We start from the raw sequence: 227,042 nt of genomic DNA, 5'->3' as shown, positions 1-227,042 counted from the left end.
CGCACCCGAATCTGCAGCTCGGCGCCCGGCTCCCCGGTTACGGTCTGCACCGTTACGCCGGGCATCTGACCAGCCAACGCATTTTCGATGCGGTTGACGGGCCGCTCCTCAATCTCCTTGGCTGTGACGCCGGCAATGGCGCCGGTTACGTTGCTGGCCTTCTGGGTGCCGTAGCCCACGACCACCGTTTCCTGCAGCAGCTGAGCATCCTGGCTTAGTACTACATTTACATTTGGGTTGTCTCCCAAGACAACTTCCTTGGTCAGATACCCCACGAAGGAGAAAACCAGGGTGCCACCGGTGCCGGGCACGCTCAGGGAAAAAGTACCATCCGGGTTGCTGCCCGTACCAATGGTCGTACCCTTGAGCACAACGGTTACTCCGGGAGGGTTTCTTTATTTTCAGCCGTGGTAATCTTACCGGTGATGGTCCGGTTCTGGGCCAGCAGCGTATGCCCGACCAGCAGCAGAACCAGCAACGGCAGTACCCTGGCTATGTAGTACAGCTTTTTCATAGGGTGAGGAATGTGGAAAAGGGAAGAGAGAGACTGTCAGCACATCGACCTGATGAAGGTAGAGTGAGTAGTCACTTTCGGTATCCCGCACTCTCCTGCCTACTTATTATTTTATCATAACCCGTATAATTTGGACACAAAAAAGCCCAACGGTCGGCCGGGCTTTTTGCTAGTTGGATAAGTTAAGCTGGTTTTCTAAAGCGCAGCCGCACCCCGGACTCGGATTGGCCCCGCCGGAATGGGGCGCGGGGCTACCCGGACTAGGCGGGCAATGCGAATATTGACCAGCGCCACAGGAGTTGCGGCCGTAGCCGGCGTTACCTGGATTTCTCCAATAGCAGCAGTGGCGATGCGCAGGGAGGCATCATTTACCGGCAGTCCCTCAACGGCGTAGCTGACGGAGCCAGGCAGCTTCAACTCCTCCCCGATTTCGGCCAGGGTTTTACTTTCCACGCCTGCCAAGACTTTCTTTTTTACCCTAACGTCCACAATGTCGTTCGCCGCCAGGCTACGCCACTGCGAGGGGACTTTATTGGGCCGGTACAAATTTGCCCGCATCACATTTTTACATCTGCTGGTTGCTCCACTAATGCTAGATAACACCCCCAGATTAATAACCATGGAGGTATTCAGCAGAAGAAAATACTGGGGTTCAGGAGCCTTTGACGGCACCGGCAAAACAGCTGGCAGGGCCAACTGAACCGTTGGCGCTGTAACCGCCGGTCTAGCCTGCACCACTGACGGAATACTTGGTGCAAGGGGCGAAACAGTACTTCGTTGCGCCAGACTCAGTCGACCGAATCCACAGCAGAAGAGGGTGAGCAGCAACGTATAAAATCGGGGGCAGCACATCATGAAGACTCTTCTGAGACCTAATTAGAATTATCAGGCCTAACAAGGTAGAAATTATCCGCTGACGCCAACCGCGAAACGACACGTTGTTACCCCTATATAACGGACGAGCCGCATAGTGGGAACAGAAGCCTAACGTTCTGTCCGCCCTATGCGGCTCCCTCTATACCTGTGTTTACTCGTCAGGCAACGCTGGTGCTAAGCAGCAGCTTTGGGAAAGAGCATCCTCCGCTCTTACCTCGCTTCGCCCGCCGTGGCGGCTACCTGTGCGGCCGGGGCTTCCGGCGTAATGGCTTTGGCTTCTTGTGCCGCCGGTGCTTCCGAGCCCAGGTAGTTGCCGTAGCCCACGATGACGGTAGATAACACCACGGCCAGAATGCCCAGCGACACGGTGCGCATCGTGAGGCGGTTGGCGCCCCGCCACTCGTGCAGGTACAGGCCCCAGAACGAGCTGAAAGCAATGATAAAGGCCATGTGCAGCGTCCAGCCCGAGAAGCGGAACTCGCCCATTTGCGAGTCGCCCATGCCGTAGAAAAAGAACTGCAGATACCACGTGAAGCCGGCCATAGCACAGAACACGACGTTGCGCAGGGCCGGAGCCGTGGGGTTGAGGTAGTCGGTATAAGTCTTGTTCTTGATATTCAAATAAATACACCAGATGGCGTTGGTAGTCAGCCCGCCCAGCAGCACGACTACCAGCACGGCGTTGTTCATGTAGAGCGGGTCGGTGCCGGACGCTTTGGCCAAGTCGGCAATGGGCTGCCCGGCGGTGAGGCCAAACGACATGCAGGCACTCATCACGCCCGAGAAAATGGCCACGCCCAGGCCTTTACGTAGGTCAAACTCGGCCACTCCCTCCTTTTTCTGGTCGGCCGTCAGGTGCTTTTCCTTCATGATGCCGGCCAGCCCGCAGATCAGAATGCCCATTACGCAGACCACCAGCCCCATCAGAATCATCTGTCCGGAGGCCGATTGAACCAGCGTCGGGAAGGTGCCCAGCCAGAGCGGCGGTACGATGGTGCCAAATACGGCGCACAAACCCAGCGTGACGGCCATGCCCAAAGACAAGCCCAGGTAGCGCATGGCCAGCCCGAAAGTAAGCCCGCCGAAGCCCCAGAGTACGCCCCACAGATAGGTCCAGGCCAGCGTGGAAGTGTCGGCCTGGGCCAGCACGCCAAACAGATTTTTCACGGTGAGGGAGCCCATAATGAGGGGCGCAAACACCCAGCTCACGATGCCCCGACCAGCCAGTAGCTTTCCCAGGACCAGCCTTTTACTTTCTTATAGGGCAGATAAAAGCTGCCGGAGGCGAAACCGCCCAATGCGTGTAAGATTACTCCCCAAATGACTGCCATAGTGGTAAATGTGGTGGGTTTAGGCAAATCTGCCCTTATAGCAGCACCCAACTATCCTGTGCTCTCCTGCTAGAAAAGTAACGACTCACTCATTTTTCACCTTGGCGCCAAGTAACAATTATTTTTCCCGCTGAGCAGGAGAGTGCAGGATGTTAGCCCCGGGGCAGCCCGCGTAATTTGTTGAAAAGCAATTCTTACCTGTTTTCTGCATACTCCCTAAACAGAAGCGCCATCATGGAAAAAACGCTGACCTTTCAACACGTTAGTTACCTCTGGGACGAAGCCAAGGCGCTAGAGTTAAGCGGCGACGAAGTAGCCCTGTTTCTGTACCGCTCCAACCTGCTCGGGGCCGACCTGCGCCTGACCAACTACGCCGGTGGCAATACCAGCTGCAAGCTCACCGAAACCGACCCCGTGACGGGCCAGCCGGTAGAGGTAATGTGGGTGAAAGGCTCGGGCGGCGACATTGGTACGCTCACCAAGGCCGGCTGCGCCAACTTGTATGTAGACAAGCTGCACGCGCTCAAAAACCGGTACCGCGGCCTGCCGTTCGAAGATGAAATGGTGGCCCTGTTCGAGTACTGCCTCTTCGACCCCAAGTGCGCCACGCCTTCCATTGATACGCCCCTGCACGGCCTGCTGCCCTTCAAGCACATCGACCACCTCCACCCCGATGCCTTGATTGCCATTGCCGCCAGCAAAGACGGAGAGCAAATCATGCGCGACATCTGGGGCGACACCATGGGCTGGCTGCCCTGGCAGAAGCCGGGCTTTGACCTAGGGTTACAGCTGGAGAAAATTGTGGCCGACAACCCCGGCCTGCGCGGCGTAATCTTGGGCGGGCACGGCCTCTTTACCTGGGGCAATACGAGCTACGAATCGTATATCAACACGCTGGAAGTCATTGAAATGGCGGCCACCTACCTGGAAGCCAACTACGGTAAGCATAAGCCGGTCTTCGGCGGGGTGAAGCTCGAAAACGGCCCCGATGCCGAAACCCGGAAGCAGCAGGCGGCCGAGGTAATGCCCATCCTGCGCGGCCTGGCCTCCGGGCAGCGCAGGATGGTGGGCCACTACACCGACGACGCCCGGGTGCTGGAATTCGTAAACTCCCACGACCTAGCCCGCCTGGCCCAAAAAGGCACCTCCTGCCCCGACCACTTCCTGCGCACCAAGATTCGCCCCTGGTGCTCGACGAGGCCACCATGCGCCAGCCGCTTTCGGCCGTGAAAGAGTACCTGCAGGAGCAGTTTGCCGCCTACCGCCAGGACTACGCCGCCTACTACGAGCGCAGCAAGCACGCCAACTCCCCGGCCATGCGCGACCCGAATCCGGTGGTGATTCTGTGGCCCGGCGTGGGCATGTTCTCCTTTGCCAAAGACAAGCAGACCGCCCGCGTGGCCGCCGAGTTCTACACCAACGCCATCAACGTGATGAAGGGCGCCGAGGCCGTGAGCGAGTACACCGGGCTAGCCGAGCAGGAAGCCTTCAACATCGAGTACTGGCTCCTGGAAGAAGCCAAGCTCCAGCGCATGCCCAAGCCCAAGTCGTTGTCGGGCCAGATTGCCTACGTTACCGGCGGCACCGGCGGCATCGGCTTGGCTATCTGCGAATTGCTTTTGCAAAACGGGGCCGTAGTGGTTGCCACCGACCGGGACCGGCTCGACGAAACCCAGACCACGCTGCGCAAACGCTACGGCCAGGACAACGTCCTGACCACGCCCATCGACGTGACCAACGACCAGGCCATTGCCGACTCGTTCCGGGCCACGGTGCTGCAGTTCGGCGGCGTGGACATTGTGGTCAACTGCGCCGGCCTCTCCATCAGCAAACCGCTGAGTGAAACCACCCAGGCCGATTGGGACATTCTCAACGACGTGCTGGTGAAAGGTCAGTTTCTAGTCACCCAGCAGGCTGTGGAGATACTGCGCAAGCAGAACCTGGGCGGCGACGTGGTCAATATTGCCAGCAAAAATGGCTTGGTGGCCGGGCCCAACAACGTGGCCTACGGCACGGCCAAAGCAGCCCAGCTGCACATGTCGCGCCTGCTGGCCGCCGAGCTGGGCGCCGACAAAATCCGCGTCAATACCGTGAACCCCGACGCCGTGCTGCGGGGCTCCAAGATCTGGGAAAGCGGCTGGGCCGAAGGGCGGGCCAAGGCCTACGGTGTGAGTGTGGAAGAGCTGCCGGCCCACTACGCCAAACGCACCCTGCTGGGTGAGGAAGTTCTGGCCGAGGACATTGCCAAAGCTGTGCTGGTCTTCGTGGACGGCTCCTTGAGCAAATCAACGGGCAACGTGCTCAACGTGGACGGCGGCGTGGCTATGGCCTTCGTGCGCTAAGCCTCAGTTGCTATGAAAACAGCTTAAAAAGACCTGGCAGGCCGATTTCCGGATTGGTTTGCCAGGTTTTTTGCTGCGGTAGAAATGCTGGCAATTCGTTACATTTATTCTTATTACAACCCTGAATTACAGACACTTTAGGCATAGTAAATCGATTGTTTATCTACCATCAATCCGTTGCCCGTCCTTGAACGGGTGATTATTGCTTTGCCAATCCGCGCTTTATCCGTTATCATGACCTTTCCTTTCCCACCCAAGCGCTCTTCCTGTCATGCTAGTAAACTCGGATTACCGGAGTCGGAATGCTGTTTCGGGCCCTAAAGAATCTTCCCGCGACGCGACCCCCGGCATGTATACCCTCCAACTGAAGCCCCAGGATAAAACCCCGAAGTACAAGCAGATTGTGCAGTCGGTTATCATGGACATTGAGCGCGGCATTCTGCGCAACGGCGACCAGCTGCCCTCCATTTCCGAGCTCAGCGTGGAACACTACCTGGCCCGCGACACGGTGGAAAAAGCCTACCGCGAATTGCGGGAGCGGGGCTTTATCACCTCGGTGCAGGGCAAGGGCTACTACGTGCAAACCAACGACACGGCCAAGCTCAAAATCCTGCTGGTGTTCAACAAGCTGAGCTCCTACAAAAAGATCATCTACTACGCCTTCCTCGAAGCCCTCGGCGACCAGGCCACTGTCGATTTGCAGATTCACCACTACAACGTGAACCTGTTTCAGGAAATCATCGAGAAGAACCTGGGCAAGTACAACTACTACGTGGTGATGCCCCACTTCACCCTCGATACGCCCAAGGCCACGTATCAGAGCATCCTGAACACGATTCCGAGCCAGGAGTTGGTGCTGCTCGACAAGGATTTGCCCGAGCTGCAGCACGACTGCCTGCGCGTGTTCCAGGACTTCGACAAGGACATCTTCAACGCCCTGGAAAACGCCCGGGACCTGCTCGATAAGTACTCCCGCCTGGTCCTCATTCTGCCCTCCGACGCCAACCACCCCGAGGAATTGCCCTGGGGCTTCCGCTCCTTCTGTTTGATTCACAACAAGACCTTCGCCGTGGTGGAAAACGCCATGAGCGAGGTGCTCGAAACCGGCACGGCCTACGTCGTCATCCGGGAAACCGACCTGGTGGAGCTGGTCAAGAAAATCCGGCAGACCAGCTACCTGCTGGGCCGCGAAGTGGGCATCATCTCCTTCAACGAAACCCCGCTGAAGGAGCTGCTCAACATGACCGTCATTACCACCGACTTCGAGGCCATGGGCAAAACCGCCGCCACCAAGCTGCTGGAAAAGCACCGCGGCAAAGTCCGCAACCCGTTCTACACCATCCGGCGCGGCTCGTTGTAGAACTAAAACCGTCTGTCATCCTGAGGCGGAGCCGAAGGACCTTCCTCGCCTACCCCACTGCCGGTAGTACCAACGCTCAAAGCCCTTTACTGTAAACTCGGTAAGGGGCTTGGAGCATTTAATCATCCCTAAGGCATGGTCGAAATACACGGCTGGATTACCTTACGCTACAGCGACTATCATTCCGAAGAAGCTCCCCAACGGGAATTCGTAGCCAGGTTTAAGCAGTACTTAGAGCAGACCGGCATCTGGCCTGGCTTTGCCCACCTGTGCCAGCTCACGGTTTACAACGGACAGTATTGCTTTACCATCACAGCCCAGCACAATCATCCTGGCCAGCCTTTCTATCCCCTGGAAATCTTTACCTGGATAGCCCAGGAATCGACGGGCAGCTACGGACTGTTGCATTTCCATGACGACGAGGACCCCGCTTTACACAACGAGTTTCAGGTCTATGTCCTGAAGCGTGGGAAACTCATCAAAGCGGCTGACTCATTTCTGTCCCCTTATTTTGAAGAAGTTGAGCGGGAGTATGATGCAGCAAATCCGCCTTTAGATTAAAGGTAGAGACTGAGCAGATGTTTGTGGTAGCCACTTAGAAATGGCCTTACGCATTGACCAACCTTGCATGGCGTAAATGAGGAAGGTCCTTCGCAAGCTCAGGATGACAGACGGGGAAAGTAACTCTGCTTCTACTAAAATAAAACCACGTGGGCAGGAGAGTTCAGAACAGTTTGGGCCGAGTCGATAAGCTACTTTGCTATTGTTAAAACAAGACTCCCACGAATTCCGCAGCAGCGGCCCTGCCTACGCCAGCCCGCTTTTTCGGCCACTCCAACCCCGCCTTCCCATGCTTACTGACCAACGCCTCCACGACCTCAACCAGCCCTTGCTGGCCGAGCATCAGCTGCAGTTTTCCTACCTGGCCGATTTGCTGAGTCGGCGCCAGCAGGACGCCCAGGAAGTAGTGCGCGAGCTAATCAAGTTTCAGGTGGCCATTCCGAGCTGGGCGTTGGGTACCGGCGGCACCCGCTTCGGGCGCTACCCCCTGGGCGGGGAGCCCCGCAACCTGGAGGAAAAGCTCGGCGACGTGGGCCTGCTGCACCAGCTCAACCGCTCCTCCAACTCGATTTCCCTGCACATTCCCTGGGACATCCCCAGGATATTGCCGGCCTCGAGCAGCTGCAAAAAGAGTACGGCCTGGTGATTGACTCGGTGAACTCCAACACCTTCCAGGACCAAAAAGACCAGGCTTTTTCCTACAAGTTCGGCTCCCTGAGTCATACGGAACAAGCCGTCCGCCAGCAGGCCATTCAGCACAACATCGACTGCATCAACTACGGCCGGCAGCTGGGGGCCAAAACCCTGACCGTGTGGCTGGCCGACGGCTCCAACTTCCCCGGTCAGCAGCACCTGCGCCGCGCCTACCTGCGCACCCAGGAGTCGCTGGCGGCCATCTACGAGGCCATGCCTTCCGACTGGCAGATGCTCATCGAGTACAAGCCCTACGAGCCCCACTTCTACTCCATGGTCATTCCCGACTGGGGCACCTCGTACTCCTTGTGCCAGAGCCTGGGCCAGAACGCCAACGTGCTGGTCGATTTAGGCCACCACTTGCCCAACACCAACATCGAGCAGATTGTGGGCCGCCTGCAGCAATTTGGCCGCCTCGGCGGCTTCCACTTCAACGGCTCCATGTACGGCGACGACGATTTGACCACCGGCAGTATCAAACCCTTCCAGCTCTTTTTGATCTTCAACGAACTGGTCGACGCCGCCCGCGACCCGGCCGTCACCAACCCGCTGGTAGCCTATATGATTGACGCCAGCCACAACACCAAGGACCCGCTGGAAGACCTGCTGCAGTCCGTCGAAAACATCCTCGGCGCCTACGCTAAGGCCCTGCTGGTGGACCGTGAAGCCCTGCACGAAGCCCAGGAAAGTAACGATGTGGCCCGGGCCGAGGAAATCCTGCGCGACGCCTTTTTGCTCGACGTGCGCCCCCTAGTGTCGGAAGCTTACCGGCAGAGCGGCGGGGCCCTGAAGCCCGTGCAAGCCTACCGCGCCGCCGGGGTGCGGGAGCAACTTATTCAGCAGCGGGGCAAACTGAGCGTATCGACCGGGCTATGAAAAAGCGCATGAAAAAGTCGATTTACGCCGTTTTTGACATCGGCAAGACCAACAAAAAACTCATCCTCTTCGACGAGGAGCAGCAGATTATTGATGAGCAGCTGCACGTCTGCACCGACGTGCTCGACGACGACGGCTTCGACTGCGACCACCTGCCCCGCCTCACCGAGTGGGTGCTTCGCCATTGGCAGGACTTGCGCCAGAGCCCGCACTACTCGGTGAAGGGCGTGAACTTCACCGCCTACGGGGCCAGCTTCGTGCATCTGGGCGCCGACGGCCAGCCCGTGGCCCCGCTCTACAACTACCTCAAGCCCATTCCCGAGCAAATCCAGCAGCAATTCTACGCCGCGCTGGGCCAGTCGCCCGACGAATTTGCCGCCGACACCTGCTCGCCGCAGCTGGGTATGCTCAACTCGGGCCTGCAGCTCTACTGGCTGAAATACGCCAAGCCCGAGCTCTACGCCCGGATTCATACCTCCCTGCATTTGCCCAACTACCTCTCCTACCTGCTCACGGGCGAGAAGTTCAGTGACTACACCTCCGTGGGCTGCCACACGGCGCTGTGGGACTACCAACGCCGCCAGTACCACGACTGGGTCCGGCGCGAAGGCATCGACGAAAAACTGGCGCCCCTGACCAAGGACTCCATTGCCAGCGTCGTGGATGGGATTATGGTGGGCGTGGGCTTGCACGACAGCACCTCGGCGGTGATGCCCTACCTGGCCGAAAATGACGAGCCTTTCGTGTTGATTTCAACCGGCACCTGGTCCGTTACCATCAACCCGTTTAACAGCCAGCCGCTTACGCCCGAGCTGCTGCGCCGCGACTGCCTGAGCTTTATGACGCCCCGGGGCCAGGCCACGCGTGCTTCTAGGGTCTTCCTAGGCCGGGAGCACGACTACCAGGTCGAGCGGATTGCCGCGTACTTCCACGTCAAGCCCGATTTCTACCGCTCTATCGTGCTGGCCCGCCCCTACGACGAAACCTCGACCCTATTTACGCCCGCCTGCATGGCCGGCACCGGTCCCTTCCCCGACCAGCCCGCCGCCGACTGGGACCTGTCTGGCTTCCGCACCGCCAGTGATGCCTACCAGCACCTGATGCACGGGCTGATCAACATTCTGCTCGAATCCATCCACCTGGTCTGGCAGGGCGAGAAAACCATCTTCGTCGACGGCGGCTTTGCCCGCAACCCACTCTTTATGCAAACCCTGAGCTGGAACTTCCCCAAGGCTGAAATCCGGACTCTGGAAGTCCCCCAAGCCACGGCATTAGGCGCTTTGGTTCACCTCGAGCAGGGCGAAGCCTGGAAGAAAACCCAGCTGCTGTTTACCTGAACCAATTTTGATTGGTAGCCACGAACATATGCTACCTCTTTGGCTGTCATCCTGAGCTTGGCGAAGGACCTTATAGGATTCGAACGAGTGTCGTACCAACGATTCGTTCTGCCGTGATAAGGTCCTTCGCCAAGCTCAGGATGACAGGAAAAATAACGCGCATGAAAGTCGCCCTTTTCGTTCCCTGCTACGTCGACCAGTTTTACCCGCAGGTGGGCATTTCGTCACTGCAGCTCCTGCAAAAGCTGGGCGTTACGGCCCACTTTCCGGCCCAGCAAACCTGCTGCGGGCAGCCCTGGCTAATAGCGGCTGCGAGCGGGACGCCCTGCCCATCTACCGCCACTTCGTCGACACCTTTCACAGCTACGACTACATCGTGGCCCCCTCCGGCAGCTGCGTCTACCATGTGCGCAAGCACTTCGACAAGCTGGAGCAAACGGCTGAAGTGCAGCAAGTCCGCACCGCCACCTACGACCTCATCGACTTCATCACCCAAATCCTGGGCGTCACCGAGCTGCCCGGCCAGTTTCCGCACAAAGTCGGCCTGCACCTGAGCTGCCACGGGCAGCGCGGTCTGCACCAGGCCAACGAGTCGGAGATGACGCCGGTGCGCGACGGGCAGCTACGCCGCCTGCTCGGCTCCTTGGACGGGATTGAGCTCACCGAGCTGGACCGCAACGACGAATGCTGCGGCTTCGGGGGCACCTTCTGCGTCTCGGAGGAAGCCATTTCCGCCCGCATGGGCCAGGACCGCGTGCAGGACCACTTGCGCAACGGTACCACCATTCTCACCGGCGGCGACATGTCCTGCCTGATGCACTTGCAAGGCATCGTGCGCCGCCGCCAGCTCCCGATGCAGGTCCTGCACGCCGTGGAAATCCTCAATAGTGAGACGGTCAGGTGGTAAAACTCCCTTCGTGTCATTGCGAGCAGCGCGAAGCAATCCGTCCTCTGCGAAGTTCGACACATTCTTTACCCACAAAGCCCTCGTCGCAAAGAAACAGAAGGGCTTATCACATCTGGCACTTAGCACATTTCAGAGGACGGATTGCCACGGCCTTCGGCCTCGCAATGACACAATCCGCTAGCGCTAGCCGAACCGCCACTCACCATTTCACCACCTCACCATCTCACCGCATGTCCCACGCTGCCCGCGCCTCTACGTTTGTGGCCGATGCCGACCGTACTACCTGGCACGACGAAACCCTGTGGTTTGTGCGCCAGAAGCGCGACAAGGCCGTGTATGCCGTGCCCGAGTTTCAACAGCTGCGCGAATTGGCTTCCCAGATTAAGGAGCACACCCTGAGCCGGCTGGATGAGTATCTGAAGCAGTTTGAGGCCGAAGCCCAACTCAATGGCGTGCATGTTCACTGGGCCGCCGACGCTGAGGAACACAACGCCCTTGTGCTCGACATCATTCGCCGACACAAGGCTACACGCGTGGTTAAGAGCAAGTCGATGCTCACGGAAGAGTGCCACCTGAATCCGCACTTGATTGGGCACGGTATCGAGGTCATTGACACCGATTTGGGAGAGCGAATTATTCAGCTGCGAGAGGAAGCACCCAGCCACTTGGTATTGCCCGCTATTCACCTGAAGAAGGAAGACGTGGGCCACACGTTTCACCTGCACCTGGGCACCGAAAAGGGCAACCACGACCCGCAGCAGCTCACCGAAGCGGCCCGCCAGCACCTCAGGGCCAAGTTTCTGGCTGCGGAAGTGGCTATTTCGGGCGTCAACTTCGCCGTGGCCGAAACCGGGGGCGTGGTTATCTGCACCAACGAAGGCAACGCGGATTTGGGCGTGAACTTGGCCAAGGTGCACATTGCCAGCATGGGCATTGAGAAGCTGATTCCCCGCCTCACGGATCTGGGCGTATTCACCCGCCTGCTGGCCCGCAGCGCCACCGGTCAGCCCGTGACGACCTATACTTCGCATTACACCAAGCCCGCCGCGGGCCGGGAAATGCACATCGTCATCGTCGACAACGGCCGCACCCAGCAGCTGGGCCGCCCCGACTTCCGGGCCTCGCTCAAGTGCATCCGGTGCGGGGCCTGCATGAACACCTGCCCGGTGTACCGGCGCAGCGGCGGCCATAGCTACGACTTCACCGTGCCCGGCCCCATCGGCGCTATTCTGTCGCCTAACATCGACCTGAAAAAGCACAGCTCCCTGCCGTTTGCCAGCACGCTCTGCGGCTCTTGCACCGACGTGTGCCCGGTCAAGATTGACATTCACGTGCAGCTCTACAAGTGGCGGCAGGTCCTGGCCGAAGCCGGCGAAATTCCGGCCAGCAAGAAGTGGAGTATGAAGTTTATGGGCCGCTTTCTGGCCAGCCCCAAGATGTTTGGCATGGGTGGCAAACTGGCCCGTACCGGCCTGCGGCTCTTACCTTATCAGCTCACCCACGCCAAGGCCTTCAATGCCTGGGCCGTGGCCCGGGAACTGCCCGAGCCGCCCCAGCAAAGCTTCCGCGAATGGTATCAGGCAACGGTGAAATAGGCAGATAGGGAGGTGGTGAGGCTCCTTTCTGTCGGCTCGGTTTAAACAGTTGCTCACCACTGCACCAGCTTTTTATTTGACCAGCTTACCATCTAACCACTTTGAGTTCCTCGCGCGAAAGAATCTTAGCCGCCGCCCAGGCCAACAAGCCCGCTGAAACGCCCTTGCCGAACGTCCCGGATTTCGGCGGTGATGCCTCCGTGGAGCGCTTTACCGAAATGCTGGGCAGTATTGGCGGCCGGGTAGTGTGGGTAACGGGTCCGCAACAACTGGAGCCCGTGCTGCGGCAGCTGTTTCCGGATGCCCGGCGCACGGCCTCGCCCCTGTTTCCTGCTACGGTAGCAGTGAGTGCTCAAACCCCGACCGAGATGCTGGCCGATGTTGACCTAGCCGTGTTAGCGGGCGAGATTGGGGTAGCTGAAAACGGCGCTATCTGGCTGCCCGAGGCCAACATGCTGCACCGGGCCTTGCCTACGGTTACCCAGCATCTGGTGCTGGTCCTCGACCACCGCCGTATTGTGGCCACCATGCACCAGGCTTACGCGCAACTGCCGGGCACGGGCGGCTACGGCGCTTTTGTGGCGGGCCCTTCCAAAACGGCGGATATCGAGCAGTCGTTGGTCATTGGGGCCCACGGGGCCCGCAGCCTGCTGGTGTTGCTGTATTAAGCCGGCAGTCATATTACATCCGCCCGCAGAATTGATATAGGCAAGGACGAAGTAGCGACGAGTCGCGAGGATAGAAACAAGAAAAACCCCCGGCCGGTTGACCAGGGGCTTTGTAACTACTTGCTAATAAACCCTTACTGAATAATGATGCGCTGGGTACGGGTCTGGTTGCCGTGGAAGCGCAGCAGGTAGATGCCAGGACGGAGCGTGCCGCTGGCAATATTCACCCGGGTTTGCTGTTCGACACTGACCTTCTTGATAATGCGGCCGGTTACGTCGACCACGTCGATGCTGCGCACCTTCAGCGGGTTGGCGCCCAGTATCACGGTGAGTTTGTCGTGGGCCGGGTTGGGGTATACCTCGATGCCGCTGGTTGCTGCCTCAGGAATGTTGGCCGTAACTGTGCAGTTGGTGGCCGCCGCGCCCAGGCCGCTGATGGACGCCATAGAGGTAGCCAGCACAAGCTTATCCAGCTTGGCCCCGCCGCCGGTGTTGTAGGCAATGGTCAGGGTGTGGGTACCGACGGGCAACACCATGTCCTTGAGCTTGGTCCAGCCCCAGCCGCTGCCGGCATTCACTTCTTTCACGCTCACGTCGTCGATGTAGTAGGTGTTGGCCACCTGCCCCATATCAAACAGAAAGGTAGTGGAAGCCAATCCAGCCGTGATGGTCCAGGTGACCTGCTGCCAGGCCGTGCCGATTGTTTGGTCGGCCTGGTATTGGGCGCTGCTGGGCCCGGTGGACAGGCGGATGGAGCCGCCGGCTGCCGCCGCTCGTACCCAGTACGAAATGGTATACTGCTTGCCAATGGTGGTGGGGAAGGCCGCGCTGCTTACCTGCACCCGCCACTGGTTGCCGGGCTGGGCCGTCGGGTTTACCACCTTCATCGAGCCGGTACCGGTACGGGCCTCAGCGGCCACCGTATTGGCGGTAATGGTAGCCCCGGTCGTATTCAGCGTGGTCCAGCCCGTCAGGCCGTTTTCGAAGCCCGCGTTGCCTACCAGTTGGCTGCCAATGGATTGAAACGGCTCATTATCCAGCTTTAGCCAGTAGCCGTACTCCTCCCCGGCCGGGACGCTTTGCCGGGCTACCAGGTTGTAGGTGGCCGCACTATCAATGGTGAAGGGTATAATCAGGTGGGAAATGGTGCTGGTGGGCGCCGTGCTGGGACTGCTCAGGCCGGATTTTACCCGCACCGATTTCCCGTTTGAAGCGTCCGTGTCATTTACGACATCCCAGTTTGAACCCACCGTGGTGCACTCGGCTTCCAGCCACAATCTTTTTCCCAGCGGCTCGGCGGGCAACACGGGGTTGGCCGTGCCCCACCACTGGTACCAGCGCTGGTAGTTCAGCTGCGGATACGGGTGCACCATGATGTTCGTATTGACGCTGGTGTTGCCGACTAGGAACTTGTCTACGAAGGCCTCCACGGCGGGCCGTTGGGTGGCCGGAATGGCGCAGTGCCCGTGTCCGCCGTCGATGTAAAAGCCAAACCGGTCCCCGATGCCAAAGCTCTTCCACACCTCGTGCGCGGCCCGGGCCGACACGTAAGCCGAGGGGTTGGCCAGCCACTCGAAGTCGGTGTTGCCCGTTACCAGCAAGGCCCGGGGCGCAATCATAGCCATCAACTCGTGGTGGTCGTGGGGCAATTTGGCCACGTTGGCTTCGGCAAACTGCCGCATGTCTTCCCGGAACCACTTGTAGTCGGTGGCACCCAATTTCTCCACGGCACCCAGGGTTTCGGAAACCCGCCAGGCCGGCGCCCCACCCCCACCCGACTCCTGGGCAATGGTCAGCGCAATTCGCTCGTCAAAAGCGCCGGAGAAGAGGGCCATCTTACCGGCGTAGGAGCAGCCCGTTACGCCCAGGCGGGATAAATTAACCGGCAGATTCGACTGCACCAGCTCCAGGCCGTCGATAAGCCGGCTCACGCCCCAGGCCCAGGCACTGTACTGGCCCGCATTGTCCAGGTTCTGGTCAGGATACAGGCGGTAGTAAGGGTCCGTCAGCTGTGGATTGCCGTAGGTTGTTACCTGGTTGTGGTTGTAGCGGACAGTGGCAATGTTGCGGCTGGTAAAAATGTCTGCCGGCACACTCCCAGCCGGACTGTTCATGCCGATAATAGCCGGAAATGGGCCATTCCCGGTGGGCAGCACTACTTCCGAAGTCAGCGTCAGAGTTTGCCCGTTCACTGTTACGTTTACCGTGAGTACACCCGCGGCGTAGCTGGCGGTAATGTTCTGGGGCGCGTGGGCTTGGTACCAATTTCATAGCGCTCAACCTCGGCCTTGATTTCGTTGCGCCGGCACTCCCAGTCGCTAAAGCTAGTGGACCGCCCGCGTCCGTCGGACCACATAAATGGGTCGGTCAGGGGCTGCACGATGGGCAGCTGGCTAAAGGTGGGTAACGGCGGGGCCGTACAGGTAGCGCCCGTGTTTTCGGCTGAGTACACCAGCGGAATCTGGGCTTGCAGGCTCGGGTGCAACAATGTAAAGGCCAGCACCAGAAGCCCGGCTTTGGCTTGGCGCCAGGGGCACCCGGCTAACGCCTTGGGAAGGAGCAGTGCGGAAAGATTGATTTTCATAGAGAAAGGGTTTGGTGGGTAAGAATGATACAGTAATCGGGTTACAGAATCGGTAGCCGGATCTAGTGGGCAGAGCAGCACGAGGATTGTTCCGCAAACGTTTCCGGGAATAAATCCAACTGCCGCACCTCATTAGCCTAGCGTGGCGCCTGTGGCTTATTATGCCGCTAGGAGCCACTAAAACTCGATTCTTCTGGAAGATACTGTCCTGCCCTAGCCACGCTACCCCGGGACCTAAACCGAGGAAAATGAAAGTACCGCAACCGTTTGCGGGAACGTTTGGATATCTACCAGGTCGCAAACTATTTTGCTTAGTCCCTGCCCCTTTCCTGCTATTAAAGCCTTAGGCCGATTTCTCCGCTTGATTACCGCCCGGCAAAGAATAGTGCAAGTGCTTAATCCCGGTAACAGAGGCCTTGCCCTCCACCCGTGGCAGGTTACTGGACCAGCGCGGCAGCGCCTACGGGCACTTTCCCATTGGGTGGATAACAAAACACCGGGCCGGCAAACTGCCAACCCGGTGTCTCTTGGTCCCAGCGCGTCTGGCGGCTAAACCAGCACGTTGCCGCCATCTACGATAATGCTCTGACCAGTACCATAGCGCTGCTGCATCAGGTAGAGGTAGGTCTGGGCAATGTCGGAGGCCTCGCCCACGCGGCCGACGGGCAGGTTGCGGCCAATACTGGTGTACATAGCGGCCCGGTCGGAGTCGGACATATCGGCCCACAGGTCGGTTTTTACCACGCCGGGGGCCACGTTATTCACCCGAATCGGGGCCAACTCCACGGCTAGGGCCCGGGTCAGGGCATCCATAGCCCCGCAGATACTGGCTCCCACGCTCCAGCCTTTGCCGGGCCGCCGACTGGCAATGCCCGATGTGAGCGTGATGGAGCCGCCGGGCCGCAAATGGGGCTGGGCATACTTCACCGCCGCCAAGGCACCGTAGTAGCGCAGCTCAAAAGCCCGCCGGATGGCTGATAAGTCAGTAAAAGCCAGCTCGCCCAGCAGCAGCGACTCGCCGGCAGTAAAGACGAGGTGGTCGAAAGCGCCGATACGCTCGAACAGCGCCTGCAGCTGGTTTTCCTGGGTTAGGTCGGCGGCGTGGCCGGTACTGGCCTCAGGCAGGCTGCGCAGGGCCGCCTGCACCCGCTGCTCGTTGCTGGAGACGATGACAACCTGGGCGCTAGCCGCGGCAGCCGCCTGGGCCGTAGCCAGGCCGATACCGGCGCTGCCGCCGAGCACCACAACGCGCTGGCTGGTTAATAATCCTGAGGTGATTTGCTTGTGCATGGGGTTGGAGGACGTTGGTTGAACACCACAAAGGTCCTCGGCACCCCCGCCGTAGTCACTTACCAAATGGTAAAAACGGCCCTAGCGGCGGCCACGGCGAATTCGGCTGAGCGACTGGGGCGTGATGCCCAGGTAGGAGGCTGCATCGGTGAGCGACACGCGTCGGGCAATATCGGGCTGGCCCTGTAGAAACCGTTGGTAGCGCGTGGCCGAGTCCTGGCCCAGATACGCGTTACGGGTCTGAATCTTGTCGAGCAGGCCCTGCTGAATGATCTGGTCGATGCGGGGGCGCAGGTAGGGCAGCCGCTGGTAAAGCGCCTCCAGCCGGGGCTTGCCGATGGCCAGAACCCGGGCCGGGCAAGCCGCCTGGATGGATTCGGCGGCGGGCACTTCGTGGGTAAAGCTGTGCAGAATCGTGCAGAACCGATTTTCAGCCAGAAAAAAGTGAGTCACCTCCTTGCCCGTTTCTTGGGCTACCATAATGCGCAACACGCCCTCTTCAATAAAAAACAGCTCCTGACACACCGACCCCGCCGCAAACAGCGTTTCGCCTTCGGCCACGCTCCGGGGCGTCCAGGCATCGGCAATCAGCGCCTGATCGGGCGGCGGCAGTGGTCCAAACAGGTGTAAATACGCCAGTAGAGCAGCAACCATGGAAACAGAGTGAAGAGCAGAAACTGCGGCAATATCCTAAAAACAAAAAAGCGGCCCCTACCAGAGGCCGCTTTTCTCTCCCAATCCAATAAAAAGGTTCTAAAACTTCATGCCCGTGCTGTTGATGACGGCCACCGGCTCCTGGTCTTGGGCCGTGATGTTGATGTTTTTCACGTGCCAGCCCGTTCCGTAGTTGATGCCGCCGGCCGTTTCGGCCGTCATGGTAATATTTTCCAGGGTCATGTTTTCCAGCAGGGAATTGGCCTGGCCTTCGGCTGAAATAGCCGTTTTGGCGTTGCGCACCCGCACGTTGGTGATGGTCACATCCTTGAAGTGGGGAATGCCCTTCTCGGCGGGCTCCACCTTGGTGAGCATGGCTTTCCAGTGGGCGGGCAAGGTTTCCTGGGTGTAGCCCTCGGGCAAGGACGAGTAGCTGTAGGCCGGGTTCCAGTTCATGGTCATCAGGATGGCCGTGCCCACGCCGTCCATTTCGATGTTGTCGACGGTAATGTCTTCCACCGTGCCGCCCCGGGTCAGGGCCGACTTGATGCGGATGCCGACCTTGGTGCCCTTGGCCTTGAGGTTGCGGGCAATGACGTGGCGGATGCCGCCGGAGGTTTCCGAGCCGCAGGTGAAAAGCCCGTCGCCGGCCCCGGCCACGCAGTTCTGAATCAGAATGTACTCGGCGGGACGGTTCACGCGCAGGCCGTCGGCGTCGCGGCCGGCCTTGAGGCAGAAGTTGTCGTCGTTGCAGTCGATGTCGCAGTTCTGCACCAGCACGTATGAGCTCGAGTCAATGTCGATGCCGTCGGTGCTGGGGCCGTGCCCGCCGATGTTGTTGCGAATCGTCAGTCCGTCGGCCGTCACGTTTTTGGAGTAGAGAATGTGGACCGTCCAGAAGCCGGCCCGCTGCAGCGTGATGCCCTTGAGCGTGACGTTGGAGGAATTGGCCACCAGCAAGGTGCGGGGGCGTTTGGCGTCGTAATCCACAATCCAGCGCAGGCCCTTGGGGTCGTAGTCTTTGCGCATAGCCCAGTAGTTGTCCCAAAACGGCTTGCCCTGCCCGTCCACGGCGCCTTCACCGAGGATGGCCACGTTGTCCTGGTCCAGCACGTTGATCAGGGCGGCGGGCCACTTCATTTCGATACCGGCCACGCGGGTGGGTAGCTCGGGTAGTCTTTCAGATCCTGGCTGCCGAGCAGGGTCACGCCTTTGTCGAGGCGCAGGGTCACACCTTTCTTGAGGAAGATGGAGCCCGTCAGGTACTGGCCCGGCGCGAAGGTCACCACGCCCCCTTTTTTGGCCGCCGCGTCAATGGCTTTCTGAATGGCCTGGGTGTTGAGCGTTTTGCCATCGGCCACGGCCCCGTACTTGGCTACGGTAAACGTGTTCTTGGTGGCGGGCAGGGTTTTGGCGCCGGTTTCTTTCACCCAGGCCGGGTCGGCGGGAGCGGCAGAAACGGTAGTAGCCGGCACGGGCTCCATGAAGCTGCCTAGCCAGGTGAGCAGCGGCAGCAGAAAACTCAGGTTCAGGAACATACGGATGGAGTGAGGAGCGGGAGCGGGACCGGAAAGGCAAAATCAAAGGAAAGCCGAAGTGACGCGTGGCCGACAGCAGAAAGACAAATTCCCACATAAGCTTTCCGCAGCCCTAATGGCCACGCGTCATTCAACAAGGCTCTCCATTAACTCAAATGTGCGGTTACCCTGAAGCAAAACTCTCCCGCACCCTCCTGCTAACGCAGTTTCTTTTGGGTATGGAGTTTAGTCTTTCTCCTTAGTCTTCCCGGTCATTGCGAGGAACGAAGCAATCCGTCCTCTTAAATGTGCGGAGTTGCCTGAAGTGAAAAGCCCTTTACTATTGCGGTAGTAAAGGGCTTTCTGAGTAAAGGGTGTTTGTCACTAGTAGAGAACGGATTGCTTCGTCATTCTTCCTCGCAATGACAGGAGGATAGGGCGAATTGCTTTTCCTCATTCCGGACGGCAGACAAGAGGCTTCGCCACGGTTACTGCAGACCTAGTACCCGGGGTTTTGCTCCTCGCGGCGCTGGTCAGCGTTCAGGGGCTGGCCGTTGCGGGAAATTCGCTCCAGGTGCTCCCGCGGAATCGGGCGCAGCTTGTGGTAGGCCTGAATATTTTCCCGGGTGTCGGGGTTGAAGGCCTTGGCGCGGTCCAGCAGGGTTTCGGTGCGCACCAGGTCTTCCCAGCGGTGCAGCTCACCGGCCAGCTCCCGGGTGCGCTCATTCAAGATGAAGTGAATAAACCGGTCCCGCGGCGACGACACCGTGGCCGGATAGAGCTCGGCCGGGTCGTTGGTGGTGAACTTGTTCATAGTCACCTGCAGGGCGGCGGCCGTGCTGCTCACGTCGCCGCGGGTGCCGCCTTCTACCAGCGAAAACGCCGTGGGCTTGGCTTCTCCGGCTTTGTAGGCGGCCCGGTTGCGCAGGGTATTGATGTAGGTCAGGGCCTTGGTGTAGTCGTTTTTGCGGCCGTAGGCTTCGGCCGCAATCAGGTAGGTTTCGGCCAGGCGGGCCAGGATGCCATCCCGGGTGCCGGCTTCCTCATTCACGCCCGCGCCCTGCCGGAAGGGGTCAATGTACTTTACCAGCTGCGGATACTTGTTGCGCACGCCCACCGGGCCGGTCGGGTCGTAGGCCGAGGCCGTGCCGCCGCTATTGGTGCGGTAGTAGCGGGCAAAGGTGCGGTAGCGGCTGCGGGCAATGCGCTGCTCGGTCCAGGCCGTTTGCTGAGGATTATTGACCACAATGAAAATGGCCGTGTCGCCGAGGGCAAACTTGTTCTGGCCCACCAGTGCCGGGGTGGGCGCGTCGGCGGCGGTCCATTTTGGAATGGTGGCCGAGTTATTGGCCAGCCAGGCCGTTTTAAAGCTTTTGTAGAAGCGGGAGTCGTTTTTCCGGTCGTAGATGTCCATGGTATAGTTGGTGGCCATCAGGCGGCGGAAGGGCCGATCGTTGAGCAGGTCGCGGGCCATGCCGGGCTGGTCCTCGTAGAACATGGTGAAGTACGAGTGCACCCGGTTGCCGAAGCGTCCGGCCAGGGCCGTCACGTTGTTGAACTGCGTCGAGAAAATGATTTCCCGGCTGGTCTGGGCGGTGCGGCTGTTGGCGTAGCTGGAAATATCCCAGAGCTTGCCAAAGTCCGCCTCCAGGGCGTAGCGCTGAGACGTTATTACCTGGTCGGCGTAGTAGGCGGCGCTGTCCATGTCGGTGGGCTGCTGGCCGCGCTGGTCCGTTACGGCGCTGCCCCGGGTGAGGTAGACCTTGGCCAGGTAGTGCTGGGCCGCGCCTTTGGTAGCCCGGCCAAACTCCGAAGAAGTAGCCGAGAGGTTATCGGCGGCAAAGCGCAAGTCACTGACGATTAAGCGGTACACCTCGGGCACGGGCGTACGGGTGTATTCGAGCTGCACGCTCTCGGTAGCTTTGGTCGACACCGGAATGGCGCCGTACTGCTGCACGAGCTGGAAGTAGTAGTAGGCCCGCAGAAACCGCAGCTCGGCCACACGCTGGGTCTTCTGGGCGGGCGTGGCCAGGGAGCCGGTGCCGTTGATGAGCGGAATCTTCTCGATGCCGATGTTGCAGCGGTTGATGCCGTCATAGTCGGCCGTCCACACGTCGTGCACGAAGCTCTCAATGCCGTTGCCGGTGTTCAGGCGGTTCCTATCGTAGGTGTTCCAGTAGATGTAGTTGACCTGGTCGGCGTGGGTAAACTCGTCGGTGCCGAAGTTGAACATGGCGTAGCTATGCTCGTTGGCGTACTTGAAGCGGGTAGGCTCGTAGGCGGCCTTCACCAAGTCTTCCAGGCCCTGCTCGGTTTCGTAGTAGTCGTTGGTCAGGGTCGAGACCAGCTCTTCCTCCAGAAAGTCTTTGCAGGAAGTAGTAAAAGCCAACGACGACACCAGGGCCGCGAGCAGCAAGGTTGAGGGGCGTTTGATAAACATACAGGTGGGAGTTCGTCGTGGAAGTTAGAAACCAATGCGCAGGCCAAACACCAGGCTTTTGGTGCTCAGGTTGCGGGCCTGGGCCAGCTCGGCGGTGTTGGAGCCAACGTCGGTGGCTTCGGGGTCGAGGCCCTCGTACTTGGTAATCAGGAAGGGGTTCACCGCGTTGACGTACACGCTCAGGTTGCTACTGTAGAACTTGGAAACCAGCTCTTTGGGGAAGGTGTAGCTGAGCGAGATGCTGCGCACCTTGGCAAAGCTGCCGCTGCGGTAGAGCATCGAGGAGCTGTAGGTAGCCTGGTCTTCGCGGCTATTGGGGCGGGGCGCGCTGTTGCTGGGGTTAGCCGGCGTCCAGTAATCCACCTGCATGCCGGGAAAACGGCCGCCGAGGCCGGGCCGGTAGCCGGTGCCCAGCAGTTGGCCTACCCGGGCATACACCAGAAAGCTCAAATCGAAGCCGCGGAAGGAAAACGAGTTGTTCACGCTGCCGGTCCACTTAGGTCGGTTCGAGCCCAGCACCACCTGGTCGGCGGTATTGATCAGGCCGTCGTTGTTGACGTCGACCACCTTGATGGTGCCCGGCGTGGCGCGGTAGCGGGCCAGCCCTTCGGTTTCCCACGTTTGCCAGATTCCGTCGTATTGATAGTCGTAGTACACGCCCAGGGGCTGGCCGATAAACCACCGGTTGCCGATGTCGTCCTGCTTGCCCGAGGCCAGCTCCACGAATTCCTCCTTGTTTTTGGTGAAGATAAAGTCGGTGCCCCAGCGGAACTTGCCCCGCTCCATATTCACCGTCGACAAGGACACTTCCACACCAGTATTGCGGGTGGCGCCGATGTTCTGCAGCACGTTGTTGAAGCCCGACACCGTGGGCAGGGCCCGGGGCAAGAGCAGGCCGGTGGTGTTGGCGCGGTACACTTCCACCGAGCCCGTCACGCGGTTGCGCAGAAAGCCGAAGTCCAGCCCCACGTTGACGGTGGCGGTCCGCTCCCACTCCAGGTCCCGGTTGGGCAGGCCGCCTAGGGTGTTGGGCAAGGTGCCGGGCGTGGGCGTGTAGCCGTAGGCCGCTATTTCATCCCACACGTAGGGCGTCTGCTGCAGGGTGCCGCCGGTGGTGTAGGGGTCCACCGAGGCTTGGCCTACGGAGCCGTAGCCGCCGCGCAGCTTCAGCTCACTGAGGTAGGTCAGCTCCTTGAAGAACGTTTCCTCCTGCAGCTTCCAGGCCAGGGCCACCGAGGGAAAAAAGGCCCATTTACGGCCCTGGGCCAGCACCGAGGCCCCGTCGGCGCGGCCGGTGGCCGTCAGCACGTAGCGGTCCTTAAAGCTATAGTTGACCCGGCCCATGTACGACATCAGGCGGCGGCGCACGAAGGGGCCGGAGCCGAAGCTCTGGGCCTGGGCGTTGTAGGTCGAGCCGATATTATACCACTTCTGGCTGTCGTAGGGCAGGTTGGTGGCACTCACCGACGAGCCTTCACTGCGGTCCTGCTGGGCGCTTTGCAGCAGGGTCACGCCCAGACTGTGGTTTTCACTGAGCTGCTTGTCGTAGAAAAGCAGGTTTTCGATGACGTAGGTGAAGTTCTGGCTTTGGTCGTACTGGGCAAACGACACGGCGTTGCTGCCGCCACCCTGGCCCGTGGAGCGGGCCCCGCGGAACTGTCCGTTGCGGGCGTTGCGGAAGTCGGGCCCGATGTTGAGCCGGTAGCGCAGGCCTTCGAGCAGGCGGGCTTCGGCGTAGAGGCTGGTAAAGAAGCGGGCTACGCGCCGCTCGTTAAACGTGTTTTCCGGGTCCCGCAGCGGGTTCAGGATATTGGCGTCGGCCCCGGGGTTAAACTGAAACACGCCCGCCGCGTCGTAGGGTGCCGCATAGGGCAGCTGGCCCACGGCCTTGCCGTAGATGTCGGGGCCGTAGTTCTGCACGCCCAGGCTGGCGTTGGTAGAACCGCCCACCGAAATAATCTTGTTGATCTTGAAGTCGAAGGTGGCCCGGGCGGTGTAGCGGGTAAAGTCCTGCCCGTACTGAATGCCCTCCTGGCTGAGGTAGCCCACCGACAGCGAGGTGCGCAGGTTTTCGGAGCCCCCGCTGGCGCTGAGCTGGTGGTTCTGGGTGAAGGCTGTGCGCAGGGCTTCCTTCTGCCAGTCGGTAGTTTGAATCTTGCTGGGGTCGTAAATCGGAATCTGGGTTACGTTGGGGAAGCCGTACTGGGCAAAGCGGGCTTTTTCTTCGGCCGTGGCTTCCCGGGTTTCCGGCACGCGGGCGGTGCGGTCCTTCCAGGTGTAGGCGTTGGCAATGTTGTTCCACACGTTCGGGTCGGTGCCAAACAGGGTGAAGTCGCCGGCAGGATTAGGATACGGCGTAGTATAGGAGCCCGAGGTGCGGTAGGCTTCGCGGCGCACTTCGGCAAACTCGGCCCCGTCGAATACGTCGAGGGTGCGCTGGGCCCTGTCGAAGCTGGCGTAGGAGTTGTAGCTGATGCTGAACTTGCCTTCCTTGCCGCGCTTGGTGGTCACGATGACCACGCCGTTGGCCCCGCGGGAGCCGTAAATGGCCGTGGCCGAGGCGTCTTTCAAAACTTCCACCGACTCAATATCGTCGGGGTTGAAGTCGTTTAGGCCCGTGCCCTGGGCCAGGGGAATGCCGTCGACCACGTAGAGCGGCTCGTTGGAAGCCCGCACCGAGCGGTTGCCCCGGATGCGGATGGAAGGGCTTTCCCCGGGCCGGAAGTTGGAGCCGGCCACGTCCACGCCCGCCGCCCGACCCTGCAGGGCCTGGGTTACGTTCTGCACCGGCACCTGCTTGATTTTCTCTTCCGACACGGACGACAGGGCCCCGGTTACGTCGCTCTTTTTCTGGGTGCCGTAGCCCACCACCACCACATCGGCCAACTGCTTCACGTCTTCCTGCAGCGTCACGTTGACGGGCCCCGCTCCTACTGTAACTTCCTGGGTCAAATAGCCCACAAATGACAGCACCAGCGTGGAACCGGGGGCGCTTGTAGCGAAAAGGTGCCGTCGGGGCTGGTGCTCGTCCCTGTGGTAGTTCCTTTCACGACCACCGTCACGCCTGGCAGGCCGGCTTTGTCGGTGGCCGTAATGACGCGCCCCGTTACCGTCTGGGCCGTTTGAGCAAAAGCCCCGACCGGTGCCAGCCCGACCACAACGGTCAGCGGCAGCCAGCGGGCAGGAGTGTAGAGTTTGAGCATGGGAAGGTGCGGTTGAGTGGGAAAGCAGGTGAGTGACTCATCACTGCTCCCAAAGTAACCGTGCGCTCCTGCCCCAGCCGTACCGCACTCTCCTGCTAGCAGCCGAATATTTTCGTCAGCGTGAGTGTCTTACGCCGAATAAAAAAAGCCCGGCCCGACCAGTAGCAAGTCGGGCCGGGCCAGCAGTGGAGGGTAACGGCTCTAGTCCTGGTGAAACACGCGGGTCAGCGGCTTGACGACCGGGGAATTATCGGGGTTGGTTTCCATCAAATCAGCCATATAGGCCCACCACCGCTGCATAATGGCCTGGGCCGGCAAGGTATCAGCCAGATGGCCGGGCCAGCGCTTCTGCACGGCAAACAGCCGCCCGCTGCCCTCGTCCAGGTAGATAGAATAGTCATAGATACCGGCCTGGGTGAGCAGGGCCGTTAGCTCGGGCCAGATTTCGTCGTGCCGGCGCTGGTATTCGGCGGCCACGCCGGGCTTGAGCTGCATGGTAAAGGCTATTTCTTCCATGTGTGAAAAGGAATGTAGAAGCTAGTTATGAAGTAGAAGCCAGCAGTAGCATTCCGCGCCAGCAGGATTTTGAATGCTACTGCAAGTTGAAAAGGTAGGCCGGGGACAGATCAAATAACGTCAGAGCCTTACAACAGGCCCTGGGTTTTAAGCTTCCATTTATCGGTGCGGAAGGGCGAGGCGGGCAGGCCAGCGGCGTTGTAGAAGTTAGGGTTGGGAATGGCCCGCCAGGCAAAGCGCACGGCCACGGGCTGCGTCACCTGCTCGTTCCACACAAGTACCGAGTTGCCTTCGATGCGGGCCTGGGCGGGGTGGAATACGCTGTCGGGGCCGGCAATGGTGAACTCGCGCAATGGGCCATTCTGGGCTATTAAGCCGGTTTCGGCGTAGTCGAAGCGCAGGCGCACCCGGCCGTTTTCAACCTTCATGCTCTGGTAGATAGGCCCGAATACACGGTTTGCTTCTGGCCGTAGTCTTTGGCCAGGGCCCACTGGGCCAGGCGGTGACCCACCACCTGTTTGTTGCGCGGGTGAATGTCGAGCGAGTCGCCCCAGTCGGTGATGACGGCCATGCCGGTGCGGGGCACGGTTTGCATCGTCAGCAGCTGGGCTTCCCGGATTTCGGCGTTCTGGCTGCGGTGCGGGGCAATCTGCACGAAGTAAAAGGGCATGTCGGGCTGCTGCCACTCCTGCCGCCAGCTCTTTATCAAAGCCGGAAACAGGCGGCGGTACTGGTAGGCCCGGTCGGCGTTGTTTTCGCCCTGGTACCAAAGCACGCCCTTGAGCGTGTAGGGAATCAGGGGCCGAATCATGCCGTTGTAGAGCTTGTAGGGCGACTTATTGGAAGTAGCGCCCACCGGGGCCACGGGCGCCAGGCGGGTGGTGTGGGGGTTGGCGGCCCGCTCCTGCTGAAACTCGGCCTGCCGGAGCTTGTAGGCTTCCTGGTCCTGGGCGAAGGTGGTCAGGCCCCGCTCGTAGCGCCGCAGAATGGGCCGGAACTCCGGGTCCTGCTCCAGCACGTCCTGGCGCATCCACGACTCGGCCGGGGTGCCGCCCCAGGTGGAGTTGATCAGACCGATAGGCAGCTTGGTTTTTTCGTGGATTTCCTGAGCGAAGAAGTACGCCACGGCCGAAAACTCGCCCACCGTCTGCGGGCTGCACACGGCCCACTGCCCCTTGGTGTCGCGCTGGGGCACATCGGCCACCGTATTCTTGACCGTGAACATGCGGATGGCCGGGTAATTGGCCTTGGGTACTACCTCCGCCTCATTTACTACACCCGTATACGAGCCGCTGTTGGGCTTTTTGCTGACGGAAAACGCCATGTTCGACTGCCCCGAGCACAGCCAGACTTCGCCCAGCAACACATTGCTGACGGTCAGCTGGTTTTTGCCCCGAAACTGCAGGGTATACGGCCCGCCCGCCTTTCCCGTGGGCACGCGCACCAGCCAGTTGCCCTGGGCATCGGCCGTGGCCTTGACCGGGGTCTTCTGCCAGCTCGCCGTTACCGTCACAGTTTCCCCCGCTTCCGCCCAGCCCCAGAGCGCCACCGTGCTTTTCTGCTGCAGCACCATGTTGTCGGCAATCAGGGCCGGCAGCGTCACGTTGGCCTGGACCGAGTAGCTCAGGGTCAGCAGGAAAGCGGCTGAGAGCAGGCAGGAAAGGCGCATAGATTCAGGAAATAAGGAAAAAGGAAATGAGCAGAAAAAGGCAACTGTCATCCTGAGCCTGCGAAGGACCTGCCTCACTTACCCGGCCGCAGTTTTTGTTTATGCGCCCAAGCCCTTTACCACCAGCGCAAAAGGTTTAGTTACGCTGAATAAAACTTGTCACCAAGACGAGGAAGGTCCTTCGCAGGCTCAGGATGACAGGATAAATAATGGCGGCGGTTCACCGAGCCTTACTGCACCTGCTGCCCGGTGGTAGTCGGGGTCAGGGTCACGGGGCCGAGCAGGCCAGACTCGCGCGGGGTCCACTTCTCGGCCGTAAACAGGCCGTCGGCACCCCGGTTTTCCTTGAGCTTGCTCGACATATTGATGTTGTAGGCATTCTTGTAGGATACGTGGTTGCGGTCCATATCCGAAATGCGGTTGGCCATGCCGTTGCTCACGGCCACGGTCAGGGTATTGGTGGCTTTCAGCTGGTTTTTGGGGATGAACACCTGGTAGCTGGGCCCGATGAGCGTGGCCAGGGGCTGGCCATTGAGCTGCACCCGGGCCGTTTCGGCTACCCGGCCCAAATCCAGCAGCCAGCCGTCGGCCGCCCCTTTCGGCATGGGGAAAGCCAGGGTGTAGGTGGCCGTACCGGCAAATTTCTTTGTGGCCTCGCCGGGCCACGTGGTCCAGGAAGTCAGGCTCTGCACCTTAGTTTGGGCGGGCAGCTCCGGCCCGCCCGCCACGAAATTCACGTCCCAGGTGCCGGTGAGAGGCTGAGCGGCGCCGGCCGGTTTCTGGTAGGCATAAGCCGGCGCATTGATGGCTGCCACAGAGGTTTCCAGCACGCAGGATTCGCCAGGAGCCAGCTGCACGTACACCTCAGGCTGGCCTTGGGCCGCAGTGCGCACCGCGGCCATGCCCAGCTGCTCAGTCATGGGGTTGTAGAGGGCTACCGACTTGGCCGCCGTTTGCAGCGAGACCCAGGCGTTTACTGGCTTGTCGTTCCAGTTGGCAATAAAGTAGGTGTAGCCTTTCGCGGTGCGGCGGCGCTCAAACTGCAGGCCAGTGTCGACCATAGTTTCGCGCTTTACTCCAGCCTGGGTCAGCAGCTGGGCTACATCCTTGCCTATTAGCACTGCGCCCTTGCCCAGCGTGGCTTTTTGGCTGCCGCCCGCACCAGCCGCAAACTTGAGCTGAGCCAGCTGCTTTTGGAAGGCGGTGCGGCGGGCAGGCAGGTTGCCCATTCCCGGCACGTCGTCGGGCAGGCCGTTCTGAAACACGATGGTAGCGCCGTTGCTGGCCAGCTTCAGCAACTGCTCCAGCGTGGGCAGCGGCAGGGTGCGGGCATCGGGCACCAGAATGGTCTGGTAGGTGGCTCCGCCGGTTTGCAGGGCCTGGCCGGCGGTGGTTACCTGCAGCAGCTGCTTGTCGGAAATGAAGTCGAAGCCGTAGCCGCGCCGGAGCAGCTCCTCGCCGGTCGTGCCTACGGTCATGCCCTTGAAGCCGTGCTCGATGCCGTCGAAGTGTTGGAGTAGCACCTTGCCGGGCCGGGCGTAGGCGTCGTAGATGGGCAAATATACCAGCACGTCGTTAGCGGGCTTACCGGCCTGCAAAAACGACTGGCAGTGAGCCATGTAGCGGTTGAGCTGCCCGAAATCCTGCCAAAAGGTGTTGTTCGGGTTGAAGTGCACGGCGGCGTAAAATAGCCAGCCGGGCCAGGCCGCCGTTTGGGGCGAGTAGTTGGTGCCGTGGTAAAAAGTGTGGTTGATGCCGCCGAGCAGCATCCGGTCCATGGCCTTTTTCACGTCGCCGAGGGAGGACAGGAAATGGTCGTTTTCCCAGGTTGCCGTTTCCGAGGAGGCCAGCTTTTTGCCCGTGACGTGGGCCGCCGAGGAAGCAAACTTGATGCGCAGCAAGTCCTCCCCTTCCGTTTCGGGAATGTCGGTTACGGCGTACAAATCCAGGATGTTGGCCGGGGAGCCGTGGGCCTGGTTGCGAATCAGGGCGTTGTGGGTTTTGGCCCAGGTGCTCCAGGTCTGGGTGTAGTTTTCGAGCAGTAGCTCCGATACGGTTTCCCGGTAATCGGTCAGCACGCGCTGGTTTTCGTCGGGCTTGGCCTGTCCAAACAAAGCGGGCAGGTGCTGGCGCAAATCGTAGCCCCGGCGCTTTTGAAACTCACTGAACATCTGCGGGGTCCAGTTGGCCTCCCCCTGGGCGTCGTCGACTTCGTAGGAGTCGTTGAAAAAGGCCCGCAGCCCCTTCAGGCTACGACCTTTAAAAGCCTGGTCGAAGTGCTCCAGGTAGTGCTGGGTGGCAGTTTTGGAAAAGTGGTCCACCACGTCGCCTTCCCCGCCGGGGCCGGCCCGCTCTACCTGCTTGCCGTGCCAGCCCTGAAACAGGGCGTAGAGCTGCCAGTTGCCGGCCGGCGCGGTCCAGGTGAGCTTGCCGGTGGCGTCCACTTTGCTCGTCAAGTCCAGGGTTTCGCCTTTGTCGGAATAAGCCATCAGGGCTTGCAGGGGCAAGGGCTTTTCGAAGCGCACCTGGTCGAAAGCGTGGAGCTGCAGATTGGGGTTGCTGGCCACGGGCTCCTTCAGTTGCTTGAGGTCAATGGGCTGACCCACGGTGCGCAAAATCGGCTTTTGCAGAAAGGTCACGGCTTCCTTAAGCTGCTCCCCACCTTGCACGGAGTAGGTCTGGTAGGTGGCATACTTGCAGGCATCGGCCGACGACACCCAGGGCCCGCCAAACGGCCAGCCCGAGGCTTGGGCCATGTCCACGCCCAGCCCCAGCCTATTCGACTCCTTGAGCGTGTGCTCCAGCATGTCCAGCCACTTGGGCGAGAGAAAGTTGATAAACTGCGGCTCGGCCCCTTTCTGCCCGTAAATCGTGGTGATTTCCACCCCGCCCAAACCCGCCTGCTGGTACTGCGTGAGCTGCCGGGTCAAATCCTGCTCGTTTACGGCGCTGCCCTGCCACCACCAGCGCGTCCAGGGCTTGGCCTGCTGGGTTATTTCGGGCCATTTGGGTGCCTGGGCAAGGCTCGGTTGGGTTAGCGCGGCGGCCAGCAACAGGGACAGGGCGAGGGGCTTTTTCATAGAAAAGGAAAAGGTGGTGAGGCAGCGGAACGTGCCGGGTTGCGCCGGCCGCTGCCCCAGCGCGGTTATGGTTGCAGCTTATAGACCTCACTGCCGGCCAGCAGGAAGCAGCCCAGGCCGTAGTCTTCAAAATCGGGCTTGCTGGTGTAGCTTACCGGCTGCCCGTCCTTGGGCTCTTTGCCGGTGCCCTGCACGTAGCCCAGAAAGCCATCGGGGTGCAGGCAGTCCTTAATCATACCCTGCCAGGCTTTGGCAATAATGGGCTGGTAGATTTTGCGGTCCAGCAGGCCGCGGTTGACGCCCCAGGCCATGCCGTACACGAACAGGGCTGTGCCCGAGAGTTCCTTGCCCCCGAAGTGCGTCTCGTCGTGCAGGCTCACGTTCCAGAAGCCGTCCTGGCGCTGCAAGGGCGGCAGGGCTTTCATCATGGTCTGGTACATCTGCAGGTATTCGTCGCGGTGCGGGGCGCTGCGGGGCATCACGTCGAGCACGCGCACCATGGCCGCTACCACCCAGCCGTTGCCGCGGCTCCAGTAGCAGTCTTGGCCGTTGGGCTCCTTGTAGGGCGCCACAAAGTCCTTGTCGCGCCACCACAGGCCGTCGGTGGCGTTGAACAGGCCTTTGCCGCCGTGCTGGGTTTTCGAGTAGTTGTAGATCTGGTACATCTTCTCGTAGTAGCGGCTGTCGTTGTACTCCGAGCCCAGCTTGGCAAATACCGGCATAGCCATCTGCAGGGCATCAATCCAGCTCCAGTCGTCGATTTTCGGGCTGCTCACCATGTTGTCGATGCAGGCCTTGATGTCGCGGATGCGCTCGGGCTTGCGGTCAATCAGGTAGAGGTCGATGTAAGTCTGGCCGGCGCACTGGTTGTCAGCGTCGCGGTCGGTAATGCCGTTGCGGATGCCCCACTTGTGCTTTTCGGCCCAATCCACGGCATAGTCGTAGTAGCGCTTTTGCTTGTCGAGCTGGTACAAAGCCATCAAGCCTTCGTAATACACGCTGCGGGTCCAGATATGACTGGGGCGCAGCTTGTTGGTCATAATATCCTTGCCCGGATCAGGCCACTTCTGCATGAAGTAGTCGTTGGTCAGGGTCATGGCTTTGAGCACCTTTTCTTTCTTGGGCAGCTTTTGGGCCGCGGCCGGGGCAGCCGTAAGCATCAGGCCCAGAAAACTCAGGCCGGCAAGGGAATTGGTGAGCAGGGAAGGAAGCTTCATGGAGGACAGGAAAAGGAAATCGGGTAAGGAAAGGCTGAACCCGGAAGATAGGGCTAGGAACCGGCTTTTGCCACTTCCCGCGCCCCTACCGGCGTTCGGTCTTTGCAGTTGTCCCGAAAAATAACCCATTTGTTTAAGCCGGATCCAGGCCGGCAGCTAGCAAACACGAAGAGCAGGCAACGGCTGGGGTGCATGGGCGCGGCTAAACAAGTGGACCACAAAGCCGCGGGCAGCAACCGCGGCTTTATGTTTGGCAAGAAAATCGGTGGCCGCGCCCAAACCCTCCTGTACTCTTCGGTACGCTGCTTTTTGTGGCTTACCGGCGCCTCCCTCCGCCGGTTGTAAGTCACAGGAGAGTGCAGGATGGCCCGCGCCGGCCGCCGTGCGTCCTTGCCGTAGAGTAATTTGGCTCTCCTCCGGCAGCCCCCATGAAAACTTCTCCCCTTTCTTCTCTTGGCTTCTGGCTAACCCTGGCGCTGACCAGCGTGCTGCTGGCTTTTGCCGGCCCGCCCCGGCGGCCCACCCTGTTCCTTATCGGCGACTCGACGGTGCGCAATGCCAATGCCCCGCAAATGGGCTGGGGCACGCAGCTGCCGGCTTTTTTCGATTCCACCAAAATCAGGATTGACAACCGGGCCATGGCCGGGCGCAGCACCCGCACCTTTGTGGCGGAGAAGCGCTGGCGCGTGGTCGACTCGCTGCTGCGGCCCGGCGACTTTCTGCTCCTGCAGTTTGGCCACAACGAAGGCAGCCCGCCCGATACTACCAAGGCTGGGCGCCGCGGGGTGTTGCGCGGCACCGGCGAGGAAACCAAGGAGCTGACTTGGCCCGACGGCCGCCGCGAAACGGTGCACACCTACGGCTGGTACCTGCGCCAGTTTATCCGCCAGGCCAAGGCCAAAGGCGCTACGCCCATCGTGGCTTCGATGATTCCGCGCAACCAGTGGCAGGACGGCCGGGTGAAGCGCGCCAGCTCCGACTTTGGCGGCTGGGCCCGGGAGGTGGCCCGGCAGGAGAACGTGGCCTTTATTGACCTCAACGAGCTGACCGCCGCCAAATACGACCAACTCGGCCCCGAGGCCGTGGCCAAGCTCTTTGCCGGCGACCATACCCACACCAACGAAGCCGGCGCCCTGCTTAATGCCACTTCGGTAGTAGAAGGAATCCGAATGAACAAGAAAATTGCGCTGAACAAGTACCTGACGAAAGGCAAGTAGCCTCACCTGCACGTCATTCCGGGCTTGCTGCGCCAGAAGCTACGTTCATGCAACCACGTGTTTATTCTGTCATCCTCCATCTGGCCTACGCCTGCCAAGGACCTTCCTCTCCTACCCCATTACCAGCTGTACCAACGTGCAAAACCCTTTTTTCTGCTGCCGGCAAACAGCTTTAGCGCCTTGAATAGTGTTTGTCACCAGGGTGAGGAAGGTCCTTCACTCTGCTTCGCGCCGTTCAGGATGACAGACGATTTAGTTGCCCGGCACCTGCTGCCCCTCCACTCCTCTTCCTTTCATGAAATTCATCCGCACCGCCCTCATCCTCCTGCTTGGCCTCAGCTTGCTCACCGCTTTTCTGCCCCGGCCCAAAGCCCGGCCCACGCTGTTTCTTATCGGCGACTCCACCGTGAAAAACGGCAAAGGGCGCGGCGACGGGGGCCTCTGGGGCTGGGGCAGCTTCCTGCCGGCTCACTTCGACACGACCCGCATTACAGTTGAGAACTACGCACTGGGCGGCACCAGCTCCCGCACCTTTCGCAGCCAGGGCCACTGGGCCAAGGTGCTGCCCCGCATCAAGGCCGGCGACTATGTCATTATGCAGTTTGGCCACAACGACAGCAGCCCCGTGAACGACTCGACCCGGGCCCGGGGCACCATCAAGAGCAACGGCGAGGAAACCCAGGAAATCGTGAACCTGCTCACCAAACAGCCCGAAACGGTGCATTCCTACGGCTGGTATCTGCGTCAGTTTATTGCCGAAATCAAGGCCAAGGGCGCCACGCCCATCGTCTGCTCCCCGATTCCGCGCAACGCCTGGACCGCTGGCAAAGTGACCCGCAACAGCGCCGACTACGGCCGCTGGGCCGCCGAAGCCGCCCGCCAAGGCGGCGCGTCTTTCCTTGACCTCAACCTACTGGCTGCCAACCACTACGACCAGCTGGGAGAAGCCGCCGTGCGCAGCACGTATTTCAACGCTACCGACCACACCCATACCATCGAGGCGGGGGCCAGACGCAATGCCCAGGCCGTGGCCGAGGGAATACGGGAGTTGAAGAACTTGGCTTTGCGCAAGTATTTGCGGAAATCGTAGCCAGATGTGGCGGCTACCGCCCATCTTGTCCGCTCGTTCTTTCGCTTTACTTCCTTCCAACCAATGCACTATTTACCGAACCCCAGCCGCTACCAGGACATGACGTACCGCCGCAGCGGCCGCAGCGGCCTCAAACTACCGGCCCTGTCCCTGGGCCTGTGGCACAACTTCGGCGACGTGGACCAGCTTTCCGTGGGCCGCAGCACCCTGCGCCGGGCTTTCGACTCGGGCGTAACGCACTTTGATCTGGCCAACAACTATGGTCCGCCGCCCGGCTCGGCCGAGCTCAACTTCGGCCGGGTGCTGCGCGAGGATTTTGCCGGCTACCGTGACGAGCTGATTATTTCCACCAAAGCCGGCTACCACATGTGGGAAGGCCCCTACGGCGAGTGGGGTTCTAAGAAATACCTGGTCAGCAGCCTCGACCAAAGCCTGCGCCGCATGGGCCTGGAGTACGTCGACATTTTTTACCACCACCGCCCCGACCCCGACACTCCCCTGGAGGAAACCATGAGCGCCCTTGACCTTATCGTGCGCCAGGGCAAGGCCTTGTACGTGGGCATCAGCAACTACCAGCCTGCCGAGGCCCGGGAAGCATTTCGCATTTTGCGCGAGCTGGGCACGCCCTGCCTGATTCACCAGCCCAAGTATTCGATGTTTGAGCGCTGGGTCGAAGACGGCCTGCTCGATTTGCTGGGCGAGGAAGGCGTGGGCTGCATTCCCTTTTCGCCCCTGGCTCAGGGCCTGCTCACCGATAAGTACCTGCACGGCATTCCCGCCGATTCGCGGGTGGCCAAGGGCGTCGGCTTCCTGACCGAAAACCAGCTTACGCCTGAGCGCCTGGGCCAAGTGCAGCGCCTGCACGAGCTGGCCCAAAACCGCGGGCAGAGCCTGGCCCAAATGGCCCTGGCCTGGCTGCTCAAGGATGAGCGGGTAACCTCGGTGCTCATCGGGGCCAGTCGTCCCGAGCAGCTCACCGACTCGCTCCACTGCCTGCAGAATCTGGCTTTCACCCCCGATGAGCTAGCTGCCATTGAGCAGATTCTCCAAGCCGAATAAGGTCCAGCCGCCGTTTATCGGTTACGATTAAAGTCTGCAGCGCCCAACTAGCAGTAGTCTGGGCGCTACTTTTTAAACAAGGCATAAGCTCCTGCGTGGTAAACCACCACTCAAGGGCTACTTTTTAATCCACTAAGCATTTTCCAGCAGCTGGACGCACTGCCGGGCAATTTCCAGCTCCTCATTGGTGGGAATTACCAGGATACGGGCGCGGGATTCGGAGGTGCTGATGTCGCGCAGGCCCGGGGTCCGGCGCTGGTTCTGGTCCTCGTCCAGCTCCAGGCCGAAGAAATCGAGGTCCTGGCATACGCGGGTGCGCACCAGGGCGTCGTTTTCACCCACCCCGGCCGTAAACACAATGGCGTCCAGCCCGTTGAGCACGGCCGCGTAAGCCCGATGTATTGCCGAATTCGGTAGGCGTATAAGTCGTAGGCTAGATTGGCGCGGGCGTCGCCGGCAGCCAGGGCCTTGGTTACGTCCCGCATGTCGCTAAAGCCCGTCAGACCCAGCATACCACTTTGCTTGTTGAGCAGCGTGCTAACCTGCTCCACTGAGTAGCCCAGGGGCCCGAGCAGATGCAGCAGCACCGAAGGGTCCAGGTCGCCGGAGCGGGTGCCCATTACCAAGCCGGCCAGGGGCCCGAAGCCCATGCTGGTATCCAGGGCCCGACTGCCCCGCACGGCGGCCATGCTGCACCCGTTACCGAGGTGAATGGTAATCAGGCGGGCGTCGGGCTTTCCCAGGTGCGTTACGGCCTGTGTCGCCACGTACTGGTGGCTGGTGCCGTGAAAGCCGTATTTGCGGATGCGCTGCTCGGTATACAAGGCTTCGGGCAAGGCGTAGCGGAATGCGTGTTCTGGGAGGGTCTGGTGAAAGGCCGTGTCGAATACTGCCACCTGCCGGGCCTGGGGAAACAGCTGCTCGGCCACTTCAATACCGCGGTAATTGGCCGGATTGTGCAAGGGAGCCAGGGCAAACAGGCGCTTGATTTCGGCCTTCACCGCCGGCGTAATAAGCGTGGTAGCCGCAAACTCCTCCCCGCCGTGCACCACCCGGTGCCCAATGACGTGAATATCGGCCGGATTCTGAATGACGGCCGTTTCACCCTCGGTGAGCAGGCCCACCACCTCGCGCAGACCAGCCTCGTGGTCGGCTAGCGCCAAGGTACGCTGCTGCTTGCGGGGCTCGGCTCCGGCGGTGTATACCGTGTGGGAAATAACGGAATCAGGCAGGCCGATACGCTCCACCAGCCCGCTGCAAACCGGCTGCTCGGCGGGCCAGCGAAAGAGTTGGTACTTAATGGACGAGCTGCCGGAGTTGACGACGAAGATGTTCATAGAGAAAGTCCGCCCCGGCCTGGGAGTTGGAAGCCAGGCGGAATAGTTGGTTGTAAACGACACTACGCGCTTTGAGCCGGCAAAGTACACTCCGCCGGGCGCTCTACCTGCCTGCGCCGCCCTCCCAAGTCTCTAAGTTCGTGGCAATCGGCGCTTTAAGGGTTGCCACGGCCGCGCTACCCGAGTCTCCCGCTTCGGCCTTTTTTGGCTGCCTCTATGTCAACCACAAAAAGAAAATTAGAAAAATTAACCGACTGCGCTTGTTTGCTTTGAGAAACAAAGTACTTTTGAAGCATCTTTAAAGGCAAAAGCTTCCCTCCATAGCACTCGCCGCTTTCTTGCCCAGAGTGAGCCATGCCGGCACCCAAAGATTTCTCCATCACAAGTTGCCATAAATCTGATAAGCAAGCCTTTACAGCAGTGGTGCAAACCTTGGTGGCAACCCTTTTCTCTTTTTTCAACAACCCCTGATTCCTAAAGCAACAGTCATGGACACCACCTCAAATCCTTCGACAATCGTTTCGAATCTAGTTGGCTGGCTGTTTGGCCTAGTCGTTCTGGCTATCGGAATGGTAAACACCTTCTGGGGCAACGACCCCGGCTTCGGAATCTTTATCATCGTACTTTCCCTGGCTTATTTCCCTCCCGTAAATTCCTTAATCATGGAAAAGACGGGCTTACGCATTCCTCCCATCGCCAAGGTTCTTCTCGGCGCGCTCATTATCTGGTCCTCCCTGGGTGTAGGAGAGCTTTTCGACAAAATTGACCTGATGATGAAGAGCTTGTAGGATTATATATCCAAGCCGCTACCCTTTATCTTATCCTTGTATAGAATTACACTAGTTGTATATAAATATCCTAGCAACAGGAAGCCTGACGTAGCTACGTCAGGCTTCCTGTTGCTCCATAAAATTTCCATTCTGATGAAGCCGTCACCACTGAATTACAGCATGAATTCTCAACTCTGCTGACAGCTAATAGAAGGCAACCATATTATTAGTAGTATTTACCTATTAAGAAGACAACCTCCCTACCATCAGTTCTAACAGGTGGGTTAAAGCAAATACTCTATTTAGCAGCACGCAAGGATAGTTGAACGATGAAAGTATTCAAACGAATTTTGCTTATAACCTTCGTTCTATCGACAGTCGGAATTCTATTTCGCGGTTGGCTTTACCGGTATCTTATAACCTATGAGTCGGTTGGCACTCGGGCTACTTATTCGGTAACCAACAAAAACCTTACGAGCTACCTTAACGCAAGCAGTAATAAAGCAACCAACCTAAATATCGAGCAGGTCATCAAACTTGGGCTTTCCCTAACCTCCAGACAGCTGCGCTTTACAGCTAACAAAAACGATAATGATCCAAACAAGCTGGTAAGCTCCAAGACGTCTCACTGCATTAGGTATGCTTCGTTCTTCGCCACAACGTGCAACTACTTACTAAGAAAAAACAATCTTGCCGACGAATGGAATGCAAAGCCCCAAGTCGGACAACTCTATTTTCTGGGAAATAATGTTCATAAATACTTTAACTCTTCGTTTTTCAAAGACCACGATTTTGTAGTAATTGAAAATAAATCAACGGGCGAATCATTTGCGGTCGACCCAACTGTTAACGACTACTTATACATTGATTATATAACACACATTAAACAATAACTACTGCTGTTGCACAAACTACCAGTGACATTAGTACAGCGTAGCAATTTACGTGCTTCAATAAAACCTTGTGTTAGATTTTATTGAAGCACGTAACCTATTAAGCTTTTAGATTAAAATAGCGCCACCTCGCCAAGCTGTAAACTGTTGGCTAAATCTTGACTATCCCTGCTGACTCTGAATAGCGGTAATGACCACCGTGTTGAATATATCATCCACGGTACAGCCCCGACTCAGGTCATTGACCGGCTTATTCAGTCCCTGTAGCACTGGGCCAATGGCCAGAGCCCCGGTTTCGCGCTGCACGGCTTTGTAGGTGTTGTTGCCCGTGTTCAGGTCCGGGAAAATCAGCACGCTGGCCTGCCCGGCCACTTCCGAATCGGGGAGCTTCTGCCGGCCTACCAGGGGGTCCACGGCGGCATCGTACTGGATAGGTCCTTCCACCTTGAGGTCGGGCCGCTTCTGGCGCACCAGCTCGGTGGCCTGCCGCACTTTTTCTACATCAGCCCCGGCTCCGGACGTACCCGAGGAATACGAGAGCATGGCCACGCGGGGCTCAATCCCGAAGGCCAGGCTGCTTTCGGCCGAGGAAATGGCAATTTCGGCCAGCTGCTCGGCCGTCGGATTGGGGTTCACGGCGCAGTCGCCGAACACGGCCACCCGGTCGGGCAGGCACATGAAGAACACCGACGACACGACCGACACGCCCGGCTTGGTTTTGATGAACTGCAAGGCCGGCCGGATGGTGTGCTGGGTGGTGTGTACCGCCCCGGATACCATGCCGTCGGCGTGGCCCTTCCACACCATCATCGAGCCGAAATACGACACGTCGCGCAGCAGGTCGCGGGCCATGTCCTCGTTGACGCCCTTGTCTTTGCGCAGCTCATAAAACGTCTGCACGTAGTCGGTGTAGTACTCCGAGTTTACCGGGTCGATGATGCGCACGTGGCCGGCCGGGAAGTCGAGCCCCAGCCGCTTTACCGAGGCCAGCACCTGCGTGGGGTCGCCCAGAATGGTCAAGTCCACGATGTCCTCGTGCAGCAGCTGGGCGGCGGCGCGCAGAATCCGGTCGTCATTGCCTTCGGGCAGCACAATATGGCGACGCTCGCGCTTGGCCCACTGCAGCAGCCGGTACTGAAACATGTGGGGCGTAATGCCTTCCGACTGGAAGCTGATGAGCTTCTCTTCCAGGGTCCGCACCTCCACGTACCGCTCGAAAGTGCTGATGGCCAGCTGAATCTTCTTCGGGTTATCGGGGCCGATGCGGGAGCGGATGGCGCCCACCCGGGTCGAGGTTTCGAACGTGCCGGTGGGCACGGCCAGAATTGGCACCACGTTGGGCAAGCCCTCCAGCAGCCGGATAATGGGCGCGTCGGGCTCGGAACCAGCCGTGAGCACAATGCCCGCCACCCGCGGGTAGCTCACCGACTGGTTGGCCTGCAAAGCGCAGATGATAATGTCGCCCCGGTCGCCGGGCGTCACGATGAGCACGTTGTCTTTGAGGTAGTTGAGGAAGTTAGGCACCTGCATGGCCCCGATGACGTAGTTGTCGACCTGGTTGTCGAGCCCGGATTCGCCAAAGAGCAGCTTGCCGCCCAGGCCCTCGTGGATTTCCCGCATGGTAGGGTGCAGCAGGTTGGCGTCTTCGGGAATCACCGAGAGCAGTACTTCCTCGGGCAGCTGGCTTCGCAGCAGCTCGCGCACATCGGCGGCCTGGTCGGGGGCAATGCGGTTGGCCACGGCCAGCAGCACGGGCACTTCCCGGGCCTCGAAGTTACGCAGCAGCGTCAGCACCGAACTGACTACCTGGGCCGTGCTCTTGCCCGCCCCGACACCACCAGAATAACCGGTACGCCGAGGTTTTTGGCAATGGAGACGTTGGCGTCAAACTCGATGGCGGTACCCATGCCGAGGTAGTCGCTGCCCTCTACCACGGTGAAATCGTAGTTGTCTTCCCACTGCTTAAACTTGTGAATGACCTGATCAATCAGCTCACCCTGGGCATCGGCTTCCATCAGGCGCAAAGCCTCGGGCCGGGTGAAGGCATACGTGTCGTCGTAGTTCAGCGGCAGCTTGAAGTAGCTGAGTACCGTGTCGATGTGCGGGTCGCGCTGCTGGGGCGGGTCGTAGTCGATGATGGGCTTGAAGTAGCCTACCTTGCGGGCCTGGCCCAGCAGCATGTTTACTAAACCCAAGGACACCAGCGACTTACCGCTGTAGGGTTCGGCGGCAGCAATGAAAACGGCTTTCGTCATAGCTCGTACTAACGGGACAACGGGCGCGGGTGTTGGCGCCGCAATTGTAGTAATTCACAAAACCCGTTCTAGTTTCGACTACCCAAGAAAAGGAGCCAAGAAGAGCAACACCAAGAGCAGCAGGATGCCGAGCACGATGCCACAGCCGATGCTAAAAGGGCTACGGTGGGGCTTGCCGGTGCTCGAGGTGCTTGGTTGCAGCACTTTTAAGAGGGTATAAAACAAAACCAAGGCCACCAGAAGTCCCACCCCGAGTATGAAGTTGCCCATCAGACCGAGAACATAGGTTTCGTCGAGAAGTAAGGGACGCATGGCAGAGAGGTGGTTTTGAATATCGGTGGACCAGAAAGGTAAGGAAGACTGCCTAAGCTTACCGCTGATTCTTTAGCACTTACGTTTCAATGGGCACTGGTTTTCCACCCCGGGAGTAGGTCAGCATATAGGCCGGCCTACTCCAGAACTGTCCTTGTGCCTGGGTTTGACGTAAATTGCGGCCTTGGCGGCTCTCTGGGTGGTGTTGAACTTCCTTTAGAACCAGCGTCGCTGCCAGACAGGAGGCCCCAGGCGTTGACCTTGAAGCTTCTTGCACGATGAATTCATTTTCAAAACCCTTCTAGAAAGCTAGAAGCCAACATTCTGACCTATGTTTGACATGATGGGCATGATGGGCAAAGCCAAAGAGCTGCAGGAAAAGATGCAGCAGGCCCAGAATGATTTGCAGCACCTGACCGTATCGGCCGAGTCGGGCGGGGCATGGTGAAGGCTACCGTGAACGGGCACCGGCAGCTGCTTAAGCTTGACATCGACGAAACCCTGCTCACGCCTCAGGACCGCGACATGCTGGCCGACCTGGTAGTGGCGGCCGTGAACAAAGCCATGAACGAGGTGGCCGACAAAGCCAAGGAGGAGCTTAAAAGCAAGACCTCGGGCCTGCTGCCCAACATACCCGGCTTCGATTTGGGCAGCTTTGGCCTCTAGCCCGGCCGCGCCCGGCGGCCTGTGCGCCGACGTGGCCGTAGTAATTCTGAACTGGAACGGGCAGCAGCTGCTCCGGCAGTTTCTGCCCGCCGTGCTGGCTCACTCCGACGGGGCCCGCATCATCGTGGCCGACAACGCCAGCACCGACGACTCGGTAGGAATGCTGCAGCGCGAGTTTCCGCAGGTCGAAATCATCTGCAACCCCGACAACCTGGGCTTTTGCGACGGGTACAACCGGGTCCTGAGTCAGGTACAGGCTACCTATTACATGCTGCTCAACTCCGACGTGGAGGTGACACCCGGCTGGCTGCGCCCGTTGCGAGAATTGCTGGAGCAACGGCCCCAGATTGCCGCCTGCCAACCCAAAATCCGGCAGTATAGCTCGGAAGCGGGACCACGGGAACAGTTTGAGTACGCTGGGGCCGGCGGGGGCTACCTCGACCGGCTGGGCTACCCCTTCTGCCGGGGCCGGCTGTTCGACACGCTGGAAAAAGACCTGGGCCAGTACGACGACCCGCAGCCCGTGGCCTGGGCTACCGGCGCCTGCGTGCTGGTGCGGGCCGAGGCCTGGCACCGCCTGGGCGGCCTGGAAACGGCCTTTTTTGCCCACATGGAGGAAATTGACCTGTGCTGGCGACTGTGGAATTCGGGACAGGAAGTGTGGTACCACGGCGGCAGCACGGTGTTTCACGTGGGCGGCGGCACGCTGCACAAGTCGAACCCGCGCAAAACCTACCTCAACTTCCGCAACGGATTGGCCCTGGTGTATAAGAACGTGGCCGAGCCGGAGCTGTTTGGCGTGCTGGCTACCCGGCTGGTGCTGGATTGGGTGGCGGCCCTGCGCTTTCTGCTGCAAGGCCAAAGCGGCGACACCAAAGCCATTCTGCGCGCCCACCGCGACTTTTTCAGCAAGCGGCAGTACTGGAAGCAGCGGCGGCAGGAAAACCCGCGCAAGCTCCGCACTGCCCAGCGGCCCGGCGTGTACCAGGGCAGTTTGGTGTGGGCGTACTTCGTAGAGGGCGTACGTGCTTTTTCCCAGTTGCAGCCCACCGACTTTCCGGACACGAAAATGCCGGGCGACTCCCAAAGCCGTCCGGTTTCAAACCCAGTACCTCACTAAATCAGCAGCTTGCCTACAGGTCCCAGACGGTGCTGCGCTGCCGCCGCATGGCCCGGCGTACATTCATCCAGAAGGCTAGGGCGAAGTAGAGCACGATGGGCGAACCAAAGGTGAAGAACGACGCGTAGACAAACGACAGGCGTACGCTGCTGCTGGAGAAGCCCAAACGCTGCCCCAAAGCATTGCAGACGCCAAAGCTCTGCTTTTCGATGAAGTCGGTAAAACGTTTCATAGCTCCTCATTTTTAACCGGTTGACCCGGTTAATGCTCCTCAAAATAACAAGAAAACTGCCGGATGGCAAGCTCAGCTTTTAGAATTGAGCACAATTTCTGACCCCTCGCGGCAGTTTTTACGTTTGTAGGCCAGAATTTCTGCCCCGCATTCCTACTGCCCAGCTTTTTGCCTATGAGAGTTTATTTGCGCTTGTTTCCGTCCGTGTGGGTAGTGCTGGCCGCCGCGGCGCTGCCGGGTTGTACGTTGCCCCGGATGCTAAAGGTTGCGCAAGAAGGCCAGCAAGTTACGGTGCAGCCCTCAGTGCTGGAAAGTAACGGGGAAAACGTCTTGTTTGAAGTCACGGCCCGGGTGCCGGCCAAGCACCTTAAGAAGGGCAATGCCTACAACCTGGCTTTGAGCTACCGCTACGACAACGGCCTGCGCGAGGACACCGTGGGCCGGCTTACGTTCGTTTCGGGCGAGTACACCTACGACACCGAGAAAAAAGACGAGCTCGTCATTACCAAGCAGTTTTCCTTTCCCTATTCCCCCGCAAAAGCCCCGGCGAGCTGCTGGCCCAGCCCGATGCCCATCAGCTCAAACCCGGTGGCAAGCTCGTGAAAGGCACCCAGATTCGGCTGGCCCGCGGCATCGTGACGACGGGCCGGCTGGTGGTGCGCCAGGATACGGCCATTGCCTTGCTGCCCGAAACGGTCGACAACAACATGAGCGGCACCCGGATTCTGCCCTTCTTCTTCGACCAGGGCAGCGCCGCCATTCGCAATTACCTGGGCACCAACGTGCAGGCGCTGGAAGACTTTATTGAGGCCAACCAGCACACCAAAAAGGTGATGATTGCCGCCGGCCACTCCCCGACTCTATCGATGCCCGCGACGCCCGCCTGGCCGACAAGCGGGTGCAGGGTTTGCTGCGCTACTACAAAAAGCGCGTCGATACCGATTCCTACCTCAATAAGCTCAGCAATATTCAGTTTGAGACGGTGGCCTACCACCGGCGCTGGGACTTGTTTTTGAACAAGGTCCAGAACTCGGCCCTGAAGCCCGCTCAGATCGACTCGGTGGTGCTGCTCATCAACGACTCGAAAGGCTCTTTTGCTCAGAAAGAGCGGCAGCTACGGGCCCTCTCCTTCTATGACTACATCGACCAGTACATTTACCCGGTGATGCGCTTCGGCACGGTGGCCGTGGAATACACCGCCCCAAGCGCTACGATTCGGAAATCTATCTGCTCTCCAAAAAGATTGTAGAGAAGGAGATGGAGGCCGATGCCCTCACCCCGAGGAGCTGCGCTACTCGGCTACTCTCACCCCGCTGCTGGCCGAAAAGCAGCGCATCTACGAAACGGCCGTGGCTACCACCGGCCGCTGGGAAGCCTACCACAACCTGGCCGTGGTGCTCTTGCAGCGTTCCGAAAAGGAAGTTAGTGATAAGGTGCGCAAGGCCTACCTGCGCCGGGCCGCTACCAACTTCACCCTGGCCGCCCACCGCAACCCCACCGCCGATCTGTTTTACCGCGTAGCCACCGCCTACCACCGGGCCGGCGACCGGCTCGAAGCCCTGCAGAACTACGACTACGCCATCAAGCTGGGGGGTCCGCGGCCGGTGCTGGAAAAGGTGTTTGCCGACAAGGCGGCCCTGGAAATCGAAGTCGGACAGCTCGACGATGCCCTGGGCAGCATTAGCTACAGCGGCAAAAGCTACCAGAACACCATGAACCGCGGCCTGGTGTACCTGCTCAAAAGCAACTACGAAGGCGCCGCCAACCTCTACCAGGAGGCCCTGACGCTCAAGCCCCGGGACCCGATGGCCTATTACTGCCTGGCTGTGGTGGCCGCCCGCAGCAAGGACGAAGGCCAGGTAGGCCAGTACCTCACCCGCGCCGTGCAGCTCGACCGCGCCTACGCCCAGCGCGCCGTGGAAGACCTCGAATTCCGCGACTACGCCGCCAGCAAGATGTTCCTGGAGGCCCTGCGGTAAGCCAGTAGCGCGAACTTTGTAGTTCGCGTACCCCGCGCCGCTACAACGATTGTCGTTCTGGCACGCGAACTACAGAGTTCGCGCTACTGTGCCGCCGCCGGCAACGTTCTACTACATGCCGGCGACGAGCTTCTAAGCGTCGGAAATTACATTCTAAGTGGTGGCAACGATGTTCTAAGGGCCGGAAACGCCCTACTAAGCGGTGGAAATAATGTTCGAAGCGCTGGCAACGCCCTTTTAAGCAGTGGAAATGATCTTCTAAGGACCGGCGAAGACGTTCTAAAGGGCGGAAATGACCGACAGTAATGTGTCATTGCGAGTAACGCGAAGCAATCCGTCCTCTGCGAAGGTAGTCCCGCCCTTTACCCAGAAAGCCCTGACGGTACCGTCAGGGCTTTTCAGTTAAGAAGACTCAGCACATTTCAGAGGACGGATTACTTCGTCGTGCCTCCTCGTAATGACGGGTGAATTGGAATGCCTGGAAAAAGGGTTGCCCGTCCCGGCTTGTCGTTGTAGCTTTACGGGCCGGAAAATTTCCGGCATTTTGTTTCTGACGTTTCGAATTCCTGTAATCTGATTATGCGGACCATCCAATTCCGGGAAGCCCTGCGCGAGGCCATGTCTGAAGAAATGCGGCGCGACCCGCGCGTGTTTCTGATGGGCGAAGAAGTAGCTGAGTACAACGGCGCCTATAAAGTAAGCCAGGGCATGCTCGACGAGTTTGGCGCTGAGCGGGTGATTGACACCCCGATTGCCGAGCTGGGCTTTGCCGGTATCGGCGTGGGCGCGGCCATCAACGGCCTGCTGCCCATCATCGAGTTCATGACCTTCAACTTCTCGCTGGTGGCCATCGACCAGGTCATCAACTCGGCCGCCAAGATTTACTCCATGTCGGGCGGGCAGTACTCCTGCCCCATCGTGTTCCGCGGCCCTACCGGCAACGCCGGTATGCTCTCCTCGCAGCACTCCCAGAACTTCGAGAACTGGTACGCCAACACCCCGGGCCTGAAAGTAGTGGTTCCCTCCACGCCTTACGATGCCAAGGGCCTGCTGAAAAGCGCCATCCGCGACCCAGATCCAGTGATTTTCATGGAGTCGGAGCTGATGTACGGCGACAAGGGCGAAGTGCCTGAGGAAGAGTACCTGCTCGAAATCGGCAAAGCCAACGTGGTCCGTCAGGGCAAGCACGTAACGCTAGTAAGCTTCGGCAAAATGATGAAGATTGCCCTGGCTGCTGCCGATGAGCTGGCCAAGGACGGCATCGAAGCGGAAGTAATCGACCTGCGCTCGGTGCGCCCGATTGACTATGACACGCTGGTGGAGTCGGTGAAGAAAACCAACCGCATGGTGGTCGTTGAAGAAGCCTGGCCCCTGGCCAGCATCAGCTCGGAGCTGGCCTACACCGTGCAGCGCCGCGCCTTCGACTTCCTCGACGCCCCGTGGTGCGCGTAACCTGCATGGACGTGCCCCTGCCCTACGCCCCACCCTGATTGAGGCCTCGCTGCCCAACGTAGCCCGCACCATTCAGGCCGTGAAAGAAGTAACCTACCAGAAGGCCTAGTTTCTGGCTTTACTGAATTACACAAAAGCCCTGGCTACTGTGGTAGTCAGGGCTTTTGTGTGGTGTACTTGTGGAAGTTGAGATGTGCTTTTGTTGCTTGTCATCCTAAGCTTGCGAAGGACCTGCCTCATTTACCCCACTACAGTTCTTGCTACTGTAACAACGCCCTTTATGCATTACGCGGTAAAGGGCGTTTTGCGTTGAAGAAAGCTTGTCACAAAGGTGAGGAAGGTCCTTCGCAAGCTCAGGATGACAGCCGCAGCAGCTGCGTTTCGTGTTGCAGAAGCGCGGGTTTGTATACCTCCACAGGCAGCCCGGCGACAGACCTTTGTCAGGTAGAAACTATTCATCCTTCTAACCTGAACACAAGATGAGCATCCTCAAAAAAGTAGCCCTGGGTAGCCAAGGCTTGGAAGTACCCGTGCAAGGCCTGGGCTGCATGGGCATGACTGGCGGAATCAACGGCATGAGCGTGTACGGCGAGGCCGACGAGGTGGAAAGCGTAGCGACTATTCACCAGGCCCTGGAGCTGGGCGTAAACCTGCTGGACACGGCCGACCTGTACGGCCCCATGCACAACGAGCGGCTGGTGGGGCGGGCCATTGCCGGCCGGCGCCCAGAAATTATCCTAGCCACCAAGTTTGGGTTTGAAGTAGACGACCAGGAAAACTGGACCGGCGGCTACAACGGCCGGCCCGAGTACGTGCGTAAGAGCATCGAACGGTCCTTGCGCAACCTGCAGACCGACTACGTGGACCTCTACTACCTGCACCGCATCGACCCTAACACCCCGCTGGAAGACACCGTGGGGGCCATGAGCCGGCTGGTGGAAGAAGGCAAGGTGCGCTTCCTGGGCCTCTCGGAAGTAACTGCCGAAGAGCTGCGCCGGGGCCACGCCGTGCACCCGATTACGGCCCTGCAAACCGAATACTCGCTCTTTGATCGGGGTGTGGAAGAAGACGGCGTGCTGCAGGCCACCCGCGAGCTAGGCATCGGCTTCGTGGGCTACTCGCCGCTGGGCCGGGGCTTTTTGTCGGGCGAAATCAAGACCCCAGACGACTTCGAAGCCACCGACTCGCGCCGCTTCTTCCCCCGCTACCAGGGCGAGAATTTCTATAAGAACCTGGCTTTGGTCGAGAAGCTGCAGAGCCTGGCCCAGGCCAAAGGTGTCACGGCGGCCCAGCTGGCCCTGGCCTGGGTGCTGGCCCAGGGCGTGGTGGCTATTCCCGGTACCAAGCGCCGCAAGTACTTAGAGCAGAACGTGGCCGCCGTCAGCCTCGCGCTGAGTGCCGCCGAGCTGGCCGAACTGGAAGCCATTATGCCGGTAGGCAGTTCCGCTGGGGCCGCGTATCCGGAGGGGTTTTAGCCACAGGCGGGGTCGAGTCTGGTGCGGTTCTGCCCATGGTACTTCGGGTAAATACCGTACTTGCCGCCCGAACTACATCTGACTCTGCATGAGCTACCCGGTAGGTTACCGCCGCCTCGACGTACCCGACGCTACTCTAAACCTGACGCTGGCCCTGGTCCTTCTCTACCCGGGCCAGGAGCCGGAGCAGCCGGAAGCCCTGGGACCCTATCCGTTGAGCGTAGCCCGAAACGCCACTCCCGCCGCCGGGCAGTTTCCCGTAGTCCTGATTTCCCACGGTACCGGCGGCTCGGGCCTGGTATACCGCACGCTGGCGCATTTTCTGGCCAGTGAGGGTTTCATAGTAGGCCTGCCGGAACACCCGCACAACAACCGCGCGGACGACAGTTGGGCTGGTACTCCGCAAAACCTTACGGCCCGCCCCCGCCACGTGCAGCTGGCCCTCAACGCCCTACTGGATGACCCGAAAATCGGGCCCGCGGCACTGCCCGATTCGGTGGCCTTGATTGGTCATTCCCTGGGTGGCTACACGGCTCTGACCCTAGCCGGCGGCGCACCTACTACTTTGCCCCACGAGTCGGCCGACGGGCAGCCGCGCCCGATTCCGACCCCGACCGATAGCCGCATCCGGGCTCTGGTGCTGCTGGCACCGGCCACACCCTGGTTTCGGGCGCCCGAAACCCTGCGCCAGGTGCGGGTGCCCATTCTGCTGCTCACCGCCGAGAAAGACGAGCACACGCTGCCCTGGCACGGCCAAAACGTAGTACAGGGCGTGCCCGATCCGGCCCGGGTGCAGCACCGCGCAGTAGCCAATGCCGGGCATTTTTCCTTTCTGAGTCCCTTTCCCGCCGAGGGAACCAGCCCAGCCTTTGCGCCGTCTCAGGACCCACCCGGCTTCGACCGGGCCCGGTTTCAGCGGGAACTGCAGGCCGAAGTGCTGACGTTTCTGCGGGCGGTGTTCTAACCTGTGGGGCCCTGCCGGGTTTGTAGCTCAACGGCCCGCGGGCGGCAATCAGCAACCCATACCATCTTTCTTATGAAACAGTCAGCCCGCGAATTCAAGGTATTGCACACCGTGTCGGATTTCACCCAGCACTTCGGGTTCCCGCCGCCGGCTCACCCGCTGCTCACCGTTATTGACCTGGCAAAGACACGGCATTTAGTGCCGCCTACTACGCCGGTCGTGCGGCAGCTCTACATTATTACGCTGAAGAAAAACCTGAAGGGCAAGCTGCACTACGGCCACCGTGCCTACGACTTCAGCCAGGGCGTGCTGGGGTTTTACGCGCCCGGGCAGTTCTGCGAAGGCACCCCGGGAGTAGATATTTCGGAGATTAGCGGCTGGATGCTGGTCTTCCATCCCGACCTGCTGCTGAAGCACCCCTTGGCCAAGAAAATCAGCACTTACGGCTTTTTTTCCTACGCCGTAAACGAGGCCCTGCACTTGTCGGACAGCGAGGAACAGGCCCTGGAAGGATTGATGGACAGCATCCGCCGCGAGTACCAGCAGCCCATCGACGCCTTTAGCCACGACGTGCTGGTGTCGCAGCTGGAAGTGCTGCTCAGCTACGCCAACCGCTTTTACCACCGGCAGTTCCTGACCCGGCGCACGGCCGAGCACGACTTGCTTACCCGCTTCGAAACCCTGCTGACAGCGTATTTTGCCCAGGACGCCGAGCAGCCCCTGCCCACGGTGCAGCACTTTGCCGATGCCCTGCACGTGTCGCCGGCCTACCTGAGCGACATGCTGCGCACCCTCACCGGGCAGAACACCCAGCAGCATCTGCACCACGGCCTGATTGAAAAAGCCAAACACCTGCTGCTAAGCACGTCGCTGAGCATCAACGAAACGGCCTTTCAGCTGGGCTTTGAGTACCCGCAGTATTTTACCCGCCTGTTCAAAAGCAAAACGGGCCTGACGCCGGCGGCTTTTCGGTTTTCGGCTCAATAACCCTGCAGGCTGGCACAAGACGGGCTCAGCGCTGGGCTTCGGCCCCACCCAGTGGGGCCAGCACCCGCACATCGGCCGTGAGGTGGGCCTGCGTGTGGGCCGAAAGCCGGAAGCAGAGCCCCAAAAACACCAGGTAGCCGGCAGCCAGCAGCGCTATTCGCGGCCAGGAAACAGTAGTGAAATCCCGCCGCCACTGCGCCCCGCCAAAGCAGGCTACGGCATACAGCAGCAGCTGTACGGGCAGCAAAAACCGGCACTCCGTAGCAATGGGTAAGGCGGCCAAGCAAGGCAAGGCCAAGGCAGCCACCGTGAGCAGCACCCGCGTATTTAGCTGGCCCAGCCGAAAACCAACTACCGCCACCACCAGCGCCCCAAACCAGACGGAATAGTGCAGCCCAGCCAGCCAGGAAGAGCGGACGGCCACCCGTTGCACAAACAGGCTCGGATACTGCACGTCCAGCCCGTTAAACAAATGCCGGGCGTAGAGGCCGGCAAAAGCCAGGGGCTCGCGCAGCACGGTAGCCAGGTAGGAACCGTAGCTAGTGAAATGGCGGATAGCCAGGCGGTGCAGCAGGGCCTGCCCGGCCGGGTCGGTGTAGAGCATGCGGGGCGAGGGGAAGGCCGGGTCCAGACTGGTTTCGTACTTCTGAATCACCAGCCCCCAGCCCAGCTGGGCCAGATACAGATTGGCTGTGGGCAGGCGGGCGTCGCGGGAGAGAACCAGCGGCGTGGGCGCCTGGTGATGGCGCAGATTCAACAGCAGCTGCGGGCCGGCAATCAGCGCAAAGCCCAGGGCCAGCCCCAGCAGATTCAGCAGGCGCCGGCGGCGGTCAGCGGCTCGCAGCAGGCTAAGCAGCACCACTGCCGGGGCGGCTAGCAGATACACGGGTCTGATGTTGCTGGCGGCCGTGAGGCAGGCTCCGGCCAGCACAGCCGTGCCCCAGCTGCCGCGCCCCAGCACCAGCCACAAGCTCAGCACCAAAGCCAGCAGAGCCGGGAAGTCGGACAGCACGAAGTTGAAATAGTCGCGCCAGAACAGGAAGCCCAGCCCCGCAAAAGCCAGGCGCGGCACCCACCCCAAACGGTGCTGCGGAAACAGCCGGAGCCAGAGCGCGGGCCCGGCCCAGCCAAACAGCGCCGCCGCGTAAGCCGCGCCCATCACGCGGGAGAGCGTGAGCGGGGCCGCGCCCGTAAAGTGGGCCACGGCCTTGGCCGGCAGGTTGAGCAGAGGCAACAGGTAGCCCCGCAGCGCGTCGTCGTAGGCTAGCGGGTGAAAGCGGCCGGCCTGAAAAAACCGTTCGGTCAGCGTCCAGTAGTTCAGCGCGTCGTACACCATTTCCGAATAGCCCGAAAACGGCAGATACAAGCAATAAAGCAGGAAAATGCCGCCCGTTAGCCACCAGCCCACAGCTTGGGTGCGGTGGCGTAACGGGTCCGCAAGGGGTTGGGACTCGTTCATCGGCGGACCGGTAAAAGAAAGAGGCCGAACCTGGCCGGACTTGGCAGATGAAAAAACAAGGGCAAGCAGCTCATGCGTGGGGCGGAAAAGAAAGGACCAGAAAAAGAGGCGGGGCGGCCGGGGCGGAAGGTCTAGCGCCGGGCTCCAACTGGGTATTTTATGTACCTTTTGCCCAAATCTACTGACTTCTTCCCGCCCCCACCCGCATGAATCATCGTCTGCACATCCGGTTCGAGCAACTCGAACAAGCTACTAACCGCCTGCTGGATATGGCGCAGGCCCTGGGCGAGAAGGCGCACCAGTCGCCCGGCACGGGGCAGTGGTCGGCGGCGCAGGTCGTGCAGCACCTGCTGGTGGCCGAAACCGGCATCGGGCAGTACATCAGCAAGAAAATCCAGCAGGAAGAAGGCTTGCGCAAAACCAGCTTCCTGACTTTTGTCCGCTCCCGGGTGCTGCGCCTGGCCCTGCGGCTGCCGTTTTTGCGCTTTAAAGCGCCCAAATACTTGGCCGCCCTTACCCCCGAAACGGCCCCGCCCCTGCCCGAGCTGCGCACCGAGTGGCAACGGGTGCGCCGGCAGTTGGAACAGACCCTCAACGAGTTTCCCAGCCCGCTGCTGAACCGCGACATATTTAAGCACCCCCGCTCGGGCATGCTCAACATCTACCAAACCCTGGACTTTATGGTGGACCACGTGCTGCACCACCAAAAGCAGCTGGAACGGATTACCAAGGCCGTGAAGTAGCAAAGCTGGTGTCATTGCGAGGCGTGAGCCGAAGCAATCCGTCCTCTGCTAAGGTAGTAACGCCCTTTTACCAGAAAGCCCTAACGCCTGCTCAGGTGTTAGGGCTTTTCACTTTACAAGGCTCAGCCCATTTTAGAGGACGGATTGCTTCGCTCTGCTCGCAATGACAGAACGTCAACTCACCATTTCACCACTTCACTTCTGCCCCCGCTCGATGTCGGCGTAGGTTTCGTGCTTGTCGAGCTTGAGCATGGCGGCTACCATTTCGGTGGGGGGCACGGTGAGCTTACGCAGGCGCAAATCAAGCCAGGCCCCGTCGACGGCCACGGTGGCGGCCACGCGGCCATCGGCTTTGTAGATGGTGTGGATGATGCTCCACCGGGCCCCGTCGGCGCTGAGGCCGCTGAGCTCGGCGGATACTCTGATGGTTTCGCTCAGGCTGATTTCCTTCAGAAACCGGGTGTCTTCGCGAAACAGAATCGGGCCGATGCCCAGCTCGGCGAAGCGCTTCATGGGGAAGCCTTCCTCGGCCAGAAACTCCAGGCGCAGCTGGGCGGCGTAATCGGTGTAGGCCGAGTGGCGCATGTGGACGTTGGGGTCCATGTCGGCCCAGCGGGCAGTATAGGTTTTGGCGTATTCCATAAACTGAGGAGTAAGTAAGAGGGCGGCCGGCTCAGATTTTCGGAGCGGCGGGCAAACTTAGTTGTTGTCGATGTTCTGCTGCTTGAGCGTGAGGCGCACCAGATACTGCTGCTGCTCGTCTTCGCCCAGAAACTCGACTTCGTAGCCAGCTTCCTCGGCGTAGTCCTGCAGCAGGCTGGCGTCGGCAAAGAGCCAGTCGAAGGAGGCGCCGGTTTCCTCGCCGAAGGTCATGGAGTACTCCACTTCGCCGTAGTAGGGGCCGTTGAGGTTGATAACCAGGGCGCCTTCCTCGTCCTCGTAGAGGTAGCTGATGTCGGAGGAAGTAGCCAGAATCTGGCCGCCGGGGGCTAGCAGGTGCTTGGCCTGCTGCAGAAACTTCTCCAGTCCTTCCAGCGTGCCTACCAGCCCGATGCCGTTCATGAGCATCAGAATCGTGTCGTAGTGCTGCTCGCCGGCGGGCAGCTCAAACAGGTTGTGGCAGGCTGCTTCCTGCACGCCCCGGGCCTGCAGCACCTGCACCGCGCCGGGTGAGGCGTCAATGGCCTTGACCTGAAAGCCCCGGCTTTGCAGCTCCAGACTGTGGCAGCCGGCGCCGGCGCCGGCATCCAGTACCCGGCCCCGGCACTCTTCCAGGGCCGTGCGCTCCAGCTCGGGCATTTCCCAGAGGGTGCGAAAAAAGTAGCTGGCCGGCAGCGGCTCTTCGTCGGCCACGTTGCTGTGCACGGTCAGCTCGGCCTTCTTGTTGCCGTGCAAATAAGCCAGCAGCGCTTGGCCAACGGGGTCGGAAACGGTTTTTTGGGACATGCCGCAAAGGTAAGAGGAGTTGCCACAGGGTACGAACAAGCGCGGCGCCGGGGTTACGCCAAGGCCGGGTGCCACCTATTTCCGGGGCCGTTTGTATCCTTCCGGGCCCAATCTGCGTTGTTTTCCCGCAACCCTTTCTTTCCTTTTGCCCCTTCTGCAATGGCCAGCAACCTCGACTACCTCGACCCCGCCCTTCTTCCACTCGAAGACAAAGTAAAAGCCTACCTGGAGGCCGAAGAAGACCTGCGCAAAGCCACCGTGGAAGCCAAGTCCCTGCCCAACTCGGCCGCCGACGAGGCCCAAGCCAATGCCGCCTTCGACCACCGGCCCGCCACCGGCAGCTTCGACCAGCATGCCGACGAAGTAGAGCAGCGCCTGCAGAATCTGCGGGACGACTTGCAGCTGCTGCGCCAGGAAATCATCGGCCTGCTGCCCACCCGCAACGAGTTTGTGAAAGTAAACTTGGGCTACGGCCCCAGCCGCGTAGGCGCCTTTGCCGTAGAGCACGGCGGCTCAGCTTCTGCCGAACCTCAGTACGAGCTACGCATCGTGCATTAAACTAGCTCGCTACGCGACAGTATAAGAAAGGACCTGGTCGGGGAAAAGCACGCTCCAAGAACGGCTTTTCCCCGACCAGGTCCTTTTCATGCGTGGCTAGGCAGGTGGAGCAGCCTTCTGAGCCGTCAGGCGCCGGATGAGAGCCTAAACCAACCGAGCCCAGGCATTTCTTTCGGTAGTTTGTTTACAGCAAGGAAAGCGGGTCGCGCTTGCGCAGGCGGTACTCAAACATGGTGGCAATGTTCAGGGCCCGCACTTTGGCTATATCGGCCACGGGGCCGGCGAAGAGCTCCTCCACGGTGGCTTCGAAAAGCTGCAGCCAGCGGTTGAAGTGCGTGGCGTCCACGGGCAGGGGCATATGCTTGGGAAAGGGCCGGCCGCTATAGCGCGAAGTACCCAATAGCAGGCCGCTCCAGAAATCGTACATAATAGGCAGGTGCCGGGCCCAGTCGACGTGGGCAAAGCCATTGAATACCGGGCTGAGCAGCTCGTCCTGGTTTACTTTCTGATAGAACGTGTCGACGAGTTGCTGCACGTCGGCTTCGGTGCGGATATCGGGGCGAGCATCAATCATGGGCAGCAGCAAAGACAGAAAAGGGTCAGGCGGCTAGCTCCGCGGGGCAAAGCCAGCTTTTCCAGGGCCGCTTTAAACTCGGGCGTGTCGTAGTCGGCCATGCCGTCGTGGCGGGCTGCTACCTGGCCGTCGGGCGCCAGAATCACCGTGGAAGGAATCGAGTTCGAATCGAAGGGCGCGGGCAGGTTGTCGGTAGGGAAATACACCGGAAAAGTGTAGCCCTTGCGCTGCAGCAGGTTGCGCGCCTTGGCCGGATTCTGGTCCAGGGAAATCATGACGAAGGCGACCTTCTTCGGGTCCAGCTTTTTGTAAAGCGCGTGAATGCCGGGCATTTCGGCCACGCAGGGTGGGCACCAGCTGGCCCATAGATTGACAAAGACCACCTTGCCCTTCAACGAGCTCAGGTTTACTTCCTGCCCGTTCATATCCAGCAGCGGCAGGTTGTGCGGGTACCCCACGCTGCTGGTAGCCAGCACCGGAGCAGTGGCGGGCAGCCGGGGCTCATCGGCCTGCCAGAGGCCCGTGGCCAGCAAGCCGCGCTGCAGGGTTCCAAACACGACGGTGCGCAGGTCGGTAAACAAAACGACGGCCAGCAGCACGTAGGGCAGCCACTGCAGCAGGTTTTTACGATTCATAGGAAAGTGGCCCGGTCGGGAACAAATGAGGTGCTCAGCTAACAACGGCAAAGGTACGGCAGTTTCAGATCAGCAAACTGCGGGTACCACCTTCCGCGCCCGCGCTAATTGCCGGATGGCGGCCAAGTGGGCCAGCAGCACCAACGGCACCACGCAGCCGGGCAGCCACACGAAGGGAAAGTGCAGCACGGCCACGTTGGGCTGCCCGAAGCCGAAGCGCTGCAGCGGCCCTGGCACGGCCAGCACCGCGTAGAACACCACGTTCAGCAAGAGCAGCAGGCCGAACCCGTTCCAGATCAGCAAAGCCGTGGAGCCCAGCTGCCGCCGCTGGTAAGCCAGATAATACACCACGGGCGCGCTCAAGCCGGAGAGAATGTCCCAGTTGCGGCCCTCCAAAGTCATGAGTTCGGGCACCGCGCCGTACACAAACAGCCCCAGCAGCACCAGCTCCACCGGCAGCCGCACGACGTGCAGCAGCGTGAGCCACTGCGGGTGCAGCGTGTCGAGGTAGCGTCGGCCCCGCTCGGTCAGCAACAGCGCGGCAGTAAGCAGCAAAGGAGGACCAATTGCCAGCAAAAGCCGGGGCGGCAGGGCCTGGGGTGCGTCGTAGAACCCGGTCAGGACTACGACAGCCTGCCCCGCCAGCCAGGCCAGCAGCCCATAGAGCGTGGGGCGGGAACGGCCGGCAGCTAAGTAAAACAGCCCCACGGTGAGGGCAGTAGTCAGGACGAAGGCCAGGCTGAGAGTAGCAGGTACGGCTTGCATGGGGCAGTAGCTTAAAGGACTCCGCAAAGGAAGCCGCCGACCCGGTCCCGTCCCTTGCCAAATGACAAGAAATTACCCCGCCTCCGGCCCCTTGGCCGCCGCGGCCCGCAGGCGGCTCAACGAAGAATCGGTGATGCCCAGGTAGGATGCCAGGTACTTGAGCGGCACCTGCTGCAGGATTTCGGGGCTGGCTTGCCGCAACGCTTCGTAGCGCACCGCCGCCGGGTCGAGGGCCAGGCCCAGCAGGCGAGTCTTCAGGCGCATCAGTTCCCGCACGAGCAGGGAGCGGCCAAACTCCCGAAACTCGGGCCGGGCATGAAACAGACCATTAAGCTGGGCATAGGTTATAAACCAGCCCCGGCAGTCGGTCAGGGCCTGCAGATATTCCGGGGAAGGCGTCCGGTTGAAAAACGAGGAAACTTCCAGCGCCACCTGCCCGGCCGAATACAGGCCAGTGGTTACTTCCTGCCCGTCGGCATTGTAGGCAAAGGCGCGCACAATCCCGCTGTCAAGAAAGAAATACTCGTTGCTCACGGTGCCGGCCCGGAGCAAATACTCGTGCCGGTCCAGCAGCCGGAACGAAAAGCCGGCGGCTATGTCGGCGGCCTGGGCGGCAGTCATCAGGCCGGTACTTTGGAAAAACTGGATCAGCGGCTCTGGGTTCATACGTCAGGCGCGCCTTATTGTGGCCTGGCGCGGCGTTCTAGTTACAAACAAAAGCGGAAGCGTCGGGGCCGAAGCAGGCCTTAACCCAACGGATACTTTCCCAGCAGCACGGTGGTGCCGGCGCGCTGGTACCAGTCGTTGAAAACCAGCTCCACGGCCCCCACCTCGAAGTCGCCGAAGACGTGGTGCTCGTACTGCTCGATTTTCTGGATCAGCCGGGCCGGGTTGTGCAGCGGGGAAGTAAACCGCGCCACAGTGGCGTGGGCCGTCTGGATGCTGTAGCGCTGGTCGATGGACTGCTGCAGGCTGGAATGCCGGAAGAACTCCCGCACCCGGCTGCGCAGCTCACTCAGCCCCTCTCCCACCGGAAAGCCCTGCACAAGGATGGCGCCGGGCGAGGCCGTCAGGCCCGCGAAGCGGACGGTAAATGGCCGCACCGGTTGCACTATTGCTTGTACGGCCTGCTGGTAGAGGGCCGGATCTATGGCCTGCAGGGTAAAGCCGCGGTAACAGGAAATAATGGAGAGAACCGTCAGGTGCAGGTCGGCGGCGGGGTAGTAATACTGCTCGGGCTCGGTCTGGCGGATGTCGGCCAACACCTGCTCAATGGCCGCCGCAATGGCGGCCGGCGGCCGGGCCAGCAACGTAATACCGCGGCGGGTATCGGCCGCCGAATGCAGCAGCGGGTCCAGCTCGGGTAGGCCCTGGCGCAGTTGCTGAAAGGCAGCCTGGCGCATGGCTGCGTAGTAGGCAGGCAGATTCATAAGCAGCAAGATCAGGCCGGAAGATACACCTAGGGCACAAAACCTCCCTTAGCAGCTGTCCTGGAACCGCCTTCCAGACCCTCTGAACCCGTAAAGCTCCTACCGTCCAGTCTAGCAGAAACATACCATGATAACCGGCATACTTATATTCGTGAACCACTACACCCCGAAACCGCAGAACCGTCAGCTCTTCCACGATGCCCGGCAAAGCAGGACGCCCCGGCACGAGTGGTCGAAGAGTGGCTTTACACAGAGCCCGTAAAAGCAGGTACGGCCCAGCTCAATCCGGTTCAGCGCAAAAGTTTACGTTGCTTTTGATACTTTGGGCCTGCTGATACCAAGCTGCCATGACTTCTGATTCCGTCGCTCAAAACCTACTGCTGCATCGTCTCCGCCTGGGGCTTACGCAAGAGCAGCTAGCGGAGCGGGCCGGCGTGACGGCCCGCACGATTCAGCGTATCGAAGCCACCGGGGCGGCCCACCTGACTACGCTTACCCTGTTGGCTACGGCCCTGGCCATCCCCGTGCAGGCTCTGCAGACACCCGCCCCGACCCCAAAAAGCCCTGCGCCAACGCCGGTTTCGGCCGACCGCCACGCCCTGGTGCTGCTGCAGCTGCTACCGCTGCTGGGAGCCGTGGTTCCTTTTGCCAACGTGCTGGCTCCTCTGTTCTACTGGCTCCACCGCCGCAGTGATGACCCGGTTTTTGCAGCGCAGGCCCGGTTGGTAGTTAACTTTCAGCTATCCGTTACTGTGGGCATCGGCGCAGCAGTGGGGCTGCTGCTAAGCTATTTCCCGGCCGGCCTAGGACTGCTGATGCTCTGCTCCGCAGGCGCGCTGGCCCTGAGTCTGGTAAATGCGCGGCGGGCCTGGCGGGGCGTGCGGGTGCGCTACCCCTTGGCCCTGCCAGCACTCAGTTCCGGGCCGAAAGTGGGGTCCCCAGCCTAGCTTTCAGGTAGGCGTCGGGTACACGTACCCGTTTCGTGTGAGCTAACAGCTGTTTACCAGACGTTTGCATCAGCCCGGCAACAAACCAACCCAGCCGGCTTCCGCGTATGAAAATCTGGTTATCCATGCTGCTTTGCTGGGTCATGATGGGTACCGCTCAGGCCCAAACCTCCTCCCCAGTGCGGCAATTGCTCGGCCCGGCCCGGTCTTCCGCCCAGCTCACTGCCCGCTTGGCCCGGGTGGTCGACTCGGCCCACGTGGCGGGCCTTTCCGTGCTGGTGCTAAACCGGGGCCGGATTGTCTACGAACAGTTTTTCGGCACGAAAGATCGTCGCACGGGAGAAGCCTTCGGGCCCGAAACGGTTTCGTACGCGGCATCTTTAACCAAGCCTGTAACTGCTTATCTGTGCCTGCGCCTGGTGGACCAGGGCGTTGTGGCCCTCGACACGCCGGTGTACCGCTACCTGAAACGACCGATTACAGCCTACGAAAAGTGGCAGGATCTAGCGCAAGATCCGGCCTTCGCGCGCGTGACCATCCGGATGCTGCTGAGCCACAGCGCGGGGCTACCGATTCTGCGCGGATTTTACGGCCCAAAGCTGGAAACTATTGCGGAACCGGGCACCCGTTTTTTTTACTCCAACGAAGGCTACAACCTGCTCGGTACAGTGCTGGAAGAACGCACGGGGCTTGATTTACAGACCCTGGCCGAACAGGAGCTATTCGGGCCCTTGGACATGTCTCACACCAGCTTTGTATGGCAGCCGCGCTTTGCTGCCGATCGGGCCGTGGCCCACGATCAGGCGGGGAAAGTGCTCGGGTTTGAGCAGCGTCTGAGGGCCCGCGGAGCCGGCTCGATGGTTACCACCCCGCGCGACTACGCCGCTTTTCTCCGTCAGGTGCTGGCGCGCAAGGGCTTGTCGCGGCAGCTGTACCGCCTGGTATTTACTTCGCAGATCAAGGTCACCAGTCCGCGCGGGTGGGGGCCGGGCCGGGACAGCACGGCCCGGCAGCCCGATCCGCTTGCCAAAGCCTGGGGCCTGGGCTGGGGCCTGTTTACCTCCCGCTATGGACCTGCTTTTTGGCACGGAGGACACGCCGAGGGCTGGCAGAATTTGTGCGTTGCCTACCCGAAAAAAAGACTGGCCGTGGTTCTGCTTAGCAACAGCGACAATTTCCAGGCGGTAGGCGCCCAACTGCTGCGCAGCTGCCTGGGTGATGCCGACGCCCCGCTGGAGTGGGCGGGGTATAGCCCGGCCCCGCGGCCGGCTGGCAGTTCCTCTACCAACTCACGCAAGTAAGGCTGCTTGACAGGAAAAAAATGCCCAGGCGACTATAACTGTCATTCCGCCCTTATGCCTGTTAGGATTGCCGGGTGATGCCGCGGCCACTCCGCTACCCGGAACCCTGTTACTTTAGCGGCACCGGCTTCCACTCCTTTCGTTGTGCCAAAAACCAGCATCCTTACCCAGAACCTGCCCCACCACACCCTTTCGCCCTTGGCCAGGGCCGGGGTACTGGTCCGCAACTTTCAGCAGCCCACTGCTGCCGACGACCACGACAGCGCCGCCCCACACCGCGATGCGCATTACCTGCTGGTGCTGCTCACCCAGGGCGAGCTGCACCTACGGCTGGACTTTGAGCCGGTTGTCCTCCGAGGACCGGTTCTGGCGCTTATTGGCCCCGGCCAAGTGCACCAGCTTCTGCGCACCGATTCTCCCCAGGGGTGGGCCCTCAGTTTTGAGCCGAGTTTGCTGGAAGCCGCTTTTCAGCTCCTCTTAGAACAAGGCTTACGCCAGCCCTGCCCCTTAGACGCCTACTCACCTTTTTACGCCCGGGCCACGGCCCTGCTCACGCTACTGGCCGACTGCCAGGAAGGCTTGGCCGACGCCTACAGTGGCCGCACCCAGCAAGCCCTGCTCCTGGCTCTGCTCAGCCTGGTGGCCGGACAACTCGCGCCCGACCCGGTTGCAACTCCGCTTCGGGAAGGGCGCGGACCCCAGCTGGAACGGGCCTTTCAGCAACTGCTGCGCCAGCATTACGCCCAGTGGAAACAACCCGCCCAGTATGCCGCCGCCCTGCACATTACCGTCGCGCACCTCAATGATACGGTCAAGAGTCAAACAGGCCTCTCCGTGTCGGCGCATGTCCAGCAGCGGGCAATGCTCGAAGCCAAGCGGCTGCTGGGCTTCACGCAGCAAAGCGTTAAGGAAATCGGCTACGCGCTGGGCTACGAGGAACCGGTGTATTTTGGCAAGCTCTTCCGGAAAGTGACGGGTATGACGCCGCAGCAGTTTCGACTGCAATTCCGCGGTTAGGACTAGTATTCCCGCCAGCAGGCCTACTTTTCGGTGCCTTCTCCCCTCTTCCTTTGCAGCATCATCAACTATTTCATGCTGCAATGTCAACGCCCCTTAATACCTCCGCCATTCTGGCCGCCGTGCGCCACGCCGGCGCATTATTCTTGCCCGACTTTCGCCACTCGGCTATTCCCCAGGATATGGCCACTTTCAGCCAGCAGTTGGCCAACATTGAACGCCGCTGCCTGACCGCCCTGCAAGCCCACCTGGCCAATGACTTTCCCACCACACCCTGGCTATCGGCCGACTTTCCGGAGCTGGCGGCCGGTGAGCAGCCAGCCTACCCGGAATATTGGCTGTGCGACGCTATGGACGGGGCAATTCAGTACCTGCAGCACCTGCCCGGCTGGACCATCAACCTGGTGCTCGTGCGCGCCGGGCAGCCGTACTTTGCCGCCATCTACGACCCGCTGAGTCAGGAGCTGTTCTGGGCCCAGGCGGGCGGTGGGGCTTACCTCAACGACACACCTTTGCGTCCCAGCGCGAAGCAGGATTCGGCCCTTACCCTGGCCGTGTTCGAGCACTCGCATGGCTTGGGAGCAGACCCGGCCCTGCTGGCCCGGGTAAGCCACGGGGTAACCGACTTGCTGCGTACGTTCGGCGTGGTGCGCAACTACGGACCGCATGGCCTGCAGCTGGCCTACGTGGGTGCCGGCCGGCTCGATGTGTTCTACCAGGAGGGCCGCGACGTGGAAAACTGGCTGCCGGGCCTGCTGATTGCCCGCGAAGCAGGCGCCGAAGTAACTACCGCCGACGGCCAGCCCTGGCACTGGGAGGCGGATAGCCTACTGGTTGCGGCCCCGGGCCTGGGAGCCGCGTTTCGGCAGTCGCGGACTGCTCCCACCGTATAAGTCGCCCCCTGGATCATGAAGATTACCATTATTGGCGCCTCCTCCGGCGTGGGCTTGCTGGCGGTGCAGCAAGCCCTGGCCAAGGGCCATCACGTCACTACCCTCTCGCGCACCATGGGCGCACTGCCCCAGCATCCTCGGCTAACGAAAGTAACCGGCAGCGCTACTTCAGCGGCGGATCTGAGCCGCGTGTTGCCCGGGGCCGAAGCCGTGCTCATCACGGTGGGCACCACCAAAAAGAATGCAACCCCGCTCTTTAGCGACACCGCTAGGGCCCTGCTGGAAGCCACGGCCACTGTTCCATTTGCGGCCCGGTGCTGATACTTACCGGCTTCGGCGCCGGCAGCAGCGCGGCGTACCTGAGCTGGTTTATGCGGCTGGTTATCCGCCTGTTCCTAGGGCCCGAGTACCGCGACAAAACCCAGCTGGAAGAGATGCTCAGCCAGAGCAACCTACGGTGGGAAATCGTCCGACCCGGCATGCTGACCAACAGTCCGCGCACGGGCAAGTACCGAGTGCTGCTTGCCTTAACGCCTGGAATGAAAGTGGGCAAAATCGCCCGGGCTGATGTGGCCGATTTCCTGCTGCAGCAGGCCGAGCACCCGACTTTCCTGCACCAGTATCCGGCTCTAACGAGCTGATAAGTCCGGAATCAGAGAGGCGGCGTACTGGTGTATTCAGCAGATGACGCCGATGTAAAATGGCCAGGACGCTTGACTGACGCGGTAATTAGTCTGCTGCTTAGTGAAGCCCAGCCTGCTTCCGGATGCGGCTGAGCGTTTCGCGCGACACGCCCAGATACGAGGCAATCATGTGCAAGGGAATGCGCTGATAAAAGTCGGGAAAGGCGGTTATAAACTCTTCGTAGCGCTCTTCAGCACTGTGGCTGATGGACGTATAGAGCCGGTTGATCTGCGCATCCAGGTTGCGGCCGGCAAGTTGGCTTTCCAGGGCGTTGAAGGCTGGTACTTCTCTTTTCAGGCGCTCAAAGGTTTCTCTCGACCACAGCAGCACTTGCGTGTCTTCCAGCGCGTCGATGGCGCCCTTGGCTGGTAGGCCGGTCCGAAAGCTTTCGGCGTCCGTAATCCACCAGTTCTCAATGGCAAAGCGCAGAATGTGCTCTTGCGCCTGCTCGTCGGTGCGGTAAAGACGCAGAGAGCCGCTGACGACAAAAGCCATGTCCCGGCAGACGTCTCCTTGCCGCAGTAAAAAGTCGCGCCGCTTCAGCTTTTTAACCGTTGCCCCTGCTTCCATTTGCTCCAGCTCGGCGGCGGTAAAAGCGGCTTTGGAGGTCAGGTAGTTTCGGAACGGTTCAATCATGGCTACGCACGTCTTTTCTGGAGTGGGTTACGCTGGCCGAGCTGCCGCGTTAGGTGAAGCGAAGGAAAGCAAGTAATGGCAATTCTGCCTGGTAAACCCCAACCCCGGGCGGGTGTTTGGCGCACCCGTGCTTTGGCTATAACAGCTCCCGGCGAAAGTCCTCCCGGCGTTGACTACCCGCACCTCCTGCGCGGATTAATGAGGCAGGACTAGCCTTTCTTCTGCACCCCCTGGAAGTTAGATTGAGCACTGACACTCCGAGCTTTCGGCCAGATATACAACACGTTAGCTAGCAACAAAGGTAACTCCAGCATTTGCAGCCATTCCCTCGAAGGCCAATAATTTAGTGACAAATGTCCTCGTTTAGCCCCCGGTTCACGCCCCAATTTTGCCTCACCAAACGGCCCTGCCTACCAAACAGGCGGGGAGTTCAACCCTCAAATCAACGCAAAAGTGAGCAAGCTCAATAATAAAGTAGCCGTCGTAACGGGGGCGTCAAAAGGCATAGGAGCCGCTATTGCAGGCTATTTCGCTGCCGAAGGGGCAAAAGTGGTGGTCAATTACGCCTCCAGCAAGGACGGCGCCGACCAAGTAGTGCAGGCCATAACCGCCAGCGGCGGCACGGCCATTGCGCTGCAGGCCGATGTGTCGAACGAAGCCGATGTGCGCCGTCTGTTTGCCGAGACCAAAGCCGCATTCGGCACCCTGGATATTCTGGTCAATAATGCCGGCATTTACCAGTACGAACCGATTGAGGTCGTATCCGCAGAAACCTTTCATCAGCAGTTCAACATCAATGTGCTGGGGTCGGTGCTTGCCATTCAAGGTGCGTTAGCGCTATTCGGGACGGCTGGCGGCAACATCATCAACATCAGCTCGGAAGCGGGCAGAAATCCGCTTCCTACTGGGTCACTCTACTCGGCTACTAAAGCCGCACTGGATGCCCTGACCACGGCGCTGTCGAAGGAGTTCAGCGGCCGGAACATCCGTATCAATTCCATTTTGCCGGGCATCGTGGACACGGAAGGCGCACGCAGCGGCGGCTTTATCGGCAGCGAGGCGGAAACCCGGCTGGTGTCGACCACGGCCCTGGGTCGGACGGGTCAGCCCGAAGATATTGCGCGCGTAGCCGTGTTCCTGGCTTCGGAGGATGCGGCCTGGATTACGGGAGAAAAAATATCCGTTTCCGGCGGGATTTACGGACTGTAACAAGCCTAATAATCAACCTTTTACTCCAATGAAACAGAACAATTATAACGGCGCCCTGCAAGCTCCCCTCAGTTCGGGATTCACGGCTACTTCCACGGCCAGCGAGGTAATTCAGGGAATCAGCCTGGCGGGCAAAGTGGCAATTGTCACGGGTGGCTACACGGGCATCGGCTTAGAAACCACCAAAATACTGGCCGCCGCGGGGGCAACCGTCGTGGTACCCGCTAGAAGCTTGGAGAAAGCCAAGGAAAACCTAGGCGGCGTGGCCAATGTAGAGCTGGCCGAACTAGACCTGATGAATCCGGATTCCATTGACGCCTTTGCGGCCACGTTCCTGGCTTCGGGCCGGCCGCTGCATCTGCTCATCCATAACGCGGGCATTATGTTCGTGCCGTTGCGCCGAAACAGCCGCGGAATAGAGTCGCAGCTGGCCACCAACTACCTAGCCCCTTTTCAGCTCACGGCCCGGCTGTGGGGCGCCTTGCAGCAGGCGCGCGGGGCCCGGGTTATCAACGTCTCTTCCCAAGGGCATCAGTTTGCGCCGTTCAACTTCGACGACCCTAATTTTGACAATCGGGACTACAAAACGCTGCAAGCCTACGGGCACTCGAAAACGGCACTCAACCTGTTTACGGTGGAGTTAGACAATCGGGCCCAGGCGTTTGGCGTACGAGCGTATGCCGTGCATCCCGGCAACATCTGGGGCACGGAGCTGCTTCGGGAAGCACCGCTGGAAATGCTCCAGCAATTCGGCTTCTATGATGCCCAGGGCAAGGTTGTTCCCGAGGTCATTGCCTCGCTCAAAACCATTCCGCAAGGCGCCGCTACCACAGTTTGGTGTGCCACGAGTCCGTTGTTAGCCAGCATCGGAGGCGTATACTGCGAGGATGGGGATATTGCCGCCCTGGCTCCCGGGCCCGGAATGTCAGCCGGAGTGAAGCCCTATTCGGTTGATACAGCCGCTGCCCAACGCCTGTGGCGCCTGACCGAAGAACTCACCGGCCTCCCTTTTGACCTGGCAGAATAATGCTTTGCTCAGTCTAACAGTCCCGCCTAAAGAACGCCGCTTCTTCACTTGTCTGCTGTCAAAGCGAGGAATCTGAGCTGGCCCAGGCTGGAAACAATCTTTTTTGAAAGCCCTGCCGGCCACACGGCGGGGCTTTTCATTTCCTCCGCTCACAGTCCATTTCCGCAGGTAGAGTTCAGCAAGCTGCTCCACCAGATCAAACAAGTAACGCCCTAATTATTTGACCAGGACAGCCGCTATTTGAGCAGTTGAAACTCTCTTTCCCGGTGCTGTAGCACAACATGCAGGTAGTCCGACTCAGCTTTGTGAGCAGACGCTACAATGGCCGCAGCAGCTTTTCCTGGCTTACCGTGGGGAAACTGGGGTAGGCGGAAAAGAAATGGAGAGCGGCCTACCCGATGGCAATACGCAGTGAAAAGACCCGCTGACCCTGTGGCTGAGCGGGTCGTAGAACGACCGGCCCGTGGCCTGCGTGGCTTCTCCCTTATCGGTGCTCACCTGCACCAGGTCGGTTTCGTTGGCGAACTTAATGCCCGGGCTGGCGGTAAACGAGGCCCGCAGCCGGCCTTCCACAACTAAGTCGCCTGATACTATCAGCAAGGGCGCTGTGGTATAGTGGGCGGCTTCGATGCGGCCCCGGCCCAACGGATACGGCAACAACCCCGGTTGCTGGGCAGTGAGGCGTACGGGGGGCCAGCGGCTTTGGGCCGCCGTGGCCTGTCGGTCCTGCCACTGCCGGTACCAGTTCCAGCCCAGAAACCCGATGACCAGGAACCCGAATATTCCCAAGGTCCAGGCCACGACATCCTTTAGTCCTTGCGGGGCCCAGTCGCTGCGAAAAAATGCCCGCAACAGTGCCCAAGGAATAATCACGTACTGCACCAGCCCCAGGGCCACGACAAAAAGTAGCGCCAACAGCAGGAACAGCAGGAGTAGAATAGCTTCCATTACCAGGGAACTTGGTTTGGCCGGCGGCCGGCAGGGCCCCGTATCACGTCCGGTCAAATAAGTGCCGAACTTATAATAAGTAAAGTAAGAAATACGGTGGCTGGGTAAAGTCCAGTTCTAAAGAACCTTCGTAGCAAACGAAATGGCCCTGTATCCTGCTGATTTCCAGAGCTAATCATACCCGACCCAACTGGGCCCGGATTCGGCTGAGCGAAGGGCCCTTGATGCCAAGATACGAGGCAATATGACCTAACGAAACCCGGTTGGTTACTCCGGGGAACTGCTCTAGTAGCGCCAAATAACGCTGTTCTGCCGTTTGAAAAAGCATAGCCTCCGCCTTGGCCTGCTGCACCACTAAGTACTGCTCGGCCAGCAGACGGCCAAACCGTTCCCAGCCGTGCGACTGGTCGAAAAGGGCCTGCAACTGCCCCACGCTGATGACCAGCAATTCGGCATCTTCCAGGGCGGCAATGTAGTACGGGCACGCTTCCTGGGTGAGCAGGCTTTTGAGGGAGGTCAGAAACGTACCCTCCGGCACAAACACCACATTGTGTTCCGTGTCCGTCACGGGGTCGACGTAGTAGACGCGAAACAGACCGCGCACGATAAAGCCGACGTACTGGCACACGGCATTGCGAAAGTTGAAAAACTCATGACGCGGAATGGTGCGCAGCGTCCAATGCTCTTCGGCCAGGCGAAGATCTTCTTCGGAAAGGCGGGCAAATGCCTGCAACTGCTGGGTCAGGAGCTGGTGCGGGGAAACAGGAGAAACGGGAGCCATAGCTGAGCAAAGTAACCAGGAAAGCGCGGGCTGTAACACCCCCGTGTTTAAACGAAGCGAAGCCCAGCCGCAGCAAGCCTGTGCTTTCGCACCCAGCCCGTGGGCAGCGGTAAACCTGAACAACCAGCTAGTTCACCTAAACGACCTATTGGTCGACGCTTTTTAACCTAGGTGAAAAATCAGGTGAGTGGGCGACGGGACCTTTGTCCCATCATCCACTTCAACCAAAGCCTTGTGCTTTCCTGATTATGAGAAAACTCATTGTTGCCCTCCTGGCCCTGGTGGACACTACCACGCTGGCCTGCCAGAAAGCTGACCCGGAGCCCGCGAAGAAAAAGGCTACCATGGTGCTGGTACACGGCGCCTGGCAGGGGGCTTACACCTGGGCTCCGGTCGTAAGCAAGCTCGAGCAGCAGGGCTACACAGTGGTAAACGTCGAGCTGCTGGCGCACGGCAAAGACCAGACGGCCGCGGCCGGCCTGACCATGAACCGCTACCGCGACCAGGTGTTGGCCGCCATCAATGCCCAACCGGCCGCCCAGGTGGTACTGGTGGGCCACAGCCTCGGGGAGCCATCATTTCGACGGTGGCCGAAGCTGCCCCAGCCAAGATTGCCAAGTTGGTCTACGTAGCCGGTTTCCTGCCGACCAACCAGCAATCCGTGTTTGAGCTGGCCGGGCAAGACACCCAGTCCCTGCTGGGGCCGGCCCTTTCTACCAGTCCCGACGGGTCGCTGGCAGTGGTAAACCGTGCCCAACTGGTGAACATCTTCTGCCAGGACGGCTCGGCGGCGGTGCAACAGCAGGTGCTCGAGAATTACCGCGACGAGCCCGCCGGACCACCCGCCGAAAAAGTTACCCTGTCGGCCGCCAACTACGGCCGCGTGCCCAGGTACTACGTGCGCACGCTGCAGGACCATGCCCTTTCGCCCGTCCTGCAAGACCTGATGCTGCGCGCGACGCCCGTGCAGAAGGAGTACCGTCTCAACAGCGGCCACACCCCCCACTTAACCAATGCCGAGGAGCTCAGCGGCATACTCGCGGAAATAGCCCAGTAACCTCGGCGAGAAAGAGAAGCCTGAGTTGCCTGCCAAACGGTGCGTGAGGGCTGCGAAAATTGACTGCCTGCTTCCGTCTAGGACAGGCCTTGCACCAGACAAAACCGGCCACCACGCACCTTAAAGCGGGTTTCAACTCACTACTCTTCCAGCTTTGGAACAGAGCAGTTCTTGGGGCAGACCGCCTTAAAGGCTTGCACCGCTTAGTGTACTCTCCTCCCCTGTTTTACAAATCAACTCACAAACTATGTCCGTTTCCACAGCCACCATTTCGGCTCCCGTTCGGGTTGCCCAGGCCCTGCGCACTTTGTATTTCGTGCGCGCCGGTTTCTCGCTGGTCTGGGTTAGCCTCGTTTTTCTAAGCGTAAAATCCTCGCCCACCCTCACGACGGTCTTATTACTGCTCTACCCGGCCTGGGACGTCCTGGCTACATTCGGGGATATCCGGGCCAACCGGGGCACCAGAACCTCAATGCAACCCCAATACGTGAACATTATCATTGGCAGCCTCACAACAGTAGCCGTGGCCGTGGCTTTGCGTCAGGGCGTTCCGGCAGTGCTCATCGTCTTTGGCGTGTGGGCTGTGCTCACCGGGCTGATTCAACTGCTGCTCGGCCTGCAGCGGCGGCGCCAGCTGGGCGGGCAATGGCCGATGATGCTCAGCGGCGGGCAGTCGATGATAGCCGGAGTAGTGTTTGTGCTCCAGGCCCACAACCCGACCCAGGGCGTGACCAACCTGGCCGGCTACTCGGCAGTGGGAGCATTCTATTTTCTGCTGGCCGCGCTCCGCCTACGCAAATCAACTCAGCCAACCGAGTAAGTACCAACTTCAGCCGCTTGCAGTATAGCGTATTTCAAGGCACGGACTGCTTGCCTATTGCAGCTATTTCTCAATCGTTCCAGCTTATCAGTGGCCGAGCGGAAGTGCCTGCTGGTCCTGCCGGATACGTCTGTTGAGTGGATCCAACTCTACAGCATCAGGTAATGAGGCATAAAAAAAGGACGCCGATACGACGTCCCCTTTTCCACAACCAAAACACCTAAAAAACTATTCTTTCAAGATTGACTTACGCAAGTTCTGTGCCAAAACGAGTGTGAGATGATCCTGAATGCATCTGTTTTCTGATTATTTTCAGATAACAAACATCTTTTTTACTTCGGCTACGTAGCCTTTGAACTTTGCGAATAATGAGTTTCACAAAGGCCAGGCATTCTGACGAGTAGCCTAGATGGTCTGGTTGCTGCAATTTTCTTACCGAACTGTAAGACAGTGGTCTGAAGCTATTGCTTTACTACCCGCGTAACGGTTTTGGCTCCCGCAGCCTCCAGCGTCACCAAGTACACGCCGGCCCGCAGTTCCGGCGCGTTCAGCTCCGTACGGTTAGCACCGGGCCGCATAGCAACGGGCACCGTCAGCACGGTACGGCCCACCAGATCCGTAACCTGTACCGTGGCAGTACCAGCAGCGCGGGCGTCGAAGGTGAGGGTAAACGAGTTCTGGAAAGGGCTTGGATAGGCCGCAAACGAGCCGCTGACGATGGGGCTGGACGAGCTCAGCACGAAAGAGAGGTTCTTGGCGCCCCGCAATACCTGCCCGCGGATCTCACCGGCTGGGAACTGAGCCGTGTGCAGATTCACGTACATACTGTCGCGGCGGAACTGAATGGAGCGACGCAGGGTGAAAGGACGGCTGGCATTGGGGGCAGCATTGGCTGTGGCCTGCCAGTAGCCGTCGGCTGCCATCGGCGCCGTGGCATTGTCGAAGAAGGGCATCAGATCAAAAACCACGGGACCAGCCTGCGTAATCAGGCCGGTGTGAAAATGGCCAGCCTGGGCAGGACCGGTAAGACCTCCCCACGAGAGCATAAAGTGCGCGTTGCTTTGGTCGCGGTCGATGGAAACCAGACCCGAGCCGTAGCCGGGCGAGGCTACCGGCGTGGGCCGCTCCTGGTTGCCGGCCATGGCAAACGTGTAGCCTTCGCGAGCCAGGCGGTACACCTGCCCACGGATTTCGCCGTTGGGGCGTGCGGCCGTAGCCAGTTGCAGGTTGACGTTGCCCAGCAGCATGCTCCGGCCCAGCGGGCTGGCGTTGGTGTTGAGGCCTGTAAACAGTACCCCCAGGAAATCATTCTGGATAAAGCCCGACAGCTCGTTGCTGGCCTGCACGGCCGGCGTATTGGGCTGACCCGCAGGCGAAGTATACAGCAGTGCCGATGTCACTGGGCCGCTCAGACCAGCATACGTAGCGAATACGTACATCGAGTCGAGCGTAGGGCTGAGGCGCAGGATGGCAATACCCTTGGCAAAGGAGTTGCGGCCACCCACAACCTGGGCGCTGTCCAGGCGGGCATCGAAGTTGATAAAGGCGCGGTCCTGGAAGATACGGCCGCGGATTTCGCCGCCAGCATTAGCAGCTGTGGTGATGTTGACGTACAGAGTGCCGGCTTCGAAAGCGGCCAACACGGCCGCAGTCGGGGTAAATTCGCCGCTGAACACGTTCGGGTTGAACGGGTCGCGGAAGGGCAGCAGGTTCAGCACCGACGTGCCGGCCGTGGTGGCGGTGGCATTGCGCAGTTCAGCCCCGGTAATAGCCCCGCTCAGGCCCCGGACGATGGTTTGGAACTTGATTTTGCTTCTGTCCTGAGACAGGGCAAACCCGCCAAAGCCCGAAGCCGTGGTGGTAACGGCCGGTACGGCCGCGGCGCCCGTCATCTGGGTGATGTAGGCAAAATCCTTTTCGAGCTCAATCTGGCCCCGGATTTCGCCGTTTGGGTTGGCTGCGGTGTGCACGTTGATATAATACGCGCCAAGCAGGTACTTGCGGCGCTTGGCCACGTCAAAGTCGGCGCCGGTGAGGAAGCCCTGCAGGCGGTTGCCTCGGAGCATTGGCACCAAGCTTGTCACAATAGGGCCAGCCACTCCCCGAGCACCCAAGTGCACGTGCGCGCCGGTGATGGGCCCGCTCAGACCCACAAACGAAGCGGTGATAAAGAGCGTGTCCTGGGTGGGGCTCATCGTGAAGCTGGCAACACCCTTAGCAGTTGTATTCACCGCCGGCACTTCCTGAGCGCCTTCCAGCTTAGCCGAAAGCAGCAGGTGGGCCCGCAGGTGGTCGGCCCGCAACAGGCCGGAGGTCAGCAGTAGTAATCCGGTCAGGATTAGAGTAACGTGTTTTTGCATGGCAAAGGGGTTAGATGTGAAAAATGAGTATTGGTAAGCAGTACGTAGTGCCTGAGCACGAATACGGCCTTACTATCCGTAACGATACGGAGTAACTCGTAGATTAGCAGTCAGATGGTTGCTTGTTCTTAAAAAGTACTACTGCCGGCTACCGCCCAGCAGTGGCAAACCCGATGCTTTTTGCTTGCTTCCCCGGACACGGATGCCGCTCCATTCCTTGCGCAAGCGTATCTTGCGGGCTTTTCCCTCCTACTCTCCCCTCCTATGGAAGCTCCCCGCGACGAATTTATGCGCGAAGCCATTCGCCTGTCCATTGAAAAAATGCAAGCCGGGTTTGGCGGTCCGTTCGGTGCCGTCGTGGTTAAAGACGGCCGCATCATTGCCCACGGCTTCAACCAGGTAACCAGCACCAACGACCCCACCTGCCACGCCGAGGTAGATGCTATCCGCAAGGCCTGCAAAGAACTGGGCACCTTCCAGCTCGACGACTGCGACTTGTACACCAGCTGTGAGCCCTGCCCCATGTGCCTGGGGGCTATTTACTGGGCCCGGCCCCGCCGCGTGTTCTACGGCAACACCAAGCAGGATGCCGCCGCCATCGGCTTCGACGACCAGTTCATTTACGACGAAATCGAGAAGCCCCTGGGTGCCCGCCAGATTCCGATGACCCAACTGCTGCGCGACGAGGCCCTGGCCGGTTTTCAGGCCTGGCAAAACAAGGAAGGCAAGACTGAGTACTAATCTGCCCGTAGCACGTACACAGCTATAGTTTTAAACCTAAAGGCCTCTGCGGAGGCCTTTTGTTATCTTGCCGCCCATGAAACCGACTATGCTGCTTGCCGCCCTGACGCTGCTGACTACCGCCTGCGGCACAAGCCCCGAGGAACAAAAGGCCATTGCGGCCGTGGAGCGCCATGTGCAGGAGCAAGTCGGCGGAGGGCCCATCACCCCAATTCATTCCGAAGCCCACAGCGGCCACCAGGAAGATGCCCAGGGCCGCAACCGCAGCGGCTACACGGTGGAATATACCTTCGAGATGGAACCAACCCCGGGCAAGAAGGAGGAAGTAACGGCCGTGTACTTCGCCGATTCGGCCGGCAACGTGATGCCCTCCACCAAGTAAGACCTCCCCTTCTAGTCCGCAGCACATAGATACCGCGGGCTTATATCTTCAATTATTCCTATTTATTACCTTTACAGTACGAAACTATTCCCCGCGGCGAAGTCTTATTCTACCAGTGTTTTTGCAGCCTCTTAGGCTGATTAGATTGGTAGAATTACAATTAACCTCCCGCGCTTGAAACACGTAGCCGCTACTCTCTATTTACTATTTCTGCTGATTTCGACGGGCCGCGCCCAAACTGGGAGCTGGAACCCGCCCGGTGCTGACCTGGCTTATCCCCGCACGCTGCTGCGGGCCGCCGCCGTACCCGAAGTGCAGGCGGCTTTGCTTCAGCCCACGGGCCGCACGCTCTATCAGGGCCTCTACCAGAGTGCGGTTTCGTCGCCACCCGCCGATAACACCTCTACCGATGGGCGGCACCGGCGGGCGACGCTGGCTAAAAACGCCGCCTTCGTGGCCCTGCTTGACCGGAAAGCGGAAAATGGCGCCATCAGCCCTTTGACGGCCGCGGAAAAGGCGACCCTGATTGCCACCACCCGCGGCCTGCTCGAAACCATTAATACCGATGTCGAAGTGTTTGCCACGCTGTCGAATCTGTCGTCCTACAACGAGTGGCAGTGGCGCTCCAAAGACCTGATTGACTACCTCATAGCCTACGACCTGCTGCGGGGTGCCGGCGAAACCGACAATTCCCTGACCGCGGCCAAGCGCCGCTTGCAGGAATTTGCCGGCAACCTCGATTCCCAGGCCGTGAAGCCCTTCAGGCCGGTGAGCTTTGCGAGTTACGAGTTCTTTAAGCAAGTTAAGAACAACCACGCGCTGATGACGGCCGCGGCCTTGGGCATGGCCGCCGTGGTGCTCAACGACGTAGGCAGCGCCACGCACGTAAGTCGCCGGCCTACTTCCTGGATCAACCACGGCCTGTATAACATCGACAACGTACTGTGGCAGGATGCCCAGCGGCAGTCTGACCCGACGAAGGTGGCGGGCTACGCCGAAGGGCCCTACTACTTCAAATACGCTTTTCTGAACTGCCTGCCGTTTTTCCGGGCCATGGGCAATTTTCTGCCCGACAATACGCTGACGTACTCGTTTGGCGGCACCTCCCGGCCCATCCGTAACCCTTATTACGACCCGCGCTACGACCAGCTCTACGACTGGATTACGGCCATTCTGCTGCCCGACGGCCGGCTGCCTGCGTTGGAAGACTCATTCGTCGACATGGGCATGCCCGAGCTGGCGCTGACAGGGAAGAGTCGCTACCTCAAGCCCTTGCACCTGGGCAGCCTTTCGGGCCGGCAGCTAAATTCCCTGACGGCCCAATTGCGCGACGTGAGCGTGGACATGCGGGCGGCTTACTTGGCGGCCAACCTTACGCCTACGGCCCCTACGAACACCACGCTGACGGCCCTGCCGCACAGTGGCAACCTGGTGTTCCGCTCCGGCAACGACTCGTTGGCCACGTATCTGCATCTCAACGGCAAAGGCGGCACGGCCCAGGCCAACTCCGGCGGGCACAGCCAGGCCGATGCCAGCAGCTTTCTGCTTTACGCCCACGGGCAGCTGCTGGCCCTGGACCCGGGCTACCTCAGCTACGGCCGCCGCGACTCCCTGGGCCAGGCTACCAACCACAACATGCTACTGGTGGACAACGCCGGGCCGGCCATCGGGGCCCCGAGTGCGCCCAACGACGCCCCGGCCAGCATCCGCGCCGCGTTTCAGACGGACAAGCTAACCTACGGGGAAGTACAAACGGCCTATAAATCGGCTACTATTACCCGCAAAACCCTGTTTATCCGCAACAGCTACTACCTGCTGGCCGACTTTGTGCAGGCCGCTGCGGCCCATACCTATACCTGGCAGCTGCACGGCTACGGCCTGGAAAATGGGCCGGCCGCCACAGGCACCTTCACCGACAATCTTGCCGGCCACGAAGGAACCTGGCAGAAAAACGGGGTCAGCCTGCTGGCCCACGTCACGGCTACGGGTGGGGCCAGCGGGTATACTAAAGCCACCAACCGCCACGAGCTGACTTACAACACGTCGGAAAAGCACACTACGCTGCTGGTGCAAAAAAGCGGGGCGGCCAGCACGCAGTTTCTAGCTGCTCTGGTGCCTTTCAATTCTACTGCCCCGCTCCTAACGACTACCAGCACGGCTTCTACGGCTGCCGTCACTGCCCGCGGGGAGTATCAGGATCTGGCCTTCGCCCAGGCTGATACGGTGCTAACTACTGATGCCAGCAGCCTGCTACCCCAGCCCGTGAAGGCCGATGGGCTGGTGAATTTCTTTTCCCTGGATGCAGCGGGCAATTTCGCTCAACTATTTCTGGAGCAAGGAAAGGTGCTGTATTACGGAGCCGCACCGGTGGTGCAGTCGACGAAGCGGGCTACGCTCAGCTGGCAGCGCACCAGCTCCAACACGTACGCCGGCTACGTAAGCCGCGCCACCACGCTGACCATTCCGATGAGCAGTGCGCCCTCATCCGTCACCGGTCCGGGCGTCACGGGTTTCCAGTACGATGCCGCCACTCAGCAGCTCAGCCTTACGCTAACCATGGCGGCGGATTTTCGGGTAACCATGCCCGTTACTAACGGCAATGTGCTGCCCGTGGAGCTTACCGGCTTTACGGCCTCTCGCATGGGCAGCGCGGCTCGCCTGAGCTGGCAGACGGCCTCCGAGCTGCGTAACCGGGGCTTTGCCGTGGAGCGGCGCACTACGGCTGAAAGCCAGTTCCACGAAATCGGCTTTGTGAGTGGCCGGGGCACTACCAGCAACAGCCAACGCTACCAGTACAAGGATGATGCTGCGCCTACGGAAGCAGTGTATTACCGGCTCCGTCAGCTAAATGAGGATGGCACCACGGCGTATTCGCCCGTGGTGGTGCTGGCTGCCACAGCCGCTACGCCCGTGCTTAGCGTGTCACCCGTCCCGGCCCAGGACTTTTTGCAGATCACGCTGAGCGGTGTACTTGCTGCGAATACCGAGGTGACGCTGCTGGATCAGCAGGGCCGGCCGGTATTGCGGCAAACGGTGCGCGGCGAGGCCCGGCTGGAAGTAAGCAGCCTGGCCGCTGGCCTGTACTTTCTGCGCGCTACCGATGCGGCCGGCAATGTAGTAGGCAAACCCCAGAAAGTGCTGATTGCGCGGTAAACCACCCCACGGCATTTACCATTCTTCTGCACAGCCCGGAGAAACTCCTTAAACTTCTGCTCATAAGCATCCTCGCCCAGGCCATCAATAACCAACTATAGTACCCTATCATAAGCCCGCCACCGGGGAGCAAATCCGCGACCATCACTGAGCGTGATAAACCCTTTAGCCATACTGGGGAAGAACTGTAGGTAGTTTTAGGTAATCCGCGGAGCTGCCATCTGCTGATAAGAACCTAAATGAAAGGGCCGGCCCATGCAACATGGTCCGGCCCTTCTTTTCTTAGTCAATACCGTGGCTTACTTGCCGCGCATGCCCATCATCTTGGCCATTTGCTGCATACCGCCCTTGGTAGAGCTCATCTTGTTCATAGTACGCATCACTTTGCGCATGTCCTCAAACTGCTTCATCAGGTTGTTGACCTGCTGAATGTCGGTGCCGCTGCCTTTGGCCAGGCGACGGCGGCGGGAGCCGTTGAGCAGCTCGGGCTGGGCACGCTCTTGCGGGGTCATGCTCTTGATGATGGCCTCAATCGGCTTGAAGGCATCGTCGTCGATTTCCACGTCTTTGATGGCCTTGCTCATGCCGGGAATCATGCCCACCAGGTCCTTCAGGTTGCCCATCTTCTTGATCTGCTCTAGCTGGGAGAGGAAGTCGTCGAAGTTGAACTGGTTTTTGCGGATCTTCTGGTTGATGCGCTTGGCTTCATCCTCGTCGAACTGCTGCTGGGCCCGCTCCACGAGCGAAATAACGTCGCCCATGCCCAGAATCCGCTGCGCCATCCGGTCGGGATAGAACATGTCCAGGGCTTCCATCTTCTCCCCCGTCGAGATGAACTTGATGGGCTTTTCCACCACAGCCCGAATCGAGAGGGCCGCACCACCGCGGGCGTCACCGTCAAGCTTGGTCAACACCACGCCGTCGAAGTTCAGGCGGTCGTTGAAGGTCTTGGCCGTGTTCACCGCGTCCTGACCCGTCATGGCGTCTACCACGAACAGGGTTTCCGACGGGTTAATCGAGCGTTTCACCAACTCGATTTCGCGCATCATCTGCTCGTCTACGGCCAGGCGGCCGGCGGTGTCGATGATGACTACTTTCTTGTTGTTTTTCTTGGCGTAGGCAATGGCGTTCTGCGAAATCTCGACCGGATTCTTGTTTTCCGGCTCCGAGTACACTTCCACGCCGACCTGCTCGCCCAGCACCTTGAGCTGGTCGATAGCGGCGGGGCGGTAGATGTCGCAGGCCACGAGCAGCACCGTGCGGTTTTGCTTCTTGATAAAGGTGGCAAGCTTGCCGGCGAAAGTCGTTTTGCCCGAACCTTGCAAGCCCGAGAGCAGAATTACGGCCGGATCGCCCTTGAGCACCACGTCTTCCTTGGTGCCGCCCATGAGCTGGGTGAGCTCGTCGTAGACGATTTTGGTCATCAGCTGGCCCGGCGACACGGTGGTCAGCACGTCGCGGCCCATGGCCTCGTCCTTAATCTTGTCGGTGACTTCCTTGGCCACCTTGTAGTTCACGTCGGCATCAACCAGGGCGCGGCGGATTTCCTTGATGGTAGCCGCGACGTTGATTTCGGTGATGCTGCCCTGGCCTTTAAGGGTTTTAAAGGCTTTGTCGAGCTTAGTACTTAAATTATCGAACATGGGAAATCTGAATTTCGTGGAAGCCGCCGGCCGGTGGGAAAGAAGGTGAAGCCCTGAAAAATAATTTCATAGCCTACCAAGGGCGGCAGAAACACAAATGTCGTGGTATATGCGCAAATATCCCACTGCCCTCCTCTTAAAGGTAAGCCACCGGCCGCCGGCTCCGGCATCCGGGGTTTATTTCAGCCCCGAAACGTCGAGCTTGGAGCCCGGCTCCAGGTAGGTATTTACCAGCTCGGCCACTACGGCGGGCCGCTTCGAGAGTTCTAGCCCCCGGCTCACGTTTACCACGTCGGCATCCACAAACGAGTTGTAGCTCACCAGGTCCCGAATCAGGCCGGCGTGGCGGGCTTCCACCGACACGATTTTGCCTGCCAGGGCCAGATACGCCGGATTGGTCAGGAAACGAGCCGCGCCGTTATAGGCAGCTACACCCAAGTCCTCGAACTGCCGGGCCGCGGCCAGCACCTGACTCCGGCTGGTCACATCAATGCTGGAAAAATCAGTTTCCAGGGTTTTAATAGCGTTGTTTCCCAATACGTTGCGCAGCAGGTCGCGGTGGACATTTTCGTGGTTGCTGATATCAGCCAGGGCCTGCTTTTCGGCCACCGGAGCCTGGGCATAATACGCCCCTTTCTTAACGGCCTCGTAGAAAGCGGCTTCAAGCTGCTCCAGGGCATAGGCATAGTTAAGAACACCTAGGTCGCCCGAGCCCACGTTCACATATAGGGGCAGTACGGTCAGGGGCGTGGTGCTGGTGCCCGTGCCGCTGGGCGTTGTTATCACAATAAGACCCGTCTGGGCCGTGTTTGGCACGACCAGCGTCAGGGTGGTGGCATTTACTACCGAGTATGTAGCAACGGCCACGCCTCCTACGGTAACGCCCGTGGCTCCCGTGAAATTGGTACCAGTGAGCGTCACAGTAGCCCCGGGAAAGGCCGAGGCGGGCGTGAAGCTGGTGATGGTGCTGGCCGGCGGCAATACGGTGAGGGGCGTGGTGCTGGTAGCAGTGCCGCCGGGCGTACTCACGGCAATAGAGCCCGTGGTGGCGGTAGCCGGAATAGTTAGGGTAAGCGTGGTGGCGCTGACAACCGTGAACGGCGCGGCCGCGCCTCCTACGGTCACGGCCGTAGTGCCGGCAAAGTTGGTTCCGGTAACCGTAATCGTGGTGCCCGGCGTGCCCGTGCTGGGGGTAAAGCTCGTCAGCGTGGGCGCCGGCACCGGAGCGGGCGTGACCTCATCGTCTTTGCAGCCGGCCAGCCACAGGCTGCCCAGGGCCATGCCGGCCCCGCTGTAAAACAAAAAGGAGCGGCGGCCCGGTAAGACTGGCGTGGCCACGGCCTCGCGGCGGATAGAAACAGGAAGCATTGATTTCATACGAGCAGGATATAAAGACGAAAGTTTGCTGTTTGCCTTACGTAAACGAGGCCGGGCCGAAATAATCTGACCATTTACGGTGGCCCAAAGTATTTGACCTGGCAGAAAGGTACCCAAATCCTGAAAGCCCAGCGGTGCTTACCTTCGCGGCTCAAAACCGTTCCCAAACTGCCTTCTGCCTTATGCGTCTGCTCGTCATTACTTATTACTGGCCGCCTTCCGGGGGCGCCGGCGTGCAGCGGACGTTGAAGTTTGTCAAGCACCTGCCCAGCTTCGGCGTGCAGTGCACCGTGGTTACCGTGGACCCCGAAAAAGGCGCGTATCCGGTGCTGGATGAGTCGTTGGCGGCCGAAATTCCGGCGGGGGTGCGGGTTATTCGCACGGGCACGTCCGAACCCTTTGGCTCCTACAAGAAACTCACCGGCCGCCAGCAGATTCCCTACGGCGGCTTTGCCAACGAAAGCAAAACCAGCCTGCAGCAGCGGTTTTTCAAGTTTGTGCGCGGCAACGTGTTTATTCCCGACCCGCGCCGGGGCTGGAACGGGCACGTGCTGCGGGCCGTGGCCGAGCTCTATGCCCAGGGCGAAACCTTCGACGCGGTGCTCACCAGCTCCCCGCCCCACTCCACCCAGCTCATCGGCCTGGCTTTGAAAAAACGCTACGGGCTGCGCTGGCTGGCTGATATGCGCGACCCCTGGACCGATATTTACTACACCAAAGAGCTTAACAAAACCCGCCTGGCCGGCTGGCTCGATGCCCGCTACGAGCGGCAGGTGCTCGAGCAGGCCGACGAAGTGCTGGTAACCAGCTCCGACACCAAGCGGCTGTTTCTGGGCAAGTCGCCGCTGCTGACCGATGCCAAGTTCCACGTCATTCCGAACGGCTACGACGAGAGTGACTTCCGGGAGTCTTCTTCCCCGCCCCAAGACGCGCTGCTTATCACCCACACCGGCACGATTTCGGAAACGTACCACATTGAGGAGTTTTTGCGGGCTTGTGCCGAGTGTGCCCGGCGCCACCCCGCAGTGTCGCTGCGGCTGCGCTTCGTGGGCAAGGTATCGGCGGGCGTGCAGGACCAGATTGCCGCTGCCGGTCTGGCCGGGCGCACCGAATTCGTGGCCTTCGTGCCCCATGAGGAATCGGTGCGCTACCTGCTGCGGGCTTCGGTGCTGCTGATGGCCATTCCGGACGTGGCCCACAACTTCGGCATTCTGCCGGGCAAGGTGTTCGAGTATCTGGCGGCCAACAAGCCCATTATCTGCATCGGCCCGGTGGGCTCCGACGCCGACAACCTGCTGCAGGAATGCCACGCGGGCCGCGCCTTTGCCTACGACGCCTACGAAACCATGCTTGGCTACCTCGACGAGCTGGCCCGGCAGTGGCAGCAAAGCCCCAATCTGGACTTACCAGCCCTCAACCACTCCCGGTACTCGCGCCGGGCCCTGACCGAGCGGCTGGCCGGCCTGATTGTTAAATAGCCGGCACAGGTTACTTCAGCAGCTTGCCGAACAAGCCCTTGAGCTTAGCCGGCACCCGACTAGCCATTTCGGCCCGCAAATCAACCCAGGCCGAGCGGCTCAGGTGCTGGCCCTGCCACTGCCCGATGGCCGCAGCCGTGCGCTGGGCCAGGGTGCGGTAGTGCTGGCGCTGGTAGTGGCGCAGGTTGTTGGTCACATCGGCGGGCGTCTGCACAAAGTCGCGCACGTCGATAATAAAGCAGTTCTCGGCCCCGGCCACGAAGTCGGCCAAGGCTTGGTTCAGGACCTCGTGCCGCTGCCGGGCCTCGGTTTCGCCCGAGCCGGACACCTCAATTTCGGCCCCGTTGAGAAAGAAAATGGGAATGGCCGCCGGAATCTGTCCGCGCAGCCAAGCCAGATTCTGCTGAAAACGAGCCGGGGAAATCTGACCCGCAAACTCGAACTCCTGCTGGAAGCGGCGCAGAAAGTCCTCGTTCATGCCCCGGAAGCGGCGCTGGGCGTATTTGGCGGCCTGGGCCGCTGGGTCCACGGTGGTCAGGTTCTGATAGCCGCCGAAAGGAATTTCTACGCCGGTAGCCTTTTCGCGGTAGAGCTCCTGGGTGTAGTCCATCAGGGGGCTGTACACCAGCACGTCGTAGTCGTGGCCCCAGAGCTTGGTATCGAAGGCCTCCCGGCCCAGAAACGGCAGACTCGTGGCCAGGCGCTGCTTTTCCGGCTCCGGCAGCTCCCGCCCCTGGCGCAGCAGCACGGTGTGCTCCACGTGGACCGGAATCTGGTTTTCGTTGTTGAAGTTGAACTCCTCCTCCACCGTCAGCTCGTAGGCCTGCAAAAACGGAGTGAGCTGCCCCAGGTCGCAGCCGCCCTTGAGCAGCACCCGCAGCTTTTCGACCGCCGGTTTTGCCCCGGTTTCAGTCGCACTGCTAGTTGCTTCTGCTGGGTTCTGGATGGTAACCCAATCCGGCTTATCGGTAGTATTCAGCACGGTAGCCACGTCGCCCTGCACGTCTAGGGCGGGAAAGCCCAGCCAGGCGTAGGTGAACTGCTCGACGCCCAGGTGTAGGATACGACAGGAAAACACGAGCTGAATCAGCCGGTTTTCGGGCGCAGCCACGCTATACACGCCCACCAGGCCGTAGTCGCCAAACCGGTCCTGCACCCGCACTGTGCCCCAGCGCTGCTGTGGGTTCTGCAAGTCGGCCCGCAGACTGTCTTTGCTGACGCGCTGCTTGGTAAAATTCAGCTGGTTGGAGCGGTTGATAAGCTCCTCAATCCGGTCCAGGTCGGGCAGCACGGCCGCGCCCTCCCGAAACTCGATGCGCACCTGAGAATCGCGCAGGAAAGCCAGGTTGTCCTGGTAGCCGGAGCGGGCCTGCTGCTGACGCTCCAGCAATTTATACTGCTCCAGCCGGCTAAACGCGGGATCGGGCTTGCCGCTAACCCGCAGCGCCGGGGCCAGCTCGGCCAAATCGGCAGGGTCGGCTACCTGCAGCCGGGAATTGTAGTACTGCGCCTCGGCCCGGTTGATGGGGTTGTCGTCCAGAAACAAGGCGTTAGGGGCCCGCAGCTGCATTTTCTCCAGTAGCTCCTTGATAATAGGGCCTTTGGGCTGCCAGCTGATCTGGGGAAACACGAACAAGTCCCGGATGCCCAGCTCCATGAGCTTGGCTTCGGCGGGTGCGAAGTCGTTTTTGGAAACAATGGTGTGGACGATACCGCGGGCGGCCGTGTCGCGCACCAGCTGCAGGTTGTCTTCCAAGGCCTCCACAGCTCCTTCCGAGAGCGTACCCCGCCAAAAAGTATCGTCCAGATCCCAGATTACGACTTTAATGGGCTCGGGAAGGCAAATTCAGACATGGGCGGAACAATCAGAAAATCGGGGCTGTTCTTCAGCTGGTATGCACTTGTCAGGCATCCTTAGCGCAGCAAAAGCAGTCATTGTTTCGACCAGCTCTTTACGGCTAGAATGTCTTTCGCAGGCTCCGGATGCCTTCCAGGGTTGAAGATGCATGGTGTATGTACTACAAAAGTACGGAAGCTAGGCGGGGAATGCCTACTTTTGCCCTCCTTTCGCCCGCCGGGCGACCACGGCTTTTCTCTACTTATGAGCCTCGACTTAAATCATAAATCCATTCTGGTAACGGGTGGTACCGGTTCTTTCGGCAAAAAATTCGTGCAGGCCGTTTTCGAGAAGTATCCCCAGGTGAAGCGCCTGGTGGTGTACTCCCGCGACGAGCTGAAGCAGTACGAAATGTCCCAGGTATTTCCCCACGATAAATACCCGGCCATCCGCTACTTCATCGGCGACGTGCGCGACGGAGAGCGGCTCAAGCGCGCCTGCGAAGGCATCGACGTAATTGTGCACGCCGCGGCCCTCAAGCAGGTGCCCGCCGCCGAGTACAACCCGATGGAGTGCATCAAGACCAACATCTTCGGGGCCGAAAACGTCATCAACGCCGCCCTCGACTGCGGCGTGAAGGACGTGGTAGCCCTGAGCACGGACAAGGCGGCGGCCCCCATCAACCTGTACGGGGCCACCAAGCTCTGCTCGGACAAGCTCTTCGTGGCGGCCAACAACATGAAAGGCTCCCGCGACCTGCGCTTCTCGGTGGTGCGCTACGGCAACGTCATCGGCTCCCGCGGCTCGGTGGTGCCGTTCTTTCTGCAGCGCCGCCACACCGGCGTGCTGCCCATCACCCACCCCGACATGACCCGCTTCAACATTTCCCTGGAGCAGGGCGTGGACCTCGTCCTGTACGCCCTGGAACATGCCTGGGGCGGCGAAATCTTCGTGCCCAAGATTCCTTCCTACAAGATTACGGAAGTAGCCAAGGCCATTGGCCCCGAGTGCAAGCAGGAAATCGTGGGCATCCGGCCCGGCGAGAAGCTGCACGAGGCCATGATTACCGAAACCGATGCGCTGAGCACCGTAGAGCTGCAGAAGTACTACGTGATTCTGCCCTTCACCCCGCGCTGGGACGTGGAAGAGTTCATCAAAAACTTCCACGGCAAACGGGTGCCCGACGGCTTTTACTACGATTCGGCCAACAACGAGGAGTGGCTTACCGCCGAGCAGATTCGCGAGGAAATCCGCCTGCACGTCGACGCCGATTTCGAGGCGTAAGTAGCTTCTGATTATTCATAAAAAAGGCTCCGCAGTGCTGCGGAGCCTTTTTTATGAATGATTGAGTTTCGCTTATTCCACCACCAGTTTCTTGCTGGCAATGCCCGCGGCACTACTGATGCGCACCGTGTACACACCCTGCGCCAGCTGGGCCAGTGAGAACGTCAACGGGGAAGCCGCGCTGGGACGTGCCTCGTGGGCGACTATCTGCCCCAACACGTTGATAAAGTCAACTTCAACCGACTGCTTTGCCATAGTTGCCGGCAAGGTCAGCGTTACCTGGGCGCGGGCAGGATTCGGAGTCAGGCTCGTAGCGGCGCTTAGCTGGGCCGTGGTGGAGGCTACAACTGAACTGACGGCATTGGGGAAGTTGGGCAGGCCATTTTGTCCAACACGTTGCCCAAGGGAAACGCTGTTTGTTCTAAAACCAGCAGAGTTCCCCAATAGATTTGGCTGTTCTATCGAACTCAGATAGTTTTTATTTAAAGCCGAAAGGTAAAGCTTACCGTTTGGCGCTGCTTGTATGGCAACGCACAAGCCGGAAATGGAAGCTATGGTTTGGCGGGAGTTTTGAATTGCCGAGGCACCTACTGCCACCAGGTTGAATTGATCAACGCTTGTGTCGTAACCACCATCCGAATAGGAGGTGGTATATAGCCGAGAGTTGTCGGGTGAGAATTCAATGCCGTAACGCAAGTAGTTGGAACCCTGCAGCGACATATAATTCGATACTGAGCCCGTCGAATTACTAAAATCGTACAGCTCGAACTGGGAATCCCGCTGGGCCAAAGCCAGTTTGGCACCATTCGGCGAGATGCGCATGTACCCTACGGCATTAGCGGCCCCGAAGAAGCTGCCGCCCCCTTGGTGTACCGGGCCGGCAATGCTAGCTACCGGCGTGGTGCTAATGCCAGTAGGGGAAAGCAGGAAACTGTAGAAAACATTGGATTGCCAACCATGCACGACTACCCAGTAATCGCGGCCATTGCTGTGTAGAGCAGCAGTCAGCTTCTCCGTTACCTTTCCGGTTAGGGTAGGAGTAGGCAGACGCACCGATTTTGTGGCCGTCACATCGCCTAGGCCCCCACGTAGGGACATATCAATAATAGAGTAGCGTAGGCCTCCGACCATATTGTTGTCGATGGCATCCACCGTAAACAGGTAATACAAAGAGTTGCTGTTTCCTGGAGCGCGCAAAATCAGAGCGGCCTGCGAAGACGAATTATGTCCCCAAGGCTGTTGCCATTAGGCATCACCTGATGGCTGGCATCCCAAATTTGTTCGCCATTGCTGTACATCAGCACCTGACCAGCGGCGTCAGAAATACAGGCACTGCCCTCGTAGGAGGTCATGCCAGCTCCTGTGGTAGCGACGGGAGTAGGAGCAGCAAAACTAACGCCCGCTTGGTTGCCAAAATACCAGTTGCTGACTTCCTTTTGCGCCTGAGCACGAGCCGGAAGTACGTTCGAAGCCAAACAGGCCAGAAACAATAGTGTTCCTTTGTAGATGTGATTCATTAAAGAGCAGTGAAATGATGAATAATTATTGAGGAGAGTAGACGAACCAGCTGTTAAATAAGCTTGTGCAGTATACCAAACAAAAGTAGCAGTTTCTCGGCCACTCTTTCCACTTGCGCGCGTTTTTAGCAACTTGCGTGCTTTGCCTTTTCCCCTTTCCATGCTTCCAATTCCCTACGGCCGCCAGCACATTACTGAAGCCGATATCCAGGCCGTTACCGAAACCCTGCAGTCCGACTACCTGACGCAGGGGCCTAAAGTGGCGGAGTTTGAACAGAAGTTTGCTTCCTATATCGGGTCAAGCTATGCGGTGGCCGTAGCCAACGGCACGGCGGCCCTGCACCTGTGCGCCCTGGCCCTGAATGTGCAGCCCGGCCACCGCGTTATCACTACGCCCATCACTTTCGCCGCCTCGGCTAACTGCGTGTTGTACTGCGGCGGGGAGGTCTACTTCGCCGACATCGACCCGGTTACGGGCCTGCTGGACCTGCAACAGGTTCGACGCCTGTTGGAAAGCCAACCCAAGGGCTACTTTCACGGTCTTATTCCCGTGGATTTCGCCGGCCTGGCCGTGGACCTGGAGCAGGCCCGGGCTTTGGCGGATGAGTTTGGCCTATGGATAATTGAAGATTCCTGCCACGCTCCGGGCGCATACTTCACCGATTCGCAAGGCCAACAGCAGCGCTGCGGCAACGGAAAGTTTGCTGATCTGGCTATTTTCTCCTTTCATCCCGTCAAGCATATTGCCACTGGCGAAGGCGGCATGATTACCACTAACGACCCGGTTCTGTACGAGAAGCTGCTGATGCTGCGCACTCACGGTATCACGAAGGACCCTGCCAAAATGCACCGCAACGATGGTGGCTGGTACATGGAAATGCAGCTTCTAGGTTACAACTACCGCATGCCCGATATGCTCACGGCTTTGGGTATCAGTCAACTGGAGCGCGCCGATGAAGGTTTGGTCCGGCGCCGGCAGCTGGCAGCCCGGTACGACGAAGTTTTTGCCACTATGCCTGCTGTAACGCCCCTGGCCGGGGCGCCCGGCCACGCGTATCACTTGTATGTTATTCAGGTGCCAGACCGGAAAGGGCTATACGATTTCCTGCGCGAGAAGCAGATTTTTGCCCAAGTTCATTATATCCCGGTGCATACCATGCCTTTCTACCAGGAGCTTGGCTGGCAGTTCGGCGACTTCCCCAAGGCGGAAGCCTACTATGCGCAGTGCCTGAGCATTCCGCTGTTTCCGTCCCTGACAGACGAGCAACAGGCCTACGTTATTGCCTGCATTCAGGAGTTTGTTCAGCGCTAAGTTTATGAGCGGGTTTCCTTCCCTGCCACGTGTCGGCATTATTTCCCAGGCCCGCATGACCAGTAGTCGCCTGCCGGGCAAGGTACTGCAACCCATTGCTGGCCAACCGCTGCTCCACTACCATCTGGACCACCTGCGTGCAGCCGGGCAGCCAGTTTTTCTGGCTATAACCAATAAGGCTACCGACAATCCACTAGCCGATTTTGCGGCTCAGGCCGGTATTCCCCTAACGCGCGGCAGTGAAGAGGATGTGTTGAGCCGCTATTGGACCTGCGCGCAGGAACATGATTTAGACATCATTGTGCGCGTGACTTCCGACTGCCCGTTGCTGGACGGCCAGCTTATTGGTGAGGGAATAGCCGAATACATTCGACTGGCCAACCCGCGGCTCTACCTATCGAACGTGCTAGAACGGACTTTTCCCCGGGGCCTCGACTTCGAGATTTTCTCACGGGAGCTACTGAATAAGGCTTTTCAAGAGTCCACGCTGCCCAGCGACCGGGAGCATGTGACGCCCTACATTCATCAGAACCGCTCGGGCAGCGTCGAGTTTCAGCATATCACCCGCACGCCCGATGCAAGCCATTACCGTCTCACGGTAGACACCGCCGACGACTTTGAGCTCATTAGAGTGCTGATTGAACAGTATCAGGCTCAGTACCTTTCAACTTCCCAGTTGATAACCGTGCTGGAAAGCCACCCCGAATTGGTGGCCCTGAATGCCCACGTTGAGCAAAAGAAAGCGTAATGTCTTTTGTCCGCCCGCGCGTTATTTTCCGAGCCGATGGCGACGCCCGCATGGGCCTGGGCCACGTCGTGCGCTGCCTTGCCCTGGCAGACATGCTGCAGCCTGATTTCGAAACCATATTCGTTATTCGGCAGCCCGGGGAAAACGTGCAGAGCCAAATTGAGCAAAGCTGCCTTCAGACGTGGCTGGTACCGGAAGGACTGAACGAAACCCAGGAAATAGCGTGGTTGCGGCAACAGCTCACGCCTACCGATATTGTTGTGCTGGACGGCTACCATTTCAGCCCCCGCTACGCCCAAACCCTGTGGCTGCAGGGCCAACCAGTGGTTTGCCTGGACGATTTAGTGAACCACTACATTTGGGCCGACCTGATTATCAACCAGGCTGGTGGGATACAGCCGGAAGCATACCGGCATGTGCCCGGTGCCCAGCTTTGCCTGGGCCCAGCCTACGCCTTGCTCCGGCGCCCTTTCCAAGAAGCTACGCGAACTGCCGTTACCCAGCCCGATACGCAGCGTATCTTCTTGAACATGGGCGGGGCCGACCCGGAAAACCATACCTTGGCCCTGCTCCAACAGATGCAGCTGCTGTTTCCAGCCAAAGCCGTTGACGTAGTAACCGGCGCTGCGTATCCTCACCAAGCCAGCCTGCAGCAATATGCCCAAAACCAAGACCAGGTAAGGCTGCACCACGCGCTACCGGCCGAGCAAATGGCCGCCTTACTGCAAAGCTGTGGTATTCACGTTTGCCCGCCCAGCGGCATGGCCTACGAGTGCTGCGCTGTGGGCGGCCTGCTGTTTCTACACCCCATTGCCGATAATCAGCGGCAGCTGCTGAACTTCCTGACCGAAACCGGTTTGGCCTTTCCTTATTCTACCTTGGCACAGCTACCTGAGCCTGAGTTAGCTGCACTGGCGCTTGCCGGGCGGCAAAGGCAGCGTCAGGTATTTGATGGACAGGCTGCTTACCGGTTTCAGCGGGCCTTTTCGGAGCTATACGCCGCTTCCCAGCTTGGCGTGCGCCGGGCCCGGACCGAGGATGCCCAGCAGTACTTTACCTGGGCCAACGACCCGGAGGTGCGGCGCAATGCTATTCACTCCGCTCCCATTGAGTGGCCTACTCACCTCCAGTGGTTTACGCGCCGCTTAACTGACCCTGACTCATTTCTCTATATTTTTGAGCGGGAAGGCACGGCCGTGGGTCAAGTGCGCATTGAGTTTAGCGACTCCGTAGGCACTATTGATTACTCCGTAGCTACCGCCTACCGGGGCCGGGGCCTTGGCGTGGCGCTGCTGCGCCGGGCACTGGGCCAGCTTCGGCGCGACAAACCCGGACAGTGGGCGCTGGAAGGGCAAGTAAAAGCCAGCAACCTTCCCTCCTGCCGCGTGTTTCAGCGGCTGGGTTTTGCCCAACTTGCCGCCGTTCAGCTGCACAACGACACCTATGAAGTATTTCGGCTGGCAGTAGCTTCCGCCGACTTTTCCTGATTTACCGCAATGCAAAATATACTCCTGGGCAACCACCAGATTGGCGCCGGCCACCCCCGTTTATTATCGCCGAAATGTCGGGCAACCACGGGCAGTCCCTGGAAAAAGCCTTGGCAATTGTAGACGCGGCGGCTGACGCGGGCTGCCAGGGTCTGAAGATTCAAACCAGCACGCCCGACATGCTGACGCTCGACAGCCGGGAGCCCGACTTCATCGTGCGCGGGGCCAATGACGACTGGGAAGGCCAGTCGCTCTACGAGTTGTACACTACCAATCATACGCCCTTCGAATGGCACGCGCCTATTTTTGCCCGCGCCGCCGAGCGGGGCATGGTCGGCTTCAGCTCGCCTTTTTCTGTGGAAGCCATTGACTTTCTGGAAAGCCTGAACTGCCCGGCCTACAAGATTGCCTCCTTTGAAAACAACTGGCCCGACCTGATCCGCCGGGCGGCGCGCACGGGCAAACCCGTTATTATTTCCACCGGCATGGCCGATCTGGCCGATCTGGAACGGATGGTGCGCATCGTGCGGGAAGAGGAAGGCAACGAGCAGTTGGTACTGCTCAAATGCACCAGCACTTATCCGGCCCAGCCCCACAACACCAACCTGCAGACTATTCCCCACCTGCGGGCTATGTTTGGCTGCCAGGTAGGTCTTTCTGACCATACGATGGGCACGGGTGTCAGCGTGGCAGCTACGGTGCTCGGCGCTACGGTTATTGAAAAGCACCTTACTATCCGGCGAGCCGATGGTGGCCCCGACTCCTCCTTTTCGATGGAGCCGGATGAAATGCAGCGCCTCGTACAGGAATGCCGGCAAGCCCAGCAGGCCTTGGGCACCGTCTTTTATGGTCCGACCGAAGCTGAGAAAAAGTCGTTGGGGTTCCGCCGCTCTATCTACGTGGTAGAGGACTTGGCTCCCGGCGACGTGCTAACGAGTGACAATATCCGCGTTATCCGCCCCGGACACGGCCTGGCACCGCATTACTTGCCGGAAGTACTGGGCCGGCCCGTGCGTCAGGCTATCCGGCGCGGTACGGCCCTCACCTGGGAAGTACTCTAGGTCGGTTCCAGCATCCAGCTCATCTGATTTACTACCTTCACGGCTATGGAAATCCGGAAATTCGACAACGGAAGCTACATTATTGCCGATTCCCTTTCAATTGGCAGCAACTTCCGCATTGGGCCCAATACTACTATTCGGGCCACCTCCTGCGTTATTGGCGACAATGTGACGCTGGGTGCCAACAACACGTTTCTCATTGGTAAGGAGCTGACCATTGGCAACCTGACCATCTTTGGCAGCCATAACAGCCTGACGGCCCGCACTATTCACATAGGAGAGTATGTCTATTGGGATTCCAATGTAGTAGTAGGGCACGGCGGCAAGTTCAGCGAGGATGCTCACTTGCAAGTAGGGTCGTATTCCATGATTTGTGCCCGGATTACGCTCAACGTTAACCACGCCATCAGCATTGGCGAGTACGTCGGCATCGGCGAAGACGTAGCCGTGTGGACCCACGGCTCCTACCTCCCGATTCTGGAAGGTTTCCCCGCCGATTTTGGGCCCGTAAGTATTGGCAACAAAGTATGGCTGCCCGCCAAATCAACCGTATTGCCCAACCGCCGCATCGGCAACAACGTGGTAATTGGCACCAACTCTTTGATTAACAAAGACCTTCCGGATGGCTGCCTAGCAGGCGGCATTCCAGTTAAGGTCCTGAAAGAAAATTATTACCCCAGCCACGACCCGGCTCGCAACGAGCAACTGGTGCAGCGCATCGTCGCTGATTATGAGCAACTGGCCGCCTACAAGCAGCTGGATGTGCGCGTATCCTATGAGCCGGCTACTGCGGAGCTGCGCTGCAACGAGGTGGTTTTTTACTTGGACACAATGAAAACCCAGGGCGCCTTTACGGTGGTAGAGGAAGATTTCCGGGACTTTCTACGTCGCCGGGGTATCAAGTTTTACACCGGCCAGCCATTCTCCTCCGTTTTGCCCGAAGAATACTGCCGCCTGCTGGCCATTTCCCCTGACCCTGATGGAGTGGAGTAACAAGAAGGTGCTGGTGGTAGTAGCCCACCCCGACGACGAGCTCCTAGGCCTGGGAGCCACTATTCACCGCTTGGTGCATCAGCAGGGCTGCACAGCCCGGGCCGTTATTCTAGGGGAAGGTATTACGTCCCGCGCCACCGTGCGTGACCCCGAAAAGTGGGCCGCTGAACTGAGCGTGCACCGCAGCAACATTCAGCGCGCGGCCGAGGCCATTGGCTACTCATCCACCGGCATCTACGACTTTGCCGACAACCGCTTCGATTCCGTCGACTTACTGGACCTAGTGAAAGTGGTGGAGCAGGAGAAGGAAGAGTTTCAGCCTGACATCATCTTCACCCACCACGGCGGCGACACGAACATTGACCATCGGCGGACCTTCGAAGCGGTTATTACCGGCACCCGACCCCTGCCGGGGAGCCCATGCGCACCATTATTGCCTGCGAGACGCCCTCCTCCACAGAATGGCAGGCGGCCAACTACCCGAACCCATTTCTGCCGAACTTCTTTCTAGCTGTTTCGGAGGAAGATCTGGCCGCCAAGATTGCGGGAATGGAAGCCTATGAATTTGAGAAACGGGCCTATCCCCATCCCCGCTCTCCCGAAGCTCTACGCATTCAGGCTCAGCGCTGGGGTGTGGTTATCGGGCAACCGCTGGCTGAGGCCTTTATGCTGATTCGCCACATTGGCTAACCTCAAGAATCAGACGGCTACAGTTGCTACTGGGATGAAGCAGCAGTTGTCCGAGCGGTTTCGGGATATTCTCTACGCCCGCTTTACCAACCATTTTGCCTCCTTCCCGGCGCATCTGCTGGCCAAGATTTCCCCACCCAATCCCCTACGCCGCCTGCTCAAAATAGCCGGCTACGCAGCTCTGCGTCTGGTGGGCAACGTGTTTCGGCCCATCCGCAACCCCGAGCAGCTACAGGGTGCGGTGTGGCTGTACGTGGTGAGCCAGAACAACTACGAGGCCCTGCGCTTTATCCGGGAGGCCCGGCCGGACAGCGTGCTGGTGGCCGGGCAGAGCAAGGAAATCGGGCGGTATAACGCAGCGGTGAACCGGCTTTCCTTGCGGCGCAAGCTTCTTTACTACTGGCAGTTTCCGCTGGTCTTACTGGGCCTAGCCCAAACCGAGGGCCGGCGGGCCTGGCGCTTTTTCGACCTGGTCTTCAACGCCATCGGCTACTACGAAGTGTACGTGCGGGCTTTGCGCCACTACCAACCCCGGGCCATTGTCTTTGCCAACGACCACAACGACGATGCCCGGGCCCTGCTGCTGGCCGCCTGGGCCTGCGGGGTGCCTACGGCCTACGTGCAGCACGCCAGCGTAAGCACCAACTTCCCACCCCTGGGCTTCGACCTGAGTCTGCTCGAAGGCCAGGACGCGCTGGACAAGTACCGGCAGTGCGGCCCCGTGCACGGCCGCGTCGAGCTGGTGGGTATGCCGAAGGCTGATGCCTTCCTGCAGCAGAAAAACCAGAGCCCGGCCGTGCGGCGTGTGGGCCTGGCTATTAATACGCTGGATGAAACTGCTGCCATTGCGGCCGCCGTAGATTACCTGCTGAGTAAATTCCCGGACCTGACCTTCACCCTGCGCCCCCACCCCGGCGACCGGCGCGACTTCGGCTTTCTGGCCCAGCGGCACCCGCAGCTGCGCTTTTCCGATGCCCGTCGGCAGAACGTCTTCGAGTTTCTGGGAGAGCAGGATGCCCTGATTGCCGCCGACACCAGCACCCACCTCGAAGCCACCCTGCTGAACGTGGTAAGCCTGTACTTCCGCTTCGGCACCCACGGCGTGGCTGATGATTACTATGGCTACGTGGCCCGCGGGCTAGTAGAACGGGCCGATACGCTGCCCGAGCTAGCCACGCTGCTGAACCGTTACCGGCAGCACAAGCCCGCCGACCTCTACCAGCGCGCCGCCTATTACAACGCCACGCTGGGCACGCCCGACGAAGGCCGCAGCCAGCAACGGGCCCTGCGCCTGCTCGGTCAGTGGCTCGACTCCTGAACAACTCCGCGTCCTTTGCGGGAACCGCTGCCAGAACAAGTTACTTTGCAGGCACTATGCTGCCTGCCCTGCCTCCCGTTGCCCCCGTCTCCGCTGAAACTCGTCTGAGCTACGTGCTGCACCACTTTCGGCTGGCGTATGCCGACGTACCCGCCGTGAGCATCGGCTACGCCGACACCCAGCCCCAGATACAGGTAGCGGATGGCGCCGGGGACTTCTTCGCTGAGACCCAGCCCTACCCGCCAGCACCTAGTTACCGGGAGTGGCTGGGCCAAAGCATCCCGTTTTTCTTCGATACGGCGCCGGGGCAGCCGTTGCTGATGCGGCAGCCCGGTGGGCGTGTGCTGGTGCACGCCGACGTTATTGCCGCCGCCTTCTACCTGCTCAGCGGCTGGCAGGAGTTTTTCTCGGATGAGCGCGACCGGCATGGGCGTTTCCCTTACTCGGCCAGTGTGCAGCACCGCTACGGCTTTGTGGCTCTGCCAGTGGTCAACTACTACTTCGACGTGCTCAAAACGGCCGTGGAGCAAGTCACGCAGCAGAAACTGCGGCCCCGGCGGTGGGCCGGGCAGGTGCCGTGGGCGGCCTTCGTTACCCACGACATCGACAACCTGTACAGCGCCTGGAAAGCGCCGACCAAAGCGGCCCTGCGCCAGGGCAACCTGCTGAACGCGGCCCAGCTGGCGTGGCAGCACCTGACCAAGCCCGACGCCTGGGACAACCTGGCCCAGGTGCGACAGACGGTAGCTTCTTACGGGGCCAAAAGCACGTTCTTCTTTCTGCCCGAGCACCGCCCCGGGGCCAACGGCACGCCCAACGCCGATTATAAGGTGAGTAAGCTCTGGCCCCGGCTGGCCACCGCCATCGGCGACTCGGAAGTGGGCCTGCACGCCAGCATCGGGCGGGCCACGCACGGCGGCAACCTCAAGCGAGAGGAACACCGCATACAGCACTGCACCGGCCACGACGTGAAGGGCATCCGGTTTCACTACCTGAGCTGGGAGCCGCGTATGACGCCCACAATTCTGGACTCCCTGCTGTTTCGCTACGATACCACCCTGGGCTTCGCCGAGCACTTCGGCTTCCGCAACTCCTACTGCCTGCCCTTTCACCTTTTCGATTTCGGGCAGGGCCGCCAGTACCGCTTCCTCGAAATTCCGCTCAACGTGATGGACGCCACGCTCTTTCACCCCAGCTACCTGCAGTTGGCTCCCGACGAAATTCTGCCGGCCCTGACGCCTATGTTCGAGCAAATCGAGCAGTTTGGGGGCGTATGCACCGTGCTCTGGCACAACGAGAACTTTGACCCGGACAACCACCACAACGGTCCGCGCGAGTTCCACACCATCATGGAGTACCTTCGCAGCCGCCAAGCCGCCTTCCTCGACGGGCGGGACATCTGCGGTGAGATGGTGAAATGGTGAGGTGGTGAGTTTGCTGTTCAAACTGCGCAAATGGCGCATACTGACTAGTAGCTCACCACCTAACCACCTCACCATCTCACCACTTCACCACTTCACCACTTCACCACTTGGGTATCGTTCAGCGGCAGGGGCTGCGCAACACGGTTATATCGTACTTTGGGCTGGCCCTGGGCTTTGTCAACACAGCCTTTCTGCTGCCCCGGCTGCTGGCCCCGTCCCAGTTGGGGCTTACGTCGCTGCTCGTGTCTATTGCCACGGTGTATGCCCAGTTCTCGGCTTTCGGGTTTGCCAGCGTCGGCATCCGCTTCTTTCCCTATTTCCGAAACCGGGAAGCGGGCCACCACGGGTTTCTACCTTTTCTGCTAGGCATACCCCTGCTGGGCTTTGCCCTGGTCACGGCCCTGTTCCTGCTGGGCAAGCCCCTGATTCTGGCCTGCTACGAGCCCACCGACGCCGCTATGCTGCAGCCCGTGTACGCCTGGGCCACGCTGCTGGCGCTTTTCAGCCTGCTCTACTCCCTGCAGGATGCCTACCTCAAGGGCCTCTACCACACCGCCTTTTCCTCTTTTTTGCAGGACATCGTACTGCGGGTGCTTATTGCTGGCCTAGCCTTGCTCTATGGTAAGGGCCTGTTACAGTTTCATGAGTTTGTGTTGGGCTATATCGGCCTCTACGGTGCTATTTCCCTGCTGCTGACGGTCTACCTGGCCTACATCGGGGAGCTGCACCTGCGGCCGACCAAAGCGGCCTTGGGAGTGCGGCCGCTGAGCGAGATTGTACGCTTCGGCGCGTTTGCGTTGCTTTCCAGCCTTTCGGGCAGCATCCTGGGCTTTATCGACTCCTGGATGGTCAGCGCCCAGATCAGCCTGGCGGCAGCGGGCATCTACGGCATTGCCTACAACATCAGCACGGCCCTGACCATCCCGGCCCGCTCGCTCAACAAGATTGCCTTTCCCCTGCTGGCCCAGTACTGGAAAGACCAGGACCTGGGCAAGATGGCCGACTTCTACCGCGACACCACCCGGCTCAACACCATCCTGGGCTGCTACCTGGCCCTGGGCATCAGCCTCAACCTGGACTTTATTTACTCTCTGATTAAAAACCCGGTGTACGCCACCGGCACCACGGCCGTGCTGCTGCTGCTGGCCGGCCGCCTCTACGACGGCATCACGGGCGTTAACGGCCTGATCGTGGTGACCTCCCCACGCTACCGCTTCGATTTGATTTTCAACCTGTCGCTGGCCGGCATCACCATCCTCCTCAACCGCCTGCTGATTCCACCCCTGGGCATCACGGGCTCGGCCTTGGCCACGCTCTTTGCCATCGTGGGCATCAACACGGCCCGCACCTGGTTTGTATGGTACAGCTACCGGCTGCAGCCCTTCACCTGGCGCATCCCCGTGATTCTGCTGGTGGCCGCCGGCGCGGGCCTGCTGGTGTGGCTGCTGCCCACCTTGCCTTCCAAGTTCCTCACCATGCTCATGCGGGGCACGGTGCTCACAGTGCTTTATGGCGGAATCCTGCTCTTACTGGGCCTGGTGCCCGAAGCCCAGCCCCTGCTGCGCAAGCTGCTCAGGCGCTAAACTGGTAACGTGAAGCTGCTCTTAGCAAGTCGTTGCAAATGGCCAGGTAGACTTTGTTCAACGCGTCGCAAAGTGAAACTTCGCGTTACATTTTCGGAGCTTGCTCGCACGTGTGAACAGACATAAAAAACAGACCTCGGTCGGCATCATACAGTGCTGTAGGATGCCGACCGAGGTCTTTTGATGGCTAGGGCAGTACGTTACTGAGCCACCTGCTCCTGGCCCAGCTTGCTGTGCTTCTTGCCGTAGCCGTAATAAATGGCCAGACCGATGGCGAGCCACACGAAGAGACGAAGCCAAGTGTCGAGGGGCAACGAAATCATCATCAGCAGGCAGGTAAGGATGCCGAGTATGGGCACTACCGGCACCCAAGGAGTGCGGAAGCCGCGGGGGCGTTGGGCTCCTTCTTGCGCATAATGAGCACGCCCAGGCACACCATCACGAAGGCCAGCAGGGTGCCGATGCTAGTCATTTCGCCGACCACCGAGATGGGCACAAAGCCGGCAAACAAACTGATAAAGGCCCCAACAGCAAGTTAGACTTGTGCGGGGTGCTGAATACGGGGTGTACTTCGGAAAACACCTTGGGCAGGAGCCCGTCCTTGGACATGGAGAAAAACACCCGGCTCTGCCCCATCAAATCCACCAGGATAACGGAGGTGTAGCCGATGAGAATGGCAATGATGATGGCCGAAGAAAGCCAGCCGTAGGGCGTTTTCTCAATGGCAATGGCTACGGGCGCGGCACTGTCCTTGAACTCCTTATAGTTGGCTACGCCCGTCAGCACGTGGCCGAAGAGAATGAAGAGCACGGTGCACACCAGCAAGGAGCCGATGATGCCGATGGGCATGTTGCGCTGCGGATTCTTGGTTTCCTGGGCCATGGTAGCCACAATATCGAAGCCAATGAAAACGAAAAACACCACCCCGGCCCCGCGCAGGATGCCGCTCCAGCCAAACTCGCCAAACGTGCCGGTATTCTCCGGAATGTAGGGCTGGTAGTTGGCCGGATCAATGTATTGCCAGCCCAGGGCAATGAACACGAGCACCACGGCCACCTTCAGCGTCACGACCAGGGCATTAAACCAGGCCGAGCCCGAGGTGCCCCGGATGATGATGGCCGTAATGGCCAGCACGATAAGCATGGCCGGTACGTTCACGAGGCCCGACACGGTGCCGCCGTCGGCCAGCTTGGCCGTTTCGAAGGGCGACATTACCAGCTGGGGCGGAATGTGCAGGTTGAAGTTGTCGAGCACCTTGACCAGATACTGCGACCAGCTGATGGCCACCGCAGCGGCCCCACCGAGTACTCCAGAATCAAATCCCAGCCAATAATCCAGGCAAACAGCTCGCCCATAGTGGCGTAGGAATACGTGTAGGCCGAGCCGGCCACGGGCACCATGGCGGCAAACTCGGCGTAGCACAAGGCTGAGAAGGCGCAGCCCACGGCCGCCACCAGAAAAGACAAGGTTACGGCCGGGCCGGCGTTGTTGGCCGCCGCAATGCCGGTGAGCGAGAACAAGCCCGCCCCGATGATAACGCCGATGCCGATGGCTACCAGGCTGAAGCCGCCCAGGCTGCGCTTCAGGGTGCCGGCCCCCGTTTCGGCTGCTTCCAAGCGAAGCAGCTCCAGTGATTTTTTTAACATAACCAGGGATAGGAACGCGCCGCGGCCCGCTCAGAAGTGAAAAGGGTTCCGGCTGCGGCAGCTTGGCTGCTGCAACAGCGCGAGGCCCGCGCAAAGGCGCCGGGCCCGGCCGCAACCGGAAAAGAGAAAGTCAGGAAAGAGGTGGTCGGCCCAGACGAGGGCCGGGCGGCACGGGGGCCGCAGGGGCTAGCGCCCGGTGCTTCAGCAACAGCAACAACACCCGCTTACAGCGTGCCGGGCCCCAACGGGAGGCGCGGGCACGGTAGCAACGGAAACGAAAACGGGCAGGCTAGGGAAGCAATCCACGGCAACTTGTTTTTATATGGGCAGGAATTGGCACCGTTCCGCGAAGCTGCGGGGGTTGCCGGCGCGTCAAAGAGCCTGTCTCTCAGCGCCTCTGTATAAAAACAATCCTTTGGGCAGAAAGAATTGATGGCGCAAAGGTAGCCTAGCCCGGCCCGGATTTGCAACCGCCGCGCCGAAATTCCCCCGCGGGGCTTACCGGGCTATTACCTTAGCCGGGGCAAAAAGGTCCGGCAGCTTAACCTAATGCCCGAAAAAGCAGTAGGTGCCAGCACCACCATTTTGCCCCCCGCTGCGGGCGGCAGAACTCACCCCAGCAACCTAACCCGGCTTCTTCAGCATCTTTAGCCGCTGCCGGCCCACCTCCACCCTATGCATCCAGGAGTAAAAACCGCCCTGAAAATTACCGGCTACACCCTTGGTTCCCTCGTGGGCATTGCCGGCCTGTACGTGGCCTCGTCCTTTGCCTTGTCCCGCATTCCGGTCAACACCCAGGACGCCGACCGCACCGAGGACGTGGATATCTACATCCTCTCCAACGGCGTGCACACCGATATCGTGACGCCGGTGCGCACCGCCTACATCGACTGGACCACGCTGGTGCCCTTCGAAAACACGCCGGCCCGCGACGCCTCGGCCCAGTACGTGGGCTTCGGCTGGGGCGACAAGGGCTTTTACCTGGACACGCCTACCTGGGCCGAGCTCAAACCCAGCACCGCCTTCAAGGCCATGTTCCATCTGAGCTCCTCGGCCATGCACGTTACCTTCCACCAGACCATGCGGGAGTCGGAAAGCTGCGTAAAAATCCGCATCAGCCAGGCCGAGTACCAGCGCCTGATTGAGTACATCAAAGCCAGCTTCGACTACGACGCCCAGGGCCGGCCCTTCCACATTCAGAACCACAGCTACGGGCAGCACGACGCATTTTATGAGGCCAAGCGCACCTACAGCTTCCTGTATACCTGCAACACCTGGGCGAATAACGGCTTGAAATACTGCGGGCAGAAAGCCTGCTTCTGGACGGCCTTCGACTCAGGAATTTTCTACCAGTACCGCCGCAAAGGTCCCAACGTGGTGCGGGAAGCCGCCAAGTCGGTGGCCTGGCACAGTTACGACGCGGCCAGACCCAAGCGCAGCCGGTAGCAGTTCATGGCCGTGGCGCTAAGCTGGTCCATGAGCCGGTAGTTGGCCACGGCCCCCACCGCCGCCCCAATGACGGGCACGAGCTGAGCCAGCTTGGCCAGGTCGATATAGTCGCGGTACTCCTGCTGAAACGTGCGCCAGTCGAAGGTCTGCGGGTCGGTGGGTAGGGTCTGGCGGTAGGCGTCCCAGTCAGCCACCCGGCGGTACACCTCGTTGCGGCTGTGCTGGGAGGAAAAGGCCAGCTGAAACACGTGCAGCAAATACAGCCGCTCGGTGTAGTCGTGGGCATCGAAGCCGTAGAGGGCCGCCACCTCGAACAGAAACTTGAGCTTGATGCCCAGCAGCAGAGGAAAATCGGCCAGCCCCAGCAGGATGCCGCCGGCCCCGGTTACGGCGCCCTCGGCGGCGGCCGTGGTGCGGTAGTACTTCAGGTGGCCGCGCACGGCCTCCTCACGTTCCTCCAGGCTGCCTTCCTGCAGGGGCCGGCGGGTCGTGTAGCGGGAGCCCAGCAATACGCCGCTTACCATCTGCCGGATGGCCGCCGTTATGGCCTGATGCACCTTTTCGGGCAGCAGATTATTGAGCCGGCGCTGCAACTGCCGGGCAAAGCGGTTCAGGTACGACGGAGTACGCTGCATCTGCTGCTGCCACGCCCGCAGCTCCTGCCGGGCCAGTTCTTCATAAGGACTCATGGCCCAAGATAGAAAAGCGCGCAGGATTGCGCCGCGCAGAACAATGCAGCGTGAGCGGGCGAGGCGCCTAGTAGTTGTATGACACTCCCAGCGACACGCCCGTCGACTTGCCCAGGTTGCGGCCTGACACGTACTGGCTGGCCCCCAGCACCACGCCCACGCCCTTGGTCAGGGGCCGGAATACGCTGGCCCCGATGCGGGTGAAGTTGACGCGGGTAGCGGGGAAGTACAAATCGAAGCCGGGCTGTAGAATATCGGTACCCTTGCGGCTGGACTGCTGAAACGAGGCCCAGGCTTCGGCGTAGAGCTTCAGGCCCGCGTAGCCCACTTTGGCATCGGCCAGAAAGGCATTCGGAACCCGGTTGGTGCGCCGGCTGTAGCCGGCCTGGCCCGTGAAAAACACGCCCGAGGGCGTCTTCAGGTGGGCCACTCCCAGGGCGTTGAACTTGGTAGCCCGGTTGCCGATGGCAATAATGTACTCTAAGCCCTTGTTCGACTGATAGTTGCTAGCCGGCGTCGTGACGCCCACCACGCCGAGTAAATCCAGCACGCTGTAGCCGATGGTGGTGGAATAGCCCTTAAACTTAAGCAGGCCCGAAACGTCCTGGAAGCCGCTGCGGCTGTTGGTGTAGCCCTGCCCGTTGCCTCGGCCTTCGGAGTGAATATAGGGCAGGCTGACAATGGCTTCAATTTTGTCGCTGATGCCGTAGCTGGCGTACACGCTCACCGACGAAACCCGGATTTCCCGGAAAATGGGCACCTCATCTACCGTTATGGGCACCAGATACACGCTTTTGTAACGCTCGGCCGTGCCGGTAAACGACACCGAGCCGTGCCCTTTGCCGGACATAAACCCGCTGACCAGGCTTTGGGACCTTGCCCCCGCCGAACCAAGCAGCAGGGCTGTGCAGAGAAGAAATGAAAATGCGTACGAGTTATGCATAGAGGCAGAAAAAGGAGAAAAAAAGGTCGGACACCTGGCCGCTGATGCTGGGCCGGCGACTACCACCCGGTTATTGTTCAGCTCCCGAAGGCGCCACACCTACGGGACAGCTAATCAGGCGGTTTTCTCAGGTGAAAATTTCTCCATTAAGGTTTTCGGACAGCAGAAATCCACCCGTCGAGCTGGCTCGTTTGTATGCCGCTTCTCTTGCTGCCAACTCTTTTCATTTCTCCTCTACACCTGTTGCTTATGCTTCAATCTGTACGCGTATTGCTGGGGGCTCTTTCGCTGAGCACCCTTCTGCTGGCCGGCTGCGCCAAAAACACCGAAGCCGACCCTTCTATTGCCGGCCTGGCCGTAGCCAACGACGACCTTAGCGTACTGGAAGACGCCGCCATTCGCGGGGCGTGGTCGAGGTGCTATCCAACAAAAACCCGAGCGACCCGCAGGGCAACTACACCGTCTTTGCGCCCAACAATGCGGCCTTTGCCCGCCTGGGTTTGCGCCAGGACACCGACTTGCAAGCCCTGCAAACCAGCTTTCTGACCAGCACCTTGCTCTATCACGTTACGGGCGGCACGCTGGCGGGCAGCACGCTGCAGGCGGGTACTTCCTCGGCCTCGGCCCTAGGGCCGGTGCGCCGCATTGTAACTCGCGACAATACCCGCTACGTCAACGGCTCCCGCATTCTGGCCACCGATGTAAAAGCCTCCAACGGCACGGTCCACGTAATCGACAAGGTACTGCTGGCTACCGGCGCCGACGTGGTGCAGTCGGCCGTGGCCGTGAGTACATCTAAGGTGTTTGTCAAGCCTGATCTGCAGTACTTAGTGTACGCCGTAGTGTATTGCGGCCTGGCCGGGGCCTTGTCGGAAGGCAGCCCGCAGCTGACGGTATTTGCCCCCAACGACCAAGCTTTCAAGGACCTGTATAAGCAGTTTGGCATTACGCTCAACGAGCCCAAGGACCTCGAGAAGCTGCCCAATGCCAAGGCTACCCTGACCCAGGTGCTGCTCAACCATGTGGTGCTAGGCACCCAGGCTGGCAAACTCACCCAGTTTACCTCTGAGTTGCCCGCCAATACCAGCCTTCCCACCCTGGGCGGTGGCAGCCTGTTTTTTGGCGACTTTAACAACGGTTTGCTGCCCATGCGGGGGAAGGCAATGGCACTTCCAGCGCCGCCATGACCATTCCCGACATCCTGTGCACCAATGGTGTAGTGCATATCATTGACCGAGTTCTGCTGCCGAGGTGATAAACTGAGTTAAATACACTACTTTTGCGGCTATATTTCACAGGTATAGCCCTATAGGTCAGTAGGTCAGCCTGTTTGATTCTCATTGCTTCGCTCTGCCTGCTATTCCTATTGTCACCAGAGCTCTGCCTCATTTGTGGGCGTATGGTCTCTGCATACTTCTTTTACATGAAGAATAAACTTGCCGGCTTGCTGTGGAGCTGGCTACTTCTGCTCGTTCTTTCCGTCGGAGCTAACGCTCAGGATCAACCCCCAACGCCGGCTCCGGTGCCAGCCCAGCCCGCTACTCCGGCAGCCCCGGCAACTGCAACGCCGGCGGCCCCGGCCGTCAAAATTGCCCTGGATGGGCAGTGGAAAGGCGAACTACCTGTTCCAGGTGGCAGCTTGCCAGTTGTTATTACGGTCACGGACCTGGCCGGTGGCGGGTATTTTGCCGTGCTCGATGTGCCGGCTCAGCGCATCAGCCACGCTATTCTGAATGTAGAGCAGCGCGCCGATACCCTGCTGTTTAGCTCCGAGGAGCTGGGGTGCCGCTTCACCAGCCTGCGCTCGGCCGATGGCAAGCAGCTGGTGGGCCTTTGGAAGCTCCAAACCTACCAGACCCCCCTCACGCTGGCTTTTTCGGCCAAATCGGGGCCGTCCAAGAACTTTAAGTTTCCCCCTCCCTACCGGGTGGAAGAAGTTTCGTTTTCCAATCCGCAGGACAACATTCGCCTGAGCGGTACGCTCAGCGTGCCACCCGGCGAGGGTCCCTTCCCCGGGGTGGTGCTGCTCAGCGACATGGGTCCCCAGGACCGCGACGCGACGCAGGGCGAGTTTAAAATGTTTGGTGCCCTGGCCGACTTTCTGGCCCGCCACGGCATTGCCGTACTCCGCCTCGACGACCGGGGCGTGGGCCAGTCGGGAGGGGAGTTCACTACGGCTACCACCGCCGATCTGGTGCGGGACGCGCAGATCAGCTTAAACTACCTGCGGACCAAGCCGCTGATTGATTTTGGTAAACTGGGCCTGATTGGGCACGGTGAGGGGGCAACGTAGCCCTGCTGGCCGCAGCTCAGCCCCTGCCCCCAGCCTTCGTAGTGACAATGGCCGCTTCGGGTGTAGCTGGTAATGAGACGCTCAGCCAACAGGCCGCGGGCTTTTTGAAAGCTGGGGAAGCTGATACGGCCCAGGCGGCCCTGATCAAAAAGCAATTGTTGGATCAGTGGCTGCTCGACCAGAAAATAAAGCAGCTCCGGGCCAAAGGTGCCAACGCAGCCCAGATCCAAACCCTGCAGATTCAGCACAACATGCGCAAGCGGGACGAGGACAAGAAGCTGCAGGAAACAATTTCCAAACAGCAACGGGCTATTGTGGACGTTATCCGGCAAACTACCGACAACGCCCAGGCGCAGCCCATTGTCGCCAACATGCTGGCGCAGTCCAACCCTGGCCTGGATGCCTCCCAAATACAGGCCCGCACAAACGTGCTGACCAGCCGCTGGTACCGTTCCTACCTCAGCTTTGATCCGCAATTGGAGCTGGGCAAGGTAAAAAGCCCGGTGTTGCTCGTTCACGGCACGGACGACAACCAGGTAAGCATCAACAACATGTCGTTGCTGGAAAGAGGACTGAAAAGCAAGGGCAACAAGTTGGTTGAAACTCGTCGTTTGTCGGGTATCAACCACCAGTTTCAACCCCCGGCAACAGAATGGCCCCTGATGGGCGGGGAGCCTAAGCCCGTACTTTCGCCCTTGGTACAGCAAACTATTCTGGACTGGATCAACCTGCGAGTGGCCAAGTAGCCCGCGGTTTTCTTCTGGTAATACAAAAGGCAAGAGCGCCTGACTGCTGACCAGTCAGGCGCTCTTGCCTTTTAGAGGCGGTCCAGGAACCCGGCTGATTTTCTTGAGCAGTTAGGTTTGACCACGGCGCTGCGCTTCTTTGTTCACCCGGATTTTTACGGTGTAGCCAAACTTCCCGGGGCGGCTACTTCAAGCTGTAGATTCGCTCGATAATCTCCACCACCTTCAGGCCTTCCAAGGCGTTGGTCGTAGCAAAGCTGCGCTTTTGCACGGTATCCACCACGTTTTCGATAACCTGAACGTGGTTGGCCGCGCTGCCCTGGTAGGGACCATAGTCGTTGGCGGGGTTGGTGGGCGGCAGCTCGGGCAGTTGGTAGTCGCGCAGGTGGCAGTACTCTACTTTGTCCATGTACTGCCCACCGATGCGCAGGCTACCGTGCTCGGCCACTACCGTGAGGCTGCTTTCCAGGTTTCGGTCCCAGACGGCGGTGCTGTACTGCAGCGTGCCACTGCCACCGCGCAGCAGGTCGAAGGTAACCAGGCCGCTGTCTTCAAACTCGGTGATTCCTTGGTGGTTGAAGTCGCGGAAGCGGGCCGAAATATTGGTAATGTCGCCAAAAACCCAGTAGAGTAGGTCGACGAAGTGACTGAACTGCGTGAAGAGCGTGCCGCCATCCTGGGCTTGGGTGCCCTTCCAGCCGCCAGCCTTGTAATACCGCGCGTCGCGGTTCCAGAAGCAGTTGATCTGCACCAGGTAAATCTGCCCCAGGCGGCCCTGCTCGTAGACTTGCTTGAGCCACGACGCCGGGGGCGAATACCGGTTTTGCATGACCCCAAAGACCAGTCGGCCCGTGTGCAGGGCGGTATGAACAATGTCCTCGGCGTCGGCTTTACGCAGGGCAATGGGCTTTTCGATGACTACGTGCAGGCCGTGGCGCAGGCCGGCAATGGCCTGGGGCGCGTGCAGGTGGTTGGGAGTCGCCACAGTCAGCACATCGGCAGCGGGGCCGTGGGCGAGGTAGTCTTCCAGAGAAGAAAAAAACGGAACGCCGGGAAACTCGGCGGCCAACGGTCCGGCCTGGTCGGGGCGCACGTCGATAAGGGCGGTGAGCCGGGCGGCGGGGTGACCGTGTACGAAGGTGGCGTGGCGGCGGCCGATGTGGCCCACGCCGCAGATGGCAAAACGAACGGCGGGTAAGGAATCAGGCAACGGACGAGGATTTGCGAAGAATACAGGGCCAGCAGGCGGGCAAAACTAACGAATATCGGCCGCGCAGCTTAGTATCCGGACCGCAAAAGACCGCGCTACAGGTGGAATTGTTGTTTCCTCATTCGGACTGGCGTTACACTGACCCACGGACATTTACCAAGTAAAAACCAGCTTTCACGCAGCAACCAGGTCAGTTCAGACAAATCCAGGGTTTCGGTTTTGCGGGTGGGGTAAGTTTGAATACTGGTTGGGCAAGGCCTTTTGCCCATCCCAATTTCCCACTGTCAACTTTCCGGCGCTATGCCTATTCGTCAAGCCTTGGCCCTGCTCCAATTTCTGCTGTTAGCCCTCGTGTGCTTTGGGGGAGCTTACTACTTCAGCCACCGGAGCGCGGCCCCTGTTTCGGCCCCCGCTCCCATTGCCCTGATGTATTCGCCGGGCGCAGTAGTAGCCGTAGAGTAAAGGAGAGGAAAGCGTGGGCAGTTTTCGGCGCTTCGCCTAACCAGCACTGGCGGAAGCAGCCTACTGCGCTCCGGCGCCGAAATACTCCTTTATAGCTCCTATAATATAATGCTGCTGCTCCCGGGGCAGAGTGGGATGAATCGGCAGGGACAGGACGGTGCGGCAGAGCTGCTCGGCCACCGGAAACTGCCCGGGCTGGTAGCCCAGATACTGGTAGGCGGGCTGCAGATGAGTGGGCACCGGGTAATAAACCACGCTGGGAATACCCCGCTCCCGCAGAAACTCCTGCAGGGCGTCGCGCCGGCCGGGTTCTACCGTGACGGTGTACTGGTGAAAAACGTGGGTGCTGCGGGCGTCGCGCACCGGGATTTGCAACCCTGAAAGCCCGCTCAGGGCGTCATCATACAAGGCTGCCACCTGCTGGCGGGCGGCCGTCCAGGTGGGCAGGTGGCGCAGTTTCACGCGCAGCACGGCGGCCTGTAGGGTATCGAGGCGGGAATTGAGGCCGACGTGCTCGTGGTAGTACTTGCGGGTTTGTCCGTGGTTGGCCAGCTGCCGCAAATACGTAGCCCGGGCTTCGTCACGGGTAAAGAGGGCGCCCCCGTCGCCGAGCGCGCCCAGGTTTTTGGACGGAAAAAATGAGGTTGTGCCCACCTCGCCCACCGTGCCGGCAAACACTGCCGGCCCTTGGGCAAGTTGCCAGGTGGCCCCGATGGCCTGGGCGTTGTCTTCAATCAACGCCAAGCGGTGCTGCCGGGCCAGCTCGGTCAGGGACGTGAGGTCGGCGCACTGCCCAAACAGGTGCACCGCAATAATGGCCCCGGTGCGCGGGGTAATGGCCGCCGCCACGGCCGCCGGGTCCAGGCCGAAGGTGTCGGGCAGCACCTCGACGCACACGGGCCGCAGCCCCAGAATGGCCACGGCTTCCATCGTGGCCACATAGGTAAAGGCCGGCACGATGACCTCGGCTCCGGCTGGCAGCCCGAGGCTCATCAGGGCCAGCTGCAGCGCATCGGTGCCGTTGCCGCAGGGAATTACGTGGGCCTCATCGAGGTAAGTGCCGAGTTCCCGGGCAAACTCGCCTACGGCCGGCCCCTGAATAAAGGCGGCCTGACTGAGCACCTCCTGCAGGGCAGCGTTTATTTCGGACTGAATGGGGGCATGTTGGGCAGCCAGATCCAACAAATGGATGGGCAGGGCGGAAACAGGAGTCGTAGGCAAGGGCGGAAGGTCAGACGGATTTATGCCAAAGATATGGCGCGCCGCTCAACCACCCGGAAAGGGCCACTGCGCAACCCGAGCCGAAGAGCTTGCGTTAAGCGGGCCAAGCGGCTGTATTAACAGCCCTCTATATACTCCTTCCCCACCAACCGTTCACACCATGTTTAAGAAGCACTTATCCATACATGCGCTGGCCACACTGCTGTTGCTCGGCGGCGCCACCTTCACCCAGACCAGCTGCTCGCAGGCCGATAAAAAAGAGGTGGGCCAGGAAAGCGACCAGGCCTACGAGGATTTCAAAACCTTCGTGAGCACCGCCGAAACCCAGGCCGACAACGTAGGCGACAAGGCCGAGGCGGACTATGAGCGCGAAACGACGGAAATGAAAAGCGAATTCGACGCCAAAGTAGCGGCCGTCGACAAGTACGCCGACCAGTACGACGACACCCGCCGTCAGGAAATCGAGCAGCTGCGCACCCGCTACACCACCGCCTACGACAAGCGCGACATGGCCTGGAAAAACCGCCCCAACGCAGTGGCCGGTACCAGCACGGGCGGCACTACCACCCGCCTGTATGAGTCGGCCGCTGGCAAGTACGGTGGGCTGACGGCCGCCAACATCCGCGGCACATACGAGGCCTTCACGGCCCAGATCAAGCAAAACGAAGACCGGTACGGCATTGAAGACTGGCGCACTGTGAATGCCGACTGGAAAGCCCTCGACGACCGGTATGACCAGATCAAGAATGAGGTGAGCACCGCCGACCGGGCCGAAATTGCCAAGGAAAAAGCCAAGTATGCGGCCTTCAAGTCGTATGACAAAACTGAAGCCCGCGTAGCCCAGGGTGCTGATGCCGTACGCGGTGAGGCCAATGAGGTATCAGCCGAAACCCGCGACGAGCGGCAGGCTGTGGGCACCGCAGCCGCCAACACCGCTGCAGACGTGAAAGACGCGGGCAAAAGCGTAGGTCAGAAGATTGGCAACGCCGCCAAGAAAGTTGGCGAGAAAACCAAGGAAGGTTACAAGGAAGTGAAGTCGGAAGTAAAGAACACCGACAACGACTAAGCGGCCTTACCTCTAGTGAAAAAAGCCCGGCTGTTGCTACAGTCGGGCTTTTTCGCGTTCCAGGGGCTGGCTTAGCTCCTGCAGCAGCCAGTACAGTTTGAGCAAATCAAATTGACGCAGATTGGGGCTTTCCGAGAGCAGGTTACGGCGCAGCGCGGGGAGCAGCAGGCGCAACGAGGTCTGCACGAATTTGCTCAGCCCGGTGCGGCACACCTGCAAAGCCAGGCGCATCAGGCGAGTTTCGGCCCCCAGTTGCTCGTGCCGGTAGAGCAAAGCCAAGTTGCGGACGGCCTGGTGACTTTTCTCCAGAAACACGGCTGCCGGCTCCAGCCCATCGTGCAGCACGGGGTTGTCGAGGTGGCGCACCGGCACTTGAGCCTGGCGCAGCAGCCAGCCAAACTTGGTGTCTTCGTGCCCGTAGCGGGTCAGGTTTTCATCGAGCCCAAACTGACGAAACACGGAGGCCTGAATCAGCATGTTGTTCAGCGTAAGCTGTCCGTAGGGCTCTTGCTGGCGCCGCCGGGCCGGGCGGGCTTCGCGGTTATGGCCGTAGTGCCAGCGCAGCCGCAGCTCGGGCTCAGCGGGCGGCAGCGGGTCGTAGGTGGTGCCCCAATCAGAACGGGAGCCAACGCGCGGGCCTGGGCGTAGCGGGCCACAAACTGGTCGTCGGGCAGCAGACTGTCGTTGTCGAGCAAAAGCAGCCAGGGAAAGCGGGCGGCAGCGGCCAGCTGGTTACGAATAGCCGAGCGGCCTACGTTGCGGGGCAACTCCTGGTAGCGTACGGCGGGCCATACGGCCAGTAGCCGGTTGAGCTCCTGAAACTCCGGGGCGGAGGCATCGTCCAGGCACACGATTTCGACGGGGCCGCCCCAGTCGGGCAGCTGTTCCAGCAACGTGCATACCAGCGTGGTTACGTTGCGGTTGTACACCGGAATCAGCACCGAAAGACCGGACTCAGGCATGCGTTACTCGGGCAAAGTCACGGCTACGCGGGTCGAGTCGAGCAGCTGCCCGTTCTCGCACTTCAGAATCCGCTTGGGATACTGCCGGATAATCTGGTAGTTGTGGGTAGCCATGAGCACGGCCGTGCCGGCGTTGTTGATTTCCACGAACAGCCGCATGATGCTGTCGGCCACGTCGGGGTCGAGGTTGCCGGTGGGCTCATCGGCCAGCAGCAACACTGGCTCATTAAGCAGAGCCCGGGCAATAACCACGCGCTGCTGCTCACCGCCGGAAAGCTGGTGGGGCATTTTGCTGGCCGATCCAGCCAGGCCCACCCGCATCAGCACCTCAGAAATGCGCTGTTGAATCTTGGCCTTGCCGCTCCAGCCAGTGGCTTTCAATACAAATAATAGGTTTTCAGCCACCGTGCGGTCGAACAGCAGCTGGAAATCCTGGAAGATGATGCCCAGCTTGCGGCGCAGAAACGGCACCTTGTCGGCCCCCAGCTTCTGCAGGCCAAAACCAGCCACGGCCCCAGCGCCCCCACCCATGGGCAGGTCGGCGTAGAGGGTTTTGAGCAGGGAGCTTTTACCCGAGCCGGTGCGCCCCACCAGATAGGCAAACTCGCCCTTGTCGAGCGTAAAAGAGACTTTCTGCAGAATCGTGTTGACATCCTGCATCACGTACACGTCGTGGAGCTCAATTACCGGCGTGGAGGAAGTGGGCATTCGGTCGGGAAACTTGGAAAGGCGAGCTTAAGACTCAAAAACAGCTACAAATTGAACGGTTGGCGAAACGGCAGCCTTCCTTACGCCAGCTCCAGCTTCTGCAATTTACCAAACGACAGGCCCTCAATGACGGCTGCCAGCGCGTCTTCCTTGCCTTCCAGCCCGTAGCGGTGCAGGTCCTTGAGCGGCCGGTCGGCCCGGAAGTAGGCAATGAGCACAAAGTTCTCGTCGCGCAGCTGGATGTAATCCGGAATTTTGGCCTTGCCCTTTACTTTGATGATATACATCGGTTCAGTGTGCTGATATGGAAAATGTAAAAATGTGAGAAATGTGAAAATGATATCCTACAACTCATTTACCACATTTCTCACATTCAATCACACTAGCACATTATTACGAATTTACCTTCTTGTGGTCGGCCAGGAAAGTGGCCAGGCCGGCGTCGGTAAGCGGGTGCTTAAGCAGACCAGTAATTACGTTCAAGGGGCAAGTCACCACATCGGCGCCCATTTCGGCGCACTGAATCAGGTGGGGTACGTGGCGCACGGAGGCGGCCAGCACCTGGGTGGGGTAGCCGTAGTTGCTGAAGATGTCCACGATTTGCTGCACCAGTAGCAGGCCGTCGTGCCCGATATCATCGAGGCGGCCCACGAAGGGCGACACGTAGGTAGCACCGGCCTTAGCGGCCAGCAGGGCCTGACCGGCCGAGAAAATCAGGGTGCAGTTGGTCTTGATGCCTTTTTCGGAGAAGTACTTAATGGCCTTCACCCCGTCGCGGGTCATGGGCACCTTCACCACGATATTGGGATGCAGATCGGCCAGCATCTCCCCTTCCCGCACCATTTCCTCAAAGTCCACGGCAATCACCTCGGCCGATACGTCGCCATCTACGATTTCGCAGATCTGCTTGTAGTGGGCCATTACGTTGTCGGTGCCTTTGATGCCCTCTTTGGCCATCAAGGACGGATTGGTCGTCACGCCGTCGAGTACGCCGAGGTCTACGGCTTCCTGGATATCCTTGAGGTTGGCGGTGTCAATGAAGAATTTCATGCGGGAATTGGGTTAAAAAAGAATGCCCCAAAGCTAACCGTTTGCCGGCAAATGCGGCTACGCGGAAGCGTTGGGGACAGGACAAAAAAATAGCGAGCCAAAATCGCACCGCTCAACCGCTTACCCTTGCTACCTTCCGGTCCTGGGGGAGTTCAGCAGGAGCTGGTCGTTCTGACTCGCCGCTGCAAATATACGCGGCTTATTTGCAGAAAGCACAAATGGCGTCAAGATTTTTGCCTTAACACCATTTGTACCAGATAATCAGGACGTTTATTTTTTGAAGTAGCTCTGCTTAGTGCTTCCAGGCCTTGGTAGCAGCCTTGCTTTGCTTCTTGAGCTGCTTCTGGTAATTCTCAATCGGGTCGAGGCGGAAGGTGGTTGGGTGCAGTGTGTTAATGGGCATCTGCATCTCCTGGTAGCCCGCGTAGCTGACGCGCAGCACCGGCGTGGCAGCCGTCGACTGAATCATGAACTGCCCGTCGGAATTGGTAGTAATGATTTCACCTTTCTCGGACATCACCGTGGCGCCGGCCAGGGGCTCCCCTTCCTCATTGAGCACGAAGCCGGTCAGCACTTTCACCGCATTTTTGGCGGGTACAGCAGGCTTTTTAAGCACATCCGCGGTACTGGGGGCTGGGGCCGCTACGGCGACCTGCTCGGTACTCGGCCGGGGGCGGGCCGGGGTGGTTTTGGGGGCCGACTGGGCCGCTACTACGAAGGGAAAAGCAACGCAGGCGAAGCTGCAAACAGAGCGGAGCAAGTATTTCATGCAGATTGGGGGGTAGAATAAAAACTGCGCTTCTCCCGAACGATATATCGGGTGAATGACGCTGTTATACGGGAGCTAAAAAAAATTATCCGTCTAGTCAACAGATAAAATTCGGGCCTTGCGGGCAAGGCTTGAACGTGAAAAAGCCCGCAGCTGGTATAACTGCGGGCTTGGTAGCTGTAAAATCAGAAGGCGGAACTGGCCGCCGGGAGCTTAGCGCCGGCTGCTTTTGGCCAACTTCTTCCGGTTGGCGGCGGGCAGCAGCTGTACGCTGGCGGGCAGAAAATTGCTGGTTTTCAGCTGTTGGTCTTCGTAGCCGGCGTAGCTAAAAGTAAGCGTGTTCACCCCGGCTGGAGCGTCCAGGCGGTATTCACCCTTAGCATCGGTGCTGGCAAAGGCCCCGGCATCCTTGATGAACACGACAACGCCGGCCAGCGGCTTTTTTTCTTCGTCCAGCACCCGGCCCGTGAGCGTAGCCATTTCGGCGGCCGGCGCGGTGGTCGACTCCACGGCTGGCTCATCAGCTGTAGCTGCATCCGACTCGGCCGTAGTTGTGACAGATGGTTTCGGGGTTGCCTTGGTTTCGGGGGCCGGGCTTGGGGCGGCCTTCTTTTCTACCTGGGCCGCAATCAGCGAAGCGTTGGGGTTGGTTGTTGTCTGGGAAAGGGCCGAAAAAGGGGAACCCAGCAGGCAGCAAAGGCCAAATACGCGGAGAGTGTGGAACATGGGAGCAGCTTTTAGAACCGAAAATCTGCTCAAAGATGTACCCAAACGGGCCAGCAGGAAAGGCTAAACTACTGGCTACTGTGATGTTGACTATCCGGTTATGATATAGTAAAAAACCTATTTTAAACCTCCATTCGGGAAGCTCCGGCAACTTTGCGGGCACTAAAACCCATGATTTGTGACATGAATTCGGGCGGCTGGCTATGTTAAGCGCCTGGTGAAATGATAATGCCCGGCGTTTTGCTTGCGGGGCGGCGGTTAGTACCTTTGCCCATGCCTCAACAGATTTTAATTCTCGATTTCGGCTCCCAGTACACGCAGCTCATTGCCCGACGCATTCGGGAATTGAACGTTTACTGCGAGATTCATCCGTTTACGCACGCCCCGGACCTCACTGAGGATATCCGGGGCGTTGTGCTTTCCGGCTCGCCCTGCTCGGTGCGCGACCCGGAAGCTCCCAACCCCGACCTGAGCCGCTACCTGGGCAAGGTGCCGGTGCTGGGCGTATGCTACGGCGCCCAGCTGCTGGCCAGCCAGAACGGCGGCGACGTGCTGCCCGCCACCATCCGCGAGTACGGCCGGGCCCGCCTCAGCCACCTCGATGCGACCAACCCGCTGATGCGGGAGCTGACCAGCGGCTCCCAGGTGTGGATGTCGCACGGCGACACAATTAAAACCCTGCCCGCCGGCTTCGAAATCATTGCCAGCACCCCGGAAGTCGACGTGGCGGCCTACCACGTGCTGGGCCAGCCAACGTACGGCATCCAGTTTCACCCCGAGGTAACGCACTCCACGGAAGGCAAGCTGCTGATGCGCAACTTCGTGGTGGATATCTGCGGCTGCGACCAAAGCTGGACGCCCGAGCACTTCGTCGACAGCATGGTGCTGGCCCTGCAAAACACCATTGGCCCCGACGACAAAGTGATTCTGGGCCTGTCGGGCGGCGTCGACTCCTCGGTAGCGGCCCTGCTGCTGCACCGGGCCATCGGGCCGCGTTTGCACGGCATTTTCGTGAATAACGGGCTGCTGCGCAAAGATGAGTTTGAGAGCGTGCTGCACTCGTATAAGGACCTGGGGCTGAACGTGCGCGGCGTGGATGCGTCGCAGGAGTTCTACGCGGCCCTGGCCGGTATTTCCGACCCGGAGGGCAAGCGCAAGGCTATTGGCCGCACCTTCGTGGAAATCTTCGACCAGGAAGCCCAGAAAGTGGAGGGCGCCCGGTGGCTGGCCCAGGGCACGATTTATCCGGACGTAATTGAGTCGGTGTCGGTGAAAGGGCCGGCCGTGACCATCAAGAGCCACCACAACGTGGGCGGTTTGCCGGAGAAGATGAACCTGAAAATCGTGGAGCCGCTGCGGGCCTTGTTCAAGGACGAGGTGCGGCAGGTGGGCGACGCGCTGGAACTGCCCCACAACATTCTGCACCGCCACCCTTTCCCGGGTCCCGGCCTGGGCATCCGGATTCTGGGCGACGTAACTCCGCACAAAGTGGACTTGCTGCAGCGGGCCGACGATATTTTTATCAACGGCCTGCGCGAGTTTGGCCTGTATGAGCAGGTATGGCAGGCGGGTGTGATGCTGCTCCCGATTCAGAGTGTAGGCGTGATGGGCGACGAGCGGACCTACGAGCAGGTAGTAGCCCTGCGCGCGGTGACCAGCGTAGACGGCATGACGGCCGACTGGGCCCACCTCCCCTACGACTTCCTTGCTTACGTTTCCAACAAAATCATCAACCAGGTGCGCGGCATCAACCGCGTGGTGTACGACATCAGCTCCAAGCCGCCAGCAACGATTGAGTGGGAGTAATCTGAGCTTCGTTTCCGGCGACTTTTTCCGATTAGTCGGATTATATGGACGCTTCATTTATAGAAAAAGGCTGCTTCGGATTTCCGGAGCAGCCTTTTTGCTTATAGCGCCGTTGCATTCGTAATTCTGGCTGCCCGCTTACTTTTGTGCTTCTCCTTCTAGTCCGACGCCTATGCTGTTTGTTGCCCTGCTGGTTGCTTTAGTGAGTTTGTGGATGGCGTGGCCGGGTTTGCAGCGGCCGGCCGGAACATCACCGATAAGCTACGCCCTGCGCTGGGTACTGCTCGGGTTGCTGCTGGGTAGCACGCTGTTTTTGGTGAACCGGCTGCTAGGAATGCTGCTGTACGGCAGCTAAACTACCTGGCCAGGTGCTGCCAGCCGTTCGGTTACTAGGAAAGCTATCCGGCGCCGGTTACTTTTTCAGTTCCAGCAGGGCGCTGCCACCATAGTCGTAACTTACCTTGTGCTGCTTTTCCCGCCGGGCCAGCCGGTGCAGATACAGGGAAAGAGTAGCCTTGCGCCCTGTGGCGGCCAACGTAAGCTGAGTGCCCGGCAGGATTACGGTGTCCTCCTGCTTTTTGGCCACGTGCTCAGTCAGGGAATCAGCTAAGGCGCCGGGTTCCAGGACCAGCAACTGCTCCCAGCGCCCAGGGGCCTCTTGCTCCAGCACAATCTGCCGGCCATCGTGGGTGCTACGCAGCTGAAAGTGCCCCTCGGGCCCACGAAAGGTCACGAGCGTATCATCACCCTGCGTGCGGTACATGTAAAGCTGCACGGTGCTGATATAATACCGGCCGCCGCCCAAGGCCTCTACTTCCTGCTCCTCGCGCTGAAACTCGGCCACTTTACCCAAATCCTCGTCCTCACTCTCGTACTTATCAGCGCGGGTAATGCGGCTAACGGCAAAGAGCCGATCCATCTGCTCGTCCTTCTGCACCCACTCGGCCTTGTTCCTCAAGGAGTCGGGAAGCTGCAGGGAGGCAGTGAATAAAGGCTGCAGCCGGTTTACCGCGCTTCGGTTATTAAAGAACTCGAAGATGGAGGTAATCCGCTTGCGGGCCGCCAGGGGAATATCGGTTTGCCGCCACCCGGCATTATCCAGCTTACCATTCTGCAACAGCCGATACTGCGCTGCCATCTGCTTTAACTCCCGCAGCTGACTCCGCTCGGCCACGGCAAAGGCCCCCCAGGGGCCGGCTACGGTCAGCAGGGCTACCACGGCCAGGGAGGCCGGAATCCAGATGATGCCCCGGCCCTGCCGCACCAGCGAGTAGGCCAGGATGCCCGCCAGCCACAAGGCCAGCACCAGCACGTAATACCGCTCCTCGGTAATGCCGTAAGCTCCGATGCGGGTGTCGATGGCCACAACCAGCAGGCCCAGCAAGGGCAGCAGCGCCAGGTAAAACCACCGGGCAAACGTGCGAATCCAGGCGTTGCCGGCCTGCTCCCGGATAGGATGAATAAGCAGCAGGGCAAAAATACCGGCCACTGAAAAGGCCAGAATCAGCAGGGAAACCCAGCCTTCGGGTAACTCCCACCGCACCAGAATCCGGCCCAGGTAGGCGTACAGAATGCCCAGATACAGCAGCACCAGCGGCAGCAACACAAATTGGGTAAAGACCTTCAGGCCCTTGGGATAGGGCGCTTCCTGCTCCAGCTCGGCAAAGTCGGCGGGCACGCCGGCCAGAAAAAACCAGGTATTAAATACCGTCGCCAGCACCGTAAACAAGTAACTGTAGATGTTATTGGACAGGTGGACTTCGAACAGATTCTTTACCGCCACCAGCGCCAAAGCACACCCGGCATATAGTACGCCCGAGTACAGCCCGGCCGTCAGAATGCGCAGAAACAGGGTTTCGTTGTAGCGCCAGAAGCTGGGCGTATCGGCCTTTCGGCGCAGCTCGGGCAGGTAGGGCACCACCGCAACGAGTAGGTGCTGAGCCACCAACAGCACAAATAGCCGCAGTCCCCACACCAGGTTGGCCTGGGCGGGGCAGACGGCATACCACAGCCCCAGCAAGGCAATGGTGCCTGCCAAAGCCGCCAGCCGCTTCAAGCCCGACCAGTGGTAGCGCTCGGACGCTAGGGATGCGCTGAGCGTCAGTGTAAGGCCTAGCAGGGCAGTAGACATAACCGGAAACAGCCAGCTAATATCCCGCTCCTCCACGCTGTTGAGATGGTTAATATAGATAAGCACCACGCAGAGCACCAGGGCGCACAGCAGCGTGAGCGGAAAGCGGCGAATTACCCGGGCCGCTTCAGCAACCACGTGTTGCAGGGAAGGAAACTTCATAGCAAGGTTTGAATATAGCCGGCAAGAAAGGGCCTTCTGACGAGCTAACCCGCCTTTATTGTTTCCTGAGTTATTTTTCTCGGGCTAGCGTCACTCCGATTTCGGGCCTGAATGCGCTGGGACCGTATCTTTGCCCCGGTGCCGCATATTGGCAATCCCAAGCTGTTCTTTCCGACACATGCTTTTTTCCCCTTCGTGGGTCCTGCCGCGCGCCGTAGCGGGTGCGCTGCTGCTTGCTTTCGGCCCGCCCGCCGTAGCTCAACACTCGCCTTCCTCAGCCCGGGCCGTAACGGCCGACCGGCCCAGCACCCACGGCATGCTTCTCTTTGGGTGGCAGCGCGTGTATGCGTCGCACCTGCCCATGTTTCACAGCCCCCACAACTACCAGGTTCTTCTGGAGCTGGAGCTGAGCGACTCTACCCAGGCGGCGCTACAGGCCAGTAAAAGGCAGTTTCCGGCCGAGGAGGTGTATACTCTGGAGCCCGAGTCCTTCGTGCTGCCCGAGATGCTGCGCCAGCCCCGCCCCTTCCGCGCTACCGTGTACCGGGGCCATTTTGAGCGGGGCGGCACGCCCATTGCCCGTGGGGTACAGGTGCGCATCCGGCAGGTGCTTTATGCGGAATCCTTGCCCACCAAGACCGGGCCAGCGCCTAAGTCCGCCCTGCTGCTGGTAGGCACCGCTCCCGACCAGTACGTGGTACACCGCATAGCCCGCCAGCCCGATTTCGACCAGGTAGCCTCCGTAGTGAGTGCGGGCAGCGTCGGCAAGCTCATTCCCCACCTGCCCATGCTGCAGGTGCTGCCCACTTCGATGGCAAAAAAGCCGGTAAAGGCCGGGCAGGTGCTGAACTTCCGGCCAACCGCGCCCGGCATGCCCGACCAGCTGACCATAGGCACGAGCCTCTACCTGGAGCACAACGACCTTCGCTAGCCATGCGCATCCACTGCTACCAGCACGCGCCCTTCGAAACGCCGGGCATCATGCTCGACTGGGCTGCCCGCCACGGCCACAGCTGGACCTACACCCGCCTCTACGAGCCCGACCCAGAGTTTCCAACCACCGCCGACTTCGATTGGCTGCTGGTGCTGGGTGGGGTGATGGGAGTGCACGAGGAAGACCACTACGAGTGGCTGAAAGCGGAAAAAGCGGGAATCCGGCAGGCCATTGCGGCGGGCAGGGTGGTGCTGGGCATTTGCCTGGGGCCCAGCTGCTAGCCGAGGCCCTGGGCGGGGTGGTTTTTCGTAACCCGGAACTGGAAATTGGCTTCTGGCCTATTCACCCCGCTTCAGCTGCCACGGTGCACCCGCTATTTTCCTTGTTTACTGAAGGCCTGACCGTACTGCACTGGCACGGCGACGCCTTTGAGCTGCCACCGGGCGCTACCGGGCTGGCGTGGTCGGCGGCCTGCACCCAGCAGGCTTTCGTGTACGATAACCGGGTAATCGGCCTGCAGTTTCACCCCGAGCTAACCCCGGACATACTGGCGGCCATGCTGCAACACGACGGCCACGAGCTAGTGCCCGGACCCTGGGTACAGTCGGCCGCGGAGCTGCGGGACCGCGCCGGGGAGCTGGCCGCTGGCAATACCTGGCTGCTACAGTTGCTGGATCAGTTGGCCGCCCGGTAGCTGCTCAGGCCGGGTTATTCGGTGGGTTCCAGGCGCAGGCGGCCCAGCAGGCGCACGGTGCTGTAGCCGATGACCAGAAACACCCCAAAGAGCAGCGTGACGCCCCAGGTGCGCGGATGGGCGGCCGGGTGTATTACCCGGTTCAGGATGTCATAGAAAAGCGTCAGGGGATTGGTGACAATGTCCCAGCTGTTGAAGCGCAGGAACCGGCCCAGGTAAATGCCAAAGCTGCTCAGCAGCAGGGCCACCACCACGAAAACCCAGCTGGCGGCAGCTCCCAGGCGGCGCTGCACCAGGTTTTGCATATCCAGTAGCGAGGCGTAGGCCAGCATCAGTCCGTTCCAGGCGCAGGTCAGGATCAGGGCCAGATCATACCAGTACGGCACGCCGCTGCGGGGCTCCAAGTGGAACAAGTCGGTGAGAATGTAGGGCGCGTTCGGGAAAAACAGGAGCCACACGGCCCCCACCGGCAGCAGTACCCGGGCCCGCACCGGACCCGCAGCCAGGCCCAGCATGGTGCTCAGGCCAAAGGGAATCAAAGCCAGAAACAGGTTCCAGAGCAGAAACACAAAGTAGATCTGGTGGGTCAGAAACACGCGGAAGACCACCAGCACCACGCTCAGCGCGAGCGAAGCGCCCAAAACCAGAAGCAGGTTGAGCCGTTGGCGGAGCTCAGACTGGGAAAATGCAGCGACAGAAATTGACATAGGTTCCGTAACGTAAGTTTAAAGCCCGAAGTATGGGCAAGCCTGGCATTTAGGCTGGTAAAATACAACCCAAATCGGACTCCTACATCTTCCCGCCCGATCCTGCGTACCTTTGCCCGAATGCCGCTGCCCATGGTTAGGCCGGCTCGTCCCCTTCGCACTAATTCCCCGGCCCTCTGCTATGAGGCATCTTGTTGCTCTTCGGCTGGCAGCCACGCTGCTGCTTTCTTCTTCCACCTTCGCGGGACTGGCCCAACAGCCGACCACGCCTAAGCCCACCGCCCCGCGGCCGGCTGCCTCCTCCGTGACGCCGGCCGCGAAAAAGCCCGCGGCTGTTCCGGCCAAAGCCCCAACACAAACGGGGCCAACCACCCCGGTGAAAACCACTAACGGCAAGCCCGCCCCGGCCCCAGCCAGCGGCGCTATTACCAAGCCGGCCACTCCGGGTGCGGCCAAAACCCCGGCTACCCCCGCCAGTGCTGCGAAAGCTGCCGCAACCAACTCCCCCGCCAAAACCTCGGCTACGCCGGCCAGCACTGCCAAAGCCTCCGCTACTACGGTTCTGACCACAGCTAAGCCCGCTGCTCCGGCCAAGCCCCAGGTGCCGCTGCCGGCCAACATGGGCTCCAGCGACCCAAACCTGCGCTACCAGAACGGCAAAACCCTCATTACCCAGGCCCGCTACGACCTGGCCATGCAGGAGCTCGAACCTGTGACGCTGCCCACGGCCAAGTTTGACCGCGCTCCGGATGCGGCCTATTTATACGCCATTGCCGCCACCCGGGCCAAGAAGTGGGCCGAGGCCGAGCAGATGCTGAACCTGCTGCGCAACGAGTACCCTACCTGGTCCAACCTGGCGGAAGCTTTTTTCCTGCAGGGCCAGGTTTCCTTTGAGCAGGGCGAAGCCGACAACGCCCTGAAAGTACTGGGTCAGCTGCCGGCCGGCCGCCTCGAAGCCGAGCGGGAAGCCATGAAAGCCGTCTACCTGCCCCGCATCAAGGACAAAGTACTGTTCCAGAACCTGCTGCAGCGCTACCCCCAGGATGCCGCCGTGGCCCGGGCGTATGCCGACAAGCTCGTAACGGGCGGCTGGTTTACCGACGCCGACAAGCCCATCCTCGACCAACTCGTTACCCAGTTCAGCCTCGACCGGGCCCGCTACACGCCCAGGCCTAAGGCCCAGAAAAAGAGCTCCTACAACGTGGCCGTGCTCCTGCCCTTCGAGTTTGACGACCCGAGCTGGGAAAAGCAGCGCAAAAACCAGTTCGTGACGGACCTCTACGCCGGTATGCGCCTGGCCCAGGATTCGCTGCAGCGCGAGGGCCGCCCGATTCAGCTTTTCTCCTACGACACCGGCGCCGACACCATGCAGCTCAAGCAAGTGCTTGCCCTGCCCGAGCTGGCCGGCATGGACCTGATTATCGGCCCCATTTACAAGTCAGGCAGCAAGATTCTGGCCCGCTACGCCCAGCAGAAGCAGATTATTTGCATCAACCCCCTCTCCCAGGATGCCGACTTGGTTCAGGACAACGGCTGGCACTACCTCTTTGAGCCCAGCACCGTGACCCAGGCCAAGCAGGCCGCGCAGTTTGCCATTACCCGCTTTGCCAGCCGCACGGCCGTGGTGCTCTACGAAGACACTAAGGACGAGGCCGCCTTCGGGCAAGCCTACAAAACCGCCTACGAAGCCCTGGGCGGCAAAGTCCTGCAGCTGCGCCGTATCAATTCCGACGTGGAAGAATCGTTGAGCACCGGCTTCAGCGGCCTCGACCTCAAAACGGTGGGCCACCTGGTAGTAGCTTCCGACCACCGCAAGGCCGGGCCCTACACGCTGGGCGTCATGCAGGCCCAGGGTGCCCGGGTGCCTTTGCTGACCTACGCCTCCTGGCTGGAAAACTCCCGGGTAAGCCTGGGCCAGCTCGACTCACGGGACGTGTTCTTCATTCACCCCAAGTACCTCGACAAGCTCAACCCCGGCGTACGGCGCTTCCGCCAGCTTTACGTCCAGCGCCAGAACCTGCCGCCCTCGGTGTTTGCCTTCACCGGCTTCGAGCTGCTGTATTACTTCGGCTCCCAGCTGCACCTAAACGGCCCCGGCTTCCAGCAGAATCTGGCCGCGTCGGGTCCCATTTCGGGGCCGTATTTCAGGGTATTGGCTACCCCAGCGGCGCCCACGACAACCAGTACGTGCCTTTTACCAAACTTGAGCGCCTGGAAGTGGAAGTACAGAACCCAGTGGGCTTCCGCTAGGTTATACTATAGTGAGTAGCGGGTAAGCAGCAGTGAGATATCCGCCACTCTAGTTTACGTTTACCGCCTCACTGCTTTCCTTTTTACCGCTTCCCATGTCCCAAGATTCAGCTCTGCATACCGACCTCAACCTCGCTACTTCCGACGCGCTGTTTACCCGCGCTAAAAACCACATTCCCGGCGGCGTCAACTCGCCGGTACGGGCTTTCCGGGCCGTAGGCGGCCACCCCGTGTTTATGCAGTCGGCCAAGGGTGCCTGGCTGACCGACGTGGACGGCAACCGCTACATGGATTTCATCAACTCCTGGGGTCCCATGATTCTGGGCCACGCCCCGGAAGTGGTGCTCAACGCCGTGCAGGACGCCATTCAGGGCTCCCTCTCGTTTGGGGCACCTACCCGCCGCGAGGTCGAAATGGCTGAGCTGATCAAGAAAATGGTGCCCAGCATCGAGAAGGTGCGGCTCGTCAACTCCGGCACCGAGGCCTGCATGTCGGCCATTCGGGTGGCCCGGGGCTACACTGGCCGCAACAAGATCATCAAGTTTGAAGGCTGCTACCACGGCCATGGCGACTCCTTCCTGATTGCGGCCGGCAGCGGCGCCCTCACCCTGGGTACTCCCGACTCGCCCGGCGTGACCGAGGGCGTAGCCCAGGACACCATCACGGTGCCCTACAACGATTTGGCAGCAGCCAAAGCGGCCATTGAAGTCAACCAAGACCAGGTAGCCGCCCTGATTCTGGAGCCGGTAGTCGGCAACATGGGCCTGGTGGCGCCTGACCAAGGCTACCTGCAGGGCCTGCGCGAGCTATGCACCGAGCACGGCATCGTTCTGATTTTCGATGAGGTAATGACCGGCTTCCGCCTGGCCCGCGGTGGGGCGCAAGAGCTCTTCGGCATCACGCCCGACATGACCACGCTGGGCAAAATCATTGGCGGCGGTATGCCCGTGGGTGCGTATGGCGGCCGGCAGGACATTATGGACTGCGTGGCCCCGGCGGGCAAAGTGTACCAGGCCGGCACGCTCTCGGGCAACCCCATTGCCACGGCCGCGGGAATTGCCCAGCTCACCTATCTGCAGGAGCACCCCGAGCTCTACACCGAGCTGGAGCGCATCACCACCCGCATTGCCGATGGTACCCGCCAGATTGCTGCCGAGCTGGGCCTGAACTACATCGTCAACCAGGTGGGCTCCATGTTCAGCGTGTTCTTCACCGATAAGCCGGTACACAACCTGGAAGACGCCAAAACCTCCGACACGGAGGCCTTTGGCCGCTACTTCCGGGCCATGCTGAACCGCGGTATCTACCTGGCCCCGCCCAGTACGAGGCCCTGTTCGTGTCTACGGCCATTACCGACGAGCTAGTAGATCAGTACCTGACCGCCTGCCGCGAGTCGATGCGCGAAGCCCACGGCTTGTAAACAAGCCGGTCATTGCGAGGTGCTGGCCGAAGCTAACCTCTACAAGGTTTGACTCGGCCTTTTACCAGAAAAGCGCAGTTCTTCTCTGTCATTGCGAGGACGCGAAGCAATTCGTCCTCTGCGAAGGTAGTCCCGTTCTTTTACCAGAAAGCCCTAACGTCTGCTCTGACGTTAGGGCTTTTCACTTCGGAGGGCGTCGCCCATTTCACAGGACGTATTGAACGACGCTTGCTGCGCAGAATGCCCTACGTCCTGTGAAATGGGCGACGCCCAGCTTTGTCGTGGCTTAAGGCAAAGACCAAACAGCCTAAAATCCACAGTTTTTTGCTTGGTTTTCCGAACCACGACGAGTACTGGTTACCTTTGCGGCCAATCTGCTTTGCTGCCATGCGCCACTTTCGCCTTTTGTTCTCCCTTGTTTTCCTGCTTGTCGCCTCGCTGGGCCCCTTGCACGCCCAGGTAGAAGCACCGGCGGCAGCCAATAAGCGCCTGTTCGACCGCACCGTGGACGAGCTGAACTTCCGGACCATGGAAACGGTGTACGACAAGTCGTTTACCCGCAACAAGTTTCCTGTCACGCTGCGCAGCCATAAGGCCCGCAAAGAGTTCGACGGCTTCGGGGGCAACGCCAATCTGCGCAAGCTTTTTCTGAACTACAACGATGTGTCGGAACGCTTCAAAAGCCGCTTCGGCAAGGGCCGCACCGACCTGGCCGAGTTTGAAAAGCAGCTCAATACCCTGCTGATCGACAAAAACTTCGAGTTCTTTATCCGCGTGCTGCCCCGCGACGAGCGGGTAGCTTTGATTCGCTCCCTGCAGCGCAGCATTAAGCAGGCTTCTGCCCAGTTCAACGCCTCTGAGGACCCCAACCCCGAGGACGTAGCCGTGGACGAAGCCGCCGTGCCCCCGGCCGACATTGACGCCATTCCGGCTACTACCGTTGTAGCCGAAGACCCTACGCCCCAGCCCGAACCCTCTGTGGGCTCCCCGCGCACGGCTACCGGCCCGACGGTACGCCCCCTGGATATTACCGTGCGCCACGACTGGGTCGACTACCTGGCCCTGCTGCTCTCGGCCACCTCGACGCTGCTGCTGTTCCACCTCATTGCCAACGTGCTGCCCGACCTGCGCGCCCGCCTCGACGGCCTGGCCGAGGAGCTGGAAGAGCGTCAGCCCACCGACGCCTCCCGCCCCGCAAGCGTCCCGCCGGCTCTTTGCCCCAGGACCGCTACGGCGACGAAGACGACCCGGAATAGGCTGGGCATTGCGCCTTACAGGGTGATGGTTGCTTGCGTAAAGCTGTTCTGCTTCCCCCTGTCATTATCAATCAGCCTAGCTAACCAGCAACTATCGGCCCTACCAAGTACCTACTAACAACACCCCTTCACCCCTTCCATGATTCTTACCGATCAGCAGATTCTAGCCGAGATTGAGCGCGGCAACATCGTTATTGAGCCCTACGACCCCAGCTGCCTGGGCACCAACTCATACGATGTGCACCTGGGCCGCTACCTGGCCACGTACCGCGACAAAGTGCTGGATGCGCGCAAGCACAACGAAATCGACGTGTTTGAGATGTCGGCCGAAGAAGGCTTCGTGCTGGAGCCCGGCGTGCTGTATCTGGGCGTTACGGAAGAGTATACCGAAAGCCACGCCCAGGTCCCCTTTCTGGAAGGCAAGTCGAGCGTGGGCCGCCTCGGCATCGACATTCACGCCACCGCCGGCAAAGGCGACGTAGGCTTCTGCAACACCTGGACCCTGGAAATCTCCGTGACCCAGCAGGTGCGTGTGTACCCGGGCATGCCCATCGGCCAGCTCATCTACTTCGCCGTGCAGGGCGACGTGCAAACCTTCTATAATCGCAAGGCCAACGCCAAATACAACGAGCGCACCGACAAGCCCGTGGAGTCGATGATGTGGAAAAACAACTGGTAAGCTTGCCACGCTAACCTCTCGTGTCATGGCGAGCAAAGCGCGGCCATCCGTCCTCTACCCAGTACGACCCGCTCTTTTACCAGAAAGCCCTTTCTCGTTATGACGGGAAAGGGCTTCCCATTCACAATAGCTTGGCACATTTTAGAGGACGGATGGCTTCGTCATTCTGTCTCGCAAGGACCCAGCTTTTGCAGCAGCATATTGTCCTCATTAACAGTTGAGCCCCTTAACACCCGAACTCCCTGGCATAGTTTTTCGTTAAGGAAAGACACCTGCCAGGCGCTGAGGATTTTGTTTCAGCCGGAGAGCAGCTCTTTATTTGTTCAAATAACTGCTTCTATACCATGAGAAATCAACTTGCCACCGCCGCGCTGATTCTGGCCGCAACGCTGGGCGCGCAGGCTCAGCAGAAGCCCGCCATAGTTCAGCCCCAGGATAAAACCAAAGCTACGCCCCGCCTCAACCCGGTGCAGGAGCGCGCCAAGCGCCTCTCCGACCAGATGGCCCGCGACCTGCGCCTGAACGGTTACCAATCGTCCCGCCTGCGGGCCATCAACGAGGACAAAGTGGCCAAAATGGCCGCCATTGAGCAGAAAAACGCCGGCAACCCCCGCCTCATCGACGAGCAGTGCGGCCTGGTGTGCCGGGAGCGGGACCAGGAGTTGCGCAGCGTGCTGAGCAATTCCCAGTACAGCGCCTACTACGACTCCCGCGAGGATTTCTACAAGTACGACAAGGACTACGCCAAGCAGACTAACGCCGTATTCGTGAAGTCGGTGCGCAACCCGCTGCCGGCCAGCAGCCGCGGCGCTACCATCGGCCCGGCCCGCACGACGCCGGCCGAAGCCGGCCGCTAAGCTTCCTGCCTCCTGGATATAGAAAAAGCCCCGCTGGATTGCTCCGGCGGGGCTTTTCTGTGTCGGGACCTTATCGGAATAATGCCCCAATAAGTTAGTAGTGGCTGGCTTAGCGCTGCTCAGCTTCCTGCTTGTTGAGGTAGTCGGTCAGCTCCCGGCAAAGGTTGCGGATTTTGGTAGCCATTTCCGTGTCGTTGGTGGCCGTCACCAGGCTTTCGGCCATGGAGCCCATGTTGTCCACGCAGAAGCGCTTCATCTCGTCAACGGGCATTTCCTTGGTCCACAGGTCGATTTTCATCGTGCCGCGCTCGTCCCGGTCCCAGAGGGCAATGTTGATGGCCTTGGCAAAGTGAATATCGGGACCCGCGTCGGTGGCCGTCCAGCTAATGGCCTCGGGCACTTTCTTATCGTCGAGGGCTATGCTGAAGCGGATTTCGGATTTTTTCATCGGAAGGATGTTCTTGTAAAAAAGTGTGTCATCCTGAGCTTGCGAAGGACCTTATAACCGTTGAGCGAGAGTCGTTAAACTGGTTCGTTCTAACGTGGAAAGGTCCTTCGCAAGCTCAGGATGACAGATGATTTTAAGTTGGCAAATGACTACTGAGCTGTCTAAACCGCGCTTAGACGTAGTTGTTCAGCATCACCGGCATGACCAGCATCAGGATGCTCTCGTTGTCGTCGGCGACGGTGGGCATGAGCAGGCCGGCGCGGTTGGGGTGCTCAGCTCCAGGGTGATTTCCTCGGAGTCGATGTTGGAAAGCATTTCGGCCAGGAAGCGGGCATTGAAGCCGATTTCCATGTCCTCACCCTCGTACTGGCAGGCCAGACGCTCGTTGGCTTCGTTGCTGAAGTCGAGGTCTTCGGCCGAAATGGTCAGCTCGGAACCAGCCAGACGCAGGCGCACCTGGTGGGTGGTCTTGTTCGAGTAGATCATGATGCGCTTCACCGAGTTTAGAATCTCGGCGCGGCTGATGATAAGCTTGTTGGGGTTGCTCACCGGAATTACGTTTTCGTAATCGGGGTAGCGCTCATCAATCAGGCGGCACACGAGGCGCATCTGGTTGAAGCTGAAGAAGGCATTGGAATTATTGAACTCGACGCGCACGGTAGTTGCCTCGGAGGGCAGGGCACCTTTCAGTAGATTAAAGGCCTTGCGCGGAATAATCAGGTTGGCCGTCTGGCCCGCGCCCACGTCGGAGCGGCGGTAGCGCAGCAGGCGGTGCCCGTCGGTGGCCACGAAGGTTACCTGAGCGTCGGCCAGCTGCACCAGAATGCCGGTCATGGCGGGCCGCAGCTCGTCGGTGCTAACGGCGAAGATGGTCTTGGTAATGGCCCGCGACAACGACGAGGAGGGAATTTCGATTGGCGAAGAGCCTTTCACGACCGGCACGCGGGGAAGTCGGTGGCGTTTTCGCCGGCCAGCTTGTAGCGGCCGTTGGCCGAGGCAATTTCGATGGTATAGGTTTCCTCGTCCAGGGTGAAGGTCACGGGCTGGTCGGGCAGGTTCTTCAGGGTGTCGAGCAGGATGCGGGCGGGAGCAGCAATGCGGCCACTTTCGCGGGCTTCCACGGGCAGCTCGGTAATCATGCTGGTCTCCAGGTCGGAGGCGGTAATCGTCAGCTTGCCATCCTCGATTTCAAAGAGAAAGTTCTCCAGAATCGGCACCACGGGGTTGTTGGTCACCACGCCGTTGATGCTCTGCAGCTGCTTGAGCAAGGCGGAAGACGATACGATAAACTTCATATAGGCGGAGTTGGCTGGCGTTGTAAAGAAGAGGACAAAGATAGGAAACCCAAACCGGGTTTTCTAGCGCCTTAGCGGGTGGGTGCAGGGGCCCCTACGGGCTTATTGCGGGGCATTATAGCGCAGAGCCCGATGCCCGCCGGATCCAGCCCATGCTTTTATTCGACCTCAACCACAGCCTTTGGGCTGGCATAACCCGTATTCACTTGAGCTTATCTGGTTTACTGTATGCCTTTGCCCCTTCCTTATTCTCTGCATCACTTAGCGTATCAGAGCACGGCTACTAGTATCCCATCCGAGCAGGAGCTGGAGGATATGCTTACGCAGGCCCGGGCCGCCAACCTGGAATATGGCCTCACGGGCGTGCTGCTCTACAGCCAGGGTCGGTTTATGCAAGTGCTGGAAGGCTCGGAAGAGGCCGTCCACTTTATCTACGCCCGGATTGAGCGCGACACGCGCCACCATAATGTGACAACCCTGACCGACGGCCCCATTAGCCAGCGTAGCTTCGCCCACTGGTCGATGGGATTTAACGTGATGCAGGCGGAGCACTTTCGGCACTTGCCCGGGTACCTGGATCCGAATTCCCCGGCTTTTTCGGCTTGCATTGCCGCCAATGATACCACTGCCCTGCACACGCTGCTAACCGCTTTTCTGACGGAGGAGCCAATTCGGTATTAAGGAGGAAACCAGCATTGGGCTTGCGTGTTGGCCAGAAAAATAGCTACTTAAGCAGCCTTCCTAGCTTACTCCGTATGACTGCCGACCTCCACCACCTCGTGTACCAAAGCAACGTAACCGCCCCGCTGAGTGAAGCTGAGTTAGAGGCCCTGCTGACCCACTCCCGCGCCTGGAACCACAGCCACGGCCTGACCGGGGTGCTGCTCTACTGCGACTCGCACGTTCTGCAGGTGCTGGAAGGGCCGCAGCACGAGGTGGAATACATTTTCGGCCGCATCGAGCAGGATCTGCGCCACTACGACGTGACCAAGCTGGCCGACGGCCCGATTCCGCAGCGCTGCTTCGCGCAGTGGTCCATGGGCTTCAAGGCCGTGCACCCCGAGGACTTTGCCTACCTGACGGGCTACCTGAACCTGGCCACTCCCTCCTACCCAAACAGCCTGATCAAAACCAATACGGAAGCGGCGTCCCTGCAGGAGCTCTTGGTTTCGTTCGTTACCGACCACAAGATTCGCTACTGAGGCCATATCCGGTACGGGACCAAAGATATAATGCGGGCCAGCGTGAAACACTTTTGCCTGAAACACTTTAAATTGTTTCAGGCAAAAGTGTTTCAATCGTTAGCGCTTACTTCTTACTTATGGCCGATGAGATTCGGGCGAAACTGGGGCTTTCGCAGGAAATGATGGGCAGCTGGCTAGGCATATCCCGTAACAGTGTAGCCTTGGCCGAAGGCGTACACCGTTCCTGGCCGCTGGGCACGGCCAGCCAACTGATTCGGCTTACCCTCGCTACCCTGGGGCTGGTGTATGACCCGGCCGGCAACCGCCCCGCTCCCCCACCGCTGCCCCCACCCGCGCCGGACCCGGCGCCCATACAGGCCCGGCTGGCCTACTGTCGGCACCACGCCGGCCGCCTGCGCTACGAATTGGCCCAGTTACAGCTCAAAGCGGCTCCCCACGAAGCCCGCCTTGCGGCCCTGCCCGCCCTGCGCGCCTTTACCGGCCCCGTGAAGAACCCCGCCCACGAAGAAAACTGGCTGGCCCTGATTGAAGGCGAAGCCGAAATCGCCCTGCTCTACGAATGTGGCACCGGGCCCCAGAAGCTGCTGGAAGCCCGCATTGCCGGACTGGAGCGGGAGGCCGAGGTGCTGCGGGAGCTGCTGGAAGAGTTGCCAGCGGCACCTTCACAATAGCTGAGCAACTGTGCCCATACTTTGCTAGAGCGAAAGGCTTATATCCGTTATTTTGCACCACTATTTACTCTACCGACAGCTTATTACCCTCTGAGCCGTATGCGCCCTTTCCTACTTACCCGCTTATTGGTATTTGTCTTCTTGCTTGGAGCGGCAGCCTGCTCTAAGAAGCAGACCGAAGATCCGCAGCCCAAGCCGGACCTCGTCGGCCGTTGGGACTCCCAGACCGTGCAGCTGACCCTCTACGATTCGGACGGCCGGATTACGTTCGACGAAACCTACTACGACAACGGCAACGGCACCCCGCGCAACGCCTACATCCTGCTGCGCGCCGATAAAAGCTACGCCTCTTACACCGATGATGTGCTGAGCTGGAGCGGCAACTACGTCTGGAACGGGACTAGCTTGACGATGAACAACCCCATCCAGGGCTCGATGGACTTCACCATCACCACCCTGTCGCCCACCGAGCTTACGCTGACCAACGACCGGCGCGTGGGCAAAGCCGGGGAGTTACTATCTCGAAATATACTCGGCGCTAACCGGTCCTACCTGCGCGGAATGGCAGCCACTTGCACCGTATGTTTGCGCTAACCCCAATGTTCCCGTAGGCCAACACCAAGCTATGGAGCGGTTAGAACTTTATAGATAAGGCACAGCCCAAACAGAATCCAAGCCGCCAGAAGTAGCACCAAAACTCCCCGAATACCGCTCTCGACCAAGGCTTTGCCCGCGTTGCCGTAGCTGTTCTGGTATTCTTTGGTTAGTACCAGCCGCCAGGCATCCTGCTTCCAGTAGCGCAGCCGCAGATACAGAAACCCCAGGGGCACTAGAATTACCGCTCTTAATACAGGGCTTACAATATCGATAGGCCAAGAATCAAAGAAATCAGACATCAGACAGGCTGGTTGGATACGGTAGAAGATAAGGCCAGGCAGCATTTAAAACGAAGCGTACCGCCGCTTGCGGCGCCAGGCCCGCATGGCTCCGAATGCGCCCAGTAGCACCAGCGGGGCCGCTAGGTTCAGCAGTTGCCAGCGGCTTTTCTGCTCGATGACCTTGAGCTTGTCCAAAGGGCGCAGGGTGATTTGCTTGCCGCGCACCGAAATCAGGCCGCTTTCGTCGAGCATATAGTCCACAGCATTGAGGACCAGCTCCCGGTTGGCAAACTCGGTGTTGGCCAGGCGGTCGAAGCCCAGGCGGTAGGGGTTGCCGGTTTTGGGGTCCAGCTCGGAGCGGATAAAGTCGCCGTCGGAGATGACCAGCACCTTGGAAGGCTTGGCATTGGGCGAGCTGGCGGGCTGGAAGTTGCTGGTGCCGGGCTCGGCACGGTTGGCGTAGAGCGACTTAAACTGGCCTTCGAGCAAGTAGCCCACCGGCTTGAAGCTTTCCTTGTAGAGTTTCTGGTTGGGCTCCAGGCGGGCGTCGTTGAAGTTGATGGGTACAGGCGCAGGCAGCACCCGGGTGTAGCGGGAAGTGAACATCAGCGGCGTCTTGCGGATGCCGGCGGCCTTTACCGTGTCAATGGTGCTGATGAACTTGGTGTACACCGCGTCGAGGTTGCGGGTAATGGGGTGCTTGCTGAAGGAGTTGATGAGCGGGTAAAACTGCCAGGGCATCGGCTCCACCTTGGGTTTGTCGCCCTCGGTACCCGTCACGAGCGGAATCACGCCCGAGTTGAGGTCGAGCAGCAGGTCGGGGTTGATGCGCACCCCATAGTTGAAGAGCTGGTCTTCCAGGTTGAGCTGCAAGGGGAAAGACAACATGCCACCGCGGTTGGCGCTGTCCATATTCACGCGCATGGCGTCCACGAAAAACAGCGCGCTGCCGCCCTGGGTGATAAACTGGTCGAGCTTGAACTTCTCGGGCTCGGTGTAGGCCGTGCTGGGCTTGGCCACGACGATGGCGCTGAGCGTGCGCAAGTCCTGGGGGCGGGTTTTGCGCAAATCCACCCGGAACACGTCGTAGTACTGCTGCAAGGACCCGATGATGTCGCCGGCTTCGGCGTTGCTGAGCTCCCCGTGGCCTTCGAGCACCCCGATGCGCTTGCGCTGCCCGGGGCTGAGCTTGCGCACGGCGCTAGCTAGCTCGTATTCCAGCCCTTCGATGCTTTGGTTGAGGCGCACGTCGGAGGGGCAGCCTGGTTGCCGCGCAGCAAGAGCACCTGTTCTTCTTTGCCGCCGGCGGCTACCGTGGCCCAGGGAAAGATGATTTTCTCAACCCGCTTGCCGTTTTCGTTGGCCCCCAGGTTGGTCGGCCGCAGCCCTTTCTTGAGCAGGGAGGCATAATACTCGTTGCGGGCCTTTTCGGTGCCGGCCGCCGAGGGGTCGACGAAGACGTAGTGCAGGTTGGTGCCGCCGTAAACTTGCATCTCGTTCAGGGTTTCGCGCACAGCCTGCTGCAAGCGGCGGAAGCCGGGCGGGAAGTCGCCGTCGAGGTACACGGTCACCGTCACTGGCTGCTTAAGGTTCTCCAGCAGCGTCTTAGTGGCTGGCGCCATGGTGTAGCGCTTTTCCTGGGTCAGGTCGAGGCGGAAAAAGAACTGCTGGGCCAGGAAGTTGAGCAGCAACAGCCCACCTATCACCGCCAGAAAGCGGAGCAGGTCGCGGCGTTTGCGGGAAGTGGCGGGCGCAGAGGTTTCGGGCGTATCGGAAGCCATAGAGTGGCGGCAATTTTTAGAGCTAGAAGCTCCCTCCTTGTTGTATAAGAGTGGTTGGGGTGGTTGACTAGAACAAGTCGTTGTTCTGTTTGCTTTCCCCAGCACCTCCACATCTAAGGAGGAAAACTAGTTTGTAAGTGATTACCAGTTACGGCTTTGCAGCACCAAGCGGGTAGCCAGCAGCAGGCCGGCAATCAGGCTGAAGAAGTAGAGCAGGTCGCGGGAGTCAATAAGGCCCTTGCTGATGTCGCGGTAATGCGCCGCAATGCCGAGCTGGCTAATGTAGTAGGCCGGGCTCCCGTCAAACACCGAAGCCAGGGAGTCGAAGCCCGAATACACCAGGAAGCAGCCGACCACGGCCACCAAGAAGGCAATGATTTGGTCCCGGGTAATGGCCGAGGCGAAGATGCCGATGGCGGCAAACACGGCCGCCAGCAAGGCCAGGCCAATGTAGGAGCCCACGGTAGCGGCCGAGTCAATGTTTCCGACCGGGTTGCCAAGCTGATACACCGAATAGTAGTAAAGCAGCGTGGGCACCAGGGCCAGCAAGGCCAGCAGCAGACAGGCCAGGTACTTCCCTCCTATTATCTGCCCATCGGTGAGCGGGCGAGTAAGCAGCAGCTCGATGGTGCCGGCCTTTTTCTCCTCGGCAAAGGTGCGCATAGTAATGGCTGGAATCAGGAACAGAAATATCCAGGGGCCATGTTGAAGAGCGTCTGTAGGTCGGCGTAGCCGTAGTCCAGCATCGAGCTGTCGGGAAACACCCACACGAACAGGCCGGTAGCAACCAAAAACACCCCGATAACCACGTAGGCTACCGGGGAGCTCAGGAAGGCGTTGAATTCTTTGCGAAGGATGGCAAACATCGGGTACTGAATAGATTCAAATTTTGTCTGTCATCCTGAGCTTGCGAAGGACCTAATCGGATACGAACGACAATCGTAACAGCAAGTCGTTCTATCGTAGTAAGGTCCTTCGCAAGCTCAGGATGATAAGAGTAAAGTAGAGGCGTTCTTTTCAATCATTTTGTCAACGACTGAAACACCTGCTCCAGGGATTGTTCTTCCTGCCGCAGGCCGAGCAATATCCAGTCCTGCTGGGCGGCCAGGCGGGAAATAGCTCCCCGCATATCCGCTCCCGCAGCAGCCCGGATCCGGTAGCGGTTGCCGGCTTCGGCCTCCACGCCCAGAATACCCGGTAGGGCCCGCAGCGGGGCCACGTCGATGGGCTGCTCAAACTCGGCGCGGATGATGGTTTCGCCGGCGGCCTTGGCACCCAGGTCAGCCACGGGCGAGTCGGCCACGAGCTGCCCGCGGTTGATGATGACCACCCGGCTGCACAGGGCCGTGACTTCGGGCAGAATATGAGTGCTGAAAATAACGGTCTTGTCCTGGCCCAGCTCCCGGATCAGGGTGCGGATTTCGCCAATCTGGTTGGGGTCAAGCCCGGTGGTGGGCTCGTCCAAGATCAGCACGCCGGGGTCGTGAATCAGGGCTTGGGCCAAACCCACGCGCTGCCGGTAGCCTTTCGACAAGGCGCCGATAAGCTTGTTTTGCTCCCGGCCCAGCCCCACGCGGTCCACCATCTGCCGCACCCGGGTGCGGCGCTGCTGGCCTTTTAGGCCGTGCACCGAGCCGATGAATTCCAGGTACTCGTGCACGTACATATCCAGGTAAAGCGGGTTGTGCTCGGGCAGGTAGCCCACCCGGCGACGCACTTCCAGCGCGTCGGTTTGCACGTCGTAGCCGTCCAGCTTCACCGTGCCGTGGCTGGGTGGCAGATAGCCCGTGGCAATCTTCATCGTGGTGGACTTTCCCGCCCCGTTGGGTCCCAGGAAGCCCAGGATTTCGCCCTTGCCCACCGAGAAGGAAATATCATTCACCGCGGTCTGGATCCCGAAGATTTTGCTGAGCTGTTGTACTTCAACCATAGAATGAACGTGTCATTGCGAGCAGAGCGAAGCAATCCGTCCTCTGAAATGTACTGAGCCTCCCATCTTGACCAAACCTGACGATTCCGGCTTTCTGGTAAAAGGCTGTGTCGTACTGCGCAGAGGACGGATTGCTTCGTCGTGCCTCCTCGCAATGACAATTATTTATTTTTTCGGCTGCAAGGGCGCATTTCAATATCCACGAGGTGGAAGTTGAAGGGCGTTTCCAGCGCGTAGATAATAGTGTCGGCAATATCCTCGGGCCGCATCATTGAATCGTTGGCCTCGGTGCCGGGAATGTCGTCGAAGAAGTTGGTTTGCGTCGAGCCGGGGTAGAAACACGTGACCTTGATTCCATCGTTGCGCACCTCCTTATATAAGGACTGCGAAAAGCCCCGCACGGCAAACTTGGTGGCGCAGTAGCCCGCCATCTTCTCGATGCCGGTGGTGCCGGCAATAGAGGAAATATTGATGATATGGCCCTCCTGCTGCTGTTTCATCTGCGGCAGCACAGCTTTGGTGCAGAAGAACATGCCGTGCACATTCGTGTCGAACATCAGCTTCCAGTCGTCCGACGAAAACCCGTCGACTTCGCCCGAAATACCCAGTCCGGCATTGTTGACCAGCACGTGAATTTCCGCGCCCAGTTCCCGGCGGGTATTGACGTAGGCTTCCTGCACGGCCACCTCGTCGCGCACGTCGCACTCGAAAAACTGAAACCGCTCGTGCTGCAATCCTTCCGGCGCGCTGCGGCCCCAGCCGGCCACTATGGCGCCTTTTGCCAGCAGGGCCTCGGCCGTAGCCCGGCCTATTCCTTTGCTGACGCCCGTCAGAATGGCTATCTTGCCCGTCAGGTTCATAGCGTAGAGATGTTTGAAAGTACCATTTGGCCGCAAGTTAAGCGCACCACGCGGGTTTTTAGTGTAGGCCTAGTTGCCGCGGCCCTGGGCCTGCTGTTTGGCGGCTGCGGCGAGGGCCACGAAATGGACTGCCTCAAAAGCACCGGCAAGGTCATCACCGAACGGCGCGAGCTGGAGTCTTTCGAGGTAATTACTGCCTACGACAACGTAGACGTAACGTTGGTGCAGGACGCGGAAACCTACGCCGAGGTGCGCGCGGGCAAGAATCTGCAGGAAGATATTGAGCTGCGCGTCGAGCACGGGGAGTTAACCATTCGCAATACCAGCCGCTGCAACTGGATGCGCACCTACGACACGCCCCGGGAAGTAACCCTGCACCTCCCGCGCATTCACGACCTGTTTTTGCGCGGCTACGGCAACATGCGCACGGCCGGCAACTTCCGCGCCGATACCCTCTTCTGCCACCTGGTAGGCGCCGGCGACTACGACCTGGACATCACCAGCGAGTACCTGAACATGGATATGTACGAGCTGGGCAACTACCACCTGCGCGGCCGGGCCGATGATTTCAAACTGCTCGTGGGCGGCAGCGGCAGCCTTTACGCCAGCGGGCTGCTGTCCCAACGGTGCAGCTTTACCTTCAACCACGACAGCGACGGCGACGCCCACGTGACGACCTCCGACTACCTCGGTGGCACCCACGCGGGCACCGGCACCCTGTTCTACTACGGCAAGCCCCAGCAAACCGGCATCAAGCTAACCGGCAAAGGCAAAGTCGAGCAGAAGTAAGTCTTGCCTATGGAGCTTGTCACAGTAAATACCTACTCGGCGCGGCTGCTCCAGATAGTGGTAGTAGCCCTGGTGCTGTTGTTGGTCATCATCTGGCAAGGTCACCTGCGCCGCCGCTTGCCATTTCTGCTGCTGACGCTGCTGAGCGGGGCAGGCCTAGTGCTGGGCCTGCTGTTTCGAATTCAGCACTGGGCGGGCAGCGCAGCTATTACCGTGAGCAGCAGTCTGCTTTTGCTGGCAACCTATGGCATCTGGTTTAGCCGTAAGCAGCCTAAAACTCGGTTCGACTTCAGTAAGCTGGCTTTCGTAACGGGCCTGGGGCTTTGGGGCCTGAGTTCGGGTTCCTATTCCGCCCTGCTTTTTCCCTGGCTGCTGTCCTTCGTCCGGCTGCTGTTACCGCTCACCTTCTGGCTGCTGCTGCTCGACTTTGCATACCTGACGTATGTCGGCCGCCGGGCCCGGCGCTAGACCCACTTACAGGTCGCCGAGCTGGGGCCGGATGAGCAGCTCTTCGATGACGGCCTGCGGCGACAGAGAATAGGCCCCAAATACGGCTTCGGCTACGTCTTCGGCTTTGATAAAACGCTCGGCGGGCAAATCCACGCCCTCCCAGCTGGCCGTGAGCGTGGCGCCGGGCAGGATGGCCGTCACCCGCAGGTTGTGCTCTTTCAGCTCTTCCCGCAGCCCTTTGGTAAAGCCCAGCAACGCAAACTTGGCTATGCTGTAGGAGCCCCCGTTGGGATACGCCATGATGCTGGCCGTGGAGCACATGTTGAAAATATGCCCCTGACGGCGGCCAATCAGGCCCGGCAGCAGAGCCCGGGTCACGTCGTAGGCGCTGTAGAGGTTCACGTCTATCATGTGGCGCAACTGGGAGCCGTCGGCGGGCTCATCCTGCAGGCGGCCGGGCACGAAAGCCCCGGTATTGTTGACCAGCACTTCCACGGGCACCCCCAGGTCCAGCACAAAATCGGTGAAGCGCCGCGTCTGCTCGGCCTGGCTCAGGTCGGCGGCAAAGGTGTGGAGCATGGCCCCGGGAACATCCTGCTGCACAGCGGTTATAAGATCCTGCAGGTCCTGCCCGGAACGGGCGCAGGTAATGACCCCGAAACCGGCCTGGGCGAAGCGAAAGACAAGGGCGCGGCCAATTCCCTTCGTGCCACCCGTGACAACGATATATTTTTGCATTCCTTTGATTGACGTTTTCGTTTTTACGTAAGGTACCCCTGGGCCTGAGCTGGGCGCTAGGCGTCCGCGCCCGGCGCCGCAAGTTTGAGCTTTTATCTTTTCTCCTCTTCTTTTTATGGTTAAAACCTTCGGTGAATTTCTGCTCTTCATGCAAAGCATGCTGGTGCGGAAGGAACGGCTGGGTACGCTCTGGCAACGCACCCTCGACGAAGCCATTCTCATCGGCATCGACTCCGTCTTTATCGTGGCCATCGTCTCGGCCTTTATTGGGGCCGTTACCTGCGTCCAGATTGCCTATAACCTGGTCAACCCGCTTATTCCCAAGTCGACTATCGGCTTCATGGTGCGCGAAATGACAATCCTGGAGCTGGCTCCCACTATTACCAGCATCGTGCTGGCTGGCAAGGTCGGCTCCAGCATTGCCGGCGGCCTGGGCACCATGCGTATCACCGAGCAGGTCGATGCGCTGGAAGTAATGGGCATCAACTCGGCTTCTTACCTGGTGCTACCCAAGATTGTGGCCGCCATGCTCATGTTCCCGCTGCTGGTAGTGCTGGCCATGGTGCTCTCCATTACGGGCGGCTACTTAGCCGGTACGCTCTCGGGCGCCATGTCGGCTCAGGAGTACGTGGAAGGCATCCGCACCGACTTTGTGCCCTACAACATTTTGTTTGCTCTGATTAAATCGGTGGTTTTTGCCTTCCTCGTGTCGGCTATTTCCTCGTATAAAGGCTATTACACCAAAGGCGGGGCCCTGGAAGTTGGCGCCGCCAGCACCGGTGCCGTCACCAATTCTATTATTGCTATCCTGCTGGCCGACTACGTGCTGGCCGCAGTACTGCTGTAATGCGCGAAGGTGATTAAATGTACTGCAGCAGCTCATAGCTAACTATACAGCCCATTTTCACCGTAGCGTATTCATACCTAGCACATTGGCTCCATGATTGAAGTTCATAACATTCAGAAGTCATTCAACGGCAACCCCGTTCTGAAAGGCATTACCTGCACCTTCGAAACGGGCAAGTGCAACCTGCTGCTCGGCGGCTCGGGCACGGGCAAAAGCGTGTTGCTGCAGTGCATCGTGGGGTTGATGAAGCCCGATCTGGGCAGCATAACCTTCGACGGGCTGGTTTTCACCAACAACAAGGTGGATATCAAGCAGGAAATCCGGCGCAAAATCGGGATGCTGTTTCAGGGCGGGGCTCTGTTCGACTCCATGACGGTGTACGAAAACACCGAGTTTCCGCTCAAGATGCTCACTCCCGAAATGACCAAGGAAGAGCGGCGCGACCGGGTCGAGTTCTGCTTGAAGCGCGTGGGCCTGGAAAACGCGGGCAATAAGATGCCTTCCGAAATTTCGGGCGGTATGAAAAAGCGCGTCGGCATTGCCCGCGCCATTGCCCCCAACTGCACCTACCTGTTCTGCGACGAGCCCAACTCCGGCCTCGACCCCGCTACCAGCATCAAGATTGACGAGCTGATTTACGAAATCACCCACGAGTACGGCATTACCACCGTCGTCATCACCCACGACATGAACTCGGTGGTTGAAATTGGCGACCATATCATTTATCTGCACAAGGGTCAGAAGCTTTGGGACGGCAATAAGGATGAAATCCTGAACACCACGGTGCCCGAGCTGAAAGAGTTTATCTTCAGCAGCAGCCTGGTGCGGGCCGCCAAGAAGGTCGACGAGGAAACCGAAGGGGCCTGGCCGCTGCCACTTCCGACGAGGCCTACAACATTTAAATCCAGCTTTCTTAAAACTACAAAAGGCCAGTTCCCGCGAGGAACTGGCCTTTTGCATGTACTTCGATAGACTAAAACCCCTCCCGGCGGCGCAGTTCGGTGATGTGAGCCAGGTGATGCTGCCCGTGCCAGGCATACATAGCCAGGGCCTGGTCCAGGGAAAAGGTCCGCTTGGAGCCCGGATGGTAAAACGTGCGAAGCCACTGCTCATCCGTCAGCTGCCGCAGTAGAAAGGTCCAGCGAATGTGCAGAGACTCCAGCAGAGCTAAGGAAACCGCCACGGGGGTAGCCTTCACGTCGGGCAGCAAGGCCCACGCCTCCTCATCGTAAGGAGTGATGGTGGGGTTCTGCTCCGTCAGCGCGAGCCGCATACGGGTATAGGAGTTCAGGTGCGAGTCGGGCAGGTGATGAATAACCTGGCGGACTGTCCAGCCCCGGGCCGGTAAGGCGTATCCAATTGGGCGGGAGTAAGCCCCGTTACCGCCGCCCGGATCTGGTCGGGCAGGACGGCTATTTTGGCAATCAAGCCTAAGCGCGCTCCCGAGCTCAGAGGCTCGTCAGGCAGAGTTGCTTGGCCAGTCGGATAACGGAGGTCGGGGGCAGTCGTGGATTGCATGTGAAGCCGGTAGGTTGGGCCGGCAAGGTAGCAAAACGAAGTGCTCCTCCCTCCTACTTCCGGCCCAGACTGTGGATTACCAGCTTGGGCGGTCAAAATCCATGGGCCGCAGAGGCTCGGGCCGCGGGCCCGTAAAGGCAGATAGTCCTGATCCCGCTCCCGGGGCAGCGGGTCCAGCTCAACGGAGAAGTTATTATGCCGCACCTGCTCCTTTTTGGTGGGTTCCGGAGCAGAAGTCGGGCGGTCGGACAGGTGCTTGCTTTTCATGGCGCAGACGTTTGGGAAAGTGAAAGGAAAGGAGGCTGCTGGCAATAGCCGTTAGCTCCTTTTCAAACGCAGCCGCCCGCGTCCAGGCTATAAAAGGGTTGCCCTGAACCCTAAAATCCGTATTTGATAGATACAGCCTCCGTGTTAAACACAAATTGACTACCGGGTAAAGACGGAGGCCGGTAGTAGCGTGTCAAGGCAAACAGCTCTGGCTGACTGTAACAAACAAAAACGGCTCCCCTGGTACAGGGAAGCCGTTTTCAAAGTAGTTCAAAAAACTTTAGCCGTTCCGCTTGTTCAATTCGTCGCGGATTTTGGCGGCCTTTTCGTAATCTTCTTTCTCCAGGGCCTGGGCCAGCATCTTGGTCAGCTCGTCCAGCGAAACCTGTCCGCTGGGGTCGCGGGGAGTAGGTTCCGGCTTGGGGCTGCCCGTGCTGTCGTCATCCTCGTCCTCGTCATCCTCGTCGGCATCTTCGTCGGCATTCTCATCCAAATCACTCAGGATGATGCCGGCTTCGCTCAGCACGCTTTCCACGGTATAAATTGGTACGCCGAAGCGCAACCCAATGGCAATAGCGTCGCTGGGGCGGGCGTCCAGTTCAAAGGTCGTAGCGCCGTCGGTACACACAATTTTGGAGTAGAATACGCCTTCTTTCAGGTCGGAAATCAATACTTCCAACACGGCTACGTGCACATGCTCGGCAAACGACTTAAACAAGTCGTGCGTCAGCGGCCGGTTCGGATTTATTTTCTCAATCTGAATGGCAATGCTTTGCGCCTCAAACATGCCAATGATGATGGGCAGACGGCGGTTGCCGGTTTTCTCCCCCAAAATCAGGGCAAAAGAGCCGGACTGCGACTGGCTGGAGGAAAGGCCCAGAATTTCGAGCTGTATTTTTTTCAAGGTATCTAGGAGCTTAGGGTCTTGGGAGCTTGGGGTCTTGGACGCGTCAGAAGGACAAAGCTAGGCTTTCTCGTTTCTGAAACCCAAGACCCCAAGACCCTAATTCAATTCCTTAACGGCCTGGGTGAGCTTGGGCAGTACTTCGAAAACGTCGCCTACGATGCCATAATCAGCCGCCTTAAAGAACGGTGCCTCCGGATCTTTGTTGATTACGACAATCACTTTCGAGGAGTTGACCCCGGCCAGGTGCTGAATGGCACCCGAAATACCGCAGGCAATATACAAGTTGGGCGAAACGGTGATGCCGGTCTGACCCACGTGCTCGTGGTGAGGGCGCCAATCGACGTCCGATACGGGCTTGGAGCAGGCCGTAGCCGCACCCAGCGCCTGGGCCAGTTCCTCAATCAGGTGCCAGTTCTCGGGGCCTTTCATGCCGCGGCCACCCGATACAACACGGTCAGCCTCGGGCAGCAGCACGCCACCGGCCTGATCCTGCATCACTACCTGCTTGGGAGCGTCGGCAAAGTCAGCGTCGGAGAGGCTGGCTGAGAACGACTCAACCGTAGCGGTTTTGCCGGCTTCGTGCAGGGCCTCAATCGAGTTTTTCTTTACGGCCAGAATCTTCCGGTCGCCGGTCAGAACTACGTCCGCAAAGGCTTTGCCCGAGAAGGCGCCGCGCTTCACCGTGAAGCTGCCACCGTTGTTCTTGGGCAGCTCCACCACGTTGGTAGCCAGGCTGGCCTTCAGGCGCACCGACAGGCGCGAACCCACGGCCGCCCCGATGTTGGAGTTGGCCAGCACGATTACCTGAGCGCCTTCTTTCTCGGCGGCGGCGGCAATGAGCTTGGTGTAAGCGCCGTTCACGAAATCCTTCAGACGGGGCTCCGCGTCGTACAGCACCTTGCTGATACCCTGCTCACCGAGCTGGGCCAGGTTGGCTTCGGTAGCCTCGCCAACTGCTACGGCCGTGGCCGTGGTGCCGAGCATCTGGGCTACCTGGCTTCCGTACGAAGCCACTTCCAACGACGATTTTTTAACCTCGCCGCCATCACATTCAACTACAACTAGAACGGACATTTCTTTGGTTTTTGAGTTTGGTTCTTGGTTTTTGGGAATTCAAAGGGGGCTGGTCTAAGGTTGGAGCACAAAGCCAACAACCAGAAACCAGCGACCAAAAACCAACTAGATAACCTTGGCTTCGTTGCGGAGCAGCTTGATCAAATCCCCGGCCGTTTCGGCGGGAATAAGCTTCACGCCCTGCTTCTTGGGGGCAGTGCGTACTCGGCTACCGAGGTGCGGGCCCCTTCGCCCACAGGCTCTACTACTTTCAGCGGCTTGGTGCGGGCCGTCATGATGCCGCGCATGTTTGGAATGCGGGGCTCGCACATGGGCTGCTGGCAGGAAGCCACGAAAGGCGTGTTCACCTCCACGATTTCCTTGCCGCCTTCGATTTCGCGCTCCAGCGTGGCGGTGTTGGCGCTCATGTCGAGCTTCATAGCCGGGGCTACGGTCGGGATGCCGAGCAACTCGCCCACCATGCCGTGCACCTGGAAGCCATTATAGTCAATGCTTTCCTTGCCCATCAGAATCACGTCGTAGGCGCCTTCCTTGGCAATGGCAGCAATCTGCTGGGCCACGAAGTAGGCGTCCGTGGGCGCGGCGTTGACGCGGATGGCGTCGTCGGCGCCGATGGCCAGGGCTTTACGGATGTTGGGCTCGGTGTCGGCTTCGCCAACGTTGAGGACGGTTACGGTGCCGCTGCCCTGGGCTTCTTTGAGCTCAATGGCGCGGGTCAGGGCGTATTCATCCCAGGGATTAATCACGAACTGCACCCCGGCCTTGTTGAACTCCTTGTTATCGGGCGTGAAGGCAATTTTGGTGGTCGTGTCGGGAACGTTGCTGATGCAAACGAGAAACTTCATCTACGGCTGCTTGTGGATGGGAGATAAACTACGGGAAAGCCCCTAATTTCGGGCGAAGATACAGAAAACTCCCTCCCGATGGATACCACGCCGACCCGCTTGCAGCAGCTGCTGACCTTTTACAACGAAGACCCGAACGACCCGTTCATCATCTACGCCCTGGCCACTGAATATCGGACGACGGAGCCCCAACGGGCTATGGAGTATTACCAGAAACTGCTGGATGAGCACCCTGATTACGTGGGTACGTACTACCACGCGGGCAAGATGCTGGAGTACTTACAAAATCCGGAAGAAGCCGAAAAGGTTTACCGCCGGGGCCTGCAGGTCAGCCGCAAAGCCGGACAGATGCACGCCGCCAGTGAGATTCAGCAGGCGCTGAACTCGCTGCTCGGCCTCGACTACGAAGACGAATAAGCTACCAACGCTACTTCCGATAACCGGCAAAACTCATGGAACAGTGGTGGACATGGGCGGGAGAGCAAGTATACAATGGTGAAACAAACGCTGGGTAAGCTGCCAGTACCGGTTTCCTCCTGGAAATGGGTACTGGCAGTTCGCGTTGCAAAATACGCTGCATGCCGAGTAATTTCAAGCAAAACCCTAGATTAATTGTAACCTGCAAAGAGAAATTGCGTTTTAACGAGGCTTTATTGCGGTATTCGAACCATAAAGGAGTAGCGCGTGTCAGAAGGCCATGCGTAAGACCACTCTGCTGACTACCGCCGGGCTTCTGCTCGTCGGCTCGGCCCGCACCCTGGCTCAGACCACTGACCCTAGCATCGGGAATGAAAACACGCCTTTCGTGCGCAACATTCGCCCCGACCGGCCCGGACAGACCATTACCACCAACATGCTCAACCCCGGCCAGTTTCAGCTGGAAACCGGCATCAGCAGCCAGCCTGACCCGTTTAGTCCCGGCAGCTCGGGCAGCCGGCGGCTGAATACGGGCCTGCTGCGGGTGGGCTTCTTCAACAACATCGAGCTGCGGGTGTCGCAGGGCTACTATTCCCCGCCGGCAGGAGCCACCCGAACTACGGAAGCGGGTAGCATCGAAGTAGTGCGGCCCGCTGGCTTTACGCCCACGACCGTGGGAGCCAAGTTTCTGGCCTCGACTACTCCCAATGCCCGCTCCCAGGTGGTAGTGCTGGCCGAAATGACGCTGCTCAACGGTGATAAGACGCTAAAGCCCACGCAATATGAGCCGGCCGCCCGCCTGCTGATTTCCCAACAAATCGGGGAGCGTTTTGGCCTGGAAGCCAACTTTGGCTTTCGGCAGTGCGGCTTCAAGGCCGCTGATACCAAGCTGGGCACCTACCTCGGCACGCTGGCCCTGAATGGCCCCCTGACCAATACTGTCGGCTTTTTTGCGGAAACCTACGCCACCTGGCAGCAGCAAAGCACGCTGGCTCCGGGCGTTACGTCGGGGCTGTACTGGCGCCCCTGGCCGGGCCTGCGCCTGGACGTCAACGCGGGCAAGGCCTTTTTCGGGCCTAGCAGCGGCCCAACTGTGGGAGCCGGCCTGAGCCTGCGCCTGCCTCGCTAAACTCGAAAGCATCGTTTAAAACGCAAAGGATTTGCTGGCTTCGGCTGGTGAATCCTTTACGTTTTTATTTTGGTACTTATATTAGAATTTATTATACTTGATTTATAATTCAACCTCACTCGACCTATGAAACAGCCTTACGCTTCTGCCTTATTCTTTGTCCTGTTCCTGCTAACGTCTTCCGCAGTTCAGGCCCAAGTCGCTCCCGACAGCAATGGGCATTACCGGCCTACTAGGGCTTAAGTGACCCGGAGCAGCCGGATCCTCGCTATGCCGGGGCGCTGGAAGTAAGTGAATTAAAAGACCAGATTAAGCTGCTCACCGACGCCTACAGCCGGCTTGTGGAGCAGCACAACCAGCAGGCCGACCGGATTCAGTCGCTGGAGCACCTCACCCGCACGGCCGGGCCCCGGCTCCCGGGAATTGCCCTCCAATATCATCACCATTCGCAAGCTCTAGCTAAACAGCGACGCACTGCGCCCGCTCAGCTTATGTAAATCATAAAGCAGCCCTGCCCAACATTCGTTGAGCAGGGCTGCTAGTGCTTCTGGGGCAAGGCTGTGGAGCTTAGGGCCGTTGGCTTACGGCTTCGGGGTTGATGCGCGTGGGCGTCTGCTGACCGGATACTATTCCGGCAGAGCTGCGGGCAATAGCCGTAATCACGGCCGTCATATTGGCCAGATCCAGCGTCTCGATTTCATCGTCGACGGTGTGGTAGCGCTTGTCGGTCGGAATCTGGTCGGTGCTGATGGTGTGAGCCGGCACGCCCAGGCGGGCCAGCGTGGCGTTATCGGAGCGGTAGAACAGGTTTTGCTCGGGGTACGGGTCGGGCTCGAAGCGGAACGGCGTACCGATTAGGTTGCGCTGCAGCAGCTTGCCAAAGTCTGATTTATCGAAGCCGGTAATAAAGGCCGTATTCGGACCGAACTTGGACTGCTTGCCAATCATTTCGATGTTGAACATGGCCATAATCTGCTTGGCATCGAGTTGCCGTGAAAAGTACTGGGAGCCAAACCCACCGATTTCTTCGGCCGTGAAGGCCGCAAACACCAGAGTGCGGGCATTGTCGTTCTTCTTTTTGAAATACTCGGCCAGGGCTACCACGGCCGTGGTACCACTGGCGTCGTCGTCGGCTCCGTTGGCAATTTTGTCGCCCGCCACGGGCTCAATAATTCCCAGATGGTCGTAGTGCGAGGAAAAAACCACCATTTCGGCGGCGCGGTCCTTGTCCTTGCCGGGCAGCACGCCCACCACGTTGCGAATCTCCACGGGCCGCACAATGGTATTGGCCGCCACCCGAAATTTGACTCCAGCATTGGGAGTCGTCATCAGGGCCACTACGCAGGAGTAGGCCCCCGGCTTTTCAGCCGTCAGCCGGCCACGCTTGGTGTAGTCTACCAGCCGCTGGAAATCTTCGGCTCGGGCCGGGTCCAAGATGACAATCAGGTTTTCGGTCGGCTCCAAGATTTGCCGGAATACCTGCCGGGGCATGGCTTGAGACCCAATAACCATGACGCGGGCGGCCGGGTCGTCCTCACTAGTCCAGTTTAGCTGGGGCTGCCCGATACCAGCAGGGTTTTTTCTTGCGGCACGTTGGTGCCGTTGATGGTCACGTAGAGGGCGGCCGTTTTGGTTTCGTACACGGGAAACACTTGCTCATAGCCCTTCACCCCGGGCAGCGACTCCAGCCCAAGCTTTTGAAACTCAGCAGCTAGAAACTGGGCGGCTTTCAGACCGCCGGGCTGGGTGGAGGCCCGGCCTTCCATGGCATCATCGGCCAGAGCCCGTGCTACCCGCTCCACGGTGGCCGCCGTGACGCCCGCCCCTGGCGCAGAAGTTGCAGAGGTAGACTTTCTTTGAGCAACAAGTGGGCAGGAGAACAGGAAGAGAAATAAGAAGATCGGAGGGAATTTTTGCATAACGCAAATTAAGCCTTTTGACAACTCTTCAATGTGGTTTCGGCGGCTTTTTGGCATTTTTTCTACCATTTTCGCGCTTTTTGGCGCTGTATATTTTTCTGTTTTCATGAAGAAGCCCTTATTTCTATTGTGCAGCACGGCGCTGATCCTGCAGTTGGCTAGCTGCCGCTCTACCGTCCCGGTTACGGCTACCCCGGGGGCCTCCACCCCCAACACGCCGCTGGCCGAGTTGCGCAATACGCGCTGGGTGCTCCGCTCCTTAAACAACCGTGCCATAGTGACGCCGGCCAACGGTGAGGCCTATATTTTGTTGCGCAACCAGGAGCTTCGGGCCGAAGGAAATGCCGGCTGCAACCGCTTCGGAGGCACTTTCACTCTGACCAAACCTGGCGAGCTAGAGTTTGGCCCCTTGATGAGCACGCGGATGGCTTGCCTCTCAGACCAGGACAATACTACCGAGCAAGGCTTCCTGGCAGCGCTGAAGGCGACTCGCACCTACCAAATCAGCGGGGATACGCTGCGCCTGTACGCACCGGCTTCCCCGACGCCCGCGGCTGTACTCCATGCGGTGTATCTGCACTAGGATGTTCGTGACCGGAACAAAGTAAAAGAGGAGGTTTGCAGGCGCAAACCTCCTCTTTTACTTTGTTCAAAAGCCCTGTTAAGCCAGCGTCAGCACCAAATCGTCGGCGTTGACCAGCGTGCCCTCCGGGAGCTGCACGCCCTGCACGGTGGTGTCGTCGGGGCGGTGATGGTGGTTTCCATCTTCATGGCCTCGATGATGAAGAGTGGGGTGTTGCGCTTCACCTGCTGCCCGCTTTCGACCAGCACTTTGGACAGCATGCCTTGGAGTGGGGCGCCCACCTGCCGCGGGTTGCCCTTATCGATTTTTTGATTGCGCACCGTTTTGACTTCCACCGATTTGTCACGCACTTCCAGGTTGCGGGTCTGCCCGTTGAAGGAGAAGAACACCGTGCGGCAGCCGTCGTCGTTGACCTCGCCCACGGAGCGCAGTTTTACGATTACCGACTTGCCGCGGGCAATGTCGATGATGGTTTCCTCGCCGGGCTTGAGGCCGTAGAAAAACACCCGCGTGGGCACCAGCGACACGTCACCGTACTGCTGGAAATGGGCCCAGTACTGTTCGAATACCTTGGGATACAGCAGGTAGCTGAGCAGGTCGGTGAACTTGCCGCCTTCGCCGAACTTATCCTCAAACTTCTTCCACTCTTTCTTGAAGTCAATGGGCTTGAGGTGCTCGTTGGGCCGGTCGGTGAAGGGCTTTTCGTCCTTGAGTATCAGCTTTTGCAGTTCCTGGGGCCAGCCGCCTTCGGGTTGCCCGATGTCGCCGCGGAACAAGCTTTGCACCGACTCGGGGAAGCTCAGCGAGTGGCCTTTTTCCATGACATCCGCCGTAGTCAGGTTATTGGAGACCATAAATAAGGCCATGTCGCCGACGACCTTTGAGGAGGGCGTCACCTTCACGATGTCGCCGAACAGCTCGTTGACCTCGGCAAAGGTCTTTTTCACTTGCTCGAACTTGTCGCCGAGGCCCAGGGCTGCGGCCTGGGGGCGCAGGTTGGAATATTGCCCGCCGGGAATTTCGTGCTGGAATACCTCCGAGGTGCCGGCTTTCAGGCCCGACTCGAACGGATAGTAGTACTCGCGCACGGTTTCCCAGTAGTTGGAAAAATCGTTGAGGCTGTCCTGGTCGAACTCCCGGTGCCGGGGCGTGCCGCGGAACATTTCCACCACCGAGTTGAAGTTGGGCTGGGAAGTCAGGCCCGACAAGGAGCCCATGGCCACGTCGATAACGTCGACGCCGGCTTCCACGGCCTTGAGGTAGGTAGCGGGCTGCAGCGACGAAGTATCGTGGGTATGCAGGTGAATCGGAATCTTGACCGTGTCGCGCAGGGCCGTAATCAGCTCGGTGGCAGCGTAAGGCTTGAGCAGACCAGCCATGTCCTTAATGCAGAGGATATGGGCGCCGGCGTCCTCGATTTGCTTGGCCAGGCGCAGGTAGTAGTCCAGGGAGTATTTCTGGTTGCGCTTGGGGTCCAGAATGTCGCCGGTGTAGCAGATGGCGGCTTCTGCCAGGCCCTTGGTTCTTTTGCGCACGAAGTTGATGCAGGACTCCATGCCCGGCATCCAGTTCAGCGAGTCGAAGATGCGGAACACGTCGACGCCGGTTTCCCAGGCCTGCTGCACAAACCGCTCGGTCAGGTTGTCCGGATAGGCCTTGTAGCCCACCCCGTTGGCCCCCTGATCAGCATCTGGAGCAGAATGTTGGGCACGGCTTCCCGGATTTTGGCCAGCCGCTCCCAGGGGTCTTCGTGCAGAAAGCGCAACGCCACGTCGAAGGTAGCCCCGCCCCAGACTTCCATCGAGAAGGTCTGGGGGTGCATTTTGGCGTAGCGCTCCGCTACCTTGAGCATGTCGAAGGTGCGCATGCGGGTGGCCAGCAGACTTTGGTGGGCGTCGCGGAAGGTGGTGTCGGTGTAGTGCACCAGCGGGTCTTCGCGCAGCCACTTGGCAAAGCCTTCGGGCCCAGCTCGGTGAGCTTGTCTTTGGTGCCGGGCTGGTAGGGAGCGTCCATATCAAACTTGGGCAGAATGGGCTTGCGCAGCTCCTTTTTTGGGTCGATGAGGCCCTTAACGTCGGGGTTGCCGTTGACGATGATGTCGCCGACGAAGCCCAGAATTTTGGTGCCGCGGTCCTGCCGGGGCTTGAACTTGAAGAGCTCCGCGTGGTCCTTGATAAAGTCCACGTTGGCCTGCCCGCTCACGAAGGTGGGGTTGGCAATGATGTTCTGCAGAAACTGGATGTTGGTGCGCACCCCGCGGATGCGGAACTCGTCCAGGGTGCGGGCCATTTTGGAGGCGGCGCCTTCCAGCGTGGGCGCGTGGGCCGACACTTTTACCAGCAGCGAATCGAAAAACGGGGAAATCTTGGCGCCCTGGTACACAGAGCCCTGGTCGAGGCGGATGCCGAAGCCGCCTGCCGAGCGGTAGGCCACAATGGTGCCGTAGTCAGGCTTGAAGTCGTTTTCGGGGTCTTCAGTGGTGATGCGGCACTGAATGGCGTAGCCGTTCTTCATCGGCCGCCCGCCCACTTCCAGCCCGATTTCGGGGTCTGAAAGCCGAGCGCCGTCGGCAATGTAGATCTGGGTTTTGATCAGGTCGATGCCGGTAATCATTTCCGTTACCGTGTGCTCGACCTGAATGCGGGGGTTTACCTCAATAAAGTAAATCCGGTCCATTTCCGGGTTGACCAGGAATTCGACAGTACCCACGTTGTTGTAGTTCACGGCCCGGCCCAGGCGCAGCGCGTACTCATATAAGAGGTGGCGCATATGGTCGGGCAGGTTGAGCGAGGGCGCTACTTCCACCACTTTCTGGTAGCGGCGCTGCACCGAGCAGTCACGCTCGTAGAGGTGCACGATGTTGCCGTGGGTGTCGGCCACGAGCTGCACCTCGATGTGCTTGGGGTTCTCGACAAACTTCTCCAAAAACACGGTGTCGTCGCCGAAGGCTTTCAGGGCCTCGTTGCGAGCCTCGAAGAAGCCGCGCTCCAGCTGCTCGTCGTCGCGGATGACGCGCATACCCCGGCCGCCCCCGCCGCTGGCCGCCTTGAGCATCACCGGGTAGCCGATGCGGTGGGCTTCGCGCTGGGCCGTTTCGAAGTCGTTGAGGTCTTCGACGCTGCTTTCGATAATGGGTACCTGGCACTGCACAGCCACGCGCTTGGCGGCTACTTTGTCGCCGAGGGCTTCCATAACTTCCGGGCGCGGACCGACGAAAATGATGCCTTCCTCCCCGCAGCGCCGGGCCAGCGTCGCGTTTTCCGACAGAAAGCCGTAGCCAGGATGAATAGCATCCACGCCGTTGTCTTTGGCCACCCGCAGAATACCCTCAATATCGAGGTAGGGCTTTAGCGGGTCATCGTCGCGGCCAATCTGGTAGGCTTCATCGGCTTTGTAGCGGTGCAGCGAGTAGCGGTCCTCGTAGGTGTAGATAGCCACGGTGGGAATGCCCAGCTCAGTGGCGGCCCGTAACACTCGGATGGCAATTTCGCCGCGGTTGGCGACCAGCAATTTGCGGATGTTCATAGACTACGGTAGACGTGTTTGGCGTGGAAAGAGCGTTCAGAACGGAAAGCTAGGAAAAAGGCAGACTAAACCCAGAATTCTGCAGCGAATTTTAGCTAAATGCTGTAATTCGCAAACAAACATTCGTTATTCTACGCATTAAGGCTACAATATATAAACCTTGGGCAGCTAGGTCAGTTGTCAAAGCACTACCTCGACAATTCCCCACCTATGAACTTTTCTGCGAAGAATATCCTGCTCGTTGGCGCTTCATCTGGTATTGGCCTAGCTACGGCGCAGCTTCTGCATAAGCTTGAAGCCAAGCTTTTTACCATTTCCCGCCACCTCTCGCCGGAACTAGCCGAGCTGGGTACCACCCACTTCGAAGCCGATGCTACCCAGCCGCTGCCCGCAGAACTCCTGGCCCAATTGCCCGAAACCTTGCACGGCGTAGTCTATTGCCCTGGCAGCATCAAGCTGCGGCCGTTTGAGCGAATTCCACTGGAGGACTTCCGCTCCGACTTCGAGCTGAATGTACTGGGCGCGGTGCAGGTGTTACAGGCCACGATGAAGCGGCTCAAAAAGGCCGAAGGCGCCTCGGTGGTGCTCTTCAGTACCGTGGCCGCTACCACCGGCATGAGCTTCCATACCAGCATTGCCACGGCCAAAGCCGCCGTGGAAGGCCTGACCCGGGCCCTGGCCGCTGAGTACGCCGCCAGCAACGTGCGCATCAACGCCATTGCCCCTTCCCTGACCAATACGCCCCTGGCCGCTGCCTTGCTCAACACTCCCGAAAAAGCGGAAGCTGGGGCCAAGCGCCACCCCTTGCAGCGCGTGGGGGAGCCTGAGGATCTGGCCTACATGGCTTCATTCCTGCTCTCCGACCACAGCAGCTTTATCACCGGGCAGGTAATGCCCGTGGATGGGGAATGGGTAAGCTAAAGTAAGCTGGTACTTTATGAGTGAGAAGATGGAAAGAATCGTTCTATTCTGGCACCGGCGCGACTTACGGCAGCACGACAATGCAGGCCTGGCGGCGGCCCTGCAAAGCGGCTACCCCGTGGTACCGCTGTTTATCTACGACCGGGAAATCCTGGATCTGCTGCCCAGCCGCCGCGACGCCCGCGTCACCTACATCTACGACGAGGTTGAGCGGCTGGCCCGGCAAACGGAGCAGGCCGGCGGCACGTTTCTGGCGTTTTATGGCAAGCCGACGGAGGTTTTTGCTCAACTCACACAGCAGTACGAGGTAGCGGCCGTGTACACCAACGAAGACTACGAGCCCTACGCCACCGTGAGGGACAGCTCCATAGCCGAACAGCTTCGGGCCGTGGGTGCCGACTTCAAGGCGTATAAGGACCAGGTTATCTTCGCCAAAAACGAAATCCTGAGCAAATCTGGAACCCCGCCCAAGGTATTCGGGGCTTACAGCAAAGCCTGGCTGGCGGCCTTGCGCGACGAGCACCTGGCCCCCTACCCTTCCCGGGAGCTGTTTACTAGCGCCAATCTGGCTGAGCTGACCGACGCCACACCGCGCCCGACGCTGGAGCAGATGAGCTTTGTCCGGTACGAGCAGCTGATACCGGCCGCTGAGCTGCCGGCCGAGGAGCTGGTGCGCAACTACCACCAGACCCGCGACAAACCGGGCTTGGTGAACAGCAGTACCCGCCGCTCGGTGCACCTGCGGTTCGGGACGCTAAGCGTGCGGGAGCTGATGCGGCAGGCCCGGGAGCTAAACCCCAAGCTGTTGAATGAGCTGATCTGGCGCGACTTTTTTATGATGCTGCTCTGGCATTATCCCTTCACGGCCACCGAAAGCTACGACCCGCGCCTGCGCCAGGTGCCCTACCGCAACAATGAGGCGGAATTTCAGGCCTGGTGCGAGGGCCGCACGGGCTACCCCTTGGTAGACGCCGGCATGCGGGAGCTCAACCAGACCGGCTACATGCCCAACCGGGCCCGGATTGCCGCGGCCGGCTTCCTGGTCAAACACCTGCTCATCGACTGGCGCTGGGGTGACCGGTATTTTGCCGACAAGCTGCTCGACTACGACATGGCCCAGAACGTGGGCAACTGGCAGTGGATGGCCGGCACCGGGGCCGTGGCCGCGCCCTGGTTCAGAGTCTACAGCCCCCAGAGCCAGCAGGAGCAGTATGATGCCAGCTTTGCCTACGTCTGGCAGTGGATTCCCGAGTTTGGCACCTGCGAGTACCCAAAGCCCATTGTCGACCATAAGTTTGCCCGGGAACGGGCCATTGCTACCTTTCGGGCCTCTTATCAGGGCGCCGGCTAGCGTAGCGCCTGCCGGGGTCCTACCACTGTTTAGCCAAAGTCCCGCTCCTAAATGAGCCCTATAGAGCAACGCATTGTCGAGGTGAGTACTTTCTGGCGCAGCCTTTCCGAAGAGCAGCTGCAGCAGCGGCCGGTACCCGAGAAGTGGAGCAAAAAGGAAATTCTGGGCCACCTGATTGATTCAGCTCAGACCAATATCCGCCGTGTTGTTGTGGGACAGTACCAGCCAGGGGCACACATCGTGTATGAGCAGAATATCTGGGTGCAGGCTGCTGATTACCAGTCCTATCCTTCGGATGAGCTACTGCAGTTGTGGGTGCTGCTGAACCGGCACTTTGCCCGGTTGGCAGCGCGGGTGCCCGCCGACCAGCTTTCGGCCTTAATAAACTGGGGCCGGGATAAACCAGAGTTCGTTTCCCTGGGTTTAGTAATTAAAGACTACCTGACGCATCTGGATCATCATGTGGGTCAGCTTTACCAAACCGGCTCCGTATAGCCAAGCATTCCGAATTCCTATGGACAAGGACCGTATCAAACAGGCTTACCTCGACTACGTGCTGCGCAAGGGCACCCCACCCGCGTCGGTATACAAGCTCACCAGCAAGCTCAACATTCCGGAGGCGGAATTCTACCAGTACTACGCCAACTTCGATGCCATCGACCGGGAAATCTGGGCTGACTTTGCCCGGCAGGCCCGGCAGCGCGCCGCCACCGAGCCGGTGTGGGAGCAGTACGGAGCCCGCGAAAAGCTCCTGGGCTTCTATTACACCTTGCTGGAGCTGCTCAAACAGAACCGCAGCTACGCGCTGAACTCGCTGCGCCGCTCCCTGCACCGCATGCCCGGCCTTACCCCACGGGTGCTCGACGATTTCCGCCAGGACTTCGAGCAGTTTGTGCAGGACATTCTGCAGGAGGGCAAGCGCACCGAGGAAGTGGCCGTGCGGCCCCTGTTGCAGGAGTCTTATCCCCGGTTGTTTTGGCAGCAGGCTCTGTTTGTGCTGGGTTTCTTCGCCAAAGACGACTCCCTCAACTTTGAGCGCACCGACGCCGCCATTGAAAAGGCCGTAACGCTGAGCTTCGACCTGGTAGGCCGCAACACCCTGGACTCGGCCCTGGACCTGGCCCGCTTTCTGGTAAACCGCCGCTAATGAGTGACGACCTGAATACGCCCGAATCGGCGGCCCCGGAGCTGGCCGATTCCCGGCAGCTGGCTTCCCTGCCTACTACCAAGGTGGCCCGGGCGGCCCGCTTTGCCAAAACCGGCCTGAAAGTCGGAGCTAACTACGTGAAGCACTACGCCAAGCGCGCCGCCGGCGTCACGAGTGAAGCCGCCGACCTGCACGCGGCCAACGCTGCCGAGCTGTACGGCGCTTTGAGCGAGATGAAAGGCTCGGTGCTGAAAGTGGCTCAGATGCTGGCCATGGAAAAAAACATGCTTCCTACGGCGTATTCCGACCTGTTTGCCCAGGCTCAATACCAGAGTCCGCCGCTGTCGGGCCCGCTGGTGACCAAGGTGCTGCGGGATGCTTTCGGCCGCTCCCCGTTCGAGGTATTCGACGAGTTTGACATCAACGCCCGGCAAGCCGCCAGCATCGGACAGGTACACCGGGCCCGCAAGGATGACCGGACCTTGGCCGTGAAGGTGCAGTACCCTGGCGTGGCCGACAGTATCCGCTCGGATATCCGGCTGGTGAAACCCATTGCGCTCCGGGTATTGGGCCTTGATGAAACCCAGGTGCGGCCCTACCTGGAGGAAGTGGAAACCCGCCTGCTGGAGGAAACCAACTACGCCCTGGAACTGCAGCGCGGCACTGAAATAGCCGCTCAGTGCGCTGCTTTGCCGAATCTGGAGTTTCCGCGCTACTACCCCGAGCTTTCCACCAACCGGGTCCTGACTATGGACTGGCTGGCCGGGCAGCACCTGCGGGAGTTTTTGGCTACCGACTCCAGCCAGGATGTGCGCAACCAACTGGGCCAAGCATTGTGGGACTTCTACGCCTTTCAGCTTCATACCCTGCACCGAGTACACGCTGATCCGCACCCGGGCAACTTCCTGCTGCGGGCCGACCATGGCGGCACGGTGGGCGTGCTGGATTTTGGCTGCGTCAAGGAAATTCCGGCCGATGTCTACGCCCTGTTCACGGCTCTGCTCACCCCCGAAACCCTGGCCAATGAAGCCCGCCTGGCGGACTTGCTGACCCAGGCCGGCGTGCTGCGGCCCGCCGACGCCCCGGCCATGCGCGCCTTTTACCTGCAAACCATGCAGGCCTCTCTGGAGCTTGTAGGTCGGCCTTTCCGCCAGGCCCGCTTCGACTTTGGCGACCCGGCTTACATGGCGGCGCTCTACCAACTCGGCGACGAGCTGATGCAGCAGCCCGAGCTTCGGCAGCAGCGCGAACCACGTGGCTCCGAGCATTTTATCTACCTAAACCGCACGTACGTGGGCCTGTACGCTTTGCTCACCGAACTGCGGGCCTCGGTGAACACCGGTGCTACAGACTTAGACTAAGCCCTAGCAAACAAGTGCTTGAACAGTACTCTGAAGCCCGACCCGATAGGTCGGGCTTTTTTGTGCCGTGAGTAGCCGACCTAATGATAAGCAGCTACCGCCGTCTGAAGGTCTACTCCTGCCGCACCGAAATACCCACAAATAGGTATGGTATTGCCCACATTTTTCCCGCTATTTGTAGTACTGAGCGGCACTAACTCCCGCACCGCAGCTTTGATAAATAGGGCATCTGTCAGCCTAATCAACTCACCGCCAATCCGACAAACCAGTACCGAGCTCCACGACATGCTTTTTTCACGTTTTCTCGCCTTCTTCGGAGCGGCCACCCTGCTGGCGGCTTATACAACGCCTATTTCGCAGGGAATCCAAACGAAAGTCCAGGTAACCTACACGCTGAGGGAAGGCGAGAAAACGCTAAACTTCAAGGGCAGCAAGGCTTGGCAGCCGGCCTGGAGCGACTCCCTGATTGTCCGCCTGGAACGAGGCGCTATTCCGGCCTATGACAATAAAAATCAGCTCCTGTCCCCTCTGCCCTGCCCCGGGCCCGGCAGATTCACGGGCTGGTTTTGGAGCAGGATGCGAACGGCAAGCTGCAGGACGGCGGCGTACTCCTGCTGCCAGCGCGTGACGTAATCGGGGTACTGGGGAATGAGGCCGCGGCCTCGGATGTGTCGCTGTACTTTTTTGACCGGTCCGTATCCCTGGAACACTTTTACGCCCGCGTGCGCCACGCCGACCTGGAAAAGCTTATCCAAGCCCGTCTGGAATTTGTTCCCGCTAAGTAAGAGCAAACGGGCTTGCTGAGTTATCATACGGCCTAACCTGGCGGGCAAGGTCCCCGGGTTAAGCCGTTTTGTATATGGGCATTAAGGCAACCAAAACTATTTTAAAGCTGAGCAGTTCTTAGCGTCCCTTGCACATTTATGGCCTTCTCTGGTCAGAAAGCCACTTTTGTAGCATTCTTCCCACACTTACTCCACCGTTCTGTTTCCATGAAAAAATTCTGGACCCTGTACGCTGCCTTCCTCAGCGTGGTATCCGTAGCCTCGGCACAAGTCGGCACCAGCCCGGCCAAGTTGGCCTGCTGCTCCCGGCCTGCAACAAGCGCCAACGCCACGGAAGCCTTTGCCATGCTGGCCACCAACGAAGACTTCTCCGGTGGCCACGATGCGCCTCTGCCTTATACCTATGAGGGCCAGGGCGAAATGATTGAGTTTAAAACCACCGACGGTCAGACTGCCAAGGCTTTCGAAATCAAGAGCAACGTGCGCTCCGACAAGTACCTGTTCGTGATTCACGAGTGGTGGGGCCTCAATGACTATATCAAAAAGGAAGCTGCCACGCTTGCCAACGAGCTGAAAGGCGTCAACGTCATTGCCCTGGACCTCTACGACGGGCAGGTGGCGACCACCGCCGAGGAAGCTGGTAAGCTGATGCAGGCTGTGAAAACCGAACGGGCACAGGCTATTATTAAGGGTGCCTTGCTGCACGCTGGCCCCAATGCCAAGGTGTCGTCCATCGGGTGGTGCTTCGGCGGCGGCTGGTCGTTGCAGACGGCCCTGCTGGCCGGCCCCAAGGCCGTGGGGTGCGTGATGTACTATGGCATGCCCGAAAAGGATGTGGCCAAGCTCAAAACGCTGAACACCGACGTGCTGGCCATTTTTGCCAGCCAGGATAAGTGGATCAGCCCCGAGGTGGCTGCCCAGTTTCAGCGGGACATGGCTTCGGCCAAGAAAAAGGTGACTATCAAAAGCTACGATGCCGACCACGCCTTTGCCAACCCTTCTAACCCAAAGTACAGCAAGGAATTTTCGGCCCAAGCCCATGCCGCAGCCCTGGAATACCTGCGCAAGAACCTCAAGCTGAAAGGCTAGCCAACTGCGCACAACTGCCCAAAAAGAAACAGCCACTCCCGACGGGAGTGGCTGTTTCTTTTTGGACTCAGGTCTACTCAAAAGCCCCTACGCCGGCTGCAGCTCCCAGCCGCTCGACAGAATAGCGGCCAGCTCGGCGACGCTTTCGGTAAGCTGCTCCCAGCCGTTGAGCACGAAGTAGTGCTCCTGAAGCTGGGCTTCGCTGTAGGGCGTGTGCAGTACCGTGGCCAAGTCGAAAGGACGGCGGGTGCTCTCGTCGGCAATGCAATGGTGGATTTCGCCCGACGACGACAGCAGGCCGGCGCCGTACATGCGGGTGGCCCCGGCTTCCTGCACCAGACCAAACTGCACCGTGAAGCCGTAAAGGCGTTCCAGACGGGCCAAGGCTGCGGCATCGTGCAGGTGCTGAGCGGCCACCCGGCCCAGGAAATGCAGAAAATCGGCAAAGGCCTGGTCCATCAGCAGAGGCACGTGGCCGAATACGCCGTGAAACAGGTCAGGCTCCTGCACGAAGTCGAACTGCGCCATGGACCGGATCCAGACCGTGGCCGGAAATTTACGCTCGGCCAGCAACCCGAAGAAGGTAGCATCATCGAGCATACCCGACACGGGCTCCAGCTGCCAGCCGGTTGCTTTCTGCAGGCGCTTGCTCACGTCCTCGAAGCGCGGCAGGGCATTGCGGTGCAAACCCGACTGGCTCAGGCCCTGCTCAAAAGCCTGGGCGGCGCGTTTGTGCAGCAAGGCCGTCTGGCGGTCAAACAATACCTTCCAAACCAGATGGTCCTGGGTGGTGTACCGGTCGTAGTGCTGTGTTACCATGACGAGAGGCATAAAAAAAGGCCCGATTCCTGGGAGGAGTCGGGCCTTTGTGGTTTTCAGAGGGTTAGTAGCATGAGCTTCTAGCTTCCGTACCGGCAAAATGGCCCGACTCCGTCCATCACAGGACGAATATTTAGGCAGAAGCATTTCGCGGTTTGGTTTATCATACTGAATGCAAATATATAGAAGAATAAAAATAGGTTGTATACCATGAAGCCATATTTTTCTAAGCCCCTATGAAATAACACAACACTATTACACCAAATACCCCCTTATAAATAGGGGCATATTTTAGTATTTTATCGTATTTACTGAGAAATACCCCTCAATATGAAATGGTATACAAATGCAAAAGACATCAGCTGGCAGAATTATGGTTGCTGCTGGGAGGTAGGGTAATTTTTTTGGAAGGTGTAGGTATTCCTGGTTAAAAACGCTTGCTCCTGGGCATATTTAACTTCTTTTCTGACAATCAGTTGCTTGGCGTTATACTCCACCGTTTTACGAATCAGGCAATTTTTGCCGTTGTCCTGGCCTGCTCCTTCCAACACAAGCTGCCAGCTTTGCCCGCCGGCAGCGAATAGCGCAGTATTTTGAGTTACCCGCAGCGTTGTTCCGTCCCAACTAATGGTTTGCCCATCGGCCGACAGCTCCAGCGTGTCGGTGCCTGCTACCTGCTGCCCGTTGGGTTCCCGGTACGAGAAGTCAAGCAACAGCTGCCGGGGTGCTAGCTGCCGGCCGTTCATGTGGGTTGGCAGCGTGACAAGCTTCTGGGAACGGTAATCCAGGTACGTTAAGCTTCCCTGCCAGGCTTGAGTCAGCGGGTACAGCTGCGGCAAGGTTACTCCCGCTGGAGCGCTCTGGGCCAAGGCAGGAAAGCAGGCCCCCAGCAGTAACGCGGCAGACAGAAACAGGATAGTGACGGCGGGAGTAGGCCAGAATTCAGCACCCAACAATGACTTTTTCATAGCGCGAAACATGAGCGGTTACTGTTGGCCGTTGGGTTCGTAGTTCATGCGCAGGTTCGTGTCGCCGGTGACGCGCAGCTTCACGTTGGCTGTGGTCTGCGCTGAGCCATTGAGCAGCACCGCCGTGGACCCGGCCATGTAGCGCAGTGTAGCGGCTTGGCCGGGCTGCAGGGTGGCGCGGCCAAAGATACCGCCGCCCCGGGGCCGCTCCTTGAACTCGACGGCCACTTTGCCCACGTTGCGGGCCACCACGCGGAAGGCCCCGGGCTGCCCGCCACCCAGAGCAAACTGCTTGCCGGGCTGAATAAACAGGTCGGAGTTGAGACTAGCCCAGCAGTAAGACATGGTCCTGCTAAGCAAGAACAGACTTAGTACAGACAGAGAGCGCAGGAGAAATCGGAAACGCATGGCAGAGGGAATTGAGGTGAAACAATGTCCCAAAGGAACCTGCCTCAGTAGCCCCACTCGCCCCGATTTACAGCCTGGGACGTCCCAATACATAGTTTGGCACCCCTACGCCCCTATTCCAACCGATTTACCTCTCCCGGCGTAATACCCCGCAACTTTTTAAAGACGCGGTTGAAAGTCGACTTGGAGTTGAACCCAGCCTCCAGGGCCACGGCCAGCAAGGTGTAGTGCCGGAACTGCGGGTCGCGCAGCCGGGCTTCGGCTTCCTGCACCCGGTATTCGTTGATAAAGTCATTGAAGTTTTTGCCGCATCCTGCATTAATCACCCGCGACAACCAAGACGTGTTAGTGCGCAACTGAGCGGCCAGCTCTCCCAAAGTCAGCTCGGGCGCCAGGTAGGGCTGGGCAATTTGCATGTGGCTCAGCAGGCGGATGGTCCAGCGGGACAACTCCGCATCGATGGCCGGCGCGGGCAGTGGTTCCGCAGCTTTCACTTCGGCCGCCGTGGCCGGCGAAAGTCGGGTGGAGTGGCTCGGCAACGGCAGTTCCAGATGACTCCCCTGCTCCGGCTCGGGTGCAGGGCTGGGGGCAAGTTGCTGTCGGTGGCCGGCTGAAAGCGCAGACCAGCTAGCTGGTGGCCGGTAAGCAGACCGGCAATGCTCAGGTAATAAATCAGCAGGCCCGTAAACAGATAATCGTACCACTCTTCGTAGTAGTTCAGCGGACTCACAAAGCTGTTTACCAACCCAAAAACCAGCGTTACGGCCGTACCAACCAGCACAGCTACCAACACGTTGCGCAGCCAGCGGAACCGAATCTGGTCGGTATCGGAGAAGTTGTCGTTAAGGTAGCGAGCGTAGGCGCGGTACTCGCGCAGAGTGCGCAGGGCGTAAAAGCCAATGAGCAAGTAGCTAGCAGTGTCCAGAAAGTAGTTCAGCGGCAGCTCGTTGAGGTACTGAGCCAGCGGCCCTTTGGTGCCGAAGTGAGCCGGCAACCGTTGGCCCTGCAGCCAGTGCCACCAACCAATATCGTAGATAAACACGCCGAGCCGGAACGCCAGGTAGGCCAGAGCCGGGGTCAGGGGCCACCAGTGCCGGCGCCCAAACCGGAACTCCTGGTTGGTCAGGCTGCGGAAGTAGAAATACAACGCCGGCCCTACCGCCAGCCAGTTGCTGAACGGGAAGTAAAACATAAACGTCGAAAAGGCGTCGTGGGAGTCGTACCAGCCCGCGAAGCCCAGCATCCACTGGGCCAAGCGCAGCGTGTGCAGCACCAGCAGCAAAGCCAGCCAGGCGTCGGCCGCGCTGCCAAAGTGCCGGCTGCGCCCCAGCAGTACCCACTCACCACCGCGCCCTGCACAAAGAAAGGCAGCAGCAACCCGCTGTAAACGCTGAAGGTGAAGGGCATAGCCGGGCTGATACGTAGTTGAGCCAAACCCGGCCCTACCCGCGGGTAGCAGCCGGATTTGGCTCAACTAACAACTAAAAAACCAACAACTAAGAACTGCTCACCGAAAAGCTGGTGGCTACTCCAGCTCCTGGCGCAGGGCGTACACTTTGCGCAGGTTGCGGATCAGGCGCTCCGACTCCTGAAAATTCAGGGTCTGGGCTCCGTCGGAAGCGGCTTCTTCGGGCTTCTCGTGGGCTTCGTAGAGAATGCCGTCGGCGCCGGCCATTACCCCGGCCAAAGCCATAGTAGGCACATAGTCGCGGATGCCGATACCGTGCGAGGGGTCGACTACTACGGGCAGGTGGGTTTTCTCCTTCAGAATCGGCACAGCGTTCAGATCCAGGGTATTGCGCGAGGCCGTTTCGAAGGTCCGGATGCCCCGCTCGCAGAGAATCAGCTTTTCGTTGCCGCCCGAAAACACGTACTCAGCCGACGACAAGAGCTCCTCGATGGTGCCCGAAATGCCGCGCTTGATGAGCACGGGCTTATCTACTCCGCCCAGGGCGTCGAGCAGGTTGAAGTTCTGGGTGTTGCGGGCCCCGACCTGGAACACGTCCACATAGTCGTGCATTTCCTCGACCTGCGAGACCTGCATAACCTCAGTCACGATTTTGATGCCGCGGGCCCGGGCCATCTGGTGAAACAGCTTGAGCCCTTCCATGCCCAGGCCACGAAACGAGTAGGGCGACGAGCGGGGCTTGAACACGCCCCCGCGCATCAGGCGCACGTCGTTGTCGACGAGGTGCTGCATGATTTTCTCCATCTGGGCCTCACTCTCGATGCTGCAGGGGCCGGCGGCAATGCTCAAGCTCCCCTCCCCGATGCGTACTCCGTCGCCGAGGTCGAGCACGGTGGGACGCACCCGCCACTTGCGGCTCACCAGCTTGTACTCATCCGACACGCGGTGAATGTCCAGGATGCCGGGCAGCTGGCCCAGGGTGCGTAGGTCTACTTCGGCCTTGCCAGTGCCCACTAAGTAGCTGGCCCGCTGGGTGTCGACTTCGGTAACCTTGAACTTGGCGTCCTTGACGCGGGCAATAATGTCGGCTTTCTGTTCGGCCGAAATGTTCTTTTCGAGTTGAATTATCATGCGGTGGTTGCCCTACTTTTATTCTGTCATTCTGAGCAAAGCGATAAACCTTATTAAGCTAGAACAAGTGGTCCTACTAGCCGAAGGTCCTTCGCAAGCTCAGGATGACAGGCGGAATATTTGAATGGGGAGAATCAGTGGAGAATGGAAGAAACGAACTGCTTAGCCGCAGCCGGGGCATCGGGGCATCTTCCAGGGCCCGGATAAAGGCCGAGCCGATGATGGCGCCGTGGGCGTGGCCAGCGGCCCGCTGGAACGAGGCCTTGTCGCCGATGCCAAAGCCGATGAGGCGGGGGTTGCGCAGATTCATGCCGGCAATCCGCTCGAAGTAGGCTTCCTGCACGCCCTCGGCCTGGGTGTTGGCCCCACCCGTAGTGCCGGGACCCGACACCAGGTACAGGAAAGCGTCGGTGAGCGTGTCCATGTGTTTGATTCGCTCGGGCGCAGTCTGGGGCGTAATCAGAAACACGGGCTGTAAACCGTACTTTTTGAAAATGCTCTGATATTCTTCCTCGTACTCGGCCAAGGGCAGGTCGGGCAGAATCAGGCCGTCGACACCGGCCTCGGCCGCTGCCTGGCAGAATTTCTCCATGCCGAACTGCATAATCGGGTTGAGGTAGCCCATGAGCAGCAGCGGGGTGTCGGGCACCTTGGCGCGCACGTCCCGGAGCTGCTCAAACAGCACGTAGAGGTTCATGCCGTTGGCCAGCGCCACTGTGCTGCTCTGCTGAATCACCGGACCATCGGCCAGCGGGTCGGAAAACGGCATGCCGATTTCGATGAGGTCGGCACCGGCTTCGGTCAGGGCTTCGATGAGCGGAATAGTGTCGTGCAGCTTGGGGTAGCCGGCCGTGAAGTACACGTTGAGCAGGTTCTGGCCTTTCTTGGCAAAGGCTTCTTGGATACGGTTGGGCATGATTACTTAAGCTTGTCGGCGTACTTCATGTAGGTTTCCAGGTCCTTGTCGCCGCGGCCGGAAAGGTTGATGACCACCACGTCGTCGGGGCCGGCACCGAGCTGGCCCAATGCGGCCAGGGCGTGGGCCGTCTCCAGGGCCGGAATGATGCCTTCGAGGCGGCTACATTCGGCCACGGCCGTCAGTGCTTCCTCATCCTCGATGCTGATAAACCGGGCCCGGCCCGAAGCGCCCAGATAGGCGTGCAGCGGACCGATACCGGGGTAGTCGAGGCCGGCGGAAATGGAGTAGGGCTCGGTAATCTGCCCGTGCTCGTCCTGCATGAGCAGGGTGCGGGAGCCGTGAATGATACCGGGCGTGCCCAGCACCGAGGTAGCGGCCGAATGGCCCGAGTGAATCCCGTGTCCGGCCGCTTCCACGGCTACCAGCTGCACCGAAGGCTCATCCAGGAAGTGGTAAAACGCGCCGGCCGCATTCGAGCCGCCGCCTACGCAGGCCACCACGTAGTCGGGCAGCTCGCGGCCTACTTTCTCCAGCAGCTGCTTGCGCATTTCCTCGCTGATAACCGACTGCAGCCGGGCTACCAAGTCGGGGTACGGGTGCGGGCCGACCACTGAGCCGATGATGTAGTGCGTGTCGACGGGGTTGCTGATCCAGTCGCGGATGGCCTCATTGGTAGCGTCCTTCAGGGTTTGGCTGCCGCTGGTTACGGCCACCACTTTGGCCCCGAGCAGGCGCATGCGCTCCACGTTGGGCTTCTGCCGCTCAGTGTCGGTTTTGCCCATGTAGACAATGCACTCCATGCCCATCAACGCGCAGACGGTGGCCGTGGCTACGCCGTGCTGCCCAGCGCCGGTTTCGGCGATGATGCGGGTCTTGCCCAGGCGCTTAGCCAGCAGAATCTGCCCCACGGTGTTGTTAACCTTGTGGGCGCCGGTGTGGCAGAGGTCTTCGCGCTTGAGGTAGATGCGGGTATTATAGCGGGCCGACAGCCGCTTGGCCTCAAATAGCGGGGTGGGCCGGCCCACGTAGTCGCGCAGGAGCTGCTGGTACTCGGCCTGAAACTCCGGGTCGGCCATGATTTGCAGGTATTGCTCCCGCAGCTCTTCCACGTTGGGGTAGAGCATTTCGGGAATAAAAGCGCCGCCGAACTGGCCGTAGTAGCCGCGGGCGTTGGGTTGAAACTGGGAAGTGGTGGTCGTACTCACAGGTGTCGCAGGGTTGCGCAGCGTTACACTGCAGTTGAGTCTAAGGAGTAAAATTCGGGCGCAGGCCTCTGAACATGCGGGCCAGCTTGGCATCGTCTTTCAGGCCGGGCTCGGTTTCAAAGCGGCTATTCAAATCCACGGCGTAGAGGCCGGGCAGGTGCAGCTTTGCCAGTGCTTCGGCGTGCTGCTCGTCGAGGCCACCGGCCAGGAAATAAGGCACCTCGAGTGGGTAGTGCTGCAGCAAACTCCAGTCGAAGGTCGTGCCGTTGCCGCCCGGCTGCTCCCCTTTCGTATCGAAGAGAAAGTAGGCACAATAGGGCGCGTAGGGCCGCAGGGTTTCAAAGTCAAAGTCGGCATCAAAGGCAAAAGCCTTGATAACCGGAATGCCGGCGGCCTGCAATTCGGCACATTGCGCGGGCGTTTCGTGGCCGTGCAGCTGTACCAAATCCAAGTTGTAACGGGCTACTTGCTGCTGCACCACGGCCGGAGCTTCATCCACGAACACGCCCACCTTGCGGCAACTGGCCGGCAGTTGCCGGAGTAGCTCCGCGTCCAGGGCCTCGGCCACGTAGCGCTTCGACTTAGGGTAGAAGATGAAGCCCAGAAAGTCGGGCTGCAAAGCCGCCACGGCCGCCACGTTGGCCGCCTCCCGCATGCCGCACACTTTGATGCGCAGCGCAGCGGCAGTTTCAAGTGGAGATGTGGACGTGGGCGTGGTCATCACCGGCAGCAGACTAAATCAAGGTAATGGGCTCGGTGGCGTTGAGTTCCTGCACCAGGCTGTAGCAGGCTTTTTCGGGGCGGCTGCTGCGCATAAAGGCTTCGCCGATAAGGAAGCCCCGGTAGCCGGCCTCGCGCAGCTCCAGAATATTGGCGGCCGAAGTCAGCCCGCTTTCCGTGACCTTCACAAATTCCTGAGGGATCTGCGCCGCCAGCTCTTTCGAGGTTTCCAGGCTCACCGAGAAGTCGTGCAGGTTGCGGTTGTTGACGCCCACCAAGCTAACCGCGTCGGGGTGCAGGGTGCGGGTCAACTCTTCGGCGTTGTGTACTTCGAGCAGCACTTCTAGACCCAGGCTGCGGGCCAACTGACCGAAGCGCAATACTTCCTCGGCCGTTAGCACGGCCGCAATCAGTAGGATGGCGTCGGCACCGATGCTCTTGGCTTCCAGAATCTGGTACTCGTCAACGACGAAGTCCTTGCGCAGAATCGGGCAGTAGTTAAAGCGCCGGGCAATGGTCAGATCCTCGTTCTTGCCGCCGAAAAACTCCCCATCCGTCAGCACCGACAAAGCCGAAGCCCCGGCCTGCATGTAGCCCAACGTGGTGCGCTCCACCGGGGCGTGTTGGTTGATCCAGCCCTTGCTTGGCGACTTGCGCTTGAACTCGGCGATGATGCCGCTCAAATCGTCGCGCAGCAGATACTTGCGCAACGACAAAGGCTGGTTGTGGAAGTACAAGCTGCGTTCCAGCAGCTTGGCAGGCACCAGATCCTGACGCTCGGCCACCTCACGGCGCTTGTGAGCCACAATTTTGTCGAGAATGGTACCGGTAGTGGGGAAGTACTCATAGGTATAAGAGGTGCCGAAGCTTAGGCGGCAAAAGTTGAAGCAGGAGGAAGTAGAACCGTTGAGAAAGGAAAAAGGTACCGGGCCAGCGCTTATTAGTGAAGTTCCGTCTCCGTCACACTTTTAATTTCTTTCCTAAAAAGTGTGACAGACGTTGTCACATTCTTTGCTTGCGAAAGTAGAAGTGTGCCAAGCTGCCTTAGCCCAGCAGCTTGGCAAACGCCTGCCGGGCCCGGCCCGAGTCCAGGGACTCGCGGGCCTCGGCCAGGGCCTCGGCGAAGCTCAGCGCGGGGCGCAGGCACTGGATGCCTAGGGCCGCGTTGGCCGTCACTACGTCGCGCTGGGCGGCGGTGGCCTGGCCGTCGAGGATGCCGCGGAACAGCGCCGCCGATTCGGCCACCGTGCTGCCGCCGGCCAAATCCCGCGGGTCGTAGGTGGTTAGGCCCAGGTCTTCGGCCGTGACGAACTGCTCCCCGCGCACCGAGCTCAGCTTGGCCGAGCCGGTCAAACTCAGCTCGTCGTAGCCGTCCAGAGCGTGCACCACGGCGTAGCTCGTGCCGGATTGCTGAAAAAGGTAGTTGTAGAGGCGCAGCAGCTCCAGGCTGAAAACGCCCGCCAGCTGGGCCGTGGGCCGGGCCGGATTTACCAGGGGCCCAGGATGTTGAAGAAGGTGCGTACGCCCAGCTCCCGGCGCACCGGTCCGGCGTGGCGCATGGCCGGGTGAAAGGCCGGGGCGTGCAGAAAGCAGATGTTGGCCTCGTCAAGCTGCCGCCGCAACGTGTCGGACGTCGCCTCGAAGTCGTAGCCGAAGTGGGCCAGGATGTTGGACGAGCCGCAGATGCTCGATACGCCGATGTTGCCGTGCTTGGCCACCTTGTAGCCCGCCCCGGCCACTACAAAGCAGGCCAGGGTGGAGATGTTGAACGTGTCTTTGCCGTCGCCGCCGGTGCCCACAATGTCGAGCACCTCGCGGGTGCCCAGCTGGGGGTCGCGGCAGAGGTCGAGCAGGGCGTCGCGGAAGCCGGCCAGCTCGGGCACCGTAATGGGCCGCATGCGGTACACGGTCATGAAGGCGGCGGTTTCGGCCGGGTTAGCCGCCCCCTGCCCCAGCTGCGACAACGCCTCGTGGGCTTCGGCGTGGCTCAGAGTTTGCTGCTCAAACAGGGTGGTAAGAAACTTTTTCAAGGGAGAAGTTTTGAGATGATAACCTCCCTTCCTGTAAGAAGGGAATTATTGTTCGGCTACTCGCCTTCGAGCCAATTTTTAAGCATCTGGTGGCCGTGCTCGGTCAGGATGGACTCGGGGTGAAACTGCACCCCGCGCACATCATACTGCCGGTGGCGGAAGGCCAGAATCTGCCCGCTGGTGTCGCGGGCGGTAATTTCCAGCTCCGCGGGGAAGTTTTCCGGCGTCACCACCCAGGAGTGGTAGCGGCCCACCTTGAACCGCTCGGGCAGGCCGTTGAAGAGCCGGTCTTCGCCGGCCACGATGTCGGCGTCGGTGGCAATGCCATGGAGCACGGCCGGCAGGTTATACAGCTCCCCGCCAAACGACTCGGCAATGCCCTGGTGCCCCAGGCACACGCCCAGCATCCGCTTGGTGGGCGCGTAGCGCCGAATCACCTCCGGCATCAGCCCGGCTTCTGATGGCACGCCCGGCCCCGGCGACAACATGATGGCGTCGTACTGCTCGATGTCGTCGAGATTGATTTTGTCGTTGCGCACCACGTCGGTGCTGTCGCCGTAGCCCAGCTCGCGCAAGAGCTGCACGAGGTTGTAGGTAAAGGAGTCGTAATTATCGAGGACCAGGATTTTCATGGCAATTGTTTTTCTTGGGTCATGTCGAACGCAGTGAGACATCTCGCGTGCTGACGTTTGATTACTAACTCAACGAAGCGAGCGAGATATCTCACTGTGTTCGACATGACGTTCTTTTATCTTTCAGTTAAACCGTGGCCGTGAGCTTCTCTCCTACTGCTTCGGCGGCTTCCAGGGCTTTGCGCAAAGCAGCCAGCTTGTGGTGCACTTCGTTAAGCTCGGAGTTGATGTCGGAAGCAGCCACTACGCCGGCGCCGGCTTGGTAGTAAAGCTGGTTGCCGGTGCTCAGGAAAGAGCGAATCATGATGGCGTGGTTGAAGTCGCCGTTGAAGCCCAGGTGGCCCAGGCAGCCGCCGTAGTAGCCGCGGCCGGTGGGTTCGAGCTGGTCGATGAGCTGCATGGCCCGGTGCTTGGGGCACCGGAGAGCGTACCGGCCGGGAAGGTATCGGCCACGACTTGCAGGGAAGCCGCGTTGGGCGCCAGCGTGGCGTTGACCTCACTTACGAGGTGAATAACGTGGGAGTAGAACTGGATTTCGCGGAACACCTTGACTTTCACCTCGTCGCCGTGGCGGGCCAGGTCGTTGCGGGCCAGGTCTACCAGCATCACGTGCTCAGCGTTTTCCTTGGGGTCGGCGGCCAGCTGCTGGGCCAGCTCGGCGTCCTGGGCATCGTGGCCGGTGCGGCGGAAGGTACCGGCAATAGGAAACAGGCTGGCCTGCCGCCCTTTAATCAGCAACTGGGTTTCGGGTGAGGAGCCAAAAATCTTGAAGTTGCCGTAGTCGAAGTAGAACAGGTAGGGCGAAGGATTCACCGAGCGCAGGGCCCGGTACACGTTGAACTCGTCGCCCACAAAACCCTGCTGGAAGCGGCGCGACAGTACAATTTGGAATACGTCGCCTCGGCGGCAGTGCTGCTGCCCGGCCGCCAGGCGGGTCAGGAATTCCTCGTCGGTCTGGTTGGTTTGCTCCTCGCCCACCAGCCCGAAGCCAAACTCCGGCAAGCTCGGGTTGCGAATCAGGTTGACCAGTTTCGTCAGGCCGTCGTGGTCGGTGGGCTCGTCCGAAGGCGTGTGCTCGAAGACGAACAGTTCGTTGCGGAAGTGGTTGATGGCAATGACGTAGCGGTAGGTGCCGTAGATGATATCCGGAATCTGGCCGGCCGCTACTTTCTCCTCATTCAGCGTCAGGTCCTCGAAGTACTGCACGCCCTCGTAGCCGATATAGCCAAACAGGCCGCCGGTGATAAAGTCGAACTCCGACTTCTCGGCCTGAAACGAGTCGGCAAACTCCTGCAGGCGGGTTAGCGCCAGGCGGGGCTGGGCCAGGGTTTCGGTTGTTACGGAGCCGTCGACCAAGGTCTGGCGCAGCTCGCCGCGGCTTACCTCGAAGCGGGCCAAGGGCTCGAAGGCCAGGTAGCTGAAGGCGTTCTGCTGGCCGTGGTAGTCGGAGCTTTCCAGCAGCAGGCAGTTGGTGTACTGGTCGCGCAGGCGCAGATACAGGCCCACAGGCGTCACGGTATCGGCGAGCAGGCGGACGTGGCGGGTTTTGAGGTGTACTGGGTTCATCAGCGGTTCCCGCTCGGGCGGGCTGGGTTTGAGAAGTAAAACAGAAGCGGCTGACGCGGGCGGAAATAAAAAAAGCCCGGCGGGTGGCCGGGCTTTCCTTTGATATGCTTGATGCGAGGTTGAGTTGACTACGACCTTACCGCACGCACAGGTTTTCCCGTCCGGAGTTTCGGAGAGGCCACCACCATGCTTGCTGGGTTACGTGAAAGGTCATTAGTGAATCTGTTGTCAGGCCGGTTAAAGCGACTTTGATGCTGCAAAGATAGAGGCTGTTTTTAGCTACGCAAGCAAAACTTTGGTTTTCCCGTTGCCAAACTCGCAACTCACCGGCCATTTCCCTCCCAACTTCGCAGCCCTCTGCGGCCTTACTCCTTGATGATTTTCATTTCCTCCAGATTGTGCCGACCGGCCTTCACCCGCAAGGTGTATACACCTTTGGCAAGCCGACCGAGGTTCAGTGAATCAACAGGCCGTAGCTTTTGGCGCAAAACAAGCCGGCCATTTAGGTCGCGCATTTCCACTCCTACCAATTCAACACCGGGCAATATGCTCAGGCGTAGCCAGTCCTTCACCGGATTCGGATAAGCTCCTAGCAAAATCTTCGGGTGCTGACGGCCACCGGCAGTAACCGTAGCCGGAACCATTAGCCACTGGTAGGCGGCCGAAAACTCGCGCTTCCAGAACCACTCGGCGTGTTGCCCATCGGCGCGGGTGTTGTAGCTCAGGTTAGCGGCCGGTACTCCTCCACTCTGCAGGGCGTCGCGCATCTGCTGCATCAGGGGCACCATGGTCTGGCTTTCCTGGGTTCCGCTCACAAAGTAAAAGCGGGTATCGGGGTTGGCCGGGTGCTGCTGTACGTATTGAAACAAGGGCTGCTCGGCAAACCAGAAAGCCGGCGAGAACACGCCCACCTTGCTGTATACCGCCGGGTACTTCAGGGCCGCGTACACCGAAATCAGGCCGCCCATGCTGGAGCCGGCAATGCTGGTGTACTCCCGGCCCGTGAGGGTGCGGTAGTTGGAATCGATATAGGGCTTTAGAGTCTGAACCAGGAAATCCACGTACTGGTCGCCCTGTCCGCCGCCGTACTGCGGGTTATTCCAGGGCGAGTACTCATTCAGCCGCTGCCCGCCGTCATTGTCCACAGCCACTACGATGCTGCCGGTGGCGTCCAGGCCCTGCTGCTGCAACTGGCTCAGGGTTTCATCCACGCCCCACTCGCCCGAGAAGCTGGTGCAGTTGTCGAACACATTCTGCCCATCGTGCATATACAGCACGGGGTAGCGCTTGGTGGGGTTGCTGGCGTAATCGTTGGGCAGGTACAGCCACACGCGGCGGGTGCGCCCGAGCTGCGGAATCTGGAAGGCCGTGGCCATTACCCGCACGTTGGGCGCCAGCGCCGATGAGGTGCAGCTGCTGCCCCCAGCCAGGTCTTCCCAATTGAGCACAGTGTGCGTCAAGGTGGCCGGGCCGCTGCTAAAGGTGTAGCTACGGTTGGGCACCGCGCCGTTGGTCGCGTTGGTTTCCACCGACGACCACGCCCCACGGGTAAACTTATACTCGATGGTGCCCGTGGTTTGCGGCAGGGTTATCTGGTAGCTGCCGTCGGCGTTTTTGGTTAGGGCATGAGCCGCGCTGCCCGGGTTCCAGCTATTGAAGCTGCCAGCCATATATAAGGTGGCATTGGCCGGGGTGTTGGCTGGCACGCTGGTCAGCTTAAAGGTAACCTGGGCCTGGGCGGCGCCAGCAACCAGCAGCACCCAGAAAGCAAAGAAATATCTCATGCCCTAAAGTACTGGATTTACCTCCTTCCAGTGCTGCGCCTACTCGTCAAAATCTCTTCCAAAACTGCTAAAAGCCTAGCCTGCTTACAAATAGAGAGGTGATTTATCTACGCAAAAAATACTCGGAACGAATTGTATTCCCCCATCCTTAAGAGCAGCCCGTTCTTACCAGGTGTGATACCCTGATTTTGAAGGCTTAAACCCGGTTACAATTTTGCACAAATTCAAGGTTATACTTTTCTCTATGGATTGCCTTAAAGCGTCAGTTGGTGACTGCGCACTCACTTTGCCTTTCGTTTTGACAAGGTCCTTGCAAAAAGGATACGGCTTATTTCCGCTTTTGCAGGCAGGCAAAGTAGTGTTTAATGGCCTTTTTTAGCTTGCGCAAACCTTTGCACTGAAAATAGGCTGAAAACTATTTTTACGGCATTGTTACCCCACCTTGTATTTCTGGATTTCAAAACTTTATCTTGCGTAGTTTCTTAACGAGAAAGGTGATGTTGTGCAGGGATAAAACTAGACGAAATCGTGTTCACCCGACACGGGCTCTTTCTGGATTCTTCCTGCTCAGCCTTAGCCCGCCACTGGCCTGGCCAGTTTAAAAATTCCCTCTCCTAACCCATTATCAATGAAACACACTTACCTAGCGAAACTACTGTTTCTGCTACTGTTCGTTTGTGCTGGTTTCACCAGCGCATTCGCCCAAAACGGGCCGTGAGTGGCCGTGTCTTGGACGAAAAGAGCCAAGGTGTACCTGGTGCCACCGTGCTGATTGAAGGCACCACGCTGGGTAGCTCCACCAACGCCGATGGTACGTACCTGATCCAGAACGTTCCGGCTGGCCCCCAAACGCTGGTAACCTCGTTCGTGGGTTACAATGCCAAGCGCCAGCCCGTAACCGTAACGGCCGGCCAGACTACCGCGCTGCCCGACATCGCGCTGGCTGAAAACACCACCCTGCTGAGCGAGGCCGTGGTAGTAGGTTATGGTACCCAGCGTCGGCAGGACGTAACGGGCTCCATTGCTACCATCTCGGAAAAGCAGTTCGTGCAGGGTCAGGTAACCAACCCGAGCAGCTGATTCAGGGCAAGGTAGCCGGCGTGCAAATCACCTCCGGCGGCGGTGCTCCCGGTGCTTCTTCCCAGATCCGCATCCGTGGCGGCTCTTCGCTGAACGCCAACAACGACCCGCTGATCGTAATCGACGGCGTGCCGGTTGACAACTCGGAGAACAAAGGTGTTTCGAACCCGCTCACGCTGGTTAACCCCAATGACATCGAGACCTTTACGGTTCTGAAGGACGCTTCGGCCACAGCCATTTACGGCTCGCGCGCTTCCAACGGCGTTATTCTGATTACCACCAAGAAGGGCCTGTCGGGCGAGAAGCTCCGCGTGACGCTGAACTCGCAAGCTTCTATCTCGAAGAAAACCAAGACGATTGACGTTCTCTCGGCTGATGAGTTCCGCAACGTGGTAAACACCTACGGCACCGCTTCCCAAAAGGCGCTGCTGGGCACCAACAACACCAACTGGCAGGAAGAAATCTTCCAGACGGCCAAGACTTTCGACAACAACCTGAGCCTGATTGGCTCGGTGGGCAAGCTGCCGATCCGCGCTTCCGTGGGCAACACGGTGCAGGAAGGCATTCTGCTGACCAACAAGCTGGTTCGTAACACCGGCTCGATCAGCCTCACCCCTACCCTGCTCGACAACCACCTGCGCATCGACATCAACGCCAAGGGCAGCTGGGTAGATAACACCTTCGCCGACGCGGCTGCCATCGGCAACGCGGCTCGTTTTGATCCTACGCAATCGATTACGAGCGGCGACGACAGCCGCTTCGGTGGCTACTTTGAGTGGCTCAACGGCGACAAGACCCTGAACCCGAACGGCACCAAAAACCCGATTGCTCAGCTGAACCAGAAGCGTGACCGCAGCACCGCCAAGCGGGCTATCGGTAACATCCAGTTCGACTACAAATTCCACTTCCTGCCCGAGCTGCGCGCCAACCTGAACCTGGGCTACGACATGCTGCGCAGCAACGGTTCGACCAACGTACCGGCCTTCGCCGCCATCGAATTCGCCAACAAAGGCGCCAACAACATTTACTCGCAGAAGAAGGACAACAAGCTGCTGGACTTCTATCTGGAATACGCCAAGCAGTTTGGTGAGAGCCGCGTAACCGTACTGGGTGGCTATTCCTACCAGGACTTTATCCGCGACCAGCCCCTGGATTCGTACCAGGCTTCGGCCGATGGCACCGTTATCCGGCCGGCTTTCCCCTTCAAAACTCAGTACACGCTCGTGTCGTTCTTCGGCCGCTTGAACTACAACTTCAAGGACCGCTACTCGCTGACGGCCACGGTTCGCCGCGACGGCTCGTCGCGCTTCATGGACGGCCAGCAGTTTGGTACCTTCCCCGCAATCGGTTTAGCTTGGCGTATCAAGGAAGAGGACTTCCTGAAATCGTCCAGCCTGTTCTCCGACCTGAAACTGCGCGTGGGCTACGGCATCACGGGTCAGCAGGACATTGAGGGCATCGTAGGTAACTACCCTTACCTGGGCCGCTACACCTACGGCGAAAACTCGGCTTCCTACCAGTTCGGCAACACGTTCCAGAACACGCTGCGGGCTGAGGGCTACAACACGGCTCTGAAGTGGGAAGAAACCACGACCTACAACGCTGGTATCGATTACGGCTTCCTCGACAACCGCATCAGTGGTACCATCGACGTGTACCTGCGTCGCTCGGACGACCTGCTGGCCCGGATTGCTCCCGCTGCCCTGACCAACCTGACCAACGAGTTTGCCTACAACATCGGCAGCCTCGAAAACAAGGGTATTGAATTCGCGCTGAACACCAACCCGGTTCGGACCAACGACCTGAACCTGAACCTGAACTTCAACGCTACCTACAACGAGAACAAAATCACGGATCTGGGCAAGACCCTGCCCACCTTCCAGGGCTACGCCGTGGGTGGCATCGGCGGGGGTGTTGGCAACAACATCCAGGTGAACTCGGTAGGCTACCAGGCCAACTCGTTCTACGTGCAGAAGCAGGTGTATGACGCCAACGGCCGGCCAATCGAAGGCTTGTACGCGGACCTGAACGGCGACGGCAAAAGCACCATCGACGACCGGTACCGCTACAAGTCGCCCGCCCCGAAAGTAACGCTGGGCTTCGGCTCCAACGCTACCTACAAGCAATTCGACCTGGCCTTCACGCTGCGTGCCAACCTGGGCAACTACGTGTACAACAACATCAACTCCCAGCAGGCTGCTCTGACGGGCATCTCGACCAACGGCTTCCTGCAAAACCTGACGCCGGACTTCAACAACTCCAACTTCCGCACTTACCAGCTGTTCTCCGACTACTACCTCGAGAATGCTTCGTTCCTGCGCATGGACAACGTGACGCTGGGCTACAACCTGCGCAGCGCCGCCGACAGCAAGCCCAGCATCCGGGTAACGGCCGCAGTACAGAATATCTTTACCATCACGAAGTACTCGGGTCTTGATCCGGAGATTCAGAACGGTATCGATAACAACTTCTACCCCCGTCCCCGCACGTTCACGCTCGGTCTCAATCTAGGTTTCTAAATCGTACGTACGTACTGCAAAAAATGAAAAAGACGTTTGTAAGACGCTTTGCGACCCTAGCGGTTGCCAGCTCTCTACTCGGCGCTGCGACGACTTCCTGCGTAGGAGACCTCGACCGCGACCCGTTTAATGAAGTTACCTCCGACGTAGTATATTCTGATCCGGCCAACTACAAGCCCATCCTGGCCAAGCTCTACGCGGGCCTGGCGCTGAGCGGGCAGACCGGTCCTTCGGGCAAGCCTGACCTTTCGGGCGTAGATGAAGGCTTCTCCAACTATATCCGCCAGTACTGGTCGATTCAGGAGCTGCCCACCGACGAGGCCGTAATTGCCTGGGGCGACGATGGCCTGCAGGACTACCACCTGATGAACTGGACGGCTAACAACCCGTTCATCCGGTCGATGTACAACCGCATCTTCTATCAGATAACTGCCTGCAACGAGTACATCCGCGAAACCAAGGATGACAAGCTCAGCAGCCGCAATATCACGGGTGCTAATCTGGCCAGCATCAAGAACTACCGTGCCGAGGCTCGCTTCCTGCGGGCCCTGAGCTACTACCACGCCCTGGACCTGTTCGGCAAGCCCCCATTTGCTGACGAGAACGACCAGATCGGCAACTTCACGCCCCGCCAGATTTCCCGTGCTGAACTCTTCAACTACATAGAGTCGGAGCTGAAGGCCATTGAGACGGAACTGGTAGACGCCCGGCAGAACGAGTATGCCCGCGTGGACAAGGCGGCTGCCTGGATGCTGCTGGCCAAGCTGTATCTGAACGCCGAAGTGTACACGGGCACTGCCCGCAACACCGACGCGGTTACGTACGCCAGCAAGGTTATTGGCGCCGGCTACACTCTGCAGACCGCTGCTACGGCGAAGTCGTCGGCTTACGGCCGCAACTTCCTGGCCGACAACAACACCTCGCCGGAGATGATCTTCCCGGTAGCTTTCGATGGTGACTTCACCAAAGGCTACGGTGGTACCACCTTCATCATCCACGCCAGCGTGGGTGGCGACATGCCGGCCGCCGCATTCGGCGTCGATGGGGGCTGGGGTGGCACGCGTACCACGCGCGCGCTGTTCAACCTGTTTCCCGACACCGCGGCTGACCGCCGGGGCCGGTTCTTCACCAAGGGCCAGAACCTGGACATCAACAACCTGACCGAGTTCAAGGATGGTCTGGGCGTAGTGAAATTCAAGAACGTTAAGTCGGATGGTACCGTGGGCAAAAACCTGGTATTCCCCGACACCGACTTCCCCATGTTCCGCCTGGCCGACGCGTACCTGATGTACGCCGAAGCCGTGCTGCGTGGCGGTACGGGCGGCAGCCGCGCACAGGCTCTGACCTACATTAATGCACTCCGCAGCCGGGCCTTCGCCAACGGGGGCGGCACCATCTCCGATGCTCAGCTGACCCTGGACTTCATCCTCGATGAGCGGGGCCGTGAGCTGCACTGGGAAGGCCACCGCCGGACCGACCTGATCCGCTTCAAGAAGTTTACCACGGCCTCGTATTTGTGGCCCTGGAAAGGTGGCGTGAAGGAAGGCCGGGCCGTGTCCGAAAACCTGAACGTATTCCCGATTCCGTCGACGGATCTGGTGGCTAACCCCAACCTGACTCAGAACACGGGCTACTAACCCAAGCGTTTTTCGGCGGCGGGAACTTCCTGCGAGTTCCCGCCGCTTTAGAATCACTCAACTCAATAAAATTCCCATGAAAAACTGGCTTACCCGTATCGTCGGGCTGTGCGCCGCCGTGGTCCTGATGTCTTCCTGCGAGAAAGACGAGGTCAAGGTGACGGCAGAACCCGGCTCTGCCCCTGTCCTGACGGCTTCGGCCACGACGGTTGCTTTGCAGAAAGAAGATGCCGACAAAACGGCCGTAACCTACAGCTGGACGCCCATCACGCTGAGCTTCAGCGAGGGTGGCTACCCGGCCACGATGACCTACACGCTGCAGTTTGCCAAGAAAGGCACCAACTTCGCTACCACCAAGGACGTTGACGTTAGTGGTGCCGTGCGCAAGGCCTTCACCGTGTCGGAAGTAAACGCCCTGTTTAAAGACCTGGGCTTTACCGTGGGCCAACCGGCCCAGGTTGACGTACGCCTGAAGTCTTCCTATGCCGCCAACGTGCCCGCCTATATCACGGCCCTGGCTTCCTTGTCGGGTACTCCCTACGAGTCGCGCGAGCTGCCGGCCCTGGTGTGGGGTCTGATTGGCCCGGCTGGCAAAGGCTGGGACACCGACGTGGTAATGAACTACGATTACGACAAGAAAGTCTGGACGCTGACCACAGACATGAAAGCCGACTTTTTCAAGTTCCGTGCTAACAAGGCGTGGACTAACAACCTAGGAGCCGATGGCCCGGATGGTTCGTTGAAGCAGGATGGTGCTGACATCAAGCTGGCTGAAGCTGGCAACTACACCATCACGCTGGACTACAACGCGACGCCCAAGCCTACTTACACCATGAAGAAGAACTAGTATCCGCAAGGCTACTGCTCTACCGAAAAAGGCCGCTGGAACTCCAGCGGCCTTTTTCTTTGCCTATAACATTCTACAAAGTCAGCAGACTTCCCGGCTGCGGCGGGCCCCAAATCGGGCAGCAGCGCAGCGGGGTTCCTTTTGAGCAAACAGTCCCGAAAATGGCTGCACAAGCAAATTTACTACGCAACTTATAAAATAAACCCGGCGTGAGTTACTGCTTACTACTGGGTGAAGGCGCAGCCTAAAAAGCCGCGTTTTGGGCGAAAAAAGACGTTTTAGCAGCCTCCGGCACCCAAATCTGCAGCCTTCAGCCTCATTAGTATGATGAGAATGTGTCCTGGCACTGCCGTACGTTTCGGCGAACCTGCTAGCTTCGCAACCGAATAGCTTGCGCGTGGTCTGGACCATGGGGCGGCTGTTGACTGAAATCGGGGCGTGCATCTTCGGGCCGGAACCTCTTGGCCCGGCATTGAAGCGACGCCCGGATTCAGGGTCTTTCTTCACTACCATTACTTCTACCGTATGATTCTCATTGCCGACGGCGGCTCGACCAAGAGCAGCTGGTGTCAGCTCGACGAGACTGGCAACCGGGTGTACTTCAACACTGAAGGGTATAACCCCGACTTCATTCAAACGCCCGCCATTGCCGCCTCGCTCGACAAAAACCTGCCCGAGACCCTGGCCCGCGAAACGGTGCGTGAAGTGCACTACTACGGCGCTGGCGTTTCGTCTCCGAAGAAAGCCGACGTTATTGCCCAGGCCATGCGGCAGACCTTCCCTAATGCCAACGTTACGGTAGACCACGACCTGCTGGCCGCCGCCCGCGCCCTGCTGGGCCGCAAGCCCGGCTTTGCCGCCATCCTGGGCACCGGCACCAACTCCTGCCTCTACGACGGTGAGAAAATTACCTACAACGTCGATTCGCTGGGCTACTTCCTCGGCGACGAGGGCTCGGGCTCTTTTATCGGCAAGCGCCTGATGCGCGACTACCTGCGCGGCCTGCTACCCGACGGCCTGCAGGACATCTTCCGCGAGGAGTACAAGCTCACCCGCGAGGATATTCTGGACCGGCTTTACAACCAGCCCCTGCCCAACCGGTTTTTGGCCAGCTTCGGCAAGTTTGCCTACGACCACAACAACATCAGCTACTGCCGCGAAATCGTACTCCAGGGCTTCGAGACGTTCTTTGAGAACATCGTGCTGCACTATCCCAACTTCCAGGACTACACCTTCAACTGCGTGGGTTCGGTGGCCTATAACTTCCGCGACGCCCTGTTTCAGGTGGCCCGCAGCCACGGCATGGAAGTCGGCAAAATCATCCGCTCCCCCATCGATGATCTGGTGAGCTACCACGAGCAGGAAGCCTAGCTCAGAACTCATAACTCAGAAGTACATGAGAGGTTGATAGGCTGAGTTACCAAAAGAGGCCAATTCCTTGCGGAATTGGCCTCTTTTCTTTTTTCAGAACTTGGTCTGAGTTCTAGCTTCTAAGCTCTACCCTTAGTGCTGCACTACCAAACGCGTAGTCTGGGTAAGGGCGCCGGTGTTCAGGCGAATCAGATAGATGCCGTTGGCCAAATCCTGCACGGGCAGGCTGAGCTGGTAGGCGCCGGCCGACTGCTTGGCACCCGAGCTAACCGTGCGCAGGGTAGCGCCCAGCAGGTTCTGCACCGTTACGGTCACGGTGGCGGGCGTGGTCAGCTCGTAGCGGATCTGAGCCGTGCTGCTCGTGGGGTTGGGAGCAGCCGTCAGGCGCAGGGCCTCCGTGGTGCGGGCTTTGTTGCTGAGCACCGCGGATTTTTTGAGCAAGCGCGAGGTATACACCGCGTACTGGCCGGGCTGCAGCGTAAGGGGCGCCGTGGTGCTCGAAACCGTGATGGAGTCGCCGCTCAGGTAGTTGTACCACTTGCCGGTGCGCTGGAACTCGGGGTTGATGGGCTGGGCTGTCACGTCGAAGTTGCCGAGCACGGTTACCTGCAGGTTGGCATCGGTGAGGTGAATCGACTTGGTAGCGCCGTTCAGCTTCTGGGTGTAGGTGCCCGTTTTGAATACCGGCTGGGTTTTCTTCAGGGCAATCAGCTCCCGGTAGGTGTTGTAGAGCTTGCGGCGGTTGGCGTTCTGGTAGTACTCCCAGCGAATCGGCTTGTTGCCCACGCGGCCGTTTTCGTCGATGCTCACGTCGTAGCCTACTTCGCCAAACTGCCAGATCATCTTGGGGCCGGGTACGGTAAAGAAGAAGGCGGCAGCAGCCTCGTTGCGGGCCAGGGCCGTGTTCAGGTCGCGCACGTTGTGGGCAGGGTTGGCCTGGTTGCCGTAGGTCAGGTTCTTGAACATGAGGCGCTCCTCATCGTGGCTTTCCATGTAGCTAACCAGGTTCGGGCTGTTCCAGTTACGGGCCCCGTGGTAAACGCCGCTGAAGTCGGAGGTAGCCACGTAGCCCATCGTGGCTTCGTTGTAGGCATGGCTCATGTTGCCCCACAGCATCATGCCGTAGTCGGCCAGCACCTTCTCCTCAGAATTGTCAGCGAAGTGCTCCAGGATACAGTACACGTTCGGGTCCACGGTCTTCATGAAGTCGTAGTAATCCTTCCAGATGTCGATGCGCGACTGGTCGTAGTTGCCCCAGGCACCCACGTCGGTATTAGTACGCTGGGTAAAGCCCTTGCTCAGGTCGAAGCGGTAACCGTCCACCTTGTACTCCTGCAGCCAGAACTCCATCACGCGCTTCGAGAAGTACTTGGTGAAGGGGCTTTCGTGGTTGAAGTCGTAGCCCACGTTGAAGGGGTGGGTAGCATCGGCGTTAAACCAAGGGCTGTTGGCGGCGGGCTTGTCGTTCTGGAAGTAGAGCTGCACCATCGGCGACTGGCCGAAGGAATGGTTCAGCACCATATCCAGTACCACGGCAATACCGCGGCGGTGGCACTCGTCGACGAGGCGCTTCAGCTCGTTTTTCGGGCCGTAGTACTTGTCGGGCGCGAAGTAGAACGAAGGGTTATAGCCCCAGCTTTCGTTGCCCTCAAACTCGTTGATGGGCATCAGCTCGATGGTATTCACGCCCAGGCGCTGCAGGTAGTTGAGCGTGTCGCGCAGGGTCTGGTAGTCGTGGCGGGCCAGGAAGTCGCGCAGGTGCAGCTCATACACCACCATATCGGTGCGGGCCGGACGGGCGAAGGTGGTAGTTTGCCACTGGTAAGCGGCCTGGTTGGTTTGCAGTACCGACACGATGCCGGTGGTCAGGGCCGTAGGGTAGGCTTTCAGGTTGGGGTAAGTAACGGCGGGAATAAACCGGTCGTTGCTGGGGTCCAGCACCTTTTCCGAGTAAGGGTCGGCCACGCGCAGGTTGCCGTCTACCAGGTACTGGTAAGCATACTCCTGGCCCGGCGTCAGACCGTTGATCTGAATCCACCAGCTGTTGCCGTCGGGGGTCTTGTTCATGTAGCCGGCTTCCGTGGGCTGAAAGTTGTTGAACTCACCCAACACGTAGGCAAACTGCTTGTTCGGGGCCGTCAGCTTCAGAATAACCGAAGTGCCGCCGTTGAGGTAGGTAATGCCGTCCTTGGCGCCGGCGGGCAAAGCTGCTACCGCTACCGTGGGCCGGATGATAACTACTACGGAGTCAGAAACCGTGGTGCTGCCGCTGGTGGCCGTCAGGCGAATCACGTTGCGGCCAGCCTGCGTGGGCGTTACCGAGCCGGTGAGCGTGGTCGTGTTGCTTTGCTGGGTTATCAGGGTCTTGTTCAGGTACAAGGCCAGGTTGGCCGAGGCCGAAGCCGTGCCGCTCACGCTCAGGGCCGCGTTGGCGGCCACGAACAGCGGGTTGCCGCCGCCGGGCTCTACGGGTGAGGTCAGGCGCACCGACAGGGCCGAGCCCTGGGTTACGTCCACGAAAATGTCGCCGCCGGTACCCCGGCCCACAATCGTACCCGGGCCGTTCTTGAAAATCATGGCCAGCTTCAGAATCTGGTCGGTGGCGGGCACGCCGTAGAACGTACGGGGCGTGAAGGTGATGCTGTACAGGTTCGGATTGGTGGTGCTGCGCGTGAGCTGGGCGGCCGGGTCGGGCGTGCCAAACGAAGGGCTCTTCACGTACTTCCAGTCCGAGTTGGAAGTGCTCTTATCGGTAATCACGCCGGTCCAGATATAGACCGGACCCGTGAAGCCGGCCAGAGCGCCGTTGCCCTGGGTGGCGTCGAAGGTGAGCGTTACTGGCTCATTGTCGCGCACGAAAGTCGGCTGGGTGGTCACGACTTGGGCCTGAGTCGCCGTCATTCCGCCGGTCAGGAGCAAAAGCAGCCCCAGCAATAGTCGAAGTTTTTTCATTGAAACTGTGGGAATTGGTGGAAGATTTCGAGTGGACAAAAGGTGAAAATATTACGCAAGTTAAACAGCCAGAAACCGTAGTCAAAGCCTGCGTATAATTATACTCACCCCCGGGCTGGGCCGGCCCGCGGCGGCTTTTGTTCGTAGCTTTGCCGCGCTGCTTAGGCAGCTCACCGGTTCCTTTCTGAATGAGCAAAATTTCCCGTCTGCTGGCCTCCTGTTGCGCCCGGGCCCTGCTGGTGCCGGGTCTGGTGCTGGCTGCAATCCTGCCGGCCCAGGCCCAGCAGCCGGCGCCGCCCACGAGCCTGCCCACGGCCCCACCTCCCGACTCTGCCGCTTCGGCCGCGCCCCGCTCCCACCGCCTGCCCGTGCTGGCTGGCGGGTTGGTGGTAAGCTACACCGGCCTGCTCTACCTACTCGACCAGGGCTGGTACACCGGACCGCGCAGCAGCTTTCACTGGTTTAATGACCTGCCCGAGTGGCGGCAGATGGACAAGGCCGGGCACTTCTGGGGCGCGTTTCACGAAAGCCGGGGCGCCGTGGACATGCTGCGCTGGGCCCGGGTGCCCGACCGCACGGCCACCTGGTACGGGGGCTTCGTGGGGTTTCTGCTGCAAAGCCCCATCGAGGTGCTCGACGGGCGCGACCCGGCCTACGGTGCCTCCGCCACCGATTTGGCGGCCAACTTCCTGGGCTCGGCGGCTTTAATCGGACAGCAGCTGGCCTGGAACGAAGTGCGGATTATGCCCAAATACTCGTTTCACACCACTTCCTACGCCCGGCTACGGCCCAACGTGCTGGGCAAGTCCTTGGCCGAGCAGCACCTGAAGGACTACAACGGCCAAACCTACTGGCTCTGCACCGACCTAGCCGCCTGGCTCCGGCCCGAAAGCAAATGGCCCAAGTGGCTGCAGCCCGCCGTGGGCTACGGGGCCCAGGAAATGGTCTACAACGACCCCGACGCCAACGCGGCTCTGGGCCTGTACCCCTACCGGCAGTACTACCTCAGCCTGGATGTGAACCTGCGCCGCATCCCCACCCGCAGCAAGCTGCTCAAGCGCGTGTTTTACGTGGCCAGTATCTTCCATTTGCCTGCCCCGGCCCTGGAATACAACTCCCGCCACGGCCTGGTGCTGCACGGACTTTATTTTTAAGGAATGCTTGCCGGCTAAGGATTGTTGTCTGAATTGCCCTGCGCGCCCAGAAAGGTCGTAAAAGGCAACCGGGGCAATTGTGCGTACCTTGCGCCCCTGCCCTATAGAGTGGCTGAAGAGTCGGAAGCGCCCTGCTCCCGATCTTCAGCCACCCCACCCATCCAGCAACTAACCTTTCCGATATGAACGTAGGAGACCGGGTCCGTTTACTAACCGGCCGCGAAGAAGGCATCATCACCCGCCTGCTCGACAGTGAGCTGGTGGAAGTCGCCATCGACAACGACTTTACTATTCCTGTGCTGCGCCGCGAAGTAGTGGTGGTAGCCGCCGAAGAAACCAAAACCTTTGGCCTGAGCGCCAGCGCCGCCGCCGCCGAGAAAAAGATGGCCGCCAACGGTGCCGTGCAGGCTTCCAAAGCCGCCAAAGCGGCTGGCGTGGCCACTCAGCCGGCAGCCAAAAAATCGGAGGGCCCCGATGCACCGCCAGCCCCGAAAGCTGCCCCCGTGCAGAAGGGCTTGTATTTGGCTCTGACTCACCAGTCGCCCGAGCTGCTGGCCCTTCACATCATCAACCACACCGAGCGCGACGTGCTCTTCACCTACGGCGAGGAAACGGCCGGCAAGTACCGCGCCCTGTATGCCGACAAGCTCAAGGCCAAGTCGGTGAGTGTGCCCCTGGGCCACTGGCACCTTAAGGATTTCGACAAATGGCCGGCTCCGGTGATTCAGCTGCTGCCCCACCTACTGAACGACACCACGGCCTACGAGCTGCTCACCAAGCGCGTGCAGTTTAAGGCCAACAGCTTCTACACCAGCCGGCAGGCCAACGTGCCCGTGTTGCAGCGCGAAGCCTACCTGTTTCAGCTCGACGAAAAGCCCCGGTACCGGTGGCCGTAGCGCCCGAGAAGCTGGCCGAAACCTTGCAGCAGCAACTCAGCGGCAACGCCCCGGCCAAGCCCGCCGCCGTAGCTCCCGCTCCCGAGCCAGCCAAGGCCCTGGTAGCGCCGCCCCACGAGGTTGACTTGCACCTGGAAGCCCTGGACCCCACCGCCGCTAAAGCCGAGCCTGCGCTCAGCAACACGGCCATTCTGAAGCTGCAGCTCGAAGCCTTCGAGGACACGCTGAGCCGGGCCCTGGCTACCAACATGCACGAAATCATCTACATCCACGGCTCCGGCAACGGCACCCTGCGCAAGGAGCTGCACAAGCTACTGAGCCGCAACAAGGACATCAAGTTCTTCGAAGACTCCCAAAAAGAGAAGTTCGGCTACGGCGCTACCCTGGTCCGCCTGAAGTAGGTTTTTCCTCTGCTTTTGTCTTTCCTTCGTCTGTCATCCTGAGCCTGCGAAGGACCTTATCACCAAAGGACGAGTCGTAACAACGATTTTCGCTCTTACCAGATAAGGTCCTTCGCTAAGGCTCAGGATGACAGACTTTTTTAAGCCTCATTCGACGCCTATGTCCACCGATTTTGCCCAGCCTGTGCTCGTCACGCTGCCCGACCAGCGCCAGTTGGAGGTAATCCGGTACGGCGACCCGGCCCACCCGGCGGTGCTGTTTCACCACGGCTACGCATCCTCGGGCCTGAGCATTCCGCCCAATGCCGAGTTGCTAGCCCAGCTCGGGCTGCAGATTGTGGCGCCCAACCGGCCCGGCTCCGGCCGCTCGGACGTGCACCCGGCTATGACGCTGGAGTCGTTTGCCGAGGACACCGTTTTTGCCCTCGACGCCTTGCAGATTACCGGCCCGCTCACGCTGCTGGGCTGGTCGGCGGGCGGACTTTATGCCCAGGCTCAGGCGGCGCTGTTTCCCGGGCGCGTGGCCGCTTTGCATTTGCTCAACACCTGCCTGCCCTGGGGGAGCCCGAAACCTACCGCGCCCTGCCGCCCCGCTGGAAAACAATCAAGTTTCTCAACGACTACGCGGCCGGCCTGGCCAAACCGGTTTTTCGCCGCCTGAGTCAGCAGTGGACCCGGGAGCCCGACCGGATGATTGACCGGTTTATGAATATGCTCGGGCCCGCTGAGCAGGAGGAAGCCGGCAACCCCGTTTCGCGCATTGTGCTGCGCGACGCGGCCCAACATGGCTTCACCCACCAGGGCCAGGGCGTGTACTACGACGGGCAAGCGTTGTGCCGCCGCCCAAAGTTTGCTTTGACCGCCATTCAGGCTCCTACCACCCTTTGGCACGGCACTGCCGACTTTATCTGGCACCCCGACCCCATTTACTACCTGGCTTCCCGCCTGCCCCACGCCACTTTGCGCATGCTCCCCGACGAGGGCCACATGCTGTTTCTCAAGTACTGGCGCCAGATTCTGGAGCAGGTCCGCAGCGAGTTGTAGCTTTCTTCTTTTTTGATCCGTTTTTTGTCTGTCATCCTGAGCTTAGCGAAGGACCTTATCACGCTGGCACGAGTCGTTATTACGCTTGTCGTTCGTATCCCATAAGGTCCTTCAATAGGCTCAGGATGACAGACGATTTTACTCGCTTGTTATCCTATGTACGACCTCATCGGTGATATTCACGGCCACGCCGCCGAGCTGCGCCAGCTACTCATTAAGCTTGATTATACCCTGCAAAACGGCGTGTACCGCCACCCCAGCCGCCAGGTAATCTTCGTGGGCGACTTTGTGGACCGCGGCCCCAACATCCGGGAAACCCTGCAGATTGTGCGGGCCATGGTGGATGGCGGCGCGGCCCTGGCCGTGATGGGCAACCACGAGTACAACGCCATCTGCTTCTATGAACAGCACCCGCAGGGCGGCCACCTGCGGCCCCACATGCCGCGCAACATTCTGCAGCACCTGCGTACCATCGAGGAATTCAACGGCCGGGAGCTTTACCAAGAGTGGCACGACTACATTCAGTGGTTTAAGACCCTGCCCCTGTTTCTGGACCTGGGCCAGCTGCGCGTGGTGCACGCCTGCTGGGACCCGCGCCACATCGACTTTCTGCGCTCTGTGCTGGTCAACAATTGCCTGACCGACGCGGTGCTACTGCGCGCCACCGACCGGAGCACGCCCGAGTACCACGCCATTGAAGAGACACTCAAAGGCAAGGAAATAACCCTGCCTCCGGGCTTGAGCTTTTACGACAAAGATCGAAATGAGCGTACCAAGATGCGGGTACGCTGGTGGTGCAACCCCCAGGGCTGCACTTACAGTGACTACTATATGGAAAGCATTCCGGCCCTCGACTCCCACCCCGTCGACCACGCGGCCCTGCCCGATGCCTACCACTACGCCGAGGAAACGCCGGTCTTTTTCGGGCACTACTGGCTGCGCGGTACGCCCCAGATTCTGCGGCCCCACGCCGTTTGCCTCGATTACAGCGTGGCCCGGGGTGGCCAGTTGGTGGCCTACCGCTGGAGCGGGGAAAAGGAACTACGGGCCGAAAACCTGGTGACGGCCTAATACCTGGCTTCTAGTCGTCAGCTTTCTGCAAGCCGCTGTCCTCCCAGCCACCAGTAAGGCTTTACCCCCGCGTACCACCGTTCAGCTGCCCGCAACGAGGCGGAAAAGCACGGCCTCATCTTCCCTTCACGCAGCCCCCGCCCGAACCTCGTTACTTTGCGGTAACCTATTGCTTCTGTATGCCCCTGACTTTTCCCCGCCTCCTGGCTGCGGCCGCCCTGTTGCTCTCCACCACCCTGGCCGCGGCCCAAACCACCCTGCCCGTGCCCCTGAGTCTGCAGAAAACCTACGCCCAGGGCACCCGGGCCCAGAACGGGCAGCCCGGCCCCAAGTACTGGCAGAACACGGCCGACTACGATATCAACGTCAGCTTCGACCCCAAAACCCGCCTGGTGGCCGGCACGGTCACTATCAGCTACGTCAACAACAGCCCCGATTCGCTGCAGCACCTCTGGTTTAAGCTCTACCCCAACCTCTACCAGAAGGGTGCCCCCGCTCCAGCACCTTTAAGCCCGAGGACATTCACGACGGAGTGAAAATTTCGGCTCTGAGCATCAACGGGCAAGTATTCGACGTGAAAAAGCTGCGCATCGATGCCACCAACATGCCCGTGCCTATCAAAGCCCTGGGCAAGGGTCAAACAGCGAAGGTGGCTATTACCTATTCCTACACGCTCAATAAAGGCTCCCACATGCGCACCGGCGAAATTGAGCCCGGCGCCGACTTTGTGGCCTATTTCTTTCCCCGCATCACGGTGTATGATGACATCGACGGCTGGAACCGCTTTGCTTACAACGGCAGCCAGGAGTTCTACAACGACTTCTGCAACTTCAAAGCCGCCATTACCGTGCCCCGCAACTTCGTGGTGTGGGCCACCGGCGACCTGAAAAACGCCGACCAGGTGCTTACCAAAAAGTACGCCCGCCGCCTAGCCGATGCCGAAAAAAACGACGCTGTGGTCCACATCATCGACGACACCGACCTGAAGCGCCAGGATATCACCGCCGCCAACGCCCAGAACACCTGGCGGTTTGAGGCCCGCAACGTGACGGACTTCGTGTTTGCCACCGCCGACCACTACGTGTGGCAATCGACCAGCCTGGTGGTGGACCCGGCCACCAAGCGCCGCACCCGCGTGGATGCCGTGTATAACACCAAGCACAAGGACTACCACGAAGTCATCGGGTTTGCCCGCCGCACGGTGGAGGCCATGAGCTACACCTTCCCCAAGTGGCCCTTCCCCTACGCCCACGAAACCATCTTCGACGGCCTCGACCAGATGGAGTACCCCATGATGGTGAACGACAACCCGGTGGAAACCCGCGAGGATGCCATTACCCTCACCGACCACGAGATATTCCACACCATGTTCCCCTTCTACATGGGCACCAACGAAACCAAGTACGGCTGGATGGACGAGGGCTGGGCCACCATCGGCGAGTGGATTATCAGCAACATCATCGACCCCAAGCTGGTGGATGAGTACGGCGTGGAGCCCTACGCCCGCGCCGCCGACTCGGAAAACGACCTGCCCATCATCACGCTCAGCACCCAGCAAAACGGCACGCCCTTCTTCCTGAACTCCTACCCCAAGCCGGCCCTGGGCTACTACTACGTGCGCGACCTGTTGGGCGAGGAGCTCTTTACCAAGGCCCTGCACACCTACATCCGCAACTGGAACGGCAAGCACCCGATGCCCTACGACTTCTTCAACTCCATGAACGAGGGTGCGGGTCAAAACCTGAACTGGTTCTGGCAGCGCTGGTTTTTTGATGGTGGCTACCCCGACCAGGCCCTGCAAAGCGTGAGCAAGGAAAGCATCGTGGTGGAGGCCAAAGGCAGCAAGCCCATGCCCGTGGACCTGACCGTGACCTTCGCCGACAACACGACCCAGAAGCTGCACCGCACCATTGCCGTGTGGCAGGACGGCAGCAAAACCGTGACCGTGCCCCTGGACGGTAAAAAGGCCGTGAAGAAAGTGGTGCTGGGCAGCACCTACACCCCGGATAACAGCAAGGCGAACAACGTGTGGGAGGCGAAGTAATCAAAAGCCTTATTTTCTAGGCGAATGGAGCTGTTCTTCATCTGGATGAAACGAATCTGGGCTCTGGGTTTTGCAGTGTTTGCGACCTACATACTCTATTCAGCATTCCATACCCCCTCTTGCAAATCCATCTTAGCGGATCAGTTGCGGCTTAATTTTGATGGAATAGTAGTAGCCAAGCGTAAGCCTGCACTAAGCCACAGCAGCTTTTACATTGACCTAATTGCTCAAGGTGACTCTCTTACCTACTTGGTTGAAAAACGGGGTACTGAAGAAGAATTTTGGAATAGCGTCCCAATCGGTGCTAGGGTAAGCAAACGTGCTTCCTCTCCATCGTTTGTTATCACCAAGCCAAATGGCCAAGCTATTACTCATGTCTTTATCTGCAATGAGTAGCTTCTAGCTCTAGTGTAGAGCATCTGCCAGGTTCCACCTGTGACTTAGCGGCAGAAAGCCCTCCACCTGCCTGCATTACAAGGCCGCTCTAACGTGGCCAGACTCACAACGTGTGGGTCTTCCCAAGTAAATTTCTCTGACAATAACTCGTGATTACAACGCGTGGGAGGCGAAGTAGACTATACGATGCGGTCTGATGCCGGGGAGTCGGCCAGACTAAACCAGGCTTGGCAGGAATTAGGAGACTGGTACAAACGGCTTTCCCAGCAAAAGAAAGAGCTGCTGAACCAGACTGCCGACGAAGACAGTCCCTTACTTGAGGCCATAATCTGTGTAAGCTCCTTACGAGCGATAGTCCACTACGGAAACCATGTTATTGGCTTAGCAGCCCGGCTATTTGAGCTCTCGACCCAGGAAAACAAAACCTGGAGTGACAAGCAAAATATTACGGGCTACTGCATGGGCGTCGTCCGCAACGCCTGGCTGATTCCCTTCCGGATGGTTCAATTACTGGATAAAGCCCAGGACACCGTAGCCGTCTACTCTCACCTCCCCGATTTCGAGGAAATAAAACGGCTTATTAGCTCTATTTACACCCAGGTCCGGGAGTCAGGGGCTCTTTCCAAACTCTGCCACGCGCTAGACCAGCACTACCGCGCCCATATCGATAACCCGGTGGTTGGCTCCCTGCGGCTCGATACGGATATCCGGTATGACGCGCAGTATGCTCTCATCAACCGTGTTCTGGAGCTTTATCAGCCGGTATTTGAGCTGATAAAGCTGGTAACTGCGGCAAATGACTCGCTAGTAAAAGCATTACCAAACCCGGTTGTCAGGCTACCGGACCGAAAGTTGCCCCGCTAGCTGGCAGCGGCTCTAGCTGGGTTACATTCCATCCTTGCCCCGCATAAACCAGTGCACTCCCAACTTCCCAGCCGCTATGCGTTGCCTGCTCTGCTACCTTGCCCTTGGCCTGCTGCTCACTAGCTGCGACAACCCGGCCGTAAGCTTCGACTCGTTTGCCGTAACCCGACCGGTAAATCTGGCCCGGCAGCTAGGCCCCGCAGTCACGCTGCTGGGCCCCACCGACACCCTGCAGCTACGGCTGCATTTCGACGCGGCCAGCGGCACTACCCTGGTTACCAGGGCCCAGGACAGCGCGATGATACTCGAAGCCCGTATTTTTTTCCGGCGAGGCCTATACTACGCCGTCGAAGACTGGGAATCGGGCTGCTGGGTACACGCCTTGCGCATCCGGGGCGGGCAGGTTCAGGGCTTGGCTACCGGCTACGAGCAAATGCTGGACCTCTCCACGCTGGTGCAGCGCGGTAACTTCCGGGAGCTGGTGCGCTACCGCAGCCTCAGCAACGACAGTATCTGCCTGCGCTTCGATGCCCGGCGGCTGCGTTCCTTCTACCTTGCCCAGCTAGACAGCCTCCCCAGCTACCGCCTGGCTCCCGCCCAGTCCGCCGCCCCGGCTGCCCGAGTAGCCGCGGCCACCCCCGACCCGGACCGCCCGCACCTCTACCCCAACCCTGCCTCCACCACTACCACGTTGCGCTTCGCCTCGGCAGTGCCCCGCACCGTGCGGCTCTACAATGCAGCCGGCCAGCTTGTGCAAACAATTGAGACGCTAACGGCCAGCACAGCTCTTCCCGTGCAAGACTTGCCGGCTGGTACCTATGCCGTGCGCATCACGGGTACCACGCCCCAGACCACCCGTTTGTTGGTGCAGCATTGAGTTATATAGCAACCAAAAAAAGGCCCGCCGGATAACCGGCGGGCCTTTTTTAAATCTTTGTAGCGTACCGCCTACAGGTGAGCAATAGGGTCAGCCGAGCCGTCGGGGTCGTTTTTCACGGTGCCGCTGGTCGTAAAGGCTTTACCCTTCAGTAGCAGCACACCAGCCATGTGAGGAGCCGCCATGGAGGTGCCGCTGATGGTGTTGTAGCTCCCGCTCAGCCAGGTCGACTGGATGTTTACCCCGGGCATGCAGAAGTCGATGGGCGGGTTGCCGAAGTTGGAGAACGAAGCCCAGGTATCGGTACTGTTCATGGCCGAAATAGTGTAGATGTTGGCCCCATTCACCCGGGCCGGCGAGGACGTATTAGCGTCAGCTGACGAGTTGCCGGCGGCCAGGGCGAAGAGCACGCCGCCGGCCGAGGCCCGCAGCACGGCGTCATCCAGGGCCTGCGACACACCACCGCCCAGGCTCATATTGGCCACGTCGCCGGCTTTGCCGTTGGCACCTACGTAGTCGACGCCGGCAATAACACCGGAATTGGAGCCGCTGCCGCGGGAGTCCAGCACGCGCACCGCTACTACCGTCGCGTTGGCGGCCACGCCTACGACCCCGATGGTGTTGTTCTTGGCCGCAATAGTGCCCGCTACGTGGGTGCCGTGGCCGTTGCCGTCGTTAGGCGACGCATAATTGGCGCCGCTGGTCAGGAACGACCGGCTGCGGCCAGCGTCCACGTTCAGGTCAGGGTGCGTCAGGTCGATTCCCGAGTCGATAATCCAGGCCGTGCGGCCGGTGCCGTCGGCCGAGCCCACGCGGGTAATGCCGTAGGGCGTGGTTTGGGCCGCCGGGGTGGTTCCGCCGCCGGCAGTGGGCTTACCTAGGGAAATAATCCGGTCCTGCTCTACATAAGCTACCCGGGCATCGGCCCGCAGCTCATTGGCTTCGGCGGCCGACAGGGCGGCCGAAAAGCCTTTCAGGGCGTGGCCGTAGGCATGGCCCAGGGCCTCGGCGCGGGCTCCACGCGACTTAAGAATGCCCTGCCCTACTTCTTTTACTTTCTTTACTTTTTCCGAGTACGACTCGCCGGCACCGGTTTCCACCACGCCTTCCTTCAGAACCACGATATACTGGCCGGGAATGGCGCCTTCGTCCGATTTGGCGTCGTTGCTACTCTGGGTTACCCCCGGGTCGTTTGGCTGCACATTCTCTTCCGAGCAAGCGGTAAACATCGTGCTGGCCGCAATTGCCGAAGCACTCAATAACCAAGCAAAGCGGGCATTGTGTCGTTTCTTCTGCATTCTACTGGGGGTAAAGGTGGGAAAGAAAAGAAAGTAAAGCCGCAGCAGCCGAAAGTCGAATTCAAAATCCAGAACCCAAGGAAGTTATATTCCCGCCGACTGCTACCGATTGGCAGGTTGTACGGGCCGAACCTGCTTTTGTCACAAAGGATTCCCTTATCCATTGAAAACTTATCAACAATCCACCACATAAGTAGATACATCTATCAGCAAAACCACTGTATATCTGTTATAAAGGCAAGGCACAATGAGTTTGTATATAATTATGTCAATAGGTTTAGTTATATATTTCAATACCTTAAAGCCTCCCTCTGGATACTATGACACCATCGTTTAGTCCTACTGATTATCTCACTCTTTATCGGCTGCATTACTGCTCACAGAAGCGCGGGAAGTACGACCCAGGCAGCGCTACCCAGCGCCCGAAAGGCCTGATAGCGCCAATTCGGGTCCGGGCCGCGGCACTTCTCGACTCCGGCGTTAGGCTGCCAGCCCGGGAAGCCCTACCTTTGCCCGCAGTGATGGGTCGCCCCACCGCGGCAAGGGAGGCAACTCCGGCGACGAGGAAAGTCCGGGCAACGCAGAGCACCCTGCTTCCTAACGGGAAGGACTGGCAAGCGTAAAGTGAACCAGGACAGCCAGTGCCACAGAAAATTACCGCCAAGCGGTGAAGTGGTGAGTTGGTGAACTAGTGAGTTATTGTTCAAACTGCGCAAGCAGAACCTCAAACTCACCATTTCACAATTTCACCATCTCACCTTTGGTAAGGGTGAAAAGGTGCGGTAAGAGCGCACCAGCGGCTGGGCAACCATGCCGGCTGGGTAAACCTCAGGGGTTGAAAGACCAAATAAGCTGGTACGCAAGCCTTTCGGGGCCTGCACCGGGCGGCTCGTCCGGCGCCAGCGGGTAGGTTGATGGAGCCTTTCCGCGAGGACTGGCCTAGATAAATGGTGGGGCCGCTTCTGCTTGCAGGGGCGGACAAAACCCGGCTTACAGACTCATCACCGGCTCTACAAACGGCCGCCGCAGCTTCGGGTGCGGCGGCCGTTTTGCGTGGGTGAAGCCGCGGCTCGTGCGGAAGTCCTTTCACCGTCTTGTAATAAGCTCGCCAACTGGTGGAAGTTGGCCCTCCCCAAGCGTGGTGATACACTCCCGCCGGGAAGTTGCTCCTACCTATTTGCGTACGAGCAACTTCCCGGCGAAGTAGGGCAAACGCATTTGTGGCAGGGCACTTTCCAGGGAAAGTTGTTCCAACTGATTTGCGGCAACTGCACTTTCTAACGCCGAGGCCTGCCTGCACTTGCGGCACACAAGGGCTTTGGATGCCTTATGGGCTACTCACACCGTTTTTCGCGTAGGCATGCACTGCACGGCTCACTCTTTTCGTTACATTCGCTCCCCTACACCTCCCCCAACCGTATGCCCAGAATCCTGATTATTGACGACGAAAAAGCCATCCGGAATACTCTCAAGGAGATTCTGGAGTACGAGAGCTACACCGTCGACCAGGCCGAGGACGGCCCTTCCGGCCTCGATATGCTGATTAAAAACAAGTACGACGTGGTGCTCTGCGACATCAAGATGCCCAAGATGGACGGCATCGAGGTGCTGGAGCGGGCCCAGATTGCCTCTCCGGATGCCGCTTTTATCATGGTCTCGGCCCACGGCAACATCGATACGGCCGTAGATGCCACCAAAAAGGGCGCGTTCGACTTCATCCAGAAGCCACCGGATCTGAACCGCCTGCTCGTGACCGTGCGCAACGCCCTGGACCGCACCAAGCTGGTCACCGAAACTAAGACGCTCAAGAAGAAGATTGCCAAGAGCTCCGAGATGATTGGCTCCTCGGCCGAGCTCGAAGCCGTGCGCAAGCAGATTGCCAAAGTAGCCCCCACCGACGCCCGCGTGCTGATTACGGGGCCCAACGGGGCGGGTAAGGAAATGGTAGCCCGCAATCTGCACGAGCTCAGCAACCGCGCCAACGGTCCCCTGATTGAGGTCAACTGCGCCGCCATTCCCTCCGAGCTGATTGAGTCCGAACTATTTGGCCACGAGAAAGGCTCGTTCACGTCGGCTGTGAAGCAGCGCATCGGCAAGTTTGAGCAGGCCGACGGGGGCACGCTTTTCCTGGACGAAATCGGCGACATGAGCCTCTCGGCCCAGGCCAAGGTGCTGCGCGCCCTGCAGGAAAACAAGATTACCCGCGTGGGCGGCGAAAAGGAAATTTCGGTGAACGTGCGCGTTATTGCGGCTACCAACAAGGACCTGCAGCAGGAAATTGCCGACCGCAACTTCCGGGAAGACCTTTACCACCGCCTCTCGGTTATTCTGATCAAGGTGCCGGCCCTCAACGACCGGCGCGACGATATTACCGACCTGGTGCAGCGCTTCCTGCAAGACATTGCCCGCGACTACGGCGACAAGCCCAAGAAAATCGATCAGGCCGCCCTCGACTACCTCAAGGGCCTCGACTGGCGCGGCAACATCCGCGAGCTGCGCAACGTGGTGGAGCGCCTCATCATCATGAGCGACGACACCATCACCGAAGCCGACGCCCGGGCCTTTGCCGGGAAGTAAGAAGTTTGTCATTGCGAGGCCGAAGGCCGTGGCAATCCGTCCTCTGCGAAGTGACCAACGTCCTTTAACCAGAAAGCCCTTTCCCGTTTCGCACGGGAAAGGGCTTTTCACATTTACCAAGGCTTGTCACTTAGGTGAGGAAGGTCCTTCGCTCCACTTCGATGCGCTCAGGATGATAGCCAAAAAATCTACCCAGCCATTTGATTACAGCCGCGCACATCGGAATTATCCATGCGGCCCAGCACTTCGAACGAGCCGTCGGGGTGTTGGCGGGCCAGGTCCTTGGTTTCGATAAAGGCGCAGGAATCGATGTTGGCCAAGTCGATGACGTTGATGGCCCCGTCGGGCCGGGTAGTGGATACCGAGAACGGGTCGGCAGGGTCGCGCAGTAGCACGCGCAACGGCGCGGGGCAATGGAAACGGCCGTCGCCGAGGCTGTAGGCCTGGGACAGCAGCTCGGTCATGCCGTATTCGGAGTGAATACCGGCTGGCCCGAAGGCCTGCTGCAGTTCGGCGTGCAGCTCCTCCCGAATCATCTCCCGCCGCCGGCCCTTCATGCCCCCGGTTTCGAGCACCGTCAGGCCCTGCAGTTCGGGCGCGGCCCCGTACTCGGCCACCAAATCCAGCAGGGCGTACGAAACGCCGATAAGCATGACGCGGCGCGTGGGGTCTTGTTTGGCCTCTGCCAGCGCCTGTAGCAGCGCAGCGTGGTCGTGCAGGAAAAAAGCGGGCTGCGTCTGGCCGGATTCCTGGGCGAAATAATCCACCATGGTCACCAACGACGACTGGCCTTGCTCCAAGTAAGACGGCAGCAGGGCCAGAAACGTCCAGCTGCTGAGCGGGCTCCCGTAGGCCTGCTCAAAGATGCGGGCCGCGTTGCGGCGGTACAGCTGCGGGTCGCGCACGAGGTGGCGGCTGCGCTGCTGCAGGGTAGTGCCGCTGCTCAGGAATACTTCCTGGGGCTCCCAGTGGGCCGGCTCGGTGCGCACCTCGTGGGTTTTGAAGAACTCAATGGGCAGGAAAGGAATATCAGTTAGCTGTTGCACTCCCTCTGGTGGCCGGCCCAGGTACTGCAGCCACTGCTGGTAGGGCGGGCAATGCCGTGCCTGGTAGCGAAACAGGCGGAGGGCAGCCGCTTCAAAAGTGGCGGCCGTGATGGAAGGTAGGCTCAGGAGAAATTCGTCGCGGAAACTCATTAGGGGGCGGCGTGGTTAGCGAATTAGTATAACAAACCCGGCGGCACTTCGTTGAGAAGTTGTACCTTCCAGCCCTGGGTGCGGCCCCGCGTTTCTACCTCTATTGCTGCTTTCTATGACCATGTTTCGTACGCTGAAAATTGGCGCTGCCGCCGCAGTGGCGGGCACCGCCGGCTTACTGACTTCCTGCCTGGAGGCCCCGGACTATCCGACCACGCCCCACATCGACTTCAAGGAAGTACGCGCCGAACGTTTCAATTTCGGGGCGGACAAACTCCCGTCGACACGGTGCGCATCACCATTGACTTTACCGATGGCGACGGTGACCTGGGCCTGAGCCCGGAGGAAAAGGACGCTCCCTACAACCCCGCCGATGCCAACGGCAATTACAACCGCACCACCGACAACTACTTCATCACGGCCTACAAGCGCAACAGCACTACCGGTGGTGAATTCGTACCCGTGGTGCCAAGTAGTCCGCAGGGCTACAACAGCCGTTTCCCCAAGCTGTTCAGTGCTGAAGCTAAGCCCGGCCCCCTCAAGGGCAGCCTTACCCTCACCCTGCCATTTTATTTGGGCAGCCCTTTCCGCCCCGGCGACGAAGTCCGCTTCGACGTGAGCATCATGGACCGCGCCCTGAACGAGAGCAACCGGATTACCACTTCCAGCTACGTGGTTCAGCCCCGTTAATCAAGGACGACCTTCGTACAAACCGAAAGGCCGGCCGGACGCTCAGCATCCGGCCGGCCTTTCGGTTTGTAGATACTAGTAGATGGCCGGGAAACGCTGGGGCTCGGCCTCGTGCATAAGCTCATACACGGCGTCGAATACATCCTCGGCGTTGGGCTTGGAGAAATAGTCGCCGTCGGAGCCGTAGGGCGGGCGGTGAGCCTGGGCCGCCAGGCAGCGGGGCTGGGAGTCGAGGAAGCGGTAGGCTTGCTGCTCGTCCAGCACGTGCTGCATCATGTAGGCCGTACCGCCGCCGGGCACGTCTTCGTCGGCAAACAGTACCCGGTTCGTTTTCTGCAGGCTGTCGGCAATGACGTGGTCGATGTCGAAGGGCAGCAGTGTTTGCACGTCGATGATTTCCACCGAAATACCCACCTCAGCCAGCTGCTTGGCTGCGTCCTGCACAATGCGGCACATCGAGCCGTAGGTCACGATGGTAATGTCAGTGCCTTGCTGCAATACTTCGGGCACGCCCAAGGGCACCGTGAACTCGCCCACGTTCTGGGGAATCCGCTCCTTGAGGCGGTAGCCGTTCAGGCACTCAATGACTAGTGCCGGCTCGTCGGAGCGCAGCAGGGTGTTATAGAAACCTGCTGCCTGGGTCATGTCGCGCGGTACCAGCACGTGCATACCCCGAATACTGCTCAGAATCATGCCGATGGGAGAACCGGAGTGCCACACGCCCTCGAGCCGGTGGCCGCGGGTGCGCACAATCAGTGGGGCTTTCTGCCCGCCCTTGGTGCGGTACTGCAGGCAGGCCACGTCGTCGCTCAGAATCTGAATGGCGTATAGCAGATAATCCAGGTACTGAATTTCGGTAATGGGCCGCAGGCCGCGTAAAGCCGCGCCAATGCCCTGCCCCACGATGGTGCACTCCCTGATGCCGGTGTCAGTCACGCGCAGCTCCCCGAACTTGTCCTGCAAGCCGGCAAAAGCCTGATTCACGTCCCCGATTTTACCCACGTCCTCCCCGATGGCGAAAATGGTCGGGTCGCGGCGGAAGTTGGCCTCGAAGCAAGCCTGCAGCACTTCCCGGGCGTCTACCTGGGGCGCGTCGTGGGCAAACTTGGCGGGCACGACTTCAATGTTCAAGGCCGCCTGCTCGCTCTGGCTGTAGAGGTAGGAGTTGTAGCGGTCGGCGTTTTCAGCCAGGGCCTGCTCCAGGTGGTTCTGCAGGCTGCGGCGGGCACCGCTGCGAGTGTCGCGCACCAGGCGCAAAGCCCGCTTGATGGTGCGCACGATGTCGGCGCGAATAGGCGTCGGGTTATGGCGCAGCTGCTCCACCATCTCGTGAAGGCGGTTTTCCTCCCCGGTTTCGGCCACCAGCTTCTCGAGCAACGCTACGGCTTCGTCGCGTTCCTGCTTGATGGGGTTGAAAAAGGAATCCCAGGCGGCCACGCGGGCCTTTTTGACCACGTCTTTGGCCTCCGACTCAATCTGGTCGAGCTCTTCGGCCGTGGCATGGCCTTCGCTGAGCATCCACTCGCGCATTTTGCGCAGGCAGTCATGCTCTTCCTCCCAGGAGAGGCGCTCCTTGCTCTTGTAGCGCTCGTGCGAGCCGGAAGTGGAGTGGCCCTGGGGCTGGGTTACTTCCGTCACGTGAATCAGCACGGGCACATGCTCGCGGCGGCACACCTCGGCGGCCCGCAGGTAGGTATCGACCAGGGCCGGATAGTCCCAGCCTTTGACCACGAAAATTTCGAAGCCTTGCTCCCCGGGCGCGTTGCGCTGGAAGCCGGCCAGAATCTCGCTGATGCTCTGCTTAGTGGTCTGGTACTCGGCGGGCACCGAAATGCCGTAGTGGTCGTCCCACACTGAAATCAGCATCGGAATCTGGAGCACACCGGCGGCGTTGATGGCCTCGAAGAACATGCCTTCCGAGGTGCTGGCGTTGCCGATGGTGCCGAAGGCTACCTCGTTGCCGTTGACCGAAAACTGCGTCAAATCGTGCAGCTCGGGGTTTTGGCGGTACAGCTTGGAGGCGTAAGCCAAACCCACGAGGCGGGGCATCTGGCCGGCAGTGGGCGAAATATCGGCCGAGGAGTTTTTGAGCTCCGCCAGGTTTTTGAAGTTACCGTCTTCGTCGAGCAGGCGGGTGGCGAAGTGACCGTTCATGGCGCGGCCGGCGGTGGCGGGCTCGGCCTCCACGTCGGGGGTGGCGTAGAGCTGGGCAAAGTACTCCTGCAGGCTCAGCTCGCCGGCGGCCAGCATAAAAGTCTGGTCACGGTAGTAGCCGGAGCGGAAGTCGCCGGGCTGAAAGGCGCGGGCCATGGCCAGCTGGGGCAGCTCTTTGCCGTCGCCGAAGATGCCGAATTTGGCTTTGCCCATGAATACCTCCTTCCTACCGGCCAGGGAGGCCTGCCGGCTTTCCCAGCCCAGCCGGTAGTCGCGGAGCAATTCTTCTTTGCTTAGGGCGGCAGCGGCCGCTACGAGTGGTTCAGCAGTGGGCATATCGAAAGGAAGTAGGCGGGAATTTGAGGGCAAAAAATCGGGGTGGGAACGGATGCCAGCCGGAGCGGGCGCACAAAAGTACGGATTTGGGCGTGAGCTTTCACGAAGCGGCTTTCTGGCAGGCCTACGAATCAGGCGCGTTTTTGTCTATCTTTGGGTTATAGCCGTCCCGGTGGCGGCGCGTTTTGACCTGGACTATATCTTACCCTTCCGCTTTATGAAAAACTTCGCCTCCTTATTTCTGGCCCTGGTGCTGGGTGTTGCTAGCTTCGGGGCCCGCGCCCAGGGCGTGATGACGTTCGAGAAAGAAGCCCACGACTTCGGTAACGTGGCCGAGGGCACCATGGCCACCCACGAGTTCAAGTTCAAGAATACCGGCAACCAGCCCATTATCATTGCCAACGTGCAGGCCAGCTGCGGCTGCACCACCCCCGACTGGACCAAGACGCCGGTACTGCCCGGCAAGAGCGGCATTATCAAGGCTATGTACAGCAGCGCCGGCCGGCCCGGTATCTTCAACAAAACCGTGACCGTGACCAGCAATGCCGCCACGCCCAGCACGGTGCTCAGCATCAAGGGCAACGTGCTGAACAAAGACCAGGTGAAGGCCACCCTGACGCCGGCCCAGCTGGCCCAGTCGCCCCGCCTGGTGCTGGACCGCGCCGCCCACGACTTCGGCAAGATTGAAGCCGGGCAACAGCCGGTGGCCAAGTTTACGGTGAAGAACACCGGCAAGCAGGATTTGCAGCTCGGCACCCTGACTTCGTCGTGCAACTGCGTGGGCTACAAGGCCACGCCGGCTCCCATTAAGCCCGGCCAAAGTGCCTCGGTGGAGCTGATTTACGCCCAGCGCACCGTGGGCAGCATGAGCGACGTGGTAACCATCGGCTCGAACGACCTGCACGGCGACACCAAGCTCACGCTCAAAGCCAACGTGGTGCGCGACCTGAACGCGGCCAGCATGGTGAAGGAAAGCGGCGTGGCCGTTCCGTTCAAGTAACCCGCACTGTGCTCCTGAGCTGAGTTAAAGACCCTCCTGCTCTAGGAACTGTAGTTTAAAAAGCCCTTTGCTGCTCCGGTGACAAAGGGCTTTTTCGCACTGAGGCAACCCGCTCACTTAAAGCAAGAAGCTCTTTCGCGCCGTGCAGAATGACAAGCAGGTAATAACTCCCTCGTTAGGCTTAATGCAACCGAAAGGAACCTTCCTTGTCAATAGCCGCATTTTACACCCACGAAGCCGGCTTCTTTTGTATCTTTGCGGCCGTTTTCAGACAGTATTTCTCCCACCACCCACTCTTTAGCTCCTGCCATGATCATCGGCGTACCGAAAGAAATCAAAAACAACGAAAACCGTGTCGGCCTCACCCCAGCTGGCGTTGCCGAATTCCGCAAGCACGGCCACGACGTGTATGTGCAGGCTACGGCCGGCGAAGGCAGCGGTTTTCAGGACGCTGAGTACGAGCTGGCTGGCGCCACCATCCTGCCCACCATTGCGGCCGTCTACGAGAAGGCCGAGATGATTGTGAAGGTAAAAGAGCCGATCAAAGAGGAGTACAACCTGATTAAGGAAGGCCAGCTGCTGTTCACCTACTTCCACTTTGCCTCGGGCGAGGAGCTGACCCACGCCATGATTGAGCGCAAAGCCGTGTGCCTGGCCTACGAAACCGTAGAGCTGCCCTCGCGCGCCCTGCCCTTGCTCATCCCGATGAGCGAAGTAGCCGGCCGCATGGCGCCCCAGGAAGGTGCCAAGTATCTGGAGAAGCCCCTGAAAGGCCGCGGCATTCTGCTCGGCGGCGTACCCGGCGTAAAGCCTGCTCACGTGCTGGTGCTCGGTGGTGGTATCGTAGGAACGCAGGCTGCTAAAGTAGCCGCCGGCCTCGGTGCCCAGGTGACCATCATGGACATCAGCCTGAACCGTCTGCGGGAGCTCGACGATTTCATGCCCAAGAACGTGGTAACGCAGTACTCGAACGAGTATAACATCCGCGAAGCCATCAAAACGGCTGACCTCGTGGTAGGTGCCGTGCTGATTCCCGGTGCCAAGGCTCCCCACCTGATTACTCGCGAAATGCTCAAGACCATGCGCCCCGGCACGGTGCTCGTGGACGTGGCCGTGGACCAGGGTGGCTGCATCGAGACCTGCGTGCCTACAACCCACGAAAACCCGACCTTCATCATCGACGACATCGTGCACTACTGCGTGGCCAACATGCCCGGCGCGGTGCCCTACACCTCGACCCTGGCTCTGACCAACGCTACGCTGCCCTACGCCGTGAAGCTGGCCAACCTGGGCTGGCAGGAAGCTTGCCGCCGCGACGCCTCGCTGCGCCTGGGCCTGAACGTGGTACACGGTGAAGTAGTGTACCCCGGTGTAGCCGAAGCCTGGAATCTGCCGCTGGTAAGCGTGGATACCGTGCTGGAAGGTGCCACTGCCTAAGCTCATTTGTAATTGAAAAAAGCCTTCCTGACGAACTCGTCGGGAAGGCTTTTTTGTAAAGTACTCCATGAAAGGAATTTTGTATACCGGCGGCGAGCTGACCGACCTCGTGAGCTTTGCCCGCCTCCCCTCTTACCTGCAGGCTTTTCTGCGCGAGCAGAACGGCGTGGTGGCTTACTTCGGCGGGCTCCACATCCGGGGCTGTGTGCAGGAGCCGGCCTGGCACGCGCTGCACACGGCCTGGCAAAGTGAAACGGCTTTCTGGCGCACCTACGACACGGTGCAGGAAACCGATATTCCCTTCGCCCAGGACTGCGTCGGCAACCAGTTTCTCTTGCGCGGCGACGCGGTGCTGTTTCTGGACACCGAAACCGGAGAAATTGCCGATCTGGAAGTCGACTTCAAGCACTTCCTGTTCGGCATTGAGAAATTTCCGCTCGATGCCCTGGGCATGGAGCCCTTGCGGGGATTCCAGCAGCGGGGCGGCAAGCTGGAGCCGGGCCAATTGCTGAGCCTGTACCCACCCGTGTGCATTGCTTCGGCTGAGAATAAGTCGCGCCTGAAGCCCCAGCCCGTGGGCGAACGGCTGGCCTGGCTGGCCGATTTTTACCGCCAGATTAAAGACCTGCCCAGCGGGCAGCGCATTCACCTCAAGCCGAGCCAGGACTAACCCGTTGACTGCCCGCATGATTTCCCCGCTGTTGCGTTTGATGCTGCGCCGTCTGCTGCTGCTCATGGGCGCCTACGTGTTTTTACGCCTGGGTTTCTATTGGGCCAACCGGGCGGCTTTTCAGGAGGCCGGTACCGAGCAGGTTTTGTGGGCGTTCTGGCACGGCTTCCGGTTTGATATTTCGGCCATTCTGCTGCTGAACATTCCCTTTCTGCTGCTGTCGTTGGTTCCTGGCTTTGGCCGGAGCTGGCAACGGGCGCTGCGCGGCGTGTACCTGGTGCTGAACGCGTTGGGGCTGGCCGTAAATCTGATTGACACGATTTACTTTAAGTTTATTGGCCGACGCACCAGCAACGAGTTGTTTACCATTACCGGCGACATTCAGCGGCAAGCGGGGCAGCTGGTGGGCCACTACTGGTTTCTGCTGATTCCCTTTTGCGTGCTATTTGGGCTGCTCTGGTACTTCTACCCCCTGCCCACAGCCCGGGATGCCGAGTATTACGCCCGGGAGCCGCGCACCATTCGCCGCTTTGGCCGCGTGGCGCTGGAGGTAGTAGCGCTGGCGGCCTTTACCGTACTAGGCATCCGGGGCGGCCTGCAGCTCAAGCCCTTGCGCACCGGCCACGCCTTCATGCAGACCACGCCCCCGATTCTGGGCCATGTCACGCTGAACAGCACCTTTACTTTCCAGAAAAGCTTCGGCTATGAGCCCGTGGAGCGGCGCAAGTACTTTGCTACGCCGGCCGCTTTGCAGCAGGCCCTGGCTGTGCACAAGCCCCTGCCCCGCCCCGGTGCCCCACGCGACAATGTGGTGATTCTGCTTATCGAAAGCTTTGCCTCGGAGTACAACGGCATCGAAAACGGCGGTAAGGGCTATACCCCGTTTTTCGACTCGCTGGCCACCCAGGGCCTGTTTTTCCGGGACCATTACGCCAACGGCCGCCGCTCCATCGAGTCGTTGCCGGCCGTACTGGCGGGCTTGCCAGGTTTGATGGACAGTCCGTTTATCACCTCCAACTTCCAGACCGACGAGCTGCACGGTCTGGGCGAACTGTTGGGCCGCCACGGCTACTCGACCTCCGTGTTTCACGGGGCCGAAAACGGCACGATGGGCTTCAACACCTTCAGCGGCATTGCCGGCATGCAGCGCTACTACGGGCTGAACGAGTACCCCGGCGGCGCTAAAAGTTCCGACTACGACGGGCACTGGGGCATCTTCGATGAGCCCTACCTGCAATACTTTGCCCGGGAGCTGGGAAAGCAAAAGGAGCCGTTTCTGTCCACGGTGTTTACCCTGACTTCCCACGAGCCCTTCCCGGTGCCGGCCAAGTACAAGGGCAAATTCGCGCCCGGCGAGCTGCCGATTCACGCCTCTATCGGCTACACCGATTTTGCCCTGCGTCAGTTTTTCAAGGAAGCCAGCAAGCAGCCCTGGTTTAACCGCACGCTCTTTATCCTGCTGGCCGACCACACCTCCCAAACCCTGCGCCCGGAGTACCAGAACGTGCTGGGCTCGTTCAAAACGCCGCTGCTGCTCTACCGCCCGGGAGGCCCCCTGCCCGCCGCCGACGTGCACCGCATCACCCAGCAGGCCGACGTGACGCCCACCGTCATTGACTATCTGGGCATTGCGGCCGACCAGCAGCTGCTGCCGTTCGGCTACTCGGTGTTTGACAACCGCACCAGCGGCCGGGCCATTTTCCTGCGCGACAATTCTCACTTTCTGGTGCACCGCGACTACGTGACCGAGCTGACGGCGACCAACCAAGTGCGGCTCTACCCCTACCAGACTCACAGCATGCCCGCCGAACCCATCAGGAACCCGGACCCGCAGAAGCTCAAGCAGTACGGCGATGAGCTCAAAGCCTGCCTGCAGCTCTTCACCAACGGCCTGCTCGACAACTCCCTGTATAAGCCCTGATTACCAGGCCAGCCGCGCCTGACATTCGGGACAGAGCTGCTCCCGCGTGCGGTCAATGGTGGCAGCCCGGCCGCGGGCGTCCTGCATAAAACAAGTAGCCGTACCCGACTGGCAGTGGGGCAAGCTCAGCAAGTGTCCCACTTCGTGCAAACTAACTTTGCGCAGCCGGTCGATCCGGCCCCCGAGCCGAAAAGAGGATACGATGCAGGCCTGGCCCCCGGCGTAATTGGCCAAGCCCATTACGCCCCAGTGCGGCCGGCGTTTGCCGTCTTCTATTTCCACGTCTTTGGTCGTCAGGGCCAGGATTTTGCCGTTAGTGCTGTCGGGTAGCAGGGGCAGGAGCTGCTCCAGCACCGCGGCGGCCCGGTGGCGGTGGCGCACCGGACAGATGGTGGCGGCCGTATGGTGCTGGGTCGGCAGCAGGTGCACCCGGCGGCCGTAAAACTGCTGCACCGCTTCCCGCACCATGCTTACCTGACCGGCGGGCAGCTTGCCAAATGAGGTCAGGTAAATCGCCTCCGGGCGCGAGCGGCAGCTAACTGATAGGCTCAGCAACAAGGCTATACCCAGCCCGGTACGGAGTTGGCTCGTGCCCAGTCTCATGGGGCGTCGGGGTGAGCTAGGGCCAGCAGTTCCAGGGCCTCGGCATAGGTCGGGATAAACGACAGGGCCTGGTTGGTACGGTTCAGGGAGTGCACCCGCCAGCAGAAGTGCTGCACGCCATTGGTCACGAGCAGCAGCGGGGCGCCGATGGTCTGGTTGTAAGTACCAATCTGCATGGCTACCGCGCTAGTTAAGGGCACCGAAGAGGCCTTGCACTCCACCAGCAGCAGGGGCTTGCCGCTGGCGTCGAAGGCGCAGAGGTCGGTGCGTTTCTGGCGCTTATTGTAGGCGTGGCCCCGCTCCAGGCTAAGCAGGCTTTTGGGATACCCCAGGTGGTCAATCAGATAGTGCACCACGTGCTGGCGCACCCATTCTTCGGGCGTCAGCACCACTTGTTTGCGGCGCAGCATATCCCAGATTAGCAAATTTTCGCCGGATTGGGTAACTTTGTACTCGAAAGGCGGCAGATTCAGTTCTTGCATCACCTACAAAGGTACGGCCCGGAGCCTCTGCTACAGCTTTTCATCCGGGTACCGTCGTACAGTTGTTCGACGGTTTTTTTGTACCCGGAAGGTGAGGTGGTGAAATAGCGAAATTGTGAGTTTCCTATTCCATCCACGCATTCCAAACGACAACTCACCCTCTCTCCCACTTTACTATTTCACCGTATGAAAACCAAAGCCGACATTGTCGAGAACTGGCTGCCCCGCTACACTGGCGTGCCCCTGAACGAGTTTGGCCAGTACATCCTGCTGACCAACTTCATTAACTACGTCACCATGTTCGCCGAGCAGTTCGGCGTCGAAATCCGGGGTATCGACAAACCCATGCAAACGGCTACGGCCAACAACATTACCATCATCAACTTCGGCATGGGCTCCCCCATGGCCGCTACGGTGATGGATTTGCTGGGTGCCATCAAGCCCAAGGCGGCGCTGTTTCTGGGCAAATGCGGCGGTTTGAAAAACAAGACCAAGCTCGGTGACCTCATCCTGCCCATCGCCGCTATTCGCGGGGAAGGTACTTCGGATGACTACCTGCCGGCCGAGATTCCGGCCCTACCCTCCTTCCGCCTGCAGCGGGCCGTGAGCAGCATGATCAAGAAGCACGAGAAGGACTACTGGACCGGTACGGTGTACACCACCAACCGCCGCGTGTGGGAGCACGACGAGAATTTCAAGGACTACCTGCGCCAGATCCGGGCCATGGCCGTGGACATGGAAACGGCCACCATCTTCACCGTGGGCTTTGTCAACGAAATTCCCCACGGCGCCCTGCTGCTGGTGAGCGACAACCCAATGACGCCTGAGGGCGTGAAAACTTCGGAAAGTGACAAAAAGGTAACCTCCGACTACGTAACCTCCCACCTGCAAATCGGCATTGACTCGCTGATTGAGCTGCAGAATTCGGGCGAATCGGTAAAGCACATGCGCTTTGAGTAGTAGAAATACTCTATTTTCTATCTTGGCCTAAGGCCATAGAAATCCCTGGTACCGTAGGCGCGGTGCCGGGGATTTTTTGTAATCTGCGGCTTCAAATCCGCTCCTTACCCCTGCCCCCCACACAAACTCATCCCGATTATGAACTTATTTTCTACCCCTTATCTGGAAATAACCTACGACTCGGACCGGCAGGTGCTCGTGGCAAAGTGGCTGCGCGGGGTGATGCCCTTCGAGCTGCACCGCGGTTACCACGCTCTGCTGGATGCGGCCGAAGAGCAGCAGTGCCGGTTCTGGCTGCTGGATGTGCGCCGCCGCGCCGGCATCGACTCGGCCGACATTCTCTGGACCCTGAATGAGTTTTTGCCCCTGGTGCACCCGCGCCTGAAGCGCACTACCTACCTGGCCTTTCTGATGCTGCCCCACCACCTGGCCGGCGACCTGTCGGATGGCCGCGTTCCTGACGCAACCTACTATGACAACCGGCCCTACCGCAACGAGCGGTTTACGGAGACTGAGCCGGCCCTGGAGTGGCTGCAGCAGTGCCAGCTCATGGAAACCGTGCCCCGTTAAACCGGCCGCGGGAAGAGACGCCTAGTGCGTACCTTCGCCGCATGACCTCACTTCTTCGCTCCCTTTCCCTGCTGCCCCTGCTGGCCGTTGCGGCCTGCTCCTCTTCTTCCCGGCAGCCCGCCGACCTGCTGGTCTACAATGCCACGGTCTATACCGTAGATTCTACTTTCTCGCAGGCCCAGGCCTTCGCCGTGCTGGATGGAAAGTTTGTGGCCGTCGGCACGGCCGATGCGCTGCGCCAGCAATACCAGGCCAAGCAGGAAGTAGATGCCCAGGGCCAGTTCGTATACCCGGGCTTCTACGACGCTCACTGCCACTTCTACCGCTACGCCCTGGGGTTGCGCGACGCCGACTTGGTGGGGACGACCTCCTGGGACGCCGTGCTACAGAAGCTGCAGCAGCACCGGCAGCAGTACCCACAGGCCGCCTGGCTCACGGGCCGCGGCTGGGACCAGAACGACTGGGCCGACAAGCAGTTTCCCACCAAAGCAGAGCTGGATAAGCGCTTTCCTGACGTGCCGGTATTCATTATTCGGGTGGATGGGCACGCCGCGCTGGTCAATCAGAAAGCCCTAGACCTGGCCGGGGTAACGACAAGCACGCCCATCAGCGGCGGTACTATTACGCGGGACGCGCAAGGTAAGCTGACGGGTCTGCTGGTAGACAACGCCGTGGATTTGGTGTCGGTGAAGATACCCGAACCTACGCCTGCCGAAGCCAATGCCCTGCTGCTGCAAGCCCAGCAGCTGTGCCTGGCCGTGGGCCTGACCAGCCTCGCCGACGCGGGCCTCGACAAGGCCAACATCGACCAGATGGAAGCCCTGCAAAAGCAGAACAAGCTTAAGCTGCGCCTCTACGCCATGCTCAACCCCACGGCGGCCAACAAGGAGTTCTACTTCAAGAACGGCCCCGTATTCCAGGACCGGCTCACGGTAACTTCCTTTAAGGTGTATGCCGACGGGGCCCTGGGTTCCCGCGGGGCCTGCCTCGTGGAGCCCTACCACGACAAGCCCAAGGAAACCGGCTTTCTGCTCTCTACCGAGAAAGAATATCGGCAGCTGGCTAAGGACATTGCCGCCAGCAAGTTCCAGATGAACACCCACGCCATCGGCGATTCGGCCAACCGGATTATTCTCAACATTTACGGGGAAGCCTTGAAAGGCCAGAAAGACCGGCGCTGGCGCATTGAGCACGCCCAGGTTATTACCCCGGCCGACATGCCCAAGTTCGGGCAGTTCGGCATTGTGCCCTCGGTGCAGCCCACGCACGCTACCTCGGATATGTACTGGGCGGGCGAACGGCTAGGCCAGGAACGCCTGAAAACGGCCTACGCCTACGAGGAGTTGCGCAAGCAGTACGGACAGGTGGCCATTGGCTCCGACTTTCCGGTGGAGGATATTAACCCGCTGTTTGGCTTTCACTCGGCCGTGGCCCGGCAGGATGCCAAGAACTACCCCAGCGGCGGCTTCCAGATGGAAAACGCCCTGAGTCGACCCGACGCCCTGCGCGGCATGACCACCTGGGCCGCCCACGCCGCCTTCGAGGACCGGCAGAAAGGCAGCATCAAGCCCGGCATGGCCGCCGACTTCGTGGTGCTGAACAAGGACCTGCTCCAGGCTCCCGCCGCCGAGCTGCGCGGCGCCCAGGTGCAGCAAACCTGGATTGGAGGCGAGCAAGTCTACAAGCGCAAGTAGCCGTGGTGCCGGTTCACTTCACCGGCTGGGAGGATGGTTTTCAGTTCGTGGCCTTTACCAGGCTCCTGATGACGGCAGGCTACGGGCTAAAGGAAGCCAAGGAAGCCGCCGACCAGCTCTACGCCGGGGCGTCTTTACGAGTCGAAGTGTCTTCCATTACGGCGGCTACCGAGCTGCTTTGGCAGGCCCAGCGGCTAGGTGCTACTGGCTATTTAGCCTGAACTTACACCATACGAAAAGCCCTTTCCCGTCGCAACGAGAAAGGGCTTTTTGCTAAAATGGCGGGCTCTCCGCGCATTCAACCACATTCGTGCCTTAGCTTTTCACGTTGGGAGCTACTACTGGGCCTTCGTCGGCGGAGCCGCCGTAGATGGCGGGCACGGGGATGTCGAGCAGGCGCAGGTACACGCTGAGTTGACCGCGGTGGTGAATCAGGTGGTTCAGGACCAGGGTGCGAGCTACGGCAGCGCGGGGCAGCTGCATAAAGACCTGCTCGCCCCGGCGCATGGTCCATATTTCGTGGAAAGTGGCGTCGTCCACGTCGCCCAGGGCCTTGTGCAGGTTTTCGGCATTGAGGTCGAAGCGGCGCAGCATTTCGTCGGTATCTGCGGGCGAGGGCAACGGCGTGATGGTAGCCAGGTCGGTTTCCGGGCCTTGCAGCGACATTTGCAGAAAGCCGACCAGAGTAGCCATGTGCGACGCCAGCGTACCCAGTTTCATCGACTTGGGGTGGGGCTGCCAGCCAAACTGCTCGGTGGGCACCCGCTCCAGGAGCCGGCGGGTAAGCATCAGTTCACGCTTGAGCTCTTCGCTCAGAGCAGTTTGTAGGGACGGTTGGGTGGAGGTAGTCGACGACATAAAAGTGTGGGATAGGTGAGCCTTTAAACCGGCACGAAGTAAGCGGAATCCGGGCAAATGGCTTTTGCCGGGCTGCCCTACTCACGAAAAAGCCCCACCAACTGGCGGGGCTTAGTACTTAAAATCACGTCCGGCTACTTCACCGAGGCGGGCATGTCTACGTTAGGCGTAGCCGGGGGCGGACCCACGGCAGCGGCCGAGCCGGCCGGCTCGTCGCGGAGCTTGCGGCCGCGCAGGGTCAGCAGAAACACGAGGCCCAGCACGAAGAACACGATGAGGGACAGAATGCTGTTGCGCATGGAGCCCGTAATCTGGGCAATGATGCCGAAGACGGCCGTGCCGATAACGATGCTGAGCTTCTCGGTCACGTCGAAGAAGCTGAAGAAGGCGGCTGTGTTGGGGGTGTTTTCGGGGATAATCTTAGAATAAGTACTGCGCGAGAGGCTCTGGATGGCACCCATGGTGAGGCCGATAACCGAGGCCAGGGCGTAGAAGCTCCAGCCGGCCTGCACGTAGTAACCGGCCACGCAGATCAGCATCCAGATAAACACCGACCAGCTCAGGGCCCGGGTGTTGCCGATTCGCTCCGAGAGTTTGGCGAAGAGGTAAGCACCCAGAATACCCACTAATTGCAGCAAGAGAATAGTCAGAATCAGGGCCGAGCTTTCGAGCTTGAGTTCTTCGTCGCCGAAGATGGTGGCCACGTACATCACCGTCTGCACGCCCATGTTATAAGTGAAATAAGCCAGCAGGAAGCGCTTCAGGTTGGGTAAGTGCTTGAGTTGGTCCCACACCTTGCCCAGCTCCCGAAAGCCGTTGAGCAGCCAGCCCGAATCATCGGCGGCGCCGGCGGGGCGCCCCGGGTCGGCGGGCAGGGTGAAGAAGGGAATCTGGGCGAACCCAGCCCACCAGATACCGGTCAGCAGGAAGGCCAGGCGGGTGGCAAAGCCTTCTTCCAGCCCCAGCTTGTCGTGGCCCATAATCAAACCCAGGCAGATAACAAGCAGCAATACCGAGCCGATGTAACCCATGGAAAAGCCGCGGGCCGAGAGCGAATCGTACTTCTCCTCGGAGGCAATCAGGGGCAGGTAGGAGTTGTAGAACACGATGGAGCCCGAGAAGCCAATGGTGGCTGAGATGAAGACGAAGGTGCTGGCCGTAAACGTGTCGGGGGTGAAGAAGAACAAGGCCGTGCAGGAAGCCGCGCCCAGGTAGCAGAAGATCTGCATAAACAGCTTCTTGCGGCCTGAGAAGTCGGCCAAGGACGTCAGAAACGGGCTAATGAGGGCAATAAGCAGGAAGGCGGCCGATATGGCGTAGGTCAGCAGTGACGAGCCCGGCACCTGGAAACCCAGGAAGTCGACGGGGCTTTTGCCGCTGTCGGTACCGGTCACCTGCTTAACCATCGCGCCCCAGTAAATGGGAAAGATGGAGCTGGTAATCACCAGCGGGTACACCGAGTTGGCCCAGTCGTAGAAGGTCCAGCCGCGGGTGATGCGCTTGTCGTCCTTGGGAATATCCGAAAAAGAAGCATCGGGCGCGGCGGCCGGAGCGGTAGAGGCGGTGGTCATGAGGGCTGAAAGGTTGGCAGTGTGGTGCTGGGCAAGATAACGGGAATTCCGGGTTGCCGTTGCCGAGCTTGCTTCTTTAACGCTGCGGTAACAAGGGGAAGTTGGCCCGCACCATGCCGGCATACTCGGCTGAGTCGAGGGCGGCTTGGTCTCGAATGGCTCTTGCTTGTAGGATACGGCGTACCAATGCCTGCGCAGTTCCGCACTTGGCTATCTCCCGGGCTAAGTCCGTAGCTGACATGGTGGTAATGTCTTTATCGGCCATCAAATCGTGACTTTCCATGTGCGCCAAGTGGGTTCGGCGGCGCTCTAGCGTATGCTTGCGGTTCAGACCGCAGATAGTAATAGTGGCCCGGCCCCGTGCGGTTTTGCCAACGGCCACGGCTCGCCGGAACCTGATGTGGTCTGCCGGATTATCAAGTACTGGATGGAGTAGCAAGGGTTGCTCCTGCCCTAGGTCGTCGTGGTGGCAATAAGCCCGGCCGGCCGGATGATTCGCCAACGGGAAATAGTTGCGCTTGTGGCCGCCGTTACAGCGCTTACAGGTAAAGAGCAGATTGGTCCACTGATAGGCCAGCCAGTAGTATCCCGGCTTTTCGAGCTTGGTGGTTGGGCTTTGCTTAAAGCCGTTCTTCGGCCGGTAGTGCTCTACGTCCCCGTAGCCGATGTGCAGCAGCTTACCTTCGCAATAGCAGCACTTCTCTTTCTGGTCAGCAATGAGCCGGGCCTTGATGGCAGGTATATTGTAGAGCGTGGCCGGCACATGCAGCAACTGGTTGCGCGGTGCCCGGCAGGCAGCGGGGGCCGCGTCGTAACCGGCTTCCAGCGCATGGAGGGCTGCCGTTACGTCGGCGGTTTGTAGCGCGGCGGGTACCCGGCGAGTTTTCTTTACCCGAATCATTACTCGGCGGCCGGCTTAGGAAGGTTTGTGCCGAGGCGCTCGGCTATCTGGCGGAGTAGCTCGGCCTCTTCTTTTTCGGCCCCGGTGCTACCCATAGGTTGGCCTTCCAATTCGAGCGTTAGTGCGTCGAGTTCCTGCCGCTCTTTGGCCGTCAGCTTGGCCTTGTTGAGCAGCTTCGCCTGGCGCTCCAGCTTCTTCTCGGTTTCGAGGGAGCGGGCCGTTTCCAGATTGAAGAAGCTGCTAGTCAGAATTTGGTCGATACGCCAGCCGCGCACGTCCTCGGGGTTCTGGTATACGATTGTCTGGTCGCCTTCGCGCTTGAGCAGTACCACGTTGGCATTGGCGTCGCCGGCGGCCTGCACTACTAAGGGGCTGTGGGCGGTGGCAATAAACTGGGTGTTCTTGAAGATGCCGCTGAGGAAGCCAATGAGCTTGCGCTGCCAACTTGGGTGCAGGTGCAGGTCGATTTCATCAATGAGCACGATGGCCGGCTCTTCCAGAGGATTCGGGCTATCGGGGTAGCGGATGAAGAGCTTGCTGGCGAAGTCGGTAAGCCACACGACCAGGGTTTGGTATCCCAGGCTCATGTCACGCAGCCGCACCCAAGTATCGAACAAGAGGAATTGCAAACTGATCTGGGGCTTCTGAGGCGTGCCAGTCGAAGCTATGCGCAACTCTGTGACGCCCGGCAAGACCGTCTTTAGCATCTCTTCAACTAAAGACCGGGCTCTGTTCAACTGCTCGGCATTATCACCGGCTAGCTTACTGCCGTAATCGATGTTTAGAAACCACTCTTCGGGATTGAGCAGGTCGGCACGGTCATCGAAAAGGCTGGCACAGGTATCTAATTCATCAGGAACTTCTCCTATTGTTGAATTTCCTACTGTACGGCCAGCGCCATACCCATAACATATTAAGCCCAAATCACTCTTATCGACTAATGAGAATGTATTATAATCCGGTGTATCTCTCCCGTACGAGGTATGTATGTTAGCCATAAAATGGCTAGTCTTGGAATCATAAGGCTTTCCTGAAAAATCAGAAAGAAATTTACCCTTGCATGCCACATACATAAGATAACTTGTTTCTGCTCTATAATTACTATTACCGCTAAAACGAGAGACAGTCCAATTATGCCCCCAACTACTAGAATATGCAGGTAGGAAATAGAAGTTATTGTCAGTTTTGAGAGGCCCTTTCTTTAATGCTTCTTTACTCGGTATCAATGCCGCTAAAGCTTTGAGTAATGTTGTTTTACCAACTGCATTATCTCCAAGTATAATAGTCCATTGTGCCGGCTCCCCATCGCCTATTTGATCTTCAGATGTTTCTTGGTATTTCTCCCCGCCTTTGGTGAAATATATCGTCTGCTTCTCTCCGAAGCTGCGTACGTTTTCCAGGCTGAGGGAGAGGAAGTAGGCGGGCGGCGGGGTGGCGGGTTGCTTGGACATAGCACGAAAGGTAAGGATGCCGGGCGCGGGAAGTGGCCCGGCCCCAAAAATAACGGGCCTGCCGGATTTGGCAGGCCCGCAGAGTGCTAAACCAAACGGAGCCGTCCGTTTGCGCAAATCGTCCCGTCGATTTTAAAAATGGACAGGACGATTTTAAAAATCGACGGGACCTTTTTGAAAAAGGTCCCGTCGATTTCTGGGTTACTTCGCGCCGTTGAGCTTATCTACTTCCGAGCGGCGTAGCTGGGCGCCTTGCATAGCTAGGTCGAAGAGCCGGCCTGGGTTGAAGCTTACGTTTACATCGGTAATAAGGCTGGCATCGAAGGTCTTCACCGACTCGGCTCCTTCGCCGCGTAGCGTCACCCGAAAAGAGCCAAACTCGCCCATGCGCACGATACGGCCACTAGTAAGTTCGCGCGGAACGGTTTGGAACAAGGCTTCTAACACGGCCATTACGTCGACCGTACTCACCGTGGAAATGTCGCTGATACGCTCCGCTAAGTCGCGGACGGTGGTTTCGCCCGTGCTTTTGGCACTAGCATAAAACTTCTTGGCTTCGTTGGGCTTGGCGGGGTTGCCGCGCTCAGCCAGAGAATATTCGATAGGCATAGGTAAAAGGGTTAAAGATGAGCTAGTAATATAGCGGGAGCTATTTATATAATATTCAACACATAGCCCCTTTGATTAAGATATTTTCAATCAGTAGTTACATATCCTCCAACTCTTCGCCATTATCATAACAATTCACAAAATCACCTGCCATCCTGAGCACAGCAAAGGACCTTCCTCCTCCTCGTGACAAGTTCTCTTCAACGAAATAAAGCCCTGTACCACAAGTGTAGTGAAGGGCTTTGTCACATCGGTATAAGACGCAGTGGGTTAAGTGAGGAAGGTCCTTCGCTGTGCTCAGGATGACAAGCGGGGGAGGATGACAGAGATGGGGAGTTGGTGGCTAGCAGCTGCTGGTACTGCTCGGGGTGTCTACATCCACGGCGGCGGCGGCGAAGGGCACGGCGGCGACCAGCTTGGGGTGGCGGCGCAGCAGCTGGGCGGCCCCGGCGGCATCGGGCAGGGTGCGCAGCAGGGGCAGCGCCGCTCCTGCGAAGAGCACCGGCACGCCCCGCACTCCGGCGTACTCCGTTGCCACGATGGGCTGGCCGGAAGTAGCCTGTGCTTGGCGCAACTGGGCCAGCAGCTCGGGCGTGACGTGGGGCTGGTCGCAGAGCAAAACAGTAACGACTGTGAGCGGACGAGCAGTTTCCAGGGCCGCCAGGCCGGTTTTAAGCGAGGCGCCCATACCCCGCTCCCACTCCGCGCACTGCACCACCCGCACCGGCAGGCCGGCTAATTCGGGCAGCAGCTCGGCGTGCAAGGCCCCGGTTACGACGAGCACCGACCCGCCCTGGGCGGCCGTCACGGCGGTTTGGGCGGCGCGGCGCAGCAGGGTCTGGCCCTGGTAGTGCAGCAGTTGCTTGGGCTGCCCCAGGCGGGTGGAAGCTCCGGCGGCCAGCAGAATCAGGGCGTTATCAGAGGTCACAGGCGGCCGTGGTGCGCCCCTCGGCCACCAGCGGGCCGTTGGCTTGCAGGGGCGGGTGAATCGGGTGGGGCGAGTCGCGCAAGAAGCCCGCGGGCCGCCCGGCCAGCACCGCCTGAATCTCGGCCACAATGGAAAGGGCAATTTCCTCGGGCGTCTCGGCCCCAGGTTCAGGCCAATGGGGCTGTAGAGCCGGCCGGCGAGCTGCTCGGCAGCGTTGGGCACGTCTTGTCTGAGGTCTTCCAGCAGCCGGTCGTATTTCTTGCGCGGCCCCAGCAGGCCGATGTAGGGCGCGGGACCAGCCAGCAGGTGGCGCAGCACGGCCAGGTCGTAGTAATAGTTGTGGGTCATCAGCAGGGCGAAACTCCGGTCGTAGGGCTCCTGTTCTACCTGAGCCAGGGGCAGCACCCGCACGGTTTCGGCCTCGGGAAAGCGCAGGGCCTGGGCTTGGTTGGGTCGCCCATCCACGACCTGCACCCGCCAGCCCAGGCCGGTCGCCAGGCGCACCACCGGCTGCACGTCGTTGCCGGCCCCGTACACCGTCAGGCGCACCGGGGCCGCAGTATCTCCAGACTCACCCGCACCGTGGCAGCCCCGAGCGGAAAGTGCCGCGTGGCCGGCTGACCAGCCGCCAACGCCGCCCGGGCTTCGGTCAGAATGGTTGAATACAGCTCGAAGCTTTCCCGCAGACTGCCTTCCACCTCTCCCTGCGAAGTCAGCAACAGCCGCTCCCCGACCTGGGCATTGGCGGCGGTACCGCTCAGGCTAAACACGGTAGCCACCACGGCGGGAGCCTCCACGCCCGCAGCCCAGCGGCGCAGCAGCTCCAGTGGGTTGTCGGGGTTCTGGAAGTCGAGGGGCTCGAGCAAGATCTGCACGATGCCCTGGCAACCCAGCGCTGCCCCGAACTGCAGGTCGTCTTCGGGGTCGGTCGAGTCGTAGGTAACCACCGTGGGGCGGCCCTGCAATATCGTTTGGCGGGCCCGGCGGCGGGCATCTCCCTCCAGGCAGCCCCGCTAATGGCCCCAGTTAATTGCCCGTCTTCGGTGACGAGCATACGGGCCCCGGGCCGGCGGTAGGCCGAGCCGGCCACATCCACCACCGAGGCCAGGGCGCAGGCCCGGCCAGCAGCACGGTGCTCGTCGTAGGCGAGGATAAGACGTTGTAATTCGTTCATAAGAGGTAAAAGCGTACTGACTAGCTAGTACGGGCAAAAGCTGCACAGGGTACGCTAAAGCTGCCTTGAGGCAGAGTTAGAAGCTAGGTTGAAGAGCTAGGAAAGCTAGAGGGTAGAGTTAGAAAAGCTAGTTCCCCTCCTCAGATGAGGAGGGGCTAGGGTGGTTGACCGGAGCGTTGAACGGCTACTATAACTAGTTCTAAAAAGTCGTTCACCTGTTTCAACCTCCCCTAACCCCTCCTCATCTGAGGAGGGGAACTAACTCTTTCGCTCTATTAATTAGGTTTCTAGGTTCCTAGCTTTGGCAAGAACACCCTTACACAGCCAGACTGTTCATCACCTTATCCGGGGTAATCGGCAGGCTGCGGATGCGCTTGCCGGTGGCGTGGAATACGGCGTTGGCTACAGCGGCGGCCACGCCCACCATCGAGATTTCGCCGATGCCCTTCACGCCCATGGCGTTGATGTAGGGGTCGTGCTCCTCGATGAACTCCACGGTCATGTTGGGAATGTCGGCATTGACGGGAATGTGGTACTCGCCCAGGCTGGCGTTGGTGTAGCGGGCTAGGTTGGGGTCCCGGAAGGTTTCCTCCATCAGGGCCGCGCCGATGCCGAAGATGCTGCCGCCGATAATCTGGCTGCGGGCCGTCTTGGCGTTTAGAATGCGGCCGGCCGCGTGCACACTCACCCAGCGCGTGACGCGCACGGTGCCCACTTCCGGGTCGACGCGCACCTCGCAGAAGTGGGTGCCGAAGGAGTGCATGGAGTGGCCGCCCTTGTCGTCTTCGTGGCCCGAGCTGGCGGGCCCGGGGCCATGCCGGTTTCGTAGCCAGCCCCGTACTTGCCGTTGCCCATACCCTCAATGTCGGCCATTTCGGCGCGCTTCATCAGGGTCATGAAGTCCTCCCCTTTCGTTTTGTCGGCTTTGAGCTGCATCCGGCCCTTTTCCACTACCACATCGGCGGGCTTGGCCCGGAACAGCGGCGACTTTTTATCCGTCACGGCCTGCTTGATAAGCTTTTGCCATACGTCCTGGGCCGCCATGTAGATAGACGACGACACCGTGCCGGCCGCCACCGAGCCGCCCGAGTTGGGCGCCGTGGGCAGGCGGGTGTCGCCCAGCTCAAAGCGGACTTTGTCGGGCGCTATGCCCAGGGAGTCGGCCGCTACCTGGGTCATGACGGTGTAGGTGCCCGTGCCCAGGTCAGTAGCGCCGGTTTGGACCAGGGCATGGCCGTCGGCGTAGAGGCGCACTCGGGCCGTGCCCTGGTTGTTGTGCACCGGGTAGCTGGCCGTGGCCATGCCGTAGCCAATCAGGTATTTCCCGTTGCGGGTAGCCCCGTTGCGGGGGTTGCGCTTGCTCCAGCCGAAGAGCTCCGCGCCGCGGGCGTAGCACTGCTTCAGGCTCTTGCTGCTCCAGGGCTTGCCGTTGGTGGGGTCCTTGTCGGCGTAGTTCAAGAGCCGGATCTGCAGCGGGTCGATGCCAAGCTGGTAGGCCAAGTCGTCCATCGAGCACTCTATGGCGAAGGAACCAGGAGCCTCACCGGGGGCCCGGGTAAAGGTGGAGGTCATCACGTTGGCCCGCCCCAGCTGGTAGGTCGACTCGAACGTGGGACAGTTATAGAGCAGATTGATAATGCGGCTGTTGGGCTCGGCGTAGTTGTCCCAGGGCGAAGTCGTGGAGGTCTTCTCGTGAATCAGGGCCGTGAGCTTACCTTCCTTGGTCGCGCCCAGCTTGAGGGTCTGGTGTTGGTCTTCGCGGTGCCCCATACCGGTAAACATCTGCGGGCGGGTCAAGGACAAGCACACGGGCCGGCCCAAGGCTTTGGCTGCCTGCACCGTCAAGATGGTATGGGGCCAGGTCGAGCCTTTGCAGCCGAAGCCGCCGCCCAGATACCGGGTTACCACCCGCACCTGCTCGGTGGGCAAACCCAGCATGGTGCTCAGGGCCTTCTGCGTGCGCGTCACCCCCTGCGTCGACTCGTAGACCGTCAGCCGCTCAGGGCCGTCCCACACGGCCGTAGTGGCGCCGGGCTCCATGGGGTTGTGGTGGTTGATGGCGTGTTCGTAGGTGGCCGTAAGCTGAATGGGGGCGGCGGCAAAGGCTTCCTGGGGGTTGCCGCGCCGGGTATGGCCGGGCGTTTTGCCGTCCTGCACCTTCTCCGGGTCGAATATCTTCGCCTGCGGGTCCAAAAACGAGGTAACGGGCTTTTCCACCGCGTACTGCACCTTCACCAGTGAAGCCGCGTGCAGGGCCCGCTCAATGGTGTCGGCCACTACCAGGGCTACCGGCTGACCAGCGTAGTGCACCTGGTCGGAGGTCAGGGGCAGAAAGCCCATGGGCGCGCCAATGGCCTTTTTATCGTCGGGGGTGTTGGGCGTTTTGGCCAGCTTGGGCAGGTTCAGGTGGGTCAAGATGGCAATGACGCCGGGCTCCCGGGCCGCCGCGCTGGTATCAATACTCTGAATCCGGCCCCGGGCAATTTCGCTGGTGCGCAGCACGCCGTAGGTCAGGCCCGGCAGCTTGTACTCGGCCGAGTACTTGGCCTGCCCGGTTACTTTGGCAAAGCCGTCGACCCGGTCGAGCGGCAGGCCCACGACGCCCGGCGTGGCGTTGGTTTCGAAGAAAGCTGGTTCGGTATCCATACTAGAAAATCCGTTGCTAAGAATGAGGTGGATAAAACGCCGGGCGGTTAGGCCATAAGCTCCTGCAGGGCCTGCACTACCGTTTTCTGGACCATTTCCACCTTGAAGCGGTTGTGCTCCCGGGGCTGGGCCCCGCGCACGGCCACGGCGGCAGCGGCCCGGAAGTTTTCCTCGGTAGCCGCCTTGCCCACCAGCATTTGCTCAGCTTCCTGGGCCCGCCAGGGTTTGGTACCCACCCCGCCCAGGGCAATGCGGGCCGAGCGAATTTGCCCGCCCTGCACATCGAGCCCTACCGCTGCCGAAACCAGGGCAAAGGCGTAGGAAGCCCGGTCGCGCACCTTCACGTAGCGCGACTTCCGGGCGTGGGCCGCGGCCGGCACCGTAATGGCCACAATCAGCTCGTCGGGCTCAATGACGGTTTCGCGCTGGGGCGTGGTGCCGGGCAGCAGGTGAAACTCCAGCAACGACACGCGACGCTGCTTGCCCTTGGCGTTTTCCAAGGTTACTACTGCGTCGAGGGCCACCAGGGCTACGGCCAGGTCGCCGGCGTTGGTAGCAATGCAGGCCTCACTGCCCCCCAGAATAGCCAGATTGCGGTTATCGCCGGTCTGGGCCGGGCAGCCCGAGCCGGGGTTGCGCTTGTTGCAGGGAAAAGCCGGGTCGCGAAAGTAGCCGCAGCGGGTGCGCTGCAGCAGGTTGCCCCGATGCTGGCCATGTTGCGCAGTTGGGGAGAGGCGCTCAACAGCAGGGCCTCGGAAATAACCGGGTACTGCTGCACGACCAGCGGGTTTTCGCCCACGTCGCTCATGCGCTCCATGGCCCCGATGCGCAGCCCGTCACTGGTTTCCTGAATGCCTTTGAAGGGTAGCATATTGATATCGACCAGCTGCGGGTGCTGCTCGATGTTGGCCTTCATCAAATCCAGCAGCGTAGTGCCGCCGGCAATAAAAGCAATGTCCTTTTTATCCTTGCGAAGACCGGTGGCCTCTTTGGCCGTGGCGGCCTGGGTGTAGCTGAAGTTGTTCATCCCTCTGGGTGGTGAAATGGTGAAATGGTGAGATGGTGAGTTAGATGCGCTGGTGGTGCGTTTGGCGCATTTCGCGCGGGTCAAACGACAACTCACTCATTCACTACCTCACTATCCCACCTAGGCTTTCCCGGCTACTTCGCGCACGGCGGCCACGATGTTGGGGTAAGCGCCGCAGCGGCAGAGGTTGCCGCTCATCCACTCCCGGGTCTGTTCGTCGGTCGTGGCGTGGCCTTCCTTGACGCAGGCTACGCCCGACATAATCTGGCCGGGGTGCAGTAGCCGCACTGGAAGCCGTCGTGCTTGAGGAAAGCGGCCTGCATGGGGTGCAGCTGCTCGCCCTGGGCCAGACCCTCAATGGTGGTAATTTCCTTGCCCTGGTTCATGATGGCCAGGGTAAGGCAGCTATTCACGCGGCGCCCATCCACGAGCACCGTGCAGGCCCCGCACTGGCCATGGTCACAGCCTTTCTTGGTGCCGGTCAGGTCCAGGTTTTCGCGCAGGGCGTCGAGCAGGCTCACCCGGGGCTCGGCTTGCAGGGTACGGGCCGTGCCGTTTACCTTCAGCGTGAGGCTGGTGACGCCCTCCACCGTTTTGGAAAACTTGGTGAGCCGCTCGGCCTGACTAATGAGGGGCGGCGCCAGGGCCAGGCCCAGAAAGCCGCCGGCCTGCTTGATAAAGGAGCGGCGGGTGCCGTCTTCGGGCGCGGGACCCTGCGGAGTAGCAGCTGAATCTGCCGTAATATCTTGACTCATGACAATACTAGGTTCGAATGACCAACGGGATAAAACACAGCAGCAGGCACACCGAAGCAAGGCTTCGACACAACAAGAAACGCCTTGCAGGCAAGGCTCCGGATCAGCAGTAAGTCTTCATCTAACCACCAACTGCACGGCAGGTTATGGGCAATGACCATATTTCGGCTGCGCTCCTACCTGCACAAAGTCAACCTGTAGCTTACGCCGGGGTATGGTTGAGGTTACGAGCAGAACGGTAAAAACCCGCTGCCGTTGGTGCACGGCTGTACCGCCGCAAACGGCTGAGCCACTAAGCGGGGAACCCGGGCAAGAGCTTCGAATACAAAGCAAAAGGGGGCGCCGCTACGCGCGGTGCCCCTTTTGTGGCTAAATCAGGTTGCCTGACTCTCGCCGGAAACTCCTACGAGTCGGCGTACACGACCAGGGGCTTCTGGGTAAACGGGTTGGCAATGATGCGCATCGACAGGCCAAATACCTCTTGCAAAGTCTGCTCATCCAGCTCGCCGGGGTCGGGTAAGGTAGTATGCACCTGTCCCTGCTTGATGAAGACAAGCTTATCGGCGTAGGCCAGAGCCAGGTTAATATCGTGCAGCACCGCTATTACAATGCTTTGCTGGCGGGAAAAGTCGCGGGCAATCTGCAGGAGCTGATGCTGATAGCGCAAATCGAGGCTGGATACGGGCTCATCGAGCAGCAGTACGCGGGTGCCGTGCCCGGGCGCTTCCCAGATTTGGGCCAGCACCCGGGCCATCTGCACCTTCTGGGCCTCCCCACCCGACAAGGTAGAATAGTCCCGGTCAGCAAAGTCACTCATGCCCAAATCGGCCAGGGCTTGCTGGGCAATGGCGTGGTCCCGCGCGGAGGGCGTGCGTTGAAAGTGCGGGTAGCGGCCCATCAGCACCACATCGGCCACGCTCAAGGGGAAAGCCAGTTGGATTTCCTGGGACAGCACCGCCCGGGACTTGGCCAACTCGGCCGTCGAAAACGTGCTCAGCGGCTGCTCGTGGTAGAGTACCTGCCCTGCCGAGGGCTGATACAACCCGGCCAGCAGGCGCAGCAGCGTGGTTTTGCCGGCCCCGTTGGGCCCCATGAGCACCGTAAACTCGCCGGGCCGGCACTCCACCGAAGCGTTGTGCAGCAGCATCTTGTCCTTGATTTGGAAGCTAACGTTATCGGCTCTAAGCATAAAATCCGCCCCGCTGGTTGAGTTGCTGATAATGGGAAAGCATCCACAAAAACACCGGCGCCCCGATAAAGGCCGTGAGTACGCCGATAGGCAGCTCGGCCGGGGCAATGATGGTGCGGGCCACCGTGTCGGAAATTATCATCAGAATGGCGCCCAGCAGGCTGGAGCCCAGAATCAGCAGGCGGTTGTCGGCCAGGCGGAGCAGCCGCAGCAGGTGGGGTACCACTAGGCCCACGAAGCCGATAACGCCCACTGTGGAAGTCGCCACGGCGACCAGCAACGTATTGAGCAGCAGGATGCGGGTTTGCAGCTGCCGGGTATTTATGCCCAGATACTGAGCCTCGTTTTCTCCGAGCTGCAAGGCATTCAGGGCCTTGGCAAAGCGCAAGGCCAGCCCCACTCCTACCACTGTCACCGTCAGCACCATATAGAACGAGGGCCAGTCGGCGCTGCTGAAGCTGCCCAGGTTCCAGAAGGTGATGGAGCGGGCTTGGGGTCGCGGGCAATGTAGGCCAGAAAGCCCGTGCCCCCGGCCGCCAGGGCATTGACGGCAATGCCGGCCAGCAGCATGGACGCCACCGTAACCCGGCCCTGCACCCGCGAGAGGCGGTACACCAGGCCTGTAGCCGCCAAAGCGCCTACAAAGGCCGCGGCGGGCAGTACGAAATGACCCAGAAACGTGGAATTAACCCCGCTCATCGAAGCGCCCAGCACAAACACAACGGCTGCACCCAAGGCTGCCCCGGCCGAGGTGCCAATCAGGCCCGGCTCCACGATGGGGTTGCGAAACAAGGCCTGCATCAGGGTGCCCGACACGGACAGGGCCGCGCCCACCACGGCGCAGAGCAGCACCCGCGGCAGCCGGATCTGGAAAAACACGCCCTCGTGCAGCATGGCCGTGGGGTCGGGCTTGCCGGCACTAAGGCTCAGGCTTTGCAGTACGAAGCCCCCAATTTCATCGAAGGTCAGCACCACCGCGCCCAGCCTTGCCGACACGATGATGCTTACCACCAGCAACGCCAGCAGCCCGCCGAAATACAGCCGCACCCGGCCCGCGCTCAGCCTCACAGCTTGGGAGCAGGCTGGTGAATCAATTCCATGAGCTTGAGCACGTTTTGACCCGTGCGCGGGCCCAGGTATACCATATCGTGCTCCTCAACGCGGTAGATGCGGTTGTTCTTGGCCGCCGGCGTGAGGGCCACCCCGGGCAGGGTCTTGAACTTTTCGAGCCCGCCCATCCGGTCGAAGCCGAAGTCGGTGGCCAGAATCACGTCGGGCTGGGCGGCGGCAATCAGCTCGGGGCTGATGGGCTTCATGCCTTCAGTAGCGTTGATGGAATTCACTCCGCCGGCCCACTGCAGCATCTGGGTGCCGGTGCTTTTTTGGCCCATAGCCAGGTAAATGTTCTTCTGCAGACCGTAGTGAATGATAACCACCTTCACGGGCTGGTCACCAAACTGCTTGCGTTTCGCGGCGGCCGTGGCCATGTCGGCCGTGAGCTGCCGGGCCAGGCTGTCGGCTACTTTCCGCTTGCCGAACCCGTCGCCGAGCTGCTGCAGGAGTTGGCAAGCCTCTTCGATGGTCTTGGTTTGCTTGAACTCCTTCACCGGAATGCCCACCTTCTGCAGCTGGGTCATCACGGCCTCTGGGGCCACGTTGCCATCCGAATACACCACCGTGGGCTTCAGCGACACGATGCCTTCGGAGTTGAGCAACCGATGGTAGCCCACGGTGGGCAACTTTTTGGCCTCAGCCGGATAGGTGCTGCTCAAATCCACGCCCACGAGCTTGTCGCCGGCGCCGAGGGCAAAAATCATTTCCGTGAGCTGCTTCGACACCGACACGATGCGCTCCTTGCCGGGCGCGTCGGCGGCGGTTTTATCTTCGTTGCGAAACCGGTTGCAGGCCACTGAGGCCAGCAACAGGGTTGCGTACAGGACTTTTTTCATTGATTGATGGTCGTAGGAACGTCATGTCGAGCCAACGCGAGACATCTCGCGTGCTGACGTTGTTGAAAAAGCACGTCATGCTGAGCGAAGTCAAAGCATCTCTCCCGTCACAGTAATTCTTGATTACCATTGCAAGCGAGATGCCTCAGTCCTGGCTTGATGCGCCACATGCTCAGCATGACGTTCTGGGGTCTAACCTTTAAAAAGTGTAGCTCAGGTTGGCGCCGCTGTACCAGTTGCGGGGCATACCGGGGTTATAGAAGGTTGGGGCCTTCACGGGCGTGGCCTGGTTCAAGGCAATGGACACGGCGTAGTGCTTGTCGGTGAGGTTGTCGAGGCCGGCAAATACGTCGTAGCTCAGGTGGCCAGCAATTTTACCGCGGGCCCCTACCTTGCTGTTAAACAGCCAGTAAGCAGCGGCAAAGCGGTTGTTGCTGTCGGCCATCGGCGTTTGGTCGGTGTACTGCGAGGTCAGGTTCAGGTACACGCCCACCTTGGTTTCGAGGTCAAGGCCGCCGGTAAAAAGGTTTTTGAACGTGCCGGGCACCTGCTTGCCACTGAAGTCATTGGCAGCCAGCTGGTAAGACTTGAACTCGGCATCGGTGTAAGTGTAGCTCACGAAGGGCCGCACCTGGGTCAGTAAGCCGGCTTTTTCGGCGTCCACGAGGTTGCCCGACAAGGCCACCTCCACGCCCTTGTACTCCGACTCGCCCGAGTTGACGAAGTAGGTCACCTTGTCGGCGTTGGTCTGCGACACCAGACCGTTTTTCACCTGCATGTGGAAGGCCGTCACGTCGTAGTTGAGCTTGTTGGCCAGAATGCTGCCGCGGGAACCCAGCTCGAAGTTGGCGTTGGTTTCGGGCTTGAGGTCGGGATTAATCGGGCCGGTCGACAACGAAATCTGGCTGCTGATGGGCGGCGAGAAGCCGGTGCTGTACTGGGCAAATACCGAGAACTGGTCGTTAAAGGTGTGAATCAAGGCTACGCGGGGCGTCACGACGGGCTTGAACTGCTTGTAGCCGGTCAGGCTCAGGGCGGGAGCCGTCTTGGGAATTAGGTCCTGAATGTCGTAGGTCACCACGTTGTAGCTGGCCCCCACGGTAAGAGTGGTGTGCTCGGTAATGGAAGCCTCGGCCTGGGCAAAGGTGTTGAGCTGAGTTGCGCGGATTTCCTGGTCGGAAGTCAGGGCCGTCGAGGCGCCCAGGGCCGTAATGCCGTAGCGCTTGTTGTTGTCCTGGTTGGAAATATACTCGGTGCCCAGGGCAAAGCGCGTCTGCAAACCACTCAGTTCGGGGGCGTAGGTAAACACGCTGCGCACGCCGCGCTTACCGCGCTGGGTGTGGGCGAAGCTCGGCTCCGCGGGGCTCAGCGCGTACGAGGTGCTCATAAACAAGCTCGTGGTGTTCACAAAGTTGCTGGTAAAGCGGTAGGTGTGGGTCAAACCCAGACGGGTGATTTCCGCGTCCACGCCCACGTCCTTGAGCTTATAGGCGGGCGCCAGCTTGGTATAGTTCGTAAAAAAGTCGGTGCTGTCCAGCTCTCCGGCGTAGTTGTCGTGCTGGTTCGTGTAGGTACCCAGCACACTCACCGTCTGCTTGTCGCTCACGTAAAAGTCGCCGGCTACGGTCACGAAGTCCTTGCGGCTGTTGGAGTGGTCGTCGCGGAAGCCGCGGGTTTCCTGGTGGCCGTAGTTTACCAGCAGGTTGACCTTATCGGTGCCGATACCGATGCCGGTGTTGGTCCGGAACAAACCGTACTTGCCCACCACGGTACCCAGATTAATGCTCGTACCGGGCGCGGCCTTGCGGGTCTGAAACGACACGACGCCGCCCAGGGTAGCGCCGTAAATGCTCGATGCCGGGCCTTTAATTACGTCCATGCGGCCAATGGTTGTGAAGTCCAGATCATCGAGCGAAGTCGTGCCATCCGCTTCCGACAGCGGAATCCCGTTCTGATACAGCTTGATGCCCCGGATGCTGAAGCGCCCGTAAGTGCTACCGATGCCGCGTATCACCAGGTTGGACTGCGAGGCGGCGCTGCGCACGTTCATCCGCACGCCGGGCACCTGGTTTAGGGTGTTCTGCAGAAAGATGGTGTTGTTGCGCTGCAGGTCCTTTTCCGTCACCACGCTCAGGGCCACAGGCGTTTCGAGCAGCTTTTTTTCGGTGGCGTAGCCCACCACCTGCACTTCGCTCAGTCCCGTGTTAGAGGGCTCCAGGGCAATGGTCAGGGAGCTGGCATTACTGGGCTTGATGGTAACATCCTGGGCCACGTAGCCCAGATACTGCACCTTCACGGTGCGCAGCTCTTCGGTGGAAGTCAGCTGAAAATGCCCGTCCTTATCGGTAGTGGCAGCCGTGGCCGTGCTGGCCGCTACCACGGCGCCTATCAGGGGCTGGCGGGTCTGCTGGTCGACGACGGTGCCCGCCGTGGTATACTGCGCAAAGGCGCCCGTGCTCAGGAAAAGTAAGCCCCACAGCAGGAGCATACGGGTTATAAGTGGTTTCATGAAATGCAAAGAGGTTGCGGCCCACCTGGGGCCAATGAGTTAGCACCCGCCGCTACACAAGCTGGCGGGGGTGGCCCGAGCTTTGGCCGGGGCAAGAAGTTGCCTGCCAGCAGCCAAGTCCGGGCTTACCAGGAAAATGAGGTTGGAGCCCACGCCTAGGCTACCCTGCTTTGGGGCAGCTCTAAAGGCAAGCAGCCTGTTGTTGCGCCCTAAGCTCAGAATAAGGCAGAGCTATACCGGCACTACCTAAAGGCGGTACAGGGTATACTCGCCCAGCGCAGGCGAAAAGGGGCCTTCAGGCCGTAGCCCGACCCGGCTCCGGTGGCGGCACTACCACGGCGGCTACCGGATGCAGCGTAGCTGCCCGCCAGGGCCGGTACTGTCGTAGGGGGTCCGGTAAAACTACTGCGGGTGCCTGCTGGGAAGGCGGAGGCAGAAAGGCCAGCTTAAACAGGTGGTCGAACAGCTTCTTGGCCGTTTTCCCAGCAGAGGCACTGGGGTGGGAAATCTGCTCGACGTGCTTTTGCAGCCCAGCCAGCAGCTTTTCCTCACCTTGGTCGTGCCAACAGAAATAGGTAATACTATCCGCGTCGGCGTGCTGGCGTACCACGTCGTAGAGCTTGCCGCGCCACCGAAACTCATGTTGCTCCTGCCACTGCAGTGCCGTGCCGGGGGCTTCGTGGCGGGCTACCCGAATTTGCACCAAAGCGTCATCGGGCAGCTGGGCCCGGCGCTGTTGCTCTGCCTGCTGCCGAAACTGGTGCTGCCGCCACGTATAAGCCGGGTAGAACCCTACCAGGTTGTAGACGAACAACAACAGGAGCACAAGAGAAGTAAGCTGCCTCAAGGAGCAAGAAAAGCGGTGATGTAAACAAAAATACCGCAAAAGCTTTCACTGCACCTAGCTTTATTTAATCTTATTTTAATATCCAATCCTCCCACTAGTAACGCCTTCTAAGGCCAGACTAGAGCGTAAAATATCAGCTGAGATTATCCAAGGACTACCTAAAAACACCTCCACCGGCCTCTAAAATCTATTTATTCGGCCTCAGAATTTTTTAACTTATTACGCATCAAGGACAAACAACAATAGAGTAATGCGCACAGGAAAACTTTGCGGCCTTTCTAACTCCGCGCCGGTGTAATTTTGCAGCTCATTAGTTCCGCAAGGTTATGCCCCCTGTTACTACCCCACTATGGATTGCCCGTGCTCAGCAGCTGCCCCAGCCTAATCAGCAAGTATTGGTATACGTTCCTACTTCCTGGCTGGAAATAACGGTAGCTACCTACAAGCCGACCAACGCCTCTAAATCGGCGCATATGTTTGTTACTCCGGATCCGCGCGGCGTCGACCGTTACGTAAAAGGCGTTACGCACTGGATGCCCTTGCCCGCCCCACCAGAGTTGACTAACCCAACCTAAGCTGCACTATATACGTATGCAGCCGGCGTGCCTTACCCAATACGCTATTGACTGACGTATTGGTCGCCGCACTGGAGTCTTGCTGCCACAAGCAGCTGCGGCATTTCTCGCACGAAAGCCCACTGGTCTGTTCAAGGTCTTTCTAAGACCAGAATGCCAGCAAAATTGTAATTTTAGCAGCAATTATTACCACAATACCAAGAAAGGTATAGTTACTGCCAATAATTCGGTCAATACAGTACCATAAGTGGCAAAAATAGTAGTGGAATCCGGTGTTTACTCCCCCTACCTTAGTATTATAGAACAAGGCACAAAAACACCGCTGTCTGGTTCTCGGGTTTGATAACCGTTGAGCTTAATTGGAGCCCCGTTATTCAACCTTCTTTAAAGAATAAATTCGTGGAGTAGCTACCTAGTAGAGGAGTTAGCCACGGCTTACTGATAAAGGATCGGACTGGCGTTGGGTGGGAATTTTCGCCGGTCACGATTCATTGAAAGGGCGTTCCGGGTGGGGCGCCTTTTTTTGTGCCCTTACTTTCCGGAACTGAGCCTAGCAAGAGGCTGACTTTATTTACTGTAACTCTGGGTTCCCTCCTACTGCTTGCTGCATGTAGCTAGAGCACGGCATCAGAAACAGAATTCACGCTGATGCGCCCGCCAATAGCACTGGAAACTGTCGTTGCCAACTGCAAGTACTCTTCCTAATCTACACCAAAGGTGAGGACTAACTCAACCGTAGTTTCGGCTGGCTTAAAAACAAACCGGCCGAATCAGTGGAACACCGATTCGGCCGACTACGAATTTTGGGATACCGATAGGTCAACTTGCTGAGTGGGAGAGCCGGTTGATTTCTCAGTAGTACTTGCCAGATGGGGTGGGGTTCATCCGGTAAACAGGGCGTGGGAATTTTAATTATCAGCCAGCCGGGGGGATTAGCTGGCTGATAACTGGGACAATATTAAGCAACAGGTTTTACAGTTGCACTATCATCGTATAAATTTTTAGTAAGTGCTTACTCACCTTTTAAGTAGCGCCTTGATTTACAATAATTTACTACTGACTCTAAAAATCACAAAATTAATGACCCTATCCCAGAAAAGGTCGGGCTGGGGTACGATGGTAACCCCAGGACAGACTCTTACCATAATTTTGAGCCAATCCAAGAAACAGCACCAATCAGGGTAGAAGATCAGGGATTAATAAGTGTCCGCTTTGCCTGGGCAGGAATACACCGGTTAGCTTCAGTTCCCGACCGGAAGGGCATATGGGCAGCACTTAGCCTTGTGCTACCTCCAGCGGAGAAGATACTCCAGCCCGCTTCTCCTGAGCCATGAGCAGCAGATACACGCCGCCCGACACGAAGAAGCCGACAAACCAGGCGTAGTAGTAGAGGGCAACCAGGGCGGGCCAAAGGGTTTGCTTGTCGACCGCGCCGACGGCGGCCAGAAAGCCCGGAATATTGGGCAGAATACCAACGACAAGTGCCGCTAGGGCCCGCAGGTTATAGCCCTGCCGGTAGGTATACTGGCCCTGGTACTGGTACAGCTCAGGCACATTGAGGTACTCTTTGCGCAGCAGGTAGTAGTCGGCCAGCATGATGCCGCCAATGGGCCCGAGCAGGCCCGAATAGCCCACCAGCCAGGTGAAAATATAGCCTGAAGGGTCGGCAATGAGCTTCCAGGGAAAAATCAGCAAACCCAGCACGCCGGTAATGTAGCCCCCAGTTTTAAACGAAATCCGCTCGGGCGACACGTTGGCAAAGTCGTTGGCCGGACTCACGATGTTGGCCGCAATGTTGGTTGCCAATGTCGAGAGGGCCACGGCCAGCATGGCCACGCTCACCAGCAGCTTGCTGTCAAACTTGCCGGCCAGCACGACCGGGTCCCAGATGGTTTTGCCGTAAATCACGAAGGTAGCCGAGGTGACGACCACGCCCACAAAAGAGAAAACCGTCATGGAAGATGGTAAGCCTAGGGCCTGCCCCAGCAGCTGGGCCCGCTGACTAACGGCGTAGCGGGTGAAATCGGGAATGTTCAAGGACAGCGTGGCCCAAAAGCCCACCATACCAGTCAGGGAGGGAAAGAAGAACGCCCAAAAAGCTGCGCTGGAAGCAAATTTGGACGGTTGAGCCAGAATCGGACCCAGCCCATGGCCGGCCGAAATGGCCCACCACAGCAGGGCCAGGGCGGCAACCGGCAGAAAAAACGCCTTGAACACCAGCAGCTTGCGGATGCTTTCCACCCCGAGGTGTACCACGTACATATTGAGCAGCCAGAACAGCACAAACGTGATGGCTGGTCCCGTGGCCAGGGCCCAGGAAGTTGGAAACACGGCCGGCAATGTAGCCAGTCCTGGCAGCCAGAGCACACCCATCTGATACAGTGCGTAACCCCCAATCCAGGTCTGAATGCCAAACCAGCCGCAGGCAATCAGGGCCCGGAGCAGAGCCGGCACGTTGGCCCCACGCACGCCAAAGCTAGCCCGGGCCAGCACCGGAAACGGAATGCCATACTTGGCGCCCGCCCGGCCATTGAGCAGCATGGGCACCAGCACGATGGAGTTGCCCAGAAAGATGGTCAGCAGCGCCTGCCACCAGTTCATACCGCCCTCAATCAGGGAGCTGGCCAGCATGTAGGTCGGGATGCACAGGCTCATGCTGATCCAGAGGGCAGCGTAGTTGCCGGTACCCCAGCTACGCTCCGTTGGGGCAATAGGGGCCAGATCTTCACTGCTGAGGCCCGGGTCAGCAGTCCGGACGGCACTGGGTAGAGGTGCAGGCATAAGGGTACGGTTAGGCAAAAAGAGAAAACGCTACGCCCTCCTCCACCCAAGCCTGCGGGCCGCCGCCGCAACTGCACCGCGACCTTCCAGCCCGCCTAGAAGACAGACGTATTTGACTCCTTAAAGCTAGAAGAATTAGGCACTTAACCGCCTTTTATCCTCCCTTTTGCAGCTCCCCGATAACACAGTTTAGAAACCAATACGCGTCGAGTTCCTTCCGACTTAAGGCCTAGAAAGCTACCCGGAAGGACGTGGCTCGGCAACCGCCCCCCATTTAGCTACTAACCCGATTTCCGGCACGACTCCTAAGTAGCCAGGCGCTGACAAGCAGCCGCGCCCGAATAGTAGCTACCAAAGCAACAGGCCTTAGCACCGGGCAAGAAAACGGAAGTGAAACTGCTACGGGACAAAGGTGCTGGTATAGCTCCGGGCTACCAGTTCGGGCTCCGTTTGGCGTACGGAGGAAGTGCGAACCAGCAACTCAGGTCGCAAGGCCACCTGCCGGGGCGTAAATGGGGCTCCACCCGCGTCGATTACCTCCAGCAGCAGCCGCACGGCGGCCTGGCCCATTTCCTCGCAGCGCTGGTCGATGGTGGTCATGGCCGGCTCAGTGATAAGCGTGAAGGTCTCGTTGCTGAAGCCAGTAATAGCCATGTCCTGGGGCACGCGCAGGCCCTGACGCCGGGCTTCCTGCATGGCTCCGAGGGCGCTGTAGTCGCCGGCGGCAAACACGGCGTCGGGCGGCTCGGGCAAGGTCAGCAGCTGGCGCATGGCCGTGGAGCCCTGCTCCTGGCTCATGTCGGCGTAGTGAATCAGCTGCTCATCCTCGGCAATGCCGGCTTCTCGAAGCGCGTCGAGGTAGCCCTGGCGGCGGTTTTTGTAGATATTCAGGTGCTGGGGACCGGCCAGGTGGGCAATACGGCGGCAGCCTTGGCTTAGCAGGTGGCGGGTGGAAAGGTAGCCCCCCTCCTGGTCGTTGAGCACCACGGCATTCACGTTGTCACCCTCCACAATCCGGT

General features: G+C 59.6%; 207 protein-coding genes, 2 other RNA genes, 19 pseudogenes and 1 riboswitch (2 of these 229 cut by a window edge). Of the genes and pseudogenes, 115 read left to right on the top strand and 113 right to left on the bottom strand.

Features of this window, described 5'->3' with window-relative positions; translation table 11 throughout:
- The 4 genes and pseudogenes from MUN79_RS17060 to rhaT all read right to left on the bottom strand — a co-directional run.
- A pseudogene (locus MUN79_RS17060) lies at window positions 1–371 on the bottom strand (SusC/RagA family TonB-linked outer membrane protein); it reaches 2,598 nt to the left of the window's first position.
- Between the two features lie 5 nt (window positions 372–376).
- The gene (locus tag MUN79_RS17055) at window positions 377–514 is read right to left on the bottom strand and encodes a hypothetical protein (RefSeq protein ID WP_244673861.1); all 138 of its coding nucleotides are present in this window, start codon (window positions 512–514) and stop codon (window positions 377–379) included.
- A gap of 195 nt (window positions 515–709) precedes the next feature.
- Complete coding sequence (locus MUN79_RS17050; protein WP_244673860.1) at window positions 710–967, bottom strand: hypothetical protein; 258 nt, start codon at window positions 965–967, stop codon at window positions 710–712.
- A gap of 633 nt (window positions 968–1,600) precedes the next feature.
- Window positions 1,601–2,721: pseudogene (rhaT, locus tag MUN79_RS17045) on the bottom strand (L-rhamnose/proton symporter RhaT).
- 234 nt (window positions 2,722–2,955) lie between these two features.
- Between rhaT and MUN79_RS17040 the strand changes: the two are divergent.
- From MUN79_RS17040 to MUN79_RS17005, 9 genes and pseudogenes are all read left to right on the top strand, one after another.
- Window positions 2,956–5,063 (top strand): annotated as a pseudogene (locus MUN79_RS17040) (bifunctional aldolase/short-chain dehydrogenase).
- 349 nt (window positions 5,064–5,412) lie between these two features.
- Window positions 5,413–6,423, top strand: a complete 1,011-nt coding sequence (locus MUN79_RS17035) for a GntR family transcriptional regulator (protein ID WP_244673859.1) — start codon at window positions 5,413–5,415, stop codon at window positions 6,421–6,423.
- A gap of 135 nt (window positions 6,424–6,558) precedes the next feature.
- Window positions 6,559–6,984: an Imm7 family immunity protein gene (locus MUN79_RS17030; protein ID WP_244673858.1), complete on the top strand. Its 426-nt coding sequence runs from the start codon at window positions 6,559–6,561 to the stop codon at window positions 6,982–6,984.
- 289 nt (window positions 6,985–7,273) lie between these two features.
- Window positions 7,274–8,553 (top strand): annotated as a pseudogene (locus MUN79_RS17025) (sugar isomerase).
- Entirely contained in the window at window positions 8,550–9,890 is a 1,341-nt protein-coding gene (locus MUN79_RS17020; RefSeq protein WP_244673857.1) for an FGGY-family carbohydrate kinase, read from the top strand. The pseudogene MUN79_RS17025 and the gene MUN79_RS17020 overlap by 4 nt, the downstream one beginning before the upstream one ends.
- Before the next feature lie 140 nt (window positions 9,891–10,030).
- Window positions 10,031–10,132 (top strand): annotated as a pseudogene (locus MUN79_RS31130) (hypothetical protein); the annotation flags it as partial.
- Window positions 10,133–10,266: 134 nt separating this feature from the next.
- Window positions 10,267–10,797 (top strand): heterodisulfide reductase-related iron-sulfur binding cluster, encoded by a 531-nt coding sequence (locus MUN79_RS17015; RefSeq protein WP_311136496.1) that lies wholly within the window; start codon window positions 10,267–10,269, stop codon window positions 10,795–10,797.
- Window positions 10,798–11,027: 230 nt separating this feature from the next.
- Window positions 11,028–12,392 (top strand): lactate utilization protein B, encoded by a 1,365-nt coding sequence (locus MUN79_RS17010; RefSeq protein WP_244673856.1) that lies wholly within the window; start codon window positions 11,028–11,030, stop codon window positions 12,390–12,392.
- 101 nt (window positions 12,393–12,493) lie between these two features.
- Window positions 12,494–13,060, top strand: coding sequence for a LutC/YkgG family protein (locus MUN79_RS17005; protein ID WP_244673855.1), 567 nt, complete (start codon window positions 12,494–12,496; stop codon window positions 13,058–13,060).
- A gap of 134 nt (window positions 13,061–13,194) precedes the next feature.
- Here the strand turns inward: MUN79_RS17005 and MUN79_RS17000 are convergent, their stop codons facing one another.
- From MUN79_RS17000 to MUN79_RS16935, 14 genes are all read right to left on the bottom strand, one after another.
- A complete protein-coding gene (locus tag MUN79_RS17000; RefSeq protein WP_244673854.1) occupies window positions 13,195–15,252 on the bottom strand; it encodes a glucuronyl esterase domain-containing protein in 2,058 nt (685 codons plus the stop codon).
- An 8-nt stretch (window positions 15,253–15,260) separates the two neighbouring features.
- A complete protein-coding gene (locus tag MUN79_RS16995) occupies window positions 15,261–15,644 on the bottom strand; it encodes a hypothetical protein (protein ID WP_244673853.1) in 384 nt (127 codons plus the stop codon).
- A 549-nt stretch (window positions 15,645–16,193) separates the two neighbouring features.
- Window positions 16,194–16,934, bottom strand: a complete 741-nt coding sequence (locus MUN79_RS16990; RefSeq protein WP_244673852.1) for an SDR family oxidoreductase — start codon at window positions 16,932–16,934, stop codon at window positions 16,194–16,196.
- Between the two features lie 81 nt (window positions 16,935–17,015).
- On the bottom strand, window positions 17,016–17,588 hold the full coding sequence (locus MUN79_RS16985; RefSeq protein ID WP_244673851.1) for a Crp/Fnr family transcriptional regulator: 573 nt from the start codon (window positions 17,586–17,588) through the stop codon (window positions 17,016–17,018).
- Between the two features lie 99 nt (window positions 17,589–17,687).
- Window positions 17,688–18,743, bottom strand: a complete 1,056-nt coding sequence (locus MUN79_RS16980; protein WP_244673850.1) for a glycoside hydrolase family 28 protein — start codon at window positions 18,741–18,743, stop codon at window positions 17,688–17,690.
- Window positions 18,725–19,126 carry a glycosyl hydrolase family 28-related protein gene (locus tag MUN79_RS16975; protein WP_244673849.1) on the bottom strand — a complete coding sequence of 134 codons (402 nt, stop codon included), beginning with the start codon at window positions 19,124–19,126 and terminating at the stop codon, window positions 18,725–18,727. The genes MUN79_RS16980 and MUN79_RS16975 overlap by 19 nt, the downstream gene beginning before the upstream one ends.
- A gap of 478 nt (window positions 19,127–19,604) precedes the next feature.
- Entirely contained in the window at window positions 19,605–21,545 is a 1,941-nt protein-coding gene (locus MUN79_RS16970) for a RagB/SusD family nutrient uptake outer membrane protein (RefSeq protein WP_244673848.1), read from the bottom strand.
- 24 nt (window positions 21,546–21,569) lie between these two features.
- Complete coding sequence (locus tag MUN79_RS16965) at window positions 21,570–24,497, bottom strand: SusC/RagA family TonB-linked outer membrane protein (RefSeq protein WP_244673847.1); 2,928 nt, start codon at window positions 24,495–24,497, stop codon at window positions 21,570–21,572.
- The gene (locus tag MUN79_RS16960) at window positions 24,494–24,748 is read right to left on the bottom strand and encodes a carboxypeptidase-like regulatory domain-containing protein (protein ID WP_244673846.1); all 255 of its coding nucleotides are present in this window, start codon (window positions 24,746–24,748) and stop codon (window positions 24,494–24,496) included. The genes MUN79_RS16965 and MUN79_RS16960 overlap by 4 nt, the downstream gene beginning before the upstream one ends.
- 201 nt (window positions 24,749–24,949) lie before the next feature.
- A complete protein-coding gene (gene rhaM / locus MUN79_RS16955; RefSeq protein WP_244673845.1) occupies window positions 24,950–25,264 on the bottom strand; it encodes an L-rhamnose mutarotase in 315 nt (104 codons plus the stop codon).
- A gap of 128 nt (window positions 25,265–25,392) precedes the next feature.
- A complete protein-coding gene (locus MUN79_RS16950) occupies window positions 25,393–25,692 on the bottom strand; it encodes a hypothetical protein (protein WP_244673844.1) in 300 nt (99 codons plus the stop codon).
- Complete coding sequence (locus MUN79_RS16945) at window positions 25,689–26,933, bottom strand: sialate O-acetylesterase (protein WP_244673843.1); 1,245 nt, start codon at window positions 26,931–26,933, stop codon at window positions 25,689–25,691. Before MUN79_RS16945 ends, MUN79_RS16950 begins: the two co-directional genes overlap by 4 nt.
- A gap of 230 nt (window positions 26,934–27,163) precedes the next feature.
- Window positions 27,164–30,013, bottom strand: a complete 2,850-nt coding sequence (locus tag MUN79_RS16940; RefSeq protein ID WP_244673842.1) for a glycosyl hydrolase — start codon at window positions 30,011–30,013, stop codon at window positions 27,164–27,166.
- 65 nt (window positions 30,014–30,078) lie between these two features.
- Window positions 30,079–31,230 (bottom strand): glycoside hydrolase family 88/105 protein, encoded by a 1,152-nt coding sequence (locus MUN79_RS16935; protein ID WP_244673841.1) that lies wholly within the window; start codon window positions 31,228–31,230, stop codon window positions 30,079–30,081.
- A 428-nt stretch (window positions 31,231–31,658) separates the two neighbouring features.
- On the opposite strand from MUN79_RS16935, the gene MUN79_RS16930 reads away from it, so the two are divergent.
- From MUN79_RS16930 to mgrA, 3 genes are all read left to right on the top strand, one after another.
- Window positions 31,659–32,447: a rhamnogalacturonan acetylesterase gene (locus MUN79_RS16930; RefSeq protein ID WP_244673840.1), complete on the top strand. Its 789-nt coding sequence runs from the start codon at window positions 31,659–31,661 to the stop codon at window positions 32,445–32,447.
- 295 nt (window positions 32,448–32,742) lie between these two features.
- Window positions 32,743–33,537 (top strand): rhamnogalacturonan acetylesterase, encoded by a 795-nt coding sequence (locus tag MUN79_RS16925; RefSeq protein ID WP_244673839.1) that lies wholly within the window; start codon window positions 32,743–32,745, stop codon window positions 33,535–33,537.
- 63 nt (window positions 33,538–33,600) lie between these two features.
- A complete protein-coding gene (gene mgrA / locus MUN79_RS16920; RefSeq protein WP_244673838.1) occupies window positions 33,601–34,596 on the top strand; it encodes an L-glyceraldehyde 3-phosphate reductase in 996 nt (331 codons plus the stop codon).
- A 132-nt stretch (window positions 34,597–34,728) separates the two neighbouring features.
- On the opposite strand, the pseudogene MUN79_RS16915 reads toward mgrA, so the two are convergent.
- Both MUN79_RS16915 and MUN79_RS16910 read right to left on the bottom strand, forming a co-directional pair.
- Window positions 34,729–35,933: pseudogene (locus MUN79_RS16915) on the bottom strand (acetate/propionate family kinase).
- A gap of 176 nt (window positions 35,934–36,109) precedes the next feature.
- The gene (locus tag MUN79_RS16910) at window positions 36,110–36,397 is read right to left on the bottom strand and encodes a hypothetical protein (RefSeq protein ID WP_244673837.1); all 288 of its coding nucleotides are present in this window, start codon (window positions 36,395–36,397) and stop codon (window positions 36,110–36,112) included.
- A 24-nt stretch (window positions 36,398–36,421) separates the two neighbouring features.
- On the opposite strand from MUN79_RS16910, the gene MUN79_RS16905 reads away from it, so the two are divergent.
- Entirely contained in the window at window positions 36,422–36,721 is a 300-nt protein-coding gene (locus MUN79_RS16905) for a hypothetical protein (RefSeq protein WP_244673836.1), read from the top strand.
- A 1,037-nt stretch (window positions 36,722–37,758) separates the two neighbouring features.
- On the opposite strand, the gene pta is transcribed toward MUN79_RS16905, so the two are convergent.
- The 3 genes from pta to MUN79_RS16890 all read right to left on the bottom strand — a co-directional run bounded on the left by pta (window position 37,759) and on the right by MUN79_RS16890 (window position 40,163).
- A complete protein-coding gene (pta, locus tag MUN79_RS16900; protein ID WP_244673835.1) occupies window positions 37,759–39,390 on the bottom strand; it encodes a phosphate acetyltransferase in 1,632 nt (543 codons plus the stop codon).
- An 8-nt stretch (window positions 39,391–39,398) separates the two neighbouring features.
- Entirely contained in the window at window positions 39,399–39,851 is a 453-nt protein-coding gene (locus MUN79_RS16895; protein ID WP_244673834.1) for an AAA family ATPase, read from the bottom strand.
- Between the two features lie 78 nt (window positions 39,852–39,929).
- Window positions 39,930–40,163, bottom strand: coding sequence for a hypothetical protein (locus tag MUN79_RS16890; protein WP_244673833.1), 234 nt, complete (start codon window positions 40,161–40,163; stop codon window positions 39,930–39,932).
- A 331-nt stretch (window positions 40,164–40,494) separates the two neighbouring features.
- On the opposite strand from MUN79_RS16890, the pseudogene MUN79_RS16885 reads away from it, so the two are divergent.
- Window positions 40,495–40,829, top strand: a pseudogene (locus tag MUN79_RS16885) (YbaB/EbfC family nucleoid-associated protein).
- Entirely contained in the window at window positions 40,819–41,949 is a 1,131-nt protein-coding gene (locus MUN79_RS16880; RefSeq protein ID WP_244673832.1) for a glycosyltransferase family 2 protein, read from the top strand. The pseudogene MUN79_RS16885 and the gene MUN79_RS16880 overlap by 11 nt, the downstream one beginning before the upstream one ends.
- Window positions 41,950–41,962: 13 nt before the next feature.
- Here MUN79_RS16880 and MUN79_RS16875 read toward each other — a convergent pair whose 3' ends face one another.
- Window positions 41,963–42,181, bottom strand: coding sequence for a PspC domain-containing protein (locus MUN79_RS16875; RefSeq protein WP_244673831.1), 219 nt, complete (start codon window positions 42,179–42,181; stop codon window positions 41,963–41,965).
- 174 nt (window positions 42,182–42,355) lie between these two features.
- Here MUN79_RS16875 and MUN79_RS16870 point away from each other — a divergent pair, with 174 nt between their 5' ends.
- The 8 genes and pseudogenes from MUN79_RS16870 to MUN79_RS16835 all read left to right on the top strand — a co-directional run bounded on the left by MUN79_RS16870 (window position 42,356) and on the right by MUN79_RS16835 (window position 49,038).
- Complete coding sequence (locus MUN79_RS16870; RefSeq protein WP_244673830.1) at window positions 42,356–42,784, top strand: hypothetical protein; 429 nt, start codon at window positions 42,356–42,358, stop codon at window positions 42,782–42,784.
- Complete coding sequence (locus tag MUN79_RS16865; RefSeq protein WP_244673829.1) at window positions 42,781–43,197, top strand: hypothetical protein; 417 nt, start codon at window positions 42,781–42,783, stop codon at window positions 43,195–43,197. Before MUN79_RS16870 ends, MUN79_RS16865 begins: the two co-directional genes overlap by 4 nt.
- Window positions 43,194–43,430 carry a hypothetical protein gene (locus MUN79_RS16860; protein WP_244673828.1) on the top strand — a complete coding sequence of 79 codons (237 nt, stop codon included), beginning with the start codon at window positions 43,194–43,196 and terminating at the stop codon, window positions 43,428–43,430. Before MUN79_RS16865 ends, MUN79_RS16860 begins: the two co-directional genes overlap by 4 nt.
- Window positions 43,431–43,530: 100 nt before the next feature.
- Complete coding sequence (locus tag MUN79_RS16855) at window positions 43,531–44,160, top strand: tetratricopeptide repeat protein (protein WP_244673827.1); 630 nt, start codon at window positions 43,531–43,533, stop codon at window positions 44,158–44,160.
- Between the two features lie 579 nt (window positions 44,161–44,739).
- Window positions 44,740–45,721: pseudogene (locus MUN79_RS16850) on the top strand (pyruvate dehydrogenase complex E1 component subunit beta).
- Between the two features lie 370 nt (window positions 45,722–46,091).
- Window positions 46,092–47,087, top strand: a complete 996-nt coding sequence (locus MUN79_RS16845; RefSeq protein WP_244673826.1) for an aldo/keto reductase — start codon at window positions 46,092–46,094, stop codon at window positions 47,085–47,087.
- A gap of 88 nt (window positions 47,088–47,175) precedes the next feature.
- On the top strand, window positions 47,176–48,051 hold the full coding sequence (locus tag MUN79_RS16840) for an alpha/beta hydrolase family protein (protein WP_244673825.1): 876 nt from the start codon (window positions 47,176–47,178) through the stop codon (window positions 48,049–48,051).
- Window positions 48,052–48,123: 72 nt separating this feature from the next.
- Complete coding sequence (locus tag MUN79_RS16835; RefSeq protein ID WP_244673824.1) at window positions 48,124–49,038, top strand: helix-turn-helix domain-containing protein; 915 nt, start codon at window positions 48,124–48,126, stop codon at window positions 49,036–49,038.
- A gap of 25 nt (window positions 49,039–49,063) precedes the next feature.
- On the opposite strand, the gene MUN79_RS16830 is transcribed toward MUN79_RS16835, so the two are convergent.
- On the bottom strand, window positions 49,064–50,497 hold the full coding sequence (locus tag MUN79_RS16830; RefSeq protein ID WP_244673823.1) for a hypothetical protein: 1,434 nt from the start codon (window positions 50,495–50,497) through the stop codon (window positions 49,064–49,066).
- Between the two features lie 206 nt (window positions 50,498–50,703).
- On the opposite strand from MUN79_RS16830, the gene MUN79_RS16825 reads away from it, so the two are divergent.
- Entirely contained in the window at window positions 50,704–51,240 is a 537-nt protein-coding gene (locus MUN79_RS16825) for a DinB family protein (protein ID WP_244673822.1), read from the top strand.
- 195 nt (window positions 51,241–51,435) lie between these two features.
- Here the strand turns inward: MUN79_RS16825 and MUN79_RS16820 are convergent, their stop codons facing one another.
- Together MUN79_RS16820 and MUN79_RS16815 are read right to left on the bottom strand one after the other, a co-directional pair.
- A complete protein-coding gene (locus tag MUN79_RS16820; RefSeq protein WP_244673821.1) occupies window positions 51,436–51,882 on the bottom strand; it encodes an acyl-CoA thioesterase in 447 nt (148 codons plus the stop codon).
- A gap of 57 nt (window positions 51,883–51,939) precedes the next feature.
- Window positions 51,940–52,686, bottom strand: a complete 747-nt coding sequence (locus tag MUN79_RS16815; protein ID WP_244673820.1) for a class I SAM-dependent methyltransferase — start codon at window positions 52,684–52,686, stop codon at window positions 51,940–51,942.
- Window positions 52,687–52,845: 159 nt separating this feature from the next.
- Here MUN79_RS16815 and MUN79_RS16810 point away from each other — a divergent pair, with 159 nt between their 5' ends.
- The gene (locus MUN79_RS16810; RefSeq protein ID WP_244673819.1) at window positions 52,846–53,244 is read left to right on the top strand and encodes a hypothetical protein; all 399 of its coding nucleotides are present in this window, start codon (window positions 52,846–52,848) and stop codon (window positions 53,242–53,244) included.
- Between the two features lie 184 nt (window positions 53,245–53,428).
- On the opposite strand, the gene MUN79_RS16805 is transcribed toward MUN79_RS16810, so the two are convergent.
- From MUN79_RS16805 to MUN79_RS16785, 5 genes are all read right to left on the bottom strand, one after another.
- On the bottom strand, window positions 53,429–53,818 hold the full coding sequence (locus MUN79_RS16805; RefSeq protein ID WP_244673818.1) for a group III truncated hemoglobin: 390 nt from the start codon (window positions 53,816–53,818) through the stop codon (window positions 53,429–53,431).
- Window positions 53,815–54,453: a TlpA family protein disulfide reductase gene (locus MUN79_RS16800; protein ID WP_244673817.1), complete on the bottom strand. Its 639-nt coding sequence runs from the start codon at window positions 54,451–54,453 to the stop codon at window positions 53,815–53,817. The genes MUN79_RS16805 and MUN79_RS16800 overlap by 4 nt, the downstream gene beginning before the upstream one ends.
- A 69-nt stretch (window positions 54,454–54,522) precedes the next feature.
- Window positions 54,523–55,218 carry a DUF8737 domain-containing protein gene (locus MUN79_RS16795; protein ID WP_244673816.1) on the bottom strand — a complete coding sequence of 232 codons (696 nt, stop codon included), beginning with the start codon at window positions 55,216–55,218 and terminating at the stop codon, window positions 54,523–54,525.
- Window positions 55,219–55,290: 72 nt separating this feature from the next.
- On the bottom strand, window positions 55,291–55,839 hold the full coding sequence (locus tag MUN79_RS16790; RefSeq protein ID WP_244673815.1) for a Crp/Fnr family transcriptional regulator: 549 nt from the start codon (window positions 55,837–55,839) through the stop codon (window positions 55,291–55,293).
- 125 nt (window positions 55,840–55,964) lie between these two features.
- On the bottom strand, window positions 55,965–56,648 hold the full coding sequence (locus MUN79_RS16785; RefSeq protein WP_244673814.1) for a 2'-5' RNA ligase family protein: 684 nt from the start codon (window positions 56,646–56,648) through the stop codon (window positions 55,965–55,967).
- Window positions 56,649–56,995: 347 nt separating this feature from the next.
- Here MUN79_RS16785 and MUN79_RS16780 point away from each other — a divergent pair, with 347 nt between their 5' ends.
- The 6 genes from MUN79_RS16780 (at window position 56,996) to MUN79_RS30165 (ending at window position 61,447) form a co-directional block, all read left to right on the top strand.
- Window positions 56,996–57,595: a helix-turn-helix domain-containing protein gene (locus MUN79_RS16780; protein WP_244673813.1), complete on the top strand. Its 600-nt coding sequence runs from the start codon at window positions 56,996–56,998 to the stop codon at window positions 57,593–57,595.
- A 107-nt stretch (window positions 57,596–57,702) separates the two neighbouring features.
- Window positions 57,703–58,896 carry a serine hydrolase domain-containing protein gene (locus MUN79_RS16775; protein WP_244673812.1) on the top strand — a complete coding sequence of 398 codons (1,194 nt, stop codon included), beginning with the start codon at window positions 57,703–57,705 and terminating at the stop codon, window positions 58,894–58,896.
- A gap of 144 nt (window positions 58,897–59,040) precedes the next feature.
- Window positions 59,041–59,913 (top strand): AraC family transcriptional regulator, encoded by an 873-nt coding sequence (locus MUN79_RS16770; protein ID WP_244673811.1) that lies wholly within the window; start codon window positions 59,041–59,043, stop codon window positions 59,911–59,913.
- A gap of 83 nt (window positions 59,914–59,996) precedes the next feature.
- Entirely contained in the window at window positions 59,997–60,806 is an 810-nt protein-coding gene (locus tag MUN79_RS16765) for an inositol monophosphatase family protein (protein ID WP_244673810.1), read from the top strand.
- Between the two features lie 15 nt (window positions 60,807–60,821).
- Entirely contained in the window at window positions 60,822–61,127 is a 306-nt protein-coding gene (locus MUN79_RS30170; protein ID WP_262922888.1) for an NAD(P)-dependent oxidoreductase, read from the top strand.
- Window positions 61,121–61,447 carry an NAD(P)-dependent oxidoreductase gene (locus MUN79_RS30165; protein ID WP_262922887.1) on the top strand — a complete coding sequence of 109 codons (327 nt, stop codon included), beginning with the start codon at window positions 61,121–61,123 and terminating at the stop codon, window positions 61,445–61,447. Before MUN79_RS30170 ends, MUN79_RS30165 begins: the two co-directional genes overlap by 7 nt.
- Window positions 61,448–61,547: 100 nt before the next feature.
- Here the strand turns inward: MUN79_RS30165 and MUN79_RS16755 are convergent, their stop codons facing one another.
- The gene (locus MUN79_RS16755; protein ID WP_244673809.1) at window positions 61,548–62,126 is read right to left on the bottom strand and encodes a Crp/Fnr family transcriptional regulator; all 579 of its coding nucleotides are present in this window, start codon (window positions 62,124–62,126) and stop codon (window positions 61,548–61,550) included.
- A 453-nt stretch (window positions 62,127–62,579) separates the two neighbouring features.
- Here MUN79_RS16755 and MUN79_RS16750 point away from each other — a divergent pair, with 453 nt between their 5' ends.
- Window positions 62,580–63,335, top strand: coding sequence for an SDR family NAD(P)-dependent oxidoreductase (locus MUN79_RS16750; protein WP_244673808.1), 756 nt, complete (start codon window positions 62,580–62,582; stop codon window positions 63,333–63,335).
- Between the two features lie 28 nt (window positions 63,336–63,363).
- Window positions 63,364–64,362, top strand: a complete 999-nt coding sequence (locus MUN79_RS16745; protein ID WP_244673807.1) for an SDR family NAD(P)-dependent oxidoreductase — start codon at window positions 63,364–63,366, stop codon at window positions 64,360–64,362.
- Between the two features lie 345 nt (window positions 64,363–64,707).
- On the opposite strand, the gene MUN79_RS16740 is transcribed toward MUN79_RS16745, so the two are convergent.
- On the bottom strand, window positions 64,708–65,310 hold the full coding sequence (locus tag MUN79_RS16740; RefSeq protein WP_244673806.1) for a hypothetical protein: 603 nt from the start codon (window positions 65,308–65,310) through the stop codon (window positions 64,708–64,710).
- 175 nt (window positions 65,311–65,485) lie between these two features.
- Window positions 65,486–66,091, bottom strand: a complete 606-nt coding sequence (locus MUN79_RS16735; RefSeq protein ID WP_244673805.1) for a Crp/Fnr family transcriptional regulator — start codon at window positions 66,089–66,091, stop codon at window positions 65,486–65,488.
- A 248-nt stretch (window positions 66,092–66,339) separates the two neighbouring features.
- Here MUN79_RS16735 and MUN79_RS16730 point away from each other — a divergent pair, with 248 nt between their 5' ends.
- The 3 genes from MUN79_RS16730 to MUN79_RS16720 all read left to right on the top strand — a co-directional run bounded on the left by MUN79_RS16730 (window position 66,340) and on the right by MUN79_RS16720 (window position 67,968).
- Entirely contained in the window at window positions 66,340–66,723 is a 384-nt protein-coding gene (locus MUN79_RS16730; RefSeq protein ID WP_244673804.1) for an alpha/beta fold hydrolase, read from the top strand.
- Entirely contained in the window at window positions 66,678–67,148 is a 471-nt protein-coding gene (locus tag MUN79_RS16725) for a hypothetical protein (RefSeq protein ID WP_244673803.1), read from the top strand. The genes MUN79_RS16730 and MUN79_RS16725 overlap by 46 nt, the downstream gene beginning before the upstream one ends.
- 247 nt (window positions 67,149–67,395) lie before the next feature.
- Window positions 67,396–67,968, top strand: coding sequence for a DUF308 domain-containing protein (locus MUN79_RS16720; RefSeq protein ID WP_244673802.1), 573 nt, complete (start codon window positions 67,396–67,398; stop codon window positions 67,966–67,968).
- A gap of 461 nt (window positions 67,969–68,429) precedes the next feature.
- On the opposite strand, the gene MUN79_RS16715 is transcribed toward MUN79_RS16720, so the two are convergent.
- Window positions 68,430–70,328 (bottom strand): CHRD domain-containing protein, encoded by a 1,899-nt coding sequence (locus MUN79_RS16715; RefSeq protein WP_244673801.1) that lies wholly within the window; start codon window positions 70,326–70,328, stop codon window positions 68,430–68,432.
- A 264-nt stretch (window positions 70,329–70,592) separates the two neighbouring features.
- Here MUN79_RS16715 and MUN79_RS16710 point away from each other — a divergent pair, with 264 nt between their 5' ends.
- From MUN79_RS16710 to MUN79_RS16700, 3 genes are all read left to right on the top strand, one after another.
- Window positions 70,593–71,069 carry a nucleoside deaminase gene (locus MUN79_RS16710; RefSeq protein WP_244673800.1) on the top strand — a complete coding sequence of 159 codons (477 nt, stop codon included), beginning with the start codon at window positions 70,593–70,595 and terminating at the stop codon, window positions 71,067–71,069.
- 76 nt (window positions 71,070–71,145) lie between these two features.
- On the top strand, window positions 71,146–71,451 hold the full coding sequence (locus MUN79_RS16705) for a hypothetical protein (protein ID WP_244673799.1): 306 nt from the start codon (window positions 71,146–71,148) through the stop codon (window positions 71,449–71,451).
- 174 nt (window positions 71,452–71,625) lie between these two features.
- Window positions 71,626–74,604, top strand: a complete 2,979-nt coding sequence (locus tag MUN79_RS16700) for a heparinase II/III domain-containing protein (RefSeq protein ID WP_244673798.1) — start codon at window positions 71,626–71,628, stop codon at window positions 74,602–74,604.
- A 299-nt stretch (window positions 74,605–74,903) separates the two neighbouring features.
- On the opposite strand, the gene ffh is transcribed toward MUN79_RS16700, so the two are convergent.
- Together ffh and MUN79_RS16690 are read right to left on the bottom strand one after the other, a co-directional pair.
- Complete coding sequence (ffh, locus tag MUN79_RS16695; RefSeq protein WP_244673797.1) at window positions 74,904–76,247, bottom strand: signal recognition particle protein; 1,344 nt, start codon at window positions 76,245–76,247, stop codon at window positions 74,904–74,906.
- Between the two features lie 177 nt (window positions 76,248–76,424).
- Window positions 76,425–77,624 carry a ferritin-like domain-containing protein gene (locus tag MUN79_RS16690; RefSeq protein ID WP_244673796.1) on the bottom strand — a complete coding sequence of 400 codons (1,200 nt, stop codon included), beginning with the start codon at window positions 77,622–77,624 and terminating at the stop codon, window positions 76,425–76,427.
- A gap of 182 nt (window positions 77,625–77,806) precedes the next feature.
- On the opposite strand from MUN79_RS16690, the gene MUN79_RS16685 reads away from it, so the two are divergent.
- Entirely contained in the window at window positions 77,807–79,102 is a 1,296-nt protein-coding gene (locus MUN79_RS16685) for a glycosyltransferase family 4 protein (RefSeq protein ID WP_244673795.1), read from the top strand.
- Between the two features lie 10 nt (window positions 79,103–79,112).
- On the opposite strand, the gene MUN79_RS16680 is transcribed toward MUN79_RS16685, so the two are convergent.
- Window positions 79,113–80,867: a hypothetical protein gene (locus MUN79_RS16680; RefSeq protein WP_244673794.1), complete on the bottom strand. Its 1,755-nt coding sequence runs from the start codon at window positions 80,865–80,867 to the stop codon at window positions 79,113–79,115.
- A gap of 336 nt (window positions 80,868–81,203) precedes the next feature.
- Here MUN79_RS16680 and pseB point away from each other — a divergent pair, with 336 nt between their 5' ends.
- Window positions 81,204–82,223: a UDP-N-acetylglucosamine 4,6-dehydratase (inverting) gene (gene pseB / locus MUN79_RS16675; RefSeq protein WP_244673793.1), complete on the top strand. Its 1,020-nt coding sequence runs from the start codon at window positions 81,204–81,206 to the stop codon at window positions 82,221–82,223.
- 72 nt (window positions 82,224–82,295) lie between these two features.
- Here the strand turns inward: pseB and MUN79_RS16670 are convergent, their stop codons facing one another.
- Both MUN79_RS16670 and MUN79_RS16665 read right to left on the bottom strand, forming a co-directional pair.
- Window positions 82,296–83,375: a T9SS type A sorting domain-containing protein gene (locus MUN79_RS16670; protein ID WP_244673792.1), complete on the bottom strand. Its 1,080-nt coding sequence runs from the start codon at window positions 83,373–83,375 to the stop codon at window positions 82,296–82,298.
- 47 nt (window positions 83,376–83,422) lie between these two features.
- Complete coding sequence (locus tag MUN79_RS16665; RefSeq protein WP_244673791.1) at window positions 83,423–83,740, bottom strand: hypothetical protein; 318 nt, start codon at window positions 83,738–83,740, stop codon at window positions 83,423–83,425.
- Between the two features lie 160 nt (window positions 83,741–83,900).
- Between MUN79_RS16665 and pseC the strand changes: the two genes are divergently transcribed.
- From pseC to MUN79_RS16615, 10 genes are all read left to right on the top strand, one after another.
- On the top strand, window positions 83,901–85,052 hold the full coding sequence (gene pseC / locus MUN79_RS16660) for a UDP-4-amino-4,6-dideoxy-N-acetyl-beta-L-altrosamine transaminase (RefSeq protein WP_244673790.1): 1,152 nt from the start codon (window positions 83,901–83,903) through the stop codon (window positions 85,050–85,052).
- 4 nt (window positions 85,053–85,056) lie between these two features.
- Window positions 85,057–85,800 (top strand): cytidylyltransferase domain-containing protein, encoded by a 744-nt coding sequence (locus MUN79_RS16655; RefSeq protein WP_262922886.1) that lies wholly within the window; start codon window positions 85,057–85,059, stop codon window positions 85,798–85,800.
- The gene (gene pseG, locus MUN79_RS16650) at window positions 85,800–87,287 is read left to right on the top strand and encodes a UDP-2,4-diacetamido-2,4,6-trideoxy-beta-L-altropyranose hydrolase (RefSeq protein WP_244673788.1); all 1,488 of its coding nucleotides are present in this window, start codon (window positions 85,800–85,802) and stop codon (window positions 87,285–87,287) included. The genes MUN79_RS16655 and pseG overlap by 1 nt, the downstream gene beginning before the upstream one ends.
- 74 nt (window positions 87,288–87,361) lie before the next feature.
- Complete coding sequence (pseI, locus tag MUN79_RS16645; protein WP_244673787.1) at window positions 87,362–88,348, top strand: pseudaminic acid synthase; 987 nt, start codon at window positions 87,362–87,364, stop codon at window positions 88,346–88,348.
- Window positions 88,349–88,393: 45 nt separating this feature from the next.
- A complete protein-coding gene (locus MUN79_RS16640; RefSeq protein ID WP_244673786.1) occupies window positions 88,394–89,341 on the top strand; it encodes an acyltransferase in 948 nt (315 codons plus the stop codon).
- Entirely contained in the window at window positions 89,328–89,852 is a 525-nt protein-coding gene (locus MUN79_RS16635; RefSeq protein WP_244673785.1) for a PIG-L deacetylase family protein, read from the top strand. The genes MUN79_RS16640 and MUN79_RS16635 overlap by 14 nt, the downstream gene beginning before the upstream one ends.
- 38 nt (window positions 89,853–89,890) lie before the next feature.
- On the top strand, window positions 89,891–90,031 hold the full coding sequence (locus tag MUN79_RS16630; RefSeq protein WP_244673784.1) for a hypothetical protein: 141 nt from the start codon (window positions 89,891–89,893) through the stop codon (window positions 90,029–90,031).
- Between the two features lie 34 nt (window positions 90,032–90,065).
- Window positions 90,066–91,349, top strand: coding sequence for a glycosyltransferase family protein (locus tag MUN79_RS16625; protein ID WP_244673783.1), 1,284 nt, complete (start codon window positions 90,066–90,068; stop codon window positions 91,347–91,349).
- Between the two features lie 56 nt (window positions 91,350–91,405).
- Window positions 91,406–92,773, top strand: a complete 1,368-nt coding sequence (locus MUN79_RS16620) for a DUF7033 domain-containing protein (protein ID WP_244673782.1) — start codon at window positions 91,406–91,408, stop codon at window positions 92,771–92,773.
- Window positions 92,774–92,880: 107 nt separating this feature from the next.
- On the top strand, window positions 92,881–94,356 hold the full coding sequence (locus tag MUN79_RS16615; protein ID WP_244673781.1) for an oligosaccharide flippase family protein: 1,476 nt from the start codon (window positions 92,881–92,883) through the stop codon (window positions 94,354–94,356).
- 200 nt (window positions 94,357–94,556) lie between these two features.
- Here MUN79_RS16615 and MUN79_RS16610 read toward each other — a convergent pair.
- Window positions 94,557–96,002, bottom strand: a pseudogene (locus MUN79_RS16610) (amino acid permease).
- 315 nt (window positions 96,003–96,317) lie between these two features.
- A riboswitch (SAM riboswitch) is annotated at window positions 96,318–96,410 on the bottom strand.
- Between the two features lie 267 nt (window positions 96,411–96,677).
- Here MUN79_RS16610 and MUN79_RS16605 point away from each other — a divergent pair.
- Window positions 96,678–97,448 (top strand): TIGR02117 family protein, encoded by a 771-nt coding sequence (locus tag MUN79_RS16605; protein ID WP_244673780.1) that lies wholly within the window; start codon window positions 96,678–96,680, stop codon window positions 97,446–97,448.
- Here the strand turns inward: MUN79_RS16605 and MUN79_RS16600 are convergent.
- The gene (locus MUN79_RS16600; protein WP_244673779.1) at window positions 97,415–98,140 is read right to left on the bottom strand and encodes an EcsC family protein; all 726 of its coding nucleotides are present in this window, start codon (window positions 98,138–98,140) and stop codon (window positions 97,415–97,417) included. The genes MUN79_RS16605 and MUN79_RS16600 overlap by 34 nt on opposite strands.
- Window positions 98,141–98,207: 67 nt before the next feature.
- The gene (locus MUN79_RS16595) at window positions 98,208–98,990 is read right to left on the bottom strand and encodes a hypothetical protein (RefSeq protein ID WP_244673778.1); all 783 of its coding nucleotides are present in this window, start codon (window positions 98,988–98,990) and stop codon (window positions 98,208–98,210) included.
- A gap of 500 nt (window positions 98,991–99,490) precedes the next feature.
- On the opposite strand from MUN79_RS16595, the gene MUN79_RS16590 reads away from it, so the two are divergent.
- The 4 genes from MUN79_RS16590 to MUN79_RS16580 all read left to right on the top strand — a co-directional run bounded on the left by MUN79_RS16590 (window position 99,491) and on the right by MUN79_RS16580 (window position 102,122).
- Window positions 99,491–100,270, top strand: coding sequence for a fasciclin domain-containing protein (locus MUN79_RS16590; protein ID WP_262922885.1), 780 nt, complete (start codon window positions 99,491–99,493; stop codon window positions 100,268–100,270).
- Window positions 100,267–100,338: a fasciclin domain-containing protein gene (locus MUN79_RS31125; RefSeq protein WP_311136785.1), complete on the top strand. Its 72-nt coding sequence runs from the start codon at window positions 100,267–100,269 to the stop codon at window positions 100,336–100,338. Before MUN79_RS16590 ends, MUN79_RS31125 begins: the two co-directional genes overlap by 4 nt.
- Before the next feature lie 168 nt (window positions 100,339–100,506).
- Complete coding sequence (locus MUN79_RS16585) at window positions 100,507–101,376, top strand: alpha/beta hydrolase family protein (protein ID WP_244673777.1); 870 nt, start codon at window positions 100,507–100,509, stop codon at window positions 101,374–101,376.
- 47 nt (window positions 101,377–101,423) lie between these two features.
- The gene (locus MUN79_RS16580; protein WP_244673776.1) at window positions 101,424–102,122 is read left to right on the top strand and encodes an alpha/beta hydrolase family protein; all 699 of its coding nucleotides are present in this window, start codon (window positions 101,424–101,426) and stop codon (window positions 102,120–102,122) included.
- Window positions 102,123–102,306: 184 nt separating this feature from the next.
- Here MUN79_RS16580 and MUN79_RS16575 read toward each other — a convergent pair whose 3' ends face one another.
- Window positions 102,307–103,332: a Gfo/Idh/MocA family protein gene (locus MUN79_RS16575; protein WP_244673775.1), complete on the bottom strand. Its 1,026-nt coding sequence runs from the start codon at window positions 103,330–103,332 to the stop codon at window positions 102,307–102,309.
- A 300-nt stretch (window positions 103,333–103,632) separates the two neighbouring features.
- Between MUN79_RS16575 and MUN79_RS16570 the strand changes: the two genes are divergently transcribed.
- The gene (locus tag MUN79_RS16570) at window positions 103,633–103,794 is read left to right on the top strand and encodes a hypothetical protein (protein WP_244673774.1); all 162 of its coding nucleotides are present in this window, start codon (window positions 103,633–103,635) and stop codon (window positions 103,792–103,794) included.
- Between the two features lie 60 nt (window positions 103,795–103,854).
- On the opposite strand, the gene MUN79_RS16565 is transcribed toward MUN79_RS16570, so the two are convergent.
- The gene (locus tag MUN79_RS16565) at window positions 103,855–105,015 is read right to left on the bottom strand and encodes a DegT/DnrJ/EryC1/StrS family aminotransferase (protein WP_244673773.1); all 1,161 of its coding nucleotides are present in this window, start codon (window positions 105,013–105,015) and stop codon (window positions 103,855–103,857) included.
- A 160-nt stretch (window positions 105,016–105,175) separates the two neighbouring features.
- On the opposite strand from MUN79_RS16565, the gene MUN79_RS16560 reads away from it, so the two are divergent.
- Window positions 105,176–106,081 (top strand): DUF6565 domain-containing protein, encoded by a 906-nt coding sequence (locus MUN79_RS16560; protein ID WP_244673772.1) that lies wholly within the window; start codon window positions 105,176–105,178, stop codon window positions 106,079–106,081.
- A gap of 36 nt (window positions 106,082–106,117) precedes the next feature.
- Here MUN79_RS16560 and MUN79_RS16555 read toward each other — a convergent pair whose 3' ends face one another.
- The 8 genes from MUN79_RS16555 to MUN79_RS16520 form a co-directional block, all read right to left on the bottom strand.
- Window positions 106,118–106,558: a glycosyltransferase family 2 protein gene (locus tag MUN79_RS16555; RefSeq protein WP_244673771.1), complete on the bottom strand. Its 441-nt coding sequence runs from the start codon at window positions 106,556–106,558 to the stop codon at window positions 106,118–106,120.
- 5 nt (window positions 106,559–106,563) lie between these two features.
- Entirely contained in the window at window positions 106,564–107,043 is a 480-nt protein-coding gene (locus tag MUN79_RS16550) for a glycosyltransferase family 2 protein (RefSeq protein WP_244673770.1), read from the bottom strand.
- Window positions 107,044–107,046: 3 nt separating this feature from the next.
- A complete protein-coding gene (locus MUN79_RS16545; protein WP_244673769.1) occupies window positions 107,047–107,751 on the bottom strand; it encodes a cell division ATP-binding protein FtsE in 705 nt (234 codons plus the stop codon).
- Between the two features lie 80 nt (window positions 107,752–107,831).
- Window positions 107,832–108,038, bottom strand: a complete 207-nt coding sequence (locus MUN79_RS16540) for a fructose-6-phosphate aldolase (RefSeq protein WP_244673768.1) — start codon at window positions 108,036–108,038, stop codon at window positions 107,832–107,834.
- A 106-nt stretch (window positions 108,039–108,144) separates the two neighbouring features.
- A complete protein-coding gene (fsa, locus tag MUN79_RS16535) occupies window positions 108,145–108,801 on the bottom strand; it encodes a fructose-6-phosphate aldolase (protein ID WP_244673767.1) in 657 nt (218 codons plus the stop codon).
- 86 nt (window positions 108,802–108,887) lie between these two features.
- Window positions 108,888–108,984, bottom strand: an RNA gene (gene ffs / locus MUN79_RS16530) — signal recognition particle sRNA small type.
- A gap of 109 nt (window positions 108,985–109,093) precedes the next feature.
- Window positions 109,094–109,570, bottom strand: a complete 477-nt coding sequence (locus MUN79_RS16525; RefSeq protein WP_244673766.1) for a carboxypeptidase-like regulatory domain-containing protein — start codon at window positions 109,568–109,570, stop codon at window positions 109,094–109,096.
- Between the two features lie 213 nt (window positions 109,571–109,783).
- On the bottom strand, window positions 109,784–110,296 hold the full coding sequence (locus MUN79_RS16520; RefSeq protein WP_244673765.1) for a carboxypeptidase-like regulatory domain-containing protein: 513 nt from the start codon (window positions 110,294–110,296) through the stop codon (window positions 109,784–109,786).
- 273 nt (window positions 110,297–110,569) lie between these two features.
- Here MUN79_RS16520 and guaA point away from each other — a divergent pair, with 273 nt between their 5' ends.
- Both guaA and MUN79_RS16510 read left to right on the top strand, forming a co-directional pair.
- The gene (gene guaA / locus MUN79_RS16515) at window positions 110,570–112,102 is read left to right on the top strand and encodes a glutamine-hydrolyzing GMP synthase (RefSeq protein ID WP_244673764.1); all 1,533 of its coding nucleotides are present in this window, start codon (window positions 110,570–110,572) and stop codon (window positions 112,100–112,102) included.
- Between the two features lie 172 nt (window positions 112,103–112,274).
- Window positions 112,275–112,457, top strand: coding sequence for a hypothetical protein (locus MUN79_RS16510; RefSeq protein WP_244673763.1), 183 nt, complete (start codon window positions 112,275–112,277; stop codon window positions 112,455–112,457).
- Between the two features lie 57 nt (window positions 112,458–112,514).
- On the opposite strand, the gene MUN79_RS16505 is transcribed toward MUN79_RS16510, so the two are convergent.
- The gene (locus MUN79_RS16505; RefSeq protein WP_244673762.1) at window positions 112,515–114,395 is read right to left on the bottom strand and encodes a DUF4153 domain-containing protein; all 1,881 of its coding nucleotides are present in this window, start codon (window positions 114,393–114,395) and stop codon (window positions 112,515–112,517) included.
- A gap of 178 nt (window positions 114,396–114,573) precedes the next feature.
- On the opposite strand from MUN79_RS16505, the gene MUN79_RS16500 reads away from it, so the two are divergent.
- Genes MUN79_RS16500 through MUN79_RS16490 form a run of 3 tightly spaced genes read left to right on the top strand, consistent with a single transcriptional unit; the run spans window position 114,574 to window position 116,023 of the window.
- Entirely contained in the window at window positions 114,574–115,326 is a 753-nt protein-coding gene (locus MUN79_RS16500; protein WP_244673761.1) for a hypothetical protein, read from the top strand.
- Window positions 115,327–115,328: 2 nt separating this feature from the next.
- Window positions 115,329–115,610, top strand: a complete 282-nt coding sequence (locus MUN79_RS16495; RefSeq protein WP_244673760.1) for a hypothetical protein — start codon at window positions 115,329–115,331, stop codon at window positions 115,608–115,610.
- The gene (locus tag MUN79_RS16490; protein ID WP_244673759.1) at window positions 115,589–116,023 is read left to right on the top strand and encodes a type 1 glutamine amidotransferase; all 435 of its coding nucleotides are present in this window, start codon (window positions 115,589–115,591) and stop codon (window positions 116,021–116,023) included. The genes MUN79_RS16495 and MUN79_RS16490 overlap by 22 nt, the downstream gene beginning before the upstream one ends.
- Window positions 116,024–116,037: 14 nt before the next feature.
- On the opposite strand, the gene MUN79_RS16485 is transcribed toward MUN79_RS16490, so the two are convergent.
- Complete coding sequence (locus MUN79_RS16485; RefSeq protein WP_244673758.1) at window positions 116,038–116,664, bottom strand: DUF1361 domain-containing protein; 627 nt, start codon at window positions 116,662–116,664, stop codon at window positions 116,038–116,040.
- Between the two features lie 247 nt (window positions 116,665–116,911).
- Between MUN79_RS16485 and MUN79_RS16480 the strand changes: the two genes are divergently transcribed.
- The 5 genes and pseudogenes from MUN79_RS16480 to MUN79_RS16460 all read left to right on the top strand — a co-directional run bounded on the left by MUN79_RS16480 (window position 116,912) and on the right by MUN79_RS16460 (window position 123,192).
- Window positions 116,912–118,999, top strand: a complete 2,088-nt coding sequence (locus tag MUN79_RS16480; RefSeq protein WP_244673757.1) for an ABC transporter substrate-binding protein — start codon at window positions 116,912–116,914, stop codon at window positions 118,997–118,999.
- A gap of 76 nt (window positions 119,000–119,075) precedes the next feature.
- A pseudogene (gene hemL, locus MUN79_RS16475) lies at window positions 119,076–120,400 on the top strand (glutamate-1-semialdehyde 2,1-aminomutase).
- A gap of 387 nt (window positions 120,401–120,787) precedes the next feature.
- Complete coding sequence (locus MUN79_RS16470; protein ID WP_244673756.1) at window positions 120,788–121,774, top strand: hypothetical protein; 987 nt, start codon at window positions 120,788–120,790, stop codon at window positions 121,772–121,774.
- A 21-nt stretch (window positions 121,775–121,795) separates the two neighbouring features.
- The gene (dcd, locus tag MUN79_RS16465; protein ID WP_244673755.1) at window positions 121,796–122,335 is read left to right on the top strand and encodes a dCTP deaminase; all 540 of its coding nucleotides are present in this window, start codon (window positions 121,796–121,798) and stop codon (window positions 122,333–122,335) included.
- Window positions 122,336–122,679: 344 nt separating this feature from the next.
- Window positions 122,680–123,192, top strand: coding sequence for a DUF4890 domain-containing protein (locus tag MUN79_RS16460; RefSeq protein ID WP_244673754.1), 513 nt, complete (start codon window positions 122,680–122,682; stop codon window positions 123,190–123,192).
- A 109-nt stretch (window positions 123,193–123,301) separates the two neighbouring features.
- Here MUN79_RS16460 and gldC read toward each other — a convergent pair whose 3' ends face one another.
- Both gldC and dnaN read right to left on the bottom strand, forming a co-directional pair.
- Window positions 123,302–123,640 (bottom strand): gliding motility protein GldC, encoded by a 339-nt coding sequence (gene gldC / locus MUN79_RS16455; protein WP_100335399.1) that lies wholly within the window; start codon window positions 123,638–123,640, stop codon window positions 123,302–123,304.
- A 172-nt stretch (window positions 123,641–123,812) separates the two neighbouring features.
- Window positions 123,813–124,935, bottom strand: a pseudogene (gene dnaN / locus MUN79_RS16450) (DNA polymerase III subunit beta).
- 228 nt (window positions 124,936–125,163) lie between these two features.
- Here dnaN and MUN79_RS16445 point away from each other — a divergent pair.
- The 4 genes from MUN79_RS16445 (at window position 125,164) to MUN79_RS16430 (ending at window position 127,405) form a co-directional block, all read left to right on the top strand.
- Window positions 125,164–125,616 carry a BLUF domain-containing protein gene (locus MUN79_RS16445; protein WP_244673753.1) on the top strand — a complete coding sequence of 151 codons (453 nt, stop codon included), beginning with the start codon at window positions 125,164–125,166 and terminating at the stop codon, window positions 125,614–125,616.
- Window positions 125,617–125,690: 74 nt separating this feature from the next.
- On the top strand, window positions 125,691–126,137 hold the full coding sequence (locus MUN79_RS16440) for a BLUF domain-containing protein (RefSeq protein ID WP_244673752.1): 447 nt from the start codon (window positions 125,691–125,693) through the stop codon (window positions 126,135–126,137).
- Window positions 126,138–126,256: 119 nt separating this feature from the next.
- Window positions 126,257–126,811, top strand: a complete 555-nt coding sequence (locus MUN79_RS16435) for a helix-turn-helix domain-containing protein (RefSeq protein ID WP_244673751.1) — start codon at window positions 126,257–126,259, stop codon at window positions 126,809–126,811.
- A gap of 99 nt (window positions 126,812–126,910) precedes the next feature.
- The gene (locus MUN79_RS16430; protein ID WP_244673750.1) at window positions 126,911–127,405 is read left to right on the top strand and encodes a hypothetical protein; all 495 of its coding nucleotides are present in this window, start codon (window positions 126,911–126,913) and stop codon (window positions 127,403–127,405) included.
- A gap of 29 nt (window positions 127,406–127,434) precedes the next feature.
- Here MUN79_RS16430 and MUN79_RS16425 read toward each other — a convergent pair whose 3' ends face one another.
- The 6 genes and pseudogenes from MUN79_RS16425 to MUN79_RS16405 form a co-directional block, all read right to left on the bottom strand.
- Window positions 127,435–127,641, bottom strand: a complete 207-nt coding sequence (locus tag MUN79_RS16425) for a hypothetical protein (protein WP_244673749.1) — start codon at window positions 127,639–127,641, stop codon at window positions 127,435–127,437.
- A 111-nt stretch (window positions 127,642–127,752) separates the two neighbouring features.
- Window positions 127,753–128,937: a gliding motility-associated ABC transporter substrate-binding protein GldG gene (gene gldG / locus MUN79_RS16420; protein ID WP_262922884.1), complete on the bottom strand. Its 1,185-nt coding sequence runs from the start codon at window positions 128,935–128,937 to the stop codon at window positions 127,753–127,755.
- Window positions 128,895–129,470, bottom strand: coding sequence for a DUF7088 domain-containing protein (locus tag MUN79_RS30160; RefSeq protein ID WP_262922883.1), 576 nt, complete (start codon window positions 129,468–129,470; stop codon window positions 128,895–128,897). The genes gldG and MUN79_RS30160 overlap by 43 nt, the downstream gene beginning before the upstream one ends.
- Before the next feature lie 141 nt (window positions 129,471–129,611).
- Window positions 129,612–130,336: pseudogene (gene gldF / locus MUN79_RS16415) on the bottom strand (gliding motility-associated ABC transporter permease subunit GldF).
- Window positions 130,337–130,491: 155 nt separating this feature from the next.
- Window positions 130,492–131,400: a gliding motility-associated ABC transporter ATP-binding subunit GldA gene (gene gldA, locus MUN79_RS16410; RefSeq protein WP_244673748.1), complete on the bottom strand. Its 909-nt coding sequence runs from the start codon at window positions 131,398–131,400 to the stop codon at window positions 130,492–130,494.
- Between the two features lie 161 nt (window positions 131,401–131,561).
- Window positions 131,562–132,260 carry an SDR family oxidoreductase gene (locus tag MUN79_RS16405; RefSeq protein WP_244673747.1) on the bottom strand — a complete coding sequence of 233 codons (699 nt, stop codon included), beginning with the start codon at window positions 132,258–132,260 and terminating at the stop codon, window positions 131,562–131,564.
- A 9-nt stretch (window positions 132,261–132,269) separates the two neighbouring features.
- Between MUN79_RS16405 and MUN79_RS16400 the strand changes: the two genes are divergently transcribed.
- Together MUN79_RS16400 and MUN79_RS16395 are read left to right on the top strand one after the other, a co-directional pair.
- Window positions 132,270–133,049, top strand: coding sequence for a head GIN domain-containing protein (locus MUN79_RS16400; RefSeq protein ID WP_244673746.1), 780 nt, complete (start codon window positions 132,270–132,272; stop codon window positions 133,047–133,049).
- A gap of 9 nt (window positions 133,050–133,058) precedes the next feature.
- Window positions 133,059–133,517, top strand: a complete 459-nt coding sequence (locus MUN79_RS16395; protein ID WP_244673745.1) for a hypothetical protein — start codon at window positions 133,059–133,061, stop codon at window positions 133,515–133,517.
- A gap of 6 nt (window positions 133,518–133,523) precedes the next feature.
- Here MUN79_RS16395 and MUN79_RS16390 read toward each other — a convergent pair whose 3' ends face one another.
- Window positions 133,524–134,237, bottom strand: coding sequence for an SDR family oxidoreductase (locus tag MUN79_RS16390; protein ID WP_244673744.1), 714 nt, complete (start codon window positions 134,235–134,237; stop codon window positions 133,524–133,526).
- Between the two features lie 115 nt (window positions 134,238–134,352).
- Here MUN79_RS16390 and MUN79_RS16385 point away from each other — a divergent pair, with 115 nt between their 5' ends.
- Both MUN79_RS16385 and MUN79_RS16380 read left to right on the top strand, forming a co-directional pair.
- Entirely contained in the window at window positions 134,353–135,084 is a 732-nt protein-coding gene (locus tag MUN79_RS16385; RefSeq protein WP_244673743.1) for an MlaE family ABC transporter permease, read from the top strand.
- A 93-nt stretch (window positions 135,085–135,177) separates the two neighbouring features.
- Window positions 135,178–135,921, top strand: a pseudogene (locus tag MUN79_RS16380) (ABC transporter ATP-binding protein); the annotation flags it as partial.
- Window positions 135,922–136,057: 136 nt separating this feature from the next.
- Here MUN79_RS16380 and MUN79_RS16375 read toward each other — a convergent pair.
- The 4 genes and pseudogenes from MUN79_RS16375 to MUN79_RS16360 all read right to left on the bottom strand — a co-directional run bounded on the left by MUN79_RS16375 (window position 136,058) and on the right by MUN79_RS16360 (window position 139,695).
- Window positions 136,058–136,375 carry a DinB family protein gene (locus tag MUN79_RS16375; protein ID WP_244678349.1) on the bottom strand — a complete coding sequence of 106 codons (318 nt, stop codon included), beginning with the start codon at window positions 136,373–136,375 and terminating at the stop codon, window positions 136,058–136,060.
- A gap of 774 nt (window positions 136,376–137,149) precedes the next feature.
- On the bottom strand, window positions 137,150–137,773 hold the full coding sequence (locus tag MUN79_RS16370) for a bifunctional nuclease family protein (protein ID WP_244673742.1): 624 nt from the start codon (window positions 137,771–137,773) through the stop codon (window positions 137,150–137,152).
- A 99-nt stretch (window positions 137,774–137,872) separates the two neighbouring features.
- Window positions 137,873–138,850, bottom strand: a complete 978-nt coding sequence (locus MUN79_RS16365) for an electron transfer flavoprotein subunit alpha/FixB family protein (RefSeq protein ID WP_244673741.1) — start codon at window positions 138,848–138,850, stop codon at window positions 137,873–137,875.
- A gap of 105 nt (window positions 138,851–138,955) precedes the next feature.
- Window positions 138,956–139,695, bottom strand: a pseudogene (locus tag MUN79_RS16360) (electron transfer flavoprotein subunit beta/FixA family protein).
- 78 nt (window positions 139,696–139,773) lie between these two features.
- Here MUN79_RS16360 and MUN79_RS16355 point away from each other — a divergent pair.
- Window positions 139,774–140,112 carry a tetratricopeptide repeat protein gene (locus tag MUN79_RS16355; protein WP_244673740.1) on the top strand — a complete coding sequence of 113 codons (339 nt, stop codon included), beginning with the start codon at window positions 139,774–139,776 and terminating at the stop codon, window positions 140,110–140,112.
- A gap of 280 nt (window positions 140,113–140,392) precedes the next feature.
- Window positions 140,393–141,241: a transporter gene (locus MUN79_RS16350; RefSeq protein WP_244673739.1), complete on the top strand. Its 849-nt coding sequence runs from the start codon at window positions 140,393–140,395 to the stop codon at window positions 141,239–141,241.
- A 567-nt stretch (window positions 141,242–141,808) separates the two neighbouring features.
- On the opposite strand, the gene MUN79_RS16345 is transcribed toward MUN79_RS16350, so the two are convergent.
- The gene (locus MUN79_RS16345; RefSeq protein ID WP_244673738.1) at window positions 141,809–142,705 is read right to left on the bottom strand and encodes a M20/M25/M40 family metallo-hydrolase; all 897 of its coding nucleotides are present in this window, start codon (window positions 142,703–142,705) and stop codon (window positions 141,809–141,811) included.
- Window positions 142,706–142,788: 83 nt separating this feature from the next.
- The gene (locus MUN79_RS16340; RefSeq protein ID WP_244673737.1) at window positions 142,789–143,268 is read right to left on the bottom strand and encodes a zinc-binding metallopeptidase family protein; all 480 of its coding nucleotides are present in this window, start codon (window positions 143,266–143,268) and stop codon (window positions 142,789–142,791) included.
- Here MUN79_RS16340 and MUN79_RS16335 point away from each other — a divergent pair.
- On the top strand, window positions 143,267–143,743 hold the full coding sequence (locus tag MUN79_RS16335) for an META domain-containing protein (RefSeq protein ID WP_244673736.1): 477 nt from the start codon (window positions 143,267–143,269) through the stop codon (window positions 143,741–143,743). The genes MUN79_RS16340 and MUN79_RS16335 overlap by 2 nt on opposite strands.
- A 78-nt stretch (window positions 143,744–143,821) precedes the next feature.
- On the opposite strand, the pseudogene MUN79_RS16330 reads toward MUN79_RS16335, so the two are convergent.
- A pseudogene (locus MUN79_RS16330) lies at window positions 143,822–147,268 on the bottom strand (pyruvate carboxylase).
- Between the two features lie 210 nt (window positions 147,269–147,478).
- Between MUN79_RS16330 and MUN79_RS16325 the strand changes: the two are divergent.
- The 7 genes from MUN79_RS16325 to MUN79_RS16295 all read left to right on the top strand — a co-directional run bounded on the left by MUN79_RS16325 (window position 147,479) and on the right by MUN79_RS16295 (window position 153,922).
- Window positions 147,479–148,189 (top strand): SDR family NAD(P)-dependent oxidoreductase, encoded by a 711-nt coding sequence (locus MUN79_RS16325; protein WP_244673735.1) that lies wholly within the window; start codon window positions 147,479–147,481, stop codon window positions 148,187–148,189.
- 28 nt (window positions 148,190–148,217) lie between these two features.
- Window positions 148,218–149,540: a cryptochrome/photolyase family protein gene (locus MUN79_RS16320; RefSeq protein WP_244673734.1), complete on the top strand. Its 1,323-nt coding sequence runs from the start codon at window positions 148,218–148,220 to the stop codon at window positions 149,538–149,540.
- Between the two features lie 51 nt (window positions 149,541–149,591).
- Window positions 149,592–150,035, top strand: coding sequence for a DinB family protein (locus MUN79_RS16315; RefSeq protein ID WP_244673733.1), 444 nt, complete (start codon window positions 149,592–149,594; stop codon window positions 150,033–150,035).
- Between the two features lie 19 nt (window positions 150,036–150,054).
- Window positions 150,055–150,687 (top strand): TetR/AcrR family transcriptional regulator, encoded by a 633-nt coding sequence (locus tag MUN79_RS16310; RefSeq protein ID WP_244673732.1) that lies wholly within the window; start codon window positions 150,055–150,057, stop codon window positions 150,685–150,687.
- Window positions 150,687–152,048, top strand: a complete 1,362-nt coding sequence (locus MUN79_RS16305) for an ABC1 kinase family protein (protein WP_244673731.1) — start codon at window positions 150,687–150,689, stop codon at window positions 152,046–152,048. The genes MUN79_RS16310 and MUN79_RS16305 overlap by 1 nt, the downstream gene beginning before the upstream one ends.
- Before the next feature lie 566 nt (window positions 152,049–152,614).
- On the top strand, window positions 152,615–152,833 hold the full coding sequence (locus MUN79_RS16300) for a hypothetical protein (RefSeq protein WP_244673730.1): 219 nt from the start codon (window positions 152,615–152,617) through the stop codon (window positions 152,831–152,833).
- A gap of 207 nt (window positions 152,834–153,040) precedes the next feature.
- Entirely contained in the window at window positions 153,041–153,922 is an 882-nt protein-coding gene (locus MUN79_RS16295; protein WP_244673729.1) for a dienelactone hydrolase family protein, read from the top strand.
- 87 nt (window positions 153,923–154,009) lie between these two features.
- On the opposite strand, the gene MUN79_RS16290 is transcribed toward MUN79_RS16295, so the two are convergent.
- The 14 genes and pseudogenes from MUN79_RS16290 to MUN79_RS16225 all read right to left on the bottom strand — a co-directional run bounded on the left by MUN79_RS16290 (window position 154,010) and on the right by MUN79_RS16225 (window position 167,512).
- On the bottom strand, window positions 154,010–154,741 hold the full coding sequence (locus MUN79_RS16290) for a phenylalanine 4-monooxygenase (protein WP_244673728.1): 732 nt from the start codon (window positions 154,739–154,741) through the stop codon (window positions 154,010–154,012).
- 371 nt (window positions 154,742–155,112) lie between these two features.
- Window positions 155,113–155,709 (bottom strand): hypothetical protein, encoded by a 597-nt coding sequence (locus MUN79_RS16285; RefSeq protein WP_244673727.1) that lies wholly within the window; start codon window positions 155,707–155,709, stop codon window positions 155,113–155,115.
- An 18-nt stretch (window positions 155,710–155,727) separates the two neighbouring features.
- Complete coding sequence (locus tag MUN79_RS16280; protein ID WP_244673726.1) at window positions 155,728–156,054, bottom strand: hypothetical protein; 327 nt, start codon at window positions 156,052–156,054, stop codon at window positions 155,728–155,730.
- A 176-nt stretch (window positions 156,055–156,230) separates the two neighbouring features.
- The gene (locus tag MUN79_RS16275; RefSeq protein ID WP_244673725.1) at window positions 156,231–156,611 is read right to left on the bottom strand and encodes a helix-turn-helix domain-containing protein; all 381 of its coding nucleotides are present in this window, start codon (window positions 156,609–156,611) and stop codon (window positions 156,231–156,233) included.
- Window positions 156,608–157,591, bottom strand: a complete 984-nt coding sequence (locus MUN79_RS16270; RefSeq protein WP_244673724.1) for a hypothetical protein — start codon at window positions 157,589–157,591, stop codon at window positions 156,608–156,610. Before MUN79_RS16270 ends, MUN79_RS16275 begins: the two co-directional genes overlap by 4 nt.
- A gap of 51 nt (window positions 157,592–157,642) precedes the next feature.
- Window positions 157,643–158,656 (bottom strand): 3-deoxy-7-phosphoheptulonate synthase, encoded by a 1,014-nt coding sequence (aroF, locus tag MUN79_RS16265; protein WP_244673723.1) that lies wholly within the window; start codon window positions 158,654–158,656, stop codon window positions 157,643–157,645.
- A 76-nt stretch (window positions 158,657–158,732) separates the two neighbouring features.
- Entirely contained in the window at window positions 158,733–159,572 is an 840-nt protein-coding gene (gene trpA, locus MUN79_RS16260; protein WP_244673722.1) for a tryptophan synthase subunit alpha, read from the bottom strand.
- A 2-nt stretch (window positions 159,573–159,574) separates the two neighbouring features.
- Window positions 159,575–160,780 (bottom strand): tryptophan synthase subunit beta, encoded by a 1,206-nt coding sequence (gene trpB, locus MUN79_RS16255; protein ID WP_244673721.1) that lies wholly within the window; start codon window positions 160,778–160,780, stop codon window positions 159,575–159,577.
- A gap of 40 nt (window positions 160,781–160,820) precedes the next feature.
- Complete coding sequence (locus MUN79_RS16250; RefSeq protein WP_244673720.1) at window positions 160,821–161,501, bottom strand: phosphoribosylanthranilate isomerase; 681 nt, start codon at window positions 161,499–161,501, stop codon at window positions 160,821–160,823.
- A 13-nt stretch (window positions 161,502–161,514) separates the two neighbouring features.
- Window positions 161,515–162,321, bottom strand: a complete 807-nt coding sequence (gene trpC, locus MUN79_RS16245) for an indole-3-glycerol phosphate synthase TrpC (protein WP_262923069.1) — start codon at window positions 162,319–162,321, stop codon at window positions 161,515–161,517.
- A 223-nt stretch (window positions 162,322–162,544) separates the two neighbouring features.
- Window positions 162,545–163,530: pseudogene (gene trpD, locus MUN79_RS16240) on the bottom strand (anthranilate phosphoribosyltransferase).
- A 56-nt stretch (window positions 163,531–163,586) separates the two neighbouring features.
- On the bottom strand, window positions 163,587–164,162 hold the full coding sequence (locus MUN79_RS16235; RefSeq protein ID WP_244673718.1) for an anthranilate synthase component II: 576 nt from the start codon (window positions 164,160–164,162) through the stop codon (window positions 163,587–163,589).
- 127 nt (window positions 164,163–164,289) lie between these two features.
- A pseudogene (locus MUN79_RS16230) lies at window positions 164,290–165,728 on the bottom strand (anthranilate synthase component I family protein).
- A gap of 365 nt (window positions 165,729–166,093) precedes the next feature.
- Window positions 166,094–167,512, bottom strand: coding sequence for an alpha/beta hydrolase-fold protein (locus tag MUN79_RS16225; protein WP_244673717.1), 1,419 nt, complete (start codon window positions 167,510–167,512; stop codon window positions 166,094–166,096).
- A gap of 714 nt (window positions 167,513–168,226) precedes the next feature.
- Here MUN79_RS16225 and MUN79_RS16220 point away from each other — a divergent pair.
- From MUN79_RS16220 to MUN79_RS16200, 5 genes are all read left to right on the top strand, one after another.
- Window positions 168,227–168,592, top strand: coding sequence for a carboxypeptidase-like regulatory domain-containing protein (locus tag MUN79_RS16220; RefSeq protein WP_244673716.1), 366 nt, complete (start codon window positions 168,227–168,229; stop codon window positions 168,590–168,592).
- Window positions 168,593–168,612: 20 nt separating this feature from the next.
- Complete coding sequence (locus tag MUN79_RS16215) at window positions 168,613–171,111, top strand: SusC/RagA family TonB-linked outer membrane protein (protein WP_244673715.1); 2,499 nt, start codon at window positions 168,613–168,615, stop codon at window positions 171,109–171,111.
- A gap of 23 nt (window positions 171,112–171,134) precedes the next feature.
- Window positions 171,135–172,748, top strand: coding sequence for a RagB/SusD family nutrient uptake outer membrane protein (locus MUN79_RS16210; RefSeq protein WP_244673714.1), 1,614 nt, complete (start codon window positions 171,135–171,137; stop codon window positions 172,746–172,748).
- A 76-nt stretch (window positions 172,749–172,824) separates the two neighbouring features.
- Window positions 172,825–173,595, top strand: coding sequence for a SusE domain-containing protein (locus tag MUN79_RS16205; protein ID WP_244673713.1), 771 nt, complete (start codon window positions 172,825–172,827; stop codon window positions 173,593–173,595).
- 525 nt (window positions 173,596–174,120) lie between these two features.
- On the top strand, window positions 174,121–174,966 hold the full coding sequence (locus MUN79_RS16200; RefSeq protein ID WP_244673712.1) for an N-acetylglucosamine kinase: 846 nt from the start codon (window positions 174,121–174,123) through the stop codon (window positions 174,964–174,966).
- A 132-nt stretch (window positions 174,967–175,098) separates the two neighbouring features.
- Here MUN79_RS16200 and MUN79_RS16195 read toward each other — a convergent pair whose 3' ends face one another.
- Window positions 175,099–177,918 carry an alpha-amylase family glycosyl hydrolase gene (locus MUN79_RS16195; RefSeq protein WP_244673711.1) on the bottom strand — a complete coding sequence of 940 codons (2,820 nt, stop codon included), beginning with the start codon at window positions 177,916–177,918 and terminating at the stop codon, window positions 175,099–175,101.
- Window positions 177,919–178,106: 188 nt separating this feature from the next.
- On the opposite strand from MUN79_RS16195, the gene MUN79_RS16190 reads away from it, so the two are divergent.
- From MUN79_RS16190 to MUN79_RS16140, 11 genes are all read left to right on the top strand, one after another.
- The gene (locus MUN79_RS16190; protein WP_244673710.1) at window positions 178,107–179,072 is read left to right on the top strand and encodes a YfiM family lipoprotein; all 966 of its coding nucleotides are present in this window, start codon (window positions 178,107–178,109) and stop codon (window positions 179,070–179,072) included.
- 182 nt (window positions 179,073–179,254) lie between these two features.
- Window positions 179,255–179,968 carry a DUF8465 domain-containing protein gene (locus tag MUN79_RS16185; protein WP_244673709.1) on the top strand — a complete coding sequence of 238 codons (714 nt, stop codon included), beginning with the start codon at window positions 179,255–179,257 and terminating at the stop codon, window positions 179,966–179,968.
- A complete protein-coding gene (locus MUN79_RS16180; RefSeq protein ID WP_244673708.1) occupies window positions 179,959–180,369 on the top strand; it encodes a Smr/MutS family protein in 411 nt (136 codons plus the stop codon). Before MUN79_RS16185 ends, MUN79_RS16180 begins: the two co-directional genes overlap by 10 nt.
- Before the next feature lie 160 nt (window positions 180,370–180,529).
- Window positions 180,530–181,030 carry an alpha/beta fold hydrolase gene (locus MUN79_RS16175; protein WP_244673707.1) on the top strand — a complete coding sequence of 167 codons (501 nt, stop codon included), beginning with the start codon at window positions 180,530–180,532 and terminating at the stop codon, window positions 181,028–181,030.
- Window positions 181,031–181,080: 50 nt separating this feature from the next.
- Window positions 181,081–181,413, top strand: coding sequence for an alpha/beta fold hydrolase (locus tag MUN79_RS16170; protein ID WP_244673706.1), 333 nt, complete (start codon window positions 181,081–181,083; stop codon window positions 181,411–181,413).
- A 156-nt stretch (window positions 181,414–181,569) separates the two neighbouring features.
- On the top strand, window positions 181,570–182,484 hold the full coding sequence (locus MUN79_RS16165; protein ID WP_244673705.1) for a metallophosphoesterase: 915 nt from the start codon (window positions 181,570–181,572) through the stop codon (window positions 182,482–182,484).
- Between the two features lie 179 nt (window positions 182,485–182,663).
- Entirely contained in the window at window positions 182,664–183,020 is a 357-nt protein-coding gene (locus MUN79_RS16160; RefSeq protein WP_244673704.1) for a hypothetical protein, read from the top strand.
- Window positions 183,017–184,528, top strand: a complete 1,512-nt coding sequence (locus MUN79_RS16155; RefSeq protein ID WP_244673703.1) for a M1 family metallopeptidase — start codon at window positions 183,017–183,019, stop codon at window positions 184,526–184,528. Before MUN79_RS16160 ends, MUN79_RS16155 begins: the two co-directional genes overlap by 4 nt.
- Window positions 184,529–184,552: 24 nt before the next feature.
- On the top strand, window positions 184,553–184,924 hold the full coding sequence (locus tag MUN79_RS16150; protein ID WP_244673702.1) for a hypothetical protein: 372 nt from the start codon (window positions 184,553–184,555) through the stop codon (window positions 184,922–184,924).
- A gap of 162 nt (window positions 184,925–185,086) precedes the next feature.
- Window positions 185,087–185,788: a hypothetical protein gene (locus MUN79_RS16145; protein WP_244673701.1), complete on the top strand. Its 702-nt coding sequence runs from the start codon at window positions 185,087–185,089 to the stop codon at window positions 185,786–185,788.
- 76 nt (window positions 185,789–185,864) lie between these two features.
- Window positions 185,865–186,665, top strand: a complete 801-nt coding sequence (locus MUN79_RS16140) for a T9SS type A sorting domain-containing protein (RefSeq protein WP_244673700.1) — start codon at window positions 185,865–185,867, stop codon at window positions 186,663–186,665.
- A 71-nt stretch (window positions 186,666–186,736) separates the two neighbouring features.
- Here MUN79_RS16140 and MUN79_RS16135 read toward each other — a convergent pair whose 3' ends face one another.
- Window positions 186,737–187,963 carry a S8 family serine peptidase gene (locus MUN79_RS16135; protein ID WP_244673699.1) on the bottom strand — a complete coding sequence of 409 codons (1,227 nt, stop codon included), beginning with the start codon at window positions 187,961–187,963 and terminating at the stop codon, window positions 186,737–186,739.
- A gap of 518 nt (window positions 187,964–188,481) precedes the next feature.
- Between MUN79_RS16135 and rnpB the strand changes: the two genes are divergently transcribed.
- Together rnpB and MUN79_RS16125 are read left to right on the top strand one after the other, a co-directional pair.
- An RNA gene (gene rnpB, locus MUN79_RS16130) (RNase P RNA component class A) lies at window positions 188,482–188,972 on the top strand.
- A 410-nt stretch (window positions 188,973–189,382) separates the two neighbouring features.
- On the top strand, window positions 189,383–190,540 hold the full coding sequence (locus tag MUN79_RS16125) for a sigma-54-dependent transcriptional regulator (RefSeq protein ID WP_244673698.1): 1,158 nt from the start codon (window positions 189,383–189,385) through the stop codon (window positions 190,538–190,540).
- Window positions 190,541–190,728: 188 nt separating this feature from the next.
- Here the strand turns inward: MUN79_RS16125 and MUN79_RS16120 are convergent, their stop codons facing one another.
- Window positions 190,729–191,736 (bottom strand): acyl-CoA synthetase family protein, encoded by a 1,008-nt coding sequence (locus tag MUN79_RS16120; protein ID WP_244673697.1) that lies wholly within the window; start codon window positions 191,734–191,736, stop codon window positions 190,729–190,731.
- 115 nt (window positions 191,737–191,851) lie between these two features.
- Here MUN79_RS16120 and MUN79_RS16115 point away from each other — a divergent pair, with 115 nt between their 5' ends.
- Both MUN79_RS16115 and MUN79_RS16110 read left to right on the top strand, forming a co-directional pair.
- Window positions 191,852–192,073 (top strand): hypothetical protein, encoded by a 222-nt coding sequence (locus tag MUN79_RS16115; protein WP_244673696.1) that lies wholly within the window; start codon window positions 191,852–191,854, stop codon window positions 192,071–192,073.
- Window positions 192,025–192,426 (top strand): hypothetical protein, encoded by a 402-nt coding sequence (locus MUN79_RS16110; protein WP_244673695.1) that lies wholly within the window; start codon window positions 192,025–192,027, stop codon window positions 192,424–192,426. Before MUN79_RS16115 ends, MUN79_RS16110 begins: the two co-directional genes overlap by 49 nt.
- A 75-nt stretch (window positions 192,427–192,501) precedes the next feature.
- Here MUN79_RS16110 and MUN79_RS16105 read toward each other — a convergent pair whose 3' ends face one another.
- Window positions 192,502–194,916, bottom strand: a complete 2,415-nt coding sequence (locus MUN79_RS16105; RefSeq protein ID WP_244673694.1) for an alpha-ketoacid dehydrogenase subunit alpha/beta — start codon at window positions 194,914–194,916, stop codon at window positions 192,502–192,504.
- A gap of 217 nt (window positions 194,917–195,133) precedes the next feature.
- Here MUN79_RS16105 and MUN79_RS16100 point away from each other — a divergent pair, with 217 nt between their 5' ends.
- From MUN79_RS16100 to MUN79_RS16085, 4 genes are all read left to right on the top strand, one after another.
- On the top strand, window positions 195,134–195,916 hold the full coding sequence (locus MUN79_RS16100; protein WP_244673693.1) for a DUF1573 domain-containing protein: 783 nt from the start codon (window positions 195,134–195,136) through the stop codon (window positions 195,914–195,916).
- 309 nt (window positions 195,917–196,225) lie between these two features.
- Entirely contained in the window at window positions 196,226–197,353 is a 1,128-nt protein-coding gene (ald, locus tag MUN79_RS16095) for an alanine dehydrogenase (protein WP_244673692.1), read from the top strand.
- A gap of 67 nt (window positions 197,354–197,420) precedes the next feature.
- Window positions 197,421–198,023, top strand: a complete 603-nt coding sequence (locus tag MUN79_RS16090) for an SMI1/KNR4 family protein (protein WP_244673691.1) — start codon at window positions 197,421–197,423, stop codon at window positions 198,021–198,023.
- 16 nt (window positions 198,024–198,039) lie between these two features.
- Window positions 198,040–199,944 carry an LTA synthase family protein gene (locus tag MUN79_RS16085; RefSeq protein ID WP_244673690.1) on the top strand — a complete coding sequence of 635 codons (1,905 nt, stop codon included), beginning with the start codon at window positions 198,040–198,042 and terminating at the stop codon, window positions 199,942–199,944.
- Here MUN79_RS16085 and MUN79_RS16080 read toward each other — a convergent pair whose 3' ends face one another.
- Window positions 199,945–200,547, bottom strand: coding sequence for a hypothetical protein (locus MUN79_RS16080; protein WP_244673689.1), 603 nt, complete (start codon window positions 200,545–200,547; stop codon window positions 199,945–199,947).
- Window positions 200,544–201,029, bottom strand: coding sequence for a type I restriction enzyme HsdR N-terminal domain-containing protein (locus MUN79_RS16075; RefSeq protein ID WP_244673688.1), 486 nt, complete (start codon window positions 201,027–201,029; stop codon window positions 200,544–200,546). The genes MUN79_RS16080 and MUN79_RS16075 overlap by 4 nt, the downstream gene beginning before the upstream one ends.
- A 186-nt stretch (window positions 201,030–201,215) precedes the next feature.
- On the opposite strand from MUN79_RS16075, the gene MUN79_RS16070 reads away from it, so the two are divergent.
- The 4 genes from MUN79_RS16070 (at window position 201,216) to MUN79_RS16055 (ending at window position 204,474) form a co-directional block, all read left to right on the top strand.
- Window positions 201,216–201,989, top strand: a complete 774-nt coding sequence (locus MUN79_RS16070) for an AMP nucleosidase (RefSeq protein ID WP_100335335.1) — start codon at window positions 201,216–201,218, stop codon at window positions 201,987–201,989.
- Window positions 201,990–202,127: 138 nt separating this feature from the next.
- Window positions 202,128–202,559 carry a hypothetical protein gene (locus MUN79_RS16065; RefSeq protein ID WP_244673687.1) on the top strand — a complete coding sequence of 144 codons (432 nt, stop codon included), beginning with the start codon at window positions 202,128–202,130 and terminating at the stop codon, window positions 202,557–202,559.
- A 41-nt stretch (window positions 202,560–202,600) separates the two neighbouring features.
- Window positions 202,601–204,253 carry an amidohydrolase gene (locus MUN79_RS16060; RefSeq protein WP_244673686.1) on the top strand — a complete coding sequence of 551 codons (1,653 nt, stop codon included), beginning with the start codon at window positions 202,601–202,603 and terminating at the stop codon, window positions 204,251–204,253.
- A 2-nt stretch (window positions 204,254–204,255) separates the two neighbouring features.
- Entirely contained in the window at window positions 204,256–204,474 is a 219-nt protein-coding gene (locus MUN79_RS16055; protein WP_244673685.1) for a hypothetical protein, read from the top strand.
- Between the two features lie 94 nt (window positions 204,475–204,568).
- Here the strand turns inward: MUN79_RS16055 and MUN79_RS16050 are convergent, their stop codons facing one another.
- The 19 genes and pseudogenes from MUN79_RS16050 to MUN79_RS15975 form a co-directional block, all read right to left on the bottom strand.
- Window positions 204,569–205,111 carry a DinB family protein gene (locus MUN79_RS16050; RefSeq protein WP_244673684.1) on the bottom strand — a complete coding sequence of 181 codons (543 nt, stop codon included), beginning with the start codon at window positions 205,109–205,111 and terminating at the stop codon, window positions 204,569–204,571.
- A 134-nt stretch (window positions 205,112–205,245) separates the two neighbouring features.
- Window positions 205,246–206,682, bottom strand: a complete 1,437-nt coding sequence (locus MUN79_RS16045) for an MFS transporter (RefSeq protein WP_244673683.1) — start codon at window positions 206,680–206,682, stop codon at window positions 205,246–205,248.
- Window positions 206,683–206,758: 76 nt separating this feature from the next.
- Complete coding sequence (locus MUN79_RS16040) at window positions 206,759–207,583, bottom strand: HNH endonuclease family protein (RefSeq protein WP_244673682.1); 825 nt, start codon at window positions 207,581–207,583, stop codon at window positions 206,759–206,761.
- A complete protein-coding gene (locus MUN79_RS32385; protein WP_511177044.1) occupies window positions 207,583–209,034 on the bottom strand; it encodes an AAA family ATPase in 1,452 nt (483 codons plus the stop codon). The genes MUN79_RS16040 and MUN79_RS32385 overlap by 1 nt, the downstream gene beginning before the upstream one ends.
- Window positions 209,035–209,235: 201 nt before the next feature.
- Entirely contained in the window at window positions 209,236–209,643 is a 408-nt protein-coding gene (locus MUN79_RS16030) for an HU family DNA-binding protein (RefSeq protein ID WP_244673680.1), read from the bottom strand.
- A gap of 343 nt (window positions 209,644–209,986) precedes the next feature.
- Window positions 209,987–211,120: an NTP transferase domain-containing protein gene (locus tag MUN79_RS16025; RefSeq protein WP_244673679.1), complete on the bottom strand. Its 1,134-nt coding sequence runs from the start codon at window positions 211,118–211,120 to the stop codon at window positions 209,987–209,989.
- Window positions 211,111–211,536, bottom strand: coding sequence for an XdhC family protein (locus tag MUN79_RS16020; RefSeq protein ID WP_244673678.1), 426 nt, complete (start codon window positions 211,534–211,536; stop codon window positions 211,111–211,113). The genes MUN79_RS16025 and MUN79_RS16020 overlap by 10 nt, the downstream gene beginning before the upstream one ends.
- A gap of 53 nt (window positions 211,537–211,589) precedes the next feature.
- Window positions 211,590–211,745, bottom strand: a pseudogene (locus MUN79_RS31870) (XdhC family protein); the annotation flags it as partial.
- 316 nt (window positions 211,746–212,061) lie between these two features.
- Window positions 212,062–212,508 carry a molybdopterin cofactor-binding domain-containing protein gene (locus MUN79_RS30155; RefSeq protein WP_262922882.1) on the bottom strand — a complete coding sequence of 149 codons (447 nt, stop codon included), beginning with the start codon at window positions 212,506–212,508 and terminating at the stop codon, window positions 212,062–212,064.
- Window positions 212,430–214,391, bottom strand: coding sequence for a xanthine dehydrogenase family protein molybdopterin-binding subunit (locus MUN79_RS16015; protein ID WP_262922881.1), 1,962 nt, complete (start codon window positions 214,389–214,391; stop codon window positions 212,430–212,432). Before MUN79_RS16015 ends, MUN79_RS30155 begins: the two co-directional genes overlap by 79 nt.
- Before the next feature lie 47 nt (window positions 214,392–214,438).
- Window positions 214,439–214,930: an FAD binding domain-containing protein gene (locus MUN79_RS30150; protein ID WP_262923068.1), complete on the bottom strand. Its 492-nt coding sequence runs from the start codon at window positions 214,928–214,930 to the stop codon at window positions 214,439–214,441.
- Window positions 214,921–215,418 (bottom strand): FAD binding domain-containing protein, encoded by a 498-nt coding sequence (locus tag MUN79_RS16005; RefSeq protein ID WP_262922880.1) that lies wholly within the window; start codon window positions 215,416–215,418, stop codon window positions 214,921–214,923. Before MUN79_RS16005 ends, MUN79_RS30150 begins: the two co-directional genes overlap by 10 nt.
- 120 nt (window positions 215,419–215,538) lie before the next feature.
- Window positions 215,539–216,173: pseudogene (locus MUN79_RS16000) on the bottom strand ((2Fe-2S)-binding protein).
- A 403-nt stretch (window positions 216,174–216,576) separates the two neighbouring features.
- Complete coding sequence (locus MUN79_RS15995; RefSeq protein WP_244673677.1) at window positions 216,577–217,362, bottom strand: heme ABC transporter ATP-binding protein; 786 nt, start codon at window positions 217,360–217,362, stop codon at window positions 216,577–216,579.
- Complete coding sequence (locus MUN79_RS32380; RefSeq protein ID WP_262923067.1) at window positions 217,355–217,828, bottom strand: FecCD family ABC transporter permease; 474 nt, start codon at window positions 217,826–217,828, stop codon at window positions 217,355–217,357. The genes MUN79_RS15995 and MUN79_RS32380 overlap by 8 nt, the downstream gene beginning before the upstream one ends.
- Window positions 217,780–218,430 (bottom strand): iron chelate uptake ABC transporter family permease subunit, encoded by a 651-nt coding sequence (locus MUN79_RS32375; protein WP_262922879.1) that lies wholly within the window; start codon window positions 218,428–218,430, stop codon window positions 217,780–217,782. Before MUN79_RS32375 ends, MUN79_RS32380 begins: the two co-directional genes overlap by 49 nt.
- Window positions 218,427–219,311: a heme/hemin ABC transporter substrate-binding protein gene (locus MUN79_RS15985; RefSeq protein WP_244673676.1), complete on the bottom strand. Its 885-nt coding sequence runs from the start codon at window positions 219,309–219,311 to the stop codon at window positions 218,427–218,429. The genes MUN79_RS32375 and MUN79_RS15985 overlap by 4 nt, the downstream gene beginning before the upstream one ends.
- Before the next feature lie 199 nt (window positions 219,312–219,510).
- The gene (locus MUN79_RS15980) at window positions 219,511–221,820 is read right to left on the bottom strand and encodes a TonB-dependent receptor (protein WP_244673675.1); all 2,310 of its coding nucleotides are present in this window, start codon (window positions 221,818–221,820) and stop codon (window positions 219,511–219,513) included.
- Window positions 221,821–222,115: 295 nt separating this feature from the next.
- Window positions 222,116–222,646 carry a hypothetical protein gene (locus tag MUN79_RS15975; protein ID WP_244673674.1) on the bottom strand — a complete coding sequence of 177 codons (531 nt, stop codon included), beginning with the start codon at window positions 222,644–222,646 and terminating at the stop codon, window positions 222,116–222,118.
- A 347-nt stretch (window positions 222,647–222,993) separates the two neighbouring features.
- Between MUN79_RS15975 and MUN79_RS15970 the strand changes: the two genes are divergently transcribed.
- Entirely contained in the window at window positions 222,994–223,242 is a 249-nt protein-coding gene (locus MUN79_RS15970) for a DUF551 domain-containing protein (RefSeq protein WP_244673673.1), read from the top strand.
- A gap of 1,275 nt (window positions 223,243–224,517) precedes the next feature.
- Here the strand turns inward: MUN79_RS15970 and MUN79_RS15965 are convergent.
- Together MUN79_RS15965 and MUN79_RS15960 are read right to left on the bottom strand one after the other, a co-directional pair.
- Window positions 224,518–226,023, bottom strand: coding sequence for an NCS1 family nucleobase:cation symporter-1 (locus MUN79_RS15965; RefSeq protein ID WP_244673672.1), 1,506 nt, complete (start codon window positions 226,021–226,023; stop codon window positions 224,518–224,520).
- A 399-nt stretch (window positions 226,024–226,422) separates the two neighbouring features.
- Window positions 226,423–227,042, bottom strand: the 3' portion of a protein-coding gene (locus tag MUN79_RS15960; protein ID WP_244673671.1) for a LacI family DNA-binding transcriptional regulator. 430 nt of this gene lie beyond the right edge of the window; only the last 620 of its 1,050 coding nucleotides appear in the window; its start codon lies beyond the right edge, outside the window — the gene reads right to left on this strand; the stop codon is at window positions 226,423–226,425.

Origin of the sequence: Hymenobacter cellulosilyticus (genome assembly GCF_022919215.1) — a bacterium.
Lineage (GTDB): Bacteria > Bacteroidota > Bacteroidia > Cytophagales > Hymenobacteraceae > Hymenobacter > Hymenobacter cellulosilyticus.
The sequence above is the reverse complement of the archived record's forward strand: the minus strand, read 5'-3'. Positions and strand labels throughout refer to the sequence as shown.

What these genes read in the sequence shown, in the direction of transcription:
- MUN79_RS17055 (WP_244673861.1), bottom strand. Translation starts at nt 514, where the DNA reads ATGAAAAAGCTGTACTACATAGCCAGGGTACTGCCGTTGCTGGTTCTG.
- MUN79_RS17035 (WP_244673859.1), top strand. Translation starts at nt 5,413, where the DNA reads ATGTATACCCTCCAACTGAAGCCCCAGGATAAAACCCCGAAGTACAAG.
- MUN79_RS17030 (WP_244673858.1), top strand. Translation starts at nt 6,559, where the DNA reads ATGGTCGAAATACACGGCTGGATTACCTTACGCTACAGCGACTATCAT.
- MUN79_RS17020 (WP_244673857.1), top strand. Translation starts at nt 8,550, where the DNA reads ATGAAAAAGCGCATGAAAAAGTCGATTTACGCCGTTTTTGACATCGGC.
- MUN79_RS17010 (WP_244673856.1), top strand. Translation starts at nt 11,028, where the DNA reads ATGTCCCACGCTGCCCGCGCCTCTACGTTTGTGGCCGATGCCGACCGT.
- MUN79_RS16995 (WP_244673853.1), bottom strand. Translation starts at nt 15,644, where the DNA reads ATGAAAATCAATCTTTCCGCACTGCTCCTTCCCAAGGCGTTAGCCGGG.
- MUN79_RS16990 (WP_244673852.1), bottom strand. Translation starts at nt 16,934, where the DNA reads ATGCACAAGCAAATCACCTCAGGATTATTAACCAGCCAGCGCGTTGTG.
- MUN79_RS16985 (WP_244673851.1), bottom strand. Translation starts at nt 17,588, where the DNA reads ATGGTTGCTGCTCTACTGGCGTATTTACACCTGTTTGGACCACTGCCG.
- MUN79_RS16975 (WP_244673849.1), bottom strand. Translation starts at nt 19,126, where the DNA reads ATGTTCCTGAACCTGAGTTTTCTGCTGCCGCTGCTCACCTGGCTAGGC.
- MUN79_RS16970 (WP_244673848.1), bottom strand. Translation starts at nt 21,545, where the DNA reads ATGTTTATCAAACGCCCCTCAACCTTGCTGCTCGCGGCCCTGGTGTCG.
- MUN79_RS16960 (WP_244673846.1), bottom strand. Translation starts at nt 24,748, where the DNA reads ATGCTCAAACTCTACACTCCTGCCCGCTGGCTGCCGCTGACCGTTGTG.
- rhaM (WP_244673845.1), bottom strand. Translation starts at nt 25,264, where the DNA reads ATGGAAGAAATAGCCTTTACCATGCAGCTCAAGCCCGGCGTGGCCGCC.
- MUN79_RS16950 (WP_244673844.1), bottom strand. Translation starts at nt 25,692, where the DNA reads ATGAAGGTTGAAAACGGCCGGGTGCGCCTGCGCTTCGACTACGCCGAA.
- MUN79_RS16945 (WP_244673843.1), bottom strand. Translation starts at nt 26,933, where the DNA reads ATGCGCCTTTCCTGCCTGCTCTCAGCCGCTTTCCTGCTGACCCTGAGC.
- MUN79_RS16940 (WP_244673842.1), bottom strand. Translation starts at nt 30,013, where the DNA reads ATGAAAAAGCCCCTCGCCCTGTCCCTGTTGCTGGCCGCCGCGCTAACC.
- MUN79_RS16935 (WP_244673841.1), bottom strand. Translation starts at nt 31,230, where the DNA reads ATGAAGCTTCCTTCCCTGCTCACCAATTCCCTTGCCGGCCTGAGTTTT.
- MUN79_RS16930 (WP_244673840.1), top strand. Translation starts at nt 31,659, where the DNA reads ATGAAAACTTCTCCCCTTTCTTCTCTTGGCTTCTGGCTAACCCTGGCG.
- MUN79_RS16925 (WP_244673839.1), top strand. Translation starts at nt 32,743, where the DNA reads ATGAAATTCATCCGCACCGCCCTCATCCTCCTGCTTGGCCTCAGCTTG.
- mgrA (WP_244673838.1), top strand. Translation starts at nt 33,601, where the DNA reads ATGCACTATTTACCGAACCCCAGCCGCTACCAGGACATGACGTACCGC.
- MUN79_RS16905 (WP_244673836.1), top strand. Translation starts at nt 36,422, where the DNA reads ATGGACACCACCTCAAATCCTTCGACAATCGTTTCGAATCTAGTTGGC.
- MUN79_RS16895 (WP_244673834.1), bottom strand. Translation starts at nt 39,851, where the DNA reads ATGACGAAAGCCGTTTTCATTGCTGCCGCCGAACCCTACAGCGGTAAG.
- MUN79_RS16890 (WP_244673833.1), bottom strand. Translation starts at nt 40,163, where the DNA reads ATGCGTCCCTTACTTCTCGACGAAACCTATGTTCTCGGTCTGATGGGC.
- MUN79_RS16875 (WP_244673831.1), bottom strand. Translation starts at nt 42,181, where the DNA reads ATGAAACGTTTTACCGACTTCATCGAAAAGCAGAGCTTTGGCGTCTGC.
- MUN79_RS16870 (WP_244673830.1), top strand. Translation starts at nt 42,356, where the DNA reads ATGAGAGTTTATTTGCGCTTGTTTCCGTCCGTGTGGGTAGTGCTGGCC.
- MUN79_RS16845 (WP_244673826.1), top strand. Translation starts at nt 46,092, where the DNA reads ATGAGCATCCTCAAAAAAGTAGCCCTGGGTAGCCAAGGCTTGGAAGTA.
- MUN79_RS16840 (WP_244673825.1), top strand. Translation starts at nt 47,176, where the DNA reads ATGAGCTACCCGGTAGGTTACCGCCGCCTCGACGTACCCGACGCTACT.
- MUN79_RS16835 (WP_244673824.1), top strand. Translation starts at nt 48,124, where the DNA reads ATGAAACAGTCAGCCCGCGAATTCAAGGTATTGCACACCGTGTCGGAT.
- MUN79_RS16830 (WP_244673823.1), bottom strand. Translation starts at nt 50,497, where the DNA reads ATGAACGAGTCCCAACCCCTTGCGGACCCGTTACGCCACCGCACCCAA.
- MUN79_RS16825 (WP_244673822.1), top strand. Translation starts at nt 50,704, where the DNA reads ATGAATCATCGTCTGCACATCCGGTTCGAGCAACTCGAACAAGCTACT.
- MUN79_RS16820 (WP_244673821.1), bottom strand. Translation starts at nt 51,882, where the DNA reads ATGGAATACGCCAAAACCTATACTGCCCGCTGGGCCGACATGGACCCC.
- MUN79_RS16815 (WP_244673820.1), bottom strand. Translation starts at nt 52,686, where the DNA reads ATGTCCCAAAAAACCGTTTCCGACCCCGTTGGCCAAGCGCTGCTGGCT.
- MUN79_RS16810 (WP_244673819.1), top strand. Translation starts at nt 52,846, where the DNA reads ATGGCCAGCAACCTCGACTACCTCGACCCCGCCCTTCTTCCACTCGAA.
- MUN79_RS16805 (WP_244673818.1), bottom strand. Translation starts at nt 53,818, where the DNA reads ATGATTGATGCTCGCCCCGATATCCGCACCGAAGCCGACGTGCAGCAA.
- MUN79_RS16800 (WP_244673817.1), bottom strand. Translation starts at nt 54,453, where the DNA reads ATGAATCGTAAAAACCTGCTGCAGTGGCTGCCCTACGTGCTGCTGGCC.
- MUN79_RS16795 (WP_244673816.1), bottom strand. Translation starts at nt 55,218, where the DNA reads ATGCAAGCCGTACCTGCTACTCTCAGCCTGGCCTTCGTCCTGACTACT.
- MUN79_RS16790 (WP_244673815.1), bottom strand. Translation starts at nt 55,839, where the DNA reads ATGACTGCCGCCCAGGCCGCCGACATAGCCGCCGGCTTTTCGTTCCGG.
- MUN79_RS16785 (WP_244673814.1), bottom strand. Translation starts at nt 56,648, where the DNA reads ATGAATCTGCCTGCCTACTACGCAGCCATGCGCCAGGCTGCCTTTCAG.
- MUN79_RS16780 (WP_244673813.1), top strand. Translation starts at nt 56,996, where the DNA reads ATGACTTCTGATTCCGTCGCTCAAAACCTACTGCTGCATCGTCTCCGC.
- MUN79_RS16775 (WP_244673812.1), top strand. Translation starts at nt 57,703, where the DNA reads ATGAAAATCTGGTTATCCATGCTGCTTTGCTGGGTCATGATGGGTACC.
- MUN79_RS16765 (WP_244673810.1), top strand. Translation starts at nt 59,997, where the DNA reads ATGTCAACGCCCCTTAATACCTCCGCCATTCTGGCCGCCGTGCGCCAC.
- MUN79_RS30170 (WP_262922888.1), top strand. Translation starts at nt 60,822, where the DNA reads ATGAAGATTACCATTATTGGCGCCTCCTCCGGCGTGGGCTTGCTGGCG.
- MUN79_RS16755 (WP_244673809.1), bottom strand. Translation starts at nt 62,126, where the DNA reads ATGATTGAACCGTTCCGAAACTACCTGACCTCCAAAGCCGCTTTTACC.
- MUN79_RS16745 (WP_244673807.1), top strand. Translation starts at nt 63,364, where the DNA reads ATGAAACAGAACAATTATAACGGCGCCCTGCAAGCTCCCCTCAGTTCG.
- MUN79_RS16740 (WP_244673806.1), bottom strand. Translation starts at nt 65,310, where the DNA reads ATGGAAGCTATTCTACTCCTGCTGTTCCTGCTGTTGGCGCTACTTTTT.
- MUN79_RS16735 (WP_244673805.1), bottom strand. Translation starts at nt 66,091, where the DNA reads ATGGCTCCCGTTTCTCCTGTTTCCCCGCACCAGCTCCTGACCCAGCAG.
- MUN79_RS16730 (WP_244673804.1), top strand. Translation starts at nt 66,340, where the DNA reads ATGAGAAAACTCATTGTTGCCCTCCTGGCCCTGGTGGACACTACCACG.
- MUN79_RS16720 (WP_244673802.1), top strand. Translation starts at nt 67,396, where the DNA reads ATGTCCGTTTCCACAGCCACCATTTCGGCTCCCGTTCGGGTTGCCCAG.
- MUN79_RS16715 (WP_244673801.1), bottom strand. Translation starts at nt 70,328, where the DNA reads ATGCAAAAACACGTTACTCTAATCCTGACCGGATTACTACTGCTGACC.
- MUN79_RS16710 (WP_244673800.1), top strand. Translation starts at nt 70,593, where the DNA reads ATGGAAGCTCCCCGCGACGAATTTATGCGCGAAGCCATTCGCCTGTCC.
- MUN79_RS16705 (WP_244673799.1), top strand. Translation starts at nt 71,146, where the DNA reads ATGAAACCGACTATGCTGCTTGCCGCCCTGACGCTGCTGACTACCGCC.
- ffh (WP_244673797.1), bottom strand. Translation starts at nt 76,247, where the DNA reads ATGTTCGATAATTTAAGTACTAAGCTCGACAAAGCCTTTAAAACCCTT.
- MUN79_RS16690 (WP_244673796.1), bottom strand. Translation starts at nt 77,624, where the DNA reads ATGAAATCAATGCTTCCTGTTTCTATCCGCCGCGAGGCCGTGGCCACG.
- MUN79_RS16685 (WP_244673795.1), top strand. Translation starts at nt 77,807, where the DNA reads ATGCGTCTGCTCGTCATTACTTATTACTGGCCGCCTTCCGGGGGCGCC.
- pseB (WP_244673793.1), top strand. Translation starts at nt 81,204, where the DNA reads ATGAGCCTCGACTTAAATCATAAATCCATTCTGGTAACGGGTGGTACC.
- MUN79_RS16665 (WP_244673791.1), bottom strand. Translation starts at nt 83,740, where the DNA reads ATGAATCACATCTACAAAGGAACACTATTGTTTCTGGCCTGTTTGGCT.
- pseC (WP_244673790.1), top strand. Translation starts at nt 83,901, where the DNA reads ATGCTTCCAATTCCCTACGGCCGCCAGCACATTACTGAAGCCGATATC.
- MUN79_RS16655 (WP_262922886.1), top strand. Translation starts at nt 85,057, where the DNA reads ATGAGCGGGTTTCCTTCCCTGCCACGTGTCGGCATTATTTCCCAGGCC.
- pseG (WP_244673788.1), top strand. Translation starts at nt 85,800, where the DNA reads ATGTCTTTTGTCCGCCCGCGCGTTATTTTCCGAGCCGATGGCGACGCC.
- pseI (WP_244673787.1), top strand. Translation starts at nt 87,362, where the DNA reads ATGTCGGGCAACCACGGGCAGTCCCTGGAAAAAGCCTTGGCAATTGTA.
- MUN79_RS16640 (WP_244673786.1), top strand. Translation starts at nt 88,394, where the DNA reads ATGGAAATCCGGAAATTCGACAACGGAAGCTACATTATTGCCGATTCC.
- MUN79_RS16635 (WP_244673785.1), top strand. Translation starts at nt 89,328, where the DNA reads ATGGAGTGGAGTAACAAGAAGGTGCTGGTGGTAGTAGCCCACCCCGAC.
- MUN79_RS16630 (WP_244673784.1), top strand. Translation starts at nt 89,891, where the DNA reads ATGGAAGCCTATGAATTTGAGAAACGGGCCTATCCCCATCCCCGCTCT.
- MUN79_RS16625 (WP_244673783.1), top strand. Translation starts at nt 90,066, where the DNA reads ATGAAGCAGCAGTTGTCCGAGCGGTTTCGGGATATTCTCTACGCCCGC.
- MUN79_RS16620 (WP_244673782.1), top strand. Translation starts at nt 91,406, where the DNA reads ATGCTGCCTGCCCTGCCTCCCGTTGCCCCCGTCTCCGCTGAAACTCGT.
- MUN79_RS16605 (WP_244673780.1), top strand. Translation starts at nt 96,678, where the DNA reads ATGCATCCAGGAGTAAAAACCGCCCTGAAAATTACCGGCTACACCCTT.
- MUN79_RS16600 (WP_244673779.1), bottom strand. Translation starts at nt 98,140, where the DNA reads ATGAGTCCTTATGAAGAACTGGCCCGGCAGGAGCTGCGGGCGTGGCAG.
- MUN79_RS16595 (WP_244673778.1), bottom strand. Translation starts at nt 98,990, where the DNA reads ATGTCCGGCAAAGGGCACGGCTCGGTGTCGTTTACCGGCACGGCCGAG.
- MUN79_RS16585 (WP_244673777.1), top strand. Translation starts at nt 100,507, where the DNA reads ATGAAGAATAAACTTGCCGGCTTGCTGTGGAGCTGGCTACTTCTGCTC.
- MUN79_RS16580 (WP_244673776.1), top strand. Translation starts at nt 101,424, where the DNA reads ATGGCCGCTTCGGGTGTAGCTGGTAATGAGACGCTCAGCCAACAGGCC.
- MUN79_RS16570 (WP_244673774.1), top strand. Translation starts at nt 103,633, where the DNA reads ATGCCTATTCGTCAAGCCTTGGCCCTGCTCCAATTTCTGCTGTTAGCC.
- MUN79_RS16560 (WP_244673772.1), top strand. Translation starts at nt 105,176, where the DNA reads ATGTTTAAGAAGCACTTATCCATACATGCGCTGGCCACACTGCTGTTG.
- MUN79_RS16555 (WP_244673771.1), bottom strand. Translation starts at nt 106,558, where the DNA reads ATGCTGATTCAGGCCTCCGTGTTTCGTCAGTTTGGGCTCGATGAAAAC.
- MUN79_RS16550 (WP_244673770.1), bottom strand. Translation starts at nt 107,043, where the DNA reads ATGCCTGAGTCCGGTCTTTCGGTGCTGATTCCGGTGTACAACCGCAAC.
- MUN79_RS16545 (WP_244673769.1), bottom strand. Translation starts at nt 107,751, where the DNA reads ATGCCCACTTCCTCCACGCCGGTAATTGAGCTCCACGACGTGTACGTG.
- MUN79_RS16540 (WP_244673768.1), bottom strand. Translation starts at nt 108,038, where the DNA reads ATGTATATCATCAAAGTAAAGGGCAAGGCCAAAATTCCGGATTACATC.
- fsa (WP_244673767.1), bottom strand. Translation starts at nt 108,801, where the DNA reads ATGAAATTCTTCATTGACACCGCCAACCTCAAGGATATCCAGGAAGCC.
- MUN79_RS16525 (WP_244673766.1), bottom strand. Translation starts at nt 109,570, where the DNA reads ATGAAATACTTGCTCCGCTCTGTTTGCAGCTTCGCCTGCGTTGCTTTT.
- MUN79_RS16520 (WP_244673765.1), bottom strand. Translation starts at nt 110,296, where the DNA reads ATGTTCCACACTCTCCGCGTATTTGGCCTTTGCTGCCTGCTGGGTTCC.
- guaA (WP_244673764.1), top strand. Translation starts at nt 110,570, where the DNA reads ATGCCTCAACAGATTTTAATTCTCGATTTCGGCTCCCAGTACACGCAG.
- MUN79_RS16510 (WP_244673763.1), top strand. Translation starts at nt 112,275, where the DNA reads ATGCTGTTTGTTGCCCTGCTGGTTGCTTTAGTGAGTTTGTGGATGGCG.
- MUN79_RS16505 (WP_244673762.1), bottom strand. Translation starts at nt 114,395, where the DNA reads ATGAAGTTTCCTTCCCTGCAACACGTGGTTGCTGAAGCGGCCCGGGTA.
- MUN79_RS16500 (WP_244673761.1), top strand. Translation starts at nt 114,574, where the DNA reads ATGCTTTTTTCCCCTTCGTGGGTCCTGCCGCGCGCCGTAGCGGGTGCG.
- MUN79_RS16495 (WP_244673760.1), top strand. Translation starts at nt 115,329, where the DNA reads ATGCGCATCCACTGCTACCAGCACGCGCCCTTCGAAACGCCGGGCATC.
- MUN79_RS16480 (WP_244673757.1), top strand. Translation starts at nt 116,912, where the DNA reads ATGAGGCATCTTGTTGCTCTTCGGCTGGCAGCCACGCTGCTGCTTTCT.
- MUN79_RS16470 (WP_244673756.1), top strand. Translation starts at nt 120,788, where the DNA reads ATGCGCCACTTTCGCCTTTTGTTCTCCCTTGTTTTCCTGCTTGTCGCC.
- dcd (WP_244673755.1), top strand. Translation starts at nt 121,796, where the DNA reads ATGATTCTTACCGATCAGCAGATTCTAGCCGAGATTGAGCGCGGCAAC.
- MUN79_RS16460 (WP_244673754.1), top strand. Translation starts at nt 122,680, where the DNA reads ATGAGAAATCAACTTGCCACCGCCGCGCTGATTCTGGCCGCAACGCTG.
- gldC (WP_100335399.1), bottom strand. Translation starts at nt 123,640, where the DNA reads ATGAAAAAATCCGAAATCCGCTTCAGCATAGCCCTCGACGATAAGAAA.
- MUN79_RS16445 (WP_244673753.1), top strand. Translation starts at nt 125,164, where the DNA reads ATGCCTTTGCCCCTTCCTTATTCTCTGCATCACTTAGCGTATCAGAGC.
- MUN79_RS16440 (WP_244673752.1), top strand. Translation starts at nt 125,691, where the DNA reads ATGACTGCCGACCTCCACCACCTCGTGTACCAAAGCAACGTAACCGCC.
- MUN79_RS16435 (WP_244673751.1), top strand. Translation starts at nt 126,257, where the DNA reads ATGGCCGATGAGATTCGGGCGAAACTGGGGCTTTCGCAGGAAATGATG.
- MUN79_RS16430 (WP_244673750.1), top strand. Translation starts at nt 126,911, where the DNA reads ATGCGCCCTTTCCTACTTACCCGCTTATTGGTATTTGTCTTCTTGCTT.
- MUN79_RS30160 (WP_262922883.1), bottom strand. Translation starts at nt 129,470, where the DNA reads ATGGCTTCCGATACGCCCGAAACCTCTGCGCCCGCCACTTCCCGCAAA.
- gldA (WP_244673748.1), bottom strand. Translation starts at nt 131,400, where the DNA reads ATGGTTGAAGTACAACAGCTCAGCAAAATCTTCGGGATCCAGACCGCG.
- MUN79_RS16405 (WP_244673747.1), bottom strand. Translation starts at nt 132,260, where the DNA reads ATGAACCTGACGGGCAAGATAGCCATTCTGACGGGCGTCAGCAAAGGA.
- MUN79_RS16400 (WP_244673746.1), top strand. Translation starts at nt 132,270, where the DNA reads ATGTTTGAAAGTACCATTTGGCCGCAAGTTAAGCGCACCACGCGGGTT.
- MUN79_RS16395 (WP_244673745.1), top strand. Translation starts at nt 133,059, where the DNA reads ATGGAGCTTGTCACAGTAAATACCTACTCGGCGCGGCTGCTCCAGATA.
- MUN79_RS16390 (WP_244673744.1), bottom strand. Translation starts at nt 134,237, where the DNA reads ATGCAAAAATATATCGTTGTCACGGGTGGCACGAAGGGAATTGGCCGC.
- MUN79_RS16385 (WP_244673743.1), top strand. Translation starts at nt 134,353, where the DNA reads ATGGTTAAAACCTTCGGTGAATTTCTGCTCTTCATGCAAAGCATGCTG.
- MUN79_RS16365 (WP_244673741.1), bottom strand. Translation starts at nt 138,850, where the DNA reads ATGTCCGTTCTAGTTGTAGTTGAATGTGATGGCGGCGAGGTTAAAAAA.
- MUN79_RS16355 (WP_244673740.1), top strand. Translation starts at nt 139,774, where the DNA reads ATGGATACCACGCCGACCCGCTTGCAGCAGCTGCTGACCTTTTACAAC.
- MUN79_RS16350 (WP_244673739.1), top strand. Translation starts at nt 140,393, where the DNA reads ATGCGTAAGACCACTCTGCTGACTACCGCCGGGCTTCTGCTCGTCGGC.
- MUN79_RS16335 (WP_244673736.1), top strand. Translation starts at nt 143,267, where the DNA reads ATGAAGAAGCCCTTATTTCTATTGTGCAGCACGGCGCTGATCCTGCAG.
- MUN79_RS16340 (WP_244673737.1), bottom strand. Translation starts at nt 143,268, where the DNA reads ATGAAAACAGAAAAATATACAGCGCCAAAAAGCGCGAAAATGGTAGAA.
- MUN79_RS16325 (WP_244673735.1), top strand. Translation starts at nt 147,479, where the DNA reads ATGAACTTTTCTGCGAAGAATATCCTGCTCGTTGGCGCTTCATCTGGT.
- MUN79_RS16320 (WP_244673734.1), top strand. Translation starts at nt 148,218, where the DNA reads ATGGAAAGAATCGTTCTATTCTGGCACCGGCGCGACTTACGGCAGCAC.
- MUN79_RS16315 (WP_244673733.1), top strand. Translation starts at nt 149,592, where the DNA reads ATGAGCCCTATAGAGCAACGCATTGTCGAGGTGAGTACTTTCTGGCGC.
- MUN79_RS16310 (WP_244673732.1), top strand. Translation starts at nt 150,055, where the DNA reads ATGGACAAGGACCGTATCAAACAGGCTTACCTCGACTACGTGCTGCGC.
- MUN79_RS16305 (WP_244673731.1), top strand. Translation starts at nt 150,687, where the DNA reads ATGAGTGACGACCTGAATACGCCCGAATCGGCGGCCCCGGAGCTGGCC.
- MUN79_RS16295 (WP_244673729.1), top strand. Translation starts at nt 153,041, where the DNA reads ATGAAAAAATTCTGGACCCTGTACGCTGCCTTCCTCAGCGTGGTATCC.
- MUN79_RS16290 (WP_244673728.1), bottom strand. Translation starts at nt 154,741, where the DNA reads ATGGTAACACAGCACTACGACCGGTACACCACCCAGGACCATCTGGTT.
- MUN79_RS16285 (WP_244673727.1), bottom strand. Translation starts at nt 155,709, where the DNA reads ATGAAAAAGTCATTGTTGGGTGCTGAATTCTGGCCTACTCCCGCCGTC.
- MUN79_RS16280 (WP_244673726.1), bottom strand. Translation starts at nt 156,054, where the DNA reads ATGTCTTACTGCTGGGCTAGTCTCAACTCCGACCTGTTTATTCAGCCC.
- aroF (WP_244673723.1), bottom strand. Translation starts at nt 158,656, where the DNA reads ATGATAATTCAACTCGAAAAGAACATTTCGGCCGAACAGAAAGCCGAC.
- trpA (WP_244673722.1), bottom strand. Translation starts at nt 159,572, where the DNA reads ATGCCCAACCGTATCCAAGAAGCCTTTGCCAAGAAAGGCCAGAACCTG.
- MUN79_RS16250 (WP_244673720.1), bottom strand. Translation starts at nt 161,501, where the DNA reads ATGACCACGCCCACGTCCACATCTCCACTTGAAACTGCCGCTGCGCTG.
- MUN79_RS16235 (WP_244673718.1), bottom strand. Translation starts at nt 164,162, where the DNA reads ATGAAAATCCTGGTCCTCGATAATTACGACTCCTTTACCTACAACCTC.
- MUN79_RS16225 (WP_244673717.1), bottom strand. Translation starts at nt 167,512, where the DNA reads ATGAGATATTTCTTTGCTTTCTGGGTGCTGCTGGTTGCTGGCGCCGCC.
- MUN79_RS16210 (WP_244673714.1), top strand. Translation starts at nt 171,135, where the DNA reads ATGAAAAAGACGTTTGTAAGACGCTTTGCGACCCTAGCGGTTGCCAGC.
- MUN79_RS16205 (WP_244673713.1), top strand. Translation starts at nt 172,825, where the DNA reads ATGAAAAACTGGCTTACCCGTATCGTCGGGCTGTGCGCCGCCGTGGTC.
- MUN79_RS16200 (WP_244673712.1), top strand. Translation starts at nt 174,121, where the DNA reads ATGATTCTCATTGCCGACGGCGGCTCGACCAAGAGCAGCTGGTGTCAG.
- MUN79_RS16195 (WP_244673711.1), bottom strand. Translation starts at nt 177,918, where the DNA reads ATGAAAAAACTTCGACTATTGCTGGGGCTGCTTTTGCTCCTGACCGGC.
- MUN79_RS16190 (WP_244673710.1), top strand. Translation starts at nt 178,107, where the DNA reads ATGAGCAAAATTTCCCGTCTGCTGGCCTCCTGTTGCGCCCGGGCCCTG.
- MUN79_RS16185 (WP_244673709.1), top strand. Translation starts at nt 179,255, where the DNA reads ATGAACGTAGGAGACCGGGTCCGTTTACTAACCGGCCGCGAAGAAGGC.
- MUN79_RS16175 (WP_244673707.1), top strand. Translation starts at nt 180,530, where the DNA reads ATGTCCACCGATTTTGCCCAGCCTGTGCTCGTCACGCTGCCCGACCAG.
- MUN79_RS16170 (WP_244673706.1), top strand. Translation starts at nt 181,081, where the DNA reads ATGCTCGGGCCCGCTGAGCAGGAGGAAGCCGGCAACCCCGTTTCGCGC.
- MUN79_RS16165 (WP_244673705.1), top strand. Translation starts at nt 181,570, where the DNA reads ATGTACGACCTCATCGGTGATATTCACGGCCACGCCGCCGAGCTGCGC.
- MUN79_RS16160 (WP_244673704.1), top strand. Translation starts at nt 182,664, where the DNA reads ATGCCCCTGACTTTTCCCCGCCTCCTGGCTGCGGCCGCCCTGTTGCTC.
- MUN79_RS16150 (WP_244673702.1), top strand. Translation starts at nt 184,553, where the DNA reads ATGGAGCTGTTCTTCATCTGGATGAAACGAATCTGGGCTCTGGGTTTT.
- MUN79_RS16140 (WP_244673700.1), top strand. Translation starts at nt 185,865, where the DNA reads ATGCGTTGCCTGCTCTGCTACCTTGCCCTTGGCCTGCTGCTCACTAGC.
- MUN79_RS16135 (WP_244673699.1), bottom strand. Translation starts at nt 187,963, where the DNA reads ATGCAGAAGAAACGACACAATGCCCGCTTTGCTTGGTTATTGAGTGCT.
- MUN79_RS16125 (WP_244673698.1), top strand. Translation starts at nt 189,383, where the DNA reads ATGCCCAGAATCCTGATTATTGACGACGAAAAAGCCATCCGGAATACT.
- MUN79_RS16120 (WP_244673697.1), bottom strand. Translation starts at nt 191,736, where the DNA reads ATGAGTTTCCGCGACGAATTTCTCCTGAGCCTACCTTCCATCACGGCC.
- MUN79_RS16115 (WP_244673696.1), top strand. Translation starts at nt 191,852, where the DNA reads ATGACCATGTTTCGTACGCTGAAAATTGGCGCTGCCGCCGCAGTGGCG.
- MUN79_RS16105 (WP_244673694.1), bottom strand. Translation starts at nt 194,916, where the DNA reads ATGCCCACTGCTGAACCACTCGTAGCGGCCGCTGCCGCCCTAAGCAAA.
- MUN79_RS16100 (WP_244673693.1), top strand. Translation starts at nt 195,134, where the DNA reads ATGAAAAACTTCGCCTCCTTATTTCTGGCCCTGGTGCTGGGTGTTGCT.
- ald (WP_244673692.1), top strand. Translation starts at nt 196,226, where the DNA reads ATGATCATCGGCGTACCGAAAGAAATCAAAAACAACGAAAACCGTGTC.
- MUN79_RS16090 (WP_244673691.1), top strand. Translation starts at nt 197,421, where the DNA reads ATGAAAGGAATTTTGTATACCGGCGGCGAGCTGACCGACCTCGTGAGC.
- MUN79_RS16085 (WP_244673690.1), top strand. Translation starts at nt 198,040, where the DNA reads ATGATTTCCCCGCTGTTGCGTTTGATGCTGCGCCGTCTGCTGCTGCTC.
- MUN79_RS16080 (WP_244673689.1), bottom strand. Translation starts at nt 200,547, where the DNA reads ATGAGACTGGGCACGAGCCAACTCCGTACCGGGCTGGGTATAGCCTTG.
- MUN79_RS16075 (WP_244673688.1), bottom strand. Translation starts at nt 201,029, where the DNA reads ATGCAAGAACTGAATCTGCCGCCTTTCGAGTACAAAGTTACCCAATCC.
- MUN79_RS16070 (WP_100335335.1), top strand. Translation starts at nt 201,216, where the DNA reads ATGAAAACCAAAGCCGACATTGTCGAGAACTGGCTGCCCCGCTACACT.
- MUN79_RS16065 (WP_244673687.1), top strand. Translation starts at nt 202,128, where the DNA reads ATGAACTTATTTTCTACCCCTTATCTGGAAATAACCTACGACTCGGAC.
- MUN79_RS16060 (WP_244673686.1), top strand. Translation starts at nt 202,601, where the DNA reads ATGACCTCACTTCTTCGCTCCCTTTCCCTGCTGCCCCTGCTGGCCGTT.
- MUN79_RS16050 (WP_244673684.1), bottom strand. Translation starts at nt 205,111, where the DNA reads ATGTCGTCGACTACCTCCACCCAACCGTCCCTACAAACTGCTCTGAGC.
- MUN79_RS16045 (WP_244673683.1), bottom strand. Translation starts at nt 206,682, where the DNA reads ATGACCACCGCCTCTACCGCTCCGGCCGCCGCGCCCGATGCTTCTTTT.
- MUN79_RS16040 (WP_244673682.1), bottom strand. Translation starts at nt 207,583, where the DNA reads ATGATTCGGGTAAAGAAAACTCGCCGGGTACCCGCCGCGCTACAAACC.
- MUN79_RS32385 (WP_511177044.1), bottom strand. Translation starts at nt 209,034, where the DNA reads ATGTCCAAGCAACCCGCCACCCCGCCGCCCGCCTACTTCCTCTCCCTC.
- MUN79_RS16030 (WP_244673680.1), bottom strand. Translation starts at nt 209,643, where the DNA reads ATGCCTATCGAATATTCTCTGGCTGAGCGCGGCAACCCCGCCAAGCCC.
- MUN79_RS30155 (WP_262922882.1), bottom strand. Translation starts at nt 212,508, where the DNA reads ATGCACTCCTTCGGCACCCACTTCTGCGAGGTGCGCGTCGACCCGGAA.
- MUN79_RS16015 (WP_262922881.1), bottom strand. Translation starts at nt 214,391, where the DNA reads ATGGATACCGAACCAGCTTTCTTCGAAACCAACGCCACGCCGGGCGTC.
- MUN79_RS16005 (WP_262922880.1), bottom strand. Translation starts at nt 215,418, where the DNA reads ATGAACAACTTCAGCTACACCCAGGCCGCCACGGCCAAAGAGGCCACC.
- MUN79_RS15995 (WP_244673677.1), bottom strand. Translation starts at nt 217,362, where the DNA reads ATGCTTAGAGCCGATAACGTTAGCTTCCAAATCAAGGACAAGATGCTG.
- MUN79_RS15985 (WP_244673676.1), bottom strand. Translation starts at nt 219,311, where the DNA reads ATGAAAAAAGTCCTGTACGCAACCCTGTTGCTGGCCTCAGTGGCCTGC.
- MUN79_RS15980 (WP_244673675.1), bottom strand. Translation starts at nt 221,820, where the DNA reads ATGAAACCACTTATAACCCGTATGCTCCTGCTGTGGGGCTTACTTTTC.
- MUN79_RS15970 (WP_244673673.1), top strand. Translation starts at nt 222,994, where the DNA reads ATGCCCCCTGTTACTACCCCACTATGGATTGCCCGTGCTCAGCAGCTG.
- MUN79_RS15965 (WP_244673672.1), bottom strand. Translation starts at nt 226,023, where the DNA reads ATGCCTGCACCTCTACCCAGTGCCGTCCGGACTGCTGACCCGGGCCTC.